At 68.7% G+C, this 224,929-nt stretch carries 215 protein-coding genes, 1 tRNA gene and 1 pseudogene (2 of these 217 only partly in view); 123 read left to right on the top strand and 94 right to left on the bottom strand.

Going from position 1 to position 224,929, the window contains the following annotated elements; translation table 11 throughout:
- The 6 genes and pseudogenes from ACT9F5_RS09840 to ACT9F5_RS09815 all read left to right on the top strand — a co-directional run.
- Positions 1-27 carry the 3' portion of an N-acetylmuramoyl-L-alanine amidase gene (locus ACT9F5_RS09840; protein WP_445119765.1) on the top strand. It extends 1,890 nt beyond the left edge of the window, so only the last 27 of its 1,917 coding nucleotides appear in the window; the start codon falls outside the window, past its left edge; it ends in the stop codon at positions 25-27.
- Between the two features lie 139 nt (positions 28-166).
- Positions 167-2,788: a DEAD/DEAH box helicase gene (locus tag ACT9F5_RS09835; RefSeq protein WP_445119764.1), complete on the top strand. Its 2,622-nt coding sequence runs from the start codon at positions 167-169 to the stop codon at positions 2,786-2,788.
- A gap of 154 nt (positions 2,789-2,942) precedes the next feature.
- A pseudogene (locus tag ACT9F5_RS09830) lies at positions 2,943-3,890 on the top strand (ribonuclease H-like domain-containing protein); the annotation flags it as partial.
- 17 nt (positions 3,891-3,907) lie between these two features.
- A complete protein-coding gene (locus ACT9F5_RS09825; RefSeq protein ID WP_445119763.1) occupies positions 3,908-4,219 on the top strand; it encodes an I78 family peptidase inhibitor in 312 nt (103 codons plus the stop codon).
- Positions 4,220-4,304: 85 nt separating this feature from the next.
- Positions 4,305-4,829 (top strand): ribonuclease domain-containing protein, encoded by a 525-nt coding sequence (locus tag ACT9F5_RS09820; protein ID WP_445119762.1) that lies wholly within the window; start codon positions 4,305-4,307, stop codon positions 4,827-4,829.
- Positions 4,826-5,263: a barstar family protein gene (locus tag ACT9F5_RS09815; RefSeq protein WP_445119761.1), complete on the top strand. Its 438-nt coding sequence runs from the start codon at positions 4,826-4,828 to the stop codon at positions 5,261-5,263. The genes ACT9F5_RS09820 and ACT9F5_RS09815 overlap by 4 nt, the downstream gene beginning before the upstream one ends.
- Positions 5,264-5,290: 27 nt before the next feature.
- On the opposite strand, the gene ACT9F5_RS09810 is transcribed toward ACT9F5_RS09815, so the two are convergent.
- The 9 genes from ACT9F5_RS09810 to recC all read right to left on the bottom strand — a co-directional run bounded on the left by ACT9F5_RS09810 (position 5,291) and on the right by recC (position 18,588).
- A complete protein-coding gene (locus ACT9F5_RS09810) occupies positions 5,291-5,524 on the bottom strand; it encodes a hypothetical protein (RefSeq protein ID WP_445098296.1) in 234 nt (77 codons plus the stop codon).
- Between the two features lie 142 nt (positions 5,525-5,666).
- The gene (locus tag ACT9F5_RS09805) at positions 5,667-5,903 is read right to left on the bottom strand and encodes a hypothetical protein (protein ID WP_445119760.1); all 237 of its coding nucleotides are present in this window, start codon (positions 5,901-5,903) and stop codon (positions 5,667-5,669) included.
- Between the two features lie 65 nt (positions 5,904-5,968).
- Positions 5,969-6,949, bottom strand: coding sequence for an L-histidine N(alpha)-methyltransferase (gene egtD, locus ACT9F5_RS09800; RefSeq protein ID WP_445119759.1), 981 nt, complete (start codon positions 6,947-6,949; stop codon positions 5,969-5,971).
- Entirely contained in the window at positions 6,949-8,340 is a 1,392-nt protein-coding gene (egtB, locus tag ACT9F5_RS09795) for an ergothioneine biosynthesis protein EgtB (protein WP_445119841.1), read from the bottom strand. Before egtB ends, egtD begins: the two co-directional genes overlap by 1 nt.
- Before the next feature lie 63 nt (positions 8,341-8,403).
- Positions 8,404-9,024, bottom strand: coding sequence for a GTP cyclohydrolase I FolE (gene folE / locus ACT9F5_RS09790; protein WP_445119758.1), 621 nt, complete (start codon positions 9,022-9,024; stop codon positions 8,404-8,406).
- A gap of 88 nt (positions 9,025-9,112) precedes the next feature.
- On the bottom strand, positions 9,113-9,580 hold the full coding sequence (locus tag ACT9F5_RS09785) for a hypothetical protein (RefSeq protein WP_445119757.1): 468 nt from the start codon (positions 9,578-9,580) through the stop codon (positions 9,113-9,115).
- Positions 9,581-9,707: 127 nt separating this feature from the next.
- The gene (recD, locus tag ACT9F5_RS09780; protein WP_445119756.1) at positions 9,708-11,474 is read right to left on the bottom strand and encodes an exodeoxyribonuclease V subunit alpha; all 1,767 of its coding nucleotides are present in this window, start codon (positions 11,472-11,474) and stop codon (positions 9,708-9,710) included.
- Complete coding sequence (locus ACT9F5_RS09775) at positions 11,471-15,184, bottom strand: UvrD-helicase domain-containing protein (RefSeq protein WP_445119755.1); 3,714 nt, start codon at positions 15,182-15,184, stop codon at positions 11,471-11,473. The genes recD and ACT9F5_RS09775 overlap by 4 nt, the downstream gene beginning before the upstream one ends.
- Positions 15,181-18,588: an exodeoxyribonuclease V subunit gamma gene (recC, locus tag ACT9F5_RS09770; RefSeq protein ID WP_445119754.1), complete on the bottom strand. Its 3,408-nt coding sequence runs from the start codon at positions 18,586-18,588 to the stop codon at positions 15,181-15,183. Before recC ends, ACT9F5_RS09775 begins: the two co-directional genes overlap by 4 nt.
- On the opposite strand from recC, the gene ACT9F5_RS09765 reads away from it, so the two are divergent.
- The 7 genes from ACT9F5_RS09765 to ACT9F5_RS09735 all read left to right on the top strand — a co-directional run bounded on the left by ACT9F5_RS09765 (position 18,470) and on the right by ACT9F5_RS09735 (position 23,517).
- Positions 18,470-19,540: an ATP-binding cassette domain-containing protein gene (locus ACT9F5_RS09765; protein WP_445119753.1), complete on the top strand. Its 1,071-nt coding sequence runs from the start codon at positions 18,470-18,472 to the stop codon at positions 19,538-19,540. The genes recC and ACT9F5_RS09765 overlap by 119 nt on opposite strands.
- A complete protein-coding gene (locus ACT9F5_RS09760) occupies positions 19,540-20,289 on the top strand; it encodes an MlaE family lipid ABC transporter permease subunit (protein WP_445119752.1) in 750 nt (249 codons plus the stop codon). The genes ACT9F5_RS09765 and ACT9F5_RS09760 overlap by 1 nt, the downstream gene beginning before the upstream one ends.
- Positions 20,290-20,295: 6 nt before the next feature.
- Positions 20,296-20,850, top strand: coding sequence for an outer membrane lipid asymmetry maintenance protein MlaD (gene mlaD, locus ACT9F5_RS09755; RefSeq protein WP_445119751.1), 555 nt, complete (start codon positions 20,296-20,298; stop codon positions 20,848-20,850).
- Between the two features lie 5 nt (positions 20,851-20,855).
- Entirely contained in the window at positions 20,856-21,503 is a 648-nt protein-coding gene (locus ACT9F5_RS09750; protein WP_445119750.1) for an ABC transporter substrate-binding protein, read from the top strand.
- 26 nt (positions 21,504-21,529) lie between these two features.
- Positions 21,530-21,814 (top strand): STAS domain-containing protein, encoded by a 285-nt coding sequence (locus tag ACT9F5_RS09745; protein ID WP_445119749.1) that lies wholly within the window; start codon positions 21,530-21,532, stop codon positions 21,812-21,814.
- Positions 21,815-21,882: 68 nt separating this feature from the next.
- The gene (locus ACT9F5_RS09740; protein ID WP_445119748.1) at positions 21,883-23,010 is read left to right on the top strand and encodes an MlaA family lipoprotein; all 1,128 of its coding nucleotides are present in this window, start codon (positions 21,883-21,885) and stop codon (positions 23,008-23,010) included.
- Positions 23,011-23,100: 90 nt separating this feature from the next.
- Positions 23,101-23,517, top strand: a complete 417-nt coding sequence (locus ACT9F5_RS09735) for a hypothetical protein (RefSeq protein ID WP_445119747.1) — start codon at positions 23,101-23,103, stop codon at positions 23,515-23,517.
- Here ACT9F5_RS09735 and rmuC read toward each other — a convergent pair whose 3' ends face one another.
- On the bottom strand, positions 23,518-24,885 hold the full coding sequence (gene rmuC / locus ACT9F5_RS09730) for a DNA recombination protein RmuC (protein WP_445119746.1): 1,368 nt from the start codon (positions 24,883-24,885) through the stop codon (positions 23,518-23,520). It abuts the gene before it with no gap.
- 86 nt (positions 24,886-24,971) lie between these two features.
- Here rmuC and ACT9F5_RS09725 point away from each other — a divergent pair, with 86 nt between their 5' ends.
- Complete coding sequence (locus ACT9F5_RS09725) at positions 24,972-25,316, top strand: GFA family protein (protein ID WP_445119745.1); 345 nt, start codon at positions 24,972-24,974, stop codon at positions 25,314-25,316.
- 93 nt (positions 25,317-25,409) lie between these two features.
- Positions 25,410-26,303, top strand: a complete 894-nt coding sequence (locus tag ACT9F5_RS09720; protein ID WP_445119744.1) for a hypothetical protein — start codon at positions 25,410-25,412, stop codon at positions 26,301-26,303.
- 208 nt (positions 26,304-26,511) lie between these two features.
- Here ACT9F5_RS09720 and ACT9F5_RS09715 read toward each other — a convergent pair whose 3' ends face one another.
- Positions 26,512-27,687 (bottom strand): class I SAM-dependent methyltransferase, encoded by a 1,176-nt coding sequence (locus ACT9F5_RS09715; RefSeq protein WP_445119743.1) that lies wholly within the window; start codon positions 27,685-27,687, stop codon positions 26,512-26,514.
- A gap of 91 nt (positions 27,688-27,778) precedes the next feature.
- Between ACT9F5_RS09715 and ACT9F5_RS09710 the strand changes: the two genes are divergently transcribed.
- The 3 genes from ACT9F5_RS09710 (at position 27,779) to ACT9F5_RS09700 (ending at position 30,812) form a co-directional block, all read left to right on the top strand.
- The gene (locus tag ACT9F5_RS09710) at positions 27,779-28,555 is read left to right on the top strand and encodes a rhomboid family intramembrane serine protease (RefSeq protein WP_445119742.1); all 777 of its coding nucleotides are present in this window, start codon (positions 27,779-27,781) and stop codon (positions 28,553-28,555) included.
- Between the two features lie 90 nt (positions 28,556-28,645).
- The gene (locus ACT9F5_RS09705) at positions 28,646-29,671 is read left to right on the top strand and encodes a TIGR00266 family protein (protein WP_445119741.1); all 1,026 of its coding nucleotides are present in this window, start codon (positions 28,646-28,648) and stop codon (positions 29,669-29,671) included.
- 94 nt (positions 29,672-29,765) lie between these two features.
- On the top strand, positions 29,766-30,812 hold the full coding sequence (locus ACT9F5_RS09700) for a patatin-like phospholipase family protein (RefSeq protein ID WP_445119740.1): 1,047 nt from the start codon (positions 29,766-29,768) through the stop codon (positions 30,810-30,812).
- Here the strand turns inward: ACT9F5_RS09700 and ACT9F5_RS09695 are convergent.
- Positions 30,775-31,251 carry an Lrp/AsnC ligand binding domain-containing protein gene (locus tag ACT9F5_RS09695; RefSeq protein WP_445119739.1) on the bottom strand — a complete coding sequence of 159 codons (477 nt, stop codon included), beginning with the start codon at positions 31,249-31,251 and terminating at the stop codon, positions 30,775-30,777. The genes ACT9F5_RS09700 and ACT9F5_RS09695 overlap by 38 nt on opposite strands.
- A 142-nt stretch (positions 31,252-31,393) precedes the next feature.
- Here ACT9F5_RS09695 and phhA point away from each other — a divergent pair, with 142 nt between their 5' ends.
- Positions 31,394-32,281: a phenylalanine 4-monooxygenase gene (gene phhA, locus ACT9F5_RS09690; RefSeq protein WP_445119738.1), complete on the top strand. Its 888-nt coding sequence runs from the start codon at positions 31,394-31,396 to the stop codon at positions 32,279-32,281.
- Here phhA and ACT9F5_RS09685 read toward each other — a convergent pair.
- On the bottom strand, positions 32,233-32,970 hold the full coding sequence (locus ACT9F5_RS09685; protein WP_445119737.1) for a hypothetical protein: 738 nt from the start codon (positions 32,968-32,970) through the stop codon (positions 32,233-32,235). The two genes, phhA and ACT9F5_RS09685, sit on opposite strands and share 49 nt — an antisense overlap.
- Positions 32,971-33,115: 145 nt before the next feature.
- Between ACT9F5_RS09685 and ACT9F5_RS09680 the strand changes: the two genes are divergently transcribed.
- From ACT9F5_RS09680 to ACT9F5_RS09660, 5 genes are all read left to right on the top strand, one after another.
- Positions 33,116-34,222, top strand: coding sequence for a histidine kinase (locus tag ACT9F5_RS09680; protein ID WP_445119736.1), 1,107 nt, complete (start codon positions 33,116-33,118; stop codon positions 34,220-34,222).
- A gap of 11 nt (positions 34,223-34,233) precedes the next feature.
- Positions 34,234-34,863: a response regulator gene (locus ACT9F5_RS09675; RefSeq protein ID WP_445119735.1), complete on the top strand. Its 630-nt coding sequence runs from the start codon at positions 34,234-34,236 to the stop codon at positions 34,861-34,863.
- 124 nt (positions 34,864-34,987) lie between these two features.
- On the top strand, positions 34,988-35,293 hold the full coding sequence (locus tag ACT9F5_RS09670; RefSeq protein ID WP_445119734.1) for a hypothetical protein: 306 nt from the start codon (positions 34,988-34,990) through the stop codon (positions 35,291-35,293).
- A 94-nt stretch (positions 35,294-35,387) separates the two neighbouring features.
- The gene (locus ACT9F5_RS09665; RefSeq protein WP_445119733.1) at positions 35,388-36,455 is read left to right on the top strand and encodes a class 1 fructose-bisphosphatase; all 1,068 of its coding nucleotides are present in this window, start codon (positions 35,388-35,390) and stop codon (positions 36,453-36,455) included.
- Between the two features lie 186 nt (positions 36,456-36,641).
- Positions 36,642-38,000 carry a sigma 54-interacting transcriptional regulator gene (locus ACT9F5_RS09660; protein ID WP_445119732.1) on the top strand — a complete coding sequence of 453 codons (1,359 nt, stop codon included), beginning with the start codon at positions 36,642-36,644 and terminating at the stop codon, positions 37,998-38,000.
- 353 nt (positions 38,001-38,353) lie between these two features.
- Here the strand turns inward: ACT9F5_RS09660 and ACT9F5_RS09655 are convergent, their stop codons facing one another.
- Together ACT9F5_RS09655 and ACT9F5_RS09650 are read right to left on the bottom strand one after the other, a co-directional pair.
- Positions 38,354-38,788 (bottom strand): response regulator, encoded by a 435-nt coding sequence (locus ACT9F5_RS09655; protein WP_445119731.1) that lies wholly within the window; start codon positions 38,786-38,788, stop codon positions 38,354-38,356.
- A 20-nt stretch (positions 38,789-38,808) separates the two neighbouring features.
- Positions 38,809-39,951, bottom strand: a complete 1,143-nt coding sequence (locus ACT9F5_RS09650; protein WP_445119730.1) for a PAS domain S-box protein — start codon at positions 39,949-39,951, stop codon at positions 38,809-38,811.
- Between the two features lie 93 nt (positions 39,952-40,044).
- Here ACT9F5_RS09650 and ACT9F5_RS09645 point away from each other — a divergent pair, with 93 nt between their 5' ends.
- Complete coding sequence (locus ACT9F5_RS09645; protein WP_445119729.1) at positions 40,045-41,886, top strand: SLC13 family permease; 1,842 nt, start codon at positions 40,045-40,047, stop codon at positions 41,884-41,886.
- 9 nt (positions 41,887-41,895) lie between these two features.
- On the opposite strand, the gene ACT9F5_RS09640 is transcribed toward ACT9F5_RS09645, so the two are convergent.
- Positions 41,896-42,984, bottom strand: coding sequence for a PA0069 family radical SAM protein (locus ACT9F5_RS09640; protein WP_445119728.1), 1,089 nt, complete (start codon positions 42,982-42,984; stop codon positions 41,896-41,898).
- Positions 42,985-43,054: 70 nt separating this feature from the next.
- Between ACT9F5_RS09640 and cls the strand changes: the two genes are divergently transcribed.
- The 3 genes from cls to ACT9F5_RS09625 are packed head-to-tail and all read left to right on the top strand — an operon-like array spanning position 43,055 to position 45,632.
- Positions 43,055-44,503, top strand: coding sequence for a cardiolipin synthase (cls, locus tag ACT9F5_RS09635; protein WP_445119727.1), 1,449 nt, complete (start codon positions 43,055-43,057; stop codon positions 44,501-44,503).
- 48 nt (positions 44,504-44,551) lie between these two features.
- A complete protein-coding gene (locus ACT9F5_RS09630; protein ID WP_445119726.1) occupies positions 44,552-44,812 on the top strand; it encodes a hypothetical protein in 261 nt (86 codons plus the stop codon).
- Between the two features lie 22 nt (positions 44,813-44,834).
- Positions 44,835-45,632 (top strand): pyridoxine 5'-phosphate synthase, encoded by a 798-nt coding sequence (locus ACT9F5_RS09625; RefSeq protein ID WP_445119725.1) that lies wholly within the window; start codon positions 44,835-44,837, stop codon positions 45,630-45,632.
- A gap of 129 nt (positions 45,633-45,761) precedes the next feature.
- On the opposite strand, the gene ACT9F5_RS09620 is transcribed toward ACT9F5_RS09625, so the two are convergent.
- The 10 genes from ACT9F5_RS09620 to dnaA all read right to left on the bottom strand — a co-directional run bounded on the left by ACT9F5_RS09620 (position 45,762) and on the right by dnaA (position 57,117).
- The gene (locus ACT9F5_RS09620; RefSeq protein WP_445119724.1) at positions 45,762-46,175 is read right to left on the bottom strand and encodes a biopolymer transporter ExbD; all 414 of its coding nucleotides are present in this window, start codon (positions 46,173-46,175) and stop codon (positions 45,762-45,764) included.
- A 15-nt stretch (positions 46,176-46,190) separates the two neighbouring features.
- Positions 46,191-46,616: a biopolymer transporter ExbD gene (locus tag ACT9F5_RS09615; RefSeq protein WP_445119723.1), complete on the bottom strand. Its 426-nt coding sequence runs from the start codon at positions 46,614-46,616 to the stop codon at positions 46,191-46,193.
- Between the two features lie 35 nt (positions 46,617-46,651).
- Positions 46,652-47,401 carry a MotA/TolQ/ExbB proton channel family protein gene (locus tag ACT9F5_RS09610; RefSeq protein ID WP_445119722.1) on the bottom strand — a complete coding sequence of 250 codons (750 nt, stop codon included), beginning with the start codon at positions 47,399-47,401 and terminating at the stop codon, positions 46,652-46,654.
- 92 nt (positions 47,402-47,493) lie between these two features.
- Positions 47,494-48,162: a TonB family protein gene (locus tag ACT9F5_RS09605; protein WP_445119721.1), complete on the bottom strand. Its 669-nt coding sequence runs from the start codon at positions 48,160-48,162 to the stop codon at positions 47,494-47,496.
- A 149-nt stretch (positions 48,163-48,311) separates the two neighbouring features.
- Entirely contained in the window at positions 48,312-49,427 is a 1,116-nt protein-coding gene (locus ACT9F5_RS09600; RefSeq protein WP_445119840.1) for a tetratricopeptide repeat protein, read from the bottom strand.
- 249 nt (positions 49,428-49,676) lie between these two features.
- Positions 49,677-50,483, bottom strand: a complete 807-nt coding sequence (locus ACT9F5_RS09595) for a M48 family metalloprotease (RefSeq protein WP_445119720.1) — start codon at positions 50,481-50,483, stop codon at positions 49,677-49,679.
- 87 nt (positions 50,484-50,570) lie between these two features.
- Positions 50,571-53,030: a DNA topoisomerase (ATP-hydrolyzing) subunit B gene (gene gyrB, locus ACT9F5_RS09590; protein WP_445119719.1), complete on the bottom strand. Its 2,460-nt coding sequence runs from the start codon at positions 53,028-53,030 to the stop codon at positions 50,571-50,573.
- Positions 53,031-53,185: 155 nt separating this feature from the next.
- Positions 53,186-54,334, bottom strand: coding sequence for a DNA replication/repair protein RecF (recF, locus tag ACT9F5_RS09585; protein WP_445119718.1), 1,149 nt, complete (start codon positions 54,332-54,334; stop codon positions 53,186-53,188).
- Between the two features lie 112 nt (positions 54,335-54,446).
- A complete protein-coding gene (gene dnaN / locus ACT9F5_RS09580) occupies positions 54,447-55,547 on the bottom strand; it encodes a DNA polymerase III subunit beta (protein ID WP_445119717.1) in 1,101 nt (366 codons plus the stop codon).
- Between the two features lie 235 nt (positions 55,548-55,782).
- A complete protein-coding gene (dnaA, locus tag ACT9F5_RS09575; RefSeq protein ID WP_445119716.1) occupies positions 55,783-57,117 on the bottom strand; it encodes a chromosomal replication initiator protein DnaA in 1,335 nt (444 codons plus the stop codon).
- Positions 57,118-57,340: 223 nt separating this feature from the next.
- Here dnaA and rpmH point away from each other — a divergent pair, with 223 nt between their 5' ends.
- From rpmH to ACT9F5_RS09550, 5 genes are all read left to right on the top strand, one after another.
- The gene (rpmH, locus tag ACT9F5_RS09570) at positions 57,341-57,481 is read left to right on the top strand and encodes a 50S ribosomal protein L34 (protein WP_031374044.1); all 141 of its coding nucleotides are present in this window, start codon (positions 57,341-57,343) and stop codon (positions 57,479-57,481) included.
- Between the two features lie 49 nt (positions 57,482-57,530).
- The gene (gene rnpA, locus ACT9F5_RS09565) at positions 57,531-58,034 is read left to right on the top strand and encodes a ribonuclease P protein component (protein ID WP_445119715.1); all 504 of its coding nucleotides are present in this window, start codon (positions 57,531-57,533) and stop codon (positions 58,032-58,034) included.
- Between the two features lie 29 nt (positions 58,035-58,063).
- A complete protein-coding gene (yidC, locus tag ACT9F5_RS09560) occupies positions 58,064-59,752 on the top strand; it encodes a membrane protein insertase YidC (RefSeq protein ID WP_445119714.1) in 1,689 nt (562 codons plus the stop codon).
- 74 nt (positions 59,753-59,826) lie between these two features.
- Positions 59,827-61,179 carry a tRNA uridine-5-carboxymethylaminomethyl(34) synthesis GTPase MnmE gene (gene mnmE, locus ACT9F5_RS09555; protein ID WP_445119713.1) on the top strand — a complete coding sequence of 451 codons (1,353 nt, stop codon included), beginning with the start codon at positions 59,827-59,829 and terminating at the stop codon, positions 61,177-61,179.
- A 140-nt stretch (positions 61,180-61,319) separates the two neighbouring features.
- Positions 61,320-62,360, top strand: coding sequence for a TonB family protein (locus ACT9F5_RS09550; protein WP_445119712.1), 1,041 nt, complete (start codon positions 61,320-61,322; stop codon positions 62,358-62,360).
- Positions 62,361-62,487: 127 nt separating this feature from the next.
- Here ACT9F5_RS09550 and ACT9F5_RS09545 read toward each other — a convergent pair whose 3' ends face one another.
- The 4 genes from ACT9F5_RS09545 to ACT9F5_RS09530 form a co-directional block, all read right to left on the bottom strand.
- Positions 62,488-63,675 carry an ABC transporter permease subunit gene (locus tag ACT9F5_RS09545; protein ID WP_445119711.1) on the bottom strand — a complete coding sequence of 396 codons (1,188 nt, stop codon included), beginning with the start codon at positions 63,673-63,675 and terminating at the stop codon, positions 62,488-62,490.
- A complete protein-coding gene (locus ACT9F5_RS09540; protein WP_445119710.1) occupies positions 63,672-64,418 on the bottom strand; it encodes an ATP-binding cassette domain-containing protein in 747 nt (248 codons plus the stop codon). The genes ACT9F5_RS09545 and ACT9F5_RS09540 overlap by 4 nt, the downstream gene beginning before the upstream one ends.
- Before the next feature lie 22 nt (positions 64,419-64,440).
- The gene (locus tag ACT9F5_RS09535) at positions 64,441-65,967 is read right to left on the bottom strand and encodes an alpha/beta fold hydrolase (RefSeq protein ID WP_445119709.1); all 1,527 of its coding nucleotides are present in this window, start codon (positions 65,965-65,967) and stop codon (positions 64,441-64,443) included.
- Positions 65,968-66,066: 99 nt separating this feature from the next.
- Positions 66,067-66,834, bottom strand: coding sequence for an FAD-binding oxidoreductase (locus ACT9F5_RS09530; RefSeq protein ID WP_445119708.1), 768 nt, complete (start codon positions 66,832-66,834; stop codon positions 66,067-66,069).
- Between the two features lie 155 nt (positions 66,835-66,989).
- On the opposite strand from ACT9F5_RS09530, the gene ACT9F5_RS09525 reads away from it, so the two are divergent.
- The 22 genes from ACT9F5_RS09525 (at position 66,990) to ACT9F5_RS09420 (ending at position 86,376) form a co-directional block, all read left to right on the top strand.
- Entirely contained in the window at positions 66,990-68,012 is a 1,023-nt protein-coding gene (locus tag ACT9F5_RS09525) for an ATP-binding cassette domain-containing protein (protein ID WP_445119707.1), read from the top strand.
- Complete coding sequence (locus ACT9F5_RS09520; protein ID WP_445119706.1) at positions 68,009-68,779, top strand: ABC transporter permease; 771 nt, start codon at positions 68,009-68,011, stop codon at positions 68,777-68,779. The genes ACT9F5_RS09525 and ACT9F5_RS09520 overlap by 4 nt, the downstream gene beginning before the upstream one ends.
- A gap of 110 nt (positions 68,780-68,889) precedes the next feature.
- The gene (locus ACT9F5_RS09515; protein WP_445119705.1) at positions 68,890-69,318 is read left to right on the top strand and encodes a hypothetical protein; all 429 of its coding nucleotides are present in this window, start codon (positions 68,890-68,892) and stop codon (positions 69,316-69,318) included.
- 58 nt (positions 69,319-69,376) lie between these two features.
- Positions 69,377-70,435: an OmpA family protein gene (locus ACT9F5_RS09510; protein ID WP_445119704.1), complete on the top strand. Its 1,059-nt coding sequence runs from the start codon at positions 69,377-69,379 to the stop codon at positions 70,433-70,435.
- Between the two features lie 408 nt (positions 70,436-70,843).
- Positions 70,844-71,119, top strand: coding sequence for a pilus assembly protein (locus ACT9F5_RS09505; protein WP_445119703.1), 276 nt, complete (start codon positions 70,844-70,846; stop codon positions 71,117-71,119).
- Positions 71,120-71,445: 326 nt separating this feature from the next.
- Positions 71,446-73,011, top strand: coding sequence for a pilus assembly protein TadG-related protein (locus tag ACT9F5_RS09500; protein ID WP_445119702.1), 1,566 nt, complete (start codon positions 71,446-71,448; stop codon positions 73,009-73,011).
- Positions 73,008-73,847, top strand: a complete 840-nt coding sequence (locus ACT9F5_RS09495; RefSeq protein WP_445119701.1) for a hypothetical protein — start codon at positions 73,008-73,010, stop codon at positions 73,845-73,847. The genes ACT9F5_RS09500 and ACT9F5_RS09495 overlap by 4 nt, the downstream gene beginning before the upstream one ends.
- Before the next feature lie 10 nt (positions 73,848-73,857).
- Positions 73,858-74,739 (top strand): TadE/TadG family type IV pilus assembly protein, encoded by an 882-nt coding sequence (locus ACT9F5_RS09490; protein WP_445119700.1) that lies wholly within the window; start codon positions 73,858-73,860, stop codon positions 74,737-74,739.
- Positions 74,736-75,425: a hypothetical protein gene (locus ACT9F5_RS09485; protein WP_445119699.1), complete on the top strand. Its 690-nt coding sequence runs from the start codon at positions 74,736-74,738 to the stop codon at positions 75,423-75,425. Before ACT9F5_RS09490 ends, ACT9F5_RS09485 begins: the two co-directional genes overlap by 4 nt.
- Entirely contained in the window at positions 75,422-75,664 is a 243-nt protein-coding gene (locus tag ACT9F5_RS09480; RefSeq protein ID WP_445119698.1) for a hypothetical protein, read from the top strand. Before ACT9F5_RS09485 ends, ACT9F5_RS09480 begins: the two co-directional genes overlap by 4 nt.
- Positions 75,665-75,694: 30 nt before the next feature.
- The gene (cpaB, locus tag ACT9F5_RS09475; RefSeq protein WP_445119697.1) at positions 75,695-76,486 is read left to right on the top strand and encodes a Flp pilus assembly protein CpaB; all 792 of its coding nucleotides are present in this window, start codon (positions 75,695-75,697) and stop codon (positions 76,484-76,486) included.
- Positions 76,487-76,506: 20 nt separating this feature from the next.
- Positions 76,507-77,817: a pilus assembly protein N-terminal domain-containing protein gene (locus ACT9F5_RS09470; RefSeq protein ID WP_445119696.1), complete on the top strand. Its 1,311-nt coding sequence runs from the start codon at positions 76,507-76,509 to the stop codon at positions 77,815-77,817.
- Between the two features lie 8 nt (positions 77,818-77,825).
- Positions 77,826-79,547 (top strand): ATPase, T2SS/T4P/T4SS family, encoded by a 1,722-nt coding sequence (locus ACT9F5_RS09465; RefSeq protein ID WP_445119695.1) that lies wholly within the window; start codon positions 77,826-77,828, stop codon positions 79,545-79,547.
- Between the two features lie 3 nt (positions 79,548-79,550).
- A complete protein-coding gene (locus ACT9F5_RS09460; RefSeq protein WP_445119694.1) occupies positions 79,551-80,396 on the top strand; it encodes a type II secretion system F family protein in 846 nt (281 codons plus the stop codon).
- On the top strand, positions 80,393-81,280 hold the full coding sequence (locus ACT9F5_RS09455) for a type II secretion system F family protein (protein WP_445119693.1): 888 nt from the start codon (positions 80,393-80,395) through the stop codon (positions 81,278-81,280). Before ACT9F5_RS09460 ends, ACT9F5_RS09455 begins: the two co-directional genes overlap by 4 nt.
- Positions 81,281-81,315: 35 nt before the next feature.
- Positions 81,316-81,630, top strand: coding sequence for a DUF192 domain-containing protein (locus ACT9F5_RS09450; RefSeq protein WP_445119692.1), 315 nt, complete (start codon positions 81,316-81,318; stop codon positions 81,628-81,630).
- Positions 81,627-82,154: a tetratricopeptide repeat protein gene (locus tag ACT9F5_RS09445; RefSeq protein ID WP_445119691.1), complete on the top strand. Its 528-nt coding sequence runs from the start codon at positions 81,627-81,629 to the stop codon at positions 82,152-82,154. The genes ACT9F5_RS09450 and ACT9F5_RS09445 overlap by 4 nt, the downstream gene beginning before the upstream one ends.
- Before the next feature lie 18 nt (positions 82,155-82,172).
- A complete protein-coding gene (locus ACT9F5_RS09440) occupies positions 82,173-82,880 on the top strand; it encodes a TadE/TadG family type IV pilus assembly protein (protein WP_445119690.1) in 708 nt (235 codons plus the stop codon).
- A 10-nt stretch (positions 82,881-82,890) separates the two neighbouring features.
- The gene (locus ACT9F5_RS09435) at positions 82,891-83,550 is read left to right on the top strand and encodes a hypothetical protein (RefSeq protein ID WP_445119689.1); all 660 of its coding nucleotides are present in this window, start codon (positions 82,891-82,893) and stop codon (positions 83,548-83,550) included.
- 38 nt (positions 83,551-83,588) lie between these two features.
- Positions 83,589-84,635, top strand: coding sequence for an OmpA family protein (locus ACT9F5_RS09430; protein ID WP_445119688.1), 1,047 nt, complete (start codon positions 83,589-83,591; stop codon positions 84,633-84,635).
- Between the two features lie 142 nt (positions 84,636-84,777).
- On the top strand, positions 84,778-85,821 hold the full coding sequence (locus tag ACT9F5_RS09425) for an OmpA family protein (RefSeq protein WP_445119687.1): 1,044 nt from the start codon (positions 84,778-84,780) through the stop codon (positions 85,819-85,821).
- A 57-nt stretch (positions 85,822-85,878) separates the two neighbouring features.
- Complete coding sequence (locus ACT9F5_RS09420; RefSeq protein ID WP_445119686.1) at positions 85,879-86,376, top strand: hypothetical protein; 498 nt, start codon at positions 85,879-85,881, stop codon at positions 86,374-86,376.
- A 101-nt stretch (positions 86,377-86,477) separates the two neighbouring features.
- On the opposite strand, the gene ACT9F5_RS09415 is transcribed toward ACT9F5_RS09420, so the two are convergent.
- On the bottom strand, positions 86,478-87,290 hold the full coding sequence (locus tag ACT9F5_RS09415; protein WP_445119685.1) for a TatD family hydrolase: 813 nt from the start codon (positions 87,288-87,290) through the stop codon (positions 86,478-86,480).
- Between the two features lie 230 nt (positions 87,291-87,520).
- Between ACT9F5_RS09415 and hrpB the strand changes: the two genes are divergently transcribed.
- Both hrpB and ACT9F5_RS09405 read left to right on the top strand, forming a co-directional pair.
- Entirely contained in the window at positions 87,521-90,034 is a 2,514-nt protein-coding gene (gene hrpB / locus ACT9F5_RS09410; protein WP_445119684.1) for an ATP-dependent helicase HrpB, read from the top strand.
- Positions 90,035-90,152: 118 nt separating this feature from the next.
- Entirely contained in the window at positions 90,153-90,521 is a 369-nt protein-coding gene (locus ACT9F5_RS09405; protein WP_445119683.1) for a hypothetical protein, read from the top strand.
- Between the two features lie 35 nt (positions 90,522-90,556).
- Here ACT9F5_RS09405 and ACT9F5_RS09400 read toward each other — a convergent pair whose 3' ends face one another.
- The 4 genes from ACT9F5_RS09400 to ACT9F5_RS09385 form a co-directional block, all read right to left on the bottom strand.
- On the bottom strand, positions 90,557-91,678 hold the full coding sequence (locus ACT9F5_RS09400) for a response regulator (protein WP_445119682.1): 1,122 nt from the start codon (positions 91,676-91,678) through the stop codon (positions 90,557-90,559).
- A gap of 161 nt (positions 91,679-91,839) precedes the next feature.
- The gene (locus tag ACT9F5_RS09395; RefSeq protein WP_445119681.1) at positions 91,840-92,382 is read right to left on the bottom strand and encodes a pseudouridine synthase; all 543 of its coding nucleotides are present in this window, start codon (positions 92,380-92,382) and stop codon (positions 91,840-91,842) included.
- Between the two features lie 106 nt (positions 92,383-92,488).
- Positions 92,489-93,376, bottom strand: coding sequence for a class I SAM-dependent methyltransferase (locus ACT9F5_RS09390; protein WP_445119680.1), 888 nt, complete (start codon positions 93,374-93,376; stop codon positions 92,489-92,491).
- A gap of 69 nt (positions 93,377-93,445) precedes the next feature.
- Positions 93,446-94,348, bottom strand: a complete 903-nt coding sequence (locus ACT9F5_RS09385; protein WP_445119679.1) for a LysR substrate-binding domain-containing protein — start codon at positions 94,346-94,348, stop codon at positions 93,446-93,448.
- 138 nt (positions 94,349-94,486) lie between these two features.
- Here ACT9F5_RS09385 and ACT9F5_RS09380 point away from each other — a divergent pair, with 138 nt between their 5' ends.
- From ACT9F5_RS09380 to ACT9F5_RS09360, 5 genes are all read left to right on the top strand, one after another.
- Entirely contained in the window at positions 94,487-94,714 is a 228-nt protein-coding gene (locus ACT9F5_RS09380) for a hypothetical protein (RefSeq protein ID WP_445119678.1), read from the top strand.
- A gap of 144 nt (positions 94,715-94,858) precedes the next feature.
- Positions 94,859-95,248: a GntR family transcriptional regulator gene (locus ACT9F5_RS09375; protein ID WP_445119677.1), complete on the top strand. Its 390-nt coding sequence runs from the start codon at positions 94,859-94,861 to the stop codon at positions 95,246-95,248.
- Between the two features lie 68 nt (positions 95,249-95,316).
- Positions 95,317-96,189 carry an ATP-binding cassette domain-containing protein gene (locus ACT9F5_RS09370; RefSeq protein WP_445119839.1) on the top strand — a complete coding sequence of 291 codons (873 nt, stop codon included), beginning with the start codon at positions 95,317-95,319 and terminating at the stop codon, positions 96,187-96,189.
- Positions 96,186-97,655 carry a hypothetical protein gene (locus tag ACT9F5_RS09365; RefSeq protein ID WP_445119676.1) on the top strand — a complete coding sequence of 490 codons (1,470 nt, stop codon included), beginning with the start codon at positions 96,186-96,188 and terminating at the stop codon, positions 97,653-97,655. The genes ACT9F5_RS09370 and ACT9F5_RS09365 overlap by 4 nt, the downstream gene beginning before the upstream one ends.
- Before the next feature lie 71 nt (positions 97,656-97,726).
- Positions 97,727-98,818 carry a DUF4344 domain-containing metallopeptidase gene (locus ACT9F5_RS09360; RefSeq protein ID WP_445119675.1) on the top strand — a complete coding sequence of 364 codons (1,092 nt, stop codon included), beginning with the start codon at positions 97,727-97,729 and terminating at the stop codon, positions 98,816-98,818.
- Positions 98,819-99,010: 192 nt separating this feature from the next.
- Here ACT9F5_RS09360 and ACT9F5_RS09355 read toward each other — a convergent pair whose 3' ends face one another.
- A complete protein-coding gene (locus tag ACT9F5_RS09355; RefSeq protein ID WP_445119674.1) occupies positions 99,011-101,236 on the bottom strand; it encodes an NADP-dependent isocitrate dehydrogenase in 2,226 nt (741 codons plus the stop codon).
- Positions 101,237-101,416: 180 nt separating this feature from the next.
- On the opposite strand from ACT9F5_RS09355, the gene ACT9F5_RS09350 reads away from it, so the two are divergent.
- The 7 genes from ACT9F5_RS09350 (at position 101,417) to ACT9F5_RS09320 (ending at position 105,752) form a co-directional block, all read left to right on the top strand.
- Entirely contained in the window at positions 101,417-101,875 is a 459-nt protein-coding gene (locus ACT9F5_RS09350) for an RDD family protein (protein ID WP_445119673.1), read from the top strand.
- A gap of 147 nt (positions 101,876-102,022) precedes the next feature.
- Positions 102,023-102,484, top strand: coding sequence for a hypothetical protein (locus tag ACT9F5_RS09345; protein WP_445119672.1), 462 nt, complete (start codon positions 102,023-102,025; stop codon positions 102,482-102,484).
- A 118-nt stretch (positions 102,485-102,602) separates the two neighbouring features.
- A complete protein-coding gene (locus ACT9F5_RS09340) occupies positions 102,603-103,073 on the top strand; it encodes a hypothetical protein (protein ID WP_445119671.1) in 471 nt (156 codons plus the stop codon).
- Positions 103,051-104,001 (top strand): trypsin-like serine protease, encoded by a 951-nt coding sequence (locus ACT9F5_RS09335; RefSeq protein WP_445119670.1) that lies wholly within the window; start codon positions 103,051-103,053, stop codon positions 103,999-104,001. Before ACT9F5_RS09340 ends, ACT9F5_RS09335 begins: the two co-directional genes overlap by 23 nt.
- Complete coding sequence (locus tag ACT9F5_RS09330; RefSeq protein ID WP_445119669.1) at positions 104,001-104,396, top strand: GFA family protein; 396 nt, start codon at positions 104,001-104,003, stop codon at positions 104,394-104,396. The genes ACT9F5_RS09335 and ACT9F5_RS09330 overlap by 1 nt, the downstream gene beginning before the upstream one ends.
- Before the next feature lie 76 nt (positions 104,397-104,472).
- Positions 104,473-105,132, top strand: a complete 660-nt coding sequence (locus tag ACT9F5_RS09325) for a hypothetical protein (RefSeq protein ID WP_445119668.1) — start codon at positions 104,473-104,475, stop codon at positions 105,130-105,132.
- A complete protein-coding gene (locus ACT9F5_RS09320) occupies positions 105,132-105,752 on the top strand; it encodes a DUF1294 domain-containing protein (protein WP_445119667.1) in 621 nt (206 codons plus the stop codon). The genes ACT9F5_RS09325 and ACT9F5_RS09320 overlap by 1 nt, the downstream gene beginning before the upstream one ends.
- Positions 105,753-105,863: 111 nt before the next feature.
- Here the strand turns inward: ACT9F5_RS09320 and ACT9F5_RS09315 are convergent, their stop codons facing one another.
- Positions 105,864-106,244 carry a GFA family protein gene (locus tag ACT9F5_RS09315; RefSeq protein WP_445119666.1) on the bottom strand — a complete coding sequence of 127 codons (381 nt, stop codon included), beginning with the start codon at positions 106,242-106,244 and terminating at the stop codon, positions 105,864-105,866.
- A gap of 51 nt (positions 106,245-106,295) precedes the next feature.
- Here ACT9F5_RS09315 and ACT9F5_RS09310 point away from each other — a divergent pair, with 51 nt between their 5' ends.
- The 11 genes from ACT9F5_RS09310 to ACT9F5_RS09260 all read left to right on the top strand — a co-directional run bounded on the left by ACT9F5_RS09310 (position 106,296) and on the right by ACT9F5_RS09260 (position 110,867).
- Positions 106,296-106,640: a DUF2200 family protein gene (locus ACT9F5_RS09310; RefSeq protein ID WP_445119665.1), complete on the top strand. Its 345-nt coding sequence runs from the start codon at positions 106,296-106,298 to the stop codon at positions 106,638-106,640.
- Positions 106,641-106,683: 43 nt separating this feature from the next.
- On the top strand, positions 106,684-107,037 hold the full coding sequence (locus ACT9F5_RS09305; RefSeq protein WP_445119664.1) for a hypothetical protein: 354 nt from the start codon (positions 106,684-106,686) through the stop codon (positions 107,035-107,037).
- A gap of 27 nt (positions 107,038-107,064) precedes the next feature.
- A complete protein-coding gene (locus ACT9F5_RS09300) occupies positions 107,065-107,496 on the top strand; it encodes a GFA family protein (RefSeq protein ID WP_445119663.1) in 432 nt (143 codons plus the stop codon).
- Between the two features lie 51 nt (positions 107,497-107,547).
- Positions 107,548-107,859, top strand: coding sequence for a cupin domain-containing protein (locus ACT9F5_RS09295; protein ID WP_445119662.1), 312 nt, complete (start codon positions 107,548-107,550; stop codon positions 107,857-107,859).
- Entirely contained in the window at positions 107,859-108,185 is a 327-nt protein-coding gene (locus ACT9F5_RS09290; protein ID WP_445119661.1) for a hypothetical protein, read from the top strand. The genes ACT9F5_RS09295 and ACT9F5_RS09290 overlap by 1 nt, the downstream gene beginning before the upstream one ends.
- 144 nt (positions 108,186-108,329) lie before the next feature.
- On the top strand, positions 108,330-108,572 hold the full coding sequence (locus tag ACT9F5_RS09285; protein WP_445119660.1) for a hypothetical protein: 243 nt from the start codon (positions 108,330-108,332) through the stop codon (positions 108,570-108,572).
- Between the two features lie 11 nt (positions 108,573-108,583).
- A complete protein-coding gene (locus tag ACT9F5_RS09280) occupies positions 108,584-108,874 on the top strand; it encodes a hypothetical protein (protein WP_445119659.1) in 291 nt (96 codons plus the stop codon).
- Between the two features lie 19 nt (positions 108,875-108,893).
- Positions 108,894-109,277, top strand: coding sequence for a fluoride efflux transporter CrcB (crcB, locus tag ACT9F5_RS09275; protein WP_445119658.1), 384 nt, complete (start codon positions 108,894-108,896; stop codon positions 109,275-109,277).
- Positions 109,278-109,299: 22 nt separating this feature from the next.
- The gene (locus tag ACT9F5_RS09270; RefSeq protein ID WP_445119657.1) at positions 109,300-109,746 is read left to right on the top strand and encodes a hypothetical protein; all 447 of its coding nucleotides are present in this window, start codon (positions 109,300-109,302) and stop codon (positions 109,744-109,746) included.
- A gap of 155 nt (positions 109,747-109,901) precedes the next feature.
- The gene (locus ACT9F5_RS09265; RefSeq protein ID WP_445119656.1) at positions 109,902-110,423 is read left to right on the top strand and encodes a DUF1697 domain-containing protein; all 522 of its coding nucleotides are present in this window, start codon (positions 109,902-109,904) and stop codon (positions 110,421-110,423) included.
- A 72-nt stretch (positions 110,424-110,495) separates the two neighbouring features.
- Positions 110,496-110,867 carry a tRNA-binding protein gene (locus tag ACT9F5_RS09260; RefSeq protein WP_445119655.1) on the top strand — a complete coding sequence of 124 codons (372 nt, stop codon included), beginning with the start codon at positions 110,496-110,498 and terminating at the stop codon, positions 110,865-110,867.
- 131 nt (positions 110,868-110,998) lie between these two features.
- Here the strand turns inward: ACT9F5_RS09260 and ACT9F5_RS09255 are convergent, their stop codons facing one another.
- The 4 genes from ACT9F5_RS09255 to queF form a co-directional block, all read right to left on the bottom strand.
- Entirely contained in the window at positions 110,999-111,727 is a 729-nt protein-coding gene (locus ACT9F5_RS09255) for a UPF0149 family protein (protein ID WP_445119654.1), read from the bottom strand.
- 105 nt (positions 111,728-111,832) lie between these two features.
- Positions 111,833-112,321: a hypothetical protein gene (locus tag ACT9F5_RS09250; RefSeq protein ID WP_445119653.1), complete on the bottom strand. Its 489-nt coding sequence runs from the start codon at positions 112,319-112,321 to the stop codon at positions 111,833-111,835.
- 45 nt (positions 112,322-112,366) lie between these two features.
- Complete coding sequence (locus ACT9F5_RS09245) at positions 112,367-112,699, bottom strand: LysM peptidoglycan-binding domain-containing protein (RefSeq protein WP_445098190.1); 333 nt, start codon at positions 112,697-112,699, stop codon at positions 112,367-112,369.
- A 107-nt stretch (positions 112,700-112,806) separates the two neighbouring features.
- On the bottom strand, positions 112,807-113,634 hold the full coding sequence (queF, locus tag ACT9F5_RS09240) for an NADPH-dependent 7-cyano-7-deazaguanine reductase QueF (protein ID WP_445119652.1): 828 nt from the start codon (positions 113,632-113,634) through the stop codon (positions 112,807-112,809).
- A 224-nt stretch (positions 113,635-113,858) separates the two neighbouring features.
- Here queF and ACT9F5_RS09235 point away from each other — a divergent pair, with 224 nt between their 5' ends.
- The gene (locus ACT9F5_RS09235; protein ID WP_445119651.1) at positions 113,859-114,500 is read left to right on the top strand and encodes a glutathione binding-like protein; all 642 of its coding nucleotides are present in this window, start codon (positions 113,859-113,861) and stop codon (positions 114,498-114,500) included.
- A gap of 170 nt (positions 114,501-114,670) precedes the next feature.
- On the opposite strand, the gene ACT9F5_RS09230 is transcribed toward ACT9F5_RS09235, so the two are convergent.
- Positions 114,671-116,029 (bottom strand): amidohydrolase, encoded by a 1,359-nt coding sequence (locus ACT9F5_RS09230; RefSeq protein ID WP_445119650.1) that lies wholly within the window; start codon positions 116,027-116,029, stop codon positions 114,671-114,673.
- Between the two features lie 318 nt (positions 116,030-116,347).
- Here ACT9F5_RS09230 and ACT9F5_RS09225 point away from each other — a divergent pair, with 318 nt between their 5' ends.
- The 4 genes from ACT9F5_RS09225 to ACT9F5_RS09210 are packed head-to-tail and all read left to right on the top strand — an operon-like array spanning position 116,348 to position 120,701.
- Positions 116,348-118,486, top strand: a complete 2,139-nt coding sequence (locus ACT9F5_RS09225) for a TonB-dependent siderophore receptor (protein WP_445119649.1) — start codon at positions 116,348-116,350, stop codon at positions 118,484-118,486.
- Between the two features lie 19 nt (positions 118,487-118,505).
- Positions 118,506-118,832 carry a hypothetical protein gene (locus tag ACT9F5_RS09220; protein WP_445119648.1) on the top strand — a complete coding sequence of 109 codons (327 nt, stop codon included), beginning with the start codon at positions 118,506-118,508 and terminating at the stop codon, positions 118,830-118,832.
- Positions 118,832-119,095 (top strand): hypothetical protein, encoded by a 264-nt coding sequence (locus tag ACT9F5_RS09215; RefSeq protein WP_445119647.1) that lies wholly within the window; start codon positions 118,832-118,834, stop codon positions 119,093-119,095. Before ACT9F5_RS09220 ends, ACT9F5_RS09215 begins: the two co-directional genes overlap by 1 nt.
- Positions 119,096-119,105: 10 nt before the next feature.
- Positions 119,106-120,701: a PepSY domain-containing protein gene (locus ACT9F5_RS09210; protein ID WP_445119646.1), complete on the top strand. Its 1,596-nt coding sequence runs from the start codon at positions 119,106-119,108 to the stop codon at positions 120,699-120,701.
- A 15-nt stretch (positions 120,702-120,716) separates the two neighbouring features.
- On the opposite strand, the gene ACT9F5_RS09205 is transcribed toward ACT9F5_RS09210, so the two are convergent.
- From ACT9F5_RS09205 to ACT9F5_RS09175, 7 genes are all read right to left on the bottom strand, one after another.
- Positions 120,717-122,057 (bottom strand): PQQ-dependent sugar dehydrogenase, encoded by a 1,341-nt coding sequence (locus ACT9F5_RS09205; protein WP_445119645.1) that lies wholly within the window; start codon positions 122,055-122,057, stop codon positions 120,717-120,719.
- A complete protein-coding gene (locus ACT9F5_RS09200; protein WP_445119644.1) occupies positions 122,054-122,503 on the bottom strand; it encodes a YetF domain-containing protein in 450 nt (149 codons plus the stop codon). The genes ACT9F5_RS09205 and ACT9F5_RS09200 overlap by 4 nt, the downstream gene beginning before the upstream one ends.
- A gap of 18 nt (positions 122,504-122,521) precedes the next feature.
- On the bottom strand, positions 122,522-123,043 hold the full coding sequence (locus ACT9F5_RS09195; RefSeq protein WP_445119643.1) for a hypothetical protein: 522 nt from the start codon (positions 123,041-123,043) through the stop codon (positions 122,522-122,524).
- Positions 123,044-123,133: 90 nt separating this feature from the next.
- The gene (zapE, locus tag ACT9F5_RS09190) at positions 123,134-124,228 is read right to left on the bottom strand and encodes a cell division protein ZapE (RefSeq protein ID WP_445119642.1); all 1,095 of its coding nucleotides are present in this window, start codon (positions 124,226-124,228) and stop codon (positions 123,134-123,136) included.
- Positions 124,221-124,937: an alpha/beta fold hydrolase gene (locus ACT9F5_RS09185; RefSeq protein ID WP_445119641.1), complete on the bottom strand. Its 717-nt coding sequence runs from the start codon at positions 124,935-124,937 to the stop codon at positions 124,221-124,223. Before ACT9F5_RS09185 ends, zapE begins: the two co-directional genes overlap by 8 nt.
- A gap of 74 nt (positions 124,938-125,011) precedes the next feature.
- Complete coding sequence (locus tag ACT9F5_RS09180) at positions 125,012-125,527, bottom strand: c-type cytochrome (protein WP_445119838.1); 516 nt, start codon at positions 125,525-125,527, stop codon at positions 125,012-125,014.
- Between the two features lie 127 nt (positions 125,528-125,654).
- Positions 125,655-125,731 (bottom strand) — tRNA-Arg (locus ACT9F5_RS09175).
- A gap of 107 nt (positions 125,732-125,838) precedes the next feature.
- On the opposite strand from ACT9F5_RS09175, the gene ubiA reads away from it, so the two are divergent.
- Complete coding sequence (gene ubiA, locus ACT9F5_RS09170; RefSeq protein ID WP_445119640.1) at positions 125,839-126,735, top strand: 4-hydroxybenzoate octaprenyltransferase; 897 nt, start codon at positions 125,839-125,841, stop codon at positions 126,733-126,735.
- A gap of 123 nt (positions 126,736-126,858) precedes the next feature.
- On the opposite strand, the gene ACT9F5_RS09165 is transcribed toward ubiA, so the two are convergent.
- Positions 126,859-127,659, bottom strand: a complete 801-nt coding sequence (locus tag ACT9F5_RS09165) for a double zinc ribbon domain-containing protein (RefSeq protein WP_445119639.1) — start codon at positions 127,657-127,659, stop codon at positions 126,859-126,861.
- 49 nt (positions 127,660-127,708) lie between these two features.
- Between ACT9F5_RS09165 and bioB the strand changes: the two genes are divergently transcribed.
- From bioB to ACT9F5_RS09135, 6 genes are all read left to right on the top strand, one after another.
- Entirely contained in the window at positions 127,709-128,830 is a 1,122-nt protein-coding gene (gene bioB / locus ACT9F5_RS09160) for a biotin synthase BioB (RefSeq protein ID WP_445119638.1), read from the top strand.
- Positions 128,831-128,832: 2 nt separating this feature from the next.
- The gene (gene bioF / locus ACT9F5_RS09155) at positions 128,833-130,053 is read left to right on the top strand and encodes an 8-amino-7-oxononanoate synthase (RefSeq protein ID WP_445119637.1); all 1,221 of its coding nucleotides are present in this window, start codon (positions 128,833-128,835) and stop codon (positions 130,051-130,053) included.
- Positions 130,054-130,088: 35 nt separating this feature from the next.
- Positions 130,089-130,907, top strand: a complete 819-nt coding sequence (bioH, locus tag ACT9F5_RS09150; RefSeq protein WP_445119636.1) for a pimeloyl-ACP methyl ester esterase BioH — start codon at positions 130,089-130,091, stop codon at positions 130,905-130,907.
- On the top strand, positions 130,904-131,824 hold the full coding sequence (gene bioC / locus ACT9F5_RS09145; RefSeq protein ID WP_445119635.1) for a malonyl-ACP O-methyltransferase BioC: 921 nt from the start codon (positions 130,904-130,906) through the stop codon (positions 131,822-131,824). The genes bioH and bioC overlap by 4 nt, the downstream gene beginning before the upstream one ends.
- A gap of 43 nt (positions 131,825-131,867) precedes the next feature.
- Positions 131,868-132,878, top strand: a complete 1,011-nt coding sequence (locus ACT9F5_RS09140; protein WP_445119634.1) for a multidrug resistance efflux transporter family protein — start codon at positions 131,868-131,870, stop codon at positions 132,876-132,878.
- A gap of 85 nt (positions 132,879-132,963) precedes the next feature.
- Entirely contained in the window at positions 132,964-133,662 is a 699-nt protein-coding gene (locus tag ACT9F5_RS09135) for a hypothetical protein (protein WP_445119633.1), read from the top strand.
- A 26-nt stretch (positions 133,663-133,688) separates the two neighbouring features.
- Here ACT9F5_RS09135 and ACT9F5_RS09130 read toward each other — a convergent pair whose 3' ends face one another.
- A complete protein-coding gene (locus ACT9F5_RS09130) occupies positions 133,689-134,663 on the bottom strand; it encodes a pyridoxal-phosphate dependent enzyme (RefSeq protein WP_445119837.1) in 975 nt (324 codons plus the stop codon).
- A gap of 201 nt (positions 134,664-134,864) precedes the next feature.
- Between ACT9F5_RS09130 and ACT9F5_RS09125 the strand changes: the two genes are divergently transcribed.
- The 3 genes from ACT9F5_RS09125 to ACT9F5_RS09115 all read left to right on the top strand — a co-directional run bounded on the left by ACT9F5_RS09125 (position 134,865) and on the right by ACT9F5_RS09115 (position 139,314).
- A complete protein-coding gene (locus ACT9F5_RS09125; RefSeq protein ID WP_445119632.1) occupies positions 134,865-135,401 on the top strand; it encodes a hypothetical protein in 537 nt (178 codons plus the stop codon).
- 575 nt (positions 135,402-135,976) lie between these two features.
- Complete coding sequence (gene mnmG, locus ACT9F5_RS09120; RefSeq protein ID WP_445119631.1) at positions 135,977-137,866, top strand: tRNA uridine-5-carboxymethylaminomethyl(34) synthesis enzyme MnmG; 1,890 nt, start codon at positions 135,977-135,979, stop codon at positions 137,864-137,866.
- 131 nt (positions 137,867-137,997) lie between these two features.
- A complete protein-coding gene (locus ACT9F5_RS09115) occupies positions 137,998-139,314 on the top strand; it encodes a sialidase family protein (RefSeq protein ID WP_445119630.1) in 1,317 nt (438 codons plus the stop codon).
- Between the two features lie 21 nt (positions 139,315-139,335).
- Here the strand turns inward: ACT9F5_RS09115 and ACT9F5_RS09110 are convergent, their stop codons facing one another.
- From ACT9F5_RS09110 to ACT9F5_RS09100, 3 genes are all read right to left on the bottom strand, one after another.
- Complete coding sequence (locus ACT9F5_RS09110) at positions 139,336-139,788, bottom strand: DUF2231 domain-containing protein (protein WP_445119629.1); 453 nt, start codon at positions 139,786-139,788, stop codon at positions 139,336-139,338.
- A 13-nt stretch (positions 139,789-139,801) separates the two neighbouring features.
- Positions 139,802-140,143: a hypothetical protein gene (locus ACT9F5_RS09105; RefSeq protein ID WP_445119628.1), complete on the bottom strand. Its 342-nt coding sequence runs from the start codon at positions 140,141-140,143 to the stop codon at positions 139,802-139,804.
- 63 nt (positions 140,144-140,206) lie between these two features.
- Positions 140,207-140,905: an RNA polymerase sigma factor gene (locus ACT9F5_RS09100; protein WP_445119627.1), complete on the bottom strand. Its 699-nt coding sequence runs from the start codon at positions 140,903-140,905 to the stop codon at positions 140,207-140,209.
- Positions 140,906-141,093: 188 nt separating this feature from the next.
- On the opposite strand from ACT9F5_RS09100, the gene ACT9F5_RS09095 reads away from it, so the two are divergent.
- A complete protein-coding gene (locus tag ACT9F5_RS09095; RefSeq protein WP_445119626.1) occupies positions 141,094-142,104 on the top strand; it encodes an SDR family oxidoreductase in 1,011 nt (336 codons plus the stop codon).
- Positions 142,105-142,221: 117 nt separating this feature from the next.
- Positions 142,222-143,874 carry a Na+/H+ antiporter gene (locus ACT9F5_RS09090; protein WP_445119625.1) on the top strand — a complete coding sequence of 551 codons (1,653 nt, stop codon included), beginning with the start codon at positions 142,222-142,224 and terminating at the stop codon, positions 143,872-143,874.
- Positions 143,875-143,903: 29 nt separating this feature from the next.
- Here ACT9F5_RS09090 and ACT9F5_RS09085 read toward each other — a convergent pair whose 3' ends face one another.
- The 4 genes from ACT9F5_RS09085 to glyQ all read right to left on the bottom strand — a co-directional run bounded on the left by ACT9F5_RS09085 (position 143,904) and on the right by glyQ (position 152,805).
- On the bottom strand, positions 143,904-147,872 hold the full coding sequence (locus tag ACT9F5_RS09085) for a translocation/assembly module TamB domain-containing protein (protein WP_445119624.1): 3,969 nt from the start codon (positions 147,870-147,872) through the stop codon (positions 143,904-143,906).
- A 2-nt stretch (positions 147,873-147,874) separates the two neighbouring features.
- Complete coding sequence (locus ACT9F5_RS09080; protein ID WP_445119623.1) at positions 147,875-149,662, bottom strand: BamA/TamA family outer membrane protein; 1,788 nt, start codon at positions 149,660-149,662, stop codon at positions 147,875-147,877.
- Between the two features lie 66 nt (positions 149,663-149,728).
- Complete coding sequence (gene glyS, locus ACT9F5_RS09075) at positions 149,729-151,864, bottom strand: glycine--tRNA ligase subunit beta (protein WP_445119622.1); 2,136 nt, start codon at positions 151,862-151,864, stop codon at positions 149,729-149,731.
- On the bottom strand, positions 151,864-152,805 hold the full coding sequence (gene glyQ / locus ACT9F5_RS09070) for a glycine--tRNA ligase subunit alpha (RefSeq protein WP_445119621.1): 942 nt from the start codon (positions 152,803-152,805) through the stop codon (positions 151,864-151,866). The genes glyS and glyQ overlap by 1 nt, the downstream gene beginning before the upstream one ends.
- Before the next feature lie 103 nt (positions 152,806-152,908).
- On the opposite strand from glyQ, the gene ACT9F5_RS09065 reads away from it, so the two are divergent.
- The 3 genes from ACT9F5_RS09065 to ACT9F5_RS09055 all read left to right on the top strand — a co-directional run bounded on the left by ACT9F5_RS09065 (position 152,909) and on the right by ACT9F5_RS09055 (position 155,590).
- Positions 152,909-153,637 (top strand): glutamine amidotransferase, encoded by a 729-nt coding sequence (locus tag ACT9F5_RS09065; RefSeq protein ID WP_445119620.1) that lies wholly within the window; start codon positions 152,909-152,911, stop codon positions 153,635-153,637.
- Positions 153,638-153,720: 83 nt separating this feature from the next.
- On the top strand, positions 153,721-154,557 hold the full coding sequence (locus ACT9F5_RS09060; protein WP_445119619.1) for a BPSS1780 family membrane protein: 837 nt from the start codon (positions 153,721-153,723) through the stop codon (positions 154,555-154,557).
- A 115-nt stretch (positions 154,558-154,672) separates the two neighbouring features.
- Positions 154,673-155,590: a hypothetical protein gene (locus ACT9F5_RS09055; RefSeq protein ID WP_445119618.1), complete on the top strand. Its 918-nt coding sequence runs from the start codon at positions 154,673-154,675 to the stop codon at positions 155,588-155,590.
- A 41-nt stretch (positions 155,591-155,631) separates the two neighbouring features.
- Here ACT9F5_RS09055 and ACT9F5_RS09050 read toward each other — a convergent pair whose 3' ends face one another.
- Genes ACT9F5_RS09050 through ACT9F5_RS09030 form a run of 5 tightly spaced genes read right to left on the bottom strand, consistent with a single transcriptional unit; the run spans position 155,632 to position 158,709 of the window.
- Positions 155,632-156,339, bottom strand: a complete 708-nt coding sequence (locus tag ACT9F5_RS09050; protein WP_445119617.1) for an RDD family protein — start codon at positions 156,337-156,339, stop codon at positions 155,632-155,634.
- 17 nt (positions 156,340-156,356) lie between these two features.
- Complete coding sequence (gene tatC, locus ACT9F5_RS09045; RefSeq protein ID WP_445119616.1) at positions 156,357-157,121, bottom strand: twin-arginine translocase subunit TatC; 765 nt, start codon at positions 157,119-157,121, stop codon at positions 156,357-156,359.
- Positions 157,108-157,452: a Sec-independent protein translocase protein TatB gene (gene tatB, locus ACT9F5_RS09040; RefSeq protein ID WP_445119615.1), complete on the bottom strand. Its 345-nt coding sequence runs from the start codon at positions 157,450-157,452 to the stop codon at positions 157,108-157,110. The genes tatC and tatB overlap by 14 nt, the downstream gene beginning before the upstream one ends.
- A 52-nt stretch (positions 157,453-157,504) precedes the next feature.
- Positions 157,505-157,768, bottom strand: a complete 264-nt coding sequence (tatA, locus tag ACT9F5_RS09035) for a Sec-independent protein translocase subunit TatA (RefSeq protein WP_445119614.1) — start codon at positions 157,766-157,768, stop codon at positions 157,505-157,507.
- A gap of 47 nt (positions 157,769-157,815) precedes the next feature.
- On the bottom strand, positions 157,816-158,709 hold the full coding sequence (locus ACT9F5_RS09030; RefSeq protein WP_445119613.1) for a YSC84-related protein: 894 nt from the start codon (positions 158,707-158,709) through the stop codon (positions 157,816-157,818).
- 182 nt (positions 158,710-158,891) lie between these two features.
- On the opposite strand from ACT9F5_RS09030, the gene hemH reads away from it, so the two are divergent.
- Both hemH and ACT9F5_RS09020 read left to right on the top strand, forming a co-directional pair.
- Positions 158,892-159,887, top strand: coding sequence for a ferrochelatase (hemH, locus tag ACT9F5_RS09025; protein ID WP_445119612.1), 996 nt, complete (start codon positions 158,892-158,894; stop codon positions 159,885-159,887).
- Between the two features lie 25 nt (positions 159,888-159,912).
- Positions 159,913-160,758: an alpha/beta fold hydrolase gene (locus ACT9F5_RS09020; RefSeq protein WP_445119836.1), complete on the top strand. Its 846-nt coding sequence runs from the start codon at positions 159,913-159,915 to the stop codon at positions 160,756-160,758.
- On the opposite strand, the gene ACT9F5_RS09015 is transcribed toward ACT9F5_RS09020, so the two are convergent.
- The 3 genes from ACT9F5_RS09015 to ttcA all read right to left on the bottom strand — a co-directional run bounded on the left by ACT9F5_RS09015 (position 160,755) and on the right by ttcA (position 163,687).
- A complete protein-coding gene (locus tag ACT9F5_RS09015) occupies positions 160,755-161,648 on the bottom strand; it encodes a YgjP-like metallopeptidase domain-containing protein (protein WP_445119611.1) in 894 nt (297 codons plus the stop codon). The two genes, ACT9F5_RS09020 and ACT9F5_RS09015, sit on opposite strands and share 4 nt — an antisense overlap.
- A 179-nt stretch (positions 161,649-161,827) precedes the next feature.
- Positions 161,828-162,730: a recombination-associated protein RdgC gene (locus ACT9F5_RS09010; RefSeq protein WP_445119610.1), complete on the bottom strand. Its 903-nt coding sequence runs from the start codon at positions 162,728-162,730 to the stop codon at positions 161,828-161,830.
- Positions 162,731-162,802: 72 nt separating this feature from the next.
- Complete coding sequence (gene ttcA, locus ACT9F5_RS09005; RefSeq protein ID WP_445119609.1) at positions 162,803-163,687, bottom strand: tRNA 2-thiocytidine(32) synthetase TtcA; 885 nt, start codon at positions 163,685-163,687, stop codon at positions 162,803-162,805.
- 88 nt (positions 163,688-163,775) lie between these two features.
- On the opposite strand from ttcA, the gene ACT9F5_RS09000 reads away from it, so the two are divergent.
- Entirely contained in the window at positions 163,776-163,994 is a 219-nt protein-coding gene (locus ACT9F5_RS09000) for a DUF465 domain-containing protein (RefSeq protein ID WP_445119608.1), read from the top strand.
- Between the two features lie 165 nt (positions 163,995-164,159).
- On the opposite strand, the gene cfa is transcribed toward ACT9F5_RS09000, so the two are convergent.
- The 3 genes from cfa to ACT9F5_RS08985 form a co-directional block, all read right to left on the bottom strand.
- Positions 164,160-165,377: a cyclopropane fatty acyl phospholipid synthase gene (gene cfa / locus ACT9F5_RS08995; RefSeq protein ID WP_445119607.1), complete on the bottom strand. Its 1,218-nt coding sequence runs from the start codon at positions 165,375-165,377 to the stop codon at positions 164,160-164,162.
- A gap of 145 nt (positions 165,378-165,522) precedes the next feature.
- Entirely contained in the window at positions 165,523-168,411 is a 2,889-nt protein-coding gene (gene plsB / locus ACT9F5_RS08990; RefSeq protein WP_445119606.1) for a glycerol-3-phosphate 1-O-acyltransferase PlsB, read from the bottom strand.
- A 48-nt stretch (positions 168,412-168,459) separates the two neighbouring features.
- On the bottom strand, positions 168,460-169,410 hold the full coding sequence (locus ACT9F5_RS08985; RefSeq protein WP_445119605.1) for a hypothetical protein: 951 nt from the start codon (positions 169,408-169,410) through the stop codon (positions 168,460-168,462).
- Positions 169,411-169,750: 340 nt separating this feature from the next.
- Here ACT9F5_RS08985 and ACT9F5_RS08980 point away from each other — a divergent pair, with 340 nt between their 5' ends.
- Genes ACT9F5_RS08980 through ACT9F5_RS08965 form a run of 4 tightly spaced genes read left to right on the top strand, consistent with a single transcriptional unit; the run spans position 169,751 to position 174,312 of the window.
- A complete protein-coding gene (locus ACT9F5_RS08980; protein WP_445119604.1) occupies positions 169,751-170,239 on the top strand; it encodes a spore coat protein U domain-containing protein in 489 nt (162 codons plus the stop codon).
- Positions 170,240-170,241: 2 nt separating this feature from the next.
- Positions 170,242-170,949, top strand: a complete 708-nt coding sequence (locus ACT9F5_RS08975) for a fimbria/pilus periplasmic chaperone (protein WP_445119603.1) — start codon at positions 170,242-170,244, stop codon at positions 170,947-170,949.
- Complete coding sequence (locus ACT9F5_RS08970; RefSeq protein ID WP_445119602.1) at positions 170,909-173,371, top strand: fimbria/pilus outer membrane usher protein; 2,463 nt, start codon at positions 170,909-170,911, stop codon at positions 173,369-173,371. The genes ACT9F5_RS08975 and ACT9F5_RS08970 overlap by 41 nt, the downstream gene beginning before the upstream one ends.
- Positions 173,368-174,312 carry a spore coat protein U domain-containing protein gene (locus ACT9F5_RS08965; RefSeq protein WP_445119601.1) on the top strand — a complete coding sequence of 315 codons (945 nt, stop codon included), beginning with the start codon at positions 173,368-173,370 and terminating at the stop codon, positions 174,310-174,312. Before ACT9F5_RS08970 ends, ACT9F5_RS08965 begins: the two co-directional genes overlap by 4 nt.
- On the opposite strand, the gene ACT9F5_RS08960 is transcribed toward ACT9F5_RS08965, so the two are convergent.
- The 4 genes from ACT9F5_RS08960 to ACT9F5_RS08945 all read right to left on the bottom strand — a co-directional run bounded on the left by ACT9F5_RS08960 (position 174,302) and on the right by ACT9F5_RS08945 (position 185,291).
- Positions 174,302-175,189: an HAD family acid phosphatase gene (locus tag ACT9F5_RS08960; protein ID WP_445119600.1), complete on the bottom strand. Its 888-nt coding sequence runs from the start codon at positions 175,187-175,189 to the stop codon at positions 174,302-174,304. The two genes, ACT9F5_RS08965 and ACT9F5_RS08960, sit on opposite strands and share 11 nt — an antisense overlap.
- Positions 175,190-175,312: 123 nt before the next feature.
- Positions 175,313-177,193 (bottom strand): S8 family serine peptidase, encoded by a 1,881-nt coding sequence (locus ACT9F5_RS08955; RefSeq protein WP_445119599.1) that lies wholly within the window; start codon positions 177,191-177,193, stop codon positions 175,313-175,315.
- A gap of 86 nt (positions 177,194-177,279) precedes the next feature.
- Entirely contained in the window at positions 177,280-182,922 is a 5,643-nt protein-coding gene (locus ACT9F5_RS08950) for an ESPR-type extended signal peptide-containing protein (RefSeq protein WP_445119598.1), read from the bottom strand.
- 374 nt (positions 182,923-183,296) lie between these two features.
- Positions 183,297-185,291 (bottom strand): UvrD-helicase domain-containing protein, encoded by a 1,995-nt coding sequence (locus ACT9F5_RS08945; RefSeq protein ID WP_445119597.1) that lies wholly within the window; start codon positions 185,289-185,291, stop codon positions 183,297-183,299.
- 68 nt (positions 185,292-185,359) lie between these two features.
- Between ACT9F5_RS08945 and ACT9F5_RS08940 the strand changes: the two genes are divergently transcribed.
- Complete coding sequence (locus ACT9F5_RS08940; protein WP_445119596.1) at positions 185,360-185,980, top strand: thymidine kinase; 621 nt, start codon at positions 185,360-185,362, stop codon at positions 185,978-185,980.
- Between the two features lie 6 nt (positions 185,981-185,986).
- Here ACT9F5_RS08940 and ACT9F5_RS08935 read toward each other — a convergent pair whose 3' ends face one another.
- The 3 genes from ACT9F5_RS08935 to mutM form a co-directional block, all read right to left on the bottom strand.
- The gene (locus tag ACT9F5_RS08935; protein WP_445119595.1) at positions 185,987-188,881 is read right to left on the bottom strand and encodes a protein kinase domain-containing protein; all 2,895 of its coding nucleotides are present in this window, start codon (positions 188,879-188,881) and stop codon (positions 185,987-185,989) included.
- A 98-nt stretch (positions 188,882-188,979) separates the two neighbouring features.
- A complete protein-coding gene (locus ACT9F5_RS08930) occupies positions 188,980-189,540 on the bottom strand; it encodes an ECF-type sigma factor (protein WP_445119594.1) in 561 nt (186 codons plus the stop codon).
- A gap of 78 nt (positions 189,541-189,618) precedes the next feature.
- On the bottom strand, positions 189,619-190,431 hold the full coding sequence (gene mutM / locus ACT9F5_RS08925; RefSeq protein WP_445119593.1) for a bifunctional DNA-formamidopyrimidine glycosylase/DNA-(apurinic or apyrimidinic site) lyase: 813 nt from the start codon (positions 190,429-190,431) through the stop codon (positions 189,619-189,621).
- Between the two features lie 228 nt (positions 190,432-190,659).
- On the opposite strand from mutM, the gene ACT9F5_RS08920 reads away from it, so the two are divergent.
- Together ACT9F5_RS08920 and ACT9F5_RS08915 are read left to right on the top strand one after the other, a co-directional pair.
- Entirely contained in the window at positions 190,660-191,844 is a 1,185-nt protein-coding gene (locus ACT9F5_RS08920) for a DesA family fatty acid desaturase (protein WP_445119592.1), read from the top strand.
- Between the two features lie 76 nt (positions 191,845-191,920).
- The gene (locus ACT9F5_RS08915) at positions 191,921-192,241 is read left to right on the top strand and encodes a hypothetical protein (protein WP_445119591.1); all 321 of its coding nucleotides are present in this window, start codon (positions 191,921-191,923) and stop codon (positions 192,239-192,241) included.
- Between the two features lie 56 nt (positions 192,242-192,297).
- Here ACT9F5_RS08915 and ACT9F5_RS08910 read toward each other — a convergent pair whose 3' ends face one another.
- The 4 genes from ACT9F5_RS08910 to ACT9F5_RS08895 all read right to left on the bottom strand — a co-directional run bounded on the left by ACT9F5_RS08910 (position 192,298) and on the right by ACT9F5_RS08895 (position 196,967).
- Entirely contained in the window at positions 192,298-192,579 is a 282-nt protein-coding gene (locus ACT9F5_RS08910; RefSeq protein ID WP_445119590.1) for a hypothetical protein, read from the bottom strand.
- Between the two features lie 8 nt (positions 192,580-192,587).
- A complete protein-coding gene (locus ACT9F5_RS08905) occupies positions 192,588-193,703 on the bottom strand; it encodes an FAD/NAD(P)-binding protein (RefSeq protein WP_445119589.1) in 1,116 nt (371 codons plus the stop codon).
- A gap of 164 nt (positions 193,704-193,867) precedes the next feature.
- Positions 193,868-195,535, bottom strand: coding sequence for an MFS transporter (locus ACT9F5_RS08900; protein WP_445119588.1), 1,668 nt, complete (start codon positions 195,533-195,535; stop codon positions 193,868-193,870).
- A 46-nt stretch (positions 195,536-195,581) separates the two neighbouring features.
- Positions 195,582-196,967 (bottom strand): DcaP family trimeric outer membrane transporter, encoded by a 1,386-nt coding sequence (locus tag ACT9F5_RS08895; RefSeq protein WP_445119835.1) that lies wholly within the window; start codon positions 196,965-196,967, stop codon positions 195,582-195,584.
- A 242-nt stretch (positions 196,968-197,209) separates the two neighbouring features.
- Here ACT9F5_RS08895 and acs point away from each other — a divergent pair, with 242 nt between their 5' ends.
- Both acs and ACT9F5_RS08885 read left to right on the top strand, forming a co-directional pair.
- The gene (gene acs / locus ACT9F5_RS08890) at positions 197,210-199,162 is read left to right on the top strand and encodes an acetate--CoA ligase (protein WP_445119587.1); all 1,953 of its coding nucleotides are present in this window, start codon (positions 197,210-197,212) and stop codon (positions 199,160-199,162) included.
- 10 nt (positions 199,163-199,172) lie between these two features.
- The gene (locus tag ACT9F5_RS08885; RefSeq protein WP_445119586.1) at positions 199,173-199,841 is read left to right on the top strand and encodes a response regulator; all 669 of its coding nucleotides are present in this window, start codon (positions 199,173-199,175) and stop codon (positions 199,839-199,841) included.
- 15 nt (positions 199,842-199,856) lie between these two features.
- Here ACT9F5_RS08885 and ACT9F5_RS08880 read toward each other — a convergent pair whose 3' ends face one another.
- The 7 genes from ACT9F5_RS08880 to ACT9F5_RS08850 form a co-directional block, all read right to left on the bottom strand.
- Positions 199,857-203,312: a PAS-domain containing protein gene (locus ACT9F5_RS08880; RefSeq protein ID WP_445119585.1), complete on the bottom strand. Its 3,456-nt coding sequence runs from the start codon at positions 203,310-203,312 to the stop codon at positions 199,857-199,859.
- A gap of 114 nt (positions 203,313-203,426) precedes the next feature.
- Positions 203,427-203,591: a 50S ribosomal protein L33 gene (rpmG, locus tag ACT9F5_RS08875; RefSeq protein ID WP_445098126.1), complete on the bottom strand. Its 165-nt coding sequence runs from the start codon at positions 203,589-203,591 to the stop codon at positions 203,427-203,429.
- 13 nt (positions 203,592-203,604) lie between these two features.
- On the bottom strand, positions 203,605-203,841 hold the full coding sequence (gene rpmB / locus ACT9F5_RS08870) for a 50S ribosomal protein L28 (RefSeq protein WP_445119834.1): 237 nt from the start codon (positions 203,839-203,841) through the stop codon (positions 203,605-203,607).
- Positions 203,842-204,088: 247 nt separating this feature from the next.
- The gene (locus ACT9F5_RS08865) at positions 204,089-205,048 is read right to left on the bottom strand and encodes a ParB/RepB/Spo0J family partition protein (RefSeq protein ID WP_445119584.1); all 960 of its coding nucleotides are present in this window, start codon (positions 205,046-205,048) and stop codon (positions 204,089-204,091) included.
- Positions 205,045-205,857, bottom strand: coding sequence for an AAA family ATPase (locus tag ACT9F5_RS08860; protein ID WP_445119583.1), 813 nt, complete (start codon positions 205,855-205,857; stop codon positions 205,045-205,047). The genes ACT9F5_RS08865 and ACT9F5_RS08860 overlap by 4 nt, the downstream gene beginning before the upstream one ends.
- Before the next feature lie 189 nt (positions 205,858-206,046).
- Positions 206,047-206,706 carry a 16S rRNA (guanine(527)-N(7))-methyltransferase RsmG gene (gene rsmG / locus ACT9F5_RS08855; protein WP_445119582.1) on the bottom strand — a complete coding sequence of 220 codons (660 nt, stop codon included), beginning with the start codon at positions 206,704-206,706 and terminating at the stop codon, positions 206,047-206,049.
- 8 nt (positions 206,707-206,714) lie between these two features.
- Positions 206,715-207,311, bottom strand: coding sequence for a 4'-phosphopantetheinyl transferase superfamily protein (locus tag ACT9F5_RS08850; protein WP_445119833.1), 597 nt, complete (start codon positions 207,309-207,311; stop codon positions 206,715-206,717).
- Positions 207,312-207,393: 82 nt separating this feature from the next.
- Between ACT9F5_RS08850 and ACT9F5_RS08845 the strand changes: the two genes are divergently transcribed.
- Both ACT9F5_RS08845 and ACT9F5_RS08840 read left to right on the top strand, forming a co-directional pair.
- On the top strand, positions 207,394-208,755 hold the full coding sequence (locus tag ACT9F5_RS08845) for an AMP-binding protein (RefSeq protein ID WP_445119581.1): 1,362 nt from the start codon (positions 207,394-207,396) through the stop codon (positions 208,753-208,755).
- Between the two features lie 153 nt (positions 208,756-208,908).
- Positions 208,909-209,178 (top strand): GlsB/YeaQ/YmgE family stress response membrane protein, encoded by a 270-nt coding sequence (locus tag ACT9F5_RS08840; protein ID WP_445119832.1) that lies wholly within the window; start codon positions 208,909-208,911, stop codon positions 209,176-209,178.
- A gap of 85 nt (positions 209,179-209,263) precedes the next feature.
- Here the strand turns inward: ACT9F5_RS08840 and tssA are convergent, their stop codons facing one another.
- From tssA to tssJ, 7 genes are all read right to left on the bottom strand, one after another.
- A complete protein-coding gene (gene tssA / locus ACT9F5_RS08835) occupies positions 209,264-210,301 on the bottom strand; it encodes a type VI secretion system protein TssA (RefSeq protein WP_445119580.1) in 1,038 nt (345 codons plus the stop codon).
- Positions 210,302-210,428: 127 nt separating this feature from the next.
- A complete protein-coding gene (locus tag ACT9F5_RS08830) occupies positions 210,429-210,875 on the bottom strand; it encodes a hypothetical protein (RefSeq protein WP_445119579.1) in 447 nt (148 codons plus the stop codon).
- The gene (locus tag ACT9F5_RS08825) at positions 210,876-211,508 is read right to left on the bottom strand and encodes a hypothetical protein (RefSeq protein WP_445119578.1); all 633 of its coding nucleotides are present in this window, start codon (positions 211,506-211,508) and stop codon (positions 210,876-210,878) included.
- A 43-nt stretch (positions 211,509-211,551) separates the two neighbouring features.
- Positions 211,552-214,311, bottom strand: coding sequence for a type VI secretion system tip protein TssI/VgrG (locus ACT9F5_RS08820; RefSeq protein WP_445119577.1), 2,760 nt, complete (start codon positions 214,309-214,311; stop codon positions 211,552-211,554).
- Between the two features lie 24 nt (positions 214,312-214,335).
- Positions 214,336-215,124, bottom strand: a complete 789-nt coding sequence (icmH, locus tag ACT9F5_RS08815) for a type IVB secretion system protein IcmH/DotU (protein ID WP_445119576.1) — start codon at positions 215,122-215,124, stop codon at positions 214,336-214,338.
- Between the two features lie 34 nt (positions 215,125-215,158).
- Positions 215,159-216,496 carry a type VI secretion system baseplate subunit TssK gene (tssK, locus tag ACT9F5_RS08810; RefSeq protein ID WP_445119575.1) on the bottom strand — a complete coding sequence of 446 codons (1,338 nt, stop codon included), beginning with the start codon at positions 216,494-216,496 and terminating at the stop codon, positions 215,159-215,161.
- A 139-nt stretch (positions 216,497-216,635) separates the two neighbouring features.
- The gene (tssJ, locus tag ACT9F5_RS08805; RefSeq protein WP_445119574.1) at positions 216,636-217,205 is read right to left on the bottom strand and encodes a type VI secretion system lipoprotein TssJ; all 570 of its coding nucleotides are present in this window, start codon (positions 217,203-217,205) and stop codon (positions 216,636-216,638) included.
- Positions 217,206-217,500: 295 nt separating this feature from the next.
- Between tssJ and ACT9F5_RS08800 the strand changes: the two genes are divergently transcribed.
- The 9 genes from ACT9F5_RS08800 to tssG form a co-directional block, all read left to right on the top strand.
- Positions 217,501-218,040: a tetratricopeptide repeat protein gene (locus ACT9F5_RS08800; protein ID WP_445119831.1), complete on the top strand. Its 540-nt coding sequence runs from the start codon at positions 217,501-217,503 to the stop codon at positions 218,038-218,040.
- Positions 218,041-218,084: 44 nt separating this feature from the next.
- A complete protein-coding gene (gene tssB, locus ACT9F5_RS08795; RefSeq protein WP_445119573.1) occupies positions 218,085-218,594 on the top strand; it encodes a type VI secretion system contractile sheath small subunit in 510 nt (169 codons plus the stop codon).
- A 3-nt stretch (positions 218,595-218,597) separates the two neighbouring features.
- Entirely contained in the window at positions 218,598-220,076 is a 1,479-nt protein-coding gene (tssC, locus tag ACT9F5_RS08790) for a type VI secretion system contractile sheath large subunit (protein WP_445119572.1), read from the top strand.
- A gap of 171 nt (positions 220,077-220,247) precedes the next feature.
- Positions 220,248-220,748 carry an Hcp family type VI secretion system effector gene (locus ACT9F5_RS08785; RefSeq protein WP_332616431.1) on the top strand — a complete coding sequence of 167 codons (501 nt, stop codon included), beginning with the start codon at positions 220,248-220,250 and terminating at the stop codon, positions 220,746-220,748.
- Positions 220,749-220,815: 67 nt separating this feature from the next.
- Positions 220,816-221,601 carry a pesticin C-terminus-like muramidase gene (locus ACT9F5_RS08780; protein ID WP_445119571.1) on the top strand — a complete coding sequence of 262 codons (786 nt, stop codon included), beginning with the start codon at positions 220,816-220,818 and terminating at the stop codon, positions 221,599-221,601.
- On the top strand, positions 221,583-222,158 hold the full coding sequence (locus ACT9F5_RS08775; protein ID WP_445119570.1) for a lysozyme inhibitor LprI family protein: 576 nt from the start codon (positions 221,583-221,585) through the stop codon (positions 222,156-222,158). The genes ACT9F5_RS08780 and ACT9F5_RS08775 overlap by 19 nt, the downstream gene beginning before the upstream one ends.
- A gap of 23 nt (positions 222,159-222,181) precedes the next feature.
- Positions 222,182-222,673 carry a type VI secretion system baseplate subunit TssE gene (gene tssE / locus ACT9F5_RS08770; protein ID WP_445098110.1) on the top strand — a complete coding sequence of 164 codons (492 nt, stop codon included), beginning with the start codon at positions 222,182-222,184 and terminating at the stop codon, positions 222,671-222,673.
- 18 nt (positions 222,674-222,691) lie between these two features.
- Positions 222,692-224,527: a type VI secretion system baseplate subunit TssF gene (tssF, locus tag ACT9F5_RS08765; protein WP_445119569.1), complete on the top strand. Its 1,836-nt coding sequence runs from the start codon at positions 222,692-222,694 to the stop codon at positions 224,525-224,527.
- Positions 224,491-224,929, top strand: the 5' end (the start) of a protein-coding gene (tssG, locus tag ACT9F5_RS08760; protein WP_445119568.1) for a type VI secretion system baseplate subunit TssG. The gene runs 650 nt beyond the window's last position; only the first 439 of its 1,089 coding nucleotides appear in the window; the start codon lies at positions 224,491-224,493; its stop codon lies off the right edge, out of view. Before tssF ends, tssG begins: the two co-directional genes overlap by 37 nt.

Genomic DNA, 224,929 nt, shown 5'->3' with positions numbered 1-224,929 from the left:
ATCGACGACGTGCAGATCAACCACTGACAGGGCTGGGCCCCCGCCGTTGCGTGGCGGGGGTCCATCGTCAACCTGCAGGTGCGGGCGGACCGGCTGAAGCATTCATATGCCGTCTCACCGTGTGCGACGGCATGCTGCCCTACTGCCCCCTTTTGCGGGGCGGGACATGGCGCAGGCACTGGCGCGGCGGGACGCGGAGCGGCGCGGAACGACGGATCCACTCGATCCCGACACCACCCTGCCGGTAAGCAGCCAGCGCCGTCATGGCGACGGCGCCGCGCTGACCCGGGCGCTGTCGAAACGCTACGCCGACCGCATCACCGGCAGCTTCACCATCCCCGGCCGCGAGGGCGACTACGCGTCGATCCCCGACGACGTGCCGGCCGCGCTGGCCGCTGCCTTGCGCGCGCGCGGCGTCGATCGGCTCTACCGCCACCAGGCCGACGCCTGGGCCGCCTCGCAACGTGGCGAAAATGTCGCCATCGTCACCCCGACCGCGTCGGGCAAGTCACTGTGCTACACGCTGCCGGTGGTCAGCGCGGCGATGCAGGGGAACGCGAAGGCCCTCTACCTGTTCCCGACCAAGGCGCTGGCGCAGGATCAGGTCGCGGAGTTGCTGGAGCTCAACCGCGCCGGCGACCTCGGGGTCAAGGCGTTCACCTTCGACGGCGACACGCCGGGCGACGCGCGCCAGGCGATCCGCCTGCATGGCGACATCGTGGTGTCGAATCCCGACATGCTCCACCAGGCGATCCTGCCGCACCACACCAAGTGGGCGCAGTTCTTCGAGAACCTGCGCTACGTGGTGATCGACGAGATCCACACGTATCGCGGCGTGTTCGGCAGCCACGTCACCAACGTGCTGCGCCGGCTCAAGCGGATCTGTACGTTCTACGGCGTGAGCCCGCAGTTCATCCTGTGCTCGGCGACCATCGGCAACCCGGCCGAACACGCGCGCGCGCTGATCGAGGCCGACGTGCACGCGATCACGCAGTCCGGCGCGCCGACCGGCGACAAGCACGTGCTGCTGTGGAATCCACCGGTCATCAACCCCGACCTCGGCCTGCGCGCGTCGGCGCGGTCGCAGGCCAACCGCATCGCCCGGATCGCGATCAAGGCCGGGCTGAAGACGCTGGTGTTCGCGCAGACCCGGCTGATGGTCGAAGTGCTGACCAAGTACCTCAAGGACGTGTTCGACAGCGACCCGCGCAAGCCGCCGCGCATCCGCGCCTACCGCGGCGGCTACCTGCCGACCGAACGCCGGGCGGCCGAGCGCGACATGCGCGCGGGCAACATCGACGGGATCATCTCGACCTCAGCGCTGGAACTCGGTGTCGACATCGGCTCGCTCGACGTGGTCGTGCTCAACGGCTATCCGGGTTCGGTCGCGGCGACGTGGCAGCGCTTCGGCCGCGCCGGGCGTCGCCAGCAGCCGTCGCTCGGCGTGCTGGTCGCCAACTCGCAGCCGCTCGACCAGTACGTCGTGCGGCATCCCGACTTCTTCGCCGACGCCTCGCCCGAACACGCGCGCACCGCGCCGGACCAGCCGCTGATCCTGTTCGACCACATCCGTTGCGCCGCGTTCGAGCTGCCGTTCGTGGTCGACGAAGCGTTCGGCCCGATCGAACCGGAGGTCTACCTCGAAGCGCTGGCCGAGACCGAGGTCGTGCACCGCGAGGGCGACCGCTGGGAGTGGATCGCCGACAGCTACCCGGCCAACGCGGTGTCGCTGCGCTCGGTCGCCGATGGCAACTTCGTCGTCGTCGACCGCAGCGGCGGCAAGCAGCAGATCATCGCCGAGGTCGACTACTCCGCCGCCGCGCTGACCCTGTACGAAGGCGCGATCCACATGGTCCAGAGCACGCCGTACCAGGTCGAGCGGCTCGACTGGGACGGCCGCAAGGCCTACGTCACGCGCACGCACGTCGATTACTACACCGATTCGATCGACTACTCGAAACTCAAGGTGCTCGAACGCTTCGACGGCGTCGATGCGGGCCACGGCGACTGCGGCCACGGTGAGGTGCACGTGGTCCGGCGCGTGGCCGGCTACAAGAAGATCCGCTACTACACCCACGAGAACATCGGCTACGGCCCGGTCAACCTGCCCGACCAGGAGCTGCACACCACCGCGGTCTGGTGGCAGTTGCCACAGGCGACGCTGCTGGCGTGGTTCGCATCGCGGCAGGACGCGCTCGACGGTTTCCTCGGCGCCGGCTACGCGCTGCACGTGGTCGCGACGGTGGCGGTGATGGCCGACGCGCGCGACCTGCAGAAGGCGGTCGGCAACGGCGACGGCGCGTGGTTCGCGACCGCCGACGCGAAAGGACGCGGCCAGCTGCGCGGCGTCGAAGCGCCGGTCGAGGGCCTGTCGATCGCGCCGGGCGCGCGGGCGCGGCTGCCGCTCCAGGCGCACGACGAGTTCGTCGCAATGCACGCCGGCGATGACGACCGTCAGGGCACCGCCGGCGCCGCTCGCGGTGGCGCACCCTCCGCACACGCCGCGGCAACGACGAGCGGCTGCGACCAGGTCGAAGTGCAGCAATTCGTCCCGACCATCTACCTCTACGACAACTTCCCCGGCGGCGTCGGCCTCAGCGAACCGCTGTGGACGCGGCAGGCCGAACTGGTGCGCCGCGCGACCGAGCTGGTCGAGCGCTGCGACTGCAAGGCCGGTTGCCCCGCGTGTGTCGGCCCGGTGCTGGCGGCCGACGAGGACGGCGACGGCGCCACGCCGAAGTCGCTGGCACGGCGGGTGCTCGGTTTGCTGGCGGAGGCTGCGGCGTGATCGGGCCCTGCCTTGCCGAAATCGCTGATTCTTCCCGTGGCAGGAGAGCATCCGTTCCACAAACGACCCCGGGCTTTTGTAGGAGCGGCTTCAGCCGCGATCGAATGCATGGCCGTCCGTCCGACTCCCGATCGCGGCTGAAGCCGCTCCTACAGGGGACTGGGGGCGGTTGGTGAGCATTACCCTGGAGCGGTTGCGTGCGCTCAAGCACGAAGCCGGCAACCGCACGACAACGGTGGCTGCGCCAGCGCGCGGCAGTCCATCGGAATCGCCCCGTGCGACCGCCCGTGAGAACCCGTCGATCGACTCCCTGCGTCGCCTGCTCGGCGTGCGCGAGCGCGCGCCCGGCTACCCGTCCTCGCGCGGCCCCGTCGACCGCGCGTTGCCTGGCGAGGAGATCGCGCCGGGCCTGCGCCTGATCGAGGACTGGCTGCCGTTCCCGACACCCGTCGACGCGCTGCCGCTGGCCTTTGCCAAACGCGACGACATGGTCACTGCGCGCAACCTGATGTTCTTCGACACCGAGACCACCGGCCTCGCCGGCGGCACCGGCACCCGTGCGTTCCAGATCGGCGCGGCCGACTGGCACGTGCACCCGCTGCACGGCGATGGCCTGCGCATCCGCCAGTTGCTGATCACCACGCTCGCCGCCGAGACCACGATGCTGTGCGAGTTCGCGCGCTGGCTGTCACCGTCCACCGTGTTGTCGAGCTACAACGGCCGCTGCTACGACGCGCCACTGCTGAAGACGCGCTACCGGCTCGCGCGGTTGCCGTGCCCGATCACCCCACTCGACCACGTCGACCTGCTGTTCCCGACCCGCCGACGCTACCGCGGCGTGTGGGAGAACTGCCGACTGGCGACGATCGAGCGCGAACTGCTCGGGATCGTGCGCGAGGACGACCTGCCGGGATCACAGGCGCCGGCCGCATGGCTGTCGTACCTGCGCGGCGGCGCGTCGTCGTTGCTGCGCCGCGTCTGCGCGCACAACCACCAGGACGTGGTGACGCTGGCGCGGCTGATGCTCCAGCTGGTCTCGGTCGAGCAGCAGGCCGGTGTTTACGCGACGCACACGGTGGTGCCGGCAGGCTGCGACCGATAACCCGAGGAGCCACCGCCATGAGCCGTGCCGTCATCCACCCTGCCGTCCTCCCCGTTTCCGTACTGCTGCTGTCGATGGTCGCCTGCACCGCGATGCCGCCGGTCGACGCGCCGCCGATGGCCAACGGGCCCTGCGTGGCCGATGCCGCATCGTGGTCGATCGGCCGTGCCGCGACCCCGGAGGTGGTGGAGCGTGCGCGCGCCGAGAGCCACAGCACCGACGTGCGGGTGATCGAGCCGGGCCAGCCGGTGACGATGGATTTCAACCCGGACCGGTTGAACATCAATGTCAACGAGCGGGGTGCGATTACCGGGTTGAAGTGCGGGTAGATCCCCGGCGTTTTGTGTCCCGCCTTGTGCAGGAGTGGCGTGGGAGAATCGGGCCACCGGATTCCGGATGAATCGAGGGGCAGTCATGCGTCGCAATCGTTCGCTCTGGGTGGTGGCCGCGATCGTGCTGGTCGGGCTGTGGGCCTGGACGCAGCAGACCGACAATGGCACGTTGCACGCGCCGCCGGGTTCCACTCCCGGCATCGACGCACCGGTCGCGCTGCCGGGCTCCGGCGACGCCGGTCGCGCGTCGAGTCGGCATGAAGGCAATGATCGCGACAGGGGCGATCGCGGCGGATCGACCGGCGCCGTTCCATCCGCCGCCTACCCGGCGTTCCTGCCTGCCGAGGCGCACGCGGTACTCGACGCGATCGCCGATGGCGGACCCTACGAATACCGGCAGGACGGCGGCGTGTTCCAGAACCGCGAACGCCTGCTCCCCAGCCGGCCGCGCGGTTACTACCACGAGTTCACGGTGGAGACGCCCGGCTCGCGCGACCGCGGTGCGCGGCGCATCGTGACCGGCGGCGACCCACCGGTCGAGTACTTCTATACCGACGACCACTACCGCAGCTTCCGCCGTTTCGAGCTCACCGGGGAACGCCGATGAACGCCCTCGACCTGCGCGCCCTGCTCGCCGATCCGTTGCAGTCCGGCGCCTACTTCCTCGACGACCGCGACACCGGGGCCATGGCCGAGGCGGGTGCGGCGCTGGATTTCGCGGTGGCACGGGTGGACCTGGCCGATTGCGGCGACAAGGCCGCGGTGCTCGCCGAGCTCGCGCGGGCGCTGGGCTTCCCGCAATGGTTCGGGGGCAACTGGGATGCGCTGGCCGACAGCCTGGGCGACCTGTCGTGGCTGCAGGCGCCGGGCTATCTGCTGCTGGTGGAGCACGCCGGCGATTGGCGCGATGCGGACGGCGACGCGTTCGACACCCTGCTGGCGATCCTCAACGAAGCCGCGGCCGACTGGCGCGAGCGCAATGTCGCGTTCTGGGCCTTGTTGCCATTGCCCCGGGCGCGGCTGGCGGAACTGGAAGCGTAGGCGCGACGCGGGTCGCGATCCGGCGACTCAGGCGCGGTCGTCGATACCGCTGACGCCCGCCTGCTTCGCGCAGTGGGCGCAGCAGTAGAACGTGCCGTCGTGCTCGGCGCCGTGGCCGATGATCCGGCACTGGCAATGCGCGCACGTGGGGGCGAGCGCATGGATCGCGCATTCGAACGAGTCGAACGTGCCGCTGCCATTGTGCGCCTTCACGGTGAAGGCCTTGTCGTAGTCGTTGCCGCACACGTCGCAGGTCGCCATGGTGCACCTCGATCCGGGGAAGGTGCGGGCGAGTGTCGCGCGGTCGATGATCAGCGACGGTGAAGGCCGTCGACGGGCGCGGCATGGCCGCCCGTCAGCCCGGTCGATGTTGCCGGGTCGATCCGCGTGGCCGGTCGCGTCCCTAGTCGTCGTCGCCGACACCGAAATCGATACCAGCCGAATCCGATTCGCTCGACCAGGTGGCTTCCTGGGTGCGCTCGCACCACGCCGGCACGAGTTCGCCGGGGCGGCCGACGCTGCCGTCGCATTCGGGGCGGGCATCGACCGCGGCGTTGGTGTCGCGGTATTCCATGCTGCCGCAGGCCGACAGCAGGGTGGCGGTGATGGCGGCGATCAACACGAGGGAGGTCGGACGCATGGGGAGCTCCTTGTGGGTGCAGTGGCTGGAGTATGCATCGGGGTGGCCGTCGCGATCACAAAAGCTCACCCCACCGACACCGGCTGCAGCAAGCGCAGGCCGAACCAGTCGCGCGGGTCGTTCCAGCGCTGGACGACCTGCAGGCCGGCGCGCGCGGCAAGGGCTTCGAAGCGCGCATCGGTGTACTTGTGGCTGTACTCGACCTGCATCGCCTCGCCTTCGGCGAAATGGAACGTGTGGCCGTCGAGGTGCACGTCCTGCACGCGCCGGCTGACCAGATGGGTCTCGATCCGGCCGCGCTCGCGCGAGTACACCGCACGATGGTGGAAACCGGCCAGGTCGAAATCGCTGCCGATCTCGCGGTTGAGCCGGGCCAGCAGGTTGAGGGTGAACTCGGCGGTGACGCCGGCGGCGTCGTTGTAGGCGGCTTCGAGCAGCGCGACGTCCTTTTCCAGGTCGATGCCGACCAGCGCCTGGCCGCGCGGGCCCATGGTCGCGCGCATCGAGCACAGCAGCCGCAACGCGTCGCACTCGGCGAAGTTGCCGAGGGTCGAGCCGGGGAAAAACACCAGCGTATGACCGGTCTCGCGCGCCGGTAGTGGCAGCGGCACGGGCTGGGTGAAGTCGGCGCAGACCGGCAGCATCTCGATCCGAGGGAACGATTCGGCGAGGCGCTCGACGCTCGCGACCAGCGCGGTGCGCGAGATCTCGATCGGGGTGTAGGCGACCGGATCGTCGAGCCCTTCCAGCAGCAGGTGGGTCTTGCGACCGCTGCCACTGCCGTACTCGACCACGTGCGCGAACGACGCGACCGCGTCGTTGATCGCCGGCATCGACGCTTCCAGCAGGTCCAGCTCGATCCGGGTCAGGTAGTACTCGGGTTGGCGGGTGATCTGCTCGAACAGTTGCGAGCCGCGGGCGTCGTAGAAGTATTTCGACGACAGCCACTTGGGCGTCGACGAGAGTCCGGCGACGGTGTCGCCGATGATGTCGTCGGGGGACGGATGCAGGTCGGTAATCGGCATGTCTATCGTTTCCAGCATCATCAATTGTCCCGGGCCAGTCGCAGGCCGGAAAACTGCCAGCGATCGGGTGCGTGGAAGAAGTTGCGGTAGCTCGCCCGCAGCTGGTCGCGCGCGCTGGCGCAGCTGCCGCCACGCAGGACCTGCTGGGCGCTCATGAACTTGCCGTTGTACTCGCCGAGCGCGCCGGGCATCTCGCGGAAGCCGGGGTAGGCGGTGTAGGCGCTGGATGTCCATTCCCAGATGTCGCCGAATAGTTGGCGGGGGGATCCGTCCGGTGCCCGGTCGGCGGCTTCTGCAGGAGCGGCTTCAGCCGCGATCGGAAGACCGGCGGGGATGAACGATTCTCCGATCGCGGCTGAAGCCGCTCCTACGGGAGCGCGGGCGGGCACGGGGTGCAGCAGGTCGTCCTCGACGAAGTTGCCCTGCACCGGCACCTGTGCCGCCGCGTGTTCCCATTCGAACTCGGTCGGCAGCCGCGCGCCGGCCCAGCGCGCGAATGCGTCGGCTTCGTAGTAGCTCAGGTGGCAGACCGGCGCGTGCGGATCGATCGCGCGCAGGCCGCCGAGGGTGAATTCACGCTCCAGCGCTTCGTCCCAGTACAGCGGCCGGTTCCAGCCTTCCTCGCTGATCCGTGACCAGCCATCGCTGAGCCACAGGGTGGCGGTGCGGTAGCCGCCGTCATCGATGAACGCGCGGTACTCGGCGTTGCTGACCGGCCGGCTGGCCAGCGCGTGGGCCGGCAGCAGCACGCGATGGCGCGGCGATTCGTTGTCGTAGGCGAACACGTCGCTGGCGTCGGGCCAAGCCGCCGCGCCGACCTCGATGATCGTTTCGTCCTGGCCGATCCAGTGCAGCGCGGTGGTCGCGCCCTCGCGCGTGGGCAGATCGTTGCGATAGGCCGGCTTCAGCGGGTTGCACCAGAACGCGTGCTTGATGTCGGTCAGCAGCAGTTCCTGGTGCTGCTGCTCGTGCTGCAGGCCAAGCACGATGCGTTGCAGCAGCTCGCCAGCGAGATCCCCCCGCTCGAATGCCTGATCGATCCGCTTGTCGACCTGTGCACGGTAATCCAGCACCTGTGCCAGCGCGGGCCGCGACAACAAGCCGCGCTGCGGCCGGGCGTGCATCGGTCCGACGCTCTGGTAGTAGCTGTTGAACAGGTAGTCCCACGACGGCTCGATGGGCCGGTAGCCATCCCGCGCACCAAGCACGAAGCGCTCGAAGAACCAGGTGGTGTGCGCCAGGTGCCACTTGGCGGGACTGGCATCGGGCATCGACTGGACCATCGCGTCCTCGGCCGACAGCGGGGCGGCGAGCGCGAGGCTGCGGGCGCGCACCGTGCGATAGCGCGCGACCAGGGAGGCCGCAGGTGCGGCGCGATCGAGTCCGGCGGTGGCGACAGGCGTCGACATCAATGCCAGCATACCGCTCGCGTCACAATGGACCGGTGACCGCGTTCGCCGATCGACTTCAACCGTTCAGCGACCCGGCCCGACATCGATGAACTGCAGGAACTCGGCGCGGGTGCGCGCGTCCTCGCGGAAGCTGCCGAGCATCTTCGAGGTGATCATGCTGACCCCGCGCTTGTGCACGCCGCGGGTGGTCATGCACTCGTGCGCACCCTCGATCACCACGCCGACGCCGCGCGGCTGCAACACGCGCTGGATGCAGTCGGCGATCTGCGAGGTCATCTTCTCCTGCACCTGGAAGCGCCGCGAATACGCCTCGACCACGCGCGCCAGCTTGCTGATGCCGACCACCTTGCCGTCGGGCAGGTAGCCGACGTGGGCGCGGCCGATGATCGGCGCCATGTGGTGCTCGCAATGGCTCTCGAACTGGATGTCGCGCAGCACGATCAGCTCGTCGTAGCCGCAGACTTCCTCGAAGGTGCGCGCGAGGTATTCGTCGGGGTCCAGGCCATAGCCGCTGAACCAGTCGGAATACGCCTTGGCGACGCGCTTCGGGGTGTCGACCAGGCCTTCCCGGGCCGGGTCCTCGCCGGCCCAGGCCAGCAGGGTGCGGACGGCGGATTCGGCTTCTTCGCGCGTGGGTTTGCGGGCATCGGCCATCGGACGGACCTGGTTGCGGGGGACGCCCATGCTACTGCAGGACCAAAAAAACGGGGCCGCAACGCGGCCCCGTCAATCGATTGCTGCTTGTTGTTGTTAGTCGGTGTTGCCGCCTGGCTCAGCGGCCGTCGCGGTCGGCGTCGCCGGGCATGGCGCGCTCGATGTGGTGCCAGCCATCGCGCACGGCGTGCTTCGCGTCGTTCCACTCCAGGCGGGAATTGGCCTGCGCGCGGGTCTGGTCCCAGTTGCGCTGCAGTTCCGGCTCGGCGTCCTCGAACCGCTGGCCGCGGTACTGGCCGTAGGTCTGGTAGCCGTAATCGTAGGCCGGCTCGTAATCGTTCCAGTCGCGCTCGGCGGAGTAGTACGGCGCGTTCTTGTACTCGGTCTTGAAGTGCTCGCGGTACTCGGTCGGGTTGACCGCCTCGGCGACCGAATCGCCGGCCTTGGCACCAATCACGCCACCGGCAACCGCACCAACGGCGCTGCCGACCGGACCGCCGACCGCACCGACCGCCGCGCCCGTCACCGCACCGGCGACCGCGCCCGTGCCTGCACCAATACTGTGGTCTTTCTTGACATCGCTCATGGGGTTGCTCCGTTGCATGTGGGGGAGCCGGCGCGCGTGCGCCGGTTGCAACGACCCTAGGCGCGTGCCGGTCCAGCCGGAGTGAATTGACACGCCGTGCACCTGAATCCGTTCAGCACGGACGCATTCAGCGCAGGCGTCCGGCAAGTCCGGAAACGCGTTCGACGTGGCGACCCAACGCGCCGCGCAGCACTGCCTCGCTGGCGCATACATGCAGTTGGCGACGCGCGCGGGTGATCGCGGTGTACAGCAGTTCGCGCGACAGCCCGCGTCCGTCGGTGCGCGGCAGTTGCAACCAGACCGTATCGAACTCAGAACCCTGGGCCTTGTGCACGGTCATCGCGAAGGCGCTTTCGTGCGCCGGCAGCGCGGCCGGGTGGAACGCGCGCACCGCGCCGCCGGTGTCGCCGCCGCTGTCGGCAAACCACGCGACGAGGGTGCCGCGTTCGTCGCGCAGGCAGATGCCGATGTCGCCGTTGAACAGGCGGTGGCGGTAGCTGTTTTCGACGACCAGCAGCAGGCGGCCGTGGAAGTGCGTGGGCGGGCGCGGCCCGACCAGCGCCTCCTCGATCCGCGCGTTGAGCAGGTGGGTCCCTTGCGGGCCGCCGCGCACCGCGGTCAGCAGGCGCAGTTGCGCGGCGCTGGCGAGTGCCGCGGCGGGGTCGACGCTCCCGGCAAGCGCGCGCCAGTGCGGCAGCAACGCGACCGCTCCCGTAACCAGCGGATCGGTCGCGCCTTCGTGGAAATGCACCCCGTCGAGAGTGTTACCGCGCAGCAGTGCGAGCGTGCGATCGGCGTCGCCTTCGCGCACCGCGTCGGCCAGCGGGGCCAGTTCGAACCCGGCCGACTGCCGATAGCCGCGCAGCAGGTGGACGCGGTGGCCGGCGAGAGCCGCCGTGGCGGACGCCTCGTCGGCGGCATCACCGGTGGCCGCGCAGATCGAGGCGAGCACGTCGCCGGCCTCGACCGACGGCAACTGGTCGGGGTCGCCAAGCAGGACCAGCCGGGCGCCGTCCGGTACCGCTTCGGCGAGCTTGCACATCAGCGGCAGGTCGACCATCGAGGCCTCGTCGACCACCACCACGTCGTACGGCAGCGGGTGGTCGGCGCCGTGCCGGAAGCGCGGGCTGCCGGGGATGGTGCCGAGCAGGCGATGCAGGGTGCTGGCGCCTTTTGGCAGGGCCTCGACCCAGGCCGGCTCGAAGCCGTCCGCCGACGCCATCCGTGCGACCGCGGCCTGCAGGCTTTCGGCCATGCGCTCGGCGGCGCGGCCGGTCGGCGCGGCCAGCGCGATCCGCAGCGGCGGATGCCCGGCCAGGCGCGCCTGTGCCAGCAGCAACACCAGCATCCGCGCGATCGTGGTGGTCTTGCCGGTGCCGGGGCCGCCGGTGACCAGCAGCAGCGCGCGCTGCAGGGCGAGCGCGGCGGCGCGCGCCTGCAACGGGTCGGAGCTGCCCGCCGGGAACAACGCGTCGAACACCGGCGCCAGTGCCGCGGCATCGACCGCGACGGGCACGTGGCCGGCCAGCGCACGCAGGCGGGCGGCCAGCCGGTGCTCATATTCGCGGTAACGGCGCAGGTAGAGCAGGCCGCCTTCGAGCACCAGCGGGCGGTTTCCGGCGGCGTCCGGGGTACCGCCGGCGACCCAGTCCGACGACGCCAGCGTGTCCATCCAGATCTCGGCGCTGGGCCAGTCCGGCCCGTTCTCGACCAGCCGCCGGGGTCGCGCCGGGTCGAAGCCGGCGTGGCCATGCGACACCGCCAGCGAGGCCAGTGCGGCGCCGGCGAGTACCAGGTCCGGCGTCGCCGGTTCGAGCCGGCGCAGGGTCGCGGCCAGCTCGCGGTCGAGCAGGCGCAGGTGGCCACCGCGGCCGAGGTCGTCGAGCAGGCTCATGCGGTGTCTCCGGCGAACAGCGCGTCGAGCGCGTGCACGAGTTCGGGCCCGGGGCGATGCGCGTGGACGCCCTCGCGACCATCCGGTGCAAGGCCGCGGCTGAACACGTAGCGCACGCCACCGAAGTCGCGCGCGTAGTCGTAGTCGCCACCCAGCCGGAAGCGCAGCCAGCGGTGCAGCGCGAGCGTGTACAGCAGCGCCTGCAGGTCGTACTCGCTGTGCGCCATCGCGGAGTCGAGGCTGGCCGGGTCGTAGGCCGGCAGCCGGTTCGACTTGTAGTCGAGCACGTACCAGCGCCCGCCGACGGTGTAGGTCAGGTCGATCTTGCCGGTCATCAGGCCTTCCAGCCGCTGGCGCACGCCGAACGCGTGGCGGCCGCGCAGCACGTCGAAGCCGTGCAGCAGCGCGATCAGTGCATCGACCCGGGTCGGCGCCAGCGCAAAGTGGAATTCCATCTCGGCGCGGCGCGCGTCCCCGGCCAGGTCGCACAACCGGCCGCCCTCGGGCAACGCCGTGGTGAGGGTGTGGCCGACCAGCCCGGCGAGCAGCGCGGCGCCGTCGTCGAGGTCGGCGTCGGGGTAGCCGCCGGCACGCAGCGCCGCGTGCAACGGCGCGTGCTGTCCGGGCGGCGATGCATCGCCATGGTGCCAGTCGCGCCATGCATCGAACGCGACGTGCTCGAGTGCGTCGTGCAACACGTTGCCGAAGCGGCTGCCGGAAAAACGCGGATCGAATGCATCGCGTGGGTCGCCGGTGCTTCCGTCACTGGCGGGATCCGCGTTCGCGACCGGCGTGGTGGCATCGGCGAGCGCTTCGTCGTCGGCGCCCTGTTCCGCACGCGTGGCGGCGGCGAGCGGTGCGGCGCCCTCGCCGGCGTCGGCCCGGGCGAGCTGGGTGAAGCTGTAAACCCACCAGTCGCGCGGGATCGCGCGTTGCGCCACGCGCGCGGCCGGCACGCCATCCTCGACCGGTGGCGGCAATGGCGCGGGTGGCGGTTGCAACGGTGCGTCGTCGATCGCGATCGCCGGCTCCCGCCGCAACCGGTCGAGATCGGCCAGCATCGGCGCCAGCCGGGTCCTGTCGTGGTTGAAGAACGCGCCCTTTGCCAACCACAGCGCGTGGCGGGCACGGGTAAGGCCGACGTACAGCAGGCGCGCGTCCTCGGCCCGTTCCTCGTCCGCGTGACCGCTGCATGCGTCCGCCCAGGCCTGCGACTGCTTGTCGATCTTCCAGTGCAGCACGCGCCGGTCGCCGTCATGCACGGCGTGGTGGCGGGCGTCGTTGCGGCCGTTGCCGCCGATGCCGATGAACGGCAGGAACACCAGCGGGTACTCCAGTCCCTTGCTCTTGTGCAGGGTCACGATCTGCACCCGGCGCGCATCCGATTCCAGTCGCAGCAGTTGTGCCTCGTCGTCGCTGTCGGCGTCGGCGATCGCCGCGCGCAACCCGTCGAGCTGGCCGTGCAGGCCCGGTGTATTCGCCTGTGCGTCCTGCATCAGCTCGGCCAGCTGCAGGGTATTGGTCAGGCGGCGCTCGCCGTCGAGCAGGCCGAGCAGGCGCTCGCCCGCCGCGGCGCAGAGGTCGGCGACCAGCGCCAGCGGGCCGCTGCGCTGCCAGCGCTCGCGCCAGTCCTGCGCCTGCTGCTGCCACGCGGCGTGGCGGGCACCGTCGTCGTCGAGGATGGCGATCGCGGTGGCGTCGAGGCCGACCAGCAACGTCGCCAACGCCGCGCGCAGGCGACTGTCGTCGGCCGGGTGCAGCAAAGCCTCGAACAGCGCCAGCAACTCGCGTGCCTCGTCGGTGGCGAACAGGCTCTGCTTGCCGGCGGCGACCGCGGGGATGCCGGCGGCGGCCAGCCCCAGCTGCATGCGCGTGGCTTCCTTGTGGCTGCGCACGAGCACCGCGATGTCGCCGGCCGCGACCGGACGGCCTTCGATGCTGGCGGTGCCGGCGCGGCCTTCGAGCAGCAGCGCGTGGATCGCGGCGACGCAGGCGCGGGTGGCGAGCTCACGCGAGCGGTCGGCCCTGATCGATTTCGCATCCGGCCCGTCGGGATCGGCGATCAAGCGCACGGTCAGTGCCGGCGCCGCGGCGCCGTGGCGGATGAAGTCGTCGTCGCTGCGGCTGCAGCCCGGCAGCACCGGCGTGAAGCGGATGCGCGGGTCGACGAACGGCGACGGCGCGGCGTGTCCGGCCAGGTCGGCCGCATTGCCCGGCTCGGCCGGAGCCTTCGCGGCCGCGTCGTACAACGCCGCAATGGCCGCCAGCACGCCAGGGCGCGAGCGGAAATTTCGATCCAGCGGCGGGGCCGGGTCGGCGGTGGCTTTTGCCTGCAGGTAGGTGTGCACGTCGCCGCCGCGGAAGCCGTAGATCGCCTGCTTGGGGTCGCCGATCAGGAACAGCGCCGGCGGCGACGTGCGCGCATCCGCACCCGGCTCGACCGCGTCGCCGGGCGGCTGGCCGAACACCCGGCGGAAGATCGACCACTGCCGCGGATCGGTGTCCTGGAACTCGTCGACCAGGGCGATGCGGTACTGCTGGCGCAGCGCGGCGCCCAGTGCCTCGCCGCCGCTGCCGTCGAGCGCATCGGCGACGCCGTCGATGAGGTCGTCGTAGGTCTGCAGCCGGCGCACGCGCTTGAGTTCGGCCAGGCGCGCACGGGCCTCGGCGCGGATGCGGTGCAGCAGCGCGGTGGCGTGGCTGTCGAGCCAGGCCTCGTGCAGCGCACGCGCGTCGACGAGCGCATCGACCGCCCCGCACAGCGGCGACTGCGGGGTGCGTCCTGTTCCGGCCTTGTTGGTCTTGGCCTCCAGCGTCCGGCTGCCGAACCGCGCGAGCTTGTCGTCGAAGGTCGCGAAGGCGTTGCCGCCGTCGCACCAGCGTTGCAACGCGCGCCAGTGCGGATCGAGGACGTCGGCCTTGTACATGGCCTTGTTGATGAAGCCGGTAGCGACCGCGGCATCGAGTGCGTCACGCAATGTCACCCCATGTTCGACGAAGGCCTCGCGCAGCGACCGTGCGGCCGCCTCCAGCGCCGGGCGCGGATCGTCACCGGCGTCCATCGGCAGCGGCGACAGCGGCTCGTGCGACAGCAGTTGGCGCAGGTCGTCCTGCAGTTGCTTCGGCTGCGTCCACAGCCGGGTCAGCAAGGTTGCGGCATCCGGGTCGGCGGCGGTGGCACGCCACAGGTCGGCCGCCAGCTCCTCGCGCAGGGCGGCGTCGCTGGTGAGCAGGGTCCGCGCGTCGAAACCGTGGCCGCTCTCGAGCGCGTGTTCGCGCAGCACCCGGGTGCAGAAGCCGTGGATGGTGAAGATCGCGGCGAGGTCGACTTCCCATACCGCCTGCTGCAGGCGCCGGGCGAGCTGCGCGCGGGTCTCGCCGCCGCCCGCGAGGTGGCGCTCGACGATCATGCGGCTGAGCGCGGCGGCAGCATCACCATCGCGCTCGCCATCGTCCGACGCGACCACGCGCGCGGCCACCTCCAGCCGTGCGCGGATGCGGCTGCGCAGTTCCTGGGTGGCCGCCTCGGTGAAGGTCACCGCGAGCACCTGGCCGATCCGCAGGCCGCGCTCGACCACCAGGCGGGTGACCAGGGTGGCGAGGGTGAAAGTCTTGCCGGTGCCGGCACTGGCCTCGATCAGGCGCACGCCGTCGAGCGACAGGTCGAGGTAGGGGTCCGTGGCGGTGGCGGGCCGGTCGGGTGCGTTCATGCGCTCGCCCCCGCGCGGTCGACCACCGCGTCGTCGCTGCCGTCGCCCGCGCGGCCTTCGAGCAGCGCCCGGAAGATGCAGGTGTTGATGTCGGTAAAACGCTCGAACAATCCGGCGTCGTCGAACAGGTCGCGGCCGCGCAGGGTCAGCCGCAGCGCATCGTCGTCGCGCTCGCCCCAGCGTCCTTGCATCGGGTCGCCGTGCCAGCGCGCGTGCGCGGCCTTGCGGCCCTTGTCGTGGTCGGTCGCGCTGTAAAGCTCCCAGCCGGTATAGGGCGCCCATGGCAGCGGTTCGGCCAGACCTTTCGCGCGCAGTTGCAGCAGCGCGCGTAGCGCTTCGCGGGCGGTTTCGGGGGCGAGCGGCGGACGCTCGTGCGGGCCAAGGCTTTCGCCATCGTCGTGGAACTGCACCAGCGTGCGTGGTGAGTCGCTGGCGCTGGCGAGCAGCCAGTCGAGGCCGTCGCGCAGCACCGAGGGACCATTGGGTGCACCCACGCGCAGGCGGGCGATGGCATCGCCATGGTCGTCTTCAATGCGGCCGCGCACGTGCACGACGCCATCGGGGAGTTCGAGTTCGACATCGATCGGCAGCGACCCGGCCTCGCGGCCGTCGCGCCAGCGGTTGAACAGTTCGGCGTAGGCGCGGGTGTCGCGCAGCAACGTCTCGAGTTGCGCCGCCGCCAGCGGGCCGGGCGGCAGCAGGCCGCGGGCGCCCAGGCGCGCGTGCAGATCGCCGGTGTCGTCGGCGATGCACGCCTCGAGCACCGCGGCTTGCAGGTGGTGCCTGTCGAGTCCGCGTGCCGGCAGCAGCAGCGGTTCGACGTCCTCGGCCGACGCGATCTCTTCCGGCAGGCGCAACGCGAGCCGGCGGCGCAGGAACTCGCCGGCCGGGTCGCGCAGGAAGCGGCGCAGCTCGGCGATGGCGACCACCTCCGACCCGTTGTCGGTGTCCGCAGGCGCCTTGGCCGCCAGCGGCCCGGTGCTCCACGCCGACAACGGCCGGCGCGGCCCCGCGCCACGGCCGGCGGCCGGATGCCATTCGGCCCGGAAACTGAAGCGCCGCGGCTCGGGGTCGCCGCGATCGCTCGCACCGAACGCGGCCGGCGCGAACGGCTGCAACGGGTGGTGCACCACCAGCGCCTCGCGCGCCACCGACGGATCGACGTGCTGGTCGGCGGCGGCATCGAGCAGCTCGGCCACCAGCACCGACGGCTCGCGCGGGCTGCCGTCACGCGCGTCGGCACCGAGATGGCTCAAGTAGAACACCTCGCCGGCCGAGGCCAGCAGTTGCAGGAACAGGAAGCGGTCGTCCTCGCGCAGCGAACGGTCGCCGTGCCGCCGCTGGCGGGTGCCGAGTTCGGCGGTCAGCCGGTTGAGCCCGGCCGCGGGGTCGCGTCGCGGGTAGTCGCCGTCGTTGAGGCCGAGCACGCAGATGGCGCGGAACGGCAGCAGCCGCAGCGGCACCATCCGGCCGAAACTGATGCCACCGGTGAGCAGCGGCGCGCGGGTGTCGGCCTCGCCGAGCACGCCGGCGAAATGCGCACGCACCACCTCCGGTGCCAGCGGGGCATCGAAGCCGGCGGCCGCGGCGCTGTCGGCGAAGCTGCCGACCAGCTGGCGCAGGCGTTCGAGTCCGCGCTGGGTGGTCGGGTTGGACGGCGGCGTTGGCAGCAACGCGTCGAGCAGTCCGAGCAGGCGCTCACGCCACTGCGCGGGTGGCATCGATTCGGCCAGCGTGCGCTCGTGGCGTTCCAGTGTGCGCAGCAACCGCAGCAGTACGTCGAGCGCATCGAGTGCGCCGCCCTCGAGTTCCGGCCACGGTGCCAGCATCGCGCCCGATCCGAGCGTCAGCGGTGCGTCGTCGCCGATCGCGTGGCCCAGCAGGAGCCGGTCGAGCGCGAAGCGCCAGGTCCAGGTGTCGTCGGCCGGTGCGCCATGCCGCTGGCGATGACCGGCGTTGAGGCCCCAGCGCACGCCGGCGGCCTGCAGCCAGCCGTGCAGGCGCTCCAGCGCGGGCGCATCGAGCCCCGCGGCCTCGGCCAACGGCGGACTGGCGAGCAGGTCGAGCACCTCGTGCAGGCCGAACCGCGACACCGGCAACGCCAGCAGGCGCAGGAACACCTCGGCCAGCGGTTCGCCGGCTAGCGGGCTGGCGTCGGCCAGCGCGTAGGGAATGAAGTCCGGCTGGCCGGCGCGGCCACCGAACACCGCCTCGATGTACGGCACGTACGGGTCGATGTCCGGCGCCAGCACGGCGATCTCGCGCGGCTGCAGCGGCGGGTCGAAGCGGTCGTCCTCGAGCAGGCCGCGCAGCTGGTCGTGCAGCACCTGCACCTCGCGCAGGCGGGTGTGGCAGGCATGGAACTGCAGGGTGGGGTCGCGGCGGTCGACCCGCTCGCGCAGCGGCGCACCGGGTTCGCCGCGACGGTGGAACAGGTCGCGCTGCAGCCGCTTGAGCAGGCCGTCGGCGAGCGCGTCTCCGGGCCGCGGCAGCGGCTCGGCATACGCGGGGACGTCGCCCGACGGATGCACCACCTCGTAGCTGCCGAGCACCGCCATGAAGTCGCGCCCGGCCGCGCCCCATGCCTGCAGCAGGGGGTTCTCGTCGTGGTCGAAGGCGTCCTCGCCGGCACTGCGCAGGCGCTCGCCGAGGGTCTGCAAATCGCCCCAGTACGCCCGGGTCGGCGACGGCAGGTAGAAATGCAGCGTGCCGACGCGCGCCTGGGTGGCGACCACCCGCAGCACGTCGGGCGAGATGTTGAGGGTAGCGAACGCGAACAGGCGCGGCGGCAACCCCGCGGGTGGCGGCACACCGTCACCGGCGGCGTGCTCGCCGGAAAACCGGCGCAGATAGTCGTCGATGCGCCGGGCGCGGTGGCGGCGGCCGGCGCCGACGTGGCGCCACAGCAACGCCTGCGGATCGCGCGCGTCCGCGCCGTCCTCCCAGCCCAGCAACCAGTCGCGCCGCCAGGCCTGGTACTTCTCGAATACCGCCGCCAGCTCGCCAGCCAGGCTCCAGGCCTTGAGTGGATCGGCGTCGGCCAGGTAATGACGCAACCCCGCCATCGCCGGCGCGCGCATCAGCGCCGGATCGCCGAGCGCGGCGTACAGGCGCCAGTGCAGGGCATCGGCATCGAGGTCCTCGCCGGCGCCGTCGACGTTGGCATCGAGCGCGCGCCGCACCAGCTCACCCGGGGTCAGGAACTCGAGGTTGGCGGCGATCCCGTGCGCCTTCGCCAGTTCCGCCTGCAACCAGCGTCGCATCGCCACCTGCGGGATCAGCACGATGTCCGGCGCCAGCAGCGACTGCCCCGGCGCCGGCACGCGCAGCTCCTCGGCCAGCAGGCCGGCCAGGACATCCAGCGAATTGGAGTGGTACAGGCGGAAGTCGGGCGCGGCGGGCATGCGGCCATCTTGCCGCAGCGGTGTCGCAGCGGGCGAGACATCCGAGCGCCACGGCCACTCGCGTGCGCGCGGGTCGACGCCCTGCGACAATGCCGACAACCCTTGTTCAGGTTCCTGTCGCCAAGCTGCCGTGGATATGGCCGCCTGGCGTAGTTCCGTCCCGATGACCGATCCCGATCCCATCGTCCGCCTCAACGACCTGCGCCTCGACCGCGGCGGCCGTGCGGTACTGCGCGACATCGACCTGGTCGTGCCGCGCGGGCAGGTCGTCGCCGTGCTCGGCCCGTCGGGCAGCGGCAAGTCGACGCTGCTGGCGGCATTGACCGGCGAGCTGGAGCCGGCCGCCGGTTCGGTCGAGGTGCTTGGCCAACCGGTGCCGCGCAACCCGCGCGCGCTGCTGGAACTGCGCAAGGGCATCGGCGTGCTGCTGCAGGGCAACGGCCTGCTGACCGACCTGACCGCAGCCGAGAACGTGGCGCTGCCACTGCGCACGCATACCAGGCTACCGAAGCCGGTGATCGCGCGGCTGGTGGCAATGAAGCTCAACGCGGTCGGCCTGCGCGCCGCCGCCGATGCGTTCCCGCGCGAACTGTCCGGCGGCATGGCGCGCCGCGTCGCGCTGGCCCGGGCGCTGGCGCTGGACCCGCCGCTGATGATCTACGACGAGCCGCTGACCGGGCTCGACCCGATCGCGTCCGGGGTGGTGATGGACCTGGTGCGCCGGCTCAACGACAGCCTCGGGCTGACCAGCATCGTCGTCACCCACCACGTACACGAAACCCTGCCGGTGGCCGACCACGCGATCGTGATCGCCAACGGCGGCATCGTGTTTTCCGGCACCCCGCAGGCGTTGCAGGCCAGCACCGATCCGCTGGTCCGGCAGTTTCTGGATGGCGAGCCGGACGGCCCGATTCCGTTCGATGCCGCACCACGCACCGCCGAGGCCGCCTGATGCCGTTTGTTGCCGCCACCCGTTCGGTCGGTCGCGCCGGCCTGTTCACCCTGTCGGTGCTGTCGGCATCGACGCCGAGCGTCGACCTGTTCCGGGAGTTTGTGCGGGAAATTTACAAGATCGGCGCGCGTTCGCTGCCGATCATCGCCGTTGGCGGTGCGTTTGTCGGACTTTCGGTGACTCTGCTGGGCTACCGGGCGCTCGACACCTACGGCGCCAGCAACCAGGTCAGCGCGATCCTCGGCCTCGGCATCTACCGCGAGCTCGGCCCGGTACTGACCGCGTTGCTGTTCATCGGCCGTGCCGGCTCGTCGATCGCCGCCGAACTCGGCCTGATGCGCGCCACCGACCAGATCACCGCGCTCGGACTGATGGCGATCAACCCGGTCGGCAAGGTGGTCGCGCCGCGATTCTGGGCGGCGGTGCTGTGCGTGCCGCTGCTGACCGGCTTCTTCTGCTCGCTGGCGATCAGCGCCAGCTACTTCGAGGCGGTCCACGTGATCGGGATCGACTCGGGGATCTACTGGCAGGTGCTGAAGGACAGCGTCGATTTCGTCGACGACTTCGGCATGGCGCTGGTCAAGTCGGCGGTGTTCGGCGCGGTCGCGGCGCTGGTCGCGTCCTACGTCGGCTTCCATGCCGAGCCGACCATCGAGGGCACCTCGGTGGCGACCACCAAGGCGGTGGTCAACGCCTCGCTGCTGGTGCTGATGTTCAACTTCGTCATGTCCGCGTTGCTTTTCAGGTAACTACTTATGTCCTCCCGTGCCCCACGTATTGAGTTTGCCGTCGGCGCCTTCCTGCTGCTGGCGCTGGCCTCGCTGCTGGTGCTGGCGCTGGCCTCCACCAACGGCAAGTTCGGCTTCGGCGGCGACCACTACGAGATCACCGCGCGCTTCACCAACCTCGGCCCGCTGCGCGCCAACGCGCCGGTCAAGATCGGCGGGGTCGCGATCGGCCACGTCTCCGGCATCACGCTGGACCCGGTCAAGCTCGACTCGGTGGTGACGCTGGCGATCGACGACCGCTATTCCGACCTGCCGGCCGACACCAGCGCGGCGATCCTGACCTCCGGCCTGCTCGGCGAGAGCTACGTCGGCCTGCAGCCCGGCGGCGACCCGGAGCCGCTGAAGGAAGGCGATGCGATCTTCCTGACCCAGTCCTCGGTCGACCTGATCCAGATGGTCGGCAAGTACATGTTCAGCGGCGGCCCGGACAATGGCGGCAATGCCGCGGGCGCGGACGAGGCCCCGGCCTCCGACGTACCCGCCTACCTGCAGGAAAGCGACCCCGCCTCCCCCACGGAATGAAGCTTATGAAACGCAACCTCATCACCGCCGTCATCGCCGCCGCGCTGCTCGCCAGCGCACCGGTCGTCGTGCTCGCCGGCCCGCAGGCCGCGACCGCCTCCACGACCGCCAGCTCGCCGAGCAAGATGGTGCTGGAGAACTCGACCCGCATCCTGACCACGCTGGAAGCCCGCCGCGACGAGTTCAAGGCCGACCGCGGGGCGCTGAAGGAATTCATCGCCAGCGAATTCAACCAGATGTTCGACCGCACGTATGCCGGCCGGCTGGTGCTGGGCCGCCACGGCCGCGGCGCCTCCGATGCCGACGTCAAGCTGTTCGCCGACGCCCTGGCCGAGAACCTGATGCAGCGCTACGGCTCCTCGCTGCTCGACTTCAACAGCAAGCTGCGGGTGCGGATGAAGTCCGAAACCCCGCTGCGCGGCGGCTCGATGGTCAAGGTCTCCAGCGAGTTCCTGCGCGAGGGCGGCGAGCCGATCCCGGTCGACTACCTGATGCGCAAGGTCGGCAGCGACTGGAAGGTGTTCGACGTGATGGTCGAGGGCGTGAGCTTCGTGCAGACCTTCCGCAACCAGTTCGACGGTCCGCTGTCGCGCAAGTCGATCGCCGAGGTCGCGGCCGACCTCAAGGCCGGCAAGCTCAAGGCCGGCGAGTAACCGTGTCCGTCGCGCCGGCTGCCGCCGTGCCCGCGAGCGTCGTCCGCGAGGGCGACGCGCTGGTGTTCCGCGGCGCGATCGACCGCGCCGCGGCGCCGGCATTGTGGAAGCAGGCGCAACCGCTGCTGGCCGGCAGCCGACGGCTCGTGCTCGGCGAGGCCGGCGCAATCGACAGTGCCGGCCTGGCGTTGCTGGCCGAACTGGCCGGCCGCGTGCCCGGTATCGCGGTCGAAGGCGAACCGCCGGGCCTGTCCGAGTTGCGCGCCGCCTATCGACTGGGGCCGGACCTCGGTTTCGGCAACGGCGGCTGATCCGCAACCCAGTGTTGCGACCCCGCGCATGGCCCTAGTCGTCGGTGCGCCCTAAACTGCCGGTTCATATGCGCCCCCACGCCCCCACTCCATCGGTCCGCGTCACCGACCGTCCGACCCGTGTCCGGAGCTTCGTGATCGGTCCGGGCCTCGGATTGTTGCTGGCCGTCGCGGGCTGCGCGTCGACCGGTTCGACCGGTTCGACCAGCTCGCCCACGCCGGCGCCCGCGACAATACCTGCCGTTCCGGCGCTCGCCGCCGACGCGGAAACCACGGCCGATGTCGCCGCGATGCCCATGGACGCGCCGACATCGCAAACGACGGATCCGGGCACGGATGCGGATGCGGCGGCGCTGGTTCCGGCCGAGACTTCGACCCCGCCCGCGGACGACCCGCGTACCCAGGCCGAGATCGACTACGCCGCGATCTACGGCGGGCAGGACAGCTACAACCCGGTGGCGGACCCGACCCTGCCGGAGCCGGCGCGGATGAGCGGCGGTTACGACCCCTGGGAGTCGTACAACCGGCAGATGCATCGCTTCAACAACCTGGTCGACCGCACCATCGCCCGGCCGCTGGCGCGGGCCTACGTCGCGGTGGTGCCGCGGCCGGTCCGGCTCGGCGTGCGCAACTTCTTCAGCAACCTCGGCCAGCCGGTGTCGGCGGTCAACGCGCTGCTGCAGGGCAAGCCGAAACAGGCGGCGCAGGCGATCGGCCGCTTCGCGCTCAACTCCACGCTGGGCATCGGCGGCATCTTCGACCCGGCCAGCGACGCCAGGCTGTCGCGGCGCAGCGAGGATTTCGGCCAGACCCTCGGTATCTGGGGCTGGGAAAAGTCGCGTTACGTGGAGCTGCCGCTGTTCGGCCCGCGTACCGTGCGCGACGTGTTCGGGATGGTCGGCGATGCGCCGCTGAGCCCGTTGCGCCAGGTCAACGACGACGCCACCCGGATCCCGCTGCAGGGACTGCAGCTGGTCGACGTGCGCACCCAGCTGCTGGCCACCGACAGCCTGCGCGAGGGTGCCGCCGACGACTACGCCCTGGTCCGTGACGCCTGGATGCAGCGCCGCGACTACCAGATCTTCGGCGACCGCAGGGCCGAGGAAGACGAAGTCGCGCTACCCGACTACCTGCGCGACGACAGCCTGCCGATCGTGCCCGCCGGTGCGGTGCCGGTGATGCCGACCGACGGCTGAACCGGGATGGCCTCGGTGGAACGCGTCACGCCACGGGGATAGGCTCACCGGATCCGCAATCCCGACAGTCGTCCAAAAGGAGTTTGCCCGATGCGTATCCCCCGTCCTTCCATCCCGATGCTTGGCCTGCTGTCGTTGCTCGGCGTATCCGCCTGCACCTCGGCGACCCCGTATGCGGATCTGCCGCAGACCACCGTGCGCGGTCTCTACGTGTCGCAGGATGGTGCACAGACGCTGCGCCCGTGCGGTGCCGCGGACATCCACTGGATCACCGGCTCCGACGCCGTGCTCGAACCCGTGCGCACCCGCTCGGAAGCGCGCTCCATGGCGCTGGGGCAGCCCCACCAGGGCGTCTACGCGGAAGTCAGCGGCGGGCTGGAAACGCCGCCGGCCGAAGGCGTGCCCGTGGGCTACGACGGCGTGCTGCATGCCAGCCACGCGACCCTGCTGGCCGACCATCTCCCGCCCAGTTGCGTGGCCACGACACCCGCGACCGCGGGCGCCTGATCACTCGCTTTCGTCGCCCTCCAGGCCGGCGCCGAGCAGGTGCCGGCTCTCGTCGGCCGGCAACGATTCGACATCGCGCAGCTTGCGGGTCAACACCCGGGTGCGGCGCTCGGTGTCGTCGATCTTGTTGCCGGCCTCGACCAGCTTCTTCTTGACCCCGGCCAGCACGTCGCCGAACTTGCCGAACTCGGTCTTGACCGCGCCGAGGGTGCGCCAGACCTCACTGGAACGCTCCTGGATCGCCAGCGTCCGGAACCCCATCTGGAAGCTCGTCATCAGCGCCAGCAGCGTGGTCGGGCCGGCGACCGCGATGCGCTGGTCACGTTGCAGCGCTTCGACCAGCCCCGGGCGACGCAGCACCTCCGCGTACAGGCCCTCGGTCGGCAGGAACAGGATGCCGAACTCGGTGGTGTGCGGCGCGCACAGGTACTTTTCGCGGATGCGCGCGGCCTCCTTGCGCACCGCACGCTCCAGCGCGTCGCTGGCGGCACGCGCGGACTCGACCTCGCCACGCTCCTGCGCGTCGAGCAGTCGCTCGTAATCCTCGCGCGGGAACTTGGCGTCGATCGGCAGCCACACCGGTGCCTCCCCGCTGGAGCCAGGGAAGCGCACCGCAAACTCGACCCGCTCGTTGCTGCCCGGCACCGTCGCCACGTTGGCGGCGTACTGGTCGGGCGCGAACACCTGCTCCAGCAGCCCGGCCAGCTGCACCTCGCCGAACACGCCGCGTGACTTCACGTTGCTGAGCACGCGCTGCAAACCGCCGACATCGGCCGCCAGCTTGGTCATGTCGCCGAGCCCTTGGTGGACCTTGGCCAGCATGGTGGTGACGTTGCCAAAGCTCTCGGTCAGGCGCGTTTCCAGGGTGGCATGCAACTTCTCGTCGACGGTCGCGCGCATCTGCTCGAGCTTGGCTGCGTTGTCGGCCTGCAGGTTCCGCAACTGCTGTTCAAGCGTGGCGCGCATCTCGCCGATGCGCTGCTCGTTGCGCTGGGTCAGTTCGCTCAGGCGCTGGCCGATCGCATCGCTGGAACGCTGCTGCAACTCGGCACCCTCGGCGCGGGCCTTGCGCGCGTCGTCGATCAACGCCTCGCGCAGCAGGTCGAGCCGCTGGTCGGTGCGCTGGGTGAGTTCGGCAAGGTTGCGGCCGAAGCCGTCGATGCGGGTTCCCTGCTGGCCCGACAGGCTGTCGAGCTGCTGCCGCAGTTCGGTGCGGCCCTCGCGCTGTTCGTCGCGCAGGGCCTGCTCCAGCCGGCTGCGATGCGCCTCCAGCACGGTGTCGGGCTTGCGCCGCACCAACAGCACCAGCAACACGATCGCCACGAGGACGGCGACCAGCACGACAACGAGAAGCGCGGATTCGGACATGTCGCCAGTGTAGCCGTCGCGGTCGCAGCGGTTGCGACCGCGCGACGGGAGTATCGTCAGCCCACTACCCGTTTGGAGGATCCGCGATGACCCACAAGGGAAGCTGCCACTGCGGCAAGGTGACGTTCGAGGTCGACGGCGAAATCGGCACCGCGGTGTCGTGCAACTGCTCGATCTGCCAGCGCAAGGGCTCGCTGCTGTGGTTCGTGCCGCGCGACAGCCTGCGCGTGCAGGGCGAGGACGCGCTGTCGAGCTACACCTTCAACAAGCACGTGATCCAGCACCGCTTCTGCGCGACCTGCGGCATGCATCCGTACGGCGAAGGCACCGACCCGAAGGGCAATGCGACGGCCGCGGTCAACATCCGCTGCCTGGAGGACATCGACCTGGAATCGGTTCCGGTCCAGCACTACGACGGGCGTTCGATGTAACGCACCGGGTCGATCGGCGGCCTGACCGATGGCACTGTGCCCCGGCGCCGGCCCAACCGACCCTGCGCCTACGCCATCGAGCAGGACGCCCACATGTCGCACGCACGCCTCATCCCGTTACTGGTACTGGCAACCACCATCGGTTGCAGCCACGCAGCCACCCCGGCCGCCACGCCGCCGACGGTTATCCCGATCTCGCCCTATCTCGACACCGTGCCCTCGCTGGAAGTCACCGTCGATGGCGAACCGCGACGCTTCCTGCTCGACACCGCCGGCGGGATCACCGTCGCCACCCCGGAGTTCGCCACGGACATCGGATGCACCCCGTGGGGCCGGCTGACCGGCCACCGCATGCGCGGCGACCGCGTCGACGGCGCACGTTGCGATGACGTCGAACTGCAGGTGTCCGGTGTGCCGCTGGAACTGTCGAGCGTCCTGGTGTGGGATCTGTCCAAGCTGTTGCCGCAGGACGCGCCACCATTGGCGGGTTCGATGGGGCTGGATGCATTGCGGGACCACGCCATCACCCTGGACCTGGGCGCCGGCGAGCTGACCGTGGAAACCCCGACCAGCCTGGCGGCTCGCGTACGACGCGCAACCGAAGTGCCGGTGCGCTTCAGCCGCGAGGTCCAGGGACTGGCGCTGGTGCCATTCATCCCGGTCGAAACGCCCAAGGGCCAGCTGTGGATGGAACTCGACAGCGGCAGCGATGGCGCCCTGATCGTAGGCCGGCACGCCGCATCCGCCCTGGGACTGGATGCAGACGCGGACGACCGGCAGGCCATCACGCTCGAACTGGGCGGCGGCATCGAAGTGGATGCACAGGCGAGGGTCGACGACCTCATCATCGACGGCAACATCGGTTCCCCGGTGCTGCGCCGGTGGGCGGTGACCATCGACCTGGCCAACGAACGCCTGTGGATCGCGCCCAGCGCCGGGACCCCCACGGACGACACCGCTGCCGGAACTACCGCGGAAGCGCACTGATCCGAGGCGTCGATCCCCGGCCGAGCCTGTCCTGGCCACCCACGCCGGCGCCGCTCAGCGGCTGTCGCCTTTCGGGAACCGCACGCGCTGCGGCTCGGCATTGAGCCGCCGCAGCATCTCCACGATCAGCCGGGTCTTGACCGAGCCGGAGTCCAGTCACCCCGGCCGTTGTTCCCGCTGTTGCTGTTTGCTGTTTGCTGCTACGAACTCAATCCAGCACGCGACAAAACACAGCCTTCAGATACCGCGACTCCTGCGCCTGCGCCAACCACGGATGGTCCGGTCCCGCACCGGCAACCTTGAGCACCTGCACCGTGCGATTGGAATAGAACGCCGCCCGCCGCAGCATGTCGAGGAACTGCTCCTCGCTGACCAGCCCCGTGCACGAGAACGTCGCGAACAACCCACCCGGCTTGACCACCGACATCGCCAGCTTGTTCATGTCGAGATACTTCTTCAGCGCCGGGATCACCTGCTCCCGATCGCGCGTCATCTTGGCCGGGTCGAGGATCACCACGTCGTACTGCTCGCCCGCATTCCCCGCATCACGCAACCACGGAAAAATGTCGGCCTGGATGAAACGCGGCCGCACGTTGTTGAGCTTCGCGTTGCCCTTGGCGATCTCGATCACGTCCGCATCGATGTCGACCCCGACCACCTCGCTCGCCCCGCGTACCGCCGCATAGACCGCGAACCCGCCGGTGTTGCAACACAGGTCGAGCACGCGCTTGTCCCCGACCTGCTGCGACAACCACTGCCGGTTCTCGCGCTGGTCGGCGAAGAAGCCAGTCTTGTGCGCACCGGCCGGATCGGCACGGAACTTCACCCCGTACTCGGTAATGACGCTCGGCTGCACCGGCTCGGTGCCGCGGAAGTCGAAGCTCTCCTGCTTCTGCACGTGCTCGTCGGCAAACATGTAGAAACGGCAGCCCGGGAACTGCTCGCGCAGCGCGGCCTGGATCCACTCGCGGTGGCGGAACGCGCCGGCGCTGAAGAACTCCAGCACCAGCAGGTCGGCGTAGCGGTCGATCACCAGCCCACTGATGCCGTCGCCCTCGCTGTGGAACACGCGCCAGGCGTCGGACACCTCGTCGAGCTTGAGCAGGTCGCGGCGCAGCGACACCGCGGCGGCGATCTTGCGCGCGAACCAGTCGGCATCGATCACCGCGTTCGGGTCGCTGTCGAGCATGCGCAGCGCGATCCGCGAGTGGCCGTTGTAGAAGCCCCTGCCGATCAGGTCGCCATCGACGCCGATCACGTCGACGATCGAACCGGGCTTCGGGCGCTGCTCGGGCTTGGCGACCAGCCGCTGGAAGATCCACGGGTGCGAGGACTTCCAGGCGTTCTTGAGGTGGACGGTGGGGATGGCGGTCGCGTCGTTCATCGCGCCATTCTACGCGGCCGCCGGAAGCCAACACGGGTGCCAACGCGCGCGCCACCATTGGAATGCCCGGCGGCGGCACCATGTCGGGCACATGCACCTGCCCGTCGACGAGAATCCACTCGATCCCAAGGCCCAGCGCGCGGTCGACCGCAAGCGCTGGCTGCGGGCGTTCAACCTCAGCCTCGGCTTCGTGCTGGTGCTGCTGGTGGTGTTCGTGGCCCAGAGCCAGTTCGACCTGGGTGCGTGGACAGTGCAGCCATGGTCGACCGCCGGCCTGCTCGGCCTGCTGGGAGCGCCGCTGCTGCATGGCTCGATTGAGCACCTCGCGGCCAATTCGATCTCGCTGCTGATCCTGGGCACGCTCGCCGGCGGCATGTATCCCCATGCGACCCCGCGAGCGCTGCCGTTGATCTGGCTCGGTTCCGGCCTGGTCGCATGGCTGCTCGGCGACCCCGGCTCGCGCCACCTCGGCGCCAGCGGACTGACCCACGGCCTGATGTTCCTGGTGTTCATGCTCGGCCTGTTGCGCCGGGACCGCCCCGCGATCGCGGCGGCGATGATCGCGTTCTTCCTCTACGGCGGCATGCTGCTGACGGTGTTCCCGCGCGAAGCCGGCATTTCGTGGCAGGCGCACATGGGCGGCGCACTCGGCGGCGCGGTCGCGGCGCTGCTGTGGCGCCGCCTCGACCCGCAGGCCCCGCGCAAGCGTTACAGCTGGGAGATCGAGGAAGCGGCCGGGCAGGCTCGGTCGGACGACGAACGCGACAGCCTCGAACCGCCGTCGCCACACGACGTGCCGGTGTTGTGGAAGCGCGAAGCCGACGACGAGCAGCGCGGCGTGGTGTTGCGGTTCCCGTCACGCGACTGACCGCCGCAAAGTCGCGCCACTTCCGGCATACGCGACGACCCGGCGCAGCGTCTAGACTCGACCGCTCACCCACATCGACAGGGAATTCGCATGGAACGTTGGTATTTCAGCGCCGGCAGCAACAGCCAGCGGGTCGGTCCGCTCGACGACAACGCCGCACGCGCACATGCACAACAGCACCCCGAGGATTTCTGCTGGCGCGAGGGCTTCGCCCAGTGGCAGCCGGTCGGCGACGTCGCCGAACTGGGCGCCGTGGCAGGCACCCGTCCGCCGAGCATGCCGGCGATGCCGTCCACCGGTTCCGGCCGCGGCAATGACGACGAAATCGACTACCGCATCGTCGGCAGCGACATGCAGTTCGTCGAGGTCGAGCTCGACCCCGGCGAAAGCGCGATCGCCGAAGCCGGTTCGCTGATGTACAAGGACGCCGCGGTGCAGATGGACACCGTGTTCGGCGACGGCAGCCATGCCGGCCAGGGCGGTGGCTTCATGGACAAGCTGATGTCGGCCGGCAAGCGCGTGGTCACCGGCGAGAGCCTGTTCACCACCGTGTTCACCCATGCCGGCCAGGGCAAGGCCAAGGTCGCGTTCGCCGCGCCCTACCCCGGTACGGTGATGGCGATGAAGCTGTCCGACCACGGCGGCCGCCTGGTCTGCCAGAAGGACAGCTTCCTGGCCGGCGCGCGCGGGGTGCAGGTTGGCATCCACTTCCAGAAGAAGATCCTGACCGGCCTGTTCGGTGGCGAGGGCTTCATCATGCAGAAGCTCGAAGGCGACGGCTGGGTGTTCGTGCACGCCGGCGGCACCGTGATGGAGATCGACCTCAAGGCCGGCGAGCGGCTCGATGTCGACACCGGCTGCGTGATGGCCTACCACTCCAGCGTCGACATGGACGTGCGCGCGGTCGGCGGCATCAAGAGCATGCTGTTTGGTGGCGAGGGCGTGTTTCTGGCCACCCTGACCGGACCGGGCAAGGTCTGGCTGCAATCGCTGCCGTTCTCGCGCATGGCCGGGCGGATGCTGGCGGCGGCGCCCGGTGGCGGCGGTCGCGACAAGGGCGAGGGCTCGGTGCTCGGCGGCCTTGGCGGACTGATCAGCGGCGACCGCGGCTTCTAGGCGGCACGCGTAGCCGAAGGCGGCCATTCAAGCGTTCGCGGCTATGCTGCGGCGCTTCGTGCCGGCCGCCCCGGTTTCACTGAGCCGCTTCCCCATGAATTTCCCGCAATTGCGTCCCCTGCTGGTGTTGTCGGTCGCCGTTTTGCTGAGTGCCTGCTTCGGCAAGCCGCGGCCGGCCCCGCCGGAGCCGGCTCCACCGGCGGTCGCGGTGCCCCCGATCAAGGTCGGCCTCGCGCTCGGCGGCGGCGCGGCCAAGGGCTTCGCGCATATCGGCGTGATCAAGGTGCTGGAGGCCCACGGGCTGGAGCCGGTGGTGGTTTCCGGCACCAGCGCCGGCAGCGTGGTCGGCGCGCTGTATGCCAGCGGCATGGGGCCGTTCCAGTTGCAGCGGCATGCCATCGCGCTGGACGAGGACGAGATCCGCGATGTCAGCCTGTTCTCCGGCGGGCTGGTCGAGGGCCGACTGCTGCAGGACTACGTCAACAAGCTGGTCGGGCAGCGCCCGATCGACCGCTTCGCCAAACCATTCGCCGCGGTCGCGACACGGCTCGAGGACGGCAAGCGCAGCGTGTTCGTGCGCGGCGACACCGGGCAGGCGGTGCGCGCGTCATCGAGCATTCCCGGCGTGTTCGAACCGGTCGCGATCGGCAAGTGGCACTACGTCGATGGCGGCGTGGTCAGCCCGGTGCCGGTCGACGCCGCGCGCCAGCTCGGCGCCGAGTTCGTGATCGCGGTGGATATCTCCAGCCAGGCCAGTGGCACGATGCCCGGCAGCCTGCTCGGCATCGTCAACCAGTCGATCACGATCATGGGGCGCCAGCTCGGCGCGCAGGAACTGGCGCGCGCCGACGTGGTGATCAGCCCGGCGGTCAGCGACATCGGCGCGGCGGATTTCGAGCAGCGCCACCGCGCGATGCTGCAGGGCGAGCGGGCCGCGCAGGCGGCGCTGCCGCGGATCCGCGCGAAGCTGGCGGCCATGCAGCAGGCTCGCGTCGACGCGGCCATCACCAAGGCACGCGCGGCGGCCAGCGCGCGGGCCGAGGCGGTCGCCCGCTGCAGGCAGGCGCAGGGCTGGTTCGACGACGAGGCCGAGTGCGACGCGCTCAGCGCGCCGGCAGCGGCATCCCCTGGAACGCCTTGACCGTACGCAGCACGAAGCTGGAGTTGACGTCGTCGACCCCGGCCTGGTTGAGCAGGCGGTCGAGCAGGAAATGCGAGAAGTGTTCGAGGTCGCGCACGGCGACCTGCAACAGATAGTCCATGTCGCCGGTCAGCGCGTGGCAGGCGACCACCTCGTCCCACTGGTTGACGAAGTCGCTGAAGGCCTCGACCGAGGCGCTGTCGTGTCGGTGCAACTGCACCCGCACGAACGCCTGCAGGCCGAGCCCGAGCCGCTCCGGATCGACCTCGGCGCGATAGCCGGAAATCACCCCGTCGCGCTCCAGCCGCTGCACCCGGCGCAGGCAGGCCGACGGCGACAGGTTGACCCGTTCGGCCAGCTCGGCGTTGGTCTGGCGGCCGGCGCGCTGCAGCTCGGCGAGCAGCAAGAGGTCGGTGCGATCAAGTGAGGTTGTCGTCATTGGATGCGCCCTGTCTCCATCTGACGCAATTATCGTGTGCGGACTCCGGTATTTCAAACAACAACGCAACACAATTGCAGCGATTCCGCTCTAGAGTGGAAGGACACCATTTCGGTTGCTTTCGCATCAGGAGAACCACGCCATGGAATCGCCCAACCGCGTCGAATCACAACTGACCGACAAGGGCTACGTGCCGGTCTACACGACCGCCGTGGTCGATCAGCCGTGGGACAGCTACACCGACACCGACCACCGGGTCTGGGCGCAGCTGTTCGAGCGCCAGAAGCAGATCCTGCCGGGCCGTGCCAGCGACGAATTCATGGCCGCGCTCGCCGCGATGGAGATGACCCCGGACCGGATCCCGAAGTTCGACGACCTCAACCCGATCCTGCGCGCCGCCACCGGCTGGGAGCTGATCGGCGTCGAGGGCCTGCTGCCCGAACTGACCTTCTTCGAGCACCTCGCCAACCGCCGCTTCCCGGTGACCTGGTGGATCCGCAAGCCCGACCAGATGGACTACCTGTCCGAGCCGGACCTGTTCCACGACCTGTTCGGCCACGTGCCGCTGCTGATGAACCCGGTGTTCGCCGACTACATGGAGGCCTACGGCCGGGGCGGCGTGAAGGCGCACGGCATCGGCGAGGACGCGCTGGTCAACCTGACCCGGCTGTACTGGTACACGGTCGAGTTCGGCCTGATCCGGCAGCAGGACGGCCTGCGGATCTATGGCAGCGGCATCGTGTCGTCCAAGGGCGAGTCGATCCACTGCCTGGAGTCGGACGCCCCCAACCGGATCGGCTTCGACCTGCAGCGCGTCATGCGCACGCGCTACCGGATCGACACCTTCCAGAAGACCTACTTCGTGATCGACAGCTTCGAGCAGCTGATGGACGCCACCGGCCCGGACTTCGCGCCGATCTACGACAAGCTCGCGCAGCTCGAGTCGATCCCGGCCGGCAACGTGCTCGACGACGACAACGTCTACAACCGCGGTACCGGCGAAGGCTGGCCCACCGACGCCGACGTCTGAGTGTCAGCGCGCCTGCGCGCGCGTGGCTTCCAGTGGTGGTCGAGCCAGAGCTTGGCGAGGGTGGCGATCAGCAGCGGCCCGAACCACGCGGTGTAATGCAGCGCCACCCCGTCGATCGCGGGCAGCAGCCTCGGCAGGCCCAGTGCCAGGAACGCGATGTGGGTGGCGACGCCATTGCCGACCATCTGGGAGTAGTGTTCGACCAGCCACCAGCGCGGCCGCTCCGCCAGCCGGTCGCGGCGCAAGCGCTTGAGCAGCATGGCGCCACCGTTCAGCAGTCCGACCATCGAGAACCCGATCAGCAGTGGCGCGCCCGCCCGCACACCCAGCAGCAACACGCCCACCCCGCTGGCAACCGACAACAGGCCCAGCGCGACGAACACCGGCCCGGTGTAGCGCACCACATCGTGCTTGTCGCCCACCGCACGCCAGGCACCCCACACGCCGGTGGCGGTGATCACCACCAGATAGCCGAGAAACGCCGCGATCACCTGATCGCCATCGATCAGGCGCTGCACGGCCAGCGGCACGGCGCTGACGATCACCGCCACCATCGACAGCAGGTAGACGCGACCGGACAACCGGTGGCGCGGGCTGCCCTTGCGGAGCAGCGCCGCCAGCCAGAACGTGACCAGCGCGAGGGTGCCGGCGATGGCGTGCAGCGACAGGAACCATGAGTAGGCGGGCATGGTAGTGCTCCGTGATTCAGTGCCGGCAGCGTGCCTCTGCACCGCCGGTGGTCGCAGTCCCGACGGTCACCGGATCGACCTGCCGGAAGTCACTTTCTGCCGTCCGTGCATTGCGCCGGGCCGGACGCGGGGCCAGCATCGACGCATGGAATTCCTGCGCGCACTGACCCAGCCGATGTTGCTGGCCGGATTGGTCACCTGGGGCGCAGTCGCGCTCGGCCTGTCGGTGGAGGAGTCCGACCGTTCCGTGCTTCTGTGGTCGCTGGCGCTGGCCTACCTGGTCGCGTTCGTCACGATCGACATGGTGCCGCCGCGATGGGAGCGACGGTTGCGGATGCCACTGCTGTTGCTGCAGGCGGGTTGCGCGCTGGCGCTGGTATGGCTGGCGCCACGCGGTGGCACCGCGCCAGTGTTGCTGGTGGTACTGGTGGCGCAACTGGCGACGGCGATGCCGCCGCGGGTCACGGTGCCGGTGGTGATCGCGCTCAACATCGCGTTCTACCTGCTGCTGCGCGGCGCCGGTTACTCGCAGCCGCTGCTGGTTGCCACCCTGTATCTGGGCTTCCAGGCATTTGCCGCGCTGACCGCGCACTACGCGCGTACCGTCGAGGCCTCGCGCGATGCGCTGGCAATGGTCAACGCCGACCTGCTGGCGACCCGCGCGCTGCTGGCCGACAGCGCACGCAGCAACGAGCGGTTGCGGGTCGCGCGCGAGCTGCACGACGTCGCTGGCCACAAGCTCACCGCGCTCGGCCTCAACCTGCGGCTGCTGGAGGCCGACCCGGCGCTGCGCATGCGTGACGAGCTGCACACCTGTCGACAACTCTCCGGCGAACTGCTTGGCGACCTGCGCAACCTGGTCGCGGCGATGCGCCACGACGACGGCCTCGACCTCGCCACCGCCCTGCACGCACTCGCCGCACCGCTGCCGAAGCCGTCGCTGCAACTGCGTATCGATCCGGCGGTGCGGGTGACCGACCCGGCCGTGGCCGATGCAATCGTGCGCACCGTGCAGGAGGCGCTGACCAACGCGGCCCGCCACGCCGGCGCCGAACGGTTGACGGTGGCGCTGAGCCGGGACGGCGACACCCTGCACCTGCAAATCGACGACGACGGCCGCCTGCGCGGGCTGCTGCGCGAGGGCAACGGCCTGGCCGGCATGCGCGAACGGCTGGCGATGCTCGGCGGCCAACTGGCGTTGTCGACCGGCGCGACCGGCGCGCTGCGGATCGACGCGGAGATTCCGGCGTGAACGCGTCTTCGATGCCATTGCAGATAGCGCTGGCCGACGACCAGGCGCTGGTTCGCGCCGGCCTGCGCGCGCTGTTGCTGCAGCAGGGCATCGTGGTCGCGGTCGAGGCCGACGACGGCGAGGCGCTGCTGGCGCAATTGCCGGACCACCCGGTCGACGTGGTCCTCAGTGACGTGCGCATGCCCGGGGTCGACGGCATCGAGGCGTTGCGCCGGCTGCGCGCGCGCGGCGACGCCACCCCGGTGCTGCTGCTCACCACCTTCGACGAACCCGACCTGCTGTTGCAGGCGACAGAGGCCGGCGCCCAGGGCTTCCTGCTCAAGGACGCCGCGCCGGAAGACCTCCGTGCGGCGATCGAGGCGATCGCCGGCGGCGCCAGCCTGTTGCAGCCGGTCAGCACCGATCCGATCCGCTCGCGTTACCGCTATCACGCCGACGACGCCCCGAAGGAGCGTTTCAGCGAACGCGAGGTCGCGGTCCTGCGCCTGCTCGCGGGCGGCTACTCCAACAAGGAGATCGCCCGCGCGATGTTCCTCGCCGAGGGCACGGTCAAGAACTACGTCTCGGTGATCCTGGAGAAGCTCGATACCCGCGACCGCACCCGCGCGGTGCTGAAGGCGATCACCCTGCGGGTGATCTGAGAAAGCGACACGCCGGGCTGAACGCAGGTTCATCCAGCCTGCACCGGTCTGTCACAGGGACACGGCGATGATGTGCGGCTTCCGATCTCAGCCCCTGCGACCGATGCTGGCCACGCTTCGCCCCATGAACTTCTCCCACGACGAACTGCAACAGGAACTGGCGCGCACCGAGGCCACCTTTGCGCTCGCGATCCGGCATGCGGGCGGTGGTCACGACCCGGCACTGGAGCGCCAGCTCGACGGCCACGGCCGCAGCCTCCGGGCGATGCTCGACGCCGATGCCGCGGTGGTGGTGGACGATGCGCTGGATGCCGCCAAGCGGGTACTGGACGCGGCCGACCCGGCCGCGCCCCTGCTGATGCTGGAAATGGCAAGGGCCAACCTGGCCGCGGTGGCGCGCCGGTCGTCCCGCCTGCGCGACGCCGCCTGACGCGGACCGGGACGCCGGTCTACTCCGTGGTCCCGCCGGCCGGCTTGCAATGACCCGGCTTACAATGGCGGTTTCCGCCACTGCCACCGCATCCATGACCACATCCGCCAGCCCCGGCTCCGCCGGATCGACCGCGCCCGTCTCGCTGACCCGCTTCCTGATCGAGGAGCAACGCGCCGGCCATGTCGGCCCGGACCTGCGGCTGCTGATCGAGGTGGTCGCGCGCGCCTGCAAGCGGATCTCGATCGAGGTCGGCAAGGGCGCGCTCGGCGGCGTGCTTGGCGATGCCGGCGAGCCCGGCGTGGCCAGCATCAACATCCAGGGCGAGGCGCAGAAGAAGCTCGACGTGATCGCCAACGACGTGCTGCTGGAAGCCAACGCCTGGGGCGGCCACCTCGCCGGCCTGGCGTCCGAGGAGATGGACCACAGCATGCCGATCCCGGATGTCTATCCGCGCGGCAACTACCTGCTGCTGTTCGACCCCCTCGATGGCAGCTCCAATATCGACGTCAACATCTCGGTCGGCACCATCTTCTCGGTGCTGCGCTGCCCCGAGGGCGTGACCACCCCGGGCGATGAGCACTTCCTGCAGCCGGGCACCGCGCAGGTCGCGGCCGGCTATTGCACCTACGGCCCCAACACGACCCTGGTGCTGACCGTCGGCCACGGCACCCACGCGTTCACCCTCGACCGCGAGGTCGGCAGCTTCATGCTGACCACGCGCGGCATGCGGATCCCCGAGGAGACCAAAGAGTTCGCGGTCAACATGTCCAACCAGCGCCACTGGCAGCCGCCGATGCAGGCCTACGTGACCGACCTGCTGGCCGGCACGACCGGGCCGCGCGGCAAGGACTTCAACATGCGCTGGGTCGCCAGTATGGTCGCCGACGTGCATCGCATCCTGACCCGCGGCGGCATCTTCAGCTATCCGCTGGACGCCAAGTGCGCGGCCAACGGCGGCAAGTTGCGGCTGATGTACGAAGCCAACCCGATGAGCTTCCTTGTCGAACAGGCCGGCGGCGGCGCCAGCACCGGCCGCGGCCGGATGATGGAGGTGCAGCCGAGCGGACTGCACCAGCGCGTGCCGGTGTTCCTCGGCTCGAAGGCCGAGGTCGAGGCTGCGGTCGGTTACCACCAGCGGCACGACGCCGCGACCACCTGACCCTCGCATCCGCGGTCCCGCCTTGGACCGCTGGCCGTCGCCGGACGGTCACGGCGTTTGCTGTCGATGTCCTGAAGCGCCGCGCGCCGGCGCGGCACGGGCGGCTGGCACGGTGGCTTCGACGCGACGGGCGGCGACCACCGGAAGGTGAATGACCGACCCTGTTCCTCAGCCTCGGGGGAAACCATGGCTGCAGTCCCGGCGGACGCCCGGCAGTGCGTCATCTGGTTCGGAAAGCCGTTGCGCCGCGAACGCGAGGCGCTCGCGGCGGCCGGCTGGCAGGTCCGCGTGGCCGACCCGTGCGACGCCACCGGGATCGGCCTGCGCGGTGGCGACACCGTGGTCGGGCTGGTCGACCTGCGCGACCGCCGCGCCGCCAGCCTGCAACAACTTGAACGCCTGGCCACCGACCACGTCCACCTGTCGCTGGTCGCGGTCGTGCCCGGGTCCCTCAACGCGGCCGACAACCCCACGCCCGGCCATGCCGCGGCCTACCGGGTGCTGCGGCACTGCGTGGATTCATTCGCCGCGCCGCTCGACCTGTCGCGGATGATTCGTCGCCTGGAGTCGCTCGGCATCGCCCCACGCGCCCCGTCAGCGTCCGGCCTCGATGCGCTGGTCGGCGACAGTCCGGCGATGCGCGAGGTCCACGCCGGCATCCGCCGGTATGCCCCGGTCGAACTGCCGGTGCTGGTCACCGGCGACACCGGCACCGGCAAGGAGGTCGCCGCGCGTGCGCTGCACCAGTTGTCACCCCGGGCCGACAAGCGGTTCGCGGCGATCAATTGCGGCGCGCTGCCGGCCAACCTGGTGCAGTCGGAACTGTTCGGGCACGAGCGCGGCGCATTCACCGGCGCCCACGCGCGCCACGCCGGCCTGTTCGAGTCGGCCGACGGCGGCACCGTGTTCCTCGACGAGATCGGCGACCTGCCGCTGGAAGCCCAGACCAACCTGCTGCGGGTGTTGCAGGAAGGCAGCCTGGAACGCATCGGCAGCCACCAGCCGATCCGGGTCGACGTGCGCGTGCTGGCCGCCAGCAACATCGACCTGGACAAGGCCATCGCGGACGGACGCTTCCGCAACGACCTGTATTACCGCCTCAACGTGCTGCGCCTGCACTTGCCACCCCTCGCCGAACGCGGCGACGACATCGAACTGCTGGCGCGGCACTTCCTCGACGGGTTCCGCGAACGCCACGCCACCCGGGCGCGCGGCTTCGACCCCGACGCCCGGCGCGCAATGCGTGCATACGCCTGGCCCGGCAACGTGCGCGAGCTGCTCAACCGGGTGCAGCGTGCGGCGGTCAACGCCGAGGCCGAACTGATCGGCGCCCCGGCGCTGGGACTGGACGACCCCGATGCAACGACGGTCGACGGCGGCGGCCTGACCGGTGCGCGCGGCGCGGCCGAGCAACAGGCGTTGCTGGCCTGCCTGCGCGAAAGCGGATTCAACATCAGCGAGGCCGCGCGGCGCCTCAAGGTCTCGCGGGTCACGGTCTACCGCCTGTGCCGGAAGCACGGGCTGGTGCTCGACGACCTGCGCTGAAAGATGAAAGCCCCGCTCCCGGGGGAAGGGTGGAGCGGGGCTTTCCAGGGAACCGGCCAACGGGGAGGTGGCCGGCCTGACGCGCCTTGCGGCTCCCGCATGCCGGGCATCCGCACCTGGGTGGACGCATGCGCCATGCCAACGCAGTGGATGGCCGTGGGGACGGGCGCCTCGCCCTGGCGCGCGGGTCCGCGGACCGCGACGGATGTTGCACGCGGTGAACACCTCGCGTGGCCGATCCGTCGCGCCCTGCGCGCATGCCGCGCCGAACGGCGTTCGTCGGGTGTAACGAGGTTGCTACGCCGGCGAGCCACTTACGGTACATGCCACCCGGGGACGGTGGCCCGGCGCGGTCAGGCCTCGCGCGGGTGGTTGAGCACCAGCCAGTACAGCCCGACCTGCTTGACCGCCCACACGAACTGCTCGAAGTCGACCGGCTTCTGGATGTAGCTGTTGACCCCGAGTGCGTAGCTGGCCTCGACGTCGAACGGCTCGGTGCTGGTGGTCAGCACCACCACCGGCAGCGTGCGGGTGGCCTCGTTGGCGCGCACCGCCTGCAACACTTCGCGACCATCGACCTTGGGCAGGTTGAGGTCGAGCAGCACGATCGAGGGCAGGTCGTTGGGATCGCGACCGGCATGCCGACCCTGGGCGAAGAGGTAGTCCAGCGCCTCGGCGCCGTCGCCGACCACCACCAGGCGGTTGGCGATCTTGGCCTCGTCGAATGCGAGCCGGGTCAGCTCGACGTCGTCGGGGTTGTCTTCGACCAGCAGGATTTCCTTGTGCATCACGGGTGGTGTCCGTCTCTCTATGGCTCGGCGCGACTGGATGATCCGTCGCCAGCCGGCAAGTCGAGGTGAAAGGTGCTGCCGACATCGGGTTCCGACTCGGCGCGAAGATATCCATGGTGGCGTTCGGCGATGCGTTGCGCGATCGCCAGGCCGAGGCCGTGGCCACCGCCCTCGTCCGGCCCGTGCAGCCGCTGGAACGGCTGGAACAGCTTGGGCGCGTAGCGCATGTCGAAACCGCTGCCGTTGTCGCGCACGAACAGCTGCACGCCGCCTGCATCGCTGCTGCCACCGACCTCGATCCTCGCCTCGCTGCGGCCCTGCGCGAACTTCCAGGCATTGTGCAGCAGTTGCTCCAGCAGCAACTTGAGCAGGCGTTCGTCGCCATGGGCCAAGAGACCCGGCTGCACCTGCGCCCGCACCACGCGCCCGGGTTCGGCTTCCTGCAGATCCGCCAGTACCCAGTCGGCCAGCAGGCTCAGGTCGACCGGGCCCGGCTTGAGTTCGACACGGGTGGCGTGCGACAGGTCGGCCAGCGCGGCCAGCAGGCTGCTCATGCGCGAGGCGGCGTTGCGGATGCGCTCGAGGTAGTCGCGGCCGGTCTCGTCGAGCTGTTCGCCGGCGCGCTTGGCCAGCAGCCCCGAGAAACTCTCGATCGAGCGCAGCGGTGCACGCAGGTCGTGCGCCACCGAGTCGGCAAACATCTGCAAGTGGCGGTCGGAGGCATCCGCGGCGTTGGCGCGGGCTTCGGCGTTCGCGCGCAGCACGTTCCCGGCCTCGCGCTCGGCGCTGACATCGCGCACCTGCACCAGCAGCAGCAGCGGCACGCCCCCGGCGTCGCGCATCACCGCGACGTTGGCATGCGCCCAGATGGTCTTGCCGTCGCGGTGCAGGTAGCGCTTGGGCGCGTCGATGAACTCGATCCGGCCGGCGACGAGGTCGTCCAGCGCCTGCCGTGAGCGTTCGATGTCGTCGGGATGGGTGAACTCCGCCGCGGGACGACCGACCAGCTCGTCGGCGCTGTAACCGAACATGCGTTCGAATGCGGGATTGACCTCGACCCAGCGGCGGTCGAGGTCGACGATCGCCATGCCGATCCCGGAGGCCGCCATGGCCAACCGGAAGCAATCGTCTCCAGGTTGGTGGGCAGGAACTGGGGGCATCGCGGGCACCGGGTTTGGTTCCAAGTCTAGCCGTTGTCGCCGTGACGGGGCAGTGGATGCAACTCGCATGCGGTTCCATTGCACAATGCCGGCATGGACCTACCCTACGTGCTCCAGCAGATCACGTTCGACCAGATCCTGTTCCTGTTGATCCTGGCCGGCGCGCTGTATCTGTTCATCAGCGAACGGCTGCGCATCGACGTGTCGGCAATGGTGGTCCTGCTGGCGATGGTGATCGCCGGCGTGCTGGACCCGGAGCAGGCGCTGTCGGGCTTCGCGAGCGAGCCGGCGATCATCGTGGCCGCGGTGTTCGTGATATCCGGCGGACTGGCCGCGACCGGCATCACCGAACACATCGGCCAGTGGATCGGGCGCGCATCGGGCAGGAGCGAGGGGCGCGCGATCGCGGTGACGATGCCGGCGGTCGCGGCAATGGCGTCGTTCACCCACCACGTGATGGTGACGGCGATGATGCTGCCGATCCTGACCCGCTTCGCGAAGAAGAACGGCCTGTCGGCATCGCGGCTGCTGATGCCGATGTCGCTGGCGGCATCGCTGGGCACCTGCCTGACGCTGGTCAGCGCGCCGGCGTTCCTGCTGGCCGACAACCTGCTCGAACGCACCGGCGCGGAGGGCCTGGGGATCTTCTCGATCACCCCGATCGGCGTCGCGCTGGTGGTGCTGGGCATCGTCTACATGCTGCTGGCGCGGTGGCTGCTGCCCAAGCGCAGCGGCACCTCGGGCGACGACGAATACCTGCGGCTGGACCGCTACCGCACCGAGCTGGTGGTGCCCGAAGGCTCGCGCTGGAGCACCCGGCCGCTGGCCGAATTGCAGAAGGCGCTGGGTGACAAGTTCCGCATGATCGGCTGGTTGCGCGACGGTCGCATGCGGCCCGACCTCGGCCCGAGCAGCCCGCTGATCAGCGGTGATGTGTTGCTGGTGGAAGCGTCGGCGGACGCGCTGGCGTCGCTGCACGACGACACCGGGCTGGAGCTGTACCCGATCGCCAAGTTCGGCGCCCGCACCGGCGAGGACACCGACAGCGACGGCGACTACCAGCTGGTGCAGGCAGTGGTCGCGCCGGGTTCCGAGTTCATCGGCCGCAGCATCCGCGAGATCGACTTCTCGCGTCAGTTCAAGGCGGTGATCGCCGGGCTGTGGCGACGCGGCGCGGCGATGACCCCGCGGCTGGCCGATGCGCGTCTGCGCGAGGGCGACCTGCTGGTGCTGTGGGGCAAGCCCGAGCGCTTCGCCGAGCTGGCCACCCACCACGGCTTCCTGATGCTGGTGCCGTTTTCCGGTGAAGCCAAGCGCCGCGTGCGCGCACCGCTGGCGCTGGCGATCCTCGGGTTGACCATCATCGCGGCGGTGACCGAATGGCTGCCGGTGCCGCTGGCCTTCATGCTCGGTGCGGTCGCGACCGTCGCGACCCGTTGCGTCGATATCGGCCAGGCCTACCGCGAGATCGACGTGCGGGTGTTCGTGATGATCGCCGGGGTGATCCCGCTCGGCATCGCGATGGAACAGACCGGCACCGCGCAGTTGCTCGCGCTGGGCTTGCGCGAGGTAGTGGCCGGCTGGCCGGTACTGGCGGTATTGCTGGTGTTGTTCACGATGGCCGCGTTGCTGACCCAGATCCTGTCGGACTCGGCGACCACGGTGCTGCTGGGGCCGATTGCGGTCGAGCTGGCGCAATCGCTGGGACTGGCGCCGACACCGTTCGTGGTATGTACCGCGCTGGGCGCGGTGGTTGCGTTCCTGACTCCGATCGGCCACCACGGCAACCTGCTGATCCTCGGACCGGGGCAATATCGCTTCGGCGATTTCGTGCGGGTCGGGGTGCCGCTGACGGTGATGGTCGCGTTCGTATCCGCTTGGATGACGCGATGGCTGTGGCTTGGCGGCCCGCTGCTGCCGGGCCTTGGCGGTTGATTTCGCCGCTCAGAACAGTTCGCCTTGCGGCGACGACGTGCGTGGCGCGATGAACGTGGAGCTGTCCAGCGGCGGCAAGCGGCCAAATCCGAGTCGCTTGTGGGCCTTGGCGAACCGTTGCGCGATCAGGTCTGCGAATGGCCCCTCCCCGCGCATGCGCCGGCCGAACGCGGCGTCGTAATCCTTGCCGCCGTGCATCTGCCGCAGCAGGCTCATGACGTGCGCGGCGCGTTCCGGATAGTGCAGTTCCAGCCACTCGCGCCAGACCTGCTTGAGCTCGTGCGGCAGCCGCAGCAGTACGTAGCCGGCGGCGCGGGCACCATGTGCGTGCGCCGCCTCCAGGATGCGTTCCAGCTCGCTGTCGGTGATCATCGGCACCACCGGTGCGACCATCACCCCGACCGGCACGCCGGCATCGGCCAGCGCCCGCATCGCCCGCAACTTCGCGTGCGGTGCCGAGGCCCGCGGTTCCATCCGCGACGCCAGCCGGTTGTCGAGCGTGGTGATCGAGAAGTACACGCTGACCAGCCGGTCGCGCGCCATCGACGACAGCAGGTCGAGGTCGCGCTCGATCATCGCGCCCTTGGTGACGAAGCTGACCGGATGCCGGCATTCGGCCAGCACCTCGAGCACCGACCGGGTGATCCCGTAGCGGCGCTCGATCGGCTGGTAGGCGTCGGTGTTGATGCCCAGCGCGATCGGCGACGGCCGGTAGTTGCGCCGCGCGAGCTCGGTGCGCAGGCGTTCGGCGGCATTGGTCTTGGCGAACAGCCGGGTCTCGAAATCCAGCCCCGGCGACAACTCCAGGTAAGCATGCGACGGCCGCGCGAAACAGTACACGCAACCGTGCTCGCAACCGCGGTACGGGTTGACCGACTGGCTGAAACCGACATCGGGCGAGTCGTTGCGGCTGACCACGCTGCGCGCGCGCTCCTCGGTGACCTCGGTTCTGGGCCGTGGCGCCTCCGCCAGGTCCTCGTAAACCGAACCCCAGCCGTCGTCGACGCCGACCGCGTCGGTCACCGCGTAGCGTCCGGTCACGTACGAGGCGGCGCCACGGCCCTTGATCGGCGCCTGGGCTTTGCGGGCATCGTCCATGCACTTAGCCTAGGACGACCGCGTCGCATCGCAAGCGACGGGCAATGAATCATTCAGGGATCCGCAACCCATGCCCGACGTCCTGTTCGATCTGTGGCACCGCCTTGTCTCGATCGAGCACCTCGGCGTTTACCTGGCCGTCGGCTGGGCCGCCTACGTGGTCTGGCTCGGCCTGTGGATCGTGCTGCAGAAGCGTGCCCCGGCGGCCACGCTGAGCTGGCTGATCAGCCTGGCCGCCCTGCCCTACCTCGGCTTCCTGATCTATTACGTCTTCGGCCCGCAGCGGATCAAGCGACAACGCCTGCGCCGGGTCCGCGCACGTGCGGCGTTGCCGCCCCCGCCGGCTGGACTGGCGCCCAGCGCCGAAGCGATCGAGCTGGCCCGGGTCGCGCAGGCCACCACCGGCCTGCCGCCGAGCACCGCGACCCGCGCGCAGTTGCTGATCGACGGCGCCGCCACCTACGACGCCCTGCTCGCGGCCGTTGCGGCCGCACGCGCGCACGTGCACCTGGAGTACTACATCTACCTGCCGGACCGCACCGGCACCGCATTGCGCGACGCGCTGGTCGAGCGCGCCCGCGCCGGGGTCCAGGTCCGGCTGCTGCTCGACGCGGTCGGTTCGGGCAAGGTCTCGCGCAGCTTCCTCAAGCCGCTGGTGGATGCCGGCGGCGAGGTGGCGTGGTTCCATCCGATGCGGCTGCGCTGGGTTTGGCTGCGCCCCTGGAAGCGCCCGTGGCTGAACCTGCGCAGCCACCGCAAGATCCTCGTGGTCGATGGCGAAGTCGGTTTCACCGGCGGCATCAACATCACCGACGCGCAGGACGAGCGCTTGCGCGACGATGCCTACCGCGACCTGCACGTGCGGCTGGAGGGCGACATCGTGCGTTCGCTGCAGCTGGTGTTCGTCGAGGACTGGACCTACGCCACCGCCCAGCCGCCGCTGCGGCTGCCGGTGCCCGCTCCACGGCCCGGGCCGGTCGCCGCGCAGGTGCTGGTGTCGGGGCCGGATTCGTCGTGGGAGGCGATCCACCGGTTGCACGTCGGCGCGATCCATGCCGCCCGCGAACGCGTGTGGCTGGTCACGCCCTACTTCGTGCCCGGCGAGGCGGCGATGATGTCGCTGACCTCGGCCGCACTGGGCGGGCTCGACGTTCGCCTGCTGGTCCCGAAGCTCAGCGACAGCCGGCTGGTGACCTACGCGGCGCGCTCCTATTTCGACGACCTGCTTGCCGCCGGCGTGCGCATCTACGAGTACGGGCCGCGGCTGCTGCATACCAAGGCACTGCTGTGCGACGACGACCTCGCGATCATCGGCAGCGCCAACTTCGACAACCGCAGCTTCCGGCTCAACTTCGAGGTGTCGGTGCTGTTCCGCGACCCGGGCCTGGTCGATGGCCTGTCCGGGCTGATCGAGCATGAGTGCGGCCGTTCGATACGCGTTCGTGACGACCGTGACCGACCGCTGTGGCGCACCCGGGTGCCGGAGGCGCTGGCACGGCTGGTGTCGCCGTTGTTGTGACGCCGCGGGCCCCGCTAAACTGCCGCTGCCTGCCTCGCGGAGCGTCCCATGCCCTGGTTGCTGTTCCTGTTAGCCGTGATCGCGCTGGTGATCGCGTTCACCACCACTTCGGTGGCCGTTTTGCTGGGCGGCCTGGCTGCTGCGCTGGTGCTGGCCCTTGCGGGGTTGATGCAATTGCTGTCGCGCCGGATCGACCGTCACAGTGGCGGCGACGGCCCGATGCTGGATCCGCTGGAGCTGCAACAGCTGCGGGCACAGGCCGAGGCCCGCAGGCTCGCGGCCGGCCAGGCCGAGCCGGGCCAGGGCTGACCCGCGGCCGGCTCCACACGCCATGACCGTCCTGAGCGTCAACGTCAACAAGATCGCGGTGCTGCGCAATTCACGCGGTGGCAGCGGGCCCGACGTGGTCGAGGCCGCCCGCATCTGCCTCGATGCCGGCGCCCACGGCATCACCGTCCACCCACGGCCGGACGCACGCCACATCCGCGCGGACGACGTGGGGGCGCTGGCCGGACTGACCCGCGCGCGCGGCGTCGAGTTCAACCTCGAGGGCAATCCGTTCGCGCCGCCGCGGCCCGGCTACCCGGGTTTCATCGCGTTGTGCGAACAGGCGCGACCGGCCCAGGCCACCCTCGTGCCCGACGGCGACGGCCAGCTGACCTCCGACCACGGTTTCGATTTCCATCGCGACGGCGCGCGCCTGCGACCTCTGGTGGCACGCCTGCAGGACCTCGGCTGCCGGGTAAGCCTGTTCGCCAATGCGCATGTCGAGCCGGATGCCGCGGCCGTCGAAGCCGCCGCCGACACCGGGGCCGACCGCATCGAGCTGTACACCGGGCCGTACGCCGACGCCCTTGCCGCCGGCTCCGCAGCGTCGATGCTCGCGCGTTTCGGCGAGATCGCCCGTCGCGCGCAGGCCGCCGGACTCGGTGTCAATGCCGGCCACGACCTGAGCCAGGCCAACCTCGGCGCGTTCCTGCAGGCGGTGCCGGGGACGCTCGAGGTATCCATCGGCCACGCCCTGATCAGCGAGGCGCTGCATGACGGGCTCGCCGCGACGGTGCGTGGCTACCTGGCGATCCTTGCGCGGACGGGCGAGGGCCCGATGGGCTCTTCCACCCGTCGCTGACCGCCAGGGACACCCTCCGGGAATGCCCGCCTGGTGGACACGGAAAACCCGGACAAAAAAACGCCGCCCGAAGGCGGCGTTTCCAATTCACGACAAGCATCTTGTATAGCGGTGCGTGTGCTGCTTCGATCAGTCGTTCTCGACGAACCCGATCTTCTTCATGTCCGCGTTCTTGGCATGTGCTAGCACCTTCGCCAGGATCCCGTAATCGGCATCCGCGTTGGTGTCGATCTCGAGCTGCGGCTGGTTGGTCGGGTCACGCTGGACCGTCTCGCGCATCATGCTCTCGATCGTCGAAATCGGGTACGGCGAGTCGTTCCAGAAGATCTGGCCCGCCGCGTCGATGCGCAGCCTGATCGGCGGTGGCGGCTCGGTCTGCGGCGGCGGCGCGGTGGTGCGCTGCGGCAGGTTGACCTCGATCGGGTACGAGGCGATCGGCGCGGTCACCATGAAGATGATCAGCAGCACCAGCATGACGTCGACCAGCGGCGTCACGTTGATGTCGGCCATCGCGCCGCCGCTGGAGTTGGAACTGAAAGCCATGTTCGGGTCTCCGGACTAGTTGGAGCGATCCTTGATCGCGACGAAACCAACCTTGCGCATGCCCTGCTTCTGGGCAATGTCGACCACTTCCCTGACGGTGCGGTACTTGGTGGTCTTGTCGCCGCGAACATTGATCTGCGGCTGGGGCGTCTTCTGCGCTTCGACCGACAGGCGGCTTTCGAGCAGTTGCGTGGTCACCGGTTCGTCGTTCCAGAACACCTTGCCGTCCTGGGTGATCGCCAACGTGATCGGCGGCACCTCCGGGGCCAGCTGGTCCCGGGTATCCAGATTTGCCTCCGGCAACTCGACCTGTACTTTGTGCGACATCAACGGCGCGGTGATCATGAAGATGATCAGCAGCACCAGCATCACGTCGACCAGCGGCGTGACGTTGATTTCGGCCATCGGGCCGCCGCTTTCGTTGCCTGAACTGAAGGCCATACCGAACTCCGACTAAGCTTGGGTGACGACGTCGATCAGCGCTTGACAGCCTGCTCGCCGACGCGCGAACCGGTCGCGAAGAAGTCGTGCAGGTCGTGGGCGAAGGTATCGAACTTGCTGTTGGTCAGGCGGTTGGTGCGGTTGAAGAAGTTGTACGCCAGCACCGCCGGGATCGCCACGAACAGACCGGCCGCGGTCATGATCAGGGCCTCGCCGACCGGACCGGCGACCGCGTCGATCGACGCATTGCCGCTGATGCCGATGCGGATCAGGGCGTTGTAGATGCCCCAGACGGTACCGAGCAGGCCGACGAACGGTGCGGTCGCACCGACGGTTGCGAGCAGGGTCATGCCGGACTCGAGCTTCATCGACTCGCGGGTCACGGCCTGGCGCAGGGCGCGATCGACGAACTCGGAGCGGTTCAGCGACTCGACCAGGCGCGAACCTTCGTTGCGCTGGTGGTGGGCCGCGGCCTGGGCGGCGTCAAGCGCGATCTTGGAGAACGGCTCGCTGCGCTTCTGCTCTTCCATGTAGCGGATCGCATCCTGCGCGTTGGAGGTTTCCCAGAACGTGCTCATCACGCGCTCGGAACTGGCGCGCAGGCGCATGTTCTTGATGAAGTTGATCACGATCCAGTAAACCGACAGGACCGAGAAGATCAGCAGGGTAATGGCCACGATCCATGCCATCAGATCGAAGTTCTGGATCATGTGACCGAAGCTCATTTGCTCGAATGCTGCGGCGTTGTTGCCTCCAGCAGCAGCAGTGGTGGTTTCCTGAAGCATGATGCTTACCTATGGATGTCGTGGAAGAAGGGACTACTCAGTACAGCAACTGTGACTCGACCGGCGGGTATCGGGTGTGAACCGATGCGACGTCAGTTGAGGTTGAAATCGACCGGGACGCGGACCCGGCTTGCAACGGCGACGCCATTCTCGACCTGCGGGTTGAAGGCCCACTTGCGTGCCGCTTCGACCGCGGCGCGATCCAGATCGCGGTTGCGACTGGATTTCTCGACTTCAATGTCGATGACGTTGCCTTGGGCATCGATGCTGATCACCAGGATCACCGTGCCCTCGATCTGCGCACGCAGCGCGCTCGGCGGATACTTCGGCGGATTGCGCGACCTGGACGACGGATCGACCGAGCCGAGGGTGTCCTGCGGGGCCGGGGGCGCCGGCGGGGCCGGCGGCGGAGCCGGCACGTCGACCGGGCTCGGGTCGTCGAACACCACCGGCGGCGGATCGGGCGGCGGCGGCAGCGGGGTCGGCTTTGGCGGCGACAACTCCTTCGGCGGAGTGATCGGCTTCGGCGGTTCCGGCGGCGGCGGCGGCGGCGGCGGTGGCGGTGGCGGCGGCTTGATGATGTTCACCAAGGTCACCTCTTCCTCCGCCTTGTCTGTCTGCGGCGGAGCCATCGGCGCAAGCAGCAGCAGCAACACCGCTCCATGCACGGCGAGCGCCATGGTCATACCGGCGATACGCGGCCAGTTCAACCCTTCGCGGTCGTCTTGTTTCTTAGCGTGGTTTTCCAAGTCTTGCGTCATTGCGCCGTCAGCTCGGGGAAGGGGGGCCGGACGCCGTTGGCGCCGCGGGCCGTTTCTGGCTCCTGCGCCTTTACGGCCGCGGGAACCTCGTAGGATATACCAAACTCCGCCTCTGGTTCCAAGCGGAAGTTGGGGGTTTCGTGATGCCGTTAGCTTCCCGGCAACGCGATGATCGAGTTGGCCTGCTCCGGCTTCTTGACGCCCTTGGCCAGCGCCTGCTTGGCAGCGGCCTGCGCCTCGGCGGTGCGGCCCTCGTTGACCAGGACCTTGGCCAGGTTGAGGTAGGTTTCTCCGTCGTCGTCGAGCGGAGCCGCCTTCTGGTAGGCCTCGATCGCGGGTCCCGGCTGGTCGGAGAAGTAGTAGCCCTGCGCCAGCGCGACGTAGGTGTTGAAGTCGGGCTTGAGGATACCCTTCTGCAGGCCGTCCTGGATCACCTCGACGGCCTGCTTCTCGTGACCGTCCAGATTGATGTAGGTCGCGTACAGCTGCTGGTACTCGGCCGCCTCGGTCAGCTTGCCGCCGGTGCGCAGCTTCTCCAGCACCGCGGTCGCCTTGTCGGTCATGCCCGCTTGCTGGTAGATGATCGCCAGGTTCATCTGTGCGCGCTTGTCGTCGGGCTTGGCGGCGGCGACCTTCTCGGCCATCACCACCGCCTGGTCGCCTTGGCCGCCCTCGGCGTAGGCCTGCATCAGCAGGGCCTGCCATTCCGGCTTGGGATCGGCGCTGGCGTCGATCGCCTGCTTCATCACCGTCGCGGCCTCGGGGTAGCGCTTCATCAGGTACAGCGCCTGGCCCTTCATCATCAGATGCTCGGGTTGCTGGCTTTTGGTCTCGCTGAAGAAGCGGTCATAGGTCGCCAGCGATGCGTCCGGCTGGCCGGCGGCCTGCTGCAGCTGGGCGAGGTTCAACATCACGTTGTAGTGGGCGGTGTTGTCGAGACCGTCCAGCTCGATCGCCTGCTGGTAGTACTTGACCGCGGTGGCGGTGTCGCCGGCGTCGTAGGCGACCTGTGCGGCGATCTGCGCGGCGTAGGCCTGCTCGAAGGCATTGGCGCCGTTTGCGGCAATGATTTCGTCAGCGATCACGCGTGCCTCGGCGCCTTTCTTGCCGTCGTACAGCTTCATCATCTTTTCGAGCTTGTTCGCGGTCCGGCCGGAAGCGCGCAGGCCTGGGCCCTTGCGGGTGGCATTGGGATAGGCCGCGTCGTCGCTGAACCCGTCCTTGCGTCCCTGGTCGCGCTGCAGTTCGCGGGACTGTTGGGCCATTCCCTGGGCGCGGGCGGCCTTGCCCGCCTCGAGACCCGACTGGGCCGCGGCAGGCGCGGCCAGAACAAGCAGGGCGGAAAGCACGCTGGCATTCCTCAGGCAGTTGCGGGCCATGGACGTATTCATCTGGATTCCTCGTATCTGCCGCCTCGTGAGCGAGGAGGGCGGCGATGCGTCAAAAGGGGCGATAACGCTACCAGAAAAGGATTGCGTCACGAAAGCATGAAACGGGCACTCGCCAGATTGTGGCTAGTCACAATCCGGCGTTCTGCCAGCTGCCCGCGCTTGTTCGTAGGTCGGCAACAGGCCGCCCGCGCGCGCACGTAGTTCGGCGATACGGGCCTGGGGATCCGGGTGGGTGGACAACCATTCCGGCGCACGGCTGCCGCTGCTGGCACCGATCATGTTCTGCCACAGGTCGACCGCCTGGCGTGGGTCGAAGCCGGCCTGGGCCATCAATCGCTGGCCGACCACGTCCGCCTCGCTTTCCTGCACGCGGTTGTTGGGCAGCAGGAACGCCGCCTGCACCGCGGCGCCGCCGAGTTGCTGGGTGGCCTGGGCGGCGCCGGAACCGTACTGCGAACCCACCAGCGCACCGAGGATGCCGAGACCTGCCTGCGCACCGGTCTGGCGGGTGACGCGCTCGTCGTGGTGGTGGGCGACCACGTGGCCGATCTCATGCGCGATGACCGCGGCCAGCTGGTCCTGGTTGCGCGCGACCTTGAAGATGCCGGTGTAGACACCGACCTTGCCGCCGGGCAGGGCGAAGGCATTGGGCGAGTCGTTGTTGAACAACGCGACCTCCCATTGCGCCTGGCTTCCGGCCGGCAACTGACGCGTGATGGTGTTGACCACGCAGCGCACGTAGGCGGTCTGGCCGGAGTTGTTGCTCTGCGGCAGCTTGGCCTTGTACTCGGCGAACGCCTGGGCACCCATCTGGTTGAGCTGTTGCTGGGGCACCGCACCGACCCGCTGGGTGCGTCCGGTCGGGGAGGTGGTGGTGGCGCACGCGGCGACGGCGGTCGCGATCACCAGGCCAAGCAGCAGTCGTTTCATGGCGGTTCCCTGTTCCATTTCGGTGTTCCGGGGGGATTGAGTTGTATTCCGCCCCGGATGAACAGGCCGTCAAAGCGGCCCGGAACCCTAGATGTCGAGATTGGAAACCTTCAATGCGTTGTCCTCGATGAACTCGCGGCGCGGCTCGACCACGTCGCCCATCAGGCAGCTGAAGATCTGGTCGGCGGCGACCGCGTCCTCGATCCTGACCTGCAACAGGCGGCGGGTTTCCGGGTTGACCGTGGTGTCCCACAGCTGCTCGGGGTTCATCTCGCCCAGGCCCTTGAAACGCTGGATCTGGCGCCCCTTCTTGGCTTCCTCGAGCAGCCAGGCCTGCGCCTCGGCGAAGCTCTCGACCGACTGCTCGCGGTTGCCGCGGACGATCCGGGCGCCGTCGCGGACCAGTCCGTGCAGCAACGAGGCGGCCTCGCGCAACGGGCGCAGGTCGCCCCCCTCGAACGCCGCCAGCGGCAGGACCTGCAACAGTTGCTCGCCCATGTGCGTGCGCCGTACCAGCAATGCCGCCGGGTGGGCTTCGGTCCCGGGTTGCAGGCTGACCGAGTAGCGCGGCTTGCCGAGCCCACTGCGGTTGAGCCGCTTCTCGAGCGCTTCGAGTTCATGGAGCTCGTCGGTATTGTTCGCCAGGTGCTCCGCATCGAGCGGGGTGAAGTCGATCAGCGATTCCAGCACCAGCGGATCGTAGCGATGGGCATTGCGGGCGATGGTGTCGCGTGCGCCGGCGTAGGCCAGTAGGAGCGCCTCGAGTGCGTTGCCGGTGATCGGCGGCTCGCCTTCGGCCGGGACCAGCGCGGCGCCCTCGATCGCGTTGGCGGCAAGGTATGCATCCAGCGCCGCGTCGTCCTTGAGGTAGATCTCGTTCTTGCCCTGCTTGATCTTGTACAGCGGCGGCAGGCCGATGTAGACGTGGCCGCGTTCGATCAGGTCCGGCATCTGCCGGTAGAAGAAGGTCAGCAGCAGGGTCCGGATGTGGCTGCCGTCGACGTCGGCATCGGTCATCAGGATGATGCGGTGGTAGCGCAGCTTGTCGGGGTTGTACTCGTCCTTGCCGATGCCGGTGCCGAGCGCGGTGATCAGGGTGCCGACCTCGGCGGAGGCCAGCATGCGATCGAACCGGGCGCGCTCGACGTTGAGGATCTTGCCCTTCAACGGCAGGATCGCCTGGGTCTTGCGGTTGCGGCCCTGCTTGGCCGAGCCGCCGGCGGAGTCGCCCTCGACGATGAACAGTTCGGACTTGGCTGGGTCTTTTTCCTGGCAGTCGGCGAGCTTGCCGGGCAGGCCGGCGATGTCCAGCGCGCCCTTGCGCCGGGTCAAGTCACGGGCTTTGCGCGCGGCCTCGCGGGCACGCGCGGCGTCGACTATCTTGCCGGCGATCGCCTTGGCCTCGTTGGGGTGTTCCTGAAGGAACTCCTCCAAACGTGCACCGAACGTGTGCTCAACGACCGGTCTCACGTCGGATGAGACTAGCTTTTCCTTGGTCTGGCTGGAGAAGCTGGGGTCCGGCACCTTGACCGACAGCACCGCAATCATGCCTTCGCGCATGTCGTCGCCGGACAGGTTGACCTTGGCCTGCTTGGCGATGCCGTTCTGCTCGATGTAGTTGGTCAGGGTGCGGGTGAGGGCGGCGCGGAACCCGATCAGGTGGGTGCCGCCGTCCTTCTGCGGGATGTTGTTGGTAAAGCAGAACATGGTTTCCTGGTAGGCGTCGGTCCATTGGATCGCGACGTCGACGGTGATGCCGTTCTGCTCGCCGGTCACCGAGATCACGTTCGGGTGCAGCGGGGTCTTGAGCTGGGCCAGGTGTTCGACGAACGAGGCGATGCCGCCCTCGTACTGGAAGACGTCGCGGCGGCCTTCGCCGCGCTCGTCGGCCAGCACGATCCGGACCCCGGAATTAAGGAACGACAGTTCGCGCAGGCGCTTGGCGAGGATGTCGTAGTGGAACTGGACGTCGGTGAAGATCTCCTCCGCCGGCTTGAAGCGCAGCAACGTACCGCGCTTGTCCGAAGCTTCCAGCTGCTTGAGCGGGTACAGCGGTTCTCCGAGCGAGTATTCCTGGCGGTAGTGGAAGCCGTCGCGCCAGATGTCCAGCCAAAGATGCTCGGACAGCGCGTTGACCACCGACACGCCGACGCCGTGCAGGCCGCCGGAGACCTTGTAGCTGTTGTCGTCGAACTTGCCGCCGGCGTGCAGCACGGTGAGGATGACCTCGGCGGCGGAAACGTTCTCTTCCTTGTGGATATCGACCGGGATGCCGCGGCCATTGTCGGACACGCCGACCGAGCCGTCCTCGTGCAGGGTCACGACAACCTCGTTGGCGTGGCCGGCGAGGGCCTCGTCGATCGAGTTGTCGACCACCTCGAACACCATATGGTGCAGGCCGGTGCCGTCGTGGACGTCGCCGATGTACATGCCCGGGCGCTTGCGCACGGCCTCGAGCCCGCGCAGCACGGTGATCCGGCTGGAGTCATAGGCCTGCGTGGGGATGGGGGCATCGGTCGGCGAGGGGTCTTGCTCGATCTGGGTCATTGCGCAGCAGGCTCCGACGACGCGGCCGCGGGGTGCACGGCGGCGCCGAAACTCATTGAATACATGTGGGTCGAGTATAGCGGACGGGGGTCCGGGACGCTTGCGCGGTGGCTCTGCGCATTGTCAGGATGATGTTCCACGTGGAACCCAAAACCCTATCGGATCCTCTCGATTGTTCCGTGTTCCACGTGGAACACAGTCGCGACTTCTTCCTGGGTTTCGAGCATGGGCGGTGGTTCGGTGCCGGTTACGAACACTTGCGCCTGACTCGCCAACAGCCACTCCAACACCCGGGCTTGATGTTTGCGGTCCAGTTCGGAGGCGAGGTCGTCAAACCCGATTACTGGCCATTCGCCGCGGCTCGCCGCATGAAGTTCGGCTTGGGCGAACAGGGCAATGAGTGCCGTCAGCTTGGCTTGTCCCCGGGACAGCGCTTCGCGCCCGGGAAGGGTGGAGAACTCGGTCCGCCAGTCGGCCCGATGCGGTCCCACCGAAGTGAAGCCGGCCTGCAGGTCGCGCTGCCGGGACAACAACAGAGCGTCCGCCAATGGCAACTCGTCGCGTCGCCAGCCGGGCAGGTACTGCAACCGCAGTTGTCCCAACGCCGGCGCCAGTTCTGCCCCCAGGCGGGAGAATCCAGCTTGCAGCGACTCCAGGTAGTGTTGGCGGTGGCGCCCCAACGGTTCGCCGGTCTCCGCGAGCTCGCGATCCCAGGCATCCAGCTGGGCGTCGCTGGCCCGCGCTTTCAGTAATGCGTTGCGCTGCTTCAGCGCCCGCGAATAGCGTCGCCACAACGGCAGGAAGGTTGGTTCCACGTGGAACAGGCCCCAATCGAGGTAGCGGCGACGAACCTCGCCGGGGCCGCTGACCAGGGCGTGGCTGCCCGGTTCAAAGGTGACTACCGCCAATGCGGCGCAAAGCTCCCCCAACTGTGCGACCGGTGAGCCATCCAGCCGACCATCCCAGTCCCGTCCCGCATGGCGCAGGCCGGCCTTTCGGGTGCGCAGCGTGTCATTCGAGTCGTCTGCGGGTTTCCCGGGGTCGGGCAGGGGAGGCCGCGGAGCAACGCCGGGGCGTTCCCGCCACTCCACGAATACTTCCAACGCCGTCGCGCCGTCGCGCACCAGCCCGTCACCGACCCGGCCGCGGAAACTGCGCCCGTAGGCCATCAGGTGCAGGGCTTCCAACACGCTGGTCTTGCCGGCACCGTTGTCGCCCACAAGCACGTTGATGCCGGCGCCGGGTAAAAGCCGTACCTGCTCGAAGCGGCGGAACTGGTGGATATCCAGGCGGGTTACCTGCATGACGGTGCCCGGACGTCGATTGAAACCCGCGCCCCGAAACCAGCACGCCCGGACAGGCCGGGCGTGTGGGGGGTTGCACTCTGTTCCACGTGGAACACGTTGCGCCGTTCTCCTACAGGCGCAGCGGCATCACGACGTGCCGGCACTTGTCGTTCGTCGCCTCGCGCACCAGGGCCGAGGAGTTGGCATCGCGCAATGCAAGCACCACCTGCTCCTCGCGCAACGCCGACAACGCATCCAGCAGGTAGTTGACGTTGAAACCCACCGCCAGGTCATCGACCCGGGTGTCGGCCTCGACTTCTTCCTGCGCCTCTTCCTGCTCGGGGTTGTGCGCGCTGATCTTCAGCTGGCCCGGGGACACCTCGATCCGCACGCCACGGTACTTCTCGTTGGACAGGATCGCCGCACGTTGCAGCGAGGCGCGCAGCACCTCGCGGTCGATCTTCACTTCCTTGTCGGCGCCGATCGGGATTACCGCCTCGTAGTCCGGGAAACGCCCGTCGATCAGTTTGCTGGTGAAGGTGACGTCGTCGCGCTTGACCCGGATGTGGCCGCGGCCCATTTCCAGCTCCAGTTCGCGGTCGCCGCCTTCCAGCAGGCGCTGCAACTCGGTCACGCCCTTGCGCGGGACGATGATCTGGCGCTTGGCCTGGGTGCTGCCCTCATACGCCGCCTCGCACAGGGCGAGCCGGTGGCCGTCGGTGGCAACGCAACGCAGGGTGTCCTCGCGCAGGTCGAACAGCAGGCCATTGAGGTAATACCGCACGTCCTGCTGCGCCATCGCGAACGCGGTGCGCTCGATCAGCTCCTTCAGGGTCGCCTCGGGCACCCGCACGCGTTCGGTCGCCTCGACCTCGTCGATCGACGGGAAGTCGTTGGCCGGCAGGCTGGCGAGGGTGAAGCGCGAGCGCCCGGCCTGCACCGTGACCTTGTCGGCGCCCTGGCTGACCGTGACCTTGCTGCCATCGGGCAGGGCACGGACGATGTCGAACAGTTTGCGTGCCGGGATCGTGGTCTCGCCGTCCTCGGCGTCGTCCACCGCGATCCGGGAGACCATCTCGACCTCGAGGTCGGTGCCGGTCAATGACAGCTGGCCGTCCCTGACCTGGACCAGCAGGTTAGCCAGCACCGGCAGGGTCTGGCGCCGTTCGACCACGTTGACGACCTGGGCCAACGGCTTGAGAAATACTTCTCGTTGCAGGCTGAAGCGCATGCGGTCCTTCCCCTATGCCCAATACAAAAGAGTTGAATAAATCAAAAGCATGGTGGTGATGGTGTCGCCGAAAACCCGGGAAAACTGAATCAAGTATTTGTTTTCATTGGGTTTAATCCAACGGTAAAGCCCGGTACAACCCTCGCCTGAACCTTGGAACAAGCTGTGGACAACTTTCGTGGCGATGCTCGGCTGTCCAGTTGTCCACAACTTCTTCCCAGTCGCTGCACAGACCTTACTCACTAAGCTTGCGGATCAACTTTTCCCAGTCCTCGCGCATCTTGCCGTCCGATTCCATCAACGTGCGGATCTGCCGGCAGGCATGCAGCACGGTGGTGTGGTCGCGGCCGGCGAACGCATCACCGATTTCGGGCAGGCTGTGCTCGGTCAGCTCCTTGGTCAGCGCCATCGCCATCTGGCGCGGCCGGGCCAGCGAGCGGGTCCGCCGTTTCGACAACAGGTCCTTGATTTGCAGGCCGTAGTAGTCTGCCACGGTCTTCTGGATGTTGGGGATGGAGATCGACTGCTGCTGCGAGCGCAGCAGGTCGCGCAGGGTTTCCTGGGCGAACTCGGCGCTGATCGCGCGGCCGGTGAAGTTGGCCCGTGCGGTCAGGGTGTTGAGTGCACCCTCCAGGTCGCGCACGTTGGAGCGCATCTTCTTGGCCAGCAGGAACGCGACTTCCTCCGGGATCACCGCGCCGCGCTCCTTGGCCTTGGACAGCACGATCTGGGCGCGGGTTTCGAAGTCGGGCGGGTCGATCGCCACCGACAGGCCCCAGGCCAACCGCGACTTCAACCGCGGCTCCAGCCCCTCGACCTCGCGCGGGTAGCGGTCGCAGGTCAGGATGATCTGCTGCTTGCCGTCGAACAGCGCGTTGAAGGTGTGGAAGAACTCCTCCTGCGTGCGGTCCTTGCCGGCGAAGAACTGGATGTCGTCGATCAGCAGCGCGTCGACCTGCTGGAACTGGCGCTTGAAGCCGTCCATCGCCTTGTCCTGCAGCGCCCGCATCATCGCGCTGAAGAACTGCTCGCTGCGCAGGTACATGACCCGGGTGCCGGGGTTGGCGGTGCGCATCGCGTTGCCGGCGGCGAACATCAGGTGGGTCTTGCCCAGGCCGGTGCCGCCGTACAGCAGCAACGGGTTGTGCGAGCGGTCGCCGGGCTTGAGCGCGGCCTGCCAGGCGGCGGCGCGCCCGAGTTGGTTGCTGCGGCCCTCGACGAAGTTGTCAAAGGTGTAGTGGCTGTCGAGGTGGCCGTTGAACGATTCCAGCGGCGACACCACGCCCGGCGACGGTGGGGCAGGCGCGGCGACTGGTGCCGCGGCCGCGACGGCCCGCGGCAACGAGCCGACCTCGAGGCTGACCTCGTCACTGCCGGAAAAATGCGTCAGCAGTTCGCGGATCCGGTCCAGGTAGCGCTCGCGCACGAACTCGACCACGAACGCATTGGGCGCATACAGCACCGTAGTGTCGTCGCGGCGGCTGGCCTGCAACGGCTTGAGCCAGGTGTGGACGTCCTCGGCGGGCAGTTCGGCTTCGAGGCGTTCTAGGCAGCGGGGCCAGGCGTCCATAATCTTTCTTGGTGTCCAGCGGCAGGTCGCGACCGCCCACGCATGCGATATGCGCGCGCAGGTTTTGGGGTCGATGCGGCCGCCCAGACTACCATCGCGCCGGTGGTGGAAGTAGGCATCGGCGCCCCGCGACGAATCCGCCAGGTACGGGACAGCTTGACCCGGGCGCCGGTCCATCGCTAGACTTGCCGGTCTTTTCCGCACCAGACCCAGAGCCGTCCCCATGGCGACCAAGCGCACCTACCAGCCCAGCAACCTCAAGCGCAAGCGCGACCACGGTTTCCGTGCCCGCATGGCGACCGCCGATGGCCGCAAGATCCTCGCGCGCCGCCGCGCCAAGGGTCGCAAGCGTCTCTGCGCCTAAACCGCGCGTTGTGTCGCAGCGGCCGCCCATCGCCGCCGTTGCCAACCCAATGACGACGACCCGCTTCCCGCGCACCGCGCGGGTACGCGCAGGCTCCGACTTCGATCGCATCTTCAAGCACGGCCGGCGCGTGGCGCTGCCCGTGCTTGCATTGCATTGGCAGGTCGACGTGCCCGATGTCGCCGCCGGCAAGGGTCCGCGGCTGGGCCTGGCGGTGTCGCGCAAGGTCGACCCACATGCGGTCGGGCGAAACCGGATCAAGCGCGCGTTGCGCGAAACCTTCCGCCGGCACCGGGCCGGGCTGGTCGACGGCGACTATGTGGTGGTCGCACGACCCGGTGCCGCCCGGCTCAGCGGCCCCCAGGTCGGCGAGGCGTTCCTGAAACTGCTGCAGCGCGCCGGTGCGGTGTTGCCCGGGGCGGCTCCCACCGAGGCTTCGCCCGCGTTGCCCACGCCTGCAACGACCGGCACAATGCCCGCGCTTGCCCCACCGGCCGCGCCGTCCGCCGATCCTTCCCCCATTGCGCCCGCGCCGTCGTCCGACGGTGACTGAGCCTTCCTGTTGCCCGTGAAAGCCTCCCTATGAACCAGACCCGCATGTTCCTGATCCTCGCCTGGCTGATGGTGGCGACTCTTCTATGGATGGCATGGGACAAGGAGCAGGTGCCAGCGCCAACGACGACGCCGGACAGTTCCGTAGCCGCGGTACCGGGCGCGACAGCGGTCGATGCCAGTGGCGTGCCGAGCATGGCCGCGGTGCCGGCCGGAACCACCACCCAACCCGAGGCCGTCGCGGCCACGCCGGAAGCCGCCGCGGTGACCGTGCATACCGACGTGCTCGAGGTCGTGCTCGACGGCGGCGAAGTCCGCCAGGCCGACCTGCTGACCTACCCGAGCACCGCCGACGACGACAGCGCGCCGGTCCGGCTGTTCGCGCAGGACGCGGCCAACTACTTCGTCGCCCAGAGCGGCTGGGTCAGCCAGACCGGCGCGGCCCCGGGCCACCAGTCCGGCTTCGCGCTCGACCGCGACGCGCTGCCGGCCGGCGCCGACTTCAAGCTCGACCCGGGCGAGGAGCAGGTGGTGGTGCCGTTCACCTGGACCGGCCCGGACGGCGTCAGCATCCGCCGCACCTACACCTTCCGCCGCGGCGACTACGCGGTGCAGGTCCGCGACGAGGTGGTCAACGGCAGCGGCGCGCCGTGGCAGGGCTTCGTCTACCGCCAGCTCAGCCGGGTGCCGCGTGCCTTGCAGAAGTCCGGCCCGCTGAGCGTCGAGCAGTACAGCTTCCAGGGCGCGGCATGGTTCGGCGCCGGCGAGTACGACAAGCGCAAGTACGACGACTTCATCGACGACGGCCCGCTCAACCTGCAGGTCACCGGCGGCTGGATCGCGATGCTGCAGCACCACTTCTTCGGTGGCTGGATCCCGCAGGCCGACCAGCCGGCGCTGTACACGCTGAAGATGGTCGACGGACGTTACGTGATCGAGGCCAGGGGCCCGAGCTTCAGCGTCGCGCCGGGCACCAACGCGACCACCACCGCGCGGCTGTGGGTCGGCCCCAAGCTGGTCGCCAACATCCAGTCGCAGCAGGTGCCGGGACTCGAACGCGCGGTCGACTTCAGCAGCTTCAGCCCGATGGCGACCCTCGCCGGCTGGCTGTTCTGGGTGCTGGCCAAGCTGCACGGCCTGCTCGGTAACTGGGGCTGGGCGATCGTCGGGCTGGTGGTGATCATCAAGCTGGTGATGTTCCCGCTGTCGACCGCGCAGTACAAATCGATGGCGAAGATGCGCAAGTTCCAGCCGCGCATGGCGCAGCTCAAGGAGCGCTACGGCGACGACCGCCAGAAACTGCAGTCGGCGATGATGGAGCTGTACAAGAAGGAGAAGATCAACCCGGTCGGCGGCTGCCTGCCGCTGCTGGTGCAGATGCCGGTGTTCCTGGCGCTGTACTGGATGCTGTCGGAATCGGTCGAGCTGCGCCACGCGCCATGGATCCTGTGGATCCAGGACCTGACCGCGCGCGATCCGTACTTCGTGTTGCCGCTGATCAACGTCGCACTGATGTGGGCGACCCAGAAGCTCAACCCGATGACCGGCGTCGACCCGATGCAGGCCAAGATGATGCAGTTCATGCCGATCGTGATGGGCGTGATGTTCGCGTTCTTCCCGGCCGGCCTGGTGCTGTACTGGGTCACCAACGCCGGCCTCGGCCTGATCCAGCAGTGGTGGATGGTCAGGAAGTACAGCGAAGAGCCGATCAAGGCGTAAGCACTCCCACGAAGAGCCCGCCGCGTGCGGGCTTTTTGTTTGCGTCCACCCCCGGCAGTCGACAAGCTGACCCCATGTCCCAACGCGACACCATCGCAGCGATCGCCACCGCACCCGGCGCCGGCGGGGTCGGCATCGTGCGCCTGTCCGGTCTGCGATCGGCGGAAATCGCGGGTGCGATCTGCGGACGGCGACTGGCCGCGCGGCATGCCCACCATGTGCGTTTCCGCGATGGCGACGGCAGCACGCTCGACGACGGCATCGCACTCTTTTTCGCCGGACCCGCCAGTTACACCGGCGAGGACGTGGTCGAGTTGCAGGCCCATGGCGGTCCGGCACTGCTGCAAGCCCTGCTCGCGCGCTGCATCGGACTGGGCGCACGACACGCGCGGCCGGGCGAGTTCAGCGAACGCGCGTTCCTCGAAGGCCGGCTCGACCTGGCGCAGGCCGAGGCGCTCGCCGACCTGATCGCGGCCGGTGACCTGCGCGCCGCCCGCGCGGCCCGGCGCGCTCTCGATGGCGAGTTCTCGCGACGGGTCGAGGCGCTGGCCGATGGCCTGCTGGCGATCCGCATCCATGTCGAGGCCGCGATCGACTTCGCCGACGAACCGCTCGACACCCTCGGCGGTGGCCCACTGCGAGCTCGCCTCGACGCGCTGGTGCAGGACCTTGAGCAACTGCGGCTCGCCGCCGAGCGCGGCCGACGCCTGCGCGACGGCCTGCACGCGGTCATCGTCGGCCCGCCCAACGCCGGCAAGAGTTCACTGCTCAACGCGCTGGCCGGAAGCGACCGCGCGATCGTCACCGACATCGCCGGCACCACCCGCGACCTGCTGCACGAAGTGGTGCGGATCGATGGCGTCGAGCTGGGCCTGGTCGATACCGCCGGCCTCCGCGAGGGTGGCGACGCGATCGAGCGCGAGGGCATGCGCCGCGCCGAAGTGGAGTTGCAGCGTGCCGACCTGGCGATCGTCGTGCTCGACGCACGTGATCCCGATACCGGCGCGGCGGCGGTCATGGATGCGGTCGCCAACGTGCCGCAACGACTGTGGCTGCATAACAAGAGCGACCTGCTCGACCATCCGCCGTCGCTCCCGGCCGCTGGCGGCGGGCAGCAGCACCTGGTGGTCTCGGCGCGGACCGGCGCCGGGCTTGACGAGTTGCATGCCCGTCTGCGTGCGCTTGCGCTGGGCGACGGCGCGGATGCCACCGACGGTGCTTTCACCGCGCGCGCGCGGCATGTCGATGCGCTGGACCGCGCCCGAGCGGCACTGGTCGATGCGCGCGCGCAGTTGCAGCACGAGGCGCTCGACCTCGCCGCCGAGGCGCTGCGGCTGGCCCACGACGCGCTTGGCGAGATCACCGGCCGGGTCCATGCCGATGATCTGCTGGGCCGGATCTTTTCGAGCTTCTGCATCGGCAAGTAGAAATGTGACGCACGTCATGTTTGTGACTTCCGACCGCATGCGTTCAGCGGCATCCCGTCACGGAAACTTGACAAGTGCCGCGTGCTCTCGCGACCTTGTGCGTGTGCGCCTGCGAGGCCGCACTTCAGGGGAGTTCGTCAATGATCGTCAATCCACAAGCCCGGCAATCGCGCCGGTTGCCTGCTGTTTCCAAATTGTCGCTGGTGTTGGCCATGGGCCTGGCGCTGGCGGCCTGCAACAACGACCAGGCGTCGCCGGAAGGCGCGGCGCCGGCGTCCACCGATGCGGTCGCACCCGCCCAGGCCCCGGCAATCGCCGCCGAGGACGCGGTTTCGGACGAAGTCAACGCGCTGAGCGCCGACCAGTTGCGCGACTCCGCCCGCAAGGCCTACGGCGACAATCGCCTGTACGCGCCGGCCGGGGACAACGCGGTCGAGTACTACCTCGCACTGCGCGACAAGTCGCCGGGCGATGCCTCGGTATCGAGTGCGTTGACCGACCTGCTGCCGATGACCGTCATCGCCACCGAGCAGAGCATCAACCGCGGTGACTTCGCCGAGGCCCAGCGCCTCGCCGCGTTGCTGGAGAAGGCCGAGCCGCAACACCCGGCACTGGCCCGCCTGCGTACCAATATCGATACCCAGCAGAAGGCTGCCGCCAAGCGTGCCGCCGAGCAGGTGGTGACTGCCGAGGAACAGGCCCAGGCCCAGGCCGAGCTCGAGCGCAAGCGCCTGGCCGACCAGAAGCGCCAGCAGGAGCAGGCCGCGCGTGAACTGGCCGCCAGGGAAGCCGCGGACGAGAGTGCCGCCGAGAAGGCCGCCGCCGACAAGGCCGCGGCGGACAAGGCCGCCGCCGACGCGGCTGCCGCCGCCGAACAGCGCCGGCTTGCCGCCGCCGCGGCGGCTGCCGCGGCCAAGCCGACCGCCGCCGACCTGCGCCCGCTGGCCATGCCGGGCCCGCAGTATCCGCGCGAAGCCCTGCGTGCCGGCCAGTCCGGCGAGGTGCTGGTCGAGTACACGGTGGGCACCGACGGCTCGGTTACCTCGGCGCGCGTGGTGCGTTCCAACCCGGGCCGGGTGTTCGACCGCGCCGCGCTCGATGCGGTCCAGAACTGGCGCTTCCAGCCGATCTCCGAGCCGGTCACCACCCGCCGCGCGATCGGTTTCAGTCCGGGGCGGTAAGCCTGGATCGCCGAGCCAGGCGCCGGCCCGTTCGACAGGACGGCTCGACCCGCCAGGCAGTTACGACAAACCCGGCATCCGCCGGGTTTGTCGTGTGTGGCCTTGGGCGAAGTATCGCCGCCACCGGTCAGCCGGAGATCGCCAGCTTCTCCTGGTGGTAACGCCGCACCGCCGCGTACCAGAGCACCGCGGCCAGTCCGAAACTCGCGGCGATGTAGACCGCCCAGATCTCCAGGCTGATCGGCTCGGCCCGGATGATCTTCAGCAGCAACTGGTTCTGTGCGAGGAACGGCACCGCGAACTGCCACAACTGCGTCTTGATTGGGTTCGCCATCAACACGATGGTCGGCAGCATCGGCATCAGCACCAGCCAGCTCATGTGGCTCTGGGCCTCCTTCATGCTCTTGGCCGCGGCGGCGAGGTAGGTCAGCAGCGCATTGCCGATGAACACCATCGGCAGCAGCACCAGCAGCATGTTGGCGATCGCGCTGAGCCGCACGTCCATCGCCTCGGCCGTCGCCGTGCCCGCCAGCGCACTGAGCTTGAGCGCGAGCAGGGTCAGCAGCAGCGTCACCATGCCCAGCACGCAGGCCGCGGCGAGCTTGCCGCTGACGATCGCGCCGCGCGGTGCCGGCGTCGCCAGCAAGGGTTCCAGCGACTGCCGCTCGCGCTCGCCGGCGGTGGCGTCGAGGATCAGCGCCATGCCGCCGAGGAACGCCGACATGATCAGGAAGTAGGGCAGCAGCAGCCCCAGCAACATCCCGCGCTTGGCTTCCGGAGTGGCCATGTCGAGGCTGGCCGCGGTAACCGGCCGGGCGACCGCCGCATCGATGCCGCGCGCGTAGAGCCGCAATGCGCCGACCTGCTCGCGGTACAGCGCCAGTGCAGCGCGGACCCGGGCGACCGGGATCTCGGCATTGCGGCGGGTGCTGTCATGCAGGATCTCGATGCCGGCGGGGCGACCGGCACGCCAGTCGGCGGCGAAATCCTCGTCGATCCGCAATGCGACATCGACATCCTGGTTGGCGATCGCGGCAGACAGGTCCGCCGGCGGCGCGACCGCGTCGATCCCGTAGCCGGCGAGGAACCCCAGCAGGTTGGGCGCACGCTCGGCGCCGACGACGGGTACCTCCAGCACCTCCTCCAACTGCGTCTTGCTGCGGTTCTCGGAGATCGCGCCCATGCCGAGGATCAGCACAGGCATCAGCAGCGGGCCCATCATCAGCCCCAGCAGCAGGGTGCGGTGGTCGCGTCCGATGTCGAGCAGCTCCTTGCGCAGCACCGTCCACAGCGTGGCCATCGATTTCGACTTCATGCGTGCAGTCCCTCGTCGCTGCCGATCGCCTTGACGAAGGCGTCTTCCAGGTTGGATTCACCGAACGTCGCGCGCAGTTCGTCGGCGCTGCCGGCGGCCACCACCTGGCCTTTGGCGATGATGACGATGCGGTCACACAGCGCCGCCACCTCCTGCATGATGTGGCTGGAGAAGATCACGCAACGGCCCTCGGATTTCAGTTGCTGCAGGAAGCCGCGCATCGCGCGGGTGGTCATCACGTCCAAGCCGTTGGTCGGCTCGTCGAGGATGACGTTGCGCGGGTCGTGCACCAGCGCGCGGGCGATCGCGGTCTTGGTCCGCTGGCCCTGCGAGAACCCCTCGGTCTGGCGGTCGAGGATGTCGGCCATGTCGAGCGCGGCCGACAGCGCGGCAGTGCGCTGTGCGATCAGCGCCGCCGACATGCCGTGCAGCTCGCCGAAATAGGCGATGTTCTCGCGCGCGGTGAGCCGCTTGTAGACGCCACGCGCGTCGGGCAGCACGCCGAGCGCGCGGCGCACCGCGGCCGGGTCGGCGGCGGCGTCGATGCCGTCGACCACGACCTTGCCGGTATCCGGCGTCATCAGCGTGTAGAGCATGCGCAGGGTGGTGGTCTTGCCGGCGCCGTTGGGACCGAGCAGGCCGGTGATCTGGCCGTCGGCGGCATCGAAGTGGACGCCGTCGACCGCCTTGACCGTGCCGGTCTTGGTCTTGAACGCCTTGTGCAGGTTGTCAGCGGAAATCATGCGAGGGTCCTTGCGAAGCGGGTCATGGTGCCCAGCCATTGAAGTGCACGAACGGCGGCACGTAGCGCAGTGCGTCGAGACAGCCGGTATCGAGCGCATCGGCGTCGGCGTTCTCGATGAACTGGCCGAGCAGCTTCGGCATGCAGCCGGTCGCCGAGACGTTGTGGCCCTGGCCCTGCAACACCAGGTGGCGGCCGTTGGGCAGGTTGGCGACGACCTGCTCGCCGTAGCGCGGCGGCGTCACCGGGTCGAGTTCGCCCGACAGCAGCAGCACCGGCAGCTCCGATACGAACGGCTGGTGGAACCCCTGCGGCGCGTCGCCATGCGGCCACACCGAACACGGCGCGAAGAACGCCTCGGCCATCTCGCCGCCGATGATGGTGTCGGCGGCTTCGGGGCCGGGCTCATAGCGGCCGGCGTCCTCGGCGCACAGCACCGACCACTGCATGCCGCGGGTCATCTGGCCCTGCATCTGCTCGCCACTCATCTGCACCAGCGACATCAGCGGCGCGTAGCGGCCATGGGCGGCCTCGTCGATCATCAGCGGCAGCAACGCGGCGGTCTGCGGCACGTAGGAGAACATGAAGGCGAGGCTGCCGACCGCGTCGGCGGTGACGGTGTCGTGGCGCAGCTCGCCGGTGCGCGAGTCGCGGTAGTCGACCTCGACCGGCGCCGCCTCCAGCGACGCCATCACCGTGCGCAACTGCGCGCGCATGTCGGTCGGGAAGCGCTCGCGGCAGGCGGGCAGCTCGTGGCACTGCGCCGACTGCAGCGCCAGCGCGTCCTCGAGGGTGCGGGCGAACTCGCCGCCGACCACCAGCGAGTTCGGCGCAACGCCATCGAGCACCACGGTGCGGGTGTGCTGCGGGTAGGTCGCCGCGTACTGCTGGGCGACGCGGGTACCGTAGGACACGCCGAGCAGGTTGACCTGTTCGACCCCGAGCGCCGCGCGCACCGCATCGAGGTCACGCACGGCGTCGGTGGTGGTGTAGAAACGCGGATCGGCGCGGCCTTCCAGACCCTGCGCACAGCGGCGGGCGAATTCGACCATCTGCTCGAGGTCCGGCACGTCCGCCGGGTCCAGCGGCATCGGCGCACCGTTGGCGTCGCGGCAATCCAGCGGGTTGGACCGGCCGGTGCCGCGCTGGTCGACCAGGATGATGTCGCGCTTCTTGCCGACGTCCTCCAGGGTGCGTTCGACCGTCGCGGCGTGTTCGGTGGCGGCCTGGCCCGGCCCGCCTGCGATGAAGAACACCGGATCGCCCGTGCCTGCGCTGTTGCCCTCGTTGGCCGGCAACCAGGCGATGTTGAGCGCGATCATGCGGCCCTCGGGCGCGGCCGGGTCCTCGGGCACCTCGAACGTGCCGCACTGGGCCTCGGTGGGCTTGCCGCCGGCGGGGCCGGTCAGCGAGCAGGGCGCGAAGCCGATGTCGCCGAAATGGCGGGCGGCGGCGTCGGCCGTGGCGGTGTCGCTGTCGGCGTTGCAGCCTGCCAGCAGGATCGCCGCGACGATGCCGGTGGCGATGGGCAGTATCCGGGTGGTGCGCATGTTTCCCCTCGGGTCCGTAAGGCGGATCGCCTTGCAGGATGACAGACGGGGACGGCGCGGAAAATGTGACAAACGGCAGGCGGTAGCCGGCCCGGCAGGCTACTTGCTGCTGACGTACTTTTCGCGGCGAATCTGCTTGACCTCCAGCCCCGACTCCTTGAGCGACTCGAAGCAGGCGTCGACCATGTTGGGGTTGCCGCACAGATAGGCGATGTCGGTCGCCGCGTCGGGCGCGAACTCGGGCAGGAACTGCTGCACGTAGCCGTGGCGCACGTCGGCGTGGGCGGCGTCGGAACCCGGCTCCGGCAGTTCGCGCGAAAAGCACGGCACGAAGCGGAAGTGGTCTGGGTGCCTGTCCGCGAATGCACGGAACTCGTCGCCGTACAGCAACTCGTCCGGGGTGCGCGCGCCGAACAGCAGCACCACCTTGATGCCGCGCCCGGCGATCGCCTGCTCGATCAGCGGCAGCATCGCCCGGTACGGCGTCACCCCGGTGCCGGTGCCGATCAGCAGGTAGCGTGCGTTGGCGTCGGTCGGCAACAGGCAGAAACGGCCGAACGGACCGCTGGCGTCGACCGTACCGCCTTCGTCCAGGCCCTCGAACAGCGCCGTCGCCGCGCCGCCGGGCACGTAGCTGACCGCGATCTCGACCGCCTCGCCCGGGCCGATCGCGTGGTCGTGGATGGTGGCGAGCGAGTACGAGCGCTTGGTCGCGGTGCCGTCGGCGTACTGGAAGTGGACCTGGATGAACTGGCCCGGGATGAAGTCCAGCGGCTGGCCGTCGTCGCGCACGAACACGTAGTGGCCGACGCTCGGGGCGAGCATGCGGCGGGAGACGAGCTTGAGCGGGAAGTGCTGGATTGCCACGCGGGAACCTTGGAAGCCGGAGACCAGGCGGTCGGGAGTCGCTTGGAACGCTGCGTCGCCTGGGTGCGCGCAGCGAGCCGCCTATACTACCGGGATCGCCCGCGGCCCATGCCCGCGCGGCATTCCATCCCGGTTCCAAAAGGCTTGCAGACCCTATGACCCAGACCCAGGTGGCCCTCGCCGCCGCGCCGGACGGGGCAGTCCCCGCGCTTTCCGTCCATGACCTGCGCAAAACCTACGATGCCGGCACCGGCAAGCGCGGTGTCGAGGCGCTCAAGGGGGTTTCGCTGGATGTCGCCGAGGGCGACTTCTTCGCCCTGCTCGGCCCCAACGGCGCCGGCAAGAGCACCCTGATCGGCATCGTCAGCTCGCTGGTCAACCTGAGCTCCGGTTCGGTGAAGGTGTTCGACACCGACCTGCAGGCCGACCGCAGCGCGGCGATGCGCCTGATCGGGCTGGTGCCGCAGGAGATCAACTTCAACCTGTTCGAGCAGCCGCTCGACATCCTGGTCAACTACGCAGGCTTCTACGGCATTGCGCGCGAAGTCGCGGTGCAGCGTGCCGAAGAGGAACTCAAGCGTGCGCAGCTGTGGGACAAGGCGCGGATGATGAGCCGCACCCTGTCGGGCGGCATGAAGCGCCGGCTGATGATTGCCCGCGCGATGATGACCCGGCCGCGCCTGCTGATCCTCGACGAGCCCACCGCCGGCGTCGACATCGAGATCCGCCGCGGCATGTGGGAGACCCTGCGCGAGATCAACGCCGCCGGCACCACCATCATCCTGACCACGCACTACCTGGAAGAAGCCGAGTACCTGTGCCGCAACCTGGCGATCATCGACCGCGGCCAGATCGTCGCCGCCGGGCCGATGCGCACGTTACTGGCAAAGCTCGACGTCGAGGGCTTCGTGCTCGACATCGACGGCGCGCTGCCGCCGGAACTGCCGCAGATCGAGGGCACCACCGTGCTCGCGCGCGATGACCACACCCTCGATATCGAGATGCCGCGCGCGATGGACCTCAACCGCGTATTCGCCGCGCTCGGCGACGCCGGCATCCGGGTGCGCTCGATGCGGACCAAGAGCAACCGGCTGGAGGAGCTGTTCGTGCGCATGGTCGCCGCCGGCGATTCCGCCCCCGATGCCTCCTCTGGCACCACCCCGGAACAGACGCCATGAGCCACCCCAACCTGGTTGCCCTCGGCACCGTCGCCCGCCGCGAGATCCACCGCATCCTGCGCATCTGGGCCCAGACCCTGGTGCCGCCGGCGATCACCATGACCCTGTACTTCCTGATCTTCGGCGGCCTGATCGGCTCGCGGATCGGGACCATGGACGGCATCTCGTACATGGACTTCATCGTCCCCGGGCTGGTGATGATGAGCATCATCCAGAACAGCTACGGCAACATCTCCTCGTCGTTCTTCGGCGCCAAGTTCGGCCGCCACGTCGAGGAGCTGCTGGTCAGCCCGATGCCGAACTGGGTGATCCTGGGCGGCTACGTCGCCGGCGCGGTCGCGCGCGGGCTGGCGGTCGGCGTGATCGTGCTGGCGATCGCCTCGCTGTTCACCGATGTCAGCATGCCGCACCCGTGGGTGACCCTGGCGACGGTGCTGCTGGGCGCGGTGATCTTCGCCCTGGCCGGCTTCATCAACGCCGTCTACGCGAAGAAGTTCGACGACGTCACCATCGTCCCGACCTTCATCCTGACCCCGCTGACCTACCTGGGCGGCGTGTTCTATTCGGTCAAGCTGCTGCCCGACTGGGCCGAGGCGATGACCCACGCCAACCCGATCTTCTACATGGTCAACGCGTTCCGCTACGGCCTGCTGGGCGTCAGCGACGTGCCGCTGTGGATCGCATTCGTGTTGATGCTGGGGTTCGTGGTGGTGCTGACGGCGCTGGCGTTGTGGTTGCTCAAGCGGGGAGTGGGGTTGCGCAGCTGATCCATCGCGAGTTGTGCGGTGGGTCGCCCTGGGTGTGCCGTTGGTGGTGGTAGGGTTTGTGCGCCGCGCGCGGAGCGCCGGCCACACTCCCCCGAATCCAGGAGCAATCCATGAAGCTACGTATCGCGTCGTCCCCTGCCTTTTTCGCCGTCATGTTGGCGGCTTTCGCCATGGCGGCCTGCAGCAACCCGGCGCACAGCCAGGGTGCGGCCGAGCCTGGCGCGGCCGCGTCACCGGTTGGCGAGCCACAGGGCGTGCCGGGCCTGCCGCCGGAACTCATTGGCGGCTCGATCGCGGCGAAGGTCGCCGTATCGCTGTACGTCGGGGCCGAGCACTGCGGGGCGAGCGAGTCGAAGCTTGAGGGCATCAAGCAGAAGTCGAAGGACAAGGCGGCCCGGCATGGCGTTTCGTCAGCGGACTTCGACGCCGCGTTCCAGGCAGCACTACCCGCGGCCAGAAAGAACGTTGCCGAAAAGGCGGCGGTTACGCCGGCCGACGAGAAGGCGCGTGCCTGCGAGCAGATGCTGGGCGGGATCTGATCGCCCCGGCCCTGCTTCCCCCGTTCGCACTGTCTTCGAGATGACTGGAGATTCCACTTTGAAGCGCATCACACTGCCGCGCGCGCCCCGCGCGATCCTCGTCGCCCTGTTGCCCTTTGCACTCGCCGCCTGCTCCGGCGGCGAACCCGCGCCGGCCGATGCCGACAGCCCCAACGGCGCGGAGGTCGGAGCCGACCAGATCGACCGCGACGACGCTCCCTCCGATCATGCCGCCGAACCCGCATCAACCGTGTCGGACCGGTTCGAAATCGACAGCGTGCCGGTATCGGACGCCTCGCTGGGCGCCTTTCCATACTTCGCCTTGCCCCCGGAACTGGAGTCCGGAGAGGAGCAGACATTCAAGTTCGACCACTTCCCGTTCTGGGTAGGTGACCGGATGGTGTGGGTCGAAGGCCGAATCTACTCCGCGGGTTTCACAGGCACGGACGACCAGGATTTCTCACCGCTCGCGGTGCGCCGCAATATCGAGTCGATGATCGAGGCCGCAGGCGGCAGGAAGATCGCCGAAGGCCGGATACCGCCCGCGATGACGGAGCAGTACGAGGAGGACGATGTCGCCATCCGCTACGTCGACGGCAAAGGCGATGTCTACAACGAGCCGGCCAGCACCTATCTGGTCCGTCGCGCCGACCGCGACATCTGGGTGCATCTGTCGACCAACAACATATTCGGCGGTTGGATCATCGCCGAGACCCAGGCCTTCACTCCCACCGCGACGCTGCTCCCGGCCAGCGAGTTGAAGCAGCAGCTCGACACCGCCGGCAAGGTCGCGCTGCAGGTCAATTTCGCGACCGACAAGGCCGAGATCCTGCCCGAATCGCAACCGCAGATCGAGCAGGTGGTCCAGTTGCTCAAGGACGATCCGGCGCTGGAGCTGTCGATCAACGGGCATACCGACGACACCGGTGACGCCGCCCACAACCGGCAGTTGTCGGAAGCGCGTGCCGCGTCGGTGGTCGCGGCGCTGGCCGCACAGGACATCGATGCCGAACGGCTGGATGCGAACGGCTTTGGCCAGGACCAGCCGGTTGCCGACAATGGCACCGCGGAAGGCCGGGCGAAGAACCGGCGCGTGGAGCTGGTCAAGGCGGATTGAGATCCGCCGCCGCGGCCTGCACCGGATCACGAATCCCGCGAATCTTTCGTGGGATTCCACCGACAGAGCCGGTTGGTCGACTCACCCGTCGCGATCCGGCACTCGACACTGAGCCGGTGTGCGATGAGCAACGATTGACTCCCTCGCGCGATGGAATAGTCGCTTCGCAGCGGCGAAACCAGGCCCGGAAAACTGCGAATTCCGTCACAGTAATGTGACGGCAGACGGTTTCCATGCGGCAGGGTCTTGAAACAGTCACACCTGCAAGCTAGGGTTCGGCGTGTCCTTCCTGGGCAATCAGTGACGTGTTGCGTCATGTGCCGGGAAGGCTCGTTGGTCCCCAGGGGGGCCTGTTCCAGACCAACCACGCATTCCAGTCAGCAACGAAACAGGGAAGAGGATTAACGCATGCAGATCAAACAGCGCCGTTTCGGCAATCGTCAGCTCGGTCAGGGCATGACCGAATACATCATCATCACCGCCCTGATCGCCATTGCGGCCATCGCGGTCTTCACCTTCTTTGGCGGCACGGTCCGCTCCCAGGTCGGTGGCATGGCGCGGGAGCTGAGCGGCGAAACCGCGAGCTCTTCGATCCAGAAGGCGCAGGCAGCCTCGAAGAAAGCCGAGGCGGAAGGCAAGGACAACAAGGGCCTCGGCAACTACCAGAACGACAACGCGCGCTGATGCCGCTCCGGCCCGCGCAGGCGTGAGTCTGTGCGGGCCGTTTGCACTGCCGGCGGCTCTCACCGGTATCCGGTGGGACGCACAACGGCAACGGACACCCACATTCAATCCGGATCTCCACGCACGCCGTCATTCGACGTGATCCAGTCGACCGATCGGGCCGGGGTGACGGAGTACAGCGTCCGTTCTCCGGCGGTCGGGCGGACCGGACGCTGACGGATCAAACGTTTTCCAGGGGCTGAGCGTCGATGGACATCACGCGTCTTCGTACCATTCAATCCGGCGGCATGCGGCGCTCGGGTTCCGCGCGTGTTCGCGGGCAGGCCATGGTGCTGTTCCTGGTGCTGTCGGGCGTGCTTTGCCTCGGCCTGATCCTGATGTTCGACACCGGCCAGAGCATTAACAAGAAGGTACAGCTGGTCAATACCGCCGACGCCGCGGCTTACAGCGTGGCCGTGCAGGAAGCCAAGGCGCTCAATTTCTCCGCGTATATGAATCGCGCACGGGTTGCGAATGAAGTCGCGATCGCCCAGATGGTGAGCCTGTGGTCGTGGAGCAACATGCTGCACACGCACACATTGGTGGGCTACAACCTGTTCACCTACCTGGCGGGGATCGCCGCTGCCTCGGTGGTGCTATCTCCCGCCGCGCCGTTCCTGCAAGCGGTAGCGAAGGCATATCAGGTGGCCGAGAAGATCGTCGCCCAGGGCCGCAATGTCTATCACAAAGTGATCACGGTCGGGGGGCTCATTCCGGGTATGAAAGGTGGCCTGGTCGAGGCCCTGAGTGCCCTCAATGGCGTCTTCGCCACCGCCACCGAGGCGGTGCTCAATTACGTCGGCGGCGTGGACGGATATCTCATTGCCACCGACGTGGTCGAAAGAAACGACCCGACCGCCAAGTTCGACCTGGTCGGCAAGGCCCTGCTGATCAAGCAACTGGAAAACGCAACCACCCGCGGCACGCTGGGTGAGAGTTTCCTGGCCGGCTACAGCAAGGACAAGGATGGCGGCGCGGGCATGGAGCGGTTCCGCAACGTGGTGATGGCTTCGCGTGACGAGTTCTCCGCCGACCGCGGCCAGAACCTCGACTTCTGGCTTGCCGAGATCGGCACCTGGGGCGGCACCGACATGGTCGACTACGAGCGTTGGGCCGGCATGGACACGATGTTCATCGAGATCAACCTGCCGTACCCGCTGAGCGACATGGACATGCCGCTCGGCTGGGGTGGCGCGCAGGCGGTGAACAGCCGCAAGACACTGCCCAGCTTCCTTCCCGGCATCCAGAGCGGTGAGCACGGCGGGGAAGGCTGGTACGCGCAGGGCCACTCGGGCCAACCCACCTACGAACCCTATGGCGGCTCACGCGGCAACACCGCCAACCTCGCCGACGACTATCCATCGGTCAACACGCCGGGACTGTGGGGCGCGAGCAACAGCCTGACCAAGAAGCGCGACGCCTATTTCGAGGGCTACCAGGGCCTGCAGCCCTACCAGGACGTCAAGGACAAGTACGCGCAGCAGCCGGAGGGCAAGGAGGCCGGCCCGATGTTCACGGTCTACATCTACAGCGACCGGAAGGACGCGAGGACCAGCGAGGACATCGACGGCATCGGCGGACCGGCCGGCGGCGCCCTTGAGCTCAAGAACGACATGGCCAATGACCGGATCACCGCGATCTCCACGGCCCAGGCCTATTTCAACCGGCCACCCGCCGACCGCCAGTCGCTGTTCCAGCGCTTAGTGCCCAAGGAGTGGAACGGGGAGCCGGTCAACGACGGGCAACTGGAGAAGGGCAGCCTGTTCAGTCCCTATTGGCAAGCGCGCCTGGTCGACACGCCCAGCGAGCTGTATCTGGCCGCGGGCATCTCGAGCCTGGTGGGCGCGCCATGACCCGCGTTGGCCTGGCTGCCGGCGTACTCATGCTTCTGGCCGCCTGTGGTGCGGACGGCGCCGATCCCGGTGACAGCACCGCTGCGGGTGCCGATGCCGGCGTGCCGGCGTCTACGGGGTCGATGCCGCCGATCTACATCGATCAGCAGATCGAGATCCTCGATGATGGTCGCAACCAGCTTCGTCGAAACTACGAGTTCGCACTGCAGGGTTGCCAGGAGGCCGGCAAGCTGACGCGCGCGCTCACTGAAGAGGAGCTGGCCAAGGTTGGCACGATGCGCCTGCAGCGCTGGATCAAGTCCGACCGGGCGGCCTATCGTCGGGAGGAGTTCAACTACACCAGCGGTTCGCTGCAGAGCGGCCAACTCTGCGAGTTCAACCTCACGCGCGGTGGCGTGCATGTCTATCTCGACGCCGACCAGACCACGACGCTGGAACTGGATACCGGAGAGACGAGCCGGTCGACGGCACCGGCGGCGCATATCCTGGATCGTGGCGTGGCCTCCACGGAAGAGGCAAATCCTGACTCCACCACGACGCCGGAACCCGATGCGATTCTGGGTGAGCCTTGCGTGCGCCGCGAGGGCGCCGACGGAGTCGGCAGTTCGTGCGTGTGGTCCGGCGGTTCGGAGTGGGGTTTCGGCGTCCCTCCCGGACCGCTGCTCGTCGACAACGTCGACCACCTGTTGCATGCCATCGTTTTGCAGCAGGAACCCGGTCCCCGCGGCCAGCATCGGGTGACGACGAAACAGTTCATCGTTGGTGCGGATTTCGACGACGAAGCGATGCAGCCCGCGGCGGAGTCGCCCGCGGCCGGCTCCGGCCCGGGTCGATAGGAGGGTGGCCGTGAATCACACCGTGTCCGCCGGGGCATCCGGAAACGCACCGCGGTCGGCGCGCCTGCAGCGTGGCCAAGCCCTGGCGGAGATGGCCATCCTCGCTGCCGTACTGGTTCCGCTGTTCCTGCTGGTCCCCATGCTCGCCAAGTACGCACACTTGCGCCAGGCCACCCAGCAAGCTGCGCGGGGGGCGGCATGGACGGCCACCGTTACCCAGGACTACAAGACGTCGACTCTTGATGTGCAGCAGCAGCGGCAATTGTTGATGGATCGCTACTTCAACACTGCCGATGCACCCATCAAGTCCGCGGTGGCTGATGGTCAGGACAGCCAGGCCCGCCTGGGAGACACCCTGCTGAACACTTTCTCCGACCAACCGCTGGTCGAGCGCAGTGACATCCAACTGCAGCCGTACAAGTTCGAAGAACAGGCCGGACTGATGGAGAAGGTCACCGGCTTCATCCCCGACTGGTTGCCGGGTGGCTTCCCGCCGGGTGAGGAACGCGGATTGGTGACCTCTGAACTGGTGGTCAAGGCCCGTGACCTGAGGACGGCCAATGGGGGGTCGGCGACCTACCTGGCGCCGCTGGACAACATCGGTCTGGAGTTCAAGGCCTCGCATACGTTGTTGGTGGACACCTGGAACGCCGCCGGCAACGGCATCGAGGGCGCCGCCTCCGAAGGACACGAACGCAGTGTCTGGGAGCAGGTCAGGACGCTGGCACCAGGCAGCAACCTCGACTTCATGGGCGATACGCTCGATGGTCTGGAGGCTTTGGAGATCATCCCGGTGCTCGGAGCGGTCGCAAAATTGCGTCCGGGCTACGGCCAGGATGTCGTCGACGTGGTACCGCATGACCGCCTGCAGGCGTACGAGGAATCGCCTTGAAGCGTCAGCAGTTGCGTGCGGCGGGGAGGATGGTGCTTGCGCTTGCGCAGGTCACCTGCGCGGTTGCGCTTGCCGGTCCCGGGATCGACTGGCCGGAAGTGCCGTTGCCGTCCAGCAGCGCGGGCGAACTGGTCACCGGCCACATGAAGAACAACGGCGTGGACATGCGTGCCAGTCAGTTCGCGACCACCCAACCCCTCGCCGACGTGATCGAGTTCTACAAGCGGAAGTGGCCGGACCACGTGGTCAACCAGATGGGCGGAAAGACCGTCATCGGCCACGCCGAAGGTGACTTCATGACCACCATTTCGCTGGTTTCCGCGGGCGGCGCGACCGAGGGGATCATCGGCACCTCGAAACTGCCCCGGGAAAAAATCGAGTACGTGATGGGCGATGGATTCGACAAGCCGCCCGGCACGGAAGTGTTCAACGACATCATCTACTACGACACGGCCGACAAGAGCCGCACCCTGGGGATGACCAACACGCTGTCGCCGTTCCAGAACTACCAGTACTACGCACAACGGATGCGCGGGCAGGGCTGGAAACTTCAGAAGAGCCGCCCATGTTCGATGGTGTCGCGATCGTGCGTGGCCATGTTCGAGAAGGACGATGGGGAAAAAATCGCCCTTACGCTGCAAAGGCAACAGGCGGCGACCACCCAGATAGTGGTGAACATCGAATGACGGTACAGGCGAATAGGGGCGTTGCGCGGCATTGCAGGGTGGTCGGGCGCAACGGGGGCTTTTCCGGTGTAGCCGGTCAGCGCGGCAGCGCGATCATCGAGTACAGCATCGTCACCTTCCTCGCGGTCATCGTCCTGATCTCGCAGGAAAACCAGATTGCGCAACTGATGGACGCGATCAAGGAAGTCTACGAGTCCTTCAGTTTTGCCTTGTCCATGACTTTTCCAACACCCGACTGACGCAGGGGGCTGCACGTGGCTTTACCGAAATTGAACAAGAACGCCGTCTTCCTCGGCGCGGCGATCCTGCTTGGGCTGGTCGCCGCACTTCTCAGCGTGAGCTATGTACGCGAACGCGTGGAAGAGGCGACGGCGGCGGCGCGGGTGGTCGTGGCCGAGGCGCAGGTGGTCGTCGCGGCGCATGACGTGGCAGTGGGCGAGACGGTGACAGAGGAGGACCTGGTCACGCGGTCGGTCCCGACCGACTTCATCCCGGCCGATGCCGTCACCGTCGAGGACTACGGGCAATACCTTGGGCGCATGGCACGTGCACCGATCAAGAGCGGTGCACCGCTGAGCGCCAGCGCGTTGGTGCCGCTGTACAACCAGTTCTCGCGGGTGGTCGTGCCGGGCAAGGTGGGCTACACGCTTTCCGTCAACGAGAACAACTCGCTGTCGGGAATGATCTCGCCGGGGGATAGCGTCGACATCCTGCTGACCTACGAAGCCGACGAGGAAAGTGCGGGGCCCGCCGCCGACCAGGGCGAGCGCGTGGTGCCACTGCTGGAAAACGTCATCGTGCTTGCTACCGGCTCGCGGGTTGGGGAGGCGCTTCCCGGGCAGGACAACGTGGCGTTCTCGAGCATCACCCTGGAGCTGGATCCGGACCAGGCCGAGCGGCTTACCGTGGGCCAGAAGACCGGTGACCTTCGCGTGCTCCTGCGCAACATCGAGGACCGCACACCGTTCGGCCTGGACGGCCTGACCGAAAAAGCGCTGATGTCGACCTTCGGGGGCCTCGGCATCGACGACGTCGAATACATCATCGGCGGCGGCAAGTAACCATCGGATACCTATAGCCAATGCACATGGACAAGTTCGTCAAGTTTGCTCTCGCGTTTTTCCTGATGGTTTCCGCAATGGGGGTGTCGAAAGCACAAAGCACTGCGTTACCCAGCCAGCTGGACATGTATGGCGGCCAGGTGATGGTCTTCAACAGCAACCGGCCGTTGGCCCGGGTCGCGGTGGGCAACGGCGACCTGATCGAGGTCACCACGATCGAGAAGCGGCAACTGGTGGTCATCGCCGGTGCCGCCGCGAGCGGCTTCACCACCCTGCACCTGTGGTACGAGGACGGTGGCCAGCGCGATATCAAGGTCCACGTGAGCGGTCCCAACCCGAACGCCACCGCGGCCTCGGTGCGCGAGATGCTCGGGCCGGACTCGGCGGCGACGATCACCGACATCGGTGGCAAGGTCGTGGTATCCGGCGAGCTGACCGCGCTGGAAGCACAACGCCTGGAAGTGATCAAGAAGACCTTTCCGCTGGTCGTGGACCTCAGCAGCGCCGACCTCGTCAGCATGCAGCCGATGGTCCTGATGGACGTGCGGATCATGGAGTTCAAGACCGATGCGCTTCGCGAGCTCGGCATCCGCTGGGACAGCGTCATCGACGGTCCCAATGCCGGGTTGCGCTACGACTCGTCGTCCTCGGATTTTCGTGTTCTACCGGAAGGCAGCCCTTTCGACGACGACGTGTTCGGACCAATGGCCAATCCGGTCGAGACCGCCTTCGGGATCGCGACCTCGATCACCTCGCGGATCAACCTGCTGACGCAGAACGGCGATGCCTATGAGCTGGCTTCTCCCCAATTGAGCGCGCGCAGCGGCGGCACCGCGAGCTTCCTGGCGGGTGGCGAGGTACCGATCCCGCTGGTGGGCGGCTTCGGCCAGACCAGCGTGGAGTTCAAGGAATACGGCATCAAGCTCAACATCGCTCCGGTGGTGAACAGCAATGACGAGATTTCGACCACGGTCATGACCGAAGTCAGCAAGATCGACCCGACGGTGACGGTGGAGGGCATTCCAGGATTCCTGACCAGGCGCGCCGAGACCGAACTCAATGTCGAGTCCGGGCAGACCATGGTCATTTCCGGGTTGGTGGACATCGAGGGAAACAAGGGCCTCACCGGTATACCCGGGTTGGCCAATATCCCCATCCTTGGCCGGCTGTTCCGGTCCGACAGCTTCCAGGCCGGGCGTACCGACCTGGTCGTTTTCGTGACCCCACGCATCATCTATCCAGACCATCCTGCCAACATCGATGCGATCCAGAAGAGCAACCGCATGCTCGAGGATTTCGAGAAGACGATCGGCACGGACATCTTTGACTGAGCAAGAACATGTTCAACGTCGTAGTCGAGGCACCCCGAAGCGAGCCGCGGAAAGTCCGCTGCCTGCACAACGAATGCGGGATCGGGCGGGGCGAGGACAATCTGGTGATCCTGCAGGGATGGAGCATCTCCAAGCACCATGCGTCCATCCGCGCGCTGGACAACGGGCTGTTCATCGAGGCGACCGGCGGCCGCGCGTCGGTGCGCATCAATGGCAAGGCCATCACGGACCTGCAGGGTCCCATCGGCAACACCGACATCGTCGAGATTGGCGACTACCGGCTGCGGATCTTCTCCGATTCGGGCCGTGGCCAGACCAATGGCGAGGTCGCACCCGCCAGACCGTCACCGGCCGGGACCGCGCAGCCGGCACCGCCGCCGTCGCAGCCGGAACCGGTGCCGGAGTCTGCCTCGCGCGAACTCGCGACCACGGCCGACATTCCGCCGGACATCGTCGCCTGGCGTGAACGGGTCCACGCATCGCTGGTCCGGCAGATGGACCTGCGCCGGCTGGATGTGCGCAGCCTCGACGAGCAGGCACTGCGCGAGAAGACTTCCGCCCTGATCGAAGACGTCATCGACAAGGAATACGCGGACCTTCCCAAGGCGATCAACCGGCGGATGCTGGCTAAGCAGGTGCTGGACGAAGCGATCGGACTCGGTCCGCTTGAGGCCCTGATCGATGACAACACGGTCACCGAGATCATGGTCAACGCGCATGACCAGATCTACATCGAACGCGCCGGCAAGATCGAGCGATCGCCGGTGTACTTCACCAACGACCGTGCGGTGCTCTCGGCGATCGAGCGCATCGTCGCGCCGCTGGGACGCCGGATCGACGAAAGCTCGCCTATGGTCGATGCGCGCCTCAAGGACGGCTCGCGTGTCAACGCGATCATCCCGCCGATCGCGTTGCGCGGGCCCAGCATCAGCATCCGAAAGTTCTCCAAGAAGAAACTCGAAGGCAGCGACCTGCTGGGCTACGGGTCGATCGACGAAGGCATGCTTGCGTTCCTGGAGACCTCCGTCCGTGAGCGCAAGAACATCGTGGTGACCGGCGGTACCGGCTCGGGCAAGACCACGCTGCTGAACATCCTGTCCAACTTCATCCCGGACCGCGATCGCATCGTCACCATCGAGGATGCCGCCGAGCTGAAACTGGTGCAGCCCAACCTGGTGGCGCTTGAAGCGCGGCCGCCAAACCTGGAAGGCAAGGGCCAGGTCACGATCCGCGACCTGGTGAAGAACGCACTGCGCATGCGGCCGGACCGCATCGTCGTCGGCGAGTGCCGCGGTGGCGAAACCCTCGACATGCTTCAGGCCATGAATACCGGCCACGAGGGATCACTGACCACCGCCCACGCCAATTCGCCACGCGATGCGATCTCGCGCATCGAAGTGATGGTGCTGATGGCGGGCATGGAGCTGCCGATGGCGGTCGTGCGTGAGCAACTGGCATCGGCGGTGGACATGATCGTCCATCAACGACGCTTCCCGTGCGGATCGCGCAAGGTCACCCACATCACCGAACTGACCGGCATCGAGAGCGGCACGATCCAGCTGCAGGACATCTTTACCTACAAGGTGCGCTCGCACTCCGGGCCCGACGGCAAGGTGGTCGGGGAGTTTGGTGCGACCGGCGCGATCCCGGAGTTCATGGAGGAGCTGGCCGACCGTGGCGTTGCGATCGACCTGTCGATATTCCGCAAGCAAGAACCGGAAGGGTTTTGACCGATGATCTGGCTGATTGCACTGACCGCGTTCGCGGCGATGGCGCTGGCAGGGGTGTACTTCACCCGCGAAGGCGAGGCCTTCATGGGACGCTACCACCAGGCGTTCATGGAGCAGGCCCGGGTCAATCTCGCCGACATGTTCCTGTTCGTCGACCCGGCGCGGCTGTACGTCATCAATATCGCGGTACTGCTGGTGCTGCCGATCGTGCTGTGGCTGGCCACCGGCAACCTGCTGGTCGTGATCGTCGCTGCGGTGTTGCTGGCGACTCTGCCCAAGAAGGTCTACCGCTGGCTCAAGCAGCGCCGGATCAACAAGATCCAGGAGCAGATGCCCGATGCGCTGATGATGCTCGCCGGCAGCATGAAGGCCGGCCTCGGTTTCGGGCCCGCGCTCGAAAGCCTGGTCAAGGACGGCTACCCGCCACTGGCACAGGAACTGGCGCTGGTGCTGCGCGAGCAGCACTTGGGTGTTCGCGCCGAGGATGCCCTTGAACACTTCGCCGAACGCGTGCCGATACTCGACGTGCAGCTGTTCGTGTCGGCGGTGTCGATTTCGCGCGAAGTCGGCGGAAACCTCGCCGAGAGCCTCAAGACCCTGGCCGACACCCTGCGTCGCCGCCTGATCATGGAAAACAAGGTCAAGGCGCTGACATCGCAAGGCAAGTTGCAGGGCATCGTGATGGCGATGCTTCCGGCCGCGATCATCGCCTTCCTGGCCTTCATGTACCCGACCACGATCGAACCGATGTTCAACACCTGGCTGGGTTACGGCATCCTGGGTTTCTGTGCCGTGCTCGAGTACATCGGCTACAAGATGTGCGTCAAGATCATGACGATCGACATATGATGATGCTCCTCCTGCTCGCACTGTGCGTCATTGCAGCCATCGTCCTGGCCTTCATGGGCGCGCGCGGAATGCTCAGCGAAGTCCCCGAGGATTCGCGCGACTACCAGGATCCGCTGCCGTTCGGGCTGAAGATGATCTGGCCGCTGGTGCATGCCGCCACGCACGTCATCGGTCCGCGCCTGAAGACCGCCACCCTCGAAAAATCCCATCGCGCGTTGCAGGCGGCGGGCCAGGACTACCTCGTAACGCCCGAGGAACTCGCAGGCCTGCGGGTGGTTTCCAGCGCGGTGATGGTGCTTTGCTTCCTGCTGCTGGTGGCGCTGCTCGGGCACTTCGGCATCGGCACGTTCATCGCCTGCCTGGCCTTCGGGGTCCCGCTGGGATGGCTGTATCCGAGTCTGTGGCTCAGCGAACGGCGCAAGACCCGGGAAAAGCGCGTCATCCGCGACCTTCCGATCTTCCTGGATTTCATCACGATGTCGGTGGAGGCTGGCCTCAATATTACCGGCGCGATCGAACAGGCGGTGCACAAGGGGCCCGCCGGGCCCCTGGGCCAGGAGTTCTCGCGCATGCTGCGTGACCTGCGCGCGGGACTGCCGCGCTCCGAAGCCCTCAAGCGGCTTGCCGACCGGATGGATATCGCGCAGATTTCCAGCTTCACCAGTGCACTGATCCAGGCCGACCGCGTGGGCGCGAGCCTCGGCGAAACCCTGCGGGCCCAGGCCATGCAACGACGCGAAGAGCGCTTCCTGCGTGCCGAGAAGCTGGCATTGGAGGCACCGGTCAAGATGATGTTGCCACTGGTCACCTGTTTCTTCCCGCTGGTCTTCATCGTGCTGGCCTACTTCATCTACTTGAAGGCGGTCGAGGACGGAATCCTTTGAAGCCGGGCAGCCTCCACCGTGGCGAGGAGTGTCTGGTGCCGCGTGCGATGGCGGCACTGTCATGGTGGTCGCGCCTGCGCGGGCTGCTGTTTCGCCGGCCGCTCGCCAGCGACGGTAGCGAGGCCTTGCTGATCTCGCCGTGCAGCAGTATCCACACCATCGGCATGGCATACGGGCTGGACATCGTGTTCCTGGATGCGGCGGGGGTCGTGCTGGGCACGCGCGAGCGCGTCCGCCCGTGGCGCGCGTGCCTGCAGAAGGGTGCACGCAGCACGCTGGAACTGCACGAAGGCGCTGTACGCCTGCTGTCGATCACGCCCGGTGACGTCCTCGAATGGAGGGCGGCATGAAGCACGTGGCGATCATCATCGTGCTGCTGGCTTCGGTCTCCGGATGCGCTGGCGGCGACCAGGTGGTCAAGGCGGAGCCTGCGGCGCTGGTCGATATGGACCGCCAGGCGGACGACGCCTACCGCGCCGGTGACAACGAACTGGCCGCGCGGCTGTACCGGGCCCTGGTCGGGTCCATGCCGGACGAATCGCCGTACTGGTATCGACTGGCCAATACGCTGGTACGGACCGGCGACTACCACGCCGCCGCGGCTGCTTACCGTCGCACGCTGGCACTCGACCCGGAGAACGCGCGGGCCTGGCACAACCTCGGCATCGTGCGGCTGCGCCAGGCGCAGCAGTCTTTTGCCCAAGGCGTGGAGAACTCGCGTGCCGGCAAGCCGGTCTTCGAGGAAAGCCTGCGGCTTTCGAGCGCGGTCTTTTCACTCGTCGGGGCCGCCGGCAATGAGGCCCCCGACTCGGAACTGCCCGTTGTCGCCCCTCGGGCGAGTCCAGCCCCGCCGGTCGTCCCCGGCGATCGCTAACCAGCCACGGAGGCCGCCATGGAACAGACAATGCAGGCCAGATGCGCGAAGGCGCATAGCGCGAGGCAGCGCGGTCAATCGCTGCCGGAATTCCTGATCGTGGTCCCGGCCTTCATTTTTCTGGTACTGCTGGTATTCCAACTGGTGCTGGTCTATCGCGCGAAGAACACGCTCGATTACGCGACCCTGATGGCGGCGCGCGCGGGTGCGGTCAACGGAGCAAAGGTCAAGGAAATGAAGGACGGGCTCGCACGCGGACTGACTCCGCTGTATGCCACCAGCACCGGCGCCGCGGGTTTGTACGAGGCTTGGGGCAAGGCCAAGCTGGACATGATCCTCAACGCGCAGATAGAAATCATCAGCCCGTCCAAGGCCAGCTGGAATGAATTCAGCGAGCGCCAATACAACGGCAAGCCGGCACTGCCCAACGACAACCTCGCGTTCCGTGACCGCACCGTCGGTGCCGGCGGCGTCAACGTGCAGGACGCCAATATCCTGAAGATCCGGGTGACCTACGATTATCCCCTGATCGTCCCATTCGTCGACCGGGTGATGCGTGGTGATTCCAAGTACGTGAAGAGCGACGGTTTCCTTGACCCCGCCAACGTCGACATGAAGCACCCGGTATTGTCCGGCGGCAGTCATTTCCGCATTCCGCTCGAGTCCCATGCCATCGTCCGCATGCAAACGCCGATCTACGCCGAACAGGCCAAGCACCTGCCATGAGCCGCCCCGCGTGAGCCGGTTCAACCGCTCCTGGTGCGCGCTCGGCCTGTGGCTGGCGATCGCAGGCGTCGCGGCGGCGCAGGAACTGCAGACCGGCGCCGTGCCGGATGAGCCGGCGCTGCGGATGCAGGCTGTCATGACGGGCGCCAACCCGTTCCGGCCCCGGGGTGAACCGGCGGAGTTCCCGGTCACCGTGTATCTCAAGGGTGATGCGGTGCGGGTCGATTTCGCCGGCCCGGACGGGGAGCGCGGCATGCTGTTGCATGACGCCGCGACCGGGAAAGGCTGGCTGGTCAGCCTGGAACAGGGACTGGCGGTGCCGGTCGGCAGTGCCGGATTCCACGAACTGCAGGTCGAGCCGCACGATCCCTGCGCGGACCTCGGTCTGCGTTGCCAGCCGATGGGCGAGCGCTTCGTGGGTGGAGTGCTGGCGACCGGCTGGCGCTACCGCAACGCGGGTGCGCGAGGACCAGGGGGCACCAGCGACGGCGACTTCTGGGTCGATCCCGAGGGCGTGATCCTGGCCTACCGCGGGCGCACGCATGACCGGGACGAGGTCCGCGCACTTCGCGCGGCGTCGGTAACCCATGATCCGTTGCCCGACGTGCTTTTCGAATTGCCGGAGACCATCGCCGTCCCGGATGACACGCCCCCGCCCCGGTTCCGGTGATCGCGGCGATACGAACGACTTTCGATCAAGGATTCAAGATGAAGCAACACGCACTGTCCGCGACCCTGGCTGCAATGGTGATGCTGTTCGCCATGACTGGGTGTGGTGGTGGCGAGCCGCTGCCGCCGGAGGATCCGGCCGCGAGCGGCGAGCCTGCCGAAGCGGACCCGCCAGAGGCGGAGCAGGCGCCGGAAGAGCCGGCGTTCGACATCGCCAGCGTCCCGCTGTCTGACGCACCGCTGGGCGACTTTCCCTATTTCACTTTGCCTGATGGCTACGTAACCAACGACAAGCTCTCGTCGACGATCGAGGTCGGTCGGTTCCCGTTCTGGGTGGGCGACCACTATGTGGCCGTGCAGGGCCGCATCCACCAGGCCAACATCCGCGTCGTGGAGGGCAAGACCTTTTCCGCGATCGAGGTGGAGAAAAGCATTCGCCAGATGATCGTTGGAGCCGGTGGAGTCGAGTTGACCAACATGGTGATTCCCGCGGCCGCGAGCGCCGACGTGCTGACGCGCGAGTTCACCCTCGATTTCAGCAACGGCCTGTGCTGGCCGAGCGAGCCGGTGCGGACCTACGTCGTCCACCGGACGGACAAGGACATCTGGGTGCACGCCTGCACCTACGGCGGCATCGGCGGCGCGTGGGTGATCGCCGAAACCGCGGCGGACGAACCCGAGGCGAAGGTGCTCGCCAGTGATGACCTGAGTGCGGCGATCGACGACAAGGGCAAGGTCGCCGTGCAGATCAATTTCAGGAGCGGCAGCGCCGAGATCCTGCCCGGTTCACAACCCCAACTGGTGCAGATCGATGCCCTGTTGCGCGAAAGGCCGAACCTGCGTTTATCCGTGAACGGGCATACCGACAACACCGGCACTGCGGAGAGAAACCAGGAGCTGTCGACCTTGCGCGCCGAAGCCGTGGTCGCGGAGCTCCGGGCGCTCGGAACCGACGTCAGCCGGCTGGAGGCGCGCGGCCTGGGGCGGGCCCAGCCTGTTGCCGACAATTCGACGGCCGAAGGCCGGGCTTCCAATCGCCGGGTAGAACTGGTGTCCATCGCACCCGTGCCGGATCGCCAGCCGTGAACCATCGAGCAATCCGGCGGGTGCGCTTGTAGCGAGCTGTTGATGACCGGGCGAACTCGATGATGCATTGTTCGCGCTGCCGCGTACGATCGGGCAGCTTGAAGCCACACCCCATGACCGGACCCACTCAAGGAGTGTACGAATGATCCCGAACCTGCGAAATGCCCTGATGGTCGCCCTGCTCTCGGCTGGAGTCGCGGCCTGTGGCGGCGACCGGAACGCGGATGCCGGCCGGGATGCCGATAATGCCGCCGAACGCGAGGGCGATTCCGCGGCGCAGGCCACCACCGCCGAAGCACCGGTGTCCGAAACCGCCGCGCCGACCGAACCGACCGGCTTCGACATCGAGTCCGCCTCGGTGTCGCAGGCCACGCTGGGAGACTTCCCCTACTTCACCCTGCCCACCGGCTACGAGAACCCCAACAACCCGATACCGGTGCGTGACTTCGACCGCGTCGCGGTGTGGACCGGCGACCGGCTGGAGTGGGTCGAGGGCCGCATCTTCGAGACGCTCGTGCATGCCGCGGATGGAAAGGGCTGGTCGCGGCTCGAGGTGATCCGCAACCTCGACCACCAGGTCAAGCAGGCCGGCGGCGTCAAGGTCACCGAGTCCAAGCCGCCGCAGGAGACCGTCGACGCGTGGGACGCCGGGCAGGAGTACTCGCAAGGTCGTGGCGACATCTACAACGACGAGGTCGCCACCTGGCTGGTGCGCAAGCCAGACCGCAATATCTGGCTGCACTTCGTGGGCAATACCGCCAGCGGCTCGTTGATGGTGGTCGAGTCGGCGCCGTTCGAGGCTACGTCCGCGTTGCTGCCGGCCAGTGAACTCAAGCAACAGCTCGACACCACCGGCAAGGTCGCGCTGCAGGTCAACTTCGCGACCGACAAGGCCGAGATCCTGCCCGCCTCCAGGCCGCAGATCGAACAGGTGGTGACGCTGCTGAAGGACGACCCGGCGCTGAAGCTGTCGGTCAACGGCCACACCGACAACACCGGCGACGCCGCCCACAACCAGCAACTGTCGGAAGCACGTGCGGCGGCGGTGGTCGCGGCGCTGACGGCCGGTGGCATCGACGGCTCGCGGTTGCAGGCGAAGGGGTTCGGGCAGGACGAGCCGGTGGCCGACAACGCGACCGAAGACGGCAAGGCCCGCAACCGCCGGGTCGAACTGGTCCAGTTGTAGCGCCGTCACCGTACGCGTTACGGTCACCTCATCCCACGTTTCACACGGAAGTCCGTCATGACCATTTCCCGCAACGCCATCGCCCCGATCCTTGGGCTTGCTCTCGCCTCGGCCCTGGTCGCCTGCAGCCCTTCCGATACCGACTCCGCCGCGGGTGATCCCGGCGTGGCCGACACGGTGGCGGAGTCGTCGCAGCCCGAAAATGAGGCCGCGACCGAAGCCGCCGAAACCACGGCGGCGCCGGTAGACCTGCCGACCGGCCCGCTGATGGACCAGCTTCGCAGCATGGTCAACATGAGCGCCGGTCTTCTGGCCCTGGGCGAGGCCTGTGCGCCGGGCAGCACCGACGACACCGCCGTCCGCGAGGCCGTCGGCAAGTTGCCGATGCGGCAGCATCTGGGCCTGAGCGATGCCCAGGTCGATGCACTGTTCGAGGCCGAGTACGCCAAGAACAAGCAGAAACTGGATGCGATGTCCGATGCGGAGGTCGCCGCATCGTGCAAGGAAATCGAAGACGCGACCGCGGCGGCGGCCGCTCGGATGCAGGGCAAGTAAGCCGGTTCCGGCGGACCTGTAACGGCGCTCGCGGCGCGCGAGTCCGCGGCGCCACCACGGCATCGGCACGGCGGCCGACCACAACGGCGCAGCGCCGCCGGTTACCGGGCCTGCGGCAGCCCGAAGAACGCACGCGCGGTCGCGGTGCTGTTGGCCGCCGTCACCGCGACGTCCTCGCCGCGGTCGCGCGCGAGCTCCTCGACGATGTGCGCCAGGTACATCGGCTCGTTGCGCCGATGGCTCGGTGCCGGCCTGACCGTGCGCGGCAACAGGTACGGCGCATCGGTCTCGATCATCAGCCGGTTGGCCGGGATGTTTTTCACCAGTTCGCGCAGGTGCAGGCCGCGACGTTCGTCGCACAGCCAGCCGGTGATGCCGATGTGCCAGTCCTGGTCGAGGTAGTCGAACAGTTCCTTGCGACTGCCGGTGAAGCAGTGCACCACCACCGGCCCGAGCCGGCCGTCGAACCCGCGCATCACCGACATGAAGTCGGCATGGGCATCGCGCTGGTGCAGGAACAGCGGCTTGCCCACGCCATCGACGGCGAGGTCGACGGCGATCTGCAACTGCATCTCGAACGCGCGGCGCTGCGCCGGTCGTGGCGAGAAGTCACGGAAGTAGTCGAGCCCGCATTCGCCGACGGCCACGACCTCCGGGTGCGCGTGCAGGGCGCGCATCTCGGCGTCGCATTCGGCGGTGTATTCGCTGGCGTGGTGCGGGTGCACGCCAGCGGTGGCGACGAGTTCGCCGGGGTGCGCCTGCGCCAGTTTCAACGCCTGCGGCGAGTGCTCGCGGCTGGCGCCGGTCACCACCATCTGCACCACGCCGGCGTCGCGCGCGCGCTGCATCACCGCGTCGCGGTCGTGGTCGAAGGAGTCGTGGGTGAGGTTGGCGCCGATGTCGATCAATTCCATCCTGATAGTTTAGGGGAGGCTGGCAGCGGCAACGACAACGGCACCGGCAACGGCAACGGCACCGACTTCGGTGGGGTGACGCCCTGTCGGGGCTCTCGCGGGACTTCCTTGGGCCGTAGGAGCGGCTTCAGCCGCGATCTGAAGTCGGCGCGCGCGACCGATTGTCCGATCGCGGCTGAAACCGCTCCTACAAAAGCGTGCGGCCGCTTTCGTCACCTATCCTTGCACCGGTGAAACGCCCGACATTCCCCATCGACGAGCTGCTGCCGCGGATACGCGATAGCCTCGAAGCGCACCCGCGGCTCGTGCTCGAGGCGCCACCCGGCGCCGGAAAGACCACCCAGGTGCCACCGGCGCTGCTCGACGCGCCGTGGCTCGACGGCCGCCGGATCCTCATGCTGGAACCGCGCCGGGTCGCGGCGCGCGCGGCGGCCCGGTTCATGGCGCGGCAGCGGGACGAGGCGGTCGGGCAGACCATCGGCTATCGCATCCGGTTCGACAACCAGGTATCCGCTGCGACCCGGATCGAGGTCGTTACCGAGGGCATCCTGACCCGCATGATCCAGGACGATCCGACGCTGGACGGTGTCGGCGCGATCGTGTTCGACGAGTTCCACGAGCGCCATCTCGCCGCCGACCTCGGCCTGGCACTCGCGCTCGACGTGCAGGCCGCGTTGCGCGAGGACCTGCGGATCGTGGTGATGTCGGCGACGCTCGATGGCGAGCGGCTGGCGCAATTCCTCGACGCGCCGCGACTCGGTAGCGCCGGCCGCAGCTATCCGGTCGACATCGGCCACTTCCCGGCGCGTCGCGATGAGCCGCTCGAGCACCAGGTCCGCCGCGCGGTCGAGCATGCGCTGGCCGAACACCCCGGCGACCTGCTGGTGTTCCTGCCGGGCCGCCGCGAGATCTCGCGCGCACAGCAGGCACTCGCGCAGTTGCCGGAGGGCGTCGACCTGCTCGCCCTGCATGGCGACCTGCCGGTCGAGGAACAATCACGCGTGCTCCAACCCGGGCCCGACGGACGCCGCCGGGTGGTGCTCGCAACCAACGTCGCCGAATCCAGCGTGACCCTGCCGGGCGTGCGGGTGGTGATTGACAGCGGGCTTGCGCGCGAGCCGCGCTACGACCCCAACAGCGGTTTCGGCCGGCTCGACGTGGTCAACATCGCGCAGGCCTCGGCCGACCAGCGCGCCGGTCGCGCCGGTCGTGTCGCCGACGGTTGGGCGTATCGCCTGTGGCCAGAATCGCAACGGCTGGAGCCGCAGCGCCGGCCGGAGATATCGCAGGTCGAACTGGCGGGCCTCGCGCTCGAGCTGGCGGCCTGGGGCGATGCCGACCTGCGCTTCCCCGACCCGCCGCCACCGGGTGCGATGGCCGCTGCACGCGAACTGCTTGAACGACTCGGCGCGCTCGACGGCGGCGCCATCACCGCCACCGGTCGGCGCATGCTCGCGCTCGGCACGCATCCGCGACTCGCGGCGATGCTGCTCGCGCCCGACGCCGCCGCGCCCGGGGAACGCGTACTCGCCTGCGACCTCGCCGCGCTGGTCGAAGCCCGCGACCCCTTGCACACGCGCAGCGATGCGCTGGCCGAACGTTGGCAGGCGCTCGCCGCGTTCCGGTCGGGCCGTGTCCCGACTGATGCGTCGCGTGGCGCACTGGCCGCGATCGACCAGGCCACGCGGCAATGGCGCCGCCGCCTGCGCCTCGATGCGCCGCTTCCCGTCGATGCCGCCGCGCATCAACTCGGCGACCTGCTTGCACACGCCTACCCGGACCGCATCGCACGCCAGCACCCGGCCGATCCCCACCGCTACCAGCTCGCCAATGGCCGCAGCGCCCGGCTGTTCGACGACAGCGCAGTGTTCGGCGAACCGTGGCTGCTGGTCACCGAACTGCGCGCCGCGCAGGGCCCGCGCAACAACTCGACCGTGTTGCGCGCCGCGCCGCTCGACCCGACCCGGCTCGAGCGCGACTGGCCGCATCGCTTCATCGTCGAGGACCGCGTGCTGTGGGACGCCGGGCGCCAGCGCATCCACGCCGTGCGCGAGCGCCGCTTCGACCAGATCGTGCTGGAGCGCAAGCCGATCGCCGCGCCCGACCGGTCGCGCCACGCCGAGGCACTGGTGGATGCGGTGCGCCAGCTCGGCCTCGACGCGTTGCCGTGGAGCGAGCCGCTGCGGCAATGGCGCGCGCGGCTGCGCTGCCTGCGTGCATGGTGTCCGGAACTGGGATTGCCGGACCTCTCCGACACCGCCTTGCTGGCGCATCTCGAACACTGGTTGCAGCCGGCGATGACGGGCAAGTCGCGACTCGACGCGCTGTCGCAAACCGAACTGGCCGAAGCGCTCAAGGGCACCGTCGACTGGTCGCTGCGACAGCGCATCGACACGCTCGCGCCGATCCGCATCGCCGTGCCATCGGGGCTGGAGCGGCCGGTCACCTACGCATTCGATGACGCCACCGGCGCGCCGCTGGCACCGGTGCTCGCGGTCAAGCTGCAGGAACTGTTCGGCCTGGCCGACACCCCGCGCATCGCCGACGGCCGGGTGCCGCTGACCCTGCACCTGCTGTCGCCCGGCGGTCGGCCGCTGCAGGTCACCGGCGACCTGCGCGGGTTCTGGGAGCGAACCTACCCGGAGGTGCGCAAGGAGATGAAGGGCCGCTACCCGAAGCACCCCTGGCCCGACGACCCGTGGACCGCCGAGGCCACCCACCGGGCCAAGCCACGCGGCACCTGATCCGCCGCCGCGGCGCGATATTCAGCTGCGAGCCGATTGCCGCACGTCGGGCTCACGCGGTTTCAACGACGGCTTGCAGAAACTGGCTGCATCCGCCCGCATTCGACAAGGCATCCCGATGAGCAGATTCGACTCCTATCCCGACCGTGCGCTGGAACTGGCCGACCGCGTCGGCGACAGCATCAAGCACCTGGTGCCGTCCAACGCCGGCCGCTGGCTCGAGACCGGCGCCAAGCTCGGCGCGCTCAAGGGTGGCGCGCGCATCGCCGGCGCGTTCGTGCGCCGCAACCCGGCAATCGTGGTCGCCACCGCGGCCGGCGCCGGCCTGCTGTGGTACGCCGCCCGGCGCAAGCAGCGGCAGGCCGCGGACGCACCGATCGAGGGCAGCGCCAAGCGGGTCGAGGCGCGCCGAGCGTCGGCCACTGAGCGCCCGCGGAAGACCAGCGCACGCAAGCGCACCGCGACCAAGACACCCAGCTCTGACTGACAGTTGAGACGAGGCGCCGGACCGACGCCTGCCGATCAGGCCGGATCGACCTGGTCGCACTCCGCCATCGGTCCCGCCTCGGGCAACTCGATCACGAAACTCGCGCCGCCGCCTTCGCGGTCCTCGTACCAGAGGTGGCCGCCGGCGTTGACGACGATCTGCTTGGCCAGCGACAGGCCGAGACCGCTGGAAATCCCGTCCTCGGGTTGCTGCAGACGTGTGAACGGCTTGAACAGCTCACGCTGTTGCGCCTTCGGGATGCCCGGTCCGCGGTCGGCCGCGACCAGCTGCCAGTAGCCCGGCGCGCCGGGGCGTCCGGCCAGGAGCAACTCGCCGCCGGGCGCGTACTTCATCGCATTGGTCACCAGGTTCTCGCCAAGCTGGCGCAGCACCCGCTCGTCAATCGCGACATGCGCGACCTCCGTCGGCAACGACAGCCGCACCCGGTCGCCGCGCGCCTCGAACTGCATCTCGTAGCGCTGCACCAGCCACTGCATGACCTCGCCGAGATTGGCGCATGCGTCTTCGCCGGGCTCGCGCATCGCGCCGGCGCGGCTTTCCAGGTAATGACGGATGTAGCCCAGCGCGTCATCGGCGCTCTCATGGATCATCTGCAGGTAGCGCGGCACGCGCTCGGGCCGGCACCCGTCGTTGCGCATGATGTCGGCGGCGAACAGCACGCTCGACAGCGGGTTCTTCAGATCGTGCGCGACCAGGTTGACCAGTTCCTCGCGCTCGCGGGCGACGCGTTCCAGTCGGTCGCGGGTGAGCTTGAGCCCGATGTGCGCATTGACCCGGGCCAGCAGTTCCTCCGGCAGGAATGGCTTGGTCACGTAATCGACCACGCCGGCGTCGAACGCGCGCAGCAGCAGGTCGCGATCGTGCGCCGCGGTGACGAACACCACCGGGATGTTCAACGGCGGTTCCTGCTCGCGCAGCGCGGCAAGCACCTCGAAACCGTCCATGCCCGGCATCATCATGTCGAGCAGGATCATGTCCGGCACCGCGTTGGCGTAGCACTCCAGCGCCTCCGGTCCACTCGCCGCGGTGATGACGTCGTAGCCCTCGCGGGTCAGCAGCGCGCTGACGACGCGCAGGTTGGCGGCCTGGTCGTCGACGACGAGGATGCGGCCCAGGGCGGTATCGGTTGAGCTCATCGGGTCCCGTGCACGAATGGCGAAGGCCTTCCCCAAGCCTCCGGATCAAATCCTGAATGCGGGTTTGAAACTACCAGAGTCCGCCGTGTTTTATGTCCGGAGATTGCCGCCGCCGGCTGAACCGTTCACACAGTCATCACGCCGCGCGCAGGTTCGATCGGTCATCCGGGCACGCACATCCGCCACTCGCCCGGCGCCAGTCCGTCGAGCCGCTGCCCACCGATCCCGGCCCGCACCAGCCGCAACGTCGGCAGTCCGACCGCCGCGGTCATGCGCCGCACCTGCCGGTTGCGGCCTTCGCCGATCACCAGTTGCAGCCATGCGTCCGGCACGGTCTTGCGGAACCGCACCGGCGGGTCGCGCGGCCACAGTGCGGGCGGTTCGATCGATTCGGCCAGGGCTGGCCGGGTGCGGCCGTCGCGCAGTTCGACCCCGCGCCGCAACGCGTCCAGCTGGTCCGGTCGTGGCGTGCCCTCGACCTGCACCCAGTAGGTCTTGGGCTGCTTGTGGCGCGGGTCGGTCAGGCGGTGGGCGAGGCCGCCGTCGTCGGTCAGCAACAGCAGGCCCTCGCTGTCATGGTCGAGCCGGCCGGCCGCGTACACGCCCGGCGGCAGCCCGAAGCCGGCCAGCGTCGGCCGCGGCGGCTCGCTGCGGTCGGTGAACTGGCACAGCACGCCATAGGGTTTGTTGAACGCGATCAGCATGGCGGTGTTGGACGGGACCTGTAGCAGCGGCTTCAGCCGCGATCGGAAGTCGTACGGGCGGACGGTTCCCGATCGCGGCTGAAGCCGCTCCTACAACAGCCCGGGGTCAGGCGGGCTTGCGGAAGCGCAGCGTCATGCGGTCGCTCTCGCCGATGGCCTGGTACTTCGCGTCGTCGGCATCGTCGTGGTTGTTGCCCGGCGGGAGCGTCCACACGCCGTTGGGATGGTCCTTGGTGTCGCGCGGGTTGGCGTTGATCTCGCTGGTCTCCTCCAGCACGAAGCCGGCGGCCTCGGCCAGCGCGATGACCTGATCCTGGCCGACGTAGCCGCTGTCGTCATCGGCGGCGACATCGCCCGCCGCGCGGTGTTCGACCACGCCGAGGGTGCCGCCCGGCTTGAGGACCGCGAAGAAGCCGTCGAACATGCCCTGCGCGTGTCCGTCCTCGCGCCAGTTGTGGACGTTGCGGAAGGTCATCACCAGGTCGGCCGAGCCGGCCGGCCCGAACACCGGTGCGGCCGGGTCGTAGGCAACCACTTCGGCGGCATCGAACTGCGCGGGAGCGGCGGCGAATTTCTTTTCCAGGCCGTCGCGGCTGCGTTGCTGGTAGTCGCGTCCACCGCCTTCGGGCAATGCAGCGGGGTCGACCAACGCGGCGATGTAGCGGCCACCGTCGCGAAGGTACGGGGCGAAGATCTCGGCGTACCAGCCGCCGCCGGGGGTGATCTCGACCACGGTCTGGTCCGGCTGCAGGCCGAAGAACGCCAGCGTCTCGGCCGGGTGGCGGTAGCGGTCGCGGGCCACGTTGGCGGGATCGCGCCAGTCGCCGGCGATCGCGGCCTGCAGCGCGGTGCCGGCCGCGTCGGGCACGGCGGCGGGTTCCGGTGTCTCGACCGCGGCGGCGGTGTCGTTGGCGTCGACCGACGGTTCCGGCGGATTGCCATTGCAGGCGGCGAGCGCGATGGGCAGGAGGGCGACGAGCAGCACACGGTTCATGGCGAGTCCTTGGGTGGCCGGGGCCTTGGGAACGAGGGCGCCAGCCTATCGCAGAGTCGACGGGGCGGCTCAGTCGCGCGCAGTGGTGTCCGCCGCGCCGCGGTGCGCCCGCACCTCGGCATGGATCCAGTCGCGGAACGCGAGCAGGCCGGGGTGATCCTTCGAACGCGACGGGTACGCCAGGTAATGGTTGAAGTCGCTGGGAAGCCGCGCGTCGCTGAGCACCACCAGCTGGCCGCTCTCGATCAATACCCGCGAACGCACCATCCGCCCGAGCGCCACGCCCATCCCGTCGACCGCGGCGCGGTGCAGCGATTCCAGGTCATCGAGGTAGGCGACGTAGCGCTCCGGTTCCTGGCCACCATGGGCGCTGAACCAGCGCGTCCAGTGGCCTTGGCCGCGTTCGCCGAGCAGTGGCCAGCGGTGCAGCTCGGTCGGCGGCAGGCCCAGCCGGTCGATCAGTGCCGGGCTCGCGACCGGCGCCAGCGACTCGTCCAGCAGGTGTTCGGCAAGGACCCCGGGCCAGTCGCCCGCGCCCATCCGCAACGCGGCATCGATGTCGGGATCGCGCCCGAAGTCGACCAGCCGCTCCGACGACAGCAGGTTGAGTTCCAGTTGCGGATGCGCGGCGAGGAAGCGCCCGAGCCGCGGCACCAGCCAGCCCGAGGCCATGCTCGGCATCACGCTGATCGTCAGCACCTCGTCGCTGCGTGGGCCGGCCGGACGCAGCGCCTGCTCCAGCGCCTCCAGGTGCGGGCCGACCTCGGCCAGCAGGCGCCGACCCTCGTCGGTCAACCCGACCCCGCGCGGACCGCGGTCGAACAGCCGCCGGCCCAGCCGCTCCTCCAGCGCGCGGATCTGGTGGCTCAGCGCGCTGACGGTGAGGTGCATCGACTCGGCCGCGCGCGTCAGGTTGCCGCTGCGCGCGGCCGCGGCGAAGCCCAGCAGGGTATTCAGCGGGGGGCGGCTCATGCGGTTGGAGCTCCGTTGGAGGCTTGAACTCAGTTCAATACAGGCTTGCAGAATCGTCGCTTTTTCAAGGCCGATCATGCACCTAGCCTTTGCAGCGTTCAATAAAGACAGGCGCTGCCTGCCAACTGGGAGCGAACCATGAATATCTACAAGGGCCTGATGTTCCTCGATGGTTTCCGGGTCTTGCCCGAGGACGCCGATGACGCGGCCACCGCCGCCGTGCCGTCGGCGCCGACGTCGCGGCCAGCACCTTCACCGGCACCACGTCGTGCCGCCGCCGGCTCCGGCTGGCAGCGGCGGTTGCGCGCGATCGCCGCGGCCGCCGGGGTGATGCCGGCGGACACACGGCCCGGTTGCTGCGGCTGAGCAATCAGCCGCGAAACCCCGACGTCGCCATACCCGGGGCCCGGTTCTCACCGGGCCCCTTTTTTCATTCGTCCGTCCCGCCTCCGGCATGAGTGGACGCAATGCCACTTGACAGCGTCCACGTGTATTGTTGTAGTAATACACATGGACGCAACCCTGCTACACATCCAGCCCGCCGCCGAGCAACCGATCTACCGGCAGATCGCCGAGCAGATCCGCCGCCTCGTCGCCGGTGGCCAGCTTGCCGCCGGCACCACGCTGCCGTCGGTACGCGACGTCGCCGCCACCCACGCGATCAACCCGATGACGGTCTCCAAGGCCTACAGCCAGCTGGAGGCCGAAGGCGTGCTCGAACGCCAGCGTGGCAAGGGCATGGCGGTGGCCGCCGGTGCCGCCGCGCCGCCGTCGCCGCAGCAGCGCTGGGACCTGCTCGAACCCGCCCTCGATGCGCTCGCCCGCCACGCGCGCGAACTCGAACTTCCGCCGGACGAACTGCTCGCCCGGCTCCGCCTACGGATGGAGGAACCCGCATGAACACCGTTGCCCAGACCGCTGTACCCGCCCACCCCGTCGCGGCATCGCTGGACCTGTCGCGCCTGGGCATGGACCCGCCGATCGCCGTCACCGGCATCGACAAACGCTATGACGGCCAGACCGTGCTCGCCGGCGCCTCGCTGCAGCTCGAACCGGGCGCGGTGCTCGGCCTGATCGGCCGCAATGGCGCCGGCAAGTCGACCCTGATCCGGGTCCTGCTCGGCCTGGTCGAACCCGACGCCGGCGAAGCGCGCATCTGGGGGCGGCCTGCGCTCGCGCTCGACGACGGCGCCAAGGCGCGCCTGGGCTACGTGCCGCAGCAGCCCGAGGCGCTGCCGTGGCTCAAGGTCGGCGACATGCTGGACTTCGTCGGTCGCTTCTACCCGACTTGGGATGCCGGCTTCGTCGCCGCCACGCTGGAGCGCTGGAACCTGCCGTCCAACAAGGTGCTGGCCAAGCTGTCGCCGGGCGAGCGCCAGCGCGTCGCGATCATCCGCGCACTCGCGCCACGGCCGGAACTGCTGGTGCTCGATGAGCCCGCCGCTGCGCTCGACCCCGTCGCCCGGCGCGAGCTGCTGCGCGAGATCGCCCAGCGCGCCGGCGAGTCCGGCACCAGCGTGCTGTTCTCGACCCACATCGTGTCGGACCTGGAGCGCGCCGCCTCGCACGTCGCCTTCATGCACGAGGGCCGGGTGGTGCTGCAGACCGAACTGGACACGCTGAAGGAGCGCCACCGGCGCCTGCGCGTGCCGGCGTCGGCCGCCGCCCAGCTGGTCGGCCGCGTGCCCGGCGAGGTCGCCCGCCGCACGCTGCCCGACGGCGCGCTGTCGCTGGTGGTCGTGCGCGACGAGGACGCTGCCTGGCCGGCGCTGGTGACGGCGCCGGGCGTGCATGCCGACGTGCTGTCGCTGGAGGACCTGTTCGTCGAGGTGGCCGAGTGAACGCCCGCGCCCATCCGTACGAAACCGACAGCATCGGCTGGCGCGTGCGCCACGCCGGGGCACTGCTGGGCAACAGCGCGAGCCGCCTGATGCGTGTACTGGCGGTCGCGCTTGCCGTGGTATTCGCGGGCCTGGGCTGGCTGGTGCTGGCCACCGTCGACAAGCCCGAGCGGCTGTCGATGGCGCTGTTCCTGTCGGGTATCGCGGTCGCCGCGTTGTGGGGCCTGTGGTTCTCGCGGCTGCTGTTGCTGCATATCGAAGCCCACCAGTCGCGCATGCCCGGGGTCGGCATGGCGATTGCCGGCACCATCTCGCTTGCCTTCATCGCGACGGTACTGCTGCCGTCGCTGTTGCTCGCTTCCGGAGGGGTCAACCCCGGTGTCGCAGTGTGCGCGATGACGCTGGCCGCGAGCGTCGGCGTGCTGACGGCCACGCTGCCACGGATCGCCTACATCGCGCTGTGCCTCGCGCCACTCGGCATCGGCCTGTTGCACGGTCTGTACGTGCGCGTGGTGCCGGCCGGCGCGGTGACATTGCCGGCGCTGCAGATGCAGCACGTGGTGTGGCTGGTCGGCCCGGCGCTCGCGCTGGCGGGCTGGCGCTGGTTCGCCATCGTGCGGCGCGCGCCCGCGGATGCAACCTCGATCTGGTGGCAGCCGGCGCTGTTCGCCAACCCGCGCACCGGTGGCGGGTTCAACTGGGCATTGTCGGGCGACGCCGCCAGCGCGCAACTGCCGGACTGGATGTGGCCGGCCGGACAGACCGCCGGCGCCGGTCCGGACCGGCCGGTGCGGGCGATGCGCGCATTGATGGGCACGCCGTTCGCCCCTTTGTCGGGTGGGCAGATCCTGATCCAGCTCGGCATCGGTGTGCTGGTCGTGGCCTACCTGGTGATGAACACGACGGGCGAGAACGCCAACCCCGGCACCCTCGTCGGCGGCGCGATCGGCGGCATCGCGGTGATGGTGGTGATGTACGCGCAGCGCCTGGAGGCGATGTACCGCAAGCCCGGCGGCGAGCTCGACGAACTCGCGCTGCTGCCCGGGCTGGGTGAAGTCCCGGAGCGCCGCGCCACCCTGCTGTCGGCCGTGGCCCGCGCGCCGGTCATCGCGATGGCCTTGATGCTGCTGGTGCTGGTCGGCCTCGGGCTGATAACCGGCGTGGCGCCGCGGATGGTGGGGCTGATGGTGATGGCCGGCATCGGCGTGGCGCTGACCACCGCACTGGCCTGCCTGCGGCCGGTGGCCGGCTTGCGCATGAACGGCTGGCGCATGCTGGTGCTGGCCGGCCCGACCCTGCTGCTGGCGATGGGCACCATCCTCTACGCCGCGCAGGCCAAGGGCATCGGCTACACCCCGCTGGTGCTCGCGCTTGCATGGGTGCTGGCGTACGCGCTGCTGGTCGTGGCGATCGCCTCGGCCTGGCGCCGCCTGCACGCGCGCCCGCATCCGTTGCTGGTCGGCTGAGCGGCGAGGGCAGCACCCTGCGCGGCCGGGCCGTACCATGGCCCGGTCCGCGCACGAGGGAGGGGACGCCGATGCTGCACAGGATTCTCAAGGCATTGCTGCTGGTCGCGGTGGGCGCCGTCGTCGGCGCCTGCGGGCATGCGGCCTGGTCCGGGCGCGACGCCGCGCCGACCGAGCCGTCACCCGTCGTCCCCGTGCCATCGACCACTCCCGCCCCCGATGCCCCGCCCGCGTCTGCGCCGGTCAACTTCGCCTACCGCTACCTCGATACCGGGGACCCGGCGCTGGCCCCGACCGCGCGCCGCGTGCGCGAGCAGGACCTGCTACGCAAGCTGCCCGAGGTGGAATGGCTCGACGGCCTGCTGCTGCTGCCCGCACCGATAACGTACGTGGCGATGGCCTGCGGCGAGGCCGACGCGTTCTACCTGCCTGACAAGCGCGAGGTGGTGCTCTGCTACGAGATGCTGCACGTGCTCTACGAACAAGGCGAACACCTGGCCGAGACCGGCGGCGACGGCTTCGACTTCGGCGACAGCACGCCCGAGCAGATCGCCATGCGCTACGTCCTCGCCAACGTGCGCTTCATCGTCGCGCACGAGACCGGCCACGCACTGATCGATCTGCTCGACCTGCCGGTCACCGGCCGCCAGGAGGACGCCGTCGACCAGTTCGCGACCTCGCTGATGCAGTACATCGGCAGCGACAGCGAGTCACCGCAGCAGATCGCCGACAACCTGCGCATGGCCTCGCTGTGGTTCCTGTCGCGCGTGGACACCGAGTTCTCGCTCGACGCCTACGCCGACGCCCACTCGCTCAACCTGCAGCGCTACTTCAACCTGCAGTGCCTGCTGTACGGCTCCGACCCGGAGCGCTTCGCCGACATCGTCGCCCGCGGCGACCTGCCCGAATCACGCGCCCGTACCTGCCCCGCCGAAGCCAGCCGCGCGAGCAATGCGTGGATGCGGCTGCTGCTGCCGCACCTCGCCCCCGCCTACAAGATGGACCAGGCCGAAGCGCAAGCGTGGTTGCAGGAGCGCCAGAATGTGCGCCCGAGTGGGCAGCGGCACCCCGCCGCCATCGCCGCGCCTGCCCCGGAAACCGCCGAGTCATCCCCCGAACCCGCCGAACAGACCGAGCCGTCCGAGTCCTCCGAGCCGTTGTAGGAGCGGCTTTAGCCGCGATCGGGAGTCGGTGTGGGCGGACGGTTGTCCGATCGCGGCTAAAGCCGCTCCTACAAAAAGCCCGATACAAAAGCCCCGATACAAAAGCTCCGATACCGAAGCTCCGCCACCAAAAAGAAACCCGGGCATCGCAAGCGACCCCGGGCTTCCACACCTCCGCACAAGCGCAGTGGACTACACCCCCGCCAACGCCCCGTTCAACGTCGCACTCGGCCGCATCGCCGCACCGACCTTTGCCAGGTCCGGGTGGTAATACCCGCCCATCTCCACCGGCTTGCCCTGCGCCGCGATCAACTCGCCGACGATCTTCTCCTCGTTCTCCGTCAGCGCCTTCGCCAGCGGCGCGAACTTCGCCTTCAGTTCCGCATCGTCATCCTGCGCCGCCAACGCCTGCGCCCAGTACATCGCCAGGTAGAAATGACTGCCGCGGTTGTCGATGCCACCGACCTTGCGCGACGGCGACTTGTTGTTGTCCAGGAACGCGCCATTGGCCTTGTCCAGCGCCTCCGCCAGCACGCGTGCCTTGGCATTGCCGGTGGTCTCGGCGACATGGTCCAGCGACGCCGCCAGCGCGAGGAACTCGCCCAGCGAATCCCAGCGCAAATAATCCTCGGCCTCGAACTGCTGCACGTGCTTGGGCGCGCTGCCGCCGGCGCCGGTCTCGAACAAACCACCGCCCGCCATCAACGGCACCACCGACAGCATCTTGGCCGACGTGCCCAACTCCATGATCGGGAACAGGTCGGTCAGGTAATCACGCAGCACGTTGCCGGTGACGCTGATGGTGTCCTCGCCACGACGGATGCGCTCCAGCGAGAACGCCATCGCCTCCACTGGCGACAGGATGCGGATATCCAGCCCGTCGGTATCGTGGTCCTTCAGGTAATGCTCGACCTTCGCGATCAGCTGCGCATCGTGCGCGCGCTGCGGGTCCAGCCAGAACACCGCCGGCGTACCGCTGATGCGCGCACGGCTGACCGCCAGCTTCACCCAGTCCTGCACCGGCAGGTCGCGGGTCTGGCACATGCGCCAGATGTCGCCGACCTGCACCGCGTGCTGCAGCAGCACCTTGCCGGCCGCGTCGACCACCCGGATGGTGCCGTCGCGCGGCGCCCGGAAGGTCTTGTCGTGGCTGCCGTACTCCTCGGCCTTCTGCGCCATCAGGCCGACGTTGGGCACGCTGCCCATCGTCGCCGGGTCGAACGCGCCGTGCGCCTTGCAGTCGTCGATCACCGCCTGGTAGATACCGGCGTAGCTACGGTCCGGGATCACCGCCTTGGTGTCCTGCAACTCGCCGGCCGTGTTCCACATCTTGCCGCTGTCGCGGATCATCGCCGGCATCGACGCGTCGACGATCACGTCGCTCGGCACGTGCAGGTTGGTGATGCCCTTGTCGGAGTTGACCATCGCCAGCGCCGGGCGCTCGCCGTACAGCGCGTCGATGTCGGCCTTGATCGACGCCTGCAGGTCCGCTGGCAGCGACGACAGCCGCGCGTACAGATCACCGATGCCGTTGCTCGAATCGAAGCCCGCCTCCATCAACTCGCGGTCGTACTTCGCCAGCACCGGCGCGTAGAAGCGGTTGACCGCGACGCCGAAGATGATCGGGTCGGACACCTTCATCATCGTCGCCTTCAGGTGCAGCGAGAACAGCACGCCCTTGGCTTTGGCGTCCTCGATCTGCGCATCGAAGAACTGCGCCAGCCGGCGCGTGTCCATCACCGATGCGTCGATCACCTCGCGGTCCAGCAGCGACGTCTTCTCCTTCAGCACCGTGGTCACGCCATCGACGCCGACCAGCTCGATGCGCACGTCGGTCGCGTTGTCGACCGTCACCGACTGCTCGCTGCCGTAGAAGTCGCCGCCGTCCATGTGCGCCACGTGCGATTGCGAAGCCGCCGACCATGCGCCCATCCGGTGCGGGTGCTTGCGCGCGTAGTTCTTCACCGACAGCGGCGCTCGGCGGTCGGAATTGCCCTCGCGCAGCACCGGGTTGACCGCGCTGCCCTTGGTCCGGTCATAGCGCGCCTTGGCGTCGCGCTCGGCGTCGGTCTTCGGCTCGTCGACGTAGTCCGGCAGCGGGTAGCCCTGCGCCTGCAACTCCTTGATCGCCGCCTTCAGCTGCGGCACCGACGCGCTGATGTTGGGCAGCTTGATGATGTTGGCTTCCGGCGTGGTGGCCAGCTTGCCGAGCTCCGCCAGATGGTCGCCGACCTGCTTGTCGGCCGGCAGCACGTCGGGGAACTGCGCCAGGATCCGCCCCGCCAGCGAGATGTCGCGCGTCTCCACCGCCACCCCCGCGCTCTCGAGGAACGCCTCCACGATCGGCAGCAGCGACTGCGTGGCCAGGAACGGGGCTTCGTCGGTGAGGGTGTAGATGATCTTGGGGGTGTCGGACATGGGGCTCGCTTCCTTAGAGGGAGTAGCGCGCGCAACGGCGCGGCAGCCCCACATTGTCGCGCCCGGGCGGTAGTAGGGCAAAAGATCAGGCGTACGCGGGCGGATGGAATGCACCGGACTGGCATACTCGGCACAGGCCGGCGTGGGGACGCCCGCCGCAAACACGACAGGGGACAACACGTGAGAGAGAACGAGCTGGAGTACGTCGGTTTCTGGGCGCGCGTGGGCGCATCGATCATCGACGTGATTTTGGTGCTGCTGATAACGCTGCCGATCCTCGTAAGCATCTACGGACCGGAATACTTCACCTCGGAGCGAGTCATCGCTGGTCCGGCGGACTTCCTGATTTCATGGATCCTGCCGGCGGTGGCCACCATCCTGTTCTGGCTGCACAAGCAGGCCACACCCGGGAAGATGGTCGTCGCGGCGCGCGTGGTCGACGCCGAGACCGGCAACACGCTGTCCGTGGGACAGTGCCTCGGCCGCTACCTGGCGTACTTCGTTTCCAGCCTTCCGCTGGGGCTGGGCCTGATCTGGGTGGCGTTTGATCCGAAGAAGCAGGGCTGGCACGACAAGCTGGCCGGAACCGTCGTTATACGGCCACGGGATCGTAGGGAGCAGGTGGAGTTCCGCGGGTAGTTTGTGGCGTCGTGGCGCCGGGTGGGAACTTGGCGTCATTGTCGCTAGTGACGGGGCCGCTGCGTAGAAATACAGCGGACGGCGATTATTCGGATGCCACCCCAAATTTGGGGCTAACTTGATGCTAGGCAACATGGAGAGTTAGTAATGAATGACAGTTCGAAGAAGCACGATGTTGCTCTCAATGTTCGCTCTACCGTTGCTAGTTACATGATGTACTGGCGCAAGCTCTGCCTAGAAGTAAGCATTCTAATTTCTTCGGGAATCGTGGCGGTCAGTACGTTCGGTGTCGATAAGGCTGCGTTATCAATCGAGGGCAGATGGGGATTGATCATAGGTTTCGGCGTTGCTGCCGCCGCAGGCTCGTATCTTATCCTCAAGGCTTCCAGGTTAATTCAAGAATTGCGTGGAATTCTCGTAAGAGTCGACCGCTATGACGAACTCTTTGTTGATGGCGCGTTTGTTCCCGGGGACTCGCTCTACCCAAAAAGCTGGGAAAACTTCGACGCAGTCGGCATGGACTTCGTACCAAAATGGTCCATTGCTTTAATGGCCGCCACATGGGTCACCGTCTCGGTGCTTTTGCTAATCCATCGGGCAGCTGCCTAACAATTCATTAAGCCGACGCGGCTTCGCGGCGCGGCGCAACTCTGACGTCATATTTTTTGAACTTGATTCTGTCAACTGAGCGGTATGGCTGCCACAACTTGATCGGAAAAAACATCCAATGCACATCTTTGGCACATCCTCCATCCTCGCACTAACCATCGCTGTAATGGCCATATCACGACCCGCGGAAGCTGGTATCTACAGCGATGACCTCTCAAGGTGCTTGGTCACACACACGAGCGACGAAGAAAAAATAGTGCTTGCGCAATGGATTTTTACGGTAATTGCTGTCCACCCGAGCGTGGCCTCAATGACATCTATCAGCGAAAGTACGAAGTCCGACGTTTCCAAGCAGACCGCCGAGATACTTCAAGAGCTGCTTACGGAATCGTGCAAAGATGAAACAGTACAAGCTGTGAAGTACGAAGGTAGTTCCGCCTTGGAAAGTAGCTTCGAGGTTCTAGGTGAAATTGCAATGACTGCCCTTCTCGCTGACCCTAAAGTGGCCGCGGAGTCAGGAAGCTTCATAAAATACATCGACGAGGCGAAGATTGAGGCCGCGTTCGATGCAGCCCAACCAGGCAGCTAGCAAGTCGTTCAAGTGGATGCATGGAGCAGTGATGAAAAAGGACCGGGTATCCCTCGAACTCGCCAGCGGCCGCCTGGTATCCCGCGTGAGCCGATGCCTGTTTCTGCTCCTTCTCGTGGCGTCATCCACTGCCAGCGCCGTCGTCATCCGGCATGACGTCGACGACTCCGAATACCGGATCCCGGCTTCCGAGTTCCCCGCGCTGGTCGACATGCCCGGCGAGGCGCACGGTGTACTCGTCGCGCCGCAGTGGGTAATTACTGCCGCCCACACCATCCCGCACGAAATCAAACAGGTGGTCATCGGCGGCACGCCGCGGGACGTCGAGCGCGTGGTGGTGCATCCCGGCTACAGGACGCCGCCTGACGAGCTGATCCACCAGGCCATGACCACAGGCGAAGCCATGCTGGTACTGGTGTGGCTCGCCTCGGCCGACGACATCGCACTGGTCAGGATGGCGCAGCCGGTGACCGACATCGCCCCGGTCGCGATCCACACCGGCGGCGACGAGGTGAACCGGGTCATCAAGATCATCGGCAAGGGCGCCACGGGGACGGGCGCCACCGGGCACAACCCCAAGGGCCCCAACCGCACGGAGCTTCGCCGCGCGTTCAACACGGTCACCAGCGCCCATGGCCGCTGGTTCTGCTACGTGTTCGACGCGCCGCCGTCGGCGCACCCGCTTGAAGGTTCGACCGGGAATGGCGACAGCGGCGGCCCCGCGCTCATCGAGGTGGATGGCCAGTGGCGGCTGGCTGGCCTGGCGGCCTGGAAGTTCCTTCCGGGCGACGTCAGGACCGCGCGGCCCGGGCAGTACGGCCACACGTTCTGCAATGTTCGCCTGAGCCATTACAACGACTGGATCGAACGCGTGATGTCCGGGCAGCCGTCAACGCCCGCTCGCGGCGCACTTCAGAAGTTGGATTGATGCCCACTCGTCTTGCTTCATGCAACTGCGGCAAGCTCACCGCCACGACCAGGGCGGAGCCGGTCCGCATTTCGGTCTGCCACTGCCTCGCATGCCAGAAGCGAACTGGCAGCGTGTTCGGCGTGCAGGCCCGGTTCCCGGCGGACGCGGTGACCATCGAGGGCGCCTGCACCGAGTTCGTGCGCGTCGGTGACGAAGGCACCACCGCGCGCTTCCACTTCTGCCCCGGTTGCGGCGCCACGGTCTACTACCTGATGGACGCCATTCCCGGCGTGGTGGCCATCCCGGTCGGCGCGTTCGCAGACCCGGATTTTCCGCCGCCGCGCGTTTCGGTCTACGAGGAGCGCAGGCACGGGTGGGTGTCACTGCCTGACGGCATCGAGCATTTTGATTGAGCGGAGAGCCATGGACCGCCTCCGGATATCAACGATGTCACTGGTCCCAAGCTGAATCTTTGCATTGGAGCATTCGATGAAAGTCTGGCCCTGGATCCTGCTCGCCCTGGCCCTGCCGGCACATGCAGGCGTCATCCACACCGATGTGCCCGAGTCCCCCGAACTGGACCGGACGTACCTGATCTACCTGCACGGGCGGATCGTCGAGAACGCCGGGCCGCGCCCAACCCATCCGGATTTCGGGCTGTACGACTATCCCGCCGTGCTGGAGGCGCTTTCATCCCGCGGAGCGGTAGTTATCTCGGAGCAGCGTCCGCCACAGACGGACATGAACGCGTATGCGGGCACCGTGGTTTCCCAAGTCGAGGCATTGATCGATCGCGGCGTTCCGCCCGACAACATCGTTGTCGCGGGGTTTTCCAAAGGCGGCGGCATTGCGACGCGCGTATCAAGCTTCCTGCGGCGGCCACAGGTCCGCTTCGTACTGCTCGCCGCGTGCCCGGGCGGATCCGCCCCGCCGAATATCCGCCTGACGGGCCGCGTGCTTTCGGTCCATGAGACAAGCGATACGCTGGCGGGGAGCTGCCGACCCCTTGCGGAGCAGACCGAACCGCCGCGGACCTTCGAGGAGGTCAGGATTTCTACCGGCGAAATGCACGGAGCGTTCTACCGGCCGCTCCCCGAATGGGTCGACCCGGTTCTGGATTGGGTGCACGGTGCGGGGGTGGGCCATTGATGGAGGCGACTGTGCGACTCGCTGGGCGAATTACTGACTGGAACGATGACAAGGGGTTCGGCTTCGTGGTGCCGAGCGGCGGTGGCGAGCGTGCGTTCGTGCACGTCAACGCGTTCCAGCGCGGCTCGCGTCGTCCCGTTCCGGGTGATCTCATTTCCTACCTGCCAGGCAAGGACGCGCGGGGGCGGCTCCAGGCCAGCGAGATTCGGCATGCCGGTCAGCGGATTGAAGTGTCCCGGCAACCCTCGCGGCTGCCCCGCGCGACCATCGGCATCGCTGCCTTGATCGCAGCCGCAGTGGCCGCGCGCATCGGGTGGATCCCTGCGTTGCTCGCCGGGGCCTATGTCGCGCTGAGCGCGGTGTCGTATCTCATGTACTGGTTCGACAAGTCGGCGGCAGGACGGGGTGCGCGCCGCACGCCGGAGAGCAATCTGCACCTTGCGGACCTGCTCGGTGGTTGGCCCGGTGCATTGATCGCCCAGCAGCAGTTCCGGCACAAGACCATCAAGCAGTCCTTCCAGTCGGTGTTCTGGCTGACCGTCGTGGTCAACCTCGTTGCAGCGGGGTGGCTGGTCTCGTCGGGCCTTGCGGCCGAGCTGGCACAGTCGCTCGGCGGCTGACCGGTCCTTGCGCCAACTCACCGGCAGGGTTTCAACTCATCACGCCACGACCACCGGCCGCAGCCTGCACGAGGAGCCGGGCGACATCATCAGCCTCAGTCCATTCCCAAATCAGGCCGGCGCATCACGGTCGCGCTCGTACCGCTCCGTAAGCGGAAACGCCGGCAACCAGGACTCGCGACGGACGGTCCAGAGTTCGTAGGTAGGCACCAGTTGATCCGGTGCATCCAGCGCTCCCAGGTTCACTTCGATCTCGTCTCCGCTGCGCCCGAAAACCGACGAGCCGCAGCGGGGACAGAAATGCCGCCCGGCGTAGTCGCGTGTTTTGCCCTCGACGGTTACGGCATCGTCGGGGAAGATCGCGGACGCGTGGAACAGCGCGCCATGGTGCTTGCGGCAGTCGAGGCAGTGGCAAACGCCGACCCGGTTGGGTCGCCCCGAGGCCACGATGCGGACGTCGCCGCACAGGCAGCCGCCAGTGAATCGGTCCATGCTGCGTCTCCTTTGATATAACGCGGGCACAGTACCCACGGCAGGATGGCCATGAAGCATCGCATCTTCACGACCGCGTTCTCCAAGGTCTATCCCATGTACGTCCAGAAGGCGGAACGCAAGGGGCGCACGCGGGACGAAGTGGACCGCATCATCTGCTGGCTGACCGGCTACACCCGTGCGGGCCTGGAGAACCAGATCGAGCAGAAGAACGATTTCGAGACGTTCTTCACCCAGGCCCCCGCACTCAATCCAAACGTCGCGTTGATCAAGGGCACCGTGTGCGGTGTCCGCGTCGAGGACGTGGAAGATCCGCTCATGCGCAACATCCGGTACCTGGACAAGCTGGTCGATGAACTGGCCAAGGGAAAGACGATGGAGAAGATCCTGCGGTGACGATCGGCGCCGACAATCGAGCGCATGCTGCTACGGAGGGTCCATGAGAACGGTCGCGATAGTCTTGCTGCTCTGTGCGTCCACGCTTGCCCATGGCGCCGGCGGCGAGTCGATCGTCCTTGTCAGCGCGCACGAGCCTTACGTCGTTCCTGAAGGCCGCGTCTGGAAGATCGAGCACCTCGATCCCTATGCCTCCGAGAGCGGGATCGGCACTTCCGATCTTTCCATCGACGGGTCGGTGCAGATCGGCGCGAACCGCGAGGTCAACCTCCACGGAACCTTCGACTTCACCCTGGGCGCCACCCAGCAATCGCCGCTTTGGATACTCGCGGGGTCCAGGGTCGGGGTCGGCGACTCCAGGGGTACGATCGTTATCCAGTCGTTCGACGACCGCTGAGCGATCACCAGCGCACGAGGAGCAACCATGATCAACGACCAGAAAATCACCACCGGCGGCTGCCTCTGCGGCGCCGTGCGTTACCAGGTCAAAGGGCCACTGCGCGACGTGGTCAATTGCCATTGCAGCATGTGCCAGCGCCTGCACGGCAACTTCGGCCCGCACTCCAAGGCGCGCAAGGTCAATATCACCATCACCAACGATGCCGGACTGGCCTGGTACAAGACCTCCGACATCGCGCGGCGCGGGTTCTGCCGCGAGTGCGGCTCCAGCCTGTTCTGGGAGCCGTTCGAGCTGGACGCCACCGGGATTATCGCGGGCTCGCTCGATGGCCCGACGGGGCTGGAGACGGTGGGGCACATCTACGTTGCCGAGAAGCCGGATTTCTACGAGATCACCGATGACCTGCCGCAGTTCCAGGAGTCCTCCAATGGCGTCCTCGTCAACGATTACAAGTAGGTTGGGCCGGCAGGATCTCGCGGGCGACGCTTTCTACGCACCAGAGGCACCATGAAAATATTCCGCGGAAGTACCTTCAAGGCCGACCGTCCCTGGGGCGCGGCCGACATTGCCAACATGGACGGCATCACGACCCGCCTGCACTGGACCGATCAGCCCTACAAGTGGCACATCAACGACGGCCAGGAGGTCTTCGCCGTCCTCAGCGGTCGCGTCGAGATGCGGTATCGCGAGGCCGGCGTCGAGCACAGCGCCGTGCTCGAGACCGGCGACGTGTTCTATGCCGCGGTCGGGACGGAGCATGTGGCGCATCCCATCGGCGAGGCCCGGATTCTGGTCGTGGAGCGCGAGGGCAGCGTCTGATGGACAGCAAGCCGGCTACCACTGCGCTTGGCATGGGCGCGAAGATCTTCCTCCGGCTGGCGGGCCTGCTCGGCGCGATGTCGAGCCCACGTTACAAGCGCGACGGGCTGGTGTTGCTGGCCTGTCTGGCGCTGATCGCCGGCGGCGCCGCCCAGGCAGAGATCTACGACCCGCGCACACAGGTGTTCTCGGTGGTGCCGGGCCAGCCGCGAATGGCCGGCCGGTTTGCCGCCGTGGCCCCGTTGGCCGACGGTCGTGTGCTGGTAACCGGCGGTTACGGCGACGACATCGCGCCTCAGGCCGGGGCGTGGCTCTATCTGCCGTGAACGCGTAGCCGCGTTTGGATGCCTCGCGATGACCCGTGCGTCGTGGTTGCGGCTGGCGCGTGGGTTGCTCGGCGACCCGGGTTGGCCAGGCAAAGCGGCAGGTACCTGCTGGGGTAACATCGACCCGCGCCGCCGCACCGGGGAATGAAGATGGGCGACTACCTGGCCAATCGCTGGTTCAAGATCGGGGCGGTCATCGCGCTGCTCGGCTGGACGCCGTTGCTGGCGATCATCTTGCTGTCGACGATCGGCTTGTGGCCGGACCCGGAGCCGAACCCGATCGGGCCTGGCCTGCTGTTTTTCCTGACGTTCCCGCTGGCGCTGGTGTTCCTGCTGATGGGGTTCATCCAGGTGCGCGCTGCCCGCGGTTCGCGTGGGGGCCGGTGATGGGTGGTGACATGCATTCGGGAAACGCGTCGCTCGGCATGGCCGCGAAGATCTTCCTGTGGGTGGCGGGCATCCTCGGTGCGGTCACGCTGGCCGATTTCTTCTTCTATGGCTGGGCGGTCGACGACCTGCTGAAGGGCGTCGGCTTCGTGGCGATCGCCTACGGCACCTACCGCAATGATTTCGGGCGGCCGCGCAACGCGGCGGGCGAGCCGCTTCCGGTCGACGCCGGCGGACGGCTGGCCTCGGTGCTCGGCATCGGGCTGGTGGCCGCCGCGCTGATCATCGAGGCGGGGCGATGACGCCGGGAGCCTGCCCGCGATGAAGGACATCCTGCTGGTCGGCATCGGCGGTTTCATCGGCTCGGTCGCGCGCTACACGCTCGGCGGGCTGGTGCTGCACGTCGCGGCGCAACAGCGGTTTCCGTACAGCACGTTCGCGGTCAACGTGCTCGGCTGCCTGGTGATGGGGCTGCTGGCGGGCGCGGCGGCGCGTTACGACGTGTTCGGGCCGGGCACGCGGCTGTTGCTGTTCACCGGCGTGCTGGGCGGGTTCACCACGTTCTCGGCGTTCGGGCTGGAGGCGACGCAACTGGTGCGGCGCGGCGAGTTCGGGGTCGCAGCGTTGTATGCGGGCTCGAGCGTGGTACTGGGGATCGCGGCGGTGTGGGTGGGGATGCGGGTGATTGCGCTGCTGCCGCGTTGAGTTCACTTGCGCAGGAGGATTGATGGAAAGGATGGATATGCGTCGCGTCACCTTGCCGTACGTGGTGCTGGCGCTGGTCTACGGGGTCTTCCAGATCGTGCTCGCCGGACTGGCGACGTGGGCCATGCCCGCTGGCGCGCCCCTCGACACCATGTTGAGACTGCTGCCGTCCGTGGCCGCGTTGCCGGCGGTGTTGCTGGCGCGACGGGCCGGGCCGCTGTCGTACGTCGGCGTGGCGCTCACCACTTTGGGCGTGGTGGCGGTGGTGTGCATTGCCGTCGTCTGCATCCACGTGTTGCTCGCGTTGCCGACCGGGGTGCCGATGGATGTGGCCAGTGTGGCGGCGATGTTCGGCCGGCTGTTCGTGTTTGGCGGCTGGCCGCTGGTGCTGGCCATGCTGATGATGGTGTTGGCGCCGGTGACGTGGTTGAAAGTACTGGTGTGGCAGCGGATGGGTTGGTTTCTGTAGGAGCGGCTTCAGCTGCGATCGGACAATCGTCCGCCCGCACCGGCTCCACGATCGCGGCTGAAGCCGCTCCTACAAGGGCACGGGATTCCTGCTTGGGGCGACAGGATGGGGCGTGCGTGGCAGCATTCGCGGGTCCCCGGTCAGCCGAGAACGTCATGCCCCGATACGTCGCCTTCCTGCGCGGTGTCAGTCCGATGAACGCGAAGATGCCGGTGTTGCGGCAGTGCTTCGAGGACGCGGGGTTTGGCAACGTGCGCACGGTGATCTCCAGCGGCAACGCGGTGTTCGATGCGCGGTCGGCGGCGGACGCGACGGTGGCGCGCAAGGCCGAGCAGGCGATGGAGGCGGGGATGGGGCGGTCGTTCCTGACGATCGTGCGGCGGCAGTCTGCGCTGCAGGCGTTGCTGGATGCCGATCCGTATGCGCGCTTCCGGCTCGCCGCCAATGCCAAGCGGGTCGTGACGTTCCTGCCCGCGCCGCCGGCTTCGGCGCCGGCGCTGGAGCTGCCCCTTACCCTGCGCGATGCGCGGATCCTCGCCGCGGAGGGCGGGGAGGTGTTCAGCGCGTATATCCCGAGCGGCAAGGCGCCGGACTTCATGACGCTGATCGAGAAGACCTTCGGCAAGGCGCTCACCACGCGGACGTGGGAGACGGTGCGCAAGTGCGCGGCGGCATGAGTGTGCGAGCGCTGGGCGAGGGACGAGTGTGGACAACGACGGCGCGGTAACGATGACAGAGGCGACGACGGCATGAGCGACGGGATCACCGGCAGCGGGCAGGCGATGGACACCATCACGTTCGATGACTTCCTCAAGGTCGAGTTGCGCGTCGGGCGCATCGTCGGTGCGGAGGTGTTCGCGGCGGCGCGCAAGCCGGCGTACGTGCTGCAGGTGGATTTCGGCGCGGAGGTCGGGGTGCGCAAGTCGAGTGCGCAGGTCACCGCGCTTTACACGCCGGAGGAGTTGGTCGGACGGCTGGTGGTGGGGGTGGTGAATTTCCCGCGCAAGCAGATCGGGCCGTTGATGTCGGAGTGCCTGGTGACCGGATTCCACGATGCGAACGGGGATGTCGCGTTGTGCGTGCCGGACAAGGCGGTGCCGTTGGGAACGCGGCTGTTGTGAGGCGACCCGGATGGGGTTTTCGTAGGAGCGGCTTCAGCCGCGATCATGCAGTCGGTGCGCGCGACCGGGCATTTGATCGCGGCTGAAGCCGCTCCTACAAGAGCCCGGGGTGCAAAGCGCGAGGGTGGTGCTTACGCGCCGCAGCACTTCTTGTACTTCTTGCCGCTGCCGCACGGGCAGGGGGCGTTGCGGTCGGGGGTGGCTTCGCGGCGGATCGGTTCGCGCGGGGTCAGGGCGTCGATGCGGTGGTGGTGCAGGTCGGCCAGCATGTCGGGCAGGCCGGCGACGATCTCGAGGCGCTCGCGGTAGCCGATCGGGGTCGCGGGCGCGGACGGGTCGTCGCCCAGCACTTCGCCACTGGCGAGGCGGTCGAGCAGGCCGAACACTTCGTCGATCCATTCGTTGTCGTCGAGCCACTGGTCCCACGCGGCCTCGCGCAGGCCGACCGCGGTGAAGAAACCCAGCGCCCAGTCGCGGCCGACGTCGAGTTCGTCTTCCTGTTCGGCGTCGTCGCCCTGCAGGTCGGGGTCCTCGGGCAGCCACAGCAGCGGGGCGAGGTGGTCGGGCAGGTCGTCGCCGCCATGGCGCACGCGGGCGGCGGCCATGTTCTGGTGGCCGAGCAGCAACTTCTCGACCGCGGCGCGTTCGTCGGCGTCGTTCCAGCGCGGCGGGGTGCCCCAGACCGCCGGCTCCCATTCGGTCATCGGGAGGGTTTCCGGTGACACGGCGAGCGCCGACAGGTAGCCGTCCAGCGCTTCCAGGTTGAAGCCCTTGAACGGCACCGCGCGCTGTTCCAGCAGGTCGGCGAGGCGCTCGATCTGGTCGTCGTCGAGGTAGGCGGGCACGTGGGGGCTGGTCATGACGGGAGGCGCTGGCGGGTCGGGCCGCCATGGTAGTCGCAAAAAAACGGGCGCGACCGGAGTCGCGCCCAGTTTGCCCACCGGGGTGGGGGAGAGAGCGTCGGCTCAGCGCACGTCGAAGGCCGTGGTCTGGGCCTGGGTGCCGTTGACCCACACTTCCACCGTGTAGTTGCCGGTCGGCCACGGGTTGGCGTTGGTGAAGGTCACGTTGGTGGTTTCCATGCCGGTGGTGGTCACCGACTGCTTCTGCTCGCCGGCGGTCTGGCCGTCCTGGTAGACCAGCTTGGCGGCGATCTCGGCGTTGCTGGCGGCGCCGTTGGTGTCGATCGAGACCACGATGTCGTCGTCCGGCGCGAAGGTGGTCACCGGGGTGGCGATCTTCTTGTCGGCGCCGGCTTCGGTGCCCAGCGTGATGGCGCTGACGTTGAGCGCGGTCTGCGGTTCCGACGGCATCGGCTCGGCCGGCGGCAGTGGCGCGGGCTCGACCGGCGTCGGCGTGGTGGCGACGGGCTCGGCGTCCTTCTTGCAACCGGCCAGGGCGAGCGAGGCCAGCAGGGCGGCGGCGACGGCGTAGTGGAGTTTGTTGGCAGTCATGGGATGGGTCTCCTGGGATGGCGTGCCGGGAATGGCGGGCGCGACTCAGCGGGTGCCGTCGGTGGATGGGGTGTCGGCGCCGGGGATCTTGAGGACCTGGCCGGGCTGGATCAGGTCGGGATCGTCGAGCTGGTCGCGGTTGGCCTGGAAGATGGTGTTCCACTCGCTGGCCTTGCCATAGAACTGCTTGGCGATCTGCGAGAGGGTGTCGCCGCGCTCGACCGTGTAGGTCTGCTCGCCGCCGCCGACCTTCTCGGCGGTGGTGTCGACGCTGGCGCTGACACCGGAGAAGTCGGCCTTGTCGCGCTCTTTTTTGGCGGTGGTGTCGACGCTGCTGCTGACGCCGGAGAAGTCGGCTTTCTTGTCGGGGGTGGTCATGGCTTCGAGGCCTCCTGCCGGTATGGGCGGAGTCACGATGCCAGCCGGGTTGTTAAGACCGCATCGCGTTGCCGTGAATGGCAGGGGCGGCGTGACCTGCCGCCGGGCTACTGGCGCTCGTCGCGGCCGGGTGTGGGCAGCGGCATCCCGGGCAGTACCCGCACCGGGTTGATGTCGAGCCCGCCACGACGGGTGTAACGCGCCTCGACCGACAGGCGTTGCGGATTGGCGAGTGAGAGCAGGTCGCTGCAGATGCGCTCGACGCATTGCTCGTGGAACTCGCAGTGGTCGCGGAACGAGACCAAATAGCGCAGCAGTCCTTCGCGATCGATGCGCGGGCCGCTGTAGGCGATCACCACGCGCGCCCAGTCGGGCTGGCCGGTGACCGGGCAGTTGGACTTGAGCAGCGCGCTGGACAGGGTTTCCTCGACGAGGTCGTCGGCGTCGGCGCGCAGGAACTCCGCGCGTGGCGGGCCGTAGTGGTCGATGGCGACGTCGAGGTCGTCGATCGGGATTGCCCGGTCGTCGCCGTCGTCGATGGGCGGCAGCCCGAATGCGACCGACACCGGGGCACCGGCGGCGCGCGACAGGTCGGCGGTGATGCGCTCGCGCACGGCGTCGGCGTGTTCGAAGCGGGTTGCGTTGAACGAGTTGAGGTAGAGCTTGAGCGACTTGGACTCGACGAGGTTCGGCGAGGTGGCCGGCACCGCCAGGGTCGCGGTCGCCACGCGCGGCTTGCCGCGGCCGTCGAGCCAGCCGAGCTCGTAGCAGTGCCAGCGGTCGTGGCCGGCGAACGGCAGGGCGTCGCCGGTGAGGCCGATCTCTTCACGCCCCAGCGCCCGCGGGATCGGGAACAGCAGCGCGGCGTCGTACTCGCGCGGGTAGTCGACGCTGCGGCCGAGCGGCAGGTCGGTGGTGGGGTCGTTTGCGGTCATCGATGCATTATCGCGCGCGAGGGACGGTGCGTGGCTGTGCGGAATGTGGGTCTCCTGGGCGTAGGAGCGGCTTCAGCCGCGATCGCGAACCGGTGTGGGCGAACGGTTCCACGATCGCGGCTGAAGCCGCTCCTACAAAAGCTTGGGGAATACGGGCGCAAGAAGCGGATGGCGGGGGGCGGCGACGGGGCCGAGACTGGCCTGCCCTGGAGGAGCCCCACGCCATGCTGACCCTGTTCGACTACCTGCCCTCGCAGAACGGCTGGAAGGTGCGCCAGCTGCTCGCCCACCTGCAGCGCCCGTATCGCACGCAGATCGTCAGCATCTTCGAAGGCGAAGGACGGCGGCCGGAGTACCGCGCGATCAGCCCGACCGGCACGGTGCCCGCGATCCGGCTCGACGACGGCCGGGTACTGGCGGAGTCCAACGCGATCCTCGGGTTACTCGCGGACGGCACGGCGTACCTGCCGGACGAACCGTTCGCGCGGGCCAGGGTGCAGCAGTGGCTGTGCTTCGAGCAGGAGCGGGTCGAGAGCCAGATCGGCACGCTGCGTCACTGGACGATGACCGGCAAGCTGGCGCGGCGCAGCGAGGCGATGGTCAACGCGCGTCGCGATGCGGCGCTCAAGGCGCTGGGGATACTCGATGGGGAGCTCGCGAGCCGGGCGTTCGTCGCCGGTGACGCGTACACGATCGCCGACATCGCGGTGTTCGCCTATGCCAGCCACGCCGAAGAGGCCGGGCTGTCGCTGCAACCGTATCCGCATTTCCGCGAATGGCTGCAGCGGGTACGGGCGCAACCGGGGCACCTGGCCGAGTGGCATCCGTACTCGATCGACCCGCACTCGGCGGGGGAACTGGGCTGAGCAGCGCGCCGCTTCCGTACGGCCCGCATCCGTACGGCCCGCTTTCTGTAGGAGCGGCTTCAGCCGCGACCCTGGAGTCGGTCGTTCGGCCGGTTTCCGATCGCGGCTGAAGCCGCTCCTACGAAGACAATCGACGCGTTCCCGCGTTCCCGCGTTCCCGCGTTCCCGCGTTACGGCGCCGGCGTGCCGTGCAGGTAATCCAGCGACACCTGCAGCAACGCGCGCAGGCCGAGATCGAGCGACGACTCGTCGAGCATGAACTTGGGCGAGTGGTTGCTCGGTGCGGTCGCCGGGTCGATCCCGGGCGCGGTGGCGCCGACGAAGAAGAACATCGACGGCACTTCCTTGGCGTAATAGGCGAAATCCTCGGCGCCCATCTGCAGCGGCGGCTCGATCACGTGTTCGCTGCCGGCGACGGCACGCAGGCTCGGCAGCATTTTCGCGGTGAGTTCTGGATCGTTGACCGTGACCGGGTTACCGGTGCCGACCGGGATGTCGGTCTCGACCGTGGCGCCGTGTGCGGTGGCGACATGCTGGGCGATGTTGTCGAGCTCGCCATGGATCTTCGAGCGCATGCTTTCGTCGAAGGTGCGGATGGTGCCGACCAGTTCGACCGAGTCGGGGATGATGTTGTAGCGGATGCCGCCGTGCACCGAACCGAAGCTGACCACCGCCGGCAACTTCGCGATGTTGGTATTGCGGCTGACGATGGTCTGCGCGCTGCCGATGATATCGGCCGCGGTGACGATCGGGTCGATCCCGCCCCACGGCGCCGAGCCATGGGTCTGGCGGCCATTGACGGTGATGGTGAACTTGTCCGACGCCGCCATCAGCGGCCCGCCGCGCACGCCGATCGTGCCGGCCGGCAACGACGAGAACACGTGCAGGCCGAACATCGCCTCGGGCTTGAAGTCGGCGAACAGGCCTTCCTCGAGCATGAACGACGCGCCGCCTTCCTCGCCGGCCGGCGCGCCTTCCTCGGACGGCTGGAACACCAGCATCACCTGCCCGGGCAGGTCGTCGCGCATCGCCACCAGCGCATCGGCGACCCCAAGCAGGGTGGCGGTGTGGGCGTCGTGGCCGCAGGCGTGCATCACGCCGGTCTGCTGGCCGTTGAAGGTGGTGGTGACTTTCGAGGCGAACGGCAGGCCGGTCTGCTCGGTCACCGGCAACGCGTCCATGTCGGCGCGCAGGGCGATCTTCGGGCCGGGTTTGCCGCCTTTGATGATTGCGGTGACGCCGTGGTGGGCGATGCCGGTGCGCGGCTGCAGGCCGAGCGCGCGCAGGTGTTCGACGACCTTGGCCGCGGTCTGCTCTTCGCGGTTGGACAGCTCCGGGTGCTGGTGGAACCAGCGGCGCAGCTCGACCACCTCGTCCTGCAGGCGCGTCGCGGCAGCCGCGACCTCGGGCCGCTGCGATGGCGCAGACGTATCGCCTGCCGGCGGAGCGGTCGGCGCGGCGGGTGTCTGTGCGGCGGCGGTCGGCACCAGCAGGCTGGCGAGTGCGGCGGACAGGAGTAGCTGGCGCATGGCGTGGTCCCCGGAAGCGGAACGCCGATCCTAGCGCGGGCAGCGCTGTATGTAGGAGCGGCTTCAGCCGCGATCCTGGAGTCGGTTGCTCGTCCGGTTTCCGATCGCGGCTGAAGCCGCTCCTACAAATGCAGACACGGAATTCGTAAGCGCGGGCCGGGCGCGTCCTTGCCCGATCCATCCTCTGGCGCAAACGCATTGCCGCGGCTCCGGCCACCGCTTAGAATGAGAATGATTTCCATTTAGAGCCCGCCGCGCCCATGCCGGCGTCGCCTGCGCAACGGACGCGCGAACCTCAACGCCACGACAAGGTTCCCCATGTCCCGTTCCGCCGTTGCCCGATCCCCGTTCCCGCGGGCCAGCCTGCTCGCCCTGGCGTTGCTGGCCGCACTGCCGGCCGCCGCGCAGGTTGCCACGCCCGCTCCCGGCGACGACGACCCCGACGCCACCACCCTCGACACCGTCCAGGTGCAGGCGCGGATCATCAAGCGCAGCCAGACCGTCACCAAGACCGATACCCTGATCACCGAGGCGCCGCAGTCGGTGTCGGTGGTCAGTGCGCAGCAGTTCGCCGACCGCGGCCTGCACGGCATCGACGAGGCGATGTGGTACCTCGCCGGCACCCAGGGCGGCGGCTACGGCCAGGACACCCGCAGCGACTGGCTGCTGGTGCGCGGCTTCAGCCCGGCGCGTTACATGGACGGGCTGGCGCTGACCGACGGCGTCTGGACCGGTGCCACCCGCGTCGAGCCGTACGGGCTGGAGCGCATGGACGTATTGAAGGGGCCGTCGTCGGTGTCCTACGGCGCGATGCCGCCGGGCGGGCTGGTCAATCTGGTCAGCAAGCGCCCGACCGACGTGCCGCTGCGCGAGGTCGAGGTGCAACTCGGCAACTTCGACCTGCGCCAGGCCGCGTTCGATTTCGGCGGCCCGCTGGATGATGCCGGCACGTGGTCGTACCGGCTCACCGGACTGGCGCGCAACAGCGACAACCTGGTCGATACCGTCGAGGACGACCGTTACTACTTCGCCCCGGCGCTGGCATGGAAGCCCAGCGATGCGACCTCGCTGACGTTGCTCGCGCGCTGGCAGAAATCCGACACCGCCAACGGCAGCGGCTTCCTGCCGGCCGAAGGCACGCTGCTGCCGAGCCCGCACGGCAAGATTTCGCCGAGCGTGTTCACCGGCGAACCGGGCTGGAACGACTACCTGCGCACCAGCAAGTCGGCCGGCTACGAGTTCGAGCACGCCTTCTCCAATGGTCTGACCTTCCGCCAGAACCTGCGCTACGGCGAGACCGACGTCGACCACGATGCCGGCGTCGGCACGCTGGGGTTGCAGGAGGACGGCCGCACGCTCAACCGCTACCTGTTCCCGCTGGAGGAGCACTCCAAGTCGTTCGGCGTCGACAACAACGTGACCTTCGACTTCGACACCGGCGCCTGGCAACACACCGTGCTGGCCGGCTTCGACTACCGCCGCCTGCAGAGCGACTACGCCTCGGCGTTCGCGTTCGGCATCGACCCGATCGACGTGTTCAATCCGGTCTACGGCGCCGAGGTGATCGTGCCGGACTACACCTTCCACGAGGACAAGGTGCAGGAGCAGACCGGCGTGTATGTGCAGGACCAGATCCGGCTCGACCGCTGGGTGGTCACCGTCGCCGGCCGCCAGGACGAGGTGCGCACGCGCGCCGACAACCTGATCGCCGACCCGGTGACGCGCAGCCGGCAATCGGATGACGCATTCTCCGGCCGCGTCGGCGTCAACTACGTGTTCGAATCGGGCTTCGCGCCGTACGTGGCGTGGTCGGAATCGTTCCAGCCGACGGTCGGCGTCGACTTCGACGGCAACGCGTTCGTGCCGACTACCGGCGAGCAGGTCGAGGCCGGCATCAAGTACCTGCCGCCCAGTGGCCGCGGGCTGGCGACGCTGGCGGTGTACGACATCCGTCAGCAGAACACCTTGAGCGTGGATCCCGACCATGTGCTGTTCTCGGTGCAGCAGGGCGAGACCCGCGTGCGCGGCCTCGAGCTGGAAGGCCGCTGGAACCTGACCCAGACCCTCGGCGTATACGGCGCGGCGACCTGGATGGATACCGAAGTCACGCAGACCACCGACGCCGCCGCGCTCGGCAAGCGCGTCGCGCTGGTGCCGGAGCAGCAGGCCTCGCTCGGCCTCGATTACACGATCGCCTACGGCGCGCTGTCCGGGCTCGGCTTCGGCGGCGGCGTGCGCCACACCGGCTCGGTCTACGGCGACATCTACAACGAGTGGAAGACGCCGTCGTACACGCTGTTCGACGCCGCGGTGCACTACGACTTCGACCGTTGGCGCCTGCAGCTCAACGCCAGCAACCTGATGGACAAGGAATACGTGGCGGTCTGCAACAGCGCGATGTGGTGCTACTACGGCCACCCGCGCACGGTCACCGCGACTGTGCGTTACCGCTGGTGACGGCGGGCGGAGGCGGCTGATGGATTTCGCACTGGGCCTGCTTGCGACGGTTGCCGCCGTGGCGTCGGCGTTGGTGCTGTACCTGGCATCGCCCAATTGCGGGTGGCTTCTGGCCGCGCGCCGCGGCGGTTTGCGGATCGCCGCTGGCGCGCTGGCGTTGCTGTCGCTGCTCGCGTGGGTCGCGCTGTCCGGCATCGGCGCCGGGCTCTGCGCGATGCTGGCGACGTGGATGCTGTCGGCGCTCGCGCTGCCGTACCTGGCGTGGTGGTCCAGCGCGCGGTCGCCCATCGATGTGCGCCGGCCGCATGCCGGTTCGATGCCACGTGCGCCGCTGGAGAACGACTGATGTGGGGCCGCGCGACCGCCGGCGCGCTGGCGGGCTTCGTCCTCGCCGCGGCGCTGGTCGCCCTGCTCGGGCGGCTGTGGCCGGGCCCGTGGCAGGCGACCCTGGTGCCGGGGATGGTGGCGTTCTTCCCGCTGTGGATCGGTATCGCCGCGGCCGCCTTCCGTTTTGGCAGCGGCCTGCGTGCGTGGGTGTGGATCGGCGGTTCGGCAGTCGCCACGCTCGGCGCGTTGTGGCTGCTGCAGGCGACCGGATGGGTCGCATGAGGATGATTCGATGAAGCTGCGTGCCGAAACGCTGCGGGCCTATACCGCGGTCCACAGCTGGGTCGGGCTGGTCGCCGGCTTCGCGCTGTTCGTCGCGTTCTATGCCGGCGCGATCACGATGTTCCACCACGAACTGCCGGTCTGGCAGTCGGGCGCAGTCGCGGGTGAAACCGAGTCGATCGCCGACGCGCAGCGCCTGCTCGACGAGACGCTGGCGCGGCACGAGAGCGCGCGCACCCACCTCGGCCTCGGCTTCCCCGGTGCCGAGTCGGCGCAGGCCTCCGCGTGGTGGCTCGACACCCAGGGCATCTGGCAGTTCGCGACCCTCGACACCCTGCAGGGCAGCCCGGTCCCGCCGACCTCGAGCCTGGCCGAACTGGTCAACCTGCTGCACTACTCGCTCGGCATCCCCATGGTCGGCACCTGGCTGATGGGCATCGTCAGCCTGCTGTACGGGCTGGCGCTGGTGACCGGTGTGGTGATCCACCTGCCGAAGCTGGCCAAGGACCTGTTCGCGCTGCGGCCGGGGCGCAACCTCAAGCGTTTCTGGCAGGACGCGCACAACGTCATCGGCGTGCTGAGCCTGCCGGCGCACGTGATGTTCGCGGTCACCGGCGCAATGCTGTGCCTGGCGTTCGTGCTGATCCCGCTGCTCAACCCGCTGGTGTACGACGGCAAGCTGCTGGCGGCGGTGCCGGCGGCGATGGACACCGCGCCGGTGGTCGCCGCGTCGGGCGAGCCAGCCGCGATGCAGCCGCTGGCGCAGTGGCACGCGCGCTCGGTGGCGATCGCGCGCGAACACGGCATCGACGACTTCGAGCCGGCCTACCTGAAACTGCAGCACGGCGGCGACGCCAACGCGGTGGTCGAGATCACCGGCGAGACCTCGCGCGCGCTGGGTGCGCTGGGCTCGGTCGCGTTCGACGCCGTCAGTGGCGAGGTGCTCGCGGTGCAGTTGCAGGGCGCGCGTGACGCCAACCACGCGACCCTGCAGGCGACCTACGCGCTGCACTTCGGCGAGTTCGGCAACCGCGTGGTGCAGTGGCTGTATTTCCTGCTGGGACTGGCCGGCGCGTTCCTGTTCTATTCCGGCAACCTGTTGTGGATCGAGTCACGGCGCAAGCGGCGCGCGCTCGAACAGGGGCGGTCGTCGCGATTGATGGCACGCGCCACGGTCGGGGTCTGCATCGGCGTGTGCGTGGCGATTTCCGCGAGCTTCGTGGCGGCGCAACTGGCACCGATGCTGGGGCTGGATTCCGCCGTCGCCGAGCGCGGGGCGTGCTTCGGCACGTGGGCGCTGTGCGGGCTGTGGGCGGCATTGCGTCCGCCGTCGCGGGGCGTGCGCGAGCTGTTGTGGCTGGCGGTGCTGGTGACGTTGGCGATCCCGCTTGCACACGGCATCGCCAGCGGCTGGTGGCTGTGGAAAGCCGCCGTCGCCGGGCACTGGGTACTGGTCACGGTCGATGCCATGGCGATCGCGCTGGCGGCCGGTTTCGCGGCACTGGCCCGGGCCAGTGCACGGCGCGCACGCGACGGCGATCCGAACAGCGTCTGGGCCGACCCGCGTGCCCCCGGTACCGGGCACGCCGTTCCGGCATCCGACTGACGGGGCTTTGCGACCTCAGCGCGCGCCCGCGCCCGCACCCGGCGCCAACCGCCAGACCGCGTTGCCGACATCATCGGCAACCAGCACCGCACCATCGGCGGCGATTGCGACCCCGACCGGGCGGCCGCGGGCATTGCCGTCGGCGTCGAGGAATCCGGCCAGCAGGTCCCGCGGCGGGCCGCTCGGCGCGCCGTCGGCGAACGGCACGAACACCACCTTGTAGCCGCTCGGCGGCCGCCGGTTCCAGGACCCGTGTTCGGCGATGATCGCGCCGCCATGCAGGCGCGGCAGCAGCGCGGCGTCGTAGAACGCCAGTCCCAGCGGTGCGACGTGGTTGCCGAGCGCGTAGTCGGGAGCGATCGCGCGTGCGGCCAGGTCCGGCCGCGGCGGTTGCACCCGCTCATCCACATGCCCGCCCCAGTAGCTGTACGGCCACCCGTAGAAGGCGCCCTCGCGGACCGAAGTCAGGTAGTCGGGCACCAGGTCGCTGCCGAGTTCGTCGCGCTCGTTGACCACTGTCCACAACGCGCCCGTGGCCGGATTCCAGTCGAGCCCGACCGGGTTGCGCAGGCCCGAGGCGAACACGCGCGTGTCGCCGCTGGCCGGGTCGACTTCAAGGATCGCCGCGCGATCGACCTCGGCGGCCATGCCGTTGTCGCCGACGTTGCTGTTGGAGCCGACGCCGACGTACAGCCGCGAACCGTCGGGGCTGGCCAGCAGGCTCTTGGTCCAGTGGTGGTTGATCGGCCCGCCGGGCAGCGCGGCCACCGGGGTCGGCGCGGCGTCGATCCGCAGCTGGCCCGGCCGGTAGGGAAACGACACCACCGCGTCGGCGTTGGCGACGTACAAGGTGTCGCCGACCAGCGCCATTCCGAAGGGCGAATTCAGCTCGTCAAGCAGGACGCTGCGCTGTTCCGCCGCACCGTCGCCATTGCCGTCGCGCAGCAGCGTGATGCGGTTGGCGCTGGGCACCGCGGCGCCGGCACGCGCCATCACCAGGCCCATGATCCAGCCCTTGAGGCCACCGCCGGCGTCTTTCGGTGGCGCGTTGGTCTCGGCCACCAGCACGTCGCCGTTGGGCAGTACGTACAACCAGCGTGGATGGTCCAGGCCGGTCGCGAATGCATTGACCGCAAGCCCGGCGCCCGGCGTGGGCGTGGCGCCGTCGGGCCAGCCTTTGGCCGGGGCGATGTCGACGGTCGGGACCAGGCTGTGCTCCGGCGGCGGCAGTACCGGGTCGGGTCCGACGCTCTGGCGCGTGGCGAGCCCGGCGGTTTCGCAGCCGCCAAGCACGACAATCGTCAGCGCCATGGCGACCCGACCCAACCAGCCGGTGCATGGCGACCGCGTGGTCATGGGGACTTGCGCGGGATGATCGAGATCGAACCGTCGCGCTCCAGTACCGCGTACTTGACCTGTTGCATGTTCTCCAGCCCGTGCAGGATCCGCGCCGCCTCGAGCACTTCGCTGTCGTCGACCCGGGCCCGCTTCATGCGGTCGGGCAATGGCTTGCCGTCCTCGACCACGATCATTGGCACGTCGTCGAGCCAGCGGTCGGCGAGTTTCGACTTCTGTTTGATGAACGACAGCAGCAGCTCCATCAGCACCAGCGTGGTGACCAGCAGCAGCGCGGTGGTGATCGAGAAGTCGTCGCCCATCAGTCCCTGCGAGACCGAGTCGCCGATGATCAGCAGCAGCACCATGTCGAACGGGTGCATCTGGGACAGCGTGCGCTTGCCGCTGATGCGGAACACCAGCAGCAGGAACAGGTAGATCGCGATCGCGCGCAGCACGGTTTCCATCGTGTGCTCCTGCAGGATTCAGGGGTAGATGAAGCTGTCGATCCGAAGCGGGGGCTGTCCGGCAACCGACGCAGCCCCGGTCAGCCAGCCCATGGTTTCGGGCTGGCCCTGGATCACGACGAGTTGTTGCTCACCGGGGCCGGCGTTGAACGTGTAGCGGATGCGGTCGTCGGCGATCGCGACGTCCTTCGGCTGCGGATGGATCTGTTCGAAGCTGAAGTCGTGCGCGTAGTCGCCATCGATCGAGAGTTCGAACGTGTCGCCACTCAGCGCGGCGGTGTCGACAGTAAATGTGAGCCGGGTCGGCATCTGGTAGCGCGCGAAGCGCGGATGGTCCGCTGCCAGCGCACCGACGTCGGTTTGAACCCGGGCGAGCAGGCCGTTGCCGCCGAACGCTCCGACCAGCGCCAGCAGCAGGATGATGGTCAGCAGCAACGTCCCCGCCCGGCGCAGCATCTGCAGGATGTGCTGGAAATGCAGGTGCTCGTCGAGCTGCAACGAACCGCGCTGCGACGATTCGGGTTCCGCCTGCTGCGTCATGGTTGGGCACCGTGAGCGGGGCCTCGACTATCGGTGCGGTGGTGTGGACGGCGCGTGTCGGCCGCCCGTGCGTTGGCGGTCGTTGGCGGATCAGCCGCGGTGCTCCAGCGCCAGGTATTCGGCCGACCGCATCTCGATCAGGCGCGATGCGGTGCGTTCGAACGCGCCGGTCAGGCGCTCGCCGGTATACAGCCCCGGCGGTGCGGCGGCGGCGGTGCAGACGAGGTTGACGTGGCGGTCGTAGAGCTCGTCGACCAGGTGTACGAAACGCCGGGCCGGATCGTCGTTCTGGCCATCGAAGCGCGGGATCCCGCCGACCAGCACGGTGTGGCACTCGGTCGCGATCTCGATGTAGTCGCTGGCCGCGCGCGGACCCTCGCACAACGCAGCGAAGTCGAACCACGCGTGGCCCTCGGCGAGGGCGCGCACCGGGATCTCGCGGCCCTCGATCCGCAGCGGGCCGTCCTCGCGCGGCGCGCCGGCGGTCAGCTCGTCCCAGCGCGACTGCAGCCAGGCGTCGCTGCCGGCGTCCAGCGGCGCGCGGTACACCGGTGATCGGGTCAGCGCGCGCAACCGGTAGTCGTGCACGCTGTCGAGGTACAGCACCTGGCAGTGGCGTTCGATCAGCGCGATCGCCGGCAGGAACCGCTCGCGCTGCAGGCCGTCCTTGAACAGCCCCTGCGGCTCGATGTTGGACGTGGTCACCAGCGCCACGCCCTCATGGAACAGATGCTCCAGCAGGCGTCCGAGCAGCATCGCGTCGCCGATGTCGGTGACGAAGAACTCGTCGAGCACCAGCACCTGCAACTCGCGTCCCCATTGCCGCGCGATGGTGCGCAGCGGATCGGACTCGCCCTTGTGCGCGCGAAGCCGGGCGTGCACCTCGCGCATGAAACGGTGGAAGTGGGTGCGGCGTTTCCGGGTGATCGGGAGCCCGTCGTAGAACAGGTCGATCAGGAACGTCTTGCCGCGGCCGACCCCGCCCCACAGGTACAGGCCGGCCGGCGCCGGCACCGGACGGTCGCGCAGCCGGTCGAGCCAGCCCTGCCGCGGCGGGTCGAGCAGGGCGGCGTGCAGCCGGTCGAGTTCGGCCAGCGCGGGATGCTGCGCGTCGTCGTCGTTCCAGTCGCCGCGCGCGACACCCGCGGCATAGCGCGCACTCGGCAGCACCGCCGGCTCAGGCATCCGTGCGGTCGCCGGAACCGTCCGCCGCCGGCAGGTACGGACGCACGCCGTTCTTGACCGCGCCGCGCAGGTCCATCAGGCGGCGATGGAAGAAATGGCTGGTATCGGGGATGCGCACCAGCTCCGGCGGTTGCGCCAGGCCATCGACCCAGGCGTAGACCTTTTGCGGGTCGACCACCTCGTCGGCCTCGCCCTGGACCACCAGCCACGGGCCGTCGAACGGAGTGACCTCATCGAATCCGTAGCCGCGCCCGGCCGGCGGCGCGATCATCACCAGCATCCCCGGCTTGAGTTCGGCGGCGACCTTGTAGGCGACGTAGGAGCCGAAGCTGAAACCGGCCAGCCAGACCTGCGCGTCCGGCTTCTGCCTGCGGACCCAGGCGACCACCGCGCGCAGGTCGTCGGCCTCGCCATTGCCGTCATCGAAGCTGCCTTCGGACGCGCCGACGCCGCGGAAGTTGAAGCGCACCGTGCTGGCACCGGACTGGTGCAGCGCGCGCGCGGTCATCGTCACCACCTTGTTGTGCATGGTGCCGCCTTCGGTCGGCAGCGGGTGGCAGATGACCGCCACCAGCGGGCGACGCGGCACGTCGGGCTCGGGGCCCTCGACGATCGCCTCGATCGCACCGGCGGGGCCGGCCAGGGTCACGCTGGCGGGCTTGCCTTCGAGGAAGGCGTCGTCGCTGGGGAAGCTCGGGTCTGCGCTCATGCGGCCATGATACCGGCCACGAACGACAACGCCGCCCGGAGGCGGCGTTGGCTGGTCGTACGGATGGAGCGAACCTAGTTCAGGTTGTCGAGCATCCAGTCGACGGTGGCGACGACCTGCTCGTCGGTCAATGCCGGGTTGCCGCCCTTCGGGGGCATCACGCCGGTGCTGCCGGTGTAGCCCTCGATCGCGTGTTTGTGCAGCACGTCCAGGCCCTGGGGAATACGCGAAGCCCAGTGCGCGGCGTCCATGGTCGGCGCGCCGCCGGCGCCGGAGGTGTGGCAGCCGGTGCACAGGTTGTTGAAGATCACCGAACCGTCGAGGGTGCCGCCGTAGGCCACCTGTGCCGCCGCCGCCGCCGCGGCAGCAGCAGTCGCGGCGGCCTGGTTGGCCGCGCCGGTGCTGCCGGCGTAGACCGCGCCGACCGGCGCGATGCGGGCCTGGGTGCGCTTGGACACCGCCTCGGGCACGTCGCGCTCCAGCGATGCATTGACGAAGTAGGCAACGAGGATCAGGCCGAGGGTGACCACGGCCAGGAAGCCGATCACCATGGAGAATTTCTTCAGGAACTCGAGGTCGTAATTGCGCACGATCCACCTATTGCGCGCGTCGCGGGCGACGCGCAATGCGTTCGACAAATGACCGCACCGGGTGCGGCGGCTGATGCAGGGTTCCGGCCGGCAACCCGCCGCGCAGTTTATCGCACCGCACGGAAGATGGTGCGCCTGGAGGGATTCGAACCCCCGACCAATGGCTTCGGAAGCCACTACTCTATCCGGCTGAGCTACAGGCGCCCGGTTGCTTCGCGTGCGGCATTGCGCCGCGCGGGTGGGCATTCTAGCGGCAAACGCGGCGCCGATGCAGTCCGCGTGGCCAAGCGGGCGTCCTTTAGACTTTGCCCATGAGCTACGAACGTTTCGAGTCGCCCGGCGCGCCGGCGTGGAAGACCCGGCTGGCGCTGTACTGGCAACTCGTGCGCGGCGACCGGCCGATCGGCTGGCTGCTGTTGTTGTGGCCGACCTGGTGGGGGTTGTGGCTTGCCGCTGAAGGGGTGCCGCCGCTCTGGACCCTGTTCGTATTCAGCGCCGGGGTCTGGCTGACCCGCTCGGCCGGCTGCGTGATCAACGACTACGCCGACCGCTGGCTCGATCCGCACGTCGAACGCACCAAGGGCCGCCCGCTGGCGACCGGCGCGGTCCGCGGCCGCGAGGCGCTGGCGGTGTTCGCGGTGCTGATGCTGGCGGCGTTCGCGCTGGTGCTGACGATGAACCGGCTGACGGTTTTGATGAGTTTCATCGGCGTGCTGCTGGCGGCCAGCTATCCTTATCTCAAGCGTTACACCTACCTGCCGCAGGTCTACCTCGGGATGGCGTTCGGCTGGGGCATCCCGATGGGCTTCGCCGCGGTCACCGGCGAAGTGCCGGCGCTGGCCTGGCTGCTGTACATCGCCAACATCCTGTGGGCGACCGCATACGACACCTGGTACGCGATGGTCGACCGCGAGGACGATCTCAGGATCGGTGCCCGCTCGACCGCGATCCTGTTCGGCGAGATGGACCTGGTGGCGCAGGGGCTGCTGTATGCGCTGACCTTCACCACGCTGGCGCTGGTCGGCCAGCGGGCCGAGCTGGGCGGGTACTACTGGGCCGGCTGGGCCGTGGCGCTGGTGCTGGTCGGCTGGGAGTTCTGGATCGCCCGCAAGCGCGAGCGCGGGCCGTGCTTCCGCGCGTTCCTGCACAACCATTGGGTCGGGCTGGCGCTGTTCGCCGGCATCGCGCTGGATTACGCGCTGCGATAGCGGTCGTGCGACCGGACGTCCTTTGACTGTGGGAGCGGCTTCAGCCGCGATCGGGAATCGTTCGCCCATGCCGACTCCAGATCGCGGCTGAAGCCGCTCCTACGAAAAGCGGGGGCCGCCGCGCTACGGCACCCGCGCGCATATCCATGCATCGACCCGCGCCACGCCGGCACGCTGCAACGCATCGGCGGCGGCGTGCAGGGTCGCCCCGGTGGTCATGACGTCGTCGACCAAGACCACGTGCGCGGGCAGGGCGGTGCCTTGGTCAATCCGGAACGCGTCCTTCAGGTTGCGCTGGCGCTGGGTGGCTTGCAGCCGCGACTGCGGCGCGGTATCGCGGGCCCGGGCCAGGGCGCCGGTGAGCAGTGGGAGTTGCAGCGCGCGGGCCAATGGCCGGGCCAGTTCCAGTGCCTGGTCGTAGCCGCGCTGGCGCAGGCGTCGCGGATGCAGCGGGATCGGCAGCACCGCCGCCGGTTGTGGCCAGCCATCCGGGAGCGATGCGAACGCGTGCGCCATCAGCTGCGCAAGCAGGCGCCCGACGGCGAGGTCGTGGTGGAACTTGAAGCGCGGCAGCAGCCGGTCCAGCGGCGCGCCGTAGAGGCAGGCGGCGTGGGTTTCGGCCAGTGGCGGCGGGTGCTGCAGGCAGGCGCCGCAAACAGTGGCCGGGCCGGGCGTCGCCCCGGGCAACGGGATCGCGCACCGGATGCAGCCCGCGCCCAGCCACGGCAACGCGTCGGCACAGGCCTGGCACAGGTCCAGCCCGCGGGCCCCGCGACCGCGGCAGACCAGACAGCGCGGAGGCCACAGCCAGCGGGCCAGCGGCGGCCCCGGCGGGCGCTGGCCCGATTGGCCGCGCCCCGGAGGGCCGTGAGGTGCCTCGCCGTCAACCAGCAGGGCCCCGGTTTGGTTGACAGTCCCGGCCATGCTTTCCAGACTGCCGCTCTTGCCTGCCCGTGTCCGTCGGAAAAGTCCCATGCCTGCCGTCAGCCAAACACCTGCCTCGACCACCACGCTCCGCCACGACTGGTCGCGGGCCGAGGTGCGCGCCCTGTTCGACCTGCCGTTCCCGGAGCTGCTGCACCGCGCCGCCAGCGTCCATCGCGAGCATTTCGACCCGGCCGAGGTCCAGGTCAGCACCCTGCTGTCGGTCAAGACCGGCGGCTGCCCCGAGGACTGCAGCTACTGCCCGCAGGCGCAGCGCTACCACACCGGGGTCGAGGCGCAGAAGCTGATGGGCACCGAGGCGGTGCTGGAGAAAGCGCGCCAGGCCAAGGCCGCCGGCGCCAGCCGCTTCTGCATGGGCGCGGCGTGGCGCTCGCCGGCCGACCGCGACATCCCGAAGGTCGCGGCGATGATCGCCGGGGTCAAGGCGCTCGGGCTGGAGACCTGCGCGACTCTTGGAATGCTCAGCGGCGACCAGGCCAAGTCGCTGCGCGAGGCCGGGCTGGACTACTACAACCACAACCTCGACACCGCGCCCGAGTTCTACAACGAGATCATCCACACCCGCGAGTTCCAGGACCGCCTCGATACCCTCGAGCACGTCCGCGACGTCGGCATGAAGACCTGCAGCGGCGGCATCGTCGGCATGGGCGAGACCCGCGAGCAGCGCGCCGGCCTGCTGCAGACCCTGGCCAACCTGCCGGCGCACCCGGATTCGGTGCCGATCAACCGGCTGGTCAAGGTCGAGGGCACGCCACTGGCTGACGACGCCGACCTGGCCGAACTGGACCCGTTCGAGTTCGTCCGCACGATCGCCGTCGCCCGGCTGCTGATGCCGCGTTCGATGGTGCGGCTGTCGGCCGGCCGCCAGGAGATGAGCGACGAGCTGCAGGCGCTGTGCTTCCTCGGCGGCGCCAATTCGATCTTCTACGGCGAGAAATTGTTGACGACTGGCAACCCCGACACCGAGCGCGATCTGGCATTGTTCGCACGGTTGGGCCTGCGTCCGATGCAGGTTGTCGACACCGCGCACACCCAGGGGGGAAGCACCGTGCACGCCGATATCATTGAATCGAATCATCCCGAACCCGGCTGCGGCGAACGCCGCGTCGCCAACGGCACGGATGCCGATCGCGCCGCCCGCGTGGCCTGATCGTGGCCCGCCCATCCTGGCGTGAGCGGATCCAGACCGCTCGCGGGTTGCGCGAGGCCGCCTCGCGGCGCCGCGTGCGCCGCGTGGTCGAGCACCGCGAAGGCGCCCATTGCGAGCTCGACGGCCGGCGCCTGCTGAATTTCTGCGGCAACGACTACCTCGGCCTGTCGCAGCACTTCGCCGTCGTCGGCGCGCTGCAGGACGCCGCTTCGCGCGAGGGTGCCGGCGGGCTCGGCTCGCACCTGGTCTGCGGCCACCACGCGCTGCACGACGCGCTCGAGAAGGAGCTGGCCGACTGGCTCGGCACGCCGCGCGCGCTGCTGTTCGGCAGTGGGTTCCTGGCCAACCTCGCGGTGATCCAGGCCCTGCTCGGCGACGAGGACATCTGCGTCCAGGACCGGCTCAATCACGCCAGCCTGATCGACGCCGCGCGGCTGGCCGGTTGCCGCCTGCGCCGCTACCCGCACAACGATCCCGAAGGCGCGATCCGGCAGCTGCGCAGCATGCCCGCGGGTTTGGCGATGCTCGCCACCGACGGTGTATTCAGCATGGACGGCGACCTCGCCCCGCTGCGCGAGCTGGCGGTGGTGGCGCGGGTGCAGAAGGCGCTGCTGTATGTCGACGACGCCCACGGCGTCGGCGTGGTCGGGCCCGATGGCCGCGGTTGCGTGGCGGCCGCGAATCTCGGCGTGCGCGAGGCGCCGCTGCAACTGGCGACGCTCGGCAAGGCGCTCGGCGGTTACGGGGCGGCGGTGCTGGGCGACGACGAACTGATCGGTCACCTGGCCGAGACCGCACGCCCGTACATCTACACTACCGCGTTGCCTCCGGCGCAGGCCGCCGCCAGCCTGGCCGCGGTCAAGCTGGCCCGGACCGAACACTGGCGCCGCGAAAAGCTCACCGAGCTGGTCGGGCATTTCCGCCACCGGGCCAAGGCTGCCGGGCTGGTGCTGCTGCCGTCGGACACCCCGATCCAGCCGCTGCTGGTCGGCGACGACGCGCGCGCGCTGTCGATGGCCGCGACCCTCGAGTCGCGTGGCTTCTGGGTCGCCCCGATCCGCCCGCCGACCGTGCCGGAAGGCCGCGCGCGATTGCGGATCACACTGTCGGCGCTGCACACCCCGGCCGACATCGACGGGCTGGTCAACATGCTGCAGTTCGCGCGCGATCGCGCCGAGGCCGAGGCGCGGATGGCGCGGATCAACGCCGGGACCCCGGCATGAGCCGGCACCGCCGGTTCGCATAGCAGGTCGCCCGGATGTTCATCGAAACGCACGGACAGGGGCCGGCGCTGGCACTCGTCCACGGTTGGGCAATGCATGGCGGCCTGTTCGCGCCGCTGGTCGATCGCCTGGCCGGGCGCTACACCGTGCATGTCGTCGACCTGCCCGGGCATGGCCATGCGCGCGATGACGACAGCGCGTTGCAGCCGGATCCGCTGGCGGCGCAGCTGGTCGAGCGCGTGCCCGATGCGGTCTGGCTGGGCTGGTCGCTGGGGGGGCAGTTCGCGTTGCGAGCGGCGCTCGACCACCCCGATAGCGTGCGTGGATTGATCATGATCGCGTCGTCGCCGCGGTTCGTCCGTGACGATGCCGGCGGCTGGCCGCACGGTGTCGGCACCACGTTGTTCCGCGATTTCGGCGAGGCGCTGCAGCGTGATTTCCGCGGCACGCTCGAGGGTTTCCTCGCGCTGGAGGCGCTCGGTTCCAGCAGTGCGCAGGACGAGCTGCGCAAGCTGCGGGCGCAGGCGTTCGAGCGTGGCGAGCCGGCGCCGCGCGCGTTGCAGGAGGGGCTGGCGCTGCTCGACCGGCTCGACCTGCGCGGCGAATTGCCCGGCCTGCAGGTCCCGAGCCTTTGGCTGTCGGGCCGCCGCGACCGGCTGGTCCCGGCCGGCGCGATGCCGGCCGCCGCCGCGCTCGCGCCGGATGCGCGCAGCGTGGTGATCGACGGCGCCGGCCACGCACCGTTCCTCGGCGCGACCGAGGCGGTGGTCGCCGAGATCGATGCGTTCATGGACGTCGTGTGCCCTCACCCCAGCCCTCTCCCGCAAGCGGGAGAGGGAGCGAAGCAGCAATGACCGCCCTGTTCGACCACCGTCAGGTCCGACGTTCGTTCTCACGCGCGGCGAGCGGCTACGACTCTGCCGCGGCGCTGCAGCGCGAGGTTGGCGCGCGGTTGATGGAATCGCTCGACTACCTCGACGATCCGGCCCACGGGCGTGCGCCGCCCGAAGTGGTGGTCGACCTGGGTTGCGGTCCCGGCCACGCCAGCGCGCTGATGCAGAAGCGCTGGCCGAAAGCCCAGGTGCTGGCGCTCGACCTCGCCCCGGGAATGCTGGCTGAGACCCGCCGCAATGCCGCGGGCGCCGGCCTGGCCAACCGGCTCAATCCGTTCACGCGTCGCCCCGTGCCGGTCTGCGCCGACGCCCGCGCGCTGCCGCTGCGCGACGGCAGCGTCGACGTGCTGCATTCCAACCTGTGCCTGCAGTGGGTCGAGGACCTGCCGGCGGTGTTCGCCGGTTTCCGGCGCGTGCTCAAACCCGGCGGCCTGCTGCTGGTCTCGACCTTCGGTCCCGCCACGTTGTGGGAGCTTCGCGAGGCCTTCGCCGCCGCCGACGAGGCGCCGCATGTCAGCCTGTTCCCGGCGATCGCCCAGTTTGGCGACGCGCTCATCGCTTCCGGCTTCAAGGATCCGGTGCTCGACCGCGACGAGTTCCGCCTCGGCCACCCCGACCTGGCCCACCTGATGCGCGAGTTGCGCGCGATCGGCGCGACCAACGCGATGGCCACCCGCCGCCGCAGCCTCACCGGTCGTGCCCGCTTCGCCCGGGCCGCGCAGGCATACGAGGCCATGCGTTCGGACGGCCGGCTGCCGGCGACCTGGGAAGTGATCTACGCCCACGCCTGGGGCCCGCCGCCGGGCGCGCCGATCCGGGTCGGCGGCGTCGACGAGGTCCACGTACCGGCCACCAGCATCCGCGTGCGCCAACGCTAGCCGGCCAAGACGCGCATGGCCCCGCCGGCGTAGATTCGCAGCCATGCCCGACCACGCCCATCGCAACCGAACCCTGCTGGCCGTCGCGATCGCGCTGCTGTCGGCGTTGTTCTTCACCTGCACCTACGTGCTCAACCGTGCCGCCGCCACCGGCGGCGGGCACTGGGCCTGGGCGGCCGCGCTGCGGTACCTGATCACGCTGCCACTGATGTTGCCGCTGATGCATTGGCAGGGCGGGGTGGCTCCGGTATGGCGCGCGATCCGCGCGCACCCGTGGCCGTGGCTGGGCTGGAGCGCGGTCGGTTTCGGGCTGTTCTACGCGTGCCTCAGCTATGCGGCGTCGAGCGGGCCGTCGTGGCTGGTCGCCGGCACCTTCCAGCTGACCGTGGTCGCCGGGATGCTGTGCGCGCCATTCCTGTACGACGATGCGCGCGCGCGGATCCCGCTGCCGGCGCTGGCGGCCGGGTTGGTGGTGGTGGCCGGGGTGTTGCTGATGCAGTTTGGCGTCGGCGGTGGCGATCTCGACCGCGCCGGCTGGATCGCGCTGGCCTGTGTCGCGGTCGCCGCGGTGGCCTACCCGCTCGGCAACCGCGGCCTGCTGCTGCACCTGGAGCGCCATCCCGGTGAAGGCCCGGAACTCAATGCGACCCAGCGTGTGTTCGGGCTGACCCTGGCCAGCCAGCCGTTGTGGCTGGTGCTGGCGCTGTTTGCCGGGATCGACGGCGGCGCACCGTCGCTGGACCAGCTGTGGTTTGCCGGCGGGGTCGCGCTGGGCGCCGGGATCATCGCCACCGTGCTGTTCTTCCAGGCCACCGGGATGGTCCGCAACCAGCCCACTGCGCTGGCCGCGGCCGAGGCGATGCAGGCCGCCGAAATCCTGTTCGCGACCGCGCTTGGTGTGCTGCTGCTCGGCGAGCACTGGCCGCAGGGCCGCGCGCTGTGGGGCGCGCTGGTCGTCATGGTCGGTATCGTCGCCTTCAGCTGGATCGCGGCGCGCGCGGTCGCCGGCGACCACCGCGCGACCCAGGACCTGCGCAGCGAACGCGGTGCCTGAACGACGCAGCGGCGGGTCATTGCAGACATGGTGTTCAGCCGCTGTTGACTAGATTCGACGTGGATCCTCGCGCTTCGAGTCGCCCATGCCAACGTCGATCCCGACCGCAAACCGAGCTTTCCCGTCATCGGCCGCACTCGCGGTGATGCTGTTGGCCGGATGCCTGTCGGAGTTCGCGACGGCCGGGGCGCAGGCCGCGCCGCAGCCGCAATCCACATCGGCACCGGCACCGGCGCCGCCCGGCACGATGATCGAGCAGTGGGGCTTCGACCCGGCGGTCCTGGTCGCCGACGGCACCGAGCTGCTGGCGCGCGCACCCGACCCCGCGATCGACCGGCTGTTCCAGGCAATGCATGCGAGCAGTCGCGACCCGGCCGACGCACAGGTGCTGTGCCGGCTGTTCGATCCCGCGGCCGACCGCAGCCTGGCCGGCCTCAACGCGATCGCCTCCCGGCTCGGCCAGGCCAGCCAGGAACGCTTCGCCAATGCCGTCGCCGGGGTCTTCGTCGCCGCGATGCAGAACCCGCCGCAGGCCTACGACAGCGCCGCCGCACGGCAGGCACTGAAATCCGCCGGCGTGCGTGCCGCCCTGCTCAATGACGGCTTCACCGCCGGCCTCGACGGCAACGACCACGCCGCGCGTTGCGACTCGGTGGCGATGCTGCTCGACGTCCTGCACCAGCGGCCATTGTCCGAGCGTGCCGGCGTGACCCGGCTGCTGCTGGGCGACGGCCTGCAGCGGCTGGTCGATGATGCCGTGGTCGCGACGCCGGTGGTGCGATAGCGTCGCGCGCCCATCCCGCTCGGACGTCAGCTCGCGAACAACCCCGGCAGACTGCCAAGGTCGACGTTGCCGCCGGACAGCACGATCCCGACGCGTTGCCCGGCGAACTGCGCCGGGTTGGCCAGCACCACCGCCAGTGCGATCGCCGAGGACGGTTCGACCAGTTGCTTGCAGTGGCGCCAGATCAGCCGCATCGCGTGCACGGTGGCGTCGTCGTCGACCACCAGTGCGCCCGGCGCGTGCCGGCGCAGCAGTTCGAAATTGGGCGCGCCGAGGGTGCCGCGCAGGCCGTCGCAGATCGTGTCCGGGACGAACCCGGTGACCCGCTCTCCACGCTGCAGCGACGCCGCGGTTTCGGCCGCGCCGGCCGGTTCTGCCAGCCACAGCCGGGTACCGGGCGCGCGGGCAGCCAGGGTGATCGCGCTGCCGCTGGCGAGTCCGCCGCCACCGACCGGGACCACCACCGCGTCGAAGGCGGCCGGCCCCGACAGCAGTTCCAGCACCGCGGTGCCCTGGCCGGCGACCACCCGCGGGTCGGTATAGGGATGGACCAGTTCGGCACTGGTGGCCTGGCGGACCTGTTCGCACATCGCCTCGCGCGCGTCGATCGTCGGCTCGCAGCGGTGCAGGGTCGCGCCGTAGGCGGCGATGGCCGCCAGCTTGGCCGCGACCGCGCCCTCGGGCACCACCACGTGGCAACCGATCCGGCGGGTGCGCGCGGCCAGCGCCAATGCGCCGCCGTGGTTGCCGGAGGAATGGGTGACCACGCCACGCGCCGCGTGCGCGTCGTCCAGCGACCAGACCGCATTGCAGGCGCCGCGGAACTTGAACGCGCCGCTGCGCTGCAGGTGCTCGGCCTTGAAATGCAACTCGCAGCCGGCCAGCGCATCCAGCGTCCGCGAGCGCAGCACCGGGGTCGCGTGGGCGTGCGGCGCGATCCGCGCGGCGGCGCCCAGCACATCGTCGAAACCGACCTGCTCGGCGGGGGCGTGGGTCGGCATGGCATCGAGGGCGGCAGCGGGCATCGTTGAAGCGTAGCGCAGCGGTCGTGGCCCCGGCGATTTGCGCCAGCCGCGACCTGCGGGCAACGCCGTCCCGGCTAGCTGAACGGGTCAGCTGCGGAGGTCGTGCAATACTGCAAATTAAGCGCGAGTTCAATGCCTCGGTCCGACGATGACCGCATGACCCGGGGGGTTCCTGACATGACGATGATCCGAAAACTACTTCTGCCCGCGATCGCGGTGGCCCTGCTGGGCGGCTGCATGACCGGCGGCTATAGCTATCGCCAGGACCGTGGCGACTACTACTACGGCCAGCCCGGCGTCGATTACCGCCATCACAGCGCGCCTGCCGGCTACTACAACGGTTACTACGGCAACAGCTACTACTACCGCCGTGGCTATCCGTACTACTACGGCGGCTACCGCCATGGTTACCCGTACGGCTATTACCGCCCGCCGGTGGTGGTCCGCCCGCGCCCGGATGGCGACAACGACCACCACCAGGACCGCGACGACGACCAGAAGGCGCCGTGGCGCGATTACGAGCGGTTGAAGCGCGAGCGGATCGAACGCTCGCCGGTCGTCCAGCGCCGGCCGATGGCGGTGCCGGTGCGGCCGGCCACGCGACCCGCCACTCCGGTGCGGGCGCGCAGCAACAATGGGGGTTCGCGGATGGAGCGGGTCATGCAGCGCGCCAGGTCGGGCGCCGCCCGCCAGGTGGAGACCGACGAGCGGTGATCACCCGATACCTGCCGTTCGTCTGACGGCGAGTCGCGGGTATTGACAGGATGCGTCGCATTGCGACGTAATCGGGTTGCCGCTTCAATGTCGGTGTCCGACGAGGAATCCCGGATCCCCCCTGTTCCGTCCCCGTCGGACGCCGGCGCCCATACCGAAAGCCCCGCCACGCGGGGCTTTCGCGTATCCGGAGGGCGGTGCGTGGCGCGGGTCGTCGAGACCCTGGAGGGCGGCGCGGAGCCGCGGGTCGAGACCGCCCTGGACGAGGGTCTCGCGCGGAACGTGATGACGGCCCCGGTTCAGGTCGCCGTTACTCCCGCGGCAAAAAAAAGGGACCGAATGTCCCCCGACATTCGGTCCCTGTGCTTCCCCGGCAGGCGCTTGGTCGGCCCCTGTTCCAATACCAACCGGCGCTTTGCGCCTGCCCTGCCGGGTGCATGGGAAGTAACGCATGAAGCGTGCCAAGGTTGACGCCGTCTTCACGCGTCCAGTGGACCGGGTGGCTGGGACCCCGTCCCCCGCCAACTGCAAGTGCCTGATCGGCGTAGAATTCCCGCCTGCAATGGGCTGCTGAAATGATCCCGAACTTCTACCAATACGACGTGATCGTGGTCGGCGGCGGCCACGCCGGTACCGAGGCTGCGCTGTCGGCCGCGCGCGCCGGTGCGCGCACGCTGCTGCTGACCCACAACATCGAGACCGTCGGCGCGATGAGCTGCAACCCGGCGATCGGCGGGATCGGCAAGGGACACCTGGTCAGGGAGATCGATGCGCTGGGCGGGGTCATGGCGCACGCCGCCGACGCCGCCGGCATCCAGTGGCGGCGCTTGAACGCGAGCAAGGGCCCGGCGGTGCGCGCGACCCGCTGCCAGGCCGACCGGAACCTGTACCGCGCGTTCGTGCGCCGGGCGGTCGAGAACCAGCCGGGCCTGACCGTGTTCCAGGCCGCGGTCGACGACATCGATTTCGACGACGGCAAGGTCGGCGGCGTCACCACCCAGACCGGGCTGCGCTTCCACGCGCCGGCGGTGGTGCTGACCGCCGGCACCTTCCTCGCCGGCAAGGTCCACGTCGGCCAGACCACCTACGCCGCCGGCCGTGCGGGCGACCCGCCGGCGCAGACGCTGGCGGCAAAATTGCGCGACGGCCCGTTCGTGGTCGACCGCCTCAAGACTGGCACCCCGCCGCGGATCGACGGCCGTTCGCTCGACTACAGCGTGATGCGCGAGCAGCCCGGCGACGACCCGCGCCCGGTGTTCTCGTTCATGGGTTCGCACGCCGACCACCCGCGACAGGTCTCGTGCTGGATCACCGATACCTGCGAGCGCACCCACGAGATCATCCGCGCCGCGCTCGACCGTTCGCCGCTGTACACCGGCCAGATCGAGGGCATCGGCCCGCGCTACTGCCCGTCGATCGAGGACAAGGTGGTGCGCTTCGCCGAGAAGGCCAGCCACCAGATCTTCGTCGAGCCCGAAGGCCTCGGCGTCGCCGAGATCTACCCCAACGGCATCTCGACCTCGCTGCCGTTCGACGTGCAATTGGAGCTGGTGCGCAGCATCCGCGGCTTCGAGCAGGCCCACATCACCCGCGCCGGCTACGCGATCGAGTACGACTTCTTCGACCCGCGCGGACTCAAGGCGACGCTGGAGACCAAGGCGGTCGAAGGCCTGTTCTTCGCCGGCCAGATCAACGGCACCACCGGTTACGAGGAGGCCGCCGCGCAGGGCCTGCTGGCCGGCCTCAACGCCGCGCGCCAGGTGCAAGGGTGCGATGGCTGGAGCCCGCGCCGCGACCAGGCCTACCTCGGCGTGCTGGTCGACGACCTGATCACCCACGGCACCACCGAGCCATACCGCATGTTCACCTCGCGCGCCGAGTACCGCCTGCAGCTGCGCGAGGACAACGCCGACCTGCGGCTGACCCCGGTCGGGCGCGGGCTCGGGCTGGTCGACGACGCCCGCTTTGCCGCGTTCGAGGCCAAGCGCGAGGCGATCGAGGCCGAGAACACCCGGCTCGGCGCGATCCGGGTCTCGCCGAACAACACCCTTGGCCGCGAGATCGCCGCGCACCTTGGCATCGAGCCCAGCCGCGAGGGCAGCGCCCGTGACCTGCTGAAGCGGCCCGAGCTTGACTACGCACGGTTGCTCGCCGTGCCGTCGCTCGGCCCCGCGGTCGCCGACCCGACGGTCGCCGAACAGGTCGAGATCGGGGTCAAGTACGCCGGCTACCTCGACCGCCAGAACGACGAGATCGCCCGCCAGCAGCGCCATGAGACCACCGCGATCCCGGCCGAGTTCGACTACGGCCTCGTCCACGGCCTGTCGCTGGAGCTCGCCGGCAAGCTCGCCCAGGTTCGCCCGCAGACCATCGGCCAGGCCCAGCGCATCCCCGGCATGACCCCGGCGGCGATCTCGCTGCTGCTGGTGCACCTGACCCGCCAGCGCCGCAGCCGCGTGGCCTGAGCGGCGAGGGCGCTTCTGCCCTTCGTAGGAGCGGCTTCAGCCGCGATCGGAAGTCGTCCGCCCGTGCCGACTCCAGATCGCGGCTGAAGCCGCTCCTGCAACCGCGCCGTACCACGCGCTAGGCTGTATCGATGCGCACCCTTATCGTCGTTGCCCTGGTCGTTGTCCTCGCTGCCTGCCAACCGGCCGCGGCGCCGGATGATGCCAACCGCACCGCAGGCGCCCCGGGCGTTGCCGTGGACGCGCCCGCCGCCGCGGCAACGCCCGCCTACCGCGTCGAACCGTGGTCGCTTCCGTCCCCGGCCAACGCCGCCCAGCCCGATCTGGTCGCTGCCGCCGACGGCAGCCTGCTGCTGTCGTGGATCAACCCCGATGCCGACGGCCATGCCCTGCGCTTTTCGCGCTTCGTCGATGGCCAGTGGAGCGCCGCGCAAACCATCGCGCGCGGTGACGACTGGTTCGTCAACTGGGCAGACACCCCGCACCTGGCCACGACCGCCGACGGCGCGTTGTGGGCGCACTGGCTGCAGCAGTCGGCGGACGCGCCCTACGCCTACGACGTCGTGCTGGTGCGCTCGGACGACGACGGCGCCAGCTGGTCCGAGCCGCTGCGGGTCAACGACGACGGCACTCCGACCGAGCACGGCTTCGTGTCGTTGTGGCCGGCTTCCAGCGACAGCCTCGGCATCGCCTGGCTCGATGGCCGCGAAACCGCGGCCGCAAGCGGTCATGGCGGCCATGACGCGCATGCCGGCCACGGCGGCGGCAGCATGACCCTGCGCGCCGCGCGCTTCGATGCCGGCCTCCTGCGCAGTGGCGAAAGCATGCTCGACGCCGCGACCTGCGACTGCTGCCAGACCGATGTCGCGATGACCGCGCGTGGTCCGCTGGTGGTCTACCGCGACCGCACTGAGGAAGAAGTCCGCGACATCGTGGTGACCCGTTTCGATGGCAACCGCTGGAGCGACCCGGCCCCGGTCCACGTCGACCACTGGACGATGCCGGCATGCCCGGTCAACGGCCCGGCGGTCGACGCCCGCGACGACATCGTGCTGGTCGGCTGGTACACCGCCGCCAACGACACACCGACGCTGAAGATCGCGCGCTCGCTCGACGTCGGCGACCACTTCGCCACGCCGGTCGAAGTCGATGCCGGCGCGGCGGTGCAGGGCCGTGTCGATGTCGCCATCGGCGCCGACGCGGCGTGGGTGCTGTGGATCCGCGAGGACGACGCCGGCCAGACGCTGCAACTGGCCCGCTACACGCCGGACCTGTCGCACCAGTTGCAACGCATCGAGCTCGCCCACCTGCAGGGTCGCGGCCGCGGCACCGGCTTCCCGCAACTGGCGCTCGCCGACGGGACCGTCCGCGTCGCATGGACCGATGTCGTCGATGGCGAGCCGAGGCTGCAGGGCGCGGTGTTGCGCAATTCCGAACGCAGCGAGTAGCGGGGCGCGCGGATAGCGCAGCTAGCGACCCGGCTCGCGTCGCACACCGACTCCGTGCCCGTAGACCAGCGTCCCGCCGAGCGTACCGGCGACCGCCAGGCAGCTGAAACCGACCACGCTCAGGCCGATCTCCAGTGCACCCGGCGCCGCCAGCGGCGTCCCGTCCAGCGGCAGGTCCAGTCGCAACAGCAGGCTCGCCGCGTAGGCCAACCACGCCGCCATCGCCGCCAGCATGTGCCAGCGCGCGACCCGCAGCGCCGGATCCGCCGCGCCGATCTTCACCAGCTCGAACAATCCCGCGCCCATCGCCGCCAGCGCGGCCAGCGTGCCGATCGCCATCAGTACGCCGGCCAGCCACCATGCCGGCTGCCCCAGCCACAGGCTGGCGATGTCGGCGAGCGTCGCCAGCGACCAGCAGGCGATCGGGAAGTGCACGAGGGCGGGGTGCAACGGATGACGCAACGGAGGATTCATCGCGCGCCGCCGGCTACATCACGATGACGGTGAGCAGGGTCAGGAACCCGGCCACCGCCAACCCGGCATGCAGGAACACCACGCCCTTGGGCGCGACCGTGCCGCGCATGTGCAACGAGGCCAGGTAGAACCCGCCCAGCGCGGCGACCACCAGCAGCCCGAGCGCCGCCGTGACGCGACCGCTGCCGCCCTGCAGCACCGCGAGGACCAGCACCACCAACCCGGCCGCGCCGAGCAACGCATGCAGGATCGACACCGCCCACGGCGCCAGCCTGCCGCGCAGCACGTAACTGGCCAGGAACAGCCCGCCGAGCGCGGCGATCGCGAAAATAATGACCGCATAAGTGACAAGCATGTCGAACCCCTCTTGGTTGTGGATGGATGTAACGGCTTGCATGGAGTGCGCGGCTGCGCCTGCTCAGCGCAGGCGGCCCAGCCGCGCCAGCACCGCCTCGGTCATGCGCTCGCAGCGCGCGCCGAGGAACGGGAACGCATCGCCAAGGCTGGCCGCGACGCTGTCCTGCAGGGCACTGCGCAGCAACCGTCGCGCGCGATGCAGGCGGGTCTTGACCGTCTCGGGCTTGAGTTCCAGCGTGCGTGCGGTTTCCTCGACGCTGCACTGCTCGATCTCGCGCAGCACGAACACCACCCGGAAATCCTCGGGCAGTGCATCGACCGCATGCTCGATCAGCCCGCGGATCTGCGCCCGCGCCGCACCCGCGGCGGGGTCCTCGTTGCCGTAGCGGGAGGGAAACGGAACCACCCGGCCACCATCGAGTTGCGCCACCTCGATCGCCTCGACCGGCACCGTCGGGCGCCGCTGGCGCAGGCGGCCGTAGGCCTCGTTGAGCACGATCCGGGTCATCCACGTCGCCAGGCTGGCGTCGCCGCGAAAGCCGTGCAGCTTCTCGAATGCGCGCGCGTAGGACGCCTGCACCACGTCCTCGGCCTCGGCATCGTCACCGGTTACGCCGCGCGCGATCCGGAACAGGCGCTGGTTGCAGCGCTGCATGATGTGGCGGAACGCCTCGCGCTCGCCGGCCTGTGCCAGCCCCGCCAGCGCCACGTCGTCCAGCGACGCGTAATCGGCGACGGTGTTGATCGGTGATCGGCTCATCGGTGCCCTCCATACCCATCGGATGCGCCAGCGCGCGGGAGGTTCCCGCCGAGTATGGTCCCGATCCGGCGGCCCGGCGCTTTGGCCATGGGACGCCGACCCGGGCGCTCACGCCGTGTTGCCGTCGCGGTCACGCGCGGGCAACGGCTGGCCTGCTGTGCTGGCCGCAATCCACACGAGGGTCCCCCATGGCCACCCGCAAGAGCGCAAGCAAGGCCGGCAAGCGTGCCGCCGCCAAACCCACCGGTGCCACCGTTGCCCGCCAGCGCTCGATCCAGCAGAAGATCGACGCGAAGCCCGGCAAGTCCAAGGCCGCGAAGAAGAAGCCGGTGCAGACCGGTCCGCGCAAGCAGCCGAAGAATCCGCTGCCGGCGCAGCACCTGGAGAAGCCCGGCTACGAGCACGACCTGGAGTTGCAGCCGCGCTACCTCGCACCCGACTACAAGGGCAGCGGCAAGCTCGACGGCATGGCCGCGATCGTTACCGGTGCCGACTCCGGCATCGGCCGCGCGGTCGCGGTGCTGTTCGCACGCGAGGGCTGCGACGTCGCGGTGCTGCACCTGGCCGAACCGGAGGACGCCGAGGCCACCCGCGTGGCGGTCGAAGACGAAGGTCGCCGTTGCATCGTCATCGCCGGCGACGTCAAGAAGACCGCGTTCTGCGAGAAAGCGGTCAGGCAGGTGCTGAAAGCGTTCGGCCGGCTCGACGTACTGGTCAACAACGCCGCCTTCCAGCAGCACGCCGAGCGCATCGAGGACATCACCGACGCGCAGTGGGAAGAGACCGTGCAGACCAACATCGGCGGCTACTTCAAGCTGGCGCGCGCGGCGGTCCCGCACATGCCGCCGGGCGGCAGCATCGTCAACACCGGCTCGGAAGTGGCGTTGTTCGGCAGCGCGCAACTGCTCGACTACTCGGCGACCAAGGGCGCGATCCACGCCTTTACCAAGTCGCTGGCCAGCCATCTTCTCGATCGCGGCATCCGGGTCAACGCGGTCGCGCCGGGGCCGGTGTGGACGCCGCTGAACCCGGCCGACCGCCCCGCGGAAAAAGTCGCCGAGTTCGGCAAGGACAGCGACATGGGCCGTCCCGCGCAACCCGAGGAAATGTCCCCGGCCTACGTGTTCCTGGCGTCGAAGGTGTGCGCGTCCTATGTCAACGGCGTGATCCTGCCGGCGATGGGCGGACCGCGCGGATAGGCGATGAAGCCGGCCATGCGCCGGCAATTGCAGGGTCAGGACCGAGCAGGCGCAATACGCACGGAGCGTCCATCCGGGTAAAAATAGGGCATCCCCCGCTGTTCCCGTGGTACGCGCATGCCCGTAGTCACGATGGTCCTGGTATTCCTGCTGGCGGTGGTCGTCAGCGGTTTCATCGCCCGCCTGCTGCCGTTCAAGGTGCCGCTGCCGCTGCTGCAGATCGCGATCGGCGCGGGGCTGGCGACGCTGGGTTTCGATGTCGACTTCGAGCCGCACCTGTTCCTGTTGCTGTTCATCCCACCGCTGCTGTTCCTCGATGGCTGGCGCATCCCCAAGGGCGCGTTCTTCCGCGACTGGAAGCCGATCCTCGCGCTGGCGATCGGGCTGGTGGTGCTGACCGTGATCGGCATGGGCTGGTTCATCTGGTGGCTGGTGCCGGCGGTGCCGCTGGCGGTGGCGTTCGCGCTGGCCGCGATCCTGTCGCCGACCGACCCGGTCGCGGTGAGCGCGGTGACCGCTAATTCACCGTTGCCGTCGCGGTTGATGCACATCCTCGAGGGCGAGTCGCTGCTCAACGACGCAACCGGCCTGGTGTGCTTCAGCTTCGCGGTGACCGCGGCGCTGACCGGCACGTTCTCGCCGGCCAATGCGTCGGTGAGTTTCCTGATGGTCGCCGGTGGCGGGCTGGTGGTCGGCGTCGCGGTGACCTTCGTGATCGGCCGGCTCAACCGGCTGCTGGTGCGGCGCGGCGGCGAGGACCCGGGCATCCAGATCCTGGTCAGCCTGTTGATCCCGTTCGCGGCCTACCTCGCGGCCGAGCACGTGCATGTCTCCGGCATCCTCGCCGCGGCGGTGGCCGGCATCGCGATGCATTACGGCGAGTTGTCGGGCCGGCCGCTGGCGTCGACCCGGATGCAGCGCGGCGCGGTCTGGGACACGGTGCAGACCGCGCTCAACGGCATCATCTTCGTGCTGCTCGGCGAGCAGTTGCCGCGCATGTTGCGGCGCCTGCCCGAGGCCGCCGAGGCCACCGGCAGCGGCAACGATGTCTGGCACCTGCTCGGCTACGTGGTGGTGATCACCCTGGCGCTGGGCGCGATGCGCTTCGCCTGGGTGTGGGTCGCGATCCGCCTGACCGTGTTCCGCGCGGCCTGGCGCGGCGAGGACACGGTGATGCCGCAGACCCGCTTGCTGGCGATCATCGCCACCGCCGGCGTGCGCGGCGCGATCACCCTGGCCGGCATCCTGACCCTGCCGCTGCTGATGCCCGATGGCAGCGCGTTCCCGGCACGCGACGTCGCGATCTTCCTGGCGATGGGCGTGATCCTGCTGTCGCTGACCATCGCCAGCGTCGGCTTGCCGCTGCTGACGCGGGGGCTTACCGAGGTACTGCCGGAGCCGGAGCGCAAGGACACCGAGGCCAACGCGCGCGTGGCGGCGTCGGAGGCGGCGCTGCGGCGGATCGACAAGGTCCTGGCAGAGCCGCTGGACGACGCGCGTGACACGGCGGCGCGCTCGGAAGCGGCGATGGTGCTGCGCGACGTCTACCAGCGCCACCTCGACTACGGCGACCTCAGCGGCGAGAACGCCGAGGACATGCAGCGCGTCGCCGAAGCCGAGCGCCGGTTGCGGCTGGTCGCGCTGGAGGCCGAGCGCGACGAGCTGTACAAGTTGCGCCGCGCGTTCGCGATCGACGACATCGTGCACCAGAAGCTGGTGCGCGAACTCGATCTGATGGAGGCGAGCCTGCTGGGCAAGGCGGGGCACTGAGGCACGGCGGCCAGCGGCCCCGGCCTGGACTACTTCTCCTTGCGCCAGTTGACCGAGCCGCGGTTCTCGATCGAGCTCGATTCGATCTCGATGTCGAAACCGTGGTCGAGCAGGTACTTCAGCGTCAGCACCGAGCCGGTACCAAGCAGCGACACGCCGTAGCCGACATACAGCCGCGGCGAGATCTGCTTGCCGACCCCGAACACGCTGCCGCCAAGCGCGCGGCTCTGCATGACGCCGGCGTCGTCGAGGCCGATCTTCGCGCCCAGCTGCCCGGCCAGCAGGCTGCCACCGGCGGTCAGCGCGGCGCTGGCCGCGTTTAGCTGGCCGCGCTCGCTGCCGCTCAGGGTCGACAGCGGACGGCCGAGGGTGAGGTAGGCGAGCGCCTCGGACTGCGAGCTGGCCGGGTTCGACCAGACCTCGGCCTGCGGCGCGCTGGCGCGGCCGCTGACATCGACGCCGGCGGTGACCTCGCCGATCTCGCGTTCGGCGCGCAGGTTGATGATCGGATCGCCGATCGGGTCGGCCGACCAGCTCAGCCGGCCGCGGGTGATGGTCAGGTCCTGGCCGTAGGCGGTGTACTCGCCGCCGACGTCGAGGTTGCCGGTGGCGATCATCTCGCGGCCGGGGCGGGCGCGGATCTGCAGCCGGCCGCCGAGGCTGCCGGTGAGGCCGAAGCCGTTCATGCGCACGTCGTCGCCGACCACGATCGCAAGATCCATCGACAGTGGCGCGGCGGGGCCGGCGTCGGGATCGACCGGGTCGAGCACGACCACGTCGGGCGAGGCCGAGACGCCGCCGTCGAGGCCCTCCAGGTTGATCAGCGCCTCGGGCACGGCGATCTCGCCGGTGAGTTGCAGCGGCTCGCCGGCGCGGTAGCTGACCTGCAGGTCGGGGCTGGCGATCGCGCGCAGGTCGGGGGTGTCGGACACCAGCACGTCGGTGCCGCGCAGGTTGAGCACCAGCGGGGTGTCATCGCCTTGCCAGCCGAGAGTCCCGTCGATGTTGAGCACGCCGCTGTCGGGATTGCCGGCGGCCGAGCTCGACCGCACGCTGCCGCTGATCCGCGCGCTGCCGTCGGGCAGGGCGTTGAGCTGCAGGTTGCCATCGTGCAGCGCGATCGCCAGCGACGGAATGCCGGTCTCGAACTCCGCCAGCTGCGCCTGCCCGCCGAGCCGCGGCTGTGCGCGCGTGCCGCCCAGCGCGATGCGGCCGGACAGGCGGCCGGTCGGCTCGACGATGTCGGCCGAGAACAGCTCGATCCAGGTCAGTTCGTCGGTATCGAACGCGAGCTCGCCGTCGAGCGGCGCGTAGGCGTCCCAGCCGGTGGTGATGCGCGCATCGATGCGGCCGTCGTCGTTGAACACCGTGCCGAGCGTGGCCTCGATGCCCTGCGGGCGGAAGTTCGCCTGCAGCAGCAGGTCGTCGTAGCGCAGCAGCTCGCGGCGTGCGCGCTCGCTGAACTTGAGCCCGCCGCTGGCCGAGGCGACGCGCGCCTGCCCGACCCAGCCGTTGCCCTGCGGGCGCAGTTGGGCGTCGATGGCCAGTTCGCCGCGCAGCAGCCACGCGCGGCCGTCCCGTTCGGGCAGGTAGGCGCTGGCGAGCGACAGCGGCAGGCCCTGGCCGTTGATGCTGACGCCGCGGCGCGGCCAGTCGGCGTCCGCGCACAGCGACCCGCCGGCGCTGGAGGCGAGGCAGAAATCGTCGAGGGTGGCGGATCCGCTGGCCCAGCCGAACGCCGCGGGTTGCTGCAGATGCCAGTCCGCCCCGCGTTGCGGCTCCAGTTGCAGGCTGGCGAGGGTGCCGTTCCAGCGGTTGCCGCGGCGGGCGACGTTGCCGGCGAGATCGAGGCTGCCGATCTCACCCTGCGCCTGGGCATCGACACGCAGGTCTTCGACCGCGCCGCGCGCGTCGATGTCGAGGCGGTCGAGCGCGACGCCGGCAACCAGTCCGGTGGCGTCCACCGTCATCGCGCCGTCGCCGCGCGACCACGGCAGCTCTCCGTTGATCGCAAGCGAGTCGGCCGAGTAGTCGCCGTAGCGGATCGCGCTGCCATCGAGGGCGGCGGCGATGTCGGGCGCGCTGCGCGGTCCTTCCAATCGCAATGTGCCGCGCAGGGTGCCGCCGGCATCGGGCAACAGGTCGGCCAGTTGCAACGGTGCGAAGCGTGCGTCGATGTCGAGCCGGTCGTCGATGCGGCCTTCGGCATCGATCCGGCTGCCGCCGAGGCTCAGCGCGACCTCACCCTCGTAGATGGTGGTGCCGCCCGATGGCGCGGCGGCGTGCATGGCGAAGTTGGCGTTGCCGTCCAGCGGGCGCCCGCGCAGGCGACCGCCGAGGTCGGTGACGTCGGCGTTGATGTCGAGGCCGCCGTCGGCGCGGGTCTGGCCGCTGCTGGTGATGTCGCCGTTGACCGCGCCGTCCCAGCCGGCAGCGAAGTAACCCGGGTCGAAGCCGGCGAGTTGCGCGTCGACATCCCAGCCGAGCGCCGGGGCCCAGGCCACCGCGCCGGTGGCGTCGAGGGTGCCGGTCGGCATCTGCACGTGCAGCGTCTTGAGCTGCATGCGCTCGGCATCGCCGCGGCCGTCGAGCGTGAGGTCGGCCTGCTGGCCATCGCGGGCGAGGGTCGCGCGGCCGACCAGCGCCCAGGCCTGCATGGTGCCGGCGAGGCCGAAGTCGCCATCGGCTTCGATGACCGGAGTGGGCGCGGCACCGGTCGCGGTCGCGCCGCCCCATTGCAGGTCGCGGGCGTTGGCGGCGAAGCGGAACGTGGCGTTGCCCGGGTCGTTGAAATCGGCGTGGCCGCGCAGTCGAACCTGACCGTCGAACACCCGCAGTTGCAACGGCTCGACCCGCAGCACCTGGGCTTCGACGTGCACTTTCGACGGCAACACCGTCGCTGTGAGATCGCCCTGTTGCGCGTCGCCGCTGAGGGTCGCGTCGCCGCCGATGCCGTCGGCCTGCAGCTGGAACGAGAGCGGCGTGTCGGTGGGCGTGGCCGCGGGGTCGGTGAGCAGGCCGACATCGAGCGCGTCGGCCTTGGCGCGCAACTGCCAGCGCGGTCGGTCGTTGTCGGTCTCGTTCTCCCGCAACACCAGCGTCGCGCGCAGGGGTCCGGGGGCGTTGCCGGCCACGGCGACATCCATCCGCGCGAGGTCGCCGCGCGCCACGAAGCCCAGCCGCGGCGGCGTGCGTGCGTTGGCCGCCGGCAGCACCGCGGTCGCGACCAGGTCGGTGCGGTAGTTGTCGCCCGGTGCGTAGTCGCCGTTTACGTTGAAGCGACCGCGATCGCTGTCGACCAGCAGTTGCTCGACGTGCAGCTCGCCAGTGTCGGCAAGCAGGCCGCCACGCAGATGGACGATGTCGATCAGTGGCGCGCCGGCGCTGGACACGCGCAAGCCGTCGATCCGCACATCATCGGCCTGCAACGCCAGCGGCGGCGCGATCTGCGGCAAGGAGTCGGGCCAGCGCGGCAATTCGAAGGGCGCATCGGATTCGGGCAGCTCGAGCGTCGCATCGGTCAGCTGCAAGGCGTCTAGCCGCAGGCGGCGGCCCAGCAGCGGCCGGATCGCCGGGTCGATCATGGCCTCGCGCGCGGTGAACACGATGGTGCCGGTCGCGCAGGTCGCGGTGTCGGTTGGCACGCAGGTCGGGTCGCGCTGGCGCGGCAGGGTGAAGCGCACGTCGAACAGGGTCAGCGGCCCCGACGCCGGGCCTTCGGCGCGCGACCAGCTCAGTTCGGCCTCGGCCGGCAGCCGCGCGACGATCTGGGCCAGCAGGAAGTCGCGGCCGCCGATCGTCGTCAGCAACCAGTAGCCCAGCAGCACCACCGCCAGCACCAGCGCGCCGGCCAGCAGCACGCTGCGCACGGCGAGCACGCGCAGCCGCGCCTCGCGCTTGCGCCGCAACTCCTTGATGCGCTCCTCGCGCTCCTCGGGCGTCAGATCCGGGTCGATGTGCCGGCGGCGGAAACGGATTTGACGGAGGCTCGGTGCCATCGTTACAGGTCCGCGCCGACGCTGAGGTAGAGCTGGAACGACGAGTCCGGGTCGTCCAGGCCGTGGCCGATGTCGAGCCGCACCGGCCCCACCGGCGAGCGCCAGCGCACGCCCGCGCCGACGCCGGTGCGCCAGTCGGGGGTGCCATTGAACGCGCTGCCGGTGTCTACGAATGCAGCCGCGCCCCAGCTCTGGGTGAAGTAGTGCTCGAACTCGACGCTGGCGGTGGCGACGTTCTTGGCACCGACCGCATAGAGTTTGCCGTCGACGCCCTCGATCCGCGGGCCGACCTCGCGCCAGCCGTAGCCGCGGATGCTGTCGTCGCCGCCGGCGAAGAAGCGCAGGCTGGGCGGCATGTCGACCAGCGCGTTGGTGTAGGTGTGGCCGAGTTCGCCGCGCACGATCAGGCGGTTGCTGGCGCCGATGCCGCGATACCAGTGGCTGGTCGCGCGGACCTGGGCGAAGCTCGCGTCCGAGCCGGCACCCTCGACGCCGCCGCGCAGCAGCAGCGTGCCCGACAGGCCGTCGCGCGGGAACACCAGGTTGTCGGCGTCGATGTACTCGGCGCGCAACGACGGGTAGGTGAACGTGGCGTAGCGGTAGTCGCGCGGCGTCTCCGGGTCGCCGTCGTCGTCGGCGAGGTAGGCCCAGCGTTCGCGCAACGCGTGCATCGAGGCGACGACGGTCAGGTGGTCGTTGACCTCGCCGCTGCGGCTGCCGACGAACTCGATCCGGCGCGAGTCGACATAGTCGGTCTGCTCGTCGGCGGCCTGCGCGCTGATCGTGTACCAGCCGTCGAGCCAGGCGAACGCGGGGATGCGGTACTGCAGGGTCAGGGTCTTGCGCTTCTGCGCGTAGTCGAGCTGCGCCAGTGCCTTGTGGCCGCGGTCGTTGACGTAGCGACGCTCCAGCCCGAGCCGCACGCCGGGCCCGCTGTCGGTGCCGTAGCCGATGCCGGCGCTGTAGATGCTGCGCTTGGCCGGGGTCAGGGTGACGGTGACCGGCACGTCGTTGCCGACCGCATCCTCGGGGCGCGGCTGGATGTCGATGCTGGCGAAATAGTCGAGGCGGGCGAGGGATTCGCGCAGGCGGTCGAGCTTGCCCTGGTGGTAGTAGCTGCCGTCTTCCCAGTACTGCAGCCGCTGCAGCAGCGATGGCCGAATGATCGTCTGTGGGGTCTGCTCGAACGTGACCGGCCCCATGTCGTAGCGCTGGCCGCTGGTCCAGGCCAGGTCGATGTCGGCGGCGTTGTCGGCGCGCGTGACCTCGACCCGGCGGCTGGCGAAGTCGGCGTCGAAGTAGCCGCGCACCGCGAGCCGGCGGCTGATGCGGACCTTGCTGGCTTCGTACAACTGGTGGTCGAACACGTCGCCGGGCCGGGGCACGAACTCGCCAAGGTCCTCGCGCAGGTAGCGGTCACGGCTGCCTTCGCCGGTGATCGCGACGTGCGAGCGGCGCACCGTGACCGGCTCGCCCGGATCGACGGTGATGGTGACGGTGGTCGCGCCCTCGCCACGGCTGCGTTCGACCTCGATCGTCGGCGAGTAGTAGCCGAACGGCTGCAGCGCCTCGCGGGTCTCGTCGTCGGCCTCGCGCACCAGGTAGGCGAGGCGGCGGCCGGACAGGTCCTTGCCCTGCGCGCCGACCAGGGTCAGCGCGGCGCGGACGTTCTGGGTCATCGGCTCGTCGAGGCCGACGATACGCACCTCGCCGACCTGCGCCGCGTGCGCCGCGAAGCTGCTGGCAAACAGGCACGACGCGATGGCGGCAATGCGGTGGGGGAAGCGCATGCGCGCAGGATAGCCGGTGGGCGTCAAGAAGCGATTAACGCGGTGTGCCCGCTTTCGACTTTTGCGTCAGCTCGAAAGGTGCTCGATCGCCGCGACGCTGCCGAGGCGGTCGCTGAGCCGCTTCAACAAGGCGAGGCGGTTGTTGCGCACCTTCTCGTCATCGGCATTGACCATCACCGCTTCGAAGAACGCATCGACCTGCGGCCGCAGCCGTGCGAGGCGGCCGAGCACGGCGACGTAGTCGCGATCGGCCAGCAGCGGATCGGTGTCGGCGATCGCGGCATCGATCGCGTCGGCCAGCTCGCGTTCGGCGGACTCGGCGAACAGGGCCGGGTCGATCGTGGTCGGCAGTTCGCCCTCGACCTTGCGCAGGATGTTGCGGCTGCGCTTGTTGGCGGCGGCGAGGGCGTCGGCCTCGGGCAGCCTGGTGAACTCGCCGATGGCCTTGATGCGCTGGTCGAAGTCATGCAGCGACCGGGCCGAAGAGCTCGCGGCTTCAGCCGCGATCGAAGCCACGCCGTGCAACACCGCCTCGAACTGCTGCGGCGTCACGCCCTGTTCGGAGTAATACCCACGCAACCGGTCGAACACGAACTCGCGCAACTCGCCGACATCGGCGACCGCTTCGGCCTTGCCGACCACTATCGTGCCGACACCGTCGCGCGCCGCCGCGAATATCGGATCAAGCGCAACATCCAGTTCCGCCTCGATCAACGTTCGCGCCAACCCCAGCGCATTGCGCCGCAGCGCAAACGGGTCCTTGTTGCCGGTCGGCTTCAGCCCGGCGGCGAAGCCACCGGCCAGCGTGTCCAGCCGCTCGGCGATCGCCAGCACCTGGCCCAGTTTCGACGGCGCGATCGCGTCGCCGCCAAAGCGCGGCATGTAGGCCTCGTCGATCGCGTTGGCGACCTCGACCGGCTCGTTCTCGACCGCCGCGTAGTAGCGCCCGGCGATGCCCTGCAACTCGGGGAACTCGCCGACCAGCCGCGATTGCAAATCCGCCTTCGACAGCTCCGCGGCGCGGCGCGCGAGTGCGGCGTCCACACCGACCTGCGCCGCGACTGCCTCGGCCAGCGCGGCCACGCGCGCAACCTTGTCGGCCACGCTGCCCAGCGCCTTCTGGTAGGTGACCGTCGCCAGCCCCTCGTTCATCGACGCCAGGCCCTGCTTCATGTCCTCGACGAAGAAGAACTTGGCATCGCTGAAGCGCGGCCGGATCACCCGCTCGTAGCCCTGCCGGACCTGCGCGACGTCCTTCGACTCGATGTTGGCGATGCCGACGAAGTGCTCGCTGAGCCGGCCGCCGGCGTCGAGCACCGGGAAGAATTTCTGGTTGGTCTCCATCGTCGCGATCAGCGCTTCCGACGGCACCGCGAGGAACTCCGGCTCGAAGCTGCAGGCCACCGCGCCCGGCCACTCGACCAGGCCGTTGACCTCTTCGAGAATGCCGGCGTCGATCCGCGCGCTGCCACCGGCGTCGCGTGCGGCCGCCTCGACCTCGGCGACGATGCGCGCACGGCGCTCGTCGGGATCGACCAATACCTTTGCACCGCGCAGCGACTCGACGTAGTCGCCCGGATTGCCAATCCACACCGGCTTGTCGTGCATGAAGCGGTGGCCGCGGCTCATGCGGTCGCTGCACACGCCAAGCAATTCTGCGTCAACCACATTCTTGCCGAGCAGCAGCACCAGCCAGTGCACCGGCCGGGCGAAGCCGTAGTCGTGGTCACCCCAGCGCATCGGCTTGGGGATCGGCATCGCCGCGATCGCCTCGGCCACCACCGCGGCCAAGAGGTCGGCGGTCTTCTCGCCGCGCTTGACCGAGCGGTGCACGAAGCGTTCGCCCTTGGCGTCGGTGGCCTTGTCCAGCGCGGTCCACTCGACCCCGGCCTTGCTCGCGAAACCCTGCAATGCACGGGTCGGCTGGCCTTCGGCATCGAGCGCGATGTTGAGGTACGGGCCGAGCACTTCGGAGCGCTGCTCGGACTGTTCGGCGGCGACGCCGGGCAGCAGCACCGCCAGCCGGCGCGGCGAATACAGCGGCTTGGCTTCGCCGCGGTCGAACGCGATGCCGCGCTTGGCCAGCCCGTCGATCACGCCATCGAAGAATGCCTGCGCCAGCTTCGGCAGCGCCTTGACCGGCAGCTCCTCGGTGCCCAGCTCGACCAGCAGCGGTTGCATGTTGTTGGTGTGGTCGGTCATCACGCGGCCTCCTGGCCGGCCGGCGTCTTCAATCCGGGGAAGCCGAGCTTCTCGCGCTGGGCGAAGTACGCCTCGGCCACCGCCTGCGAGATCCTGCGCACGCGCAGGATGTAGCGCTGGCGCTCGGTCACCGAGATCGCGCGGCGCGCGTCGAGCATGTTGAAACTGTGGCTGGCCTTCATCACCTGCTCGTAGGCCGGCAGCGGCAGGCCGAGCTCCACCAGCTTGGCGGCCTCGGCTTCGCAGGCGTCGAAGCGGTGGAACAGTTCGGCCACGTCGGCGTGCTCGAAGTTGTAGGTGCTCTGCTCGACCTCGTTCTGGTGGTAGACGTCGCGGTAGGTCACCGGGCTGCCGTCCGGACCGTGGGTCCAGACCAGGTCGAACACGTTGTCGACGCCCTGCAGGTACATGCACAGGCGCTCGAGCCCGTAGGTGATTTCGCCGAGGACGGGCTTGCATTCCATCCCGCCGGCCTGCTGGAAGTAGGTGAACTGGGTCACCTCCATGCCGTTGAGCCAGACCTCCCAGCCCAGCCCCCAGGCGCCGAGCGTCGGCGATTCCCAGTTGTCCTCGACCAGCCGCAGGTCGTGCACCAGCGGGTCGACGCCGAGTGCCTTCAAGGACTCGAAATACAGTTCGACGATGTTGTCCGGCGACGGCTTCATCGCCACCTGGTACTGGTAGTAGCGCTGCAGGCGGTTGGGGTTGTCGCCGTAGCGGCCGTCGGTCGGGCGGCGGCAGGGCTGCACGTAGGCGGCGTTCCACGGCTCCGGCCCTAGCGAACGCAGGAACGTCGCCGGGTGGAAGGTGCCGGCGCCGACCTCGATGTCGAGCGGCTGGATCAGCACGCAGCCCTGTTCGGCCCAGTAGGCGTTCAGGCGCTGGATCAGCTGCTGGAAGGTCGGGGCGGGAGCCCGGTTGGATTCGCCGGCGTGCGACATGTCTCGGGACCGTGGTGCAAAGCGGGCTAGTATACGGCGGCCGGCCATTCAGCCCCGTCCGGGCGGCCCGCCAGCGCCGGCCTGCAACCTTTTCCGAGACCCGATGAACGCTCCCTTTTTGATCCTCGAAACCGGCAAGCCGGTCGCGCCGATGCGTCGCCATGGCGACTTTGCCCACTGGATCCGCGTCGCCGCCGGGCTGTCGCGCGACGATGCGGTGGTGGTCGATGTCGAACGCGGCGAGCCGCTGCCGAGCCGCGAGGGTTTTGCCGGTGCGATCGTCACCGGGTCCGGCGCGATGGTGACCGACCGGCTCGACTGGAGCGAGGCGACCGCGGCGTGGCTGCGCGACGCCGCCCACGCCGGGCTGCCGCTGTTCGGGATCTGCTACGGCCACCAGTTGCTGGCGCATGCGCTCGGTGGCGAGGTTGGTGACAACCCGCGGGGCCGCGAGATGGGCACGCTCGAGGTCGAGTTGCTGCCGGCGGCGGCCGACGACGTCCTGTTCGAGGCGATCCCGGCACGGTTCGCGGCGCAGCTGACCCACCTGCAGTCGGTGCTGCGGATGCCCGACGGCGCGGTCGCGCTGGCGCGTTCGGCCGGTGACGACTGCCAGGCATTCCGCTGGGGCGAGAGCGCCTGGGGCGTGCAGTTCCATCCCGAATTCAGCGCCACCCACATGCGCGGCTACATCCAGGCACGCAAGGTTCCGCTGCAGCGCGAGGGCCTGGACCCGAAGGCGCTGCTCGCCGCGGTCGGCGCCGCCCCGGAGGCCCGGCGGGTGCTGCGCCGTTTCATCCACGTCGTGCGCGAACGCGCCGATGCGCGCTGAAAAGGTGACCTTGGCGCCGCGGGCTTGCTAAGTTGCGGCATTGCCGCGCGCAACCGGCGGCTTCTCCTCGAAGGTGGTGGGCAATGAACGGGATTCGCAAGGTGCCCTATGGCGCGGGTGCGGAATGGCTGCTCGGCGGCATCGCCCTGCTGCGCAAGGCGCCGCTGGCGCTCGGCCTGCTCGGGCTGATCTGGGGCGGACTGTCGGCGCTGGCCACGGCCAGCGGCCAGCTTTGGTTGAGCCTGCTGCTGGCACTCGCCGGGCCGTTGCTGTTCGGTGGCATCGTCTACGCGGCGCGCGAGGTCGACCAGGGCCGCAGCGCGACGCCGGCCCACCTCATCCAGGGCGCGCGTGACGGCAAGCTGCCGCGGTTGCTGGCGATGCTGCTGCCACAGATCGCCGCGCTGCTGCTGATGGGCCTGTTGATGGTGGTGATCGTCGGTCCCGACGAGTTGCAGCACCTCAACCAGGTGCTGCTGCAGATGCAGACCAATCCCGATCCGGCGCTGATCGAGTCGCTGCCGACCGGCCGCCTGATGCTGTGGTTGCTGGCGGTGGTCGTGGTCGGGGTGGTGACCGGTTTCTTCACCTTCGTCGCGATCCCGGAAGTGATGTTCACCGACCGCGGCGCGTTCGCCGCGATGGCGCTGAGCTTCCGCGCCTGCCTGCGCAACGTCGGCGCGCTGCTGGTGATGATCGTGCTGCTGTTGATCGCGACGTTCGCGCTGAGCCTGGCGCTGCAGTTGCTGGGCGCGTTGCTGGCGTTCGCGATCGGTGCGCAGGCGTCGATGTTCGTGGTGCAACTGCTGCTGATGGCGATGCTGCTGCCGGTGATGGCCGGCGCGGTGTACCTGGCCTGGCGGCAATTGATCGGTGATGCGCCGGTGGCTGCGTCGTCGGCGCACGGATTCGAGGCCTGAGGCCGAGAGGACTGGCCCTCGGGGAGGGCGGGGCCGCACGGATCACCGTGCGGTAATCAAGCGCGCCGGTCGACGGCCGGCGTATTCAAGGAACGATCTCCTGGGGAGGAATGCAATGACGACACGAGCAATGCGCGCAATGGCCGGCTTCGACTGGCTCAAGAACGGGATCAATTTGGGGCGAAACAATCCGAAGGCGGTGTTTGGCGGCGCCGCGCTGCTGATGGTGTGCGTGATCGCGGTAGTGATGGTGGCCGCGTTGCTGGCGGGCGTGCTGGTCGCGGCGCTCGGTAACGGTATTGCCGCCGTTGTGTTGTCTTCGTTGGTGATCATCCTGCCGGTGTTCGCGGTGATGGGAATGCTGATGGTCGGCTACCTGCGGCTGGTTGCGGCGGTCGAGAGTGGTCAGCCGGCCGCGGCGTTCGACGTGTTTGGTGGCTTTTCCGACATGGCTACGTCGATGCGGGCGATCGGGTTCGTGGTGCTGTTGTCGATCTTGCAGAACTTGCTGGTGATCGGCTTGCTGGCATTGTTCGCCGGGGGCGTGATCGAGTGGTACATGCAGGCGATCCAGGCTTCGGCCGACGGCACCACGCCGACGACGATGCTGGCCAGCATGCCTGAGGGGCTGGGCATCGCGTACCTGATCATGGGCGTGCTGGGGCTGGTGTTCTTTGGTATTCAGGCGGTTGGCCTGTGCCAGATCGTGTTGCGCGGGCGCGGCGTGTTCGGCGCCTTCGGTGATGGTTTCGCCGGGGCGTTCAAGAACCTTCTGCCGCTGCTGGTGCTGTTTGTAGCCTATGTGGTGGCGGTAGTCGTGGTCGCCGTAGCTGCGATATTGCTGGTGCTGCTGGTCGGTCTGCTGGCCAAGCTGGTCGGCGCATGGTTCGGCATTGTGCTTGGCGGAATCCTGTATCTGGCATTTCTGCTTGCGTGCTGCGTGGTCGCTTTCGGGGTGATGTACCACCTGTGGGGCGATGTCTGCGGCGGCAGCGATGTGGTGGCTGCACCGGGCGATGCGCTGACGGTTTGACGGCCAACGTGCGCGGGTCGGCATGCCGCCCGCGCACGTTCTCAGAACAGGGCCTGGTCCAGCGCGTCGCGCATGACCGAGGATGCCTGGCCCGCCAGCCAGGCGACCAGGCCGAGGCCGGCCAAACCCAGCAATGCAAGCCATGTCCAAGCCCACGCCGGCAGGCCCGATGGCGCGTCCCCCGTCGATACCACCCGGGTGCGGCTGACGCGATCATGCAGGGCCAGGTGGTCCGGTCCCGCGGTCGCCATCAGGTGGCCGATGTTGAGCGTTGCCCATGACAGCGCGCCGGCCAGGTACCGCGATACCGCGCGGCCGATGCCAGGACGCCTGTCGTCGCGGTCGGCGACGCGCAGGCCGAGCAGTCGCTTGCCGGGGCTGGCGTGCCACGGCGAGCATTCGAAGGCGACGTGGTAGAGCATTCCGGTCAAGGCGAACGCGAGCAGCGCCGGCCATGCCATCGCCCAGGTGGCGGAGCGAATCGCGGCAAACGCCTGGTGCGGGCCCGGGTCGTGCAGCAGCGTGATTGCCAGTTGCGGCAGCGAAGTGCCGGCGAGGATGGCCTCGCCCATCGTCCGTCCGATGTATTGCAGCAGCCTCCGGACTTGTCCGATCCACGCCTGCCCGGGCGTCAGGATCCACGGCCATGCCAGCCATCCCGCAAGCGCCGCGACCAGCACCGCGTCGAGCGACCAGGCGACGCTGCGTTGCCAGAAACCGGCCGGATATCCGGGGGCCGGTTGCGCCAACGGCGACGCCCCCGCGCTCAATCCCGCGGCGTCCCCGCCTCGGCCGGCGCCAGCCAGCGCGCGGCGAGGATGCCGACCTCGTAGAGCAGGCACATCGGGATCGCCAGCATCAGCTGCGAGACCACGTCGGGCGGCGTGATCACCGCGGCGACGATGAAGATGCCGACCACCGCGTAACCGCGCGACTCGCGCAACTGCGCCGGCGTGACCCAGCCGAGCAGGGTCGCGATCACCAGTGCCACGGGCAGTTCGAAGCTGGCCCCGAACGCCAGGAAGATCACCAGCACGAAGTCGAGGTAGGCGCTGATGTCGGTCATCATCGCCACGCCCTCCGGCGCGATCCGGGTCAGGAAGCCGAACACCGCCGGCAGCACCAGGAAATAGGCGAACGCGCAGCCGGCGTAGAACAGTCCCACCGCCGAAGCCAGCAGCGGTACCGCGAGTCGCTTCTCACGCTGGTACAGGCCGGGCGCGACGAACGCCCATGCCTGGTAGAGCAGCCACGGCGTGGTCACCATCAACGCGGTGAAGAACGCCAGCTTGACCGGCGCGAAGAACGGGCTGGCGACCTCGACCGCGATCAACTGGCCGCCGGCCGGCAACTTGGCCAGCAGCGGCGCGGCGAGCCAGGCGTAGAGGTCGTTGCCGAACGGCAGCAGCACCAGTGTCACCAGCACCAGGCCGGCGACCGCGCGCAGCAGCCGCGAGCGCAGTTCGACCAGGTGGTCGATCAGGCGCGGCGTGCCTTCCCCTGGGTCCGTGCCGTGGTCAGGATCGGTCATGGTGGCGGGAGTCCGGGGGCGTGCGGGGTTCGTCGGGCCCGGGCTGGCCGGCGTCGATGCCGGATTCAACGTCCCGGCGCATCGCCTCGCCGCTCTCGCGCAACTGCTCGCGGGCGTTGCGCAGCTCGTCCTGGGTCGCGCGCAGGTTGCGCCGCAGTTCCTCGTCGGCCAGTTCGTTCTCCAGCTCGCTCTTCACCGAGTACCACTGCGCACGCGCGCGCCGCACCCACAGGCCGGCGAAGCGCGCGGCCTTGGGCAGGCGCTCGGGACCGAGCACCAGCAGGGCCACGACCGCGACCAGGAAAAGCTCGGAAAAACCGATGTCGAACATGGCGGGAACGTACCGGTCAGCTCACGGGCCGGTCAGCGGCGTCCGGCCGGCATCACTTGCGGTCGCCCGGGGTCACCGTCGGCTTGTGCGGCGCGGAGGGGTCGGCGCCGGCATCGGTACGGCTGCCATCGACGGCATCGTCGGCGCGCCGGTCGGCCAGCCGTTCGGCCGGCTTGTCATCGTCGTGGACGCCCTGCTTGAAGCCCTTGACCGCCTCGCCGAGATCCTTGCCCACGTTTTTCAGGCGCTTGGTGCCGAACACCAGCACCACGATCACCAGCACGATCAGCCAGTGCCAGATGCTTAAACTGCCCATCGGTTTGCTCGCCGGAAAGTCGGGTGACGAGGATACCGCAAGCCCCGTCAGGGCGTCGGCGGCAGCGGTTCGGTCTGCACTGCCGGCGGGTTCGACGAATACGGGCTGTCGACCGGCTCGAACGGCTGCGGCTGCGGCGCCTGCACCGGTGCGGTTGGCTGAGCCTGCGGGTACGGCGGCTGGACGGCCGGAGTGGACGCGGCCGGTGCAGCGGTCCGGGTCGACGGCGCGGCGGTGTCATCGGAGCGTGCGACGCGGGCGGCGGCGCTGGCTTCCTCCAACTGGTCACGGAAGCCCACCACCGCGTCCGACGGACGCTGTCCGGCGCGGTTCTCGAAGATCATCCGGGGGGTGGTGCCCTGGCCGTACACCGCCTGGTTGGCCGCGTCGTCGATGCTCAGCACCGCGCCGTCGAGGGCGACCCCGGCGAACAGCCCGCGCGCGCGCGACCACGACCAGATCTCGGCCTTGAGCCGGCCGTCGGTGGCCATGCCCGTGCTGCGTCCGATCGGCCCGGCGGCGATGCTGGCATCGGCACCGAGGGTGATCTTGCCGTTGACGATCGACTCCAGCCCGCGCTGGCTGGTGAACACCAGCACCACGTCGGACGACTGCACGCCGGCCTGGAAACCGATGCTGCCGCCGGTCAGCTTGACGAACGCCGGGTTCGACCAGGTCCCGTCGGGGTTCTTGACCGAGACCAGCCCGTGACCGCGGCGGCCACCGATCACCAGCCCGATCTTGAGCGTGTCGGGCACGACCACGATCGCCTTGGCCTCGTCGAACAGGATGTCGGGGATGGCGGACTCGGGGATCGCCTGGATTTCGTTGAGCACCCGCAGGGCATTGCGGGCGCGTTCGTCCTCGGCGGTGCCGGCGATGGCGGGGATGGCCAGGCCGGTGGCGAGCAGCAGGACGGCGAGGCGCGGCAGGATCGACATGGCGAACTCCGGGAAGGCGTGGCAATCAGTGTGGCAGGCAGTGCGGCGGATGCAACGCGGGACCGCCAGCATCCGACCGTGCATCGGCCACGGGGTTCCCACGCTAGTGCCACCGCGATGAATCGCGGGCGAACATCGCGCGCCGGCGCGACCGTGCCAGCCCCAGCTGTCATCCTATGCGGATGAGTGATTCCCCGATCCCAGCCTCAGGCGCCTCCGGGCAGGACACCGCCACTACCGCCGTGGTGCTGGTCAACCTCGGCACCCCGTCCGCGCCGACCGCCGCCGCGGTGCGCCGCTACCTCGCCGAGTTCCTGTCCGACCGCCGGGTCGTCTCGCTGTCGCCGTGGCTGTGGCAGCCGCTGCTGCGCGGGGTGATCCTGCCGCTGCGCGCGCCGCCGGTGGCGCGCAAATACGCCAGTGTCTGGCTGGACGACGGCTCGCCGCTGGCGGCTTACACCCGGCGCCTGGCCGTGGCTGTCCAGCGCGAACTGCCGGGCGTGCGCGTGGTCGATGCGATGCGCTACGGCGAGCCGGCGCTGCCCGCCACCCTGCAGCGGTTGCAGGCCGAGGGCGTGCGCCGGGTGCTGGTGCTGCCGCTCTATCCCCAGTACTCGACCACCACCACCGCCGCGGTTGGTGACGTGGTCGCGCGTGCCGACGGGTTGCAGACGCGGTTGGTCGAGGACTACCACCTCGAACCGGACTGGATCGCCGCGGTCGCGCAGTCGATCCGCGAGCATCGCGAGGTGCACGGCGCGGGCGAACACCTGCTGTTCTCGTTCCACGGTTTGCCACAGCGCGTGGCCGACGCCGGCGACCCGTACCCGCTGCAATGCGAGGCCGGCGCGCATGCGATCGCCGCCGCGCTTGGGCTGGAGCCGTCGCAGTGGGGCTTGGCCTACCAGTCGCGCTTCGGTCGCGAGCGCTGGCTCGAGCCGGCCACCGCCACCGCTTTGGTCGAGTTGGCCGAACAGGGCGTGCGCACGGTCGACGTGGTCGCCCCCGGCTTCGCGGTCGACTGCCTGGAGACGCTGGAGGAAGTCGCGATGATGCTGGCCGAGGACTTCGCCGCGCGTGGCGGCAGCCTGCGCTACATCCCGTGCCTCAACGACAGCCCGGCGCATGCGCGGGTGCTGGCGACGATCGCGCGGCGCGAGCTGGATGGCTGGCAATGAGCGCCCGCGCATGAGTTCCATGCCGATGCAGGAGTTCGCGCTCGATACCGATTTCGGGCGCCTGGCCGGCCTGCGCGGCGGCACCGTCGGTGCGCCGAAAGTGCTTGCACTGCACGGCTGGCTCGACAACGCCGCCAGCTTCGTGCCGCTGTCCCGGCGGCTGGATGGAATCGAACTGGTCGCGCTCGACCTGCCAGGCCACGGCGCCAGCGCCCACCTGCCGCTGGCGGCGGGCTACACCGTGGTGAACATGGCGCGCGCGGTATTCGCCGCCGCCGATGCGCTGGGCTGGGATCGCTTCCGGCTTCTTGGTCATTCGCTTGGTGCCGGCGTCGCCAGCCTGATGACGGCGGCCGCGCCGCAACGGATCGAGCGCCTGCTGGCGATCGAGGCGCTCGGTGCACTGGCCGAGGACGAGGCGCGGACCGCGGTGCGCCTGCGCGAGGCGTTTTGCGAAACGCGTTCGGCGCGCCGGCCGCTGCGGTTGTTTTCCGATGCCAACAGCGCGGTGCGCGCGCGTGTCCAGGCGGGCGGGATCCGCGAGGAGGCCGCGCGCCTGCTGGTCGAGCGCGGGATCATCAAAGTCGGCGACGACGGATTCACCTGGCGCAGCGACCCGCGCCTGACCCGCGACACCGCGGTGCGCCTGAGCGAGGCGCAGGTGCGCGACCTGCTCGCGGCGATCGAGTGCCCGGTCCGGGTGGTCTATGCCGAACCGGCCCAGCGCTACTTCCCGGAAGCACTGCGGCGCGCGCGCTTCGATTGCCTCAAAAATGGCGAGCTGGTCGTGCTCGACGGCGGCCACCACCTGCACATGGAACAGCCGGACGCGGTGGCCGCGGCGATCGGCGACTTCCTGCGCGCGGACTAGCCCGGTTTACCGGCGTTGGCGTCGTCGCCAACATCCAGCAGGGCGCGCAGACCCGCCTTGAGGCGCCGCCCCTCGGTGCGGAAATAGTCGCGCTCGCCACGCCATCGCGGGCAGCGCGATTCGACTTCGCGCCAGAACACGCGCGAATGGTCCGGGCGGATCAGGTGGCACAGCTCGTGCACCAGCACGTACTCGAACGCAGAGGGCCGCGCCAGCACCAGTGACAGGTCGAGCGCGATGCTGCCGTCGGGCGCCAGCGAGCCCCATTGAGAACTCATCTGCTTGAACCGGAACCGCCGCGGCGGCCGTGGCAATCCGGCCAGGTAGCGCGGCAACCAGCGACCGACATCGGCGCGCGCCTCGGCCTCGTAGAAGTCGCGCAGGGCGCGGGCGATTGCCGCGCTGCCGGCGCGCGCGGATACGGTGAAGACGAGGCCTGCTCTGCGGCTTTCGTGGTTGTTGCCGTTGCCGTTGCTATCGCTGCTGCTGCCGTCGTTGTCCCGACCGCCGTCAACGACGGCCGGCGCTTCGTGCTGCACCATGCACAAACGCCCGGTCTGCCAGCGCAGCGGCACTTCGGCGCCACGCAGCGGCAGGCGGTCGGAGTGGAAAGGTTGCAGCCGCGGCATAGCGTCGAGCGCATGGCGCTGGATCTGCGCCGCCAGCCAGTCGCGATGCTCGATCGCGAACCGCTCCCCGGCGATCCGGCTTGCCCGCGTCGGCAAGGTCAGTCGCGCACCGCGTTCGTCGACCGACAGCTTGATCCGTCGCGCGCGCGGATCGCGCACGCGCAGCACCTCGATCGCCTGCCCATCCGCCAGCACCAGCTCGAACGCATCGCGCTCGATCGTGCGGGGTTTTGGCGCCAGCAGGCGGAACGGATTGGGCATGTGGAGATAGTGGCCGATCGGCGCCGGCCTGTCCCGAGTCCACCGCGGCCTGGACTGTTGTAGGAGCGGCTTTAGCCGCGATCCGAAGTCGGTTCGGGCAGACGATTCCAGATCGCGGCCAAAGCCGCTCCTACGGCCGCCAAGCTCGTCCGGAGGGCAGCGTGGGGCCCTGCCTGCGGTCAGTCCGCCTTGCTCAGTTTCAGCGCCGACTCCAGCACCGCGAACAGCCGCTTGACCTCCGCGCTCATCAGCACGAAGCGCGCATCCATCTCGGCGCGGGCGTCGTCGGCGTTGTTGTTGTCGAGCTGGTCGACCGCGCCGTCGAGCAGCTTGAACTTGCGCACCACCAGGTCCTCGCCGAGCACGAAGCTGACGTGGTCGTCGAGGCTCAGCGCCAGTCGCGTGACCTGCTTTCCGGTCTCCAGGTGGCGGGCGATCTCGTCGCTGTGCAGGTCCATGCGCTGGACCTTGACCACCGCGCCCTGGTCGACCGGGTCGCGCAGTTCGCACTCGTCGCCGATGCTGAGGCCGTCCGGCAGCGGCTCGCCGGCGACCCAGCCGGTGAGGATCGAGCGCGGCGGGACCTCGGCGTTCAGCGGCAGCGCCGGGAAGCTGCCGAGCGCGCGGCGGATCTCGCTGCAGACGTTCTCGGCCGACTTGCGGCTGGAGCTGTCGATCACCGCTATGCCGTGCTCCAGGTCGAGCAGCGCATCGGTGCGGCTGGGCTTGATGAAGGCGCGCGGCAGCAGGTCGGTGATCAACTCGTCCTTGATCCGCTTGCGGGTGCGGCCGCCGGGCTTGCGGCCTTCCTTCTGCTCGATCTCCTCCAGCTTGCGCGCCAGCATGTCGTTGACCACCGCGCCGGGCAGCAGCCGGTCCTCGCCGCCGACGGTCAGCCAGATCGCATCGCCCTGGCGCGCGGCCAGCAGCTCGCTGTCGCGGCCGAACGGCGATACGAAGCCGCGCGAGGACAGCTCCAGCGGACCAACCGGCTTGAGTTGGCAATCTTCGAGCCCGGTGTCGAGGTCGTCGAGCTTGGTGCTGGCGGGGAAGCGGAAGAACGTCAGGTTGCGGAAGAACATGCGGGATCCATTGGGAAGTGCGTCGCCGGCGCCGCGCAAACGGGTTGCGCGGTCGCGACGCGGGGAAGGGGATCAGCCGGCAGTCGAGCCGGGTGTCGGGATGGATGACAGGCTGGAGGTCAGGCCAAGGAAGTCGAACAGTTTCGGATCGCTCAGCTGCGATGGCCGGATGTCGCCGAGTGCACGCGCGATGGTCTCGATCCGCCCCGGCGTCTCGCGTTCCCAGTCGGCCATCATCCGCTGCACCTGCTTGCGCTGCAGGTTCTCCTGCGAACCGCACAGGTTGCACGGAATGATCGGGAAGTCCTTCAGCCGAGCGTAGCGGGCGATGTCGGTCTCGGCGACGTAGGCCAGCGGGCGGATCACCACGTTTTTGCCGTCGTCCGACAGCAGCTTGGGCGGCATGCCCGAAACCTTGGCGTGGAAAAACAGGTTGAGGAAGAACGTCGCGACGAGGTCGTCGCGATGGTGGCCGAGCGCGATTTTGGTACAGCCGTGTTCGGCGGCGAAGTTGTACAGCGCACCGCGCCGCAGCCGCGAGCACAGCGAGCACATCGTCTTGCCCTCGGGCACGACCCGGGTCACTACCGAATAGGTGTCCTGTTCGAGGATGCGGTAATCGACGCCGATCGATTCCAGGTACCCGGGCAGCACGTGTCCGGGGAAATCGGGCTGCTTCTGGTCGAGGTTGACCGCAGTGATCGAGAACGACACCGGTGCCTTTTTCTGCAACTGCAGCAGCACGTCGAGCATCGTGTAGCTGTCCTTGCCGCCGGACAGGCAGACCATGACCCGGTCGCCGTCCTCGATCATGCCGAAATCGGCGATCGCCTGGCCGACCTGGTGGCGCAGGCGCTTGCCGAGGCGGTCAAGTTCGCCGGCGCGCGGCAGCGGCTCGGCCAGCGGCAGGATGTCGGCGGCGGGCGCCTGGTTCAGCAGGGGCAGGGCGGTGTTCATCAGGCCGTCGATTCTACCGGCCCGCCGTCGCACCGGCCGAGTCGACGGTCGCGACGCGCGACCGCGCCGCCGCGCTAAGCTGGACGCCATGAGCGAGACCGACGACCCCGCCGCCATCAACCGCCGCCTGGAAGAGTTGCGGCTGGAACACCGCGACCTGGACGCCGCGATCGCCCGCCTGTCGGCCCTCGGCAACCTCGAAGTCCACGACGACCTGACCCTCAAGCGGCTGAAGAAGCGCAAGCTGTGGCTGAAGGACTGCATCGCAAGGCTGCAGAGCGACCTGATCCCCGATGAGCCCGCCTGAGGTTGGCGTATCGCCTGCCAGTCGCCCGGCGGGACCTTGGGCAAGGTCTTCTTTGTCGGGGCATTTGTAGGAGCGGCTTCAGCCGCGATCGGAGGCCGGCACGGGCGAACGGTTCCAGATCGCGGCTGAAGCCGCTCCTACAAGAGCATGCAGGCGCGCGGTTTGTCAGGCGGCCCGCCGATACCCGCCGCGCACGCCGTCCTTGCTCAACACCCACTGCCACAGCTGCAGCTCGCGCGCCCGGAACGCCCCCGCGCACGACAGCAGGTAGTAGCGCCACTTGCGGTGGAAGGTCTCGCCCAGCGCTTCGGCGAAGCGCGGCCACGCGGCCTCGAAGTTGGCATGCCAGGCCATCAGCGTGTGGTCGTAGTCGGCGCCGAAGTTGTGCAGGTCCTCGGCCACGAACAACCCGTCGATCGCGTCGCCGACCTGGCCCACCGACGGCAGGTCGCCGTTGGGGAAGATGTGCTTGTCGATCCAGCGGTCGGGCACCGAGTCGCGGCGGTTCTTGCCGATCGTGTGCAGCAGGAACAGCCCGTCGTCGGCCAGGCAGCGTTCGGCGACCTCCATGTAGGCGCGGTGGTTCTTGCGGCCGACGTGCTCGAACATGCCGACGCTGACGATGCGTTCGACCGGACCCCCCAGCGACGCCGCGTCGAGCTCGCGGTAGTCCTGCAGGCGGAACTCCAGCGGCAATCCCGCGTAACGCCCGCGCGCCCACGCCGCCTGCTCCTTCGACACCGTGACCCCGATGCACTGCACGCCGTAATGCTCGGCGGCAAAACCCATCAGGCTGCCCCAGCCGCAGCCGATGTCGAGCACCCGCATGCCCGGCCGCAGCTCGAGCTTGCGGCAGATCAGGTCGAGCTTGGCCTCCTGCGCCGCGGCGAGGGTGTCGGCATCGCGCCAGTAGCCGCAGGAGTACGCCATCAGCGGGTCGAGCATCGCCTCGTAGAAGTCGTTGCCGAGGTCGTAGTGGGCCTTGCCGACCTGCCAGGCGCGGGTCCGGCTCTGGCGGTTGAACACGCGCACCTGCAGCGCATGCCAGGCGAGCCGTGCCGGCTGCACCTCGCGGTCGAGGTGGGCGCGTAGCAGGTGGTCGAAGAAGCTGTCGAGCTGTTCGCAGTCCCACGCGCCGGCCATGTAGGCCTCGCCAAGACCCAGGTTGCCCTCGGCCAGCGCGCGCTCCAGTGCCGCGGGGTCGTGCAGTTGCATGTCCCACGGCCGCTCGCCGTTGATGCGGATGTCGGCGCGGCCGAGCAGGCCGGCGACGAGCTGCTGCGGTGCGGTCTCGAGTCGGGGTGCGCCTTGGCGGGGTGCGGCGGCCGCCACCTCGTCCGGGGTGTCGCTCAGCTCATCGACGATGGGCGATGGAGGTGCCATTGCGTGGTCCTCGGCTGGGTCGCGGCCGGCGTGGACGTGCAGTTGCCTCGAAGCTTGGCCGATCCGCGACGACTTCGGTCACGGGCAATGGTAGCGCCGCCGGGCCTGCCCCGCAGCCGCCGACGGAGAAGGGCGGCCTGCGGGATCAGTCCGCAGGCATTTCCTGCGCCTCCGGCTTCACCGCCTCCGGGCTGACCTTCTCGATGCTGTGGCGCAACTCGCGGCCGAGGATGAACTTGGCGTCGCGGGCCCAGGCTTCCAGTTGCTGGTCGAACACCAGCTTGCCGTTGGCGTCGACCCAGACCAGCTTGAGTTCGCGCAGTTTCTGGATGAAGCCGCGGAACAGGGTCTTGTCGAAGAACTCCGGCGCGGCCGGCGCGTACAGCAGGCTGAGGCGCTGGGCGGCGAGCTGGCACAGGCTTTCCAGTTCACCGGCCGACAGCGTGCCGACGCCGTTCTTCACCAGTACCGAGATCGCGATGTAATAGCGCTCGAACGCCTGCTGCAGCGAATGCCCGATCGCGCGCAGGCGGAACACCTCATCGGACTGCCCGGCGTTGCGCGCGAGGATGCCGCCATCCTCGTCGCTGACCTGCTCCAGCAGGCCCTCGCGGATGAACACATCGATGGTGCGCGCCAGCCGCTCGACGAACTCGTCCTCGCTCCACGGCAGGAACAGCTCGACCTGCAGGAACGGATACACGCTTCGTCCCAGCCGCAGGACGCTTTCCTGCGCCATCCGCCGGTTGTGCTGGAAGCAGCAGGCGATCCACGAGGCCGCGGTGAACAGGTGCAGCGCGTTGTTGCGGAAGTAGCTCAGCAGCACCGCGTTGTCGCCACGCACGTGCAGCACGTCGCCGAGTGGATGCACGGTGCGGGTCAGCATGCCGATCTCCTCGCCGTGGGCGACGATGTCGGCCGGCGCGTGCGGGGTCACGGTGACGCGGTCGGAGAACGGCAGTTCGTCGAGCAGGGTCTTGCTGAGCGCGAGCTGGGCCAGCAGGTCGCCTTCGCCCATCGCGTGCTTGGGCGTGGACAGCAGCGCCAGGGCCAGCAGGTTGATCGGGTTGACGTCCGCGGCGCGGTTGACGTTGACCTGGATCTTCTGCGCCAGCGCATCGACCGTGGTCGACAGCCACGCCGGTTTATCGTCGTCGGGCAATGCTTCGCCCTGCCAGCCGGGCGCGTGCTCGCCGAGCATGTCGTTGAGCCGGATCGGCTCGCCGAAATTGACCACCACCTGGCCGTAGTTGCTGCGCAGCACCTTGGGGATGCCGGTGACCAGTTGCCAGATCGATTCCTTCTCCTTCGGCTTGCCGGTCAGCTCGTCGAGATAGCTGTTGCCCTCCATCAGCTTCTCGTAGCCGATGTAGATCGGCTGGAACAGGACCGGCCGGGTCGGCTGGCGCAGGTAGGCGCGTACGGTCATCGCCAGGGTGCCGCCCTTGGGCGGCAGCAGCCGGCCGGTGCGCGAGCGCCCGCCCTCGATGAAGTACTCGATCGAGTAGCCGCCCGAGACCAGTTGCGCCATGTACTCGCGGAACACCGCCGAGTACAGCGCATTGCCGCGGAAGCTGCGCCGCGCGAAGAACGCACCGCCCTTGCGCAGCAGGGTGCCGATCACCGGCAGGTTGAGGTTGATGCCGGCGAAGATGTGCGGCGGCACGATGCCCTTGGTGTAGAGCAGGTAGCTCAGCAGCAGGTAGTCCATGTGGCTGCGGTGGCAGGGCACGTAGATGACCTCGTGGCCCGGCGCGGCCTGCTTGAGCGTGTCGAGGTGGTGGACCAGCACGCCACGGTAGATCCGGTTCCAGACGAAGGTCAGCAGGAAGCTGGCCGAGCGCACCACCGGGTGCGAGTAGTCGGCGGCGATCTCGTAGGCGTAGGCGTGGGCCTTCTTCCAGGCATCGGTGTACTGGCCGTTGTCGCGCCGTGCCTGCGCGGTGATCGCCTCCTTGACCGGCTCGGTCGCGAGCACGCGGTCGACCAGCAGGCGCCGGGTCGACAGGTCGGGGCCGATCACCGCCGCGCGGATCAGCCGGAAGTGGGTGCGCAGCACGCGCGAGAGCTTGCGCACGGTGCGTTCCGGCGGCAGGCCTTCGTCGATGGTCTCGCGCAGGCCGACCGCCGGGGCGAAGCGGACCGTGGTGTGGCGGCCGTTGAGCAGGATCGCCAGCAGCCGGCGGAAGCGGCCGACCAGCGCCCAGTTCTCCGAGAACAGCACCGAGAACCAGCCGCTGGTCTTGTCCGGCGCGCGGCCGACGAAGATCGACACCGGCACCAACTGCACGTCCAGCGACGGGTCCTCGCGATGGGCGTCGAGCAGCCGCGCCAGCGATTCGGAATGGGTCTTGCTGGGTGGTGCCGCCGGGTTGAGGGTCGGCAATGGCGGCAGCGCGCTGACGTTGCGCCGGGACAGGGCGACGTAGGCACGCTTGCGCCCGAGCGGGTCGCCCGGCAGCGGTTGCAGTGGCGAGGGCAGGCCGGTCTCGCGGCAGGCGCGCTCCAGGATCAGCGCGTTGGACAGGCCGTAGTCCTCGAGCACGTAACAGACCGGGCGGTCGGCGAACCCGTGGGCGTGGTCGGCCGGGGTTTTCGGCTCGATGGTCAATGAGACCCAGGGCGCCATCAGCTTGCCGAGCAGGCGGGCCCACCAGGGCCGGCGCGCCGTGGACCGCTGGCGGCGCCCGATCGGCTCGCGCGATGGCGAATGCGATGCGGGGTGCGGGGGTGGAGTGCGGCCCGGTTCGATCGGCAACTCGGCCTGTCGCGGCGCATCACCGAGGGTGGCGCCCGGTTCGAACGGCGGGATGGCGTGGGCGTCATCGGTGTCCGCGTTGTCCGGCGCATCGGCGGCCGGCGGCTGCATCGCATCGGCCAGCGTCATCCCGGCCGGATCCGCGGGAGCGCTCGGGTCCAGGGGAGCAGCCGGGTCGGCCGGAGCCGTGGCGGCGTCGGCTTCGCGGGATCCGGACGGATCGGTCCCGGGCTTCCCGGGGAATGGCAGGGGTGTCTGGTTGGGCATCGGTCGCATTATGCCGGTTCGCCCGCGGACGCCATGGCGACCCGTCGGGACGGCGGATCAGCGCGCGGTCAGTTCCGGCAGCGGCTCTTCGGACTCCGGCGGGGCCGGATCTCCGGTTTGCGGCGCCGGGCCGGCCGCCGCCTCGGCGTGGCGCAGCAGGTCGGTCAGGTACCAGCGGCCATCGCGCCGCTCGACCAGCACCTCGGCCGTCACGGGGTGGCCGCCCAGGGTGTAGTCCAGTGACAGCCGGGCGTGGTCGCCGGTCTGCTCGACCAGCGCCACGCGGGCGCCGGACAGGGTCTGGTCGAGGTCCAGGCCATAACCGCCCAGGACCTTCTTGAAGCGGCCGAGGAACGGGCCCAGCCGGCCGAGGCTGCGATCCATCCCGGTCGCATGGAACTTCTCGACGCCGCCGGCCAGCCCGGTCAGGCGCGCCGCCGCGATCAGCCGCGGCAGCGCCGTCCGGGCCAGCGCGGGATCGCCCAGCGGCGCCTGCCGGCCCCACTGGCTCAACGCCCCGATCAGCTGGGTGTAGTGCTCGCGCTCGGGCTCGCTGTATTCCTTTGCTCCGCTGACGTACTGCACCGCGAACAGCCCGAGCGTCGCCGCGGCGCTGCGCAGCTCGCGGTCGGCGCCCGCGAACTGGCGGTTGTAGGCCGCCAGCAGCGCCTTCTCGGATCCGGGCGCGGCCAGCACGGTGATGAACGCCGGCAAGCGGTCGTCCAGCGGCAGCTCGGTCAGCGGCCAGATCGTGCGGCCTTCGGTCCAGGCCGTCGACATCCGCGCGTGCAACGCCGGCGGCAATGCGTGGCGGGCGTAGGCGGAAAGGTCGTTGCGGTGCAGGTCGTCGATCAGCTGCTGCAGTGCCTGCGCAGGCCTGGTCGCGACCGGTTCCGGCGTCGGCGCCGGGCTCCGTTCGCACCCGCCCACCAGCACCACGGCGGCGATGACCACGGCAAGCGCGGCAACCGGCAGCAGCGCAACGATGACGCGTCGAATCAAGGACATGCAATGCGGCTCCCCAGTCGCAGAGGGCATCTTGGCGGCGTGCGGCGTGGGGTACAAGCCAAGCCGGTCGCGGATCGGCGCGGCCGGAAAGGCGCGACGGGTTCAGATTCATGAAGTCGATATGTGACCGCGAACGGCTGTTTATGTAGGTGATCGTCAGATGAAAACCGGCATCACGCTCCTGAAGGCCGAAATGTCAAAAGGCCCAAACAAACAGTGACAACCGTCACTTACGCCCATGACTAGTCGGCTAGGTACGGTTGGCACGCTCCCTGCTTAGACGTACCCGTCCGGCACTCGCCGGTTTCCCGAAGAATCGCGCCGACGCGCTGGAGCCAACATGAACATGCTGAAGACTTCCCTGCTTGCCACCGCCCTGATCGCCGCGGGCATTTCGTCCGCCAATGCCGCCACGAAGACTGCCAACTTCGGCGTGCAACTGGTGGTCCAGAACTCCTGCACCATCACCGCCGGTGAAGGTGTCGCGGACATGGACTTCGGCAGCGTGACCGGCAACATCGCCGCCAACATCGACTCCAGCACCGACCTGACGGTCAACTGCAACGAAGGCGCTGAATACAGCATCGCGTTGAACGACGGCGCCAACGACAGCGCCAACCAGCGCCGCATGACCAATGGCACCCAGTTCGTCAACTACAACCTGTTTTCGGATGAGACCCGTACCGCGGCCTGGGGCAACGGTACCGAGGTAAGCCGCGTCGGCACCAACGCCGACGAGACCATCACCGTCTACGGCCGCGTGCCCGCCGGGCAGTCGGTCGGCGCCGGCACCTACAACGACACCGTCACGGCCACCATCGAGTTCTGATAATGCTGCGCGCGATCGCCATCGCCGCCGTCCTGTCGCTGCTTCCGGCTGGCCACGCCCCTGCGCGTGGCCAGTTGCAGGCGCGGCCGACACTGGTGGAGCTGCAGCCAGGCAACCAGGCCGGGCGGCTGGTGCTGGCCAACACCGGCGATGCGCCGGTGGCGGCGCAGGTGCGGGTGTATGCGTGGTCGCAGGCCGGCGGAGAGGACCGCCTGGCCGACACCGACACGATCGCGATCAGCCCGGCCATCGTGAAGATCCCGGCCGGCGGCGAGCAGGTGGTCCGCGTGGTGCGCCTCGGCGACACCCCGCAGGGCGCCGACGAGACCTATCGGCTGGTGGTCGACGAGTTGCCCTCGCCGGACGCCGCGACCGACACCGCCATCGAGTTGCGCCTGCGCTACCTGGTGCCGCTGTTCGTGCGTGCCGCCGGCGCGGTCGAGCCGGAGTTGAGCTGCCACCTGGCCGGCACAGCGCTGGACTGCCGCAACGACGGCGGCCAGCCTGCGAGGCTGGGTGCCACCCGGATACTGGGCGACAACGGTCGCGCCATCGTCCTTACCGAAGGGCTGTTCGGCTACCTGCTCCCGGGCAGCGGCCGCGCCTGGCAACTGGAGACGGACGGCCTCGCGGGGCTGGGCGACGCACTCCAGCTGGAGACGCAGGTCAATGGCCAAGCCGCCAGTGTGCCCGTACCGCGCAAGCCGTAACCGCCTGGCCCGGGGCATCGCGCTGGTACTGCTGGCCTTGCCGCTGCATGCGGTGGCGGCCACTGCGGCCGGCGCGGGTCCGGCTGGCGAAAGCGCGAACCCCGGCTTCCATACCCTCGACGACCTCGACCTTCCCGCGTTTGGCGGCGTTTCCTTCCAGGCCGGTTCCGACACCGCCGCGCCCGCCGACCAGCGTCTGTACCTGGACGTCTACTTCGGCGAGCGCGCCACGGGCCAGCTCGTCGAGTTCCGTCTGCGCGACGGCGTCCTGCATGCCACCCCGCAGGCGCTCAAGGAGATCGGCGTGCTGGCCGATCCGGCGCTTGCCGGCGACGACGGCCTGTTGCCACTGGAGGCATTGCCCGGGCTGGTCTACGACTACCAGCAGGCATCGCAACGCCTGGTGCTGGACGTGCCGACCAACCTGCGCCCGTTGCAGGAACTGGGCTACCAGCGCCCGCAGGCGGTAACGGCCACGCGCGACACCGGACTGCTGCTCAACTACGACAGCTACGCCCGCCACACCGACGGCACCGACACCCTGAGCGTATCGGCCATGGCCCGCTGGTTCGGCCCGCTGGGCGCGCTGGAAAGCAGCGGCGTGCAGCATTTCGGCGATGGCGAACGCGGCTTCCGCCGGCTGGACACGCGCTGGAGCTACAGCGATTCGGAAAGCCTCAGCACCTGGACCGCCGGCGACCTGGTCAGCGGCGGGTTGTCGTGGACCCGGCCGGTGCGGCTGGGCGGCGTGCAATGGCGCCGCAATTTCAGCGTCCGCCCGGACCTGATCACCTTCCCGATGCCGACCTTCGCCGGCCAGGCCACCGTGCCGTCCTCGGTCGAGTTGCTGGTGGACAACGTCAGCCAGTTCAGCAGCGAGGTCGACGACGGACCGTTCGTGCTCGACACCTTCCCCCGGATCTCCGGTTCCGGCGAGGCGACGCTGGTGGTGCGCGACGCCCTGGGCCGGGTCACCGAAACCTCGGTGCCGTTGTACGTGGACTACCAGCGGCTGGCGCCGGGCCTGAGCGACTTCAGCATCGAGGCCGGCTACCTGCGCACCGGCTTCGCCACCGACGAGGACGACTACGGCGACGAGCTGGTCGCCAATGCCAGTTACCGTCGCGGCCTCAGCGACAGCTTCACCATCGAGGCGCACGGCGAGTTCGGCGGCGACCTGCGACTGGGCGGGATCGGCGCGGTGTGGTCTCCGGGCGCGCGCTATGGCGTGTTCAACCTGGCCGCGGCGCATAGCCACGGACTGGGGATGACCGGCTCGCTGCGCAGCGTCGGCTACCAGTGGATGAACCGGCGGTTTGGACTGGACCTGCAGGCCCAGCGCTACGGGCGCGGCTACCGCGACCTCGGCGAACTGGCGATCGAGTCGGCCGGCAGCGACGGTCGCGACCGCATGCGCGCACAGGATCGGGCCTCGTTGTGGATGGCGGTGCCGCGGGGCAGCATCGGCTACTCGTGGGTGCGCAGCGACCGCTTCGGTGACGGCGGCGACCGCATCCAGTCGCTGACCTGGTCGAGCTCATGGGGCCAGTCGCTGTACTCGTACCTGAGTGCGTTCGACAGCGAGCAGGGCGGCCTCGGCATCAGCCTGAGCCTCAACCTGTCGCTGGGTCGCCAGCGCGACGCCAGCCTGTCGGTCAACCACGCCGACGGCCGCAACGACGTGGTCGCCGGGCTGCGCCAGTCACTGCCGTACGAAGGCGGCTGGGGCTGGAACCTGCAGGCCGGCCGGCGCAACGAGCAGGGCATCGGCCAAGCCTCGGCCAGCGTGCGCGGCAGCGGGGGCGAGGCGACCGTGGGCGCCGACCGCATCAACGGGCGGACCGGCTACTTCGGGCAGGCCTCGGGCAGCGTGGTGCTGATGGGCGGCGGCATGTTCACCAGTCGCCGGGTCAACGACTCGTTCGCCGTGGTCAGCACCAACGGCGTGGCCGGGGTGCCGGTGCTGTACGAGAACCGCGAGCTGGGCATCACCGACGAGGATGGCCTGTTGCTGCTGTCGGACCTGCGCGGCTGGCAGCGCAACCGCATCGCGATCGACCCCGACGGACTCGGCGCGGGCTACCGGTTGCCGCCACTGGAAACCTTCGCCACCCCGGCCGACCACGGCGCGACGCTGGTGAGGTTCGAGGTGGAGCGGATCAACCCGGCGATGGTGACCCTGCTCGACGCGGCCGGCGCGCCGGTGGCAGCCGGCACCGAGGGCCGCTTGCCGGGCGGCGGCGGGACGTTCATCGTGGGGCTGGATGGCGAGGCGTGGCTTGAGGACCATGACGCCGGCGCGGTGCTCGTGGTGGATACCGGCGCGACCACCTGCCGCTACCGTTTGCCGACGACAACAACGACGGCGGGCCTCGGCGCCCCCGCACGACTGGGGCCGCTGGCCTGCGGAGAAGGGCAATGAAGCGTCTGGCTTGCATGGTTCTGGTGGCGACGGCGCTGCTGTTCGGCTCGCGCGAGGCGGCGGCGCAGACCTGCACGGCCAGCGCGCCGGACCTGTACTTCGGCAACCTGCAGTCGCCGGCCAACGCGACGGTGGACGTTGCCGCACCAATGACGGTCAGCTGCAGCGGCGGGAGCGCGGGAGAAACTCTCCGGGTCTGTGTTGGCATCGATCCCGCCGGGTATTTCAGCGGGCGGGCGATGTACCCCGGTGGTACCTGGATTTTTTCGCCGATCGACTACGAGATCTACGCCGACTCCGGCCGTACCCAAATCTGGGACACCAACCCGCAACAGGAAATCATGGTGGCCCTCAATGGCAGCGGCAGCGGCAGTGCGACGCGCATGATGTACGCACGCATGGCGGCGCCGGGCAGCCCCGCGCCCGGACGCTACAGTTCCGGACTGACTGACGATGTGTTCCAGGGCCAGATCAAGAAAAATGATGGTGCGCAGTGCCACTCTGGCGCCAATCGAGGCGCCTTCACAGGTCAGCCCTTCGATGTCAGCGTGTATATCAATGGCGGCTGCGAGATCACAGTAGATCCACTGCTCGACTTCCAATCCGTCTCGGGCGCCATAACCGGTCCGATCAAGTCATCCATCGAGCTGCGAGCAGACTGCAGCGATCAGCTCCCCTATACCATCGCCCTGGGCGACGGCCTGCATGCGTCAGGAGCGCAGCGTCGGATGCGCAGTGCCGGGGGTAACTTCGTCGACTACGGTTTGTTCCAGGACGACGCCGGCAGCCAGCCCTGGGGCGACGGCACGCCCGAGCCGGTGCGCCAGGGCACCGGCAGCGGCGGAATACAGACACTCACGATCCATGGTCGCGTGCCCGGAGGGCAGGCGGTTCCCAGCGGCACCTACAAGGACACGGTCACCGCGACGATCATTTACTGACCCGTCCGGTCTGCAGCGCCTCGCGCTTCGCTTCGCGCCGCTGCGCGGCCGACTGTGACCAGTCATTGTCAAACACCGTCGGCTGCCAATCCCCATAGCTCGGGTTCGGCAGCATCCACCAGCGTTGGCCGAACCAGCCGCCGTGCGCGTCCATCAACGCCTCGCGGGCGGCCGGGGTATTGGGCTCGACCTGCATGAAATCGCCCAGTTGGTCGCCGAACTGCATCAGCACCCGGTAATTGCGGCCGGCCAGCTCGCGACGACAGCGCTTGTCCCCACTGTCGGCCGACTCGCAGCCGTCCACCACCGTGCCCTTGCCGAGGAACACCGCGTTGCCCGCAACCGGCAATCCGACCGCGCGCAGGTTGGCGAGGGTGTCGGCCTGCATCGCCTCGGTACGGTTGGTGATGTAGACGATGGTGATGCCGCGGGTATCGGCGGCCCGGGCGAACTCGTTGACGCCCGGGACCGCGGTTGCCGCGCGCTCGGCTACCCATCCGGCCCAGGTCCGGCTGGCGTACTCGGCGCCGTCGCGCACCAGCCGGGCCTGGTAGGGCGAGTTGTCGAGCACGGTCTCGTCGACGTCGACGATCACCGCGGGTGGCAGGCCGGTCGCGGGGTTGCCGCGCTCCGACGGCAGCAATGCGTCCCACGTGGGGTGCGCGAGGGCGGCGTCGAGGCCGGCGATCGCGGCGCGCCAGGTCTGCGTGGCGGCGGCGTCGTACTCGGCCGAGGCCTGCATCCATAGCACCGCGTTGAGGTTGTCGTCGGCCGGCACGTCCGCCGCCGATGGAGCGCGTGGGGCGCCGGTGTGTTGGCAGCCGGACAACGCCAGGGCGCTCGCGAGGAGGGTCGGTATCAAGACGCGCTGGCGCATGGCGGTGTCATCCGGAAGGCGGGTTGCAAGTCTAGCGGACACAGAAAAGCCCCGGCCGGGGCCGGGGCTTCCTGATGCTGCGGTGTTGCGATGGCGCTGTTGCGCTGGCCCCGTCGTGATGGATCAGTCGACGCGGGCCTGGATCGTCACGCGGCTGTAGGCACTCTCACCGACCACCAGGATGTAATAGGTGGTGGCGGCCGGGTTGCTGGCGCGGATGGTCTCGTTGTTGCCCGGGCGCGAGGACTTGTGGTCGTACGCCGCGGTGGTCGGAGCCTCATCGGCGCTGACATACAGGCTGACGTTGCCACCGCCGCCGTAGGTCATCACGTTCAACAGGCGCGAACCGGCCGGGACCTCGATGCTGTAGAGCGTCTCGCTGCCGGTCGCGCCGGACAGGTTGCGCATGGCCACCGCATCGGTCAGTTCGATCGCGTCCGGGGCGCACTGCTCGGTCTCCGGATCGCACGGGACTTCGAACGCCTTCGCCAGCGCTGCCGGGGCATCCAGCAGGCCGCTGCCGATGACCTCGTCGGGCGTGACCGGGAACGGCCGGGCACTGTCGACCAGGATGGCTTCGATCTCGGCCGGGGTCTTCGGCGCCGCGCCCGAAGCCACCACCGCGCTCTGGACCAGGGCGACCACGCCGGCCACGTGCGGCGCCGCCATCGAGGTGCCGGCCATGCCGACATAGCTCGGGCTGCCCAGCTCCGGCGAGGTGTCGGAATTGTTGTTGGCCTGCCAGACGAAGCCTTCGGCACTGTCCTCGGTGCCGCCGCCGGGACCGGCCAGGTCGACCTTGGCGCCGTAGTTGGAGTAATACGCACGCGCACCGTCGATGCCCGTGGCAGCGACCGAAACCACGTTGTCGCAGCTGGCCGGCGAGTAGTTGGCGACTTCCATGCCGCTGTTGCCGGCGGCCACGACCACCGTGGTGCCGAGCGCGACGGCCTGGTTGATCGCCGTCTGGCTGATCGCCGCGCAGCTGCCGCTGCCGCCCAGGCTCATGTTGATGATCTCCGCCGGGAACGCATTGGCCGGCACGCCGGGAACGTCGCCGCCGGCGGCCCAGACGATCGCGTCGGCGATGTCGGAGGTGTAGCCGCCGCACTTGCCGAGCACGCGCACCGGCAGGACCTTGGCATCATGCGCGACGCCGGCCATGCCGATGCCGTTGTTGCTCAGCTCGGCAATGGTGCCGGCGACGTGGGTACCGTGGAACGAACTGCCGGCGGCGACCGGCTCGTCGCACTCGCCCGCGTCGTACCAGTCGCCGTAGTCATGTGCGCCGGGCACGCGCTCGTCGGTCGGGCGACGCGAGACGGCCGCGTCGCTGATGAAGTCGTAGCCGGCGAGCATGTTCGCGTCCATGTCCGGATGGGCGACGATGCCGGTATCGAGCACGGCCACGACCACGCCCTCACCGGTGGAGACGTCCCAGGCTTCCGGCGCGTTGATTCCGCCGGCGGTGTCCTGCAGGTGCCACTGGTAGGTCGCGTAGTACTGGTCGTCGACCACCAGCTGCGGGGCCACCAGGCCGGGTCGCGAGACGCGCGCGGCGGGCGTGCCGATCGGGCGCATCATCCGGTCGATCTCGACCGACTTCACCGCGGGGTCGGCCTTCAGCTCGCGGACGAGTGCGTTGAGCTCGGACTTGTCGACCTCGTGCGAGAGCCGCACCAGGTCCGCGCCCACGGCGAGCTTGCGCATGTAGCGTGCGGTCGGCGCCGCCTGGCGGGCCTCGGCGGCGTTGCGTACCAGGCGCGAAGCGTGCGCCCGGTTGGCTGCGCCGTTGACGGTCTTCAGCTTGCTCGCGGTGGCCGCGTGGCCGTCGCGGTAATGGACGATCAGTCGCGCGCCCTGGTCGGCGACCGGAGCGCCTTCGGAGACGGGGCGGACTTCCAGCGGTACACCGTTGGCGGCCATCGCGGCGGGGGCCGCCAGTGCGGTGGCAACCATCGTGGCCATCACACCCATGCGGATCGATGTGTTCTTGCGAGTCATGTTCGAGTCCTTGTTTTCGAATTGAAACGTCGTGTTGTTTCGCCGTGTCACGTATTGCAGAAAAACCCTCGTGCGGGAGCCGCCGGTCACCAGCCGAAGCCGACGCCCGCGCCGATCGAGCTGTCGTCGCCGCTGAACGCGCCGCCGAAGGTCACCGTCGCGCGCTCCGACAGCGCCCGCTGGTAACCCAGCGAAAGCGCCGCCGCACCGTTCTGGAAGCCCACGCCCATGCCGACCCGGTTGACCGTGTCGATGCCGGCGGCACTGGTGGCCATGTTGACCATCGCCGCGCTCATCGCGCCCATCTGGTCGATGCGGTGCTCCTGCTCGTTGAAGCGGGTCTCGACCTGGCCGCGCAGGGCGGTGAAATCGTCGTTGAGCATGGTGAAGCGGCTGTCGGTATACGCGTTGGCCGAATGCAGCGTCTGCGTTGCGGTGGTGTCGGTGTACGTATTGGCCGATGCCAGCGTTGCCGCGTCCGCCGCCTGGTACTGGCCGACGTTGGCGGCGTCCGTCGCGTTGACGCCGGCGGCGACGTTGGTCACCCGCCGCTGGTTGTCGGCGGTGCCGACCGAGACGGTGTTGGCCTCGTCGGCGACCGCGCCCTGGCCCAGTGCAACCGCGCCTTCGGCGGTGACCGAAGCGCCCTGGCCGACCGCCGTGCCGCCGCTGGCGGTAACGGTGGAATCGGCACCCAGTGCGACCGCGTTGCTGGCGGCGGCATCGACGTTGCTGTTGTTGCCCAGCGCGGTGCTGTTGGCGGCGTTGACCGTGGCGTTGGTGCCGATGGCGGTGTCGTTGGCGTCGAGTGCGACGCTGCCGTGGCCGACCGCCAGCCCCTCGCCCTCACCGGTGGCCATGCCTTCGCCCGCCGGACCCTGCGGGCCGGTGGGACCAGTCGGGCCGGTCGGACCTTCGGGCCCCTGCGGACCGGTTGCGCCCGCGATGCCGTCCTCGCCCTGCGGACCGGTGGGGCCGGCTGGACCTTCCGGACCCTGCGGGCCGGCGGGGCCCGCCGGTCCCGGGGTCAGCTCGATGGCGTCGATCTCGCCCTGCAGCGCACTGAGGCGGTCATCCACCGCCGCGAACGCGCTGCCGACATCGCCGTAGCCCGTGCCCTGGATCAGGTAGCTGGGCGCGGTGAACATCCCGCCGCTGAACCCGGCGCCGCCGCCCAGCGTGGCCGCGATCGACTGCAGCTGCGACAGGTTGACCGCGTCGAACGCCAGCGTGCCGTTGGCGACATTGGTGAGCTGGCGTTCGCTGCCGACACCACCGATCGACACGCTGTTGTCGCGGTCGGCGAACGAACCGACACCGAGCGCGACGCTGTTGGCACCCAGCGCGACGCTGTCGGAGCCGACTGCGGTGGCGTCGTCGCCGAGCGCCACCGCGGCGCTGCCGACCGCGGTGCTGTTGTAGCCCGAGGCATTGGACAGGCCACCCAGCGCGGTGGAGAACTCGCCAACGGCCTGGGCCTGGAATCCGACCGCGGCCGATGCCGTGCCGACTGCGACACTCTCCGCGCCCAGTGCGGTGGATACCTCGCCACCGGCATAGCTGAAGAAGCCGTTGGCAGTGGACTCCACCCCGGCGGCCTCGCTCAACGCACCGGTGGCCACGGCGCCGTCGCCATTGGCGATGCTCGCCGCACCGGTCGCGGTGCCGTACAGGCCGCTGGCCTCGCTTTCGGCGCCGCTGGCAGTGGCGTACTCGTTCGACGCGATGCTGTTGGCACCGATGGCCACGCTGTTCACGCCGCTGGCCTCGCTGCGCGCGCCGTAGGCACTGGCGTTGTCGGCCGCCGCCACCGCGTTGTAGCCGCTGGCCGTCGCTTCGGTGCCGATCGCGAACGCACCGCTGCCGAACGCCGAGGCGCCGTTGCCGATGGCGTTGGTCGCCTCGCCGGCCGCCGTGGCGTTGTCACCTTCGACGTAGGAGCCGGCGTCGCTGTCGACGCTGCCGCTGGCCTGGAAGTACTTGCTGGTGGTGCCAGCCATGTCGGCCACGGCGTTGAGCTGGTCCAGGTTGACCGCGTCGGTGCCCTCGGTGCCGGCAGCGACGTTGGTGACCTGGCGCTCGTTGCCGACCTGGCCAACGGAGACCGTCCCGTCACGGTCGGCCACCGAGCCCGCACCCAGGGCAACGCTGTTCGCCGCGGAACTGTAGGCGCCATAACCCAGTGCGGTGGAGTCGTCCGCCTCGGCCCAGGACGCGGCACCCACGGCGGTCGAGTTGATGCCGTCGGCACTGCTGATCCAGCCGGAGGCCGTGCTGTAGTCCCCGCTCGCCCATGCACCGTTGCCGAACGCGGATGCGCCCTCGCCGGTGGCCTCGGTGGAGATGAAACCGAACGCGGTTCCGCCGACGGCGGTGCTCTCCAGGCCGCTGGCAAGGCTGGTCTCGCCGACGGCGGTGCTGCTCATGCCGCTGGCGGTGGCCGAGACGCCGAGCGCGGTTGCGTAGTCGTTCGACGCAGTCGAGCCGTAACCGATCGCCGACGACAGGAAGCCGCTGGCGGCGCTGTAGCCGCCCATGGCGGACGAGCCGATGCCGGAGGCATCGCTGCGGAAACCGGTGGCGGTCGCCTGCTGGCCGCTGGCGAACGCTTCGGTACCGGTCGCGGTGCTGTAGGCACCCAGTGCACCGGCACCGGCGCCGGTCGCGGTCGCGCCGATCTCGCCGGCCAGTGCCCCTGCGCCGACGGCGGTGCTGTCATCGGCCATGGCCACGGTGTTGGCGTAGACCGGGTTGCCGTCGGCGTCGAGCACCGGGTTGCCGGCATCGTCGAACAGCTGGCGTTGGCCGCCGATGGCGATGCTGGAGTTGCCGACCGCCTGGCTGGCGCTGCCATTGGCGACGCTGTTGTTGCCCTCGGCGACGGCGTTGTAGCCGCTGGCCGAGCTGAACTCGCCGACCGCGAACGCGCCGCTGCCGAACGCCGAGGCGCCCATGCCGAGCGCCGCGCTGGTGGAGCCGACCGCGGTGGTGTAGTCGGCACCCGCATAGGCGTTGCTGCCCGCGGCGACCGCATCCTCGCCGTCGATGAACGCCTCGGAGGCGCCGCTCGCCTTGAAGTGCTTGTCGGTGCCCTCGGCGACCGCGGCGACCGCTTCAAGCTGGTCGAGGTTGACCGCGTCGGTGCCCTCGGTGCCGGCGGCGACGTTGGTGACCTGGCGCTCGTTGCCGATGTCGCCGACCGAGACGCTGTTGTCGCGGTCGGCGATCGAACCGGCACCCAGCGCGACGCTGCCGCTGGCGTTGGCTTCACTGAGGTAACCGATCGCGGTGCTGTCGTCGCCAAGCGCCGTGCTGTAGTAGCCGATGGCCGAACTGTTGTCGCCGCTGGCCCAGGAATTGGCGCCCAGCGCCGAAGTGTTGATGCTCGGCGCATACGCGAAGTAACCGAGCGCCGTGCTCATGTCCCCCGATGCTTCGGACAGGCTGCCGTTGGCGGTGGAGAATTCGCCGGCGGCGATGGCACCCGCGCCGAAGGCGGCCGAGCTGGTGCCGCTGGCCTGGGTATAGACCAGGATGCCCAGGCCCGGAATCAGGTCGGCCGGACCACCGACGGCAACGCTGTAGTCACCGCTCGCGCCTGCAGCGTGGCCGAAGCTGGATGCGAATTCGCCATTGGCGATGCTTCCGTAACCGAAGGCCGAGGCCGCCGTGCCATTCGCCTCGCTCAGCACGCCGACCGCCGAGCTTCCCAGCCCGCTGGCGAGGCTGCCCGAGCCCACCGCGGTGGCGCCCAGGGCCGATGCAACCGTGTTGACCTCGATCGGGTTGCCGTCGGCGTCGAACGCGTTGACCTTGCCTCCGATAGCCACGCTGGAGTCGCCAGAGGCCTCTGCGTTGCTGCCGTTGGCGACGCTGTCATTACCCACGGCCACGGCGTTGTAACCGCTGGCGGAACTGAACTCGCCGATCGCGAACGCGCCGCTGCCGAACGCCGAGGAACCGGTGCCGATCGCTGCGCTGGTGGAGCCGGCCGCGGTCGAATAGTCGCCCTCGGCATACGCATTGGAACCGGAGGCGGTTGCTTCCTCGCCCGCCGCCAGCGCCTCGCCGGCGCCGGTGGCGTCGAAGAAGCGGCTGGTGTACTCGGCCATCTTCTCCACTTCCTGCAACTGCTCCAGGTTGACCGCGTCGGTCAGCTCGGTACCGGCTGCGACGTTGGTGACCTGGCGCTCGTTGCCGACGTCTCCGACAGAAACGCTGTTGTCGCGGTCGGCCAGCGAGTCGGCGCCGAGTGCGACGCTGTTCGCGCCGATCGACATCGATGCATTGCCCAGTGCGGTGCTGTTGACACCCGGGGACCAGGCGCCACCGCCGACCGCGGTGGAATACCCGCCGGACGCCTCGGCCGGCAGGGCCCCGAACAGGGCGCCGCCGACGGCGACGCTGTTGGTGCCGCTGGCGATCGCGTTGGAACCCAGCGCGGTCGAGTCGCCGCCGCTGGCCACGGCCGCGAAGCCCAGCGCGGTGTCGCTACCGCCGGTCGCTTCGGCGCCGTAGCCGAACGCGGAGTCGCCGAAACCGGCGGCGAAGCTGTAGCCGCCGACCGCCGAGGATGCATTCCCCGAGGCGGTGCTGCGGAAGCCGTTGGCGGTGGCCTGCTGGCCGCTGGCGAACGCTTCGGTACCGGTCGCGGTGCTGTAGGCGCCCAACGCGCTGGCACCGGCGCCGGTCGCGGTTGCGCCGATCTCGCTGGCCAGCGCCCCTGCGCCGACGGCGGTGCTGTCATCGGCCATGGCCACGGTGTTGGCGTAGACCGGGTTGCCGTCGGCGTCGAGCACCGGGTTGCCGGCATCGTCGAACAGCTGGCGCTGGCCGCCGATGGCGACGCTGGAATTGCCGACCGCCTGGCTGGCGCTGCCATTGGCGACGCTGTTGCTGCCTTCGGCGACCGCGTTGTAGCCGCTGGCCGAGCTGAACTCGCCGACCGCGAACGCGCCGCTGCCGAACGCGGAAGCACCCATGCCGAGCGCCGCGCTGGTGGAGCCGACCGCGGTGGTGTAGTCGCCCTCGGCGTAGGCATTGCTGCCTGCGGCGACGGCCTCGTCGCCCACAACTAACGCCTCGGAGGCGCCACTCGCCTTGAAGTGCTTGTCGGTGTTCTCGGCGACCGCGGCCACGGCGTTGAGCTGGTCGAGGTTGACCGCGTCGGTGCCTTCGGTGCCGGCGGCAACGTTGGTGACCTGGCGCTCGCTGCCGACGTCGCCGACCGAGACCGCATTGTCGCGGAATGCCACCGACCCGGTGCCAAGCGCCACGCTGTTCGTGCCGAACGCCGCGCTGCCGGTACCGACTGCGGTCGCGGCCTCGCCAATGGCCAGGCTGCCCGAACCGACCGCGGTGGCCGCGTCGGTGGACGCGAGACTGCTGGCGCCCAGCGCGCTGGCACCTTCGCCGACGGCGATGCTGTTGGTACCCGACGCGGTGCTTGCGTTGCCGACGGCGGTGCTGCCCGCACCAATCGCGGTCGCGGCGTCGCCCAAGGCGATGCTGCCTTCGCCGCAGGCCAGCGCCTCGTTGCCGATCGCCTGGGCGGGTGTGCCGGTGGTGATGCAGGTTTCGGCGGCCGTGGCCGAGAGCGAGGTCATCGCCAGCGCAGCGGCCAGCGCCAGATAAAGCGGCGCGCGCGATGCGGTGGTGATGGGTGCGGCGGAGTGGAGTGCGCGGGCGGCCGATGGGCGCGCTGCGCGGCGGTGATTCGAGACGGACATATGTGGTTTTCCCTCTGAGCTTCCATTCAGAGCGCCCCGCTGGTCGCGGAGCGTCTCCCCCGATTGCACTCCCCGCCGGAACCGCACTCACCCTGTGGCTCCGTGGAGTCACGAAAAGGCGAGCAAAGGAATCCCCGTGCCGCGATCGCTGCGGACACCAAAAAAGCCGTGGCCGGAGTGCGCGCAGCCGGGTTGGATACCAACGGCTGCGATGCGGTTAGCGATATCACAAAAAGTGACTGCGGGCTAAACGCGAACCTGAATGGTTCCGTTGGAAAAAGGGCGATATCGCCGCTAATCGTGATTGGTTACCTCTCTGCAGCCGACGTAACGCACATATTTTTGTGCACTGCATCACGATGTGGCGCGGAGCGTCAGTTCTCGAGCAGGGCCCGTATTGCAGCCAGGCCGGCGCTGGCACGCTCCTGTTTGCGCGCCGCATCGGCGACCGGATCGGCGCCGTCGCGCTGGATCTCGTCGGCCGGCAACTCCTCGAAGAACCGGCTCGGCTTGAGCCGCAAGGTGTCGCCCCACTTCTGCGCCCGCTGCGAGTGCGACAGCCACAGCTGCTCCTTGGCCCGGGTGATGCCGACGTAGAGCAGCCTGCGCTCCTCGTCGATGCGGCCTTCTTCGATGCTGGCCTCGTGCGGCAGGGTGCCGTCCTCGACGCCGACGATGAACACGTAGCGGAACTCCAGGCCCTTGGCGCCGTGCAGGCTCATCAGCCGCACCTGGTTGCCGGCGTCGCCCTTGTCGGCGTGCGACAGCAGCGCCAGTTGCGCTGCCAGTTCGCCCGGGCCGGCGCCCTTGCCGCCATCGAACCAGTCGGCCAGCTCTTCGAGGTTCTGCTTGCGACGCTGGAAGCCGGCCTCGTCCTTGCACTGGGTGCGGATCGATTGCAGCAGGCCGGAGCGGCTGGCCAGTTCGCGCACCAGTTCGGCCGGGCTGAGGCGGTTGGCGTCGGTGCGCAGGCCGCGGACGATGCCGACGAAGCCGTCGAGCGCATTGCCGGCGCGCGGACTCAGCTGTTTCAACGCGCCGACCGACTCGGCCGCGCGCGACATCGGCATGCCGGCGCGCTGGGCCAGTTCGGCCAGCTTGCTCAGCGTGGTCGCACCGACCTCGCGCTTGGGCGAAGTCACCGCACGCAGGAACGCGGCGTCGTCGTCGGGGTTGGCGACCAGCCGCAGCCACGCCAGCGCGTCCTTGACCTCGCCGCGTTCAAGGAACGCGGTGCCGCCGGACAGGTGGTACGGCACCCGCAGCAGCTGCAACGCCTTCTCCAGCGCACGCGACTGGAAGTTGCCGCGGAACAGGATGCAGAAGTCGCTCCACGGCGCCTGTTTGGCGGTGGCGATGAAGTGGATCTCGGCGGCGACCTTCTCGGCCTCGTGGGCGGCGTCGCGGCATTCCCAGATGCGGATGCGCTCGCCGTCGGACTGGTCACTCCACAGGGTCTTGGGATGCTCGTGCGGGTTGTTGGCGATCAGCGCATTGGCCGCGCGCAGCACCCGGTTGGAGCAGCGGTAGTTCTGCTCCAGCTTGACGATCTTCAGCGCCGGATAGTCGCGGCCCAACTCCAGCAGGTTGTCCGGGTTGGCGCCGCGCCAGGCGTAGATCGACTGGTCGTCGTCGCCCACGCAGGTGAACAGCCCGCGCTCGCCGGCCAGCGCCTTCAGCAGCCGGTACTGGGCGTCGTTGGTGTCCTGGCACTCGTCGACCAGCAGGTAGCCGATGCGCTCGCGCCAGCCCAGCGCGCAGTCGGCGTCGGATTCCAGCAACTGCACCGGCAGCCGGATCAGGTCGTCGAAGTCGACCGCGTTGAACGTCGCCAGGCGCGCCTGGTACAGCGCGTAGATCGTGGCGGCGTCGATCTCGCGCGCGCTGCGGGCTTCGGCCATCGCCTGCTCGGGCGACAGCCCGGCGTTCTTGGCGCGCGAGATCAGGCTGCGAACGTTGTCGAGCGCGTCGTTCTTGGCGCCGCCGCCGAGCAGGTCCTTGATCTGCGCGGTCGAGTCGTCGCTGTCGAAGATCGAGAAGCCGCGGCGCAGGCCGAGCTTGTCGTGCTCGATCTGCAGGATGCGCAACCCCATCGCATGGAACGTGCAGACCGTCAGCCCTTCCGCGGCGTCGCCCTTGATGCGCTTGGCGACGCGTTCGCGCATCTCCTTGGCGGCCTTGTTGGTGAAGGTGATCGCGGCGATGCGCCTGGCCGGCATCCGCCCGGAGGCGATCAGGTGCGCGATCTTCTCGACGATCACCCGGGTCTTGCCGCTGCCGGCACCGGCGAGCACCAGCAGCGGGCCGTCGACGTGGGCCACGGCGGCGAGTTGGGGCGGGTTTAGGCCCAGCGTGTTGAGACCGTGCATCGGGAGGGCAGGACCGGAAGTGCGACCGGCCATTCTAGCCGCCGCCACCCCGGCGCTAGACTGCGCCGATGGCGAAGCTCTATTTCTATTATTCGGCGATGAACGCCGGCAAGACCACGACCCTGCTGCAGTCGGCCTACAACTACCGCGAGCGCGGCATGCGGGTGGCGATCCTGGCGCCGCAACTGGACGACCGCGCCGGGCGCGGCACGGTGGCGTCGCGGATCGGGCTGAGCGCGGAGGCGATCGCGTTTGATCCCGACCAGGACCTGCAGGCGCTGGTGCACGCCGACATCGCCGCGCACGGGCGGCTGCATTGCGTGCTGGTCGACGAGGCGCAGTTCCTGCGCAAGCCGCAGGTCTGGCAATTGACCGAGGTGGTCGACGCGCTCGGCATCCCGGTGCTGTGCTACGGCCTGCGAACCGATTTCCGAGGCGAGCTGTTCGAGGGCAGTCAGTACCTGCTGGCCTGGGCCGACGAGATCAGCGAGATCAAGACGATCTGCCACAGCGGCAGCAAGGCGACCATGAACATGCGCGTCGATGCGCAGGGACGCGCGGTGCGCGACGGCCCGCAGGTCGAGATCGGTGGCAACGAGCGCTACCTGTCGGTGTCGCGGCGCGAGTACAAGAAGGTGATGCGCGGCGAAGGCACGATCGCGCCATTGCAGCCGCCGCTGCCGTTGTAGCCGCGGTCAGTCGGCGGCCAGCGCGCGTTCGCGTGCCGGCAGGCCGCAGCCGCTCCGGATCGCGGCGACGTCACGGCTCAATGCGCCGCCCTCCGGACGCGCCTGGCGCAGGTGCGTGTCGAGTTGCTGCAACTGTTGCAGTGCCTGCGGCCGGCGTGGGCCATGGCAGCGCAACTGGGCCGCGTAGGCGCGCGCACGCCAGGCCACCTTGCGCAGTTCGACGTCGTTGTCGGGCAGTTCGGCCAGCGCGTCCAGCTGCGCCAGCGCGGCCGCCGCGAGCGGCGCGCCGGCACCCGGCAGTGCGCGCTGGCGGGCCAGCACCAGTTCGGCCCGGCGCGTGGCGGGGTGGTCGGTGCCGTAGTCGCCACGCAGCAGGCCCAGCGCACGCTCCAGTCGCGCGACACCGTCGGCGGACCGTCCCAGCCCGATCTCGACCTCGCCGAGCAGGCGCTCCACCCTGCCCAGTTGCGACGGCTGCGGGTCCGTTGCCACGCCGTCGCGCTGCAGCAGTTCCCGCGCCTCCAGCAGCAGCGGTTGCGCGGGACCATCGCGTCCGCTCGCGTGCAATACCGACGCCTGGTCGAACAGTGCATCGGCGATCGGGCCCGGCGCGCCGGCGCCGCGCCTGATCCGCAATGCCTGGCGCAGCGAGTCCAGCGCCGATTCCAGCGCGCCGCGCTCCCAGGCGACCACGCCGAGGCTTCGATAACTGTCGGCCACCTCGACGTGGTTCGCGCCGAACCGGCCCACGAGGCTGCGATGGATCTCGCGCAACTCGTTCTCGGCTTCGGCGTAGCGGCCCTGGTCGAGGTGGATCGCGGCGAGCTGGCGCAATACGGCCAGCGTGTTCGCATGCCCGCTGCCATTGACTTCCAGCGTGATCGCCATGGCGTTGTCGAGCTCGGCCTCGGCGCGTTCCAGGTCGCCGAGCGCGCGGTGCAGGCGGCTCAGGTTGCGGTGGATGTCGACCAGCAGCGGATGGCGGTCGCCGGCCTCGCGACGCAACCGCGCACGCGCGGCCTCGAAGTCGGCCAGCGCGATGCGGGTCTCGCCAACGTCGGCATGCAGGCCGGCGAGGTCCATCAGGTTCTCGACCTCGCCGACCCGATCGGCGCGGCTGTCGCGTCGCAGCGCCAGCGATCGCTCGAACAACTGCCGCGCGCCCTGCCGTTCGCCGTTGGCGCGGCGGCAGCGCCCCAGTTGCGAATAGAACTCGGTGACCTGCGGCGTCAGTAGCGCCTGCTCGTGGCTGGCAATGTCCAGCGCCGGCTGCATCAGTTCGATGCAGGTGCCCGTGTCGCCAAGCAGGCGCAACACGCGGCCGCGCTGGGTCAGCGATTCGAGTCGCAGGCTGGTCGGGGTATCGCTGCCGTCGATGCCGGCGATCAGCCGCGCCTGGCGGTCGAGCAGGGCCTTGGCCTCGATGTAGTCACCCAGCCCGGTGCGCAACCGCGCGATCACCCCGAGCATCTCGGCGAGCGCGCGCGGTTGCCGCGCCAGTTCGCGTTCGCCGCGTTCGGCCGCGGTCGACAGCAACTGGCGCAGGTCCAGCGGCTGGCCGTCGCGACTGCCCCCGGCGCCCTCGAACACGCCCACCATGAAATCCTGCATCGCCTGTGCCCGGGCGGCCTCGCGCAGCGCCTCGCGCGCCTGCCATGCGACGACGCCGAGCGATGCGGTCAGCACCAGCGTGGTCAGGATGCCGGTCGCCAGCGCCCAGCGATGCCGGCGCAGGTACTTGCCGACGCGGTAGTTCCAGCTCTGCGCACGCGCATGCACCGGCCGGCCCGCGGCATAGCGCTGCAGGTCCTGCGCGAGCGCCTCGACCGATGGGTAACGTTGCTCGGGGTGTTTCGACAATGCCTTCAGCACGATGTTGTCGAGGTCACCGGCGAGGGTGCGGGCACGACGTCCCAGCGCGGCGGGGTCATGCCCGTGTGGATGCCCACGCGCATGGCCGGTCACGTCGCCGGCGGCGGCACGCAGCAGTGCCAGCGACGGGCGGGCCGGGTCCTGCGTGAGGATCGCCTCCTCCCAGGCCGCGTCGCTGTCGCGGGTGGGCCGATAGGGCTTGGCGTCGACCAGCAGTTCGTACAGCACCACGCCGAGCGAGTAGACGTCGGTCATGGTGGTGACCGGCTCGCCGCGGACCTGTTCCGGCGCGGCGTAGTGCAGGGTGAACGTGCGCACGCCGGTGCGGGTCTGCTCGGGCGCGGCGTCGGTGTCGAGCAGCTTGGCGATGCCGAAGTCGAGCAGCCGCACTTCGCCGGCCGGCGTCACCAGGATGTTGGATGGCTTGAGGTCGCGGTGGACGATCAGGTTGGCGTGGGCGTGGCTGACCGCGTCGCAGATCTGCTGGAACATCTGCAGCCGGGTCTCCAGCGGGGTCTGGTGGTCGCGGCTGTAGTCGGTGATCGGGGCGCCGTCGACGTACTCCAGGGCGAGGTAGGGCAGCCCGTCGGAGCTGATGCCGGCGTCGAGCAGGCGGGCGATGTGCGGGTGCGCGAGGCGCGCGAGGATCTGGCGCTCGCGGGTGAAGCGCAGCCGCAGGTTGGTGTCGGCCAGTCCCGGGCGCAGCAGCTTCAGGGCGACGCGTCGCTGGTACAGGCCGTCGGCGCGTGCGGCCAGCCAGACCTGGCCCATGCCGCCTTCGCCGAGCAGGTGTTCGAGCCGGTATGGGCCGATCTCCGCGCCGGGCAGCAGGCCGCGGTTGGGACTCATCACCGGTTCGGACAGGAAGCTCTCGCGGCCTTCCTCCAGCGCGATCAGCTCCTCCAGGTCGCGGGCGGTGTCGGCATCGTGGCCGCGCAGTTCGCGCAGGCGCCGCGCGCGCGCGGCCGGCTCCAGCTCGAACAGTTCGTCGAGCAGCGGCGACAGCCGTTGCCAGCGCTCGGTGTCCATGAGTCAGCGAAGCGGGTGGTCGGTGGTTGGCATCGCGAAATCCCCCCTTGTCCCGGCCGCCTCTTCCGGATCTGCCCGCAGGCGGCGTTCGTGCCCGGCTAGTCCTGCAGCGACGCCAGCAGGAACAGCCGCGCCTTCTGCCAGTCGCGCCGGATGCTGCGCTCGGAGCGCTCAAGTAACGCAGCGATCTCCAACTCCGACAGGCCGGCGAAGTAGCGCAACTCGACCACCTGCGCGAGCCGCTTGTCGACGGCGGCGAGCTTGGTCAGCGCGGTGTCGAGGCCGAGCATTTCCTCGTCGAGGCGCAACCCGCCTTCGAGGTCTTCGGGCAGGTCGGTGACGCGGTGCAGGTCGCCGCCGCGCTTCTGCGCGAGGCGCTGGCGTGCGTAGTCGACCACCACCGAACGCATCGCCGACGCGGCGTAGGCGAAGAAGTGGGCGCGGTCGTCGAACTTGGCTTCGCGCCGTCCGGCGAGCTTGAGGTAGGCCTCGTGCACCAGTGCGGTCGCGTCCAGGGTCTGGCCGTGCTGGCCGGCCAGCTGGCGGCGGGCCATGGTGTGCAGCTCCTGGTACAGCGTGGCGAGCACGCGGTCGAGCGCGCCGCGATCGCCCTCGCGGGCTGCGTCCAGCAGTTGCGTGATGTCTCCGCTGTCGGCCATCCGTGTTCCCCGAAGCAATGGCCCGGACTATAGCGCGTTCATGTGTGACGCAACGCCCGGTTCATGGCATCGAAGTTGCTAGCGCTGGCAGCTTGCGCACCACACGCTCGCGCGCTGGCCGATCACCGTTTGCCTCAATGTGCGCCCGCAACGTGGGCAGGGCAGGCCACCGCGTCCGTACACCGACAGCTCCTGCTCGAAGTAGCCGGGCGCGCCATCGGGGCTGATGAAGTCGCGCAGGGTGGTGCCGCCGCGGGTGATCGCATGCGAGAGGATCCGCCGCACCGCTTCGGCCAGTCGTGCATAGCGCTCGCGCGAGACCCGGCCGGCCGGTCGCAATGGCGAAATGCCGGCCGCGAACAGCGCCTCGGCGGCGTAGATGTTGCCGACCCCCACCACCACCGACTGGTCCATCAGGAAGTTCTTGACCGGCGCGCTGCGGCCGCGGCTCAGTGCGAACAGCCGGTCTCCGTCGAACGCGTCCGACAGCGGCTCGGGTCCGAGCCCGGCCAGCAGCGGGTGGACTTCGCCGGGCGGCTGCCACAGCAGGCAGCCGAACCGCCGCGGGTCGTTGAAGCGCAGCACGCGTTCGCCCTCCAGCCGCAGGTCGACATGGTCGTGCGCGCGCAGCGGGGTGTCGGCCGGCAGCACCCGCAGGCTGCCGGACATGCCCAGGTGCAGCAGCGCGCTGCCGGCGCCGGTGTCGAGCAGCAGGTACTTGGCGCGGCGCCGTACCGCCTCGATCCGCTGGCCCGGCAGCCGGGTTTCCACCTCGCGCGCGATCGGCCAGCGCAGGTCGGCCCGCCGCAGCGTCGCGCCGATGACCTTGCGGCCGGTCAGGTGCGGGGCGAGGCCACGGCGGGTGGTTTCGACTTCGGGCAGTTCGGGCATTGGCAGAGCTTAGCGGCGCTGCCGGCCCGCGTGCCGGTTGCGCGACGCCCGGTCGTCCCCATTTCAGGGGTGTCCGCCTCTGCGCGTATTCGCTGAACGGCCGTGTCCGCGGCCTTCCCATACCCGGGCGAACGGTCGCGCCGGGATGGCATCATGGCCGTTGCGCGTCCGCGCTTGCGCGGCCCATGAACCACGTCCACGAAACACGTTCCCCGGAGTTCCCGCTACATGCTTTCTTCCCTGCTCGATTTCCTCGCCGGTGGCGTGCTGCAGGCCGGCTTCGGCGCGATGGCCATCTACTTCCTGGTCGCGACCCAGCTCACCATCATGTCGGTGACGCTGTACCTGCACCGCAGCCAGGCGCATCGCGCGGTCGACTTCCACCCGGTGCTGGCGCACTTCTTCCGTTTCTGGACCTGGCTGACCACCTCGATGATCACCCGCGAATGGGCGGCCATCCATCGCAAGCACCACGCCAAGTGCGAGACCGAGGAAGACCCGCACAGCCCGCAGGTCAAGGGGATCGGCATGGTGTTCTGGCGCGGCGTGGAGCTGTACCGCGAGGCGCGCGCCGACCGCGAGTCGATCGAGAAGTACGGCAAGGGCTGCCCGGACGACTGGATCGAGCGCAACCTGTACTCGCGTTGGCCGACGATGGGGCCGGCGGTGTTGCTGTTCGCCAGCTTCGGCCTGTTCGGTTTCGCCGGCGTGGCGATGTGGGCGCTGCAGATGGCGTGGATCCCGTTCTGGGCCGCCGGCGTGGTCAATGGCCTGGGCCACTGGTGGGGCTACCGCAACTTCGAGACCGCCGACACCGCGACCAACCTGACCCCGTGGGCGGTGTGGATCGGTGGTGAGGAACTGCACAACAACCACCACGCGTTCCCGAGTTCGGCCAAGTTCGCGCTGCGCAAGTTCGAGTTCGACATCGGCTGGAGCGTGATCAGGCTGTTGCAGGCGGTGAAGCTGGCCAGGGTGCTGCGGGTCGCGCCGTCGCTGGACGTGCGCCCGAACATCGCGATGCCCGACGGCGAGACCCTCAAGGCGCTGCTGGCGATCCGCTTCCAGGCGATGACCGACTACTACCGCAAGGTCACCCTGCCGACCCTGCGCGCGAGCGACGACAAGTTGCCGCGCAAGTTGCGCAAGGCGCTGGCCGATGGCGGCCGATGGCTCGACGACGCCAAGCGCGAGCGCCTGCAGGCGTGGCTGGACGAGCGGCCGAAGATGGCGACGCTGGCCGAGTACCGCCAGCGCCTGCAGCAGGTGCTGGACGATCGCTCGCACGACGCCCAGACCACGCTGAAGAAGTTGCATGCGTGGTGTGTCGAGGCCGAGGCCAGCGGCATCCACTCGCTGCAGCAGTTCTCGGCGCGGCTCAAGGGGTACGCGCTGGTGCCGGCGCGGGTCTGACCGCACGCGCTGCCGTCGCATGACTGCATTAGCCGCCAACGAAAAACCCGCGCCCGCCAGCGCGGGTTTTTCATGCATGGCCTTCACGCTGGCTCTGGCGATTCCACTGGCCGCCTCCGCGCAGGTGCAGCGCACCGGCGACTACCTGCAGCGCATGGACGCCGACGCCGACGGCCGCGTCTCGCTCGCCGAATACCAGCACTGGATGGGCTACGCGTTTGAGCGGATGGATGTCGACGGCGACGGCGTGCTGGTGCCAGCCGAGTTGCCCGGCGGACGTGGTCGCACGGTCCGGCTGGCCGACCATCGCGAAGCACTTGCGGCAGCATTCCAGCGGCAGGATGCGAATGGCGACGGCGTCCTCGACGCCCGCGAACTGGCCGCACCGCCACAGTAACGGAGGAGCGGTCGACGTCGGGCAGCCGACCTGCAGCGGTCGACCACTGCGTGCGCTCAGGGCGTGCCGGTTTCGAGTTCCATCCCGACCAGTCGTTCGCTGATCGCCGCCGCCTGTGCCCGCAACTCCGGAATGGCCGTGGTCTCCCAGTCGTGGCCGATGCGCGCGCTGCCGATGCCCAGCAGGCGCGGCTGCGTGGCTCCGTCCGCCGCCACCAGCGCACCGGCATCGTCGAACTCCAATCCCAGCCCATGCGCGTCCGGCGCGATCGTCCCGCGCGCGGCCAGGGCCGCCATCAAAGGGCTGCGCATGTACTGCAGCCGGGTTTCGATACCCACGCACGCGATCACCCGCTGCACGTGAAGGTGGTTCGTCGTGGCGATGCCGCGTGGTCGCCAAGACACGTCGAAACCCCGGGGATCGCTGTCGATCGATTCGACCCGGCCGGCGTGCACGGCCAGCTGCCCCGACGCGCGCATCGCGTCGATCCGGGTGGCGACCCCGGGGCGATGCGGTGGCGATGGATGTCCCAATAGCGTTGGACGTGCCGCAGGAAGCGGCGTTGCCCGACGTCGTCCAGGCTCCGCCACAGTCGCTGGCCGTGGGGGCGCAGGCCGTCCATCGTCCACTGCCATGGCTTGCCGTCGCGCATGCCGGATCGCGCACGCGCGCGGATGGCATGCAGCCGTTCGCGAACGCCGAGCGCCAGCAAGTCGTCGACCTCGGTTGGCGGGCCGCGACCCTCGGCGTGCGCCAACGGCATAAGGCCATGGCGCGACAGCACGGTGATCCGGCCGCGATGCCCGTGGCCGGCCAGGCTGGCCACGGCGTCGGCCATGCTCAGGCCGGCGCCGATGATGCAGACATCGGCGTCGGGCGGGATGGCCGCGATCGCCGTGTAGTCCCAAGCGTTGTCGATTGCCGCCGCATGGGTGCAGGAGCGTGTCGCCGCCAGCGATCGCGGGAAATTGCCGGTCGCCATGACGACGGCGGCGGCATGCAGCGTTCGTCCCGATGCGAGCCGGATGGCGTACGGCCGGGATCCGGTGATGTCGACGGCGGTGTCGCGCAGGTGCGCCGATCCGGGTGTCGCGAATTCGCCAAGCGTGGCGCGCAGGTAGCCACCGTATTCCAGCCGCGGCACGTACGTGCGGGCGACATCGTCGCCATCGGCCATCGGCGTGATGGCCGCCGACTGCAGGTAGCGGACGAAATGCCCGGGGTCGTCGCCGAACGCACTCATCCCGCCGGCCGGCACGTTGAGCAGGTGCGCCGGGTCGCGGGTGGAGTAGGCCGCGCCTTCACCAGGCAGCGCACGCGGCTCGATGATGCACAGGCGGACGCGTCCGTCGCTGGCGCGCAGCAGGTGGATCGCCGCGAGTACACCGGCTGCGCCACCGCCGATGATGGCGACGTCGAACGGGGCCGCGGCTGTGGTGGTATCGGAATCGGATGGGCGCAATGGCTCTCCTTCGGCCCGTCGGTTCGACGGGTCACGTGGACGACGCGGCGGATGGTAGTGGACCTGTCTGCCGCGCCGGTTACACGGAAGTTAAGGCGCACCAAAAGGACAACGCCGGTACATGGCCGGCGTTGTCCCTGCTGCATCGACGTGGGTTGCTGCTGTTACTGGGTGATGTCGGCCTTGTAGGTCTCGCGCAGGAACAGCGAGCCGATCACGAAGGTCATCAGCGCGATCACGATCGGGTACCACAGGCCGTAGTAGATGTTGCCGGTGGCCGCGACCAGCGCGAACGAGATGGTCGGCAGGAAGCCGCCGAACCAGCCGTTGCCGATGTGGTACGGCAGCGACATCGAGGTGTAGCGGATCCGGGTCGGGAACAGCTCGACCAGCCACGCCGCGATCGGCCCGTAGACCATGGTCACGTAGACCACCAGCAGCGCCAGGATCGCCAGCACCATCGGCTTGTTGATGCGCGCCGGGTCGGCCTTCTCGGGATAGCCGGCGGTGGCGAGGGTCGGTTTCAGCGCGGCGTTGAAGGTGGCCGACTGCGCCGCCGCGTCCTCCTTCGCCAGGCCGGTCGCCTCGTAGCTGGAGATCTCGGTGTCGCCGATCATCACGGTGGCGACGGTGCCGGCCGGCGCGTCCTGCACGTCGTACGGCACGCCGGCCTTGGCCAGTGCCGCGGTGGCGATGTCGCAGGAGCTGGTGAACTGCTTCTTGCCGACCGGATCGAACTGGAAGTTGCAGGTGTCCGGGTCGGCGATCACCACCGCCGGGTAGCTGGCGCTGGCTTCCTCGACGGCCGGGTTGGCGTAGTGGGTCAGCGCCTGGAACAGCGGGATGTAGGTCAGCGCGGCGACCAGGCAGCCGGCCATGATGATCTTCTTGCGGCCGATGCGGTCGCTGAGCCAGCCGAAGAACACGAAGAACGGCGTGCCGATCACCAGCGCGCCGCCGATCAGCAGCCAGGTCGTGGTGGGGTCGACCTTCAGCGATTGGGTGAGGAAGTACATCGCGTAGAACTGGCCCGTGTACCAGACCACCGCCTGGCCCGCGGTGGCGCCGAGCAGCGCGAGCAGCACGATGCGGCCGTTCTTCGAGAAGAAACTCTCGGTGATCGGCGCCTTGGAGGTCTTGCCCTCGGCCTTCATCTGCTGGAACAGCGGCGACTCGCTCAGCTGCATGCGGATCCACACCGACACGCCCAGCAACACGATCGACAGCAGGAACGGCAGGCGCCAGCCCCAGTCGTTGAACGCCTCGGTGCCGAGCACTTCGCGCACGCCGAGGATCACCACCAGCGACAGCAGCAGGCCGACCGTCGCGGTGGTCTGGATGAAGCTGGTGTAAAGCCCGCGCTTGCCGTTGGGTGCGTGCTCGGCGACATAGGTCGCCGCGCCGCCGTACTCGCCGCCGAGCGCCAGGCCCTGCAGCATCCGCAGCACGATCAGGATGATTGGCGCGGCGATGCCGATGCTGGCGTAACTGGGCAGCACGCCGACCAGGAAGGTCGACAGGCCCATGATCACGATCGTGACCAGGAACGTGTACTTGCGCCCGATCATGTCGCCGATGCGGCCGAAGACAATGGCGCCGAACGGCCGCACCGCGAAGCCGGCGGCGAACGCCAGCAGGGCGAAGATGAAGCCGGTGGTCTCGTTGACGCCGCTGAAGAACTGCGCGGCGATGATCGCCGCCAGCGAGCCGTACAGGTAGAAGTCGTACCACTCGAACACGGTGCCCAGGCTCGACGCGAAGATGACCTTCTTGTGGCTCTGGGTGAGGGTGCCGGGCGTGGACGGCCCGGCGGTTGCGCTGACACTGGACATGAGGTGGTTCCCCTTCGCTGGAAGCTGGTTTTCAGAAGCCGGGTTTTCAGAAGCTGTATTTGACGGTGGTGTGCAGGCGGCTCAGGTCGCCCTCGCGGTCGTCCTCGAGGAAGCGCTGGCCGAAGCTCAGTTCCGCGCCGATGTCGAGCTTGGAGAACGGCGAGTAGATGAGGTTGGCGCGCAGCGAATGCGCGCGCTCGGTCACGCCCTGGCCCATCAGGCCGACGTCGTTGTCGAAGTGCGCGGCCGAGTACATCAGGTTGCCGCGCAGTTTCGGATTGAGCACGTGGCGCCAGGCGATGTAGCCGCCGTAGCCGTCCAGCGCCTCGAGGTCGCCGTCGACGTCCTGCACCACGTCGGTGCCCATGCCGAACGCGAGGTAGCGGCCGATCCCGCTGCCGCCGTTGATCGCGTAGCGGATGTCGTCGTTGGCGCCGAGGTTGAACTTGCCCGACGCGCTGAGCGCGCCGCCGGTCGCGGTTTCCTCGCCGGCCTTGAACTGGCGCAGCAGGCCGGCGACGGTGAAGTGGCCCCAGTCGCCCTTGGTGATCCAGCGCGCGGTGGCGTCGGGCGCGATGTTGTCGCCGCTGTTGAAGCGCGGGCCGCCGGACAGGTAAGGGGTAACGGTGGTCTGCGGGTTCTCCAGCGAGAACGACCACGGGCCATTGGTATAGCGCAGCTGGGCCTGGCGCACGAACACCACGCCGTCGGTCGGGCCGACGAAGTCGACCGAGTCGGGCAACGCGGCGGTGTCCTGGAAGTTCGACCAGGTCTGGCCGGCCAGCCAGTTGTTCCAGCTCACGTAGGCGTGGCGCAGCGAGACGCCGTAGGTGTTGGTCGAGGTCTCGTTGCCGAGCAGCGAATTGCTGCCGCCGCCGTACATGTCGGCCTCGATGTAGGCCTTGACTTTGTCGCCGGCGTCGGTGACGTGGTCGGCGGCCAGCCAGAACCGCGAGAACTGCGCGTGCACGTCGGTGTAGGCGTCGCCACCTTCGGCGTCGTCGGGACCGACCGGGATCGTGCTCGGGACATAGAACAGCCGGCCGGCCGAGCCATCGGCGATGCGGCCGTCGCTGGTGTCGGTGGCCATCGCGTCGAGCTTGATGAAGCCGCCAAAGCTGAAGGCGGTGCCCGGGTTCGCCGATGGCGTGATGGTGGTGGTCTGGATCGCCTTGCCATCGGCGACGGCGGGTGCGGGCGCGGTCGCCGGCGGAGGCGCGGCGGTGATCGCGGACGACTGCTGTTGCGACACCAGTTGCCGGACCATCTTCTCCAGCTCGGCCACGCGGGCCTCGAGTTCGGCCTCCTTGGCGGTCTGGGCGAAGGCGAGGCCGGGCAACATCAGTGCGACCAGCAGCGTCGCGGCGAGCGGTCGCCTGCGGATCGCGGCGGTGCGCGGTCGGGTTTGACCGGATACGTGATGGCTGGACATGTGGCGGTTGGACACGTTCCCCTCCCATGGTTGGCCGTGTCGGACGCACGGTCCGCTGGAGCCTGCAGCGGCATCGCACTGCACAACCATTCGCCATTGGTCGTAGACGGGCGGGTTTTCGCCGCCATGTTCGACCAAGGTCTAAGACGCGCGGTCACGGCGGCCGGCGCCGGATGTTGCACACTGGATGACCCGGCCGTCGTCGAGTGGCCGGTGACCTGCCAATGCCATCGGAGTGCGCCATGAACCAGTCCGCCACCGTGTATCCGGTCAAGCCGGAGTTCGCCGCCGACACGCGGATCACCCGCGACGACTACCAGCGCCTGTACGCGCAGTCGCTGGAGCAGCCGGACGCGTTCTGGGGCAAGGTCGCCGAGCGGCTGGACTGGATGAAGGCGCCGACGCAGGTCAAGGACACCAGTTTCGACCTGGAGGACTTCCGCATCCGCTGGTACGCCGACGGCGAGCTCAACGCCAGCGTCAACTGCCTCGACCGGCACCTCGCGACCCGCGGCGACAAGACCGCGCTGGTGTTCGAGCCCGACAGTCCCGATTCCCCGGCCGAGAACATCAGCTATCGCCAGTTGCACGAGCGTGTGTGCAAGCTCGCCAATGCGCTGCGCGCGCTCGGCGTCGGCAAGGGCGACCGCGTCACCATCTACCTGCCGATGATCCCCGAGGCCGTGGTCGCGATGCTCGCCTGCGCGCGCATCGGTGCGGTGCACATGGTGGTGTTCGGCGGGTTCGCGGCCAACTCGATCGCCGACCGCGTGTCCGACAGCGGCAGCAAGCTGATCATCACCGCCGACGAGGGCCTGCGCGCCGGCAGGAAGGTCGCGCTCAAGGCCAACGTCGACGCCGCGTTGAAGCTGCCCGGCACCAACAGCGTCGAGACCGTGCTGGTGGTGCGCCACACCCGTGCCGCGGTCGACATGCAGATGCCGCGCGACCGCTGGTACGACGCGGTGGTCGACGACCAGCCGGTCGAATGCGAGCCCGAGCGCATGAACGCCGAGGACCCGCTGTTCATACTCTACACCTCCGGCAGCACCGGCAAACCCAAGGGCGTGCTGCACACCACCGGCGGCTACCTGGTTTACGTCAGCTACACCCATGAGGCCGTGTTCGACCTGAAGGAGGACGACGTCTACTGGTGCACCGCCGACGTCGGCTGGGTCACCGGCCACAGCTACATCGTCTACGGGCCGCTGGCCAACGGCGCCACCGCGCTGGTGTTCGAGGGCGTGCCGACGTTCCCCGATGCGTCGCGTTTCTGGCAGGTCATCGACAAGCACCAGGTCACGATCTTCTACACCGCACCGACCGCGATCCGCGCGCTGATGCGCGAGGGCGAGGCGCCGGTCAAGGCGACTTCGCGGCAGTCGCTACGGCTGCTCGGCACGGTCGGCGAACCGATCAATCCCGAGGCGTGGCGCTGGTACTACGAAGTGGTCGGCGACAGCCGCTGCCCGATCGTCGACACCTGGTGGCAGACCGAGAACGGCGGCATCCTGATCTCCGCGCTGCCCGGCGCGATCGACCTCAAGCCCGGTTCGGCGAGCCGGCCGTTCTTCGGCATCCAGCCGGCGATCGTCGACACCAACGGCACCCCGATCGAAGGCGAGGGCGAAGGCAACCTGGTGATCCTCGACTCGTGGCCGGGCCAGATGCGCACGGTCTACGGCGACCACCAGCGCTTCATCGACACCTACTTCAGGACCTACCCGGGCACCTATTTCACCGGTGACGGCTGCCGCCGCGACACCGACGGCTACTACTGGATCACCGGCCGGGTCGACGACGTGATCAACGTCAGCGGCCACCGCATCGGCACCGCCGAGGTCGAGAGCGCGCTGGTCTCGCACGACAAGGTCGCGGAGGCCGCGGTGGTCGGTTTCCCGCACGACATCAAGGGCCAGGGCATCTACGCTTACGTGACCCTGATCGCCGGCGAGCAGCCCAGCGACGCGCTGCGTGCCGAACTGGTCAAGCACGTGCGCGCCGAGATCGGCCCGATCGCCGCGCCCGACCACCTGCAGTGGGCGCCGGGCCTGCCGAAGACCCGCTCGGGCAAGATCATGCGGCGGATCCTGCGCAAGATCGCCGAGAACGCTCCGGACCAGCTCGGCGACACCAGCACCCTGGCCGATCCGTCCGTGGTCGATTCGCTGGTGCAGGAACGCCGCGTGCCCTGACGCGCACCGCATGCCGACGCTCCTGATCGCCGACGACCACCCGCTGTTCCGCGAAGCCCTGCGCGGCGTGGTCGCGCGGGTCATGCCCGGCGCACGGTTGCACGAGGCCGACAGCGTCGACGCGCTGTACGCACTGGTCGAAGCCGAGCCCGACGCCGACCTGCTGCTGCTCGACCTCAACATGCCCGGCGCGCAGGGCTTCAGCTCGCTGGTGCACCTGCGCGCGCTGCATCCGCAGCTGCCGATCGTGGTGGTGTCGGCGCGCGAGGAACCGGTGGTGATGCGCCGTGCGCTAGACCACGGCGCGGTCGGCTTCATCCCCAAGTCGGCCGATGCCGCGACGCTGGGTGAGGCGATCGGCAGCGTGCTCGATGGCGATCACTGGGCACCCGCCGCCGCGTTCAACGCCCCCGCGGCGCAGCCCGAGGAACACGACGCGGCGCGCCGCCTGCGCGACCTCACCCCGCAGCAGTTCCGGGTGCTGCAGATGCTCGGCGCCGGCCTGCTCAACAAGCAGATCGGTTACGAACTCAATGTCTCCGAGGCGACCGTCAAGGCACATGTCACCGCGATCCTGCGCAAGCTCGGCGCCGGCAACCGCACCCAGGCCGTGCTCATCGCCGGGCGGCTCGCACTCGACCCGGGCAACATCACCCTGCCGCCGGAAGAAGTGGACTAGCGCGAGCCAGCGCGGCTAGCGCTGCGCCGCGAGGAACGCCCGCAACGACGCCGGCTTGACCGGCTTGGTCAGCACCCGGCAGCGGTGTGCGCGCGCGGCGTGCTTGAGCGCGTCGCTGCCGTCGCCGGTCAGCAGTGCGGCCGGCAGGTCGGCGCCCAATCGTTCGCGCAGCAGGTCGATGATGCCGAGGCCGTCGAGGCGATCGTGCAGGTGGTAGTCGACCAGCGCCACATCGGGCGCTTCGCCGGGTACCAAAGCGTCGAGCAGGGCGATCGCCTCGTCGGTGGTCGCGGCAACCAGGGTGACCGCGTTCCAGCGCGTCAGCAACGCGCGCATGCCGTCGAGGATCTCGCGGTCGTTGTCGATGCACAGCACCCGCAGGCCGGCGAGCGAGTCGGCGAAGCGCGGTTCCGGCGGCGGGTCGGAGCCGGCGAGTTCGGGGAACCGCGCGCGACCGAACGGCACGGTGATCGCGAACACGCTGCCGACGCCAACCCGCGAGCGCACGCCCAGCGGATGGTCCAGCGTGCGGGCGATGCGCTGGCAGATCGACAGCCCGAGGCCGAGTCCGCGCTCGCCGCGGCCGGGATGCTCGAAGCGGCGGAACTCGTCGAAGATCTGCCCGAGGTGGTGCGGCGGAATGCCCGGGCCGCTATCCCAGACCTGCAGCTCGACCGCGCCCTCGCGCACGCGCGCGGCGATCAGCGCGCCGCCGTCGCGGGTATAGCGCAGCGCGTTGGCGAGGAAGTTCTGCAGCGCGCGGCGCAGCAGCCGGCGGTCGCTGCGCACCACCAGCGGCGCCGCGGGCGTGCGCACGCGCAGTTGCAGGCCGCGACTGGCGGCAATCGGCGCGTGCTGCGCGGCGAGTTCGCGCAGCAGCGGGTTGACGTCGAAGTCGATGACCTCCGGCCGCAGCGCACCTGCATCGAGTCGGGAGACGTCGAGCAAACCGTCGAGCAAATCCTCGGCGGTGCGCAGCGAGGTGTCGACGCGCTCGGCCAGCCGCGCCTGTTCGGCCAGCTCATCGCTTTCGCGCAGGGCCGAGGTGAACAGTCGCGCGGCGTTGAGCGGCTGCAACAGGTCGTGGCTGACCGCGGCAAGGAAACGGGTCTTGGATTGCTGCGCTTCCTCGGCCTCGCGGGTGCGCTGTTCGACGCGCTGCTCCAGGGTCTCGTTGGATTCGCGCAACGCCTGCTCGGCGCGCTTGTACTCGGTGATGTCGCTGTAGCTGGTGACGTAGCCGCCACCGTCGAGTGGCCGGCCGCGCATCTCGATCACCTGTCCGTTGGAGCGCACGCGCTCGAAAACGTGCGGTGCACCGGCGCCGAGGTGGTCGATCCGGCGCTGCACCTGGGCGTCGATGTCGCCGTCGCCCATCTCGCCGCGCTCGGCGTTCCAGCGCAGCAGGTCGGCGACCGGGCGGCCGACGTAGAGCATGCCGTCGGGGTATTCGAACAGTTCCTGGTAGCGCCGGTTCCACGCCACCAGCCGCATCCCGGCGTCGACCACGCTGACGCCCTGGCTGATGTTCTCCAGCGTGGTCGCCAGCACTTGCCGGTTGAAGCGCAACTCCTGGTTGGCCTCGTCGAGCAGCGCGACCACCTCGCCCAGCTCCATGCCGGAACCGCGCAGGGCGGTGGTCAGGGTCAGGCGCGCCGAAGCGGCGCCGATCGCGGCCGACAGCAGGCGTTCGGTGAACTGGGCGAGCGCGCGGTCCGCCGGTTGCTCGGGCTGCCAGGCGTGGCCCTGCTGGCGCGCGTAGTCCTCGAACGCTCGACGGGCATGGCGCTCGCCGACGATGCGTTCGGCCAGCGCCAGCAGTTCGCCGCCACGCACGCTGCCGGCCCAGCCGCCGGGGCCGAGCGGTGGCCGCTTGGCGTAGGGATCGAGGAACGGTGCGGCGCGCAACTGGTCGTGCAGGCGCGGCCGCTGCCGCGCCGAGACGTAGACGAAGGCGCCGACGTTGAACAGCAGCGACCAGAACACGCCATGGGTCAGCGGGTCCCAGCCGACCAGCCCGAACAGCTGCCGCGGCCGCAGCCACGACGCGCCGAGCAGCCCGCGGTCGATCCAGCCGGTGTCGAACCAGCCCGCGTTGGCCAATGTCGGCAGCAACAGCGTGTAGGCCCAGACCAATGCGCCGGCACCGAGCCCGGCGAGCGCCCCGGCGCGGCTCGCGCCCCGCCAGTACAGCCCGCCGATCAGCGCCGGCGCGAACTGCGCGACCGCGGCGAACGCCAGCAGGCCGTGGTCGGCCAGGCTGCCGCCGACCGATCCGTGCGCGTAGGCATAGGCCATCAGCGCCAGCCCGAGGATCGTCGCCCGGCGCACCCACAACACCTGCCGGTCGATGCCCGGCCCGGTCTGGCGCAGCGCCCCGGTACGAAGCAGCACCGGCATGATCAGGTCGTTGCTGACCATCGTCGCCAGCGCCACGCTGGTCACGATGACCATGCCGGTCGCCGCCGAGAAGCCGCCGATGTAGACGATCAGCGCCAGCGTGCCCTGGTCGAGCGCCAGCGGCAGCGCCAGCACGTAGGTGTCCGGCGACACCCCGGTGCCGCCCAGCACCGCCTGGCCGGCCAGCGTGATCGGCACCACCATCAGGCTGATCAGCACCAGGTAGCCGCCGAAGAACCAGCGCGCCACGCGCAGGTCCCCGACGTTCTGGCACTCGACCACCGCGACGTGGAACTGCCGCGGCAGGCACACCAGCGCGGTGAACGCGAGCAGGGTCTGGGCGACGAAGCCGACCGGCAGGCCCGGCCGGGTCACCTCGTCGGCGGCCTGCACGACGCGCTCGCCGAAACCGCCGACGCCGGGCAGGTGCATCAGCGCGAAGACGCCGATCGCGACGAACGCGACCAGCTTGACCAGCGACTCCAGCGCGACCGCCAGCACCATGCCGTGATGGTGCTCGGTGGCGTCGATCCGGCGGGTACCGAACAGGATCGAGAACACCGCCAGCAGCAACGCGGTGTACAGCGCCGGGTCGGCCAGCAGGCTGGCATTGGCCGGCGCCGGCGTCCCGGCGAGCACCTGGATGCTGTCGGCGACCGCCTTGAACTGCAGCGCGACGTACGGGATGGCGGCGACAAGGGCCAGCAGCGCGACCAGTGCCGCCAGCCCCGGCGCGCGGCCGTAGCGCGAGGACAGGAAGTCGGCGATCGAGGTGATGCGCTGCTCGTCGGACACCAGCACCAGCCGTTCCAGCAGCCGCCAGCCGAACAGCAACAGCAGCAGTGGCCCGAGGTAGATCGGCAGGAAGCCCAAACCGGTGCGCGCCGCGGTGCCGACTGCGCCGTAGAACGTCCACGACGAGCAGTACACCGCCAACGCCAGCGAGTACACCGCCGGGCGCAGCCAGCGATGCTTCGGCATCGCCTCGCGCTGGTCGCCGTAGTAGGCGACCAGGAACAGCATGCCGACGTAGCCGACCGACACCAGCAGCAGTATCCAGCCCGGAATCACCTGTGCGCGCCTCCCCGTGTGCCGACCCGAGTGTACGGGCGCGCGGCCGGCGTGCGGCAACAAAAAACCCGCCGGAAGGGCGGGTTCTTCGTTGCATCGAACAAGCCGGAAGGCCTACTTGATCTTGCCTTCCTTGTAGATCACGTGCTTGCGAACGACGGGATCGTACTTCTTGATCTCCATCTTGTTCGGCGTGTTCTTCTTGTTCTTGTCGGTGGTGTAGAAGTGGCCGGTGCCGGCCGAAGAGATCAGGCGGATCTTGTCACGCTTGCCTGCCATGGTTCAGTCCTCCTCAGATCTTTTCGCCGCGTGCGCGGAGGTCGGCCAGAACGGAATCGATGCCGTTCTTGTCGATGGTGCGCATGGCGTTGGCGGAAACACGCAGCTTGATCCAGCGGTTCTCGCTGGCGACCCAGAACCGGCGCTCGTGCAGGTTGGGCATGAAGCGGCGGCGGGTCTTGTTCATGGCGTGCGAGACGTTGTTGCCGGTCGTCGTTCGCTTGCCGGTTACTTGGCATACACGGGACATACGCACCTCGAAAGGTAGTTGGTGCTTCCCTTGGCCAGGGAGGCGGCGGCCCCGCCGGGTCCACGGTAAACCGTGGATGGCACGCAATGCGGGTATCGATACGTCGGGCCCGGGTGTCGGTCGACGGTGCTGGAACCAGGCGGGCCGGAACTGCGCTTCCGGGGCCGCCCTGCCGTCCCCTTCGGGGTGGCCGGACACAGCGAGCCGCGCATTATTGCGCAATCGGACAGCTGCAGCAAGCCGGGCCTTATTCGGCGGTGCCGCGCAGCTTTTCCAGTACGCCCTCGAGCGAGTCCAGGTCGCTGTAATGGATCACCAGCCGGCCCTTGCCGGCGCGGCCGTGCAGCACGTTGACCTTGGTGTTGAGCGACTCCGACAACTCGCGTTCGAGGCTGACGATGTCGGCCTGCGGCTTGGTCTTGCCCGGCCGCGCGCGCTTGCCTTCCGGCACCCGGCCGAGGGCGAACTGCTGGGCGCGGTGTTCGACTTCGCGCACCGACCAGCCGTGTTCGGCGGCGTCGGCGGCGAGCTTGCTGGCCAGTTCCGGCGACAGCGTCAGCAGCGCGCGGGCATGGCCCATCTCCAGCCGGCGGGCCTCGACCAGCGCGCGGATGGCAGGCGGCAGTTCCAGCAGGCGCAGCAGGTTGGATACCGCGGCCCGGGAGCGCCCAACGGCCTCGGCGGCCTGCGCGTGGGTCAGGTCGAACTCGTCGATCAGCCGTTGCAGCGCCTGCGCTTCCTCCAGCGGGTTGAGGTCCTCGCGCTGGATGTTCTCGATCAGCGACATCGCGACCACGGTGCGGTCGTCGACCTCGCGCACTACCACCGGGATCTCGGTCAGCCCGGCCAGTTGGCTCGCACGCCAGCGACGTTCACCGGCGATGATTTCGTAGGTCTTGCTGCCACGTCCGTCGCGGTCCACCTCGCGCACCACGATCGGCTGGATGACGCCTTGGGCCTTGATCGACTCGGCCAGTTCTTCCAGCTTGTCCTCGTCCCAGTGCTTGCGCGGCTGGTACTTGCCGGCGGTCAGGGCGTCGACCGGCAAGTTGCGCAGGGTGTCGTTGCCGTTGGCTTCCAGCGAGGGCGCCTCGGCCGCCGCCTTGGGTCCCAGCAGGGCCTCGAGGCCGCGACCCAGGCCGCGCTTCTTGGCCGTTGACGCGCTCTTGCCGCTGGTCTTCGGGGCGTCGTCGCTGGCAACGCTCATGCGTGGATCTCCTGTGCTTGCGGCGCCGCGGGCACGGCCTTGTCTCGCTCGCGCTGGCGCCGCAGTACTTCACCGGCGAGCCCGAGGTAGGCGATGCCGCCGCGCGAGCCGCGGTCATACCCGACGATGCTCTGGCCGTGGCTGGGCGCCTCGGCCAGGCGCACGTTGCGCGGGACGATGGTGCGGAACACCTGCTCGCCGAAATGGTTGGTCAACTCGGCCGACACCGCGTTGGCGAGGTTGTTGCGGACATCGAACATCGTGCGCAGCACGCCCTCGATCTCCAGCCGCGGATTGAGGTTGGCCTTCAGCGCCTCGATGGTGTCGAGCAACGCGCTGATGCCTTCCAGCGCGTAGTACTCGCACTGCATCGGAACGATGATCGAGTCGGCCGCGGTCAGCGCGTTGAGGGTCAGCAGCGACAGCGCCGGCGGGCAGTCGATCAGGATGAAGTCGTAGTCGTCGGCGACCGGCTGCAATACGCGCTTGAGCTGCTGCTCGCGGCCGTCCACGCCCATCAGGCGGATCTCCGCGGCGGTCAGGTCGATGTTGCCGGGCAGCAGGTCGAAGTCTTCCGGTGCGCGTACGATCGCGGCGCTGGCATCGGCCTCGCCGAGCAGCACCTCGCAGACCGAAGTCTCCAGCTCGCGCTTGTTGAAGCCGCTGCCCATGGTCGCGTTGCCCTGCGGGTCCAGGTCGACCAGCAACACTTTCTTCGGCGCACGCGCGAGCGCTGCTGCGAGGTTGACCGCGGTGGTGGTCTTGCCGACCCCGCCCTTCTGGTTGGCGACGGCGATGATGCGGGCCATGCGGCTCGTCCCCTGATGCTGGTGTGTGGCGGTGGATTTCCCGGGACGGCGCCGTTCGCCGTTCGGACACAGGATTATGCCCGGCTCGGGCGCGGCTTGCCGAACCGCGGCTGGCGCGTCGACAGGCGGCGCCCACGGATTGCGTTGCGTGACCGGCATCACGGGCCGCCGCCCGCGGTTGAAGCCGGCCTACCGCGGTTGCCGCTGGATAACGACGAGGTGTCGTTCGGCACCAAGGCCGGGAACGCGCAACGGATGCGATTCGGTGACCATCCAGCCGGCGGGCAGCGCGGCGACTTCATCGCGCGGGTACACGCCCTTCATTGCCAGCAGGCGGCCATCCGGTTTCAACAGGTGACCGCCGAGCTCGATGATCAGCGGCAGCGTGGCCAGCGCGCGCGCGGTGATCGCATCGAAGCTGGCGGGTTCGTCCAGCGCCTCGATCCGTGATTCGGCGACCCGCACGTCCGCCAGGCCGAGCTTGCGCACCGCCTCGCGCATGAACCGGGCCTTCTTGCCGTTGCTCTCGACCAAGGTCACGCGCAGGCCGGGCTTTGCGATCGCCAACGGGATCCCGGGCAGGCCGGCGCCGGTGCCGAGGTCGGCCAGCGCGCCGCCGGCCGCGGCGATGGCATCCACGTGCGGATGCATCGCCAGCGAGTCGAGCAGGTGCTTGTCGACCATTTCCATCGGGTCGCGCACCGCGGTCAGGTTGTAGGTCCGGTTCCAGCGCAGCAGCAGCTCAAGGTAGTCGAGCAATGGCGCGGCGAGGGCGCGATCGAGCGCCAGCGCCTCGAGGCCGGATTCGAGGCGGGTGCGCAGGGCGGGGGGCAATGCGGATGCGTTCATCGGTGGAATTATGACGCGGGCGCGCCGCGCGGCCGCCAAGCCAGCGCGCCGAGGTAGCCGGGCGCAGGGGTCAGTTCCCGGACCGTCCAGTCGCTCGGCGAACCCAGCGCCGGATCGCATGCCTGCATCCGCAGCCCGGCGGCGGTATCGGCGAACACCAGCCGGTCCAGTCCGAACGACAGCCCGTGTCCGTGCGCCTTCAGCACCGCCTCCTTGGCGCACCACAGGCGCAGGAACGCGTGTTCCTGCTCGCCGTGCGCGGCCAACCAATCGGCCTCATCGGGATGGAAGAAGCGGCGGGCCAGCTCGAGCGCACGCGGCCGCGGGCGGCGCCATTCGAGGTCGGCGCCAACACGGATGCCCTGGCCGAGCGCGACCAGCAATCCATCGCCGCTGTGGCTCCAGTTGCAGTCCCAATCGGCGAGTGGACCGCCCAGCCATGGCCGGCCTCGCGGGTCGCGCCCGATCGGTACCGCTGCGCCCGGACCGCCCAACTGCACCCCCAGCCACTCGCGCACCAATGGCTCCGCCGACGCTGAACCGGAACGGTCCAGCGGCAGCCAGGTCCAGCGCGGGTTCATTGCGGCGGGCGCAGACAGGGTTATCAAGATGGTGTTGGCCTCGGGCCGGCGCGCCAGCGTAAGCTAAACGGAGGGGAGCGGCAGGGCCGCCGAATAAGAAAACATTATGTCTGCGGTTATCGATACCACTGCCACGCGGAATGTCGCCAGCGGCCGTTCGGCGCTCGCCACCGGAACCGCTGACCGCGCGATCGCATTCGACGCACGCGGCGATATCACCCTCGGGCAATTCCAGCGCGAGGTCCGCGCAGTCGCCGCGACCCTGCCGGATGCACCCTACGCCATCAACCTGTGCGAGGACCGCTACCGTTTCCTGGTCGCGTTCTGCGCCGCCGCGGTGCGTGGCCAGGTCACCCTGTTGCCGTCCTCCCGCGCCGCTGCGGTGGTCGATGAAGTGCTCGCCGGCCACCCCGGCAGCTACTGCCTCGGCGACCATCCGCTGACGCCGCAACCACCGCATTACCACTGCCTGCCGCCGCAGCTGTCGCAAGCGGAGGGCGATGCATTGACGATCGACGCCGACGCGCTGGTCGCGATCGGTTTCACCTCCGGCAGCACCGGCCAGCCCAGCCCCAACCCCAAGCATTGGCGTTCGCTGCAGGCCAGCACCGTGCAGAACCTCGCTGCGCTGGCCGACCTGCTCGACCGCGACGGCAGCACCCACGTGGTCGCGACCGTACCGCCGCAGCACATGTACGGCATGGAGATGTCGGTGCTGCTGCCGTTGCTCGGGCCGGTCGCGGTGCACGGCGCAAAACCATTTTTCCCCGACGATGTCGCCTGCGCGCTGGCCCAGGCCAACAGCCCGCCGCTGCTGGTGACCACCCCGGTGCACCTGCGCGCGCTGGTCGAATCGGGCGTGGCGTTGCCGCCGCTGGCCGGCATCGTCTCGGCCACCGCGCCACTGGCGGCCGAGCTGGCCGCCGCCGCCGAAGCGCGTTACGGCTGCGAGGTGCGCGAAGTCTTCGGCTCGACAGAAACCTGCGTCATCGCGCGCCGCCGCACCGCGGTCGAAACCGGCTGGACCCCGTTGCCCGGCGTGCGCGTGGTCCCGCAGCCCGATGGCGCCGCGATCCACGCCCCGCACCTGGACACCCCGGTGGTGCTGGCCGACCTGGTGGAAGTGTTCGCCGACGGCCGCTTCGAGCTGCGCGGCCGCAATGCCGACCTGCTGGAGATCGCCGGCAAGCGCGCCTCGCTGGGCGACCTGACCCGCAAGCTGCTCGCCGTCCCCGGCGTGGTCGATGGCGTGGTCCTGCAACTGGATGCCTGCGACGGCCCCGGCGTGCGCCGGATCGCCGCGGTCGCGGTGGCGCCCGGACTCGATGCCGCGACGATCCTTGCTGCATTGCGGAAACAGGTCGACCCGGTATTCCTGCCGCGACGGCTGCGCTGCGTCGACCGGCTGCCCCGCAACGACACCGGCAAACTGCCGCGCCACGCATTGCTCGCACTGCTCGACGGCTGATTCCCGGCATCCCCGGACACCGGGCTTTCCGGGCGCGGACAAGCGGCCCGGGCCGCTGACACCCCCATCACGCCGGCCTATACAGACTGCAAATCGCCCCCACGCAGGGGTGCGTTTTCCACCCTCTGAATGGACCAAGGAGTAACGAACATGATGGGTATCATCATTTGGCTGATCGTAGGCGGCATCATCGGTTGGATTGCCAGCATGATCATGAAGACCGATGGCCAGCAGGGCATCTTCCTCAATATCGTCGTCGGCATCATCGGCGCCTTCCTGGGCGGGTGGATCGGCGGCATGCTGGGTATTGGCGGCGATATCAACAGCGGTGATTTCAGTATCTCCGGACTGCTGATGTCACTGGTGGGCGCGATTATCCTGCTGGCGATCGTGAATCTGTTCCGGCGTGGTCGCGTGCGCTGAACCGGAGCGGTTGACGAACTGACTGGTAAAAGAAGGCCCGGCGATTGCCGGGCCTTTTCTTTGTGCGCAACGGAGGCAGCGATACTCAGTCGTGCCCGGGCAGCCCGTCGCCGACGTCGAGCATTTCCTCCATCTGGGCCAGGGTGTCGCCATCCTTGATGACCCGCTTGAGCCAGACGTGCAACGGCATCTCGCCCCAGCTCGCGGCCTTGTCGGCGAGGTAGGCCACCGGGCTGTGCGGCTCGGTGCGACGGAAATACTCGGCCACCCGCCGCAACTGCGCGATCGCTTCCTTGCGCGTGCCGATCGCGCTATTGCCGGACGCGATGATGACGGAGGGAGTGGAGGTGCCCGGCTCCAATTCGCTGCCGACGCCTACCGACGGTTCGCCATCGACCAGTACGCCAGCTTCGCGAGCAAACCGGTTGGCGGTGTCGCACAGGTGGTTCAACTGGTCGCGCAGGGAGGTGAAACTCGGTCCGTCCTGGCCCAGGCGTGCATCCACCGCTTGTTCGAGTTCGGCCAGTGCCTCGCGGCAGTCGGGCAGCTGTTCGGTCAAGCGCAGGTAGAAGGCATGCGGTGTATCGCGGCGCGCAGCCTCGAGGGTTTCCAGCGTAGGTTCCGTCGAGTTGTCACCGTGGCGACCGCGGGCCGCCTCAAAATCGGCCAGCCCGAACCGGCCCTGCGGCGCCTGGGTCAACGGCAACTCGCGCAGCCACTCGGTCGAGTGACCGATCAGCCAGCTGATGTTGCCGATGCGCTGCTCGAGGTCGCCGTCCTCTACCTGCGGATGCACGTCGTCCCAGAAAAGGTCGCACAATCGCGCCACCAGGCGATAGCCACGTGCCAGCCCGACGAAGTCGTGGCTCCTGGTCTGTGCCTCGGCCCACCACACCGCCAGCCGCAGATCCTTGCTGCGCTGCTGCAGCAACTGGCTGCTCTGCCTAGCTACGGCCACCCAGTCCGCGCTCTTGAGCTCGGTGACCCACTCGCCCTGTTCCAGCGACGGATCGTCGGCGCGTCGCGCCTCCTGGATGGCGTCGTACTCAAGCGAGAACGACAGATCCTCGCCACTGGGGCGGGCATCGGAGATCGGTGACAGCAGTTCTTCAAGTTCCAGCATGGCAGTCCATTGCGGTGCGACAGAAGGGTGAAAATCTAAGTCGGGCGGGGCGAGGATGTCTGGGCGGGTCGATCTTCTACCGTTTTGGTCGTAGAAATTGGCTGCCTGTTCTAAGAAAGAGCGCCAATCATCTGTCATATTCAGCAAGGACCTCGCGAATATCATTCTGGGAAAGCTGGCTGCTGCTCAATATCGATGCCAGCTCAGCTTTGGTAAGCGGGTACTCGCGCAGGAGTTTAGCTAACGACGCTCCGTCAACGGGATAAGCAGAGGTCGGGCGAATCTCACTTGGGTCCGCGAGCGTGCTGGATTCAAGGTCGACTCCTTCGACATTCAAGTACACGCGATACCTAATAAATCCTTCGGGAAAAGCTTGGTCGAAGTAGAGAGTTGTGCCAATAGGCAGGAGATAGTTGTGGCCAGCTTCCGCCGAGCCTTCGAGCATCAATGGATGTTCAAGTGTATGAATTTTCTGGCTCATATAATATCTCTCTATCAGTCCGGAAGTGAAAATAGTCGCAATTGCAACAACAGCTGACCATATTGTCAAAAGAAGTGCGTTGCGAAGTGTCATTCAGCTTCCTCCATATTCGTCGGTGCGGCTCACTTTGATAGCTCGTTGCGCTGCGAGGAATTCCTGGAGGTTTGCAGGCAGAAACAGCCTGTCTGAGCCGCCCTTTGCAGAGAGTCCAAGAAGCTCCTTCCAATTAAGAACTTCTTCAGGCTTGTTGAATGCATCTGAGCCGCGATCGATGTTCTTTATGGCCGCCTTTGCACCATCAATACTTAACGTCGTGCAGTTCGGTCCGAGAGCATGATAATCCGTGGCCAATTTGTATGCTTTCATTCCAGCGCGATTTTTTCTTGGGAGAGGCGTTGCCGTGCGGATTTTTTCATTAAAAAAACCGTTTGCCGCACTGGCTTGATGATCGAAGACGTAGTAGACGAATCCGGTGGTGATCCGGTGAAGCGCGTTCTCGCCTCTTATGTAGGAATCAAAATCAGTCCAGATTCTCAATATGCCGTCGCCAGTTTCGCCAAAGGCGCCTCTAGTGGCGCCATACCTGCCGAAATCATACGTCAGATCGGCGGTCTTCGATTTGACCCGCAAAGCGGTGTGGCCGTAGCGGTGCTCCTCACCATCTTTGACATATGGACCGCCCACTAGAATTTGAATCTCGGCAGTAGGCTTGATCTTGGCTTGCACAACGCTGTTCTGGGGCGAAACAGTTCTTGCTCTCGTTGTGGGCCTAGGCATTGGACGTCCCCGTTCGTGTTTCACCCCAAATAACTTGTACGTCTTCGCTCGTAACGGAACCGATGCGTAGCGTTCTGCCCTCCCTGTCGGTAGTACCGAAATACTCGTCGCCCGACGCTAGTACTATCTTGTATGGCATGTTTTCGACCGGCTCCCCGGTTAGTTCGTTCATCAGCTGGAACTGCTGATCGAATCGTTTGATACGGGTGTCAGGCAGCACGTCCAGCACCGCCGCCCCACTCGCCCCGCCCTTGAACGGCACCTGCCCGGCCTTGACCGTGAAGTTGCCGGGGCACGCAAACGTGATATCGCCGCCTTCCAACGTGATCTGGGTCTTGCCCGCCTGCAGCACGATCTTCTGCTTGGCCAGCACGTCCATGCGTTCGTCGGTGGCGGTGACGGTGACGCTCTGGTCGGCCAGAAGTTCCAGCGGGCCGGCGTGGGCTTGCAGGCTCAATGGGCCGTTGGCGGCGATGGCCTTGACCGGGCCGTGCTGGGCGAACAGGGCGAGGTGGCCGCCGCTGACGCCGGTGAAGGTGTGCGCGGCCGCGAGGTGGGTGTCGAACTGGCTGGTCAGGTGGCTGTGGCCGCCGGCGTAGGCGATGGCGCTGGCCGGGGTGGTCAGGGCGATTGCGTCTGGGGATTCGGCGATCAGCAGCGGGGCGGCGAACTTTTCGACCGGATCGCCGCCGTCGCGGTTGGCGCCTTCGGGCTTGGTCGCGCTCTGGCCGTTGACGCTGCCGCCGTACTTGCCGTCCTGTTCGGGGTCGATCTGCTTGATCAGGTCGGTCTGGCGGGCGTTGCCGGCCAGCGTGGCGACTTCGCTGCCTTGGGCGGCGTCGTTCAACGCCTGCGCGGTGCGTTCGGCGCCCTTGAGCTGACTGACGGCCTCGGCGATGTCGAGTTGGGTCGAGCCGGCGTTGGTGCGTGCGGTGGTCGACAGCAGCAGGCCCTGGCCGGCGCGGACGTTGGCCCAGCCGAGCGTCGCCAGGTCGAAGCCCTCGCCGGTGTAGCCACCACGCGATGCGTTGTTGGCGTCGATCAGATAGCCCAGTTCCAGTCGGCTGTCGGCCAAGCTGGTGTGCAGGCGCTGACGCAGTTGGCCGGGGGCATCGTCGAGCAGCCACTGCTGGCTGCCCCTGCCGTCGAGCGACTGGCTGTGCAGGCCCGACACGGTGCCGGGGTGGTTGCTGGCGTCGGCCAAGGCAAACGGCGGCGCGACCTCGCCGTTGTAGAGCTGCCCGACGATCAGCGGCTGGTCGATGTCGCCATGCAGGAACTCGACCAGCACTTCGCTGCCGATGCGCGGCAGGGCGTGACTGCCCCAGTTGGGACCGGCCTGCCACTCGGCGACGCGGACCCAGGTGCCGGAGGTGTCGTCACCGGGCGCGTGGCCGTGAGGGTTGGCGGTCGAACCGGTGTCGGTCAGGCCGCCGGGGTTGGGTGCGACGCCGCGTTGCCAGGCGAACTGGATGCGGACCTGGTGGTCGCGGCTGCTGGTGACGGTCGCGTCGGGCAGGCCGACCACGCGGGCGGTTTGCAGTCCCGGTGCGGTGGCCTTGGGCCGCGCTAGCGGAACGATTGCGGTGTCGGCGGGCACAGCGATGAATCGGTTGCGGTAGCTGCCGCGCTCCAGTTCACCGCTTGCGGTTGAGGTGCTGTCGAGCAAGGCGACGATGCCGCTGGGCAGGTTGTTTGCGGCGACGTGCTCGACCACCAGCGCGATGAAGCGCTGGCCGGACAGGTCCGGGTGCTGGCTCAGGGTGAAACCGGCCCCGGCGTCGAGCCCGCGCGCGCTGCCGCTGCCGGCGTGCAGGCGCTGCGGCAGGCGCAGTGCGTCCAGTTGCAGCTCGGCGGTCAGGTCGGCGTGGCTGCGCTCGGCGAAACGGTCGCTGCGGGCGGCGCGGTAGACCTCACGGGTCGGCAGGTTCGGGCCGGCGGGGTCGGCGTCGAGGGCGGCGGCGCGCGACTCGACCCGCTCGGGCTGCCAGCTGGCGGCGGTCACCGCGTTGGCGGTGGCTTGGCGCTGCCCGGCGAAGTGCGTAATTGCGTCCAGCGATTCGGCTGCGTCAATGCGGTGGAAGCGCACCGTCGCCGGGTTGGCATCGAGCACCTCGGCGTCGCGGTCGAAGATCACCAGCGTGTGGTTGCCGCCCGGTGTCTCGGAGCTTTCATCCGCGGCCGCGCCCTGCACGTGCTCGAAACGCCAGGCCAGCCCGGCATCCGCAAGCAGTCGAAAGACGAAGGCGTGATCGCTCTGGCGGTACTGGGTGGTGACCGGGAACGCGGGCAACGCCTGCGTGGCATCGACGCGATAGCTCGCTTGCGGGTAGTCGTCGAAGATCCGCTCGACCACGCCCAGCGCGTCGAGGCCCTGGAAAATAATCGCGTTGCGGCGCAGTTTGAGAAACGCGGTCCACGGTTCCATCGTCAACCGGTAACGCGCGAGTCCGCCGTCGCTGCCGAGCGGGGCGACCCGGGTGCAGTGGCCGTGCCAGTGGCGATGGCCACCATCGGCCTGCCGCAAGCGCAGTGACAGCGGCCGGCCGACCAGCGCCTGGGCGTCGAGGAAGGCCGATGTGGACAGGCAGTCGACCTCGAAGTGGAAGTCGTCACAGACCGACTCGTGGCCTTCGAATCGCTCGACCACCAGCGCGCCGGGCAGGGCGCTGTCGATCTCGATCAACCGGGTGTCTTGCGACAACAATCCCAGCCACTGGCTGGCGTGGCTGGCAAGGCGCTGGATATCCATATCCGTGGGGCTCGCTGTGGTCGGTCAGGGTAGGGTGATGGTCAGGTGGGCGGTGCGCCCGGGCAGTTGCACGACCTCGTTGTAGCTCGCCAGCTGCTCTTCGGTATGGCTGCCGAGGAGCGCGTTGAGGCCGAAATAGCCGAGCAGGCCGACCACCGCCAGCACCGCCGCCGGCGCCCACAATGGCACCACTCGGCGCAGTGTATGAGCGACCTTGTCCGGCGGCGCCCAATGCGGCGCGAAACCGGTGCGCTTGCCCTTGAGGTAGACGATCTCGTCGCCGAGGCGGGCAATCAGGTAACCAAGCTTCTCCGGCCCTTCCAGGCGGTACTTGCCCTCGAAACCGAGCAGCAGGCAGTAGTGGTAGACCTCCAGCGACGGCAGTCGTGTCGCGCCCTGGGCGCGCAACTGTTCGAGTTGGTCGAAGAAGTGTTCGCCGGCGAGGTGCTCGCCGAACAGCCGCAGTTGCAGCGGGTTGCATTCCCACGCGTCGCGCAGCGATGACGGCTGGCTCAGCATGGCCTCGTCGACCGCCGCGCAGAATGCGTACTTGGCCGCGTAGACGTCCTCCGAGGCGATCCCGAGCTTGGTTGCACCGCGCTCGACACCATCGAGAAAGCGTTGCACCGAATCGACGAACGCCGTCTCGCTGGCGGGCAACTGGCCGCGCTTGAGCAGCATCAACAGGTAGAAACCGTCGGCCATCAGGTCGAGCAGGCTGCGCGGGTTGGCGCCGCCGCTGGGCAACGGACTGACCTGTGCCGGCGACAGCGACGGCATGCCTTGTGGGACGGGGGGATTGGCGTAGTTCATGGCTTCCTGCCGCGGGCGGGGTGCGAAGGGTGGATCAGGGGGTCAATGCGATCAGTTCGAGCTTGAGTTCGCGCAGCCCCGAGGGGACGTAGATCATCAACGACTGCGACTTGAGCATCCGCTCGTACAACGGGCCGCGCGGCTCGATCGCGAAGTACTGGCAGCCCGGCCGCACCGGGATCGCCGCAGGCACCTGCGCGGCGTGGGTCAATTTGACCCCGGGCAGCGCCGACAGCACGCACTTGTCGACATCATCCGGCGCACCGACCTTGAAACGCACCGGCACCGTCTGCACCAGTTCCGCCCCCGGCATGTCGGCGCCGACGCCGAGGTAGAACGCGCAGTCCTGGTCGATCTTCTGCGAATCCAGCCGGCCGAGATGGAACGACGGCTTCACTTCGCTCAGCGTGATCGCGAAGTAGCGCGCCGAGATGACCGTGCCGAGCAGTTCGCGGACCATCCCGAACAGACGCTCGAAACCCGCTTCCGGCAATGCGTGCTGGTAGCTCGGCAGGTCGGCGAGGGAATAGCTCTTCGAGAACGTCAGCAAGCCGCCGGCCAGTCGCAAAAGCTCCTGATGCAGGCGCTCGGGATGCAGCCCCGGATGGCGGAACAGGTGCGACAACGCGGCGAATGCGGCGTTGGCGGTATGCAGCAACCAGAACGAGGCGATGTCGCCGGAGCGGAACTCGACCACCGACTGCGATGGTTCGCGATGCAGGCCGTGCAATGCATCGGTCTTGGCCTGCAGGTTGTCGAGCAGCCGGCGCAGTTCGGCCAGCAATGACGGCGCGGCGGCCAGGCTCAGACTCGGCGCCAGGAAGTCGTCATCGAACTCGAATCCGCCAGTAGCGGTCCTGCGTACCCGGGCCACGGGCACGCTCACGTAGGGGTCGCGCGGCTCGTCATCGGTCAGCAGCCGCACGGTCTTGCGCAGGTAGCCCACCTCGGCTTCGCCGGCATCGGTATAGAGGTCGGCCGTTGGTCGCGTGGCTTGCAGGTAGCGGGTCGTGGCCTTGCCATCGAGATCGCTCCCGCAGTTGCCGCCGTGGTCTTTCAGCAGGGGCAGGGCGAGGTGGATCGTGGTCGATTGCACGCCGGCCGGCAGATTGCCCAGTGACAGCGCTTCGGGCAACTCGTCGTCGCCGGGGGCGCTGTAGATCTCGCCGTCGGGAAAGATCACCGACAGTTGTTGTGCGCGCAGGGTCCCGCTGGAAATCGCCTGCGCATCGAAGCGAGCCTGCCGGACACCCCACGTGTAGGGGTGCGCCGCCTGGGCGAACTCCTGCAACCGCCCCTCGTGGTAGGCGTCCTGGCGCTGGAAGTGTTGCGGGCGCAGGAACAGGCCCTCGCCCCAGAAAACCTTCGACATCCGACTCATGTTGCGACTCAATCCCTTGATGGCCGGCGCGTGGTGCGCCGGTGGTGCTCCATGTCCATGCCCGGACGCAGCGATGCCGCGTCGAGGCGCGCAGGTTACTACAACTCGCCGTCCCGGCCGCGCGGCCCGCTCAGCCTTGTGGTGGCGCGCAGCTGCTCGACGCAAGGCTGTGCGAAGGACCTGCCAGTCGGGTTTCCAGCGCCGGACTCGACGTGGACATCGCGCAGGCATGCAGGCCGACCGTGATGCCATCCCTGGTGGCCTCGTCCGCATCGAAGGCAAACCGCCAGCGGCTGCGTGCCGGTGTACGGAACAATGCGACGATGCCGACGTGCGCGCCGTCGGCCGGCAGCCTTTCGAGCACTTCATGGCGCTGCCCGGGCGCGAGCAGGATCTCGGTGACACCCAGCAGGTCGTCGCCGAGCACGTCGTGCTCGCGTTGCTGGTCGAGGAACACATCGAACGGTGCCGCCTCGAAGCGCTCGAGATTGCGCAACTGGTACACCCGCACCACCAGCGAGAGTGCGCGCTTGCCGTCGCCGGCGTTGAGGTTGTCGCCGGTGTAGAGGCGCAGCGGCACTTCATGCGTCTGCGTCTTGGTATCGCCCAGCCCGACCGCTTGGAGGCCCTTGTCGAATGCTTGTTTGATACCGCCTTGGCTGCTGCATCCGGTGGCCACCAGCAGCACGGGCAACAGCACTGCGAGCCATCGGCGGCAGCGTGAGCGGGCATGGGGGGACTGCAGGGTCGAGGGACCATCCATAGCGTGTTGCTCCATTGCGAAGGTGTCGGCGGTGAAGAGCGACGTTTTGCCAAAGTCTTCTTGACAGCGGCAAATTGAGGTTACTATATCTGCCTGAGGTGCTTCCAAGTGTGTTCACTTGGACATGGAGTTTTCGCCGCACATGCACCGTGCGCGCCCACAAGGAGAGTGTCGAATGAATCCCCGTTACGTGGCGTTTTGCCGTTTTGTCACCGTGGCCGCACTGGCCACGATGCTCGGTGCGTGCAGCACCATGGCCAGCAAGGACACCGGCAACTATGCCGCATTGCTTGGCCAGGCCGAGGCCGAGGTGTCGGCCGGTCGCGTCGAGTCGGCGCTGGTCGCTTTCGACCAGGCTGCCAAGGCCGACCCTACCCGCAAGGAGCCCTGGGTGCGCAGCGCCCAGCTGCAGTTCGACACGGGCAACTACGGTCGCGCGATCGTTGCCGCCGAGGAAGTATTGCAACGCGACCCCGACGACAAGGTCGCCGACAGCGTGCTGACCGTGGCCGGTCTGCGGATCGCGTCGGAGTCGCTGCAACGGTTGCAGGGCAACGGCGCGCTGGCGTCCGACACCGCCCGCACCGAGGCCGAGCGCCTCGCCGCGACCATGCGCGCGACGATGGGCGAGGGCATCCTCGATTCGGGCGAAGAGGAGGCCAAGCCGCGCCCGGCGCGCCGCCGTTCGACGGCACGGCGCGCCGCGCCGGCCCCGAAAGCCGAGAGCAAGCCGGTCGCAGCCAATCCGTTCGAAGTGTTGGGTGGCGGCTGAGCGCAGCTCGCCTCCGTTCGCGTACTCGTCAGGGAGACGATGAGATGTCCAAGAAGGAAAGTATCCAGAAGCGGCTGGAGAAGGTTCGTCCGCCGCGCGTCCAGCTCACCTATGACGTCGAGAAGGGCGACGCGATCGAACAGAAGGAGATCCCGTTCGTGGTCGGCGTGCTCGGCGACTTCAGCGGCCAGCCCGAACAGGCGCTGCCGCGGATCAAGGACCGCAAGTTCGTCAACGTCGACCTCGACAATTTCGACGAGGTGATGGAGGGCATGGCGCCGCGCGCGGCCTACCGGGCGCCCAATACCCTGAGCGGCGATGGCAGCGAGATCGCGGTCGAGATGACGTTCAAGTCGATCGAGGATTTCCGGCCCGAGGCCGTGGTGCAGCAGGTCGAGCCGCTGCGCAAGCTGCTGGAGGCGCGCACCAAGCTCGCCGACCTGCGCAACAAGGTCGCCGGCAACGAGAAGCTCGAGGATCTGCTCAACGACGTCCTCGCCAACACCGAACAGCTCAAGCAGCTCGGCCAGAAAGATCCGGACGGGCAGGAGTAAGCCATGAACGCACAGGCAAGTGCAGCGCCCGCCGCCGGCATCGCCGAGCTCGGCCTGCTCGACCAGATCGTCGAGCAGAGCAAGGTCGCCAAGTCCGCCAGCGAGCACCAGCGCGCCAAGGACATCATTTCCGAACTCGCCCGCGAAGTGCTGCAGGGCACCGTGGTTATCTCGGAAAACCTCAACCTGACGCTCGACGCGCGCGTCGCCGAGCTCGACCGGATGATCTCCGAGCAACTCACCGCGGTGATGCACGCGCCGCAGTTCCAGCAGCTCGAAAGCACCTGGCGCGGCCTGCACTACCTGTGCGGCCAGACCTCGACCGGCTCCCAGCTCAAGATCAAGGTCCTCAACGCCTCCAAGAAGGACGTGGTCAAGGACTTCAAGTCGGCGATCGACTTCGACCAGAGCGCGCTTTTCAAGAAGGTCTACGAGGAAGAATTCGGCACCTTCGGCGGCTCGCCGTTCGGCGCTCTGCTGGGCGACTACAACATCGGTCGCCAGCCCGAGGACATGTACTTCATCGAGCAGATGTCGCACGTCGCCGCGGCCGCGCACGCGCCGTTCATCTCGGCCGCCAGCGAGGACATGTTCGGCCTCGAGAGCTTCACCGAGATGGGCAAGCCGCGTGACCTGGCCAAGGTGTTCGACACTGTCGAGTACGCCAAGTGGAAGTCGTTCCGCGACTCCGAGGACAGCCGCTATGTCGGCCTGACCCTGCCGCGCTTCCTCGGCCGCCTGCCGTATAACCCCAAGGACGGCACCACCGTCGAGGGCTTCAACTACGTCGAGGACGTCGACGGCAACGACCACTCCAGCTACCTGTGGTGCAACACCGCCTATGCGTTCGGCGCGCGCCTGACCAAGGCGTTCGAGGACTTCGGCTGGTGCGCGGCGATCCGCGGCGTCGAGGGCGGCGGACTGGTCGAGGAGCTGCCGACCCACACTTTCCGCACCGATGACGGCGAGGTCGCGCTGAAGTGTCCGACCGAGGTCGCGATCACCGACCGCCGCGAAAAGGAGCTGTCGGACCTGGGCTTCATCCCGCTGGTGCACTGCAAGAACACCGACTACGCCGCGTTCTTCGGCGCCCAGTCGGCGCAGAAGAGCAAGAAGTACAACACCGACGCGGCCAACGCCAATGCATCGCTGTCGGCCCAGCTGCAATACATTTTTGCCGTCTCGCGGGTCGCCCATTACCTCAAGGCGATGATGCGGGAGAAGATCGGCAGCTTCGCCTCGGCAGGGAACGTCGAGGATTTCCTCAACCGGTGGATTGCCCAGTACGTGTTGTTGGATGACAACGCGACGCAGGAAGCGAAGGCGCAATTTCCGCTGCGAGAGGCTTCGATCCAGGTGTCGGAAGTCCCCGGCAAGCCTGGTGTTTACCGTGCGGTGTCGTTCCTGCGGCCGCATTTCCAGCTCGATGAGCTGTCGGTTTCGTTGCGACTTGTGGCCGAGCTTCCGGCCAGCTCCAAGTAGCAACGGGTTGTGGTGGTACGGCCCGGGCAACCGGGCCCTGATCGACGGGGCACAGACCCTGCACTGTGGTGAGCAGTTCGCAACTGGCTGTAAACCGCGCCGGATCGGCTCGCATTGGCGGGTACGTCCGGCATCAATCTCACGGAAGAACGGAACAAAGGAAACCAGACCATGCAACACGCATTTCTCAGCATCGACACCATCAAGGGTGAGTCCAAGGACGCCGAGCACAAGGATTGGATCGAGATCGAATCCTTCAACCAGGACGTCCTGCAGCCGCGTTCGGCAACCGCATCGAGCGCAGGTGGCACCACCGCCGCCCGCGTCGAGATGACCCCGATCGAGCTCAACAAGCGCATCGACCTGGCGTCGACCGCGTTGTTCCAGGCGTGCGCCAACGGCACCACCTTCCCCAAGGCCCGCATCGAGTTCCTGCGCGCCGACAAGGACGGCAAGGCGATCAACTACTACACGATCGAACTGCTGAACGTGCTGGTCCACCGTGTCTCGACCGCCCTGGGCCATGACGGCATGCCGTCGGAGCAGGTTTCGTTGAGCTTCGGCGCCATCAAGTGGTCCTACACCCAGCAGAAGCAGGGTGGTGGCGTCGGCGGCAAGACCGTCGCGCAGTGGAGCAACACCAACAACAAGCCGACCTACACGGTCTCTTGATGTGTTGATGCGGTGGCGGCTTCGGCTGCCACCGCATTGCTAGTGGAAATCGGCTCGGAGTAACTGCATGGAAGCCGCTACCGGCCAGAGAAATCGACGAATTCGCGCGACGAGGCACGAAGAAGGGGCCTGGACCGTCCATCACAGGCTGACTCCCGCCTCCTGGAGCGACGTCGTGGAAATCGTGCTGGGCGACTGTCCCGATCGCTGCAAGACCGCGGTCTACGAGCTGACGACCAGCGCAGGTGGCTATCGGGTGTCCCGGGAATCGTTCGAGTACATCCTGCAGACCGAGCGCTACATGGCGCATCCATACGTTCCCGGCGGTAACACCGACAGCGGGATCACGATTGGTTACGGGTACGACCTTGGGCATCAAAGCGCCTGGCAGGTTCGCCAGGATCTACGTGGCCTGCTGGATGAGAAGGGACTGCAGGCTTTGCTGCAGGTTGTCGGCCTGCAGGGAGAACGGGCCAAGGCGGCCGTTGCCGAGATGCCCCAGGTGGAGTTGGGGCCGGACGAAGCGATGGAGTTGGCAAAGCGCATGAAAGCCCGTTACGCGCAACGTGTAGTGGATATCTATCCGCAGGTGGTCGATTTGCATCCCCACTGTGAGGGAGCACTGTTGTCGCTGGTAATCAATCGGGGCTCGTCGTTGAACAGCAGGGATTCACGCCGGGAAATGCGGGAGATTCAAGCCGACCTGGCCTCCGACCACCCCGAACGTGTTCCGGATCGGTTGCGTTCGATGAAGCGTCTATGGGAAGGCAAGGGACTGACTGGCTTGTTGCTTCGGCGGGACAAGGAGGCCGAATTCTTTGAGCGGGGGGTGAGATGCGACTGTTCGGAATAATCGCGGTCTTCTTTCTCGCGGGATGCGTATTTGCCGGTGAAACCGCGCACCCCGCAACAGACTGCACGAGCCCGGATCAGCAGGAACTGATGGCCTGTATCGACGCCCGTGCTGATTCGGCGGAGGACGGGTTGCAGCAGGCCTACTCGAAGGCCGAATCCAGCATCGATACGGCGCACCGCCAAGGGCTGGGCAGCAGTCAGGGCCACTGGCAGAAATTCCGCGACAGTTACTGCCAGTCGGTGTACGACGAGATCAGCCTTGGCCGGGAGGCGCCGATTGAGCGGCTGGTCTGTCGTGAGCAGCTCGCCCTCGATCGCATCGCCGAACTTGATTACGTTTCGGTTGGCTCGTCGGGCGAATTCCGGAGGCTCCTGAACGCACTGGAAGGCGCCGGTTACGAACGGGATGAACTTGTAGCCCGGCTTGACGCCATGTATGCCGATGAAGAGCTTTGGGTTCAATACGTGAGCGTGCATTGCGAGCTGCTGGCACGCGTTGCTGCAGCGGATGAGCAGTTGTGCCGTGCCCGTATGAACCTCGAACGCAGTTACTGAACGCCGCTGTATTGGACTGACCCATGAAAGGATTCGAACCCAGCCTGCTGGAAAAACTGTTCGACGACGAACCGCGAGCGACCGCCGCCAGTGGCATCTTCAAGTCGATCTCGCTTGACCAGTACAAGGAATCGGTCGCCCGCGACCTCGAAGGCCTGCTCAACAGCCGCGCCGCATTCACCGAGGACGCCCTCAAGGCGTACCCCAATTGCCAGAAGTCGCTGATGACCTATGGCCTGCGCGATTTCTCCAGCAAGAGCCTGGCCAACGGTCACGACCGCGCCGCGATCTGCCGCTCGCTGGAACAGGCGATCGCGCGCCACGAGTCGCGCCTGCACAATGTCCGGGTCAGCCTGGAAAGCAACGGCCGGGCCATCGGCGGCCTGCATTTCTCGATCCACGGCCTGCTCGACGTGCAGCCTGCGCGCGAGCCAATCAGCTTCGACGCGATGCTGCAGCCGAGCACCCTGCAGTACTCGGTCAGCCGCCTGCGCCGCGCCGCGGTCGCGGCCTGAACGACCTGAGAGCCTGAGATGGAGGACCTGCTGCCATATTACGAGCGCGAACTGGCGTTCCTGCGTCGCTACGGCAAGGAGTTCGGCGAGCGCTACCCGAAGATCGCCGGCCGCCTGCTGCTGTCGGCCGACGGCAGCCAGGACCCGCACGTCGAACGGCTGATCGAATCGTTCGCGCTGCTCAGCGCGCGCACCAACAAGAAGATCGAGGACGACTACCCGGAGTTCACCGAAGCGCTGCTGGAGGTGATGTACCCGCATTACCTGCGGCCGTTCCCGTCGTGCTCGATCGCCCGCTTCGACATGGGCCCGGCGCTGGCCCAGCTCAGCGCGCCGGTGACCATCGCCCGCGACACCCTGCTGCATTCACGCAGCGTACGTGGCGTCAGCTGCCGCTTCCGCAGTGCGTTCGATGTCACTTTGGCGCCGATCAAGGTGCGCGAGGCGCGCTATCGGTCCATCGCCGAAGCGCCGCTGGCCACCAGCCTGCCGTCCGGCAGCGGCGGCCAGGTCTCGTTGTCGTTCGAGCTGATCGGCGAGCAGCAAAACCTCGCCGCGCTCGGCCTCGACCGGTTGCGCCTGTTCACCGACGGCGAACCGTCGTTCTGCGCGGCGTTGCGCGACACCCTCGGCTTTGGGGTGCGCGCCGCCTACCTGGAGCCGGCCGGCAGCGGGCGCTGGATCGCGCTGGACAAGTCGCCGCTGCAGCAAGTCGGGTTCGCCGACGACGAGGCGCTGATCGACTTCCCCGAGCGTTCACACCCGGCCTACCGGTTGCTGACCGAGCTGTTCGCATTCCCGGAGAAGTTCGGCTTCTTCGACCTCGACCTCAAGGCCTTGCGCGGCCACGCCGGTGCCAGCTTCACCGTGCACCTGGTGCTGCACGCGCAACCGGCCGACCACCCGACCGCGCGCACCCTGGAGGCGCTCGGTCGCGACAACATCCAGCTCGGCTGCACCCCGGTGGTCAACCTGTTTGCCCAGCACGGCGAACCGATCCGGGTCAGCCACCGCAGCACCAGCTACCCGGTGGTCGCCGACGCGCGTCGGGCGTTCGCCTACGAAGTGGTCTCGATCGACTCGGTCAAGCGCGTGCGGCAAACCCCCCAGGGCGAGAAGATCACCGAGTTCCGCCCGTTCTATTCGCTGCACCACGGCGAGACCCCCGATGCCACCGGTCACTACTGGCTGGCCCACCGCGACGAGCGGGTCGCCCGTAGCAGCCCGGGATACGAGACCGAGCTGTCGTTCGTCGACCTCGACTTCAACCCGGTGCAACCGCAGACCGACGTGGTCAGCCTGGAGCTGACCTGCAGCAACCGCGACCTGCCCAGCCACCTCGCCTACGGCGTGCAGGGCGGCGACCTGACCATGGAAGGCGGCGGCGTCGTGCGCTCGATCGCGATGCTGCGCAAGCCGAGCAAGCCGCTGCGTTTCGAGCGCGGCCGCGGCGCGCAGTGGCGGCTGATCTCGCACCTCGCGCTGAACCACCTGTCGCTGACCCAGAGCGGCCTGCCGGCGCTGAAGGAGATGTTGCGGCTGTACGACATCGCGCGTTCGTCGGTGTCCGGCCGGCAGATCGAGGGCATCGTCGCGCTCGAACACCGCCCGACGAGCGCCTGGTTGCCGGGCAGGCATTTCGCTAGCGTGGTGCGTGGCATCGAGATCCGCCTGACCGTCGACGAGGCCGCGTTCGTCGGCCACGGCATCGCCGCGTTCGCGCGCGTGCTGGACCACTTCTTCGGCCTGTACGTGCACGCCAACAGCTTCACCCAACTGACCCTGCTGTCGTCCGAGCACGGCGAGGAACTGATCCGATGCGAACCGCGCAGCGGCGAATCGATCCTGGTGTAGCGCAGCAACTGCTCGCCAAGCCGCATCGCTTCGAGTTCTTCCAGGCGTTGCGGATCCTCGAGCGGCTGTTCGTGCGGCAAGGCGTCAAACCGGCCGACGTGGTCCCGCAGCGGCTGCGCTTCGGCAACTCGATGTCGCTGGGCTTCCCGGCCAGCGAGATCGAATCGGCGCAGGCGATTTCCAGCGACGGCACCGCGCTCGATCGCGACAGCGCGGTTGAGCATGCGGTGACGATGGAGGATCTCGGCGAGGTGCGGCTGACGCCGGCCTTCATGGGCCTGCTCGGCAGCCACGGCGTACTGCCGCTGCACTACACCGAAACCCTTGCCAGTCGCGAGCTCTACCAGCGCGACCGCACCGCGCGCGCCTTCCTCGACATCTTTGCCAACCGTGCGGTGGCGT

Source organism: Lysobacter sp. F6437, from assembly GCF_052547215.1.
This window is presented reverse-complemented; position numbering and strand designations above follow the sequence as displayed.

Coding starts and splice junctions, on each gene's coding strand:
- ACT9F5_RS09390 (WP_445119680.1), bottom strand. CDS start 93,376: ATGAACCGTGTGCTGCTCGTCGCCCTCCTGCCCATCGCGCTCGCCGCC.
- ACT9F5_RS08980 (WP_445119604.1), top strand. CDS start 169,751: ATGAACATGCTGAAGACTTCCCTGCTTGCCACCGCCCTGATCGCCGCG.
- hemH (WP_445119612.1), top strand. CDS start 158,892: ATGAGTGATTCCCCGATCCCAGCCTCAGGCGCCTCCGGGCAGGACACC.
- ACT9F5_RS09750 (WP_445119750.1), top strand. CDS start 20,856: ATGAAACGCAACCTCATCACCGCCGTCATCGCCGCCGCGCTGCTCGCC.
- ACT9F5_RS08780 (WP_445119571.1), top strand. CDS start 220,816: ATGGAAGCCGCTACCGGCCAGAGAAATCGACGAATTCGCGCGACGAGG.
- ACT9F5_RS09835 (WP_445119764.1), top strand. CDS start 167: ATGGCGCAGGCACTGGCGCGGCGGGACGCGGAGCGGCGCGGAACGACG.
- ACT9F5_RS09110 (WP_445119629.1), bottom strand. CDS start 139,788: ATGAATCCTCCGTTGCGTCATCCGTTGCACCCCGCCCTCGTGCACTTC.
- ACT9F5_RS09255 (WP_445119654.1), bottom strand. CDS start 111,727: ATGACCAGCCCCCACGTGCCCGCCTACCTCGACGACGACCAGATCGAG.
- rsmG (WP_445119582.1), bottom strand. CDS start 206,706: ATGAACGCATCCGCATTGCCCCCCGCCCTGCGCACCCGCCTCGAATCC.
- ACT9F5_RS09325 (WP_445119668.1), top strand. CDS start 104,473: ATGAAAGTCTGGCCCTGGATCCTGCTCGCCCTGGCCCTGCCGGCACAT.
- rpmB (WP_445119834.1), bottom strand. CDS start 203,841: ATGTCCCGTGTATGCCAAGTAACCGGCAAGCGAACGACGACCGGCAAC.
- ACT9F5_RS09305 (WP_445119664.1), top strand. CDS start 106,684: ATGAGAACGGTCGCGATAGTCTTGCTGCTCTGTGCGTCCACGCTTGCC.
- ACT9F5_RS09395 (WP_445119681.1), bottom strand. CDS start 92,382: ATGCTGATCGCGTTCAACAAACCCTATGGCGTGCTGTGCCAGTTCACC.
- ACT9F5_RS09705 (WP_445119741.1), top strand. CDS start 28,646: ATGGAACGTTGGTATTTCAGCGCCGGCAGCAACAGCCAGCGGGTCGGT.
- ACT9F5_RS09090 (WP_445119625.1), top strand. CDS start 142,222: ATGCCCGTAGTCACGATGGTCCTGGTATTCCTGCTGGCGGTGGTCGTC.
- rnpA (WP_445119715.1), top strand. CDS start 57,531: ATGACGACGACCCGCTTCCCGCGCACCGCGCGGGTACGCGCAGGCTCC.
- ACT9F5_RS09655 (WP_445119731.1), bottom strand. CDS start 38,788: ATGCACAAGGAAATCCTGCTGGTCGAAGACAACCCCGACGACGTCGAG.
- tssB (WP_445119573.1), top strand. CDS start 218,085: ATGTCCAAGAAGGAAAGTATCCAGAAGCGGCTGGAGAAGGTTCGTCCG.
- ACT9F5_RS09100 (WP_445119627.1), bottom strand. CDS start 140,905: ATGAGCCGATCACCGATCAACACCGTCGCCGATTACGCGTCGCTGGAC.
- dnaA (WP_445119716.1), bottom strand. CDS start 57,117: ATGGACGCCTGGCCCCGCTGCCTAGAACGCCTCGAAGCCGAACTGCCC.
- rmuC (WP_445119746.1), bottom strand. CDS start 24,885: ATGTCCGAATCCGCGCTTCTCGTTGTCGTGCTGGTCGCCGTCCTCGTG.
- ACT9F5_RS08940 (WP_445119596.1), top strand. CDS start 185,360: ATGGCGAAGCTCTATTTCTATTATTCGGCGATGAACGCCGGCAAGACC.
- ACT9F5_RS08915 (WP_445119591.1), top strand. CDS start 191,921: ATGGCCTTCACGCTGGCTCTGGCGATTCCACTGGCCGCCTCCGCGCAG.
- queF (WP_445119652.1), bottom strand. CDS start 113,634: ATGACCGCAAACGACCCCACCACCGACCTGCCGCTCGGCCGCAGCGTC.
- ACT9F5_RS09610 (WP_445119722.1), bottom strand. CDS start 47,401: ATGCTTCAGGAAACCACCACTGCTGCTGCTGGAGGCAACAACGCCGCA.
- ACT9F5_RS09805 (WP_445119760.1), bottom strand. CDS start 5,903: ATGCGTCCGACCTCCCTCGTGTTGATCGCCGCCATCACCGCCACCCTG.
- ACT9F5_RS09215 (WP_445119647.1), top strand. CDS start 118,832: ATGTGGGGCCGCGCGACCGCCGGCGCGCTGGCGGGCTTCGTCCTCGCC.
- tatB (WP_445119615.1), bottom strand. CDS start 157,452: ATGTTCGACATCGGTTTTTCCGAGCTTTTCCTGGTCGCGGTCGTGGCC.
- ACT9F5_RS09550 (WP_445119712.1), top strand. CDS start 61,320: ATGATCGTCAATCCACAAGCCCGGCAATCGCGCCGGTTGCCTGCTGTT.
- ACT9F5_RS09340 (WP_445119671.1), top strand. CDS start 102,603: ATGCACATCTTTGGCACATCCTCCATCCTCGCACTAACCATCGCTGTA.
- ACT9F5_RS09595 (WP_445119720.1), bottom strand. CDS start 50,483: ATGAAACGACTGCTGCTTGGCCTGGTGATCGCGACCGCCGTCGCCGCG.
- ACT9F5_RS09060 (WP_445119619.1), top strand. CDS start 153,721: ATGAACGGGATTCGCAAGGTGCCCTATGGCGCGGGTGCGGAATGGCTG.
- tssA (WP_445119580.1), bottom strand. CDS start 210,301: ATGCTGGAACTTGAAGAACTGCTGTCACCGATCTCCGATGCCCGCCCC.
- ACT9F5_RS08935 (WP_445119595.1), bottom strand. CDS start 188,881: ATGGACACCGAGCGCTGGCAACGGCTGTCGCCGCTGCTCGACGAACTG.
- ACT9F5_RS09220 (WP_445119648.1), top strand. CDS start 118,506: ATGGATTTCGCACTGGGCCTGCTTGCGACGGTTGCCGCCGTGGCGTCG.
- ACT9F5_RS09030 (WP_445119613.1), bottom strand. CDS start 158,709: ATGTCGATCCTGCCGCGCCTCGCCGTCCTGCTGCTCGCCACCGGCCTG.
- ACT9F5_RS08895 (WP_445119835.1), bottom strand. CDS start 196,967: ATGTCCAGCCATCACGTATCCGGTCAAACCCGACCGCGCACCGCCGCG.
- ACT9F5_RS08930 (WP_445119594.1), bottom strand. CDS start 189,540: ATGGCCGACAGCGGAGACATCACGCAACTGCTGGACGCAGCCCGCGAG.
- ACT9F5_RS09360 (WP_445119675.1), top strand. CDS start 97,727: ATGCTGCACAGGATTCTCAAGGCATTGCTGCTGGTCGCGGTGGGCGCC.
- recC (WP_445119754.1), bottom strand. CDS start 18,588: ATGCCCGCCGCGCCCGACTTCCGCCTGTACCACTCCAATTCGCTGGAT.
- ACT9F5_RS09270 (WP_445119657.1), top strand. CDS start 109,300: ATGGAAAGGATGGATATGCGTCGCGTCACCTTGCCGTACGTGGTGCTG.
- ACT9F5_RS09715 (WP_445119743.1), bottom strand. CDS start 27,687: ATGAACGACGCGACCGCCATCCCCACCGTCCACCTCAAGAACGCCTGG.
- ACT9F5_RS08865 (WP_445119584.1), bottom strand. CDS start 205,048: ATGAGCGTTGCCAGCGACGACGCCCCGAAGACCAGCGGCAAGAGCGCG.
- tssK (WP_445119575.1), bottom strand. CDS start 216,496: ATGTCGAAGGTTTTCTGGGGCGAGGGCCTGTTCCTGCGCCCGCAACAC.
- ACT9F5_RS09245 (WP_445098190.1), bottom strand. CDS start 112,699: ATGACCACCCCCGACAAGAAAGCCGACTTCTCCGGCGTCAGCAGCAGC.
- ACT9F5_RS09280 (WP_445119659.1), top strand. CDS start 108,584: ATGCATTCGGGAAACGCGTCGCTCGGCATGGCCGCGAAGATCTTCCTG.
- ACT9F5_RS09345 (WP_445119672.1), top strand. CDS start 102,023: ATGAATGACAGTTCGAAGAAGCACGATGTTGCTCTCAATGTTCGCTCT.
- ACT9F5_RS09470 (WP_445119696.1), top strand. CDS start 76,507: ATGCACATGGACAAGTTCGTCAAGTTTGCTCTCGCGTTTTTCCTGATG.
- ubiA (WP_445119640.1), top strand. CDS start 125,839: ATGAGCTACGAACGTTTCGAGTCGCCCGGCGCGCCGGCGTGGAAGACC.
- ACT9F5_RS09195 (WP_445119643.1), bottom strand. CDS start 123,043: ATGACGCAGCAGGCGGAACCCGAATCGTCGCAGCGCGGTTCGTTGCAG.
- ACT9F5_RS09545 (WP_445119711.1), bottom strand. CDS start 63,675: ATGAAGTCGAAATCGATGGCCACGCTGTGGACGGTGCTGCGCAAGGAG.
- ACT9F5_RS09665 (WP_445119733.1), top strand. CDS start 35,388: ATGACCACATCCGCCAGCCCCGGCTCCGCCGGATCGACCGCGCCCGTC.
- plsB (WP_445119606.1), bottom strand. CDS start 168,411: ATGCGACCGATGCCCAACCAGACACCCCTGCCATTCCCCGGGAAGCCC.
- icmH (WP_445119576.1), bottom strand. CDS start 215,124: ATGAACTACGCCAATCCCCCCGTCCCACAAGGCATGCCGTCGCTGTCG.
- ACT9F5_RS09230 (WP_445119650.1), bottom strand. CDS start 116,029: ATGCGCCAGCTACTCCTGTCCGCCGCACTCGCCAGCCTGCTGGTGCCG.
- ACT9F5_RS09640 (WP_445119728.1), bottom strand. CDS start 42,984: ATGGACGATGCCCGCAAAGCCCAGGCGCCGATCAAGGGCCGTGGCGCC.
- ACT9F5_RS09480 (WP_445119698.1), top strand. CDS start 75,422: ATGACGGTACAGGCGAATAGGGGCGTTGCGCGGCATTGCAGGGTGGTC.
- ACT9F5_RS08860 (WP_445119583.1), bottom strand. CDS start 205,857: ATGGCCCGCATCATCGCCGTCGCCAACCAGAAGGGCGGGGTCGGCAAG.
- ACT9F5_RS09540 (WP_445119710.1), bottom strand. CDS start 64,418: ATGATTTCCGCTGACAACCTGCACAAGGCGTTCAAGACCAAGACCGGC.
- ACT9F5_RS08975 (WP_445119603.1), top strand. CDS start 170,242: ATGCTGCGCGCGATCGCCATCGCCGCCGTCCTGTCGCTGCTTCCGGCT.
- ACT9F5_RS09320 (WP_445119667.1), top strand. CDS start 105,132: ATGGAGGCGACTGTGCGACTCGCTGGGCGAATTACTGACTGGAACGAT.
- bioH (WP_445119636.1), top strand. CDS start 130,089: ATGTTCATCGAAACGCACGGACAGGGGCCGGCGCTGGCACTCGTCCAC.
- ACT9F5_RS09440 (WP_445119690.1), top strand. CDS start 82,173: ATGGAACAGACAATGCAGGCCAGATGCGCGAAGGCGCATAGCGCGAGG.
- egtD (WP_445119759.1), bottom strand. CDS start 6,949: ATGATGCTGGAAACGATAGACATGCCGATTACCGACCTGCATCCGTCC.
- mnmG (WP_445119631.1), top strand. CDS start 135,977: ATGATCCCGAACTTCTACCAATACGACGTGATCGTGGTCGGCGGCGGC.
- ACT9F5_RS09660 (WP_445119732.1), top strand. CDS start 36,642: ATGGCTGCAGTCCCGGCGGACGCCCGGCAGTGCGTCATCTGGTTCGGA.
- ACT9F5_RS09735 (WP_445119747.1), top strand. CDS start 23,101: ATGCGTATCCCCCGTCCTTCCATCCCGATGCTTGGCCTGCTGTCGTTG.
- ACT9F5_RS09085 (WP_445119624.1), bottom strand. CDS start 147,872: ATGGCACCGAGCCTCCGTCAAATCCGTTTCCGCCGCCGGCACATCGAC.
- yidC (WP_445119714.1), top strand. CDS start 58,064: ATGAACCAGACCCGCATGTTCCTGATCCTCGCCTGGCTGATGGTGGCG.
- ACT9F5_RS09605 (WP_445119721.1), bottom strand. CDS start 48,162: ATGACGCAAGACTTGGAAAACCACGCTAAGAAACAAGACGACCGCGAA.
- ACT9F5_RS08965 (WP_445119601.1), top strand. CDS start 173,368: ATGAAGCGTCTGGCTTGCATGGTTCTGGTGGCGACGGCGCTGCTGTTC.
- ACT9F5_RS09285 (WP_445119660.1), top strand. CDS start 108,330: ATGAAGATGGGCGACTACCTGGCCAATCGCTGGTTCAAGATCGGGGCG.
- bioC (WP_445119635.1), top strand. CDS start 130,904: ATGACCGCCCTGTTCGACCACCGTCAGGTCCGACGTTCGTTCTCACGC.
- rpmH (WP_031374044.1), top strand. CDS start 57,341: ATGGCGACCAAGCGCACCTACCAGCCCAGCAACCTCAAGCGCAAGCGC.
- ACT9F5_RS09775 (WP_445119755.1), bottom strand. CDS start 15,184: ATGAACGCACCCGACCGGCCCGCCACCGCCACGGACCCCTACCTCGAC.
- ACT9F5_RS09670 (WP_445119734.1), top strand. CDS start 34,988: ATGAACTTCTCCCACGACGAACTGCAACAGGAACTGGCGCGCACCGAG.
- ACT9F5_RS09685 (WP_445119737.1), bottom strand. CDS start 32,970: ATGCCCGCCTACTCATGGTTCCTGTCGCTGCACGCCATCGCCGGCACC.
- dnaN (WP_445119717.1), bottom strand. CDS start 55,547: ATGCGCTTCAGCCTGCAACGAGAAGTATTTCTCAAGCCGTTGGCCCAG.
- ACT9F5_RS09695 (WP_445119739.1), bottom strand. CDS start 31,251: ATGACGACAACCTCACTTGATCGCACCGACCTCTTGCTGCTCGCCGAG.
- ACT9F5_RS08800 (WP_445119831.1), top strand. CDS start 217,501: ATGCTCGGTGCGTGCAGCACCATGGCCAGCAAGGACACCGGCAACTAT.
- ACT9F5_RS09225 (WP_445119649.1), top strand. CDS start 116,348: ATGTCCCGTTCCGCCGTTGCCCGATCCCCGTTCCCGCGGGCCAGCCTG.
- ACT9F5_RS09535 (WP_445119709.1), bottom strand. CDS start 65,967: ATGCGCACCACCCGGATACTGCCCATCGCCACCGGCATCGTCGCGGCG.
- rpmG (WP_445098126.1), bottom strand. CDS start 203,591: ATGGCAGGCAAGCGTGACAAGATCCGCCTGATCTCTTCGGCCGGCACC.
- ACT9F5_RS08775 (WP_445119570.1), top strand. CDS start 221,583: ATGCGACTGTTCGGAATAATCGCGGTCTTCTTTCTCGCGGGATGCGTA.
- ACT9F5_RS09710 (WP_445119742.1), top strand. CDS start 27,779: ATGCACCTGCCCGTCGACGAGAATCCACTCGATCCCAAGGCCCAGCGC.
- ACT9F5_RS09200 (WP_445119644.1), bottom strand. CDS start 122,503: ATGGAAACCGTGCTGCGCGCGATCGCGATCTACCTGTTCCTGCTGCTG.
- ACT9F5_RS09405 (WP_445119683.1), top strand. CDS start 90,153: ATGAGCAGATTCGACTCCTATCCCGACCGTGCGCTGGAACTGGCCGAC.
- ACT9F5_RS09125 (WP_445119632.1), top strand. CDS start 134,865: ATGACGATGATCCGAAAACTACTTCTGCCCGCGATCGCGGTGGCCCTG.
- ACT9F5_RS09315 (WP_445119666.1), bottom strand. CDS start 106,244: ATGGACCGATTCACTGGCGGCTGCCTGTGCGGCGACGTCCGCATCGTG.
- cls (WP_445119727.1), top strand. CDS start 43,055: ATGCCCGACGTCCTGTTCGATCTGTGGCACCGCCTTGTCTCGATCGAG.
- ACT9F5_RS09165 (WP_445119639.1), bottom strand. CDS start 127,659: ATGGCCGGGACTGTCAACCAAACCGGGGCCCTGCTGGTTGACGGCGAG.
- ACT9F5_RS09720 (WP_445119744.1), top strand. CDS start 25,410: ATGTCGCACGCACGCCTCATCCCGTTACTGGTACTGGCAACCACCATC.
- folE (WP_445119758.1), bottom strand. CDS start 9,024: ATGGGCGTCCCCCGCAACCAGGTCCGTCCGATGGCCGATGCCCGCAAA.
- cfa (WP_445119607.1), bottom strand. CDS start 165,377: ATGGCACCTCCATCGCCCATCGTCGATGAGCTGAGCGACACCCCGGAC.
- ACT9F5_RS09080 (WP_445119623.1), bottom strand. CDS start 149,662: ATGCGCTTCCCCCACCGCATTGCCGCCATCGCGTCGTGCCTGTTTGCC.
- tatA (WP_445119614.1), bottom strand. CDS start 157,768: ATGGGCAGTTTAAGCATCTGGCACTGGCTGATCGTGCTGGTGATCGTG.
- ACT9F5_RS09520 (WP_445119706.1), top strand. CDS start 68,009: ATGAGCCACCCCAACCTGGTTGCCCTCGGCACCGTCGCCCGCCGCGAG.
- ttcA (WP_445119609.1), bottom strand. CDS start 163,687: ATGAACACCGCCCTGCCCCTGCTGAACCAGGCGCCCGCCGCCGACATC.
- ACT9F5_RS08845 (WP_445119581.1), top strand. CDS start 207,394: ATGTCTGCGGTTATCGATACCACTGCCACGCGGAATGTCGCCAGCGGC.
- ACT9F5_RS09820 (WP_445119762.1), top strand. CDS start 4,305: ATGCGTCGCAATCGTTCGCTCTGGGTGGTGGCCGCGATCGTGCTGGTC.
- ACT9F5_RS09105 (WP_445119628.1), bottom strand. CDS start 140,143: ATGCTTGTCACTTATGCGGTCATTATTTTCGCGATCGCCGCGCTCGGC.
- ACT9F5_RS09680 (WP_445119736.1), top strand. CDS start 33,116: ATGGAATTCCTGCGCGCACTGACCCAGCCGATGTTGCTGGCCGGATTG.
- ACT9F5_RS08950 (WP_445119598.1), bottom strand. CDS start 182,922: ATGTCCGTCTCGAATCACCGCCGCGCAGCGCGCCCATCGGCCGCCCGC.
- ACT9F5_RS09445 (WP_445119691.1), top strand. CDS start 81,627: ATGAAGCACGTGGCGATCATCATCGTGCTGCTGGCTTCGGTCTCCGGA.
- ACT9F5_RS09055 (WP_445119618.1), top strand. CDS start 154,673: ATGACGACACGAGCAATGCGCGCAATGGCCGGCTTCGACTGGCTCAAG.
- ACT9F5_RS09020 (WP_445119836.1), top strand. CDS start 159,913: ATGCAGGAGTTCGCGCTCGATACCGATTTCGGGCGCCTGGCCGGCCTG.
- ACT9F5_RS09130 (WP_445119837.1), bottom strand. CDS start 134,663: ATGCCGACCCACGCCCCCGCCGAGCAGGTCGGTTTCGACGATGTGCTG.
- ACT9F5_RS09825 (WP_445119763.1), top strand. CDS start 3,908: ATGAGCCGTGCCGTCATCCACCCTGCCGTCCTCCCCGTTTCCGTACTG.
- recD (WP_445119756.1), bottom strand. CDS start 11,474: ATGAGCCTGCTCGACGACCTCGGCCGCGGTGGCCACCTGCGCCTGCTC.
- ACT9F5_RS09370 (WP_445119839.1), top strand. CDS start 95,317: ATGGACCCGCCGATCGCCGTCACCGGCATCGACAAACGCTATGACGGC.
- ACT9F5_RS09525 (WP_445119707.1), top strand. CDS start 66,990: ATGACCCAGACCCAGGTGGCCCTCGCCGCCGCGCCGGACGGGGCAGTC.
- ACT9F5_RS09335 (WP_445119670.1), top strand. CDS start 103,051: ATGCAGCCCAACCAGGCAGCTAGCAAGTCGTTCAAGTGGATGCATGGA.
- ACT9F5_RS09135 (WP_445119633.1), top strand. CDS start 132,964: ATGCCAACGTCGATCCCGACCGCAAACCGAGCTTTCCCGTCATCGGCC.
- recF (WP_445119718.1), bottom strand. CDS start 54,334: ATGCAGGTAACCCGCCTGGATATCCACCAGTTCCGCCGCTTCGAGCAG.
- ACT9F5_RS09810 (WP_445098296.1), bottom strand. CDS start 5,524: ATGGCGACCTGCGACGTGTGCGGCAACGACTACGACAAGGCCTTCACC.
- ACT9F5_RS08955 (WP_445119599.1), bottom strand. CDS start 177,193: ATGACTCGCAAGAACACATCGATCCGCATGGGTGTGATGGCCACGATG.
- ACT9F5_RS09740 (WP_445119748.1), top strand. CDS start 21,883: ATGCGCCCCCACGCCCCCACTCCATCGGTCCGCGTCACCGACCGTCCG.
- ACT9F5_RS09675 (WP_445119735.1), top strand. CDS start 34,234: ATGCCATTGCAGATAGCGCTGGCCGACGACCAGGCGCTGGTTCGCGCC.
- ACT9F5_RS09645 (WP_445119729.1), top strand. CDS start 40,045: ATGGACCTACCCTACGTGCTCCAGCAGATCACGTTCGACCAGATCCTG.
- ACT9F5_RS09140 (WP_445119634.1), top strand. CDS start 131,868: ATGCCCGACCACGCCCATCGCAACCGAACCCTGCTGGCCGTCGCGATC.
- ACT9F5_RS09620 (WP_445119724.1), bottom strand. CDS start 46,175: ATGGCTTTCAGTTCCAACTCCAGCGGCGGCGCGATGGCCGACATCAAC.
- ACT9F5_RS09265 (WP_445119656.1), top strand. CDS start 109,902: ATGCCCCGATACGTCGCCTTCCTGCGCGGTGTCAGTCCGATGAACGCG.
- ACT9F5_RS09630 (WP_445119726.1), top strand. CDS start 44,552: ATGCCCTGGTTGCTGTTCCTGTTAGCCGTGATCGCGCTGGTGATCGCG.
- ACT9F5_RS08840 (WP_445119832.1), top strand. CDS start 208,909: ATGGGTATCATCATTTGGCTGATCGTAGGCGGCATCATCGGTTGGATT.
- ACT9F5_RS09465 (WP_445119695.1), top strand. CDS start 77,826: ATGTTCAACGTCGTAGTCGAGGCACCCCGAAGCGAGCCGCGGAAAGTC.
- ACT9F5_RS09375 (WP_445119677.1), top strand. CDS start 94,859: ATGGACGCAACCCTGCTACACATCCAGCCCGCCGCCGAGCAACCGATC.
- ACT9F5_RS09095 (WP_445119626.1), top strand. CDS start 141,094: ATGGCCACCCGCAAGAGCGCAAGCAAGGCCGGCAAGCGTGCCGCCGCC.
- ACT9F5_RS09600 (WP_445119840.1), bottom strand. CDS start 49,427: ATGGCCCAACAGTCCCGCGAACTGCAGCGCGACCAGGGACGCAAGGAC.
- ACT9F5_RS09760 (WP_445119752.1), top strand. CDS start 19,540: ATGCCGTTTGTTGCCGCCACCCGTTCGGTCGGTCGCGCCGGCCTGTTC.
- ACT9F5_RS09785 (WP_445119757.1), bottom strand. CDS start 9,580: ATGAGCGATGTCAAGAAAGACCACAGTATTGGTGCAGGCACGGGCGCG.
- ACT9F5_RS08885 (WP_445119586.1), top strand. CDS start 199,173: ATGCCGACGCTCCTGATCGCCGACGACCACCCGCTGTTCCGCGAAGCC.
- ACT9F5_RS09430 (WP_445119688.1), top strand. CDS start 83,589: ATGAAGCAACACGCACTGTCCGCGACCCTGGCTGCAATGGTGATGCTG.
- ACT9F5_RS09625 (WP_445119725.1), top strand. CDS start 44,835: ATGACCGTCCTGAGCGTCAACGTCAACAAGATCGCGGTGCTGCGCAAT.
- ACT9F5_RS09400 (WP_445119682.1), bottom strand. CDS start 91,678: ATGAGCTCAACCGATACCGCCCTGGGCCGCATCCTCGTCGTCGACGAC.
- ACT9F5_RS08785 (WP_332616431.1), top strand. CDS start 220,248: ATGCAACACGCATTTCTCAGCATCGACACCATCAAGGGTGAGTCCAAG.
- tssF (WP_445119569.1), top strand. CDS start 222,692: ATGGAGGACCTGCTGCCATATTACGAGCGCGAACTGGCGTTCCTGCGT.
- ACT9F5_RS09460 (WP_445119694.1), top strand. CDS start 79,551: ATGATCTGGCTGATTGCACTGACCGCGTTCGCGGCGATGGCGCTGGCA.
- ACT9F5_RS09515 (WP_445119705.1), top strand. CDS start 68,890: ATGAAGCTACGTATCGCGTCGTCCCCTGCCTTTTTCGCCGTCATGTTG.
- ACT9F5_RS09505 (WP_445119703.1), top strand. CDS start 70,844: ATGCAGATCAAACAGCGCCGTTTCGGCAATCGTCAGCTCGGTCAGGGC.
- ACT9F5_RS09415 (WP_445119685.1), bottom strand. CDS start 87,290: ATGGAATTGATCGACATCGGCGCCAACCTCACCCACGACTCCTTCGAC.
- mutM (WP_445119593.1), bottom strand. CDS start 190,431: ATGCCCGAACTGCCCGAAGTCGAAACCACCCGCCGTGGCCTCGCCCCG.
- ACT9F5_RS09185 (WP_445119641.1), bottom strand. CDS start 124,937: ATGAGCGCAGACCCGAGCTTCCCCAGCGACGACGCCTTCCTCGAAGGC.
- ACT9F5_RS09615 (WP_445119723.1), bottom strand. CDS start 46,616: ATGGCCTTCAGTTCAGGCAACGAAAGCGGCGGCCCGATGGCCGAAATC.
- ACT9F5_RS09420 (WP_445119686.1), top strand. CDS start 85,879: ATGACCATTTCCCGCAACGCCATCGCCCCGATCCTTGGGCTTGCTCTC.
- tatC (WP_445119616.1), bottom strand. CDS start 157,121: ATGACCGATCCTGACCACGGCACGGACCCAGGGGAAGGCACGCCGCGC.
- ACT9F5_RS09300 (WP_445119663.1), top strand. CDS start 107,065: ATGATCAACGACCAGAAAATCACCACCGGCGGCTGCCTCTGCGGCGCC.
- tssC (WP_445119572.1), top strand. CDS start 218,598: ATGAACGCACAGGCAAGTGCAGCGCCCGCCGCCGGCATCGCCGAGCTC.
- ACT9F5_RS09000 (WP_445119608.1), top strand. CDS start 163,776: ATGAGCGAGACCGACGACCCCGCCGCCATCAACCGCCGCCTGGAAGAG.
- ACT9F5_RS09765 (WP_445119753.1), top strand. CDS start 18,470: ATGTCCGGCGCCAGCAGCGACTGCCCCGGCGCCGGCACGCGCAGCTCC.
- mlaD (WP_445119751.1), top strand. CDS start 20,296: ATGTCCTCCCGTGCCCCACGTATTGAGTTTGCCGTCGGCGCCTTCCTG.
- ACT9F5_RS09235 (WP_445119651.1), top strand. CDS start 113,859: ATGCTGACCCTGTTCGACTACCTGCCCTCGCAGAACGGCTGGAAGGTG.
- ACT9F5_RS09115 (WP_445119630.1), top strand. CDS start 137,998: ATGCGCACCCTTATCGTCGTTGCCCTGGTCGTTGTCCTCGCTGCCTGC.
- bioB (WP_445119638.1), top strand. CDS start 127,709: ATGCCTGCCGTCAGCCAAACACCTGCCTCGACCACCACGCTCCGCCAC.
- ACT9F5_RS09425 (WP_445119687.1), top strand. CDS start 84,778: ATGATCCCGAACCTGCGAAATGCCCTGATGGTCGCCCTGCTCTCGGCT.
- phhA (WP_445119738.1), top strand. CDS start 31,394: ATGGAATCGCCCAACCGCGTCGAATCACAACTGACCGACAAGGGCTAC.
- ACT9F5_RS09725 (WP_445119745.1), top strand. CDS start 24,972: ATGACCCACAAGGGAAGCTGCCACTGCGGCAAGGTGACGTTCGAGGTC.
- glyQ (WP_445119621.1), bottom strand. CDS start 152,805: ATGTCGCACGCCGGCGAATCCAACCGGGCTCCCGCCCCGACCTTCCAG.
- ACT9F5_RS09250 (WP_445119653.1), bottom strand. CDS start 112,321: ATGACTGCCAACAAACTCCACTACGCCGTCGCCGCCGCCCTGCTGGCC.
- ACT9F5_RS09210 (WP_445119646.1), top strand. CDS start 119,106: ATGAAGCTGCGTGCCGAAACGCTGCGGGCCTATACCGCGGTCCACAGC.
- ACT9F5_RS09385 (WP_445119679.1), bottom strand. CDS start 94,348: ATGAGCCGCCCCCCGCTGAATACCCTGCTGGGCTTCGCCGCGGCCGCG.
- ACT9F5_RS09500 (WP_445119702.1), top strand. CDS start 71,446: ATGGTGCTGTTCCTGGTGCTGTCGGGCGTGCTTTGCCTCGGCCTGATC.
- mnmE (WP_445119713.1), top strand. CDS start 59,827: ATGTCCCAACGCGACACCATCGCAGCGATCGCCACCGCACCCGGCGCC.
- ACT9F5_RS08920 (WP_445119592.1), top strand. CDS start 190,660: ATGCTTTCTTCCCTGCTCGATTTCCTCGCCGGTGGCGTGCTGCAGGCC.
- acs (WP_445119587.1), top strand. CDS start 197,210: ATGAACCAGTCCGCCACCGTGTATCCGGTCAAGCCGGAGTTCGCCGCC.
- ACT9F5_RS08820 (WP_445119577.1), bottom strand. CDS start 214,311: ATGGATATCCAGCGCCTTGCCAGCCACGCCAGCCAGTGGCTGGGATTG.
- tssE (WP_445098110.1), top strand. CDS start 222,182: ATGAAAGGATTCGAACCCAGCCTGCTGGAAAAACTGTTCGACGACGAA.
- ACT9F5_RS08970 (WP_445119602.1), top strand. CDS start 170,909: ATGGCCAAGCCGCCAGTGTGCCCGTACCGCGCAAGCCGTAACCGCCTG.
- ACT9F5_RS09650 (WP_445119730.1), bottom strand. CDS start 39,951: ATGCCCCCAGTTCCTGCCCACCAACCTGGAGACGATTGCTTCCGGTTG.
- ACT9F5_RS09015 (WP_445119611.1), bottom strand. CDS start 161,648: ATGCCCAATCCGTTCCGCCTGCTGGCGCCAAAACCCCGCACGATCGAG.
- ACT9F5_RS09495 (WP_445119701.1), top strand. CDS start 73,008: ATGACCCGCGTTGGCCTGGCTGCCGGCGTACTCATGCTTCTGGCCGCC.
- ACT9F5_RS09065 (WP_445119620.1), top strand. CDS start 152,909: ATGAACGCTCCCTTTTTGATCCTCGAAACCGGCAAGCCGGTCGCGCCG.
- ACT9F5_RS08960 (WP_445119600.1), bottom strand. CDS start 175,189: ATGCGCCAGCGCGTCTTGATACCGACCCTCCTCGCGAGCGCCCTGGCG.
- glyS (WP_445119622.1), bottom strand. CDS start 151,864: ATGACCGACCACACCAACAACATGCAACCGCTGCTGGTCGAGCTGGGC.
- ACT9F5_RS09295 (WP_445119662.1), top strand. CDS start 107,548: ATGAAAATATTCCGCGGAAGTACCTTCAAGGCCGACCGTCCCTGGGGC.
- ACT9F5_RS09010 (WP_445119610.1), bottom strand. CDS start 162,730: ATGTTCTTCCGCAACCTGACGTTCTTCCGCTTCCCCGCCAGCACCAAG.
- ACT9F5_RS09455 (WP_445119693.1), top strand. CDS start 80,393: ATGATGATGCTCCTCCTGCTCGCACTGTGCGTCATTGCAGCCATCGTC.
- ACT9F5_RS08900 (WP_445119588.1), bottom strand. CDS start 195,535: ATGTCCAGTGTCAGCGCAACCGCCGGGCCGTCCACGCCCGGCACCCTC.
- ACT9F5_RS09815 (WP_445119761.1), top strand. CDS start 4,826: ATGAACGCCCTCGACCTGCGCGCCCTGCTCGCCGATCCGTTGCAGTCC.
- ACT9F5_RS09205 (WP_445119645.1), bottom strand. CDS start 122,057: ATGACCACGCGGTCGCCATGCACCGGCTGGTTGGGTCGGGTCGCCATG.
- ACT9F5_RS09260 (WP_445119655.1), top strand. CDS start 110,496: ATGAGCGACGGGATCACCGGCAGCGGGCAGGCGATGGACACCATCACG.
- ACT9F5_RS09290 (WP_445119661.1), top strand. CDS start 107,859: ATGGACAGCAAGCCGGCTACCACTGCGCTTGGCATGGGCGCGAAGATC.
- ACT9F5_RS09355 (WP_445119674.1), bottom strand. CDS start 101,236: ATGTCCGACACCCCCAAGATCATCTACACCCTCACCGACGAAGCCCCG.
- gyrB (WP_445119719.1), bottom strand. CDS start 53,030: ATGACCCAGATCGAGCAAGACCCCTCGCCGACCGATGCCCCCATCCCC.
- ACT9F5_RS09310 (WP_445119665.1), top strand. CDS start 106,296: ATGAAGCATCGCATCTTCACGACCGCGTTCTCCAAGGTCTATCCCATG.
- ACT9F5_RS08830 (WP_445119579.1), bottom strand. CDS start 210,875: ATGACACTTCGCAACGCACTTCTTTTGACAATATGGTCAGCTGTTGTT.
- zapE (WP_445119642.1), bottom strand. CDS start 124,228: ATGCCTGAGCCGGCGGTGCTGCCGAGTGCGCGCTATGCCGCGGGTGTC.
- ACT9F5_RS08945 (WP_445119597.1), bottom strand. CDS start 185,291: ATGCACGGTCTCAACACGCTGGGCCTAAACCCGCCCCAACTCGCCGCC.
- ACT9F5_RS09330 (WP_445119669.1), top strand. CDS start 104,001: ATGCCCACTCGTCTTGCTTCATGCAACTGCGGCAAGCTCACCGCCACG.
- ACT9F5_RS09700 (WP_445119740.1), top strand. CDS start 29,766: ATGAATTTCCCGCAATTGCGTCCCCTGCTGGTGTTGTCGGTCGCCGTT.
- ACT9F5_RS09380 (WP_445119678.1), top strand. CDS start 94,487: ATGAATATCTACAAGGGCCTGATGTTCCTCGATGGTTTCCGGGTCTTG.
- ACT9F5_RS08985 (WP_445119605.1), bottom strand. CDS start 169,410: ATGTCCTTGATTCGACGCGTCATCGTTGCGCTGCTGCCGGTTGCCGCG.
- crcB (WP_445119658.1), top strand. CDS start 108,894: ATGAAGGACATCCTGCTGGTCGGCATCGGCGGTTTCATCGGCTCGGTC.